The sequence below is a fragment of the Laspinema palackyanum D2c genome, from assembly GCF_025370875.1.
Classification (GTDB): Bacteria; Cyanobacteriota; Cyanobacteriia; order Cyanobacteriales; family Laspinemataceae; genus Laspinema; species Laspinema palackyanum.
Genome location: NZ_JAMXFD010000005.1, coordinates 1 through 230686, shown reverse-complemented (window position 1 = coordinate 230686; position 230686 = coordinate 1). Strand labels below are relative to the sequence as shown.

At 48.1% G+C, this 230686-nt stretch carries 182 protein-coding genes and 1 pseudogene; 95 read left to right on the top strand and 88 right to left on the bottom strand.

The genetic code is table 11. The annotated features are described in order from the left end of the window. Positions 1 to 336: 336 nt before the first annotated feature. The 6 genes from NG795_RS09140 to lgt all read right to left on the bottom strand — a co-directional run bounded on the left by NG795_RS09140 (position 337) and on the right by lgt (position 4980). Positions 337 to 537 (bottom strand): type II toxin-antitoxin system VapB family antitoxin, encoded by a 201-nt coding sequence (locus tag NG795_RS09140; RefSeq protein WP_367288350.1) that lies wholly within the window; start codon positions 535 to 537, stop codon positions 337 to 339. A 50-nt stretch (positions 538 to 587) separates the two neighbouring features. Beyond that, the gene (locus NG795_RS09135; RefSeq protein WP_367288349.1) at positions 588 to 1667 is read right to left on the bottom strand and encodes a Gfo/Idh/MocA family oxidoreductase; all 1080 of its coding nucleotides are present in this window, start codon (positions 1665 to 1667) and stop codon (positions 588 to 590) included. 393 nt (positions 1668 to 2060) lie between these two features. Continuing rightward, complete coding sequence (locus NG795_RS09130) at positions 2061 to 2411, bottom strand: phenylpyruvate tautomerase MIF-related protein (RefSeq protein WP_367288348.1); 351 nt, start codon at positions 2409 to 2411, stop codon at positions 2061 to 2063. Between the two features lie 66 nt (positions 2412 to 2477). Beyond that, the gene (locus tag NG795_RS09125; protein ID WP_367288347.1) at positions 2478 to 2957 is read right to left on the bottom strand and encodes a flavin reductase family protein; all 480 of its coding nucleotides are present in this window, start codon (positions 2955 to 2957) and stop codon (positions 2478 to 2480) included. Positions 2958 to 3019: 62 nt separating this feature from the next. Continuing rightward, on the bottom strand, positions 3020 to 3859 hold the full coding sequence (gene cobM, locus NG795_RS09120; RefSeq protein ID WP_367288346.1) for a precorrin-4 C(11)-methyltransferase: 840 nt from the start codon (positions 3857 to 3859) through the stop codon (positions 3020 to 3022). Between the two features lie 254 nt (positions 3860 to 4113). Beyond that, positions 4114 to 4980, bottom strand: a complete 867-nt coding sequence (lgt, locus tag NG795_RS09115) for a prolipoprotein diacylglyceryl transferase (protein WP_367288345.1) — start codon at positions 4978 to 4980, stop codon at positions 4114 to 4116. A gap of 195 nt (positions 4981 to 5175) precedes the next feature. Here lgt and NG795_RS09110 point away from each other — a divergent pair, with 195 nt between their 5' ends. Beyond that, positions 5176 to 6006, top strand: coding sequence for a SirB1 family protein (locus tag NG795_RS09110; RefSeq protein ID WP_367288344.1), 831 nt, complete (start codon positions 5176 to 5178; stop codon positions 6004 to 6006). Positions 6007 to 6079: 73 nt separating this feature from the next. Here the strand turns inward: NG795_RS09110 and NG795_RS09105 are convergent, their stop codons facing one another. Further along, entirely contained in the window at positions 6080 to 6541 is a 462-nt protein-coding gene (locus NG795_RS09105; protein ID WP_367288343.1) for an SRPBCC family protein, read from the bottom strand. A 379-nt stretch (positions 6542 to 6920) separates the two neighbouring features. On the opposite strand from NG795_RS09105, the gene NG795_RS09100 reads away from it, so the two are divergent. Further along, entirely contained in the window at positions 6921 to 8627 is a 1707-nt protein-coding gene (locus NG795_RS09100) for a mechanosensitive ion channel (RefSeq protein WP_367288342.1), read from the top strand. Between the two features lie 82 nt (positions 8628 to 8709). Here the strand turns inward: NG795_RS09100 and NG795_RS09095 are convergent, their stop codons facing one another. Continuing rightward, complete coding sequence (locus NG795_RS09095; protein ID WP_367288435.1) at positions 8710 to 10146, bottom strand: GTP-binding protein; 1437 nt, start codon at positions 10144 to 10146, stop codon at positions 8710 to 8712. Positions 10147 to 10367: 221 nt separating this feature from the next. Next, positions 10368 to 11654, bottom strand: a complete 1287-nt coding sequence (locus NG795_RS09090; RefSeq protein ID WP_367288341.1) for a Sll1247 family protein — start codon at positions 11652 to 11654, stop codon at positions 10368 to 10370. 488 nt (positions 11655 to 12142) lie between these two features. Here NG795_RS09090 and NG795_RS09085 point away from each other — a divergent pair, with 488 nt between their 5' ends. From NG795_RS09085 to NG795_RS09075, 3 genes are all read left to right on the top strand, one after another. Further along, positions 12143 to 13516 (top strand): UDP-N-acetylmuramoyl-tripeptide--D-alanyl-D-alanine ligase, encoded by a 1374-nt coding sequence (locus NG795_RS09085; RefSeq protein ID WP_367288340.1) that lies wholly within the window; start codon positions 12143 to 12145, stop codon positions 13514 to 13516. A gap of 247 nt (positions 13517 to 13763) precedes the next feature. After that, a complete protein-coding gene (locus NG795_RS09080; RefSeq protein ID WP_367288339.1) occupies positions 13764 to 14330 on the top strand; it encodes a 3'-5' exonuclease in 567 nt (188 codons plus the stop codon). Next, on the top strand, positions 14323 to 14880 hold the full coding sequence (locus NG795_RS09075) for a GNAT family N-acetyltransferase (protein ID WP_367288338.1): 558 nt from the start codon (positions 14323 to 14325) through the stop codon (positions 14878 to 14880). Before NG795_RS09080 ends, NG795_RS09075 begins: the two co-directional genes overlap by 8 nt. A gap of 130 nt (positions 14881 to 15010) precedes the next feature. Here the strand turns inward: NG795_RS09075 and mutL are convergent, their stop codons facing one another. Together mutL and NG795_RS09065 are read right to left on the bottom strand one after the other, a co-directional pair. Next, the gene (gene mutL, locus NG795_RS09070; protein WP_367288337.1) at positions 15011 to 16681 is read right to left on the bottom strand and encodes a DNA mismatch repair endonuclease MutL; all 1671 of its coding nucleotides are present in this window, start codon (positions 16679 to 16681) and stop codon (positions 15011 to 15013) included. 85 nt (positions 16682 to 16766) lie between these two features. Next, on the bottom strand, positions 16767 to 16967 hold the full coding sequence (locus NG795_RS09065) for a hypothetical protein (RefSeq protein WP_367288336.1): 201 nt from the start codon (positions 16965 to 16967) through the stop codon (positions 16767 to 16769). Positions 16968 to 17062: 95 nt separating this feature from the next. Between NG795_RS09065 and NG795_RS09060 the strand changes: the two genes are divergently transcribed. The 6 genes from NG795_RS09060 to NG795_RS09035 all read left to right on the top strand — a co-directional run bounded on the left by NG795_RS09060 (position 17063) and on the right by NG795_RS09035 (position 22315). Next, the gene (locus NG795_RS09060) at positions 17063 to 20512 is read left to right on the top strand and encodes a S8 family serine peptidase (RefSeq protein WP_367288335.1); all 3450 of its coding nucleotides are present in this window, start codon (positions 17063 to 17065) and stop codon (positions 20510 to 20512) included. Positions 20513 to 20632: 120 nt separating this feature from the next. Continuing rightward, positions 20633 to 20761 carry a hypothetical protein gene (locus tag NG795_RS09055; RefSeq protein WP_367288334.1) on the top strand — a complete coding sequence of 43 codons (129 nt, stop codon included), beginning with the start codon at positions 20633 to 20635 and terminating at the stop codon, positions 20759 to 20761. Positions 20762 to 20871: 110 nt separating this feature from the next. After that, positions 20872 to 21069 (top strand): hypothetical protein, encoded by a 198-nt coding sequence (locus tag NG795_RS09050; protein ID WP_367288333.1) that lies wholly within the window; start codon positions 20872 to 20874, stop codon positions 21067 to 21069. A gap of 148 nt (positions 21070 to 21217) precedes the next feature. Beyond that, positions 21218 to 21346: a hypothetical protein gene (locus NG795_RS09045; protein WP_367288332.1), complete on the top strand. Its 129-nt coding sequence runs from the start codon at positions 21218 to 21220 to the stop codon at positions 21344 to 21346. A gap of 32 nt (positions 21347 to 21378) precedes the next feature. Then, positions 21379 to 21747 (top strand): hypothetical protein, encoded by a 369-nt coding sequence (locus tag NG795_RS09040; RefSeq protein ID WP_367288331.1) that lies wholly within the window; start codon positions 21379 to 21381, stop codon positions 21745 to 21747. Between the two features lie 64 nt (positions 21748 to 21811). After that, positions 21812 to 22315 carry a hypothetical protein gene (locus NG795_RS09035; RefSeq protein WP_367288330.1) on the top strand — a complete coding sequence of 168 codons (504 nt, stop codon included), beginning with the start codon at positions 21812 to 21814 and terminating at the stop codon, positions 22313 to 22315. A 410-nt stretch (positions 22316 to 22725) separates the two neighbouring features. Here NG795_RS09035 and NG795_RS09030 read toward each other — a convergent pair whose 3' ends face one another. Then, positions 22726 to 23136: a peptide chain release factor 1 gene (locus NG795_RS09030; RefSeq protein ID WP_367288329.1), complete on the bottom strand. Its 411-nt coding sequence runs from the start codon at positions 23134 to 23136 to the stop codon at positions 22726 to 22728. 363 nt (positions 23137 to 23499) lie between these two features. Here NG795_RS09030 and NG795_RS09025 point away from each other — a divergent pair, with 363 nt between their 5' ends. Beyond that, positions 23500 to 29088: a trifunctional serine/threonine-protein kinase/ATP-binding protein/sensor histidine kinase gene (locus NG795_RS09025; protein ID WP_367288328.1), complete on the top strand. Its 5589-nt coding sequence runs from the start codon at positions 23500 to 23502 to the stop codon at positions 29086 to 29088. 221 nt (positions 29089 to 29309) lie between these two features. Here NG795_RS09025 and NG795_RS09020 read toward each other — a convergent pair whose 3' ends face one another. Continuing rightward, entirely contained in the window at positions 29310 to 29546 is a 237-nt protein-coding gene (locus tag NG795_RS09020; protein ID WP_367288327.1) for an acetyltransferase, read from the bottom strand. 433 nt (positions 29547 to 29979) lie between these two features. On the opposite strand from NG795_RS09020, the gene NG795_RS09015 reads away from it, so the two are divergent. Then, positions 29980 to 30372, top strand: coding sequence for a DUF6464 family protein (locus NG795_RS09015; protein ID WP_367288326.1), 393 nt, complete (start codon positions 29980 to 29982; stop codon positions 30370 to 30372). 25 nt (positions 30373 to 30397) lie between these two features. Here the strand turns inward: NG795_RS09015 and fmt are convergent, their stop codons facing one another. The 3 genes from fmt to NG795_RS09000 form a co-directional block, all read right to left on the bottom strand. After that, a complete protein-coding gene (gene fmt / locus NG795_RS09010; RefSeq protein WP_367288325.1) occupies positions 30398 to 31405 on the bottom strand; it encodes a methionyl-tRNA formyltransferase in 1008 nt (335 codons plus the stop codon). 398 nt (positions 31406 to 31803) lie between these two features. Then, on the bottom strand, positions 31804 to 33252 hold the full coding sequence (locus NG795_RS09005) for a DUF4335 domain-containing protein (protein WP_367288324.1): 1449 nt from the start codon (positions 33250 to 33252) through the stop codon (positions 31804 to 31806). Then, positions 33249 to 33878: a DUF3038 domain-containing protein gene (locus NG795_RS09000; protein WP_367288323.1), complete on the bottom strand. Its 630-nt coding sequence runs from the start codon at positions 33876 to 33878 to the stop codon at positions 33249 to 33251. Before NG795_RS09000 ends, NG795_RS09005 begins: the two co-directional genes overlap by 4 nt. Positions 33879 to 34393: 515 nt before the next feature. Here NG795_RS09000 and NG795_RS08995 point away from each other — a divergent pair. From NG795_RS08995 to NG795_RS08960, 8 genes are all read left to right on the top strand, one after another. Next, positions 34394 to 34906 (top strand): adenine phosphoribosyltransferase, encoded by a 513-nt coding sequence (locus NG795_RS08995; RefSeq protein ID WP_367288322.1) that lies wholly within the window; start codon positions 34394 to 34396, stop codon positions 34904 to 34906. A gap of 126 nt (positions 34907 to 35032) precedes the next feature. Beyond that, the gene (locus NG795_RS08990) at positions 35033 to 36094 is read left to right on the top strand and encodes an ABC transporter permease (protein ID WP_367288321.1); all 1062 of its coding nucleotides are present in this window, start codon (positions 35033 to 35035) and stop codon (positions 36092 to 36094) included. A gap of 97 nt (positions 36095 to 36191) precedes the next feature. After that, a complete protein-coding gene (locus NG795_RS08985; RefSeq protein ID WP_367288320.1) occupies positions 36192 to 36494 on the top strand; it encodes a hypothetical protein in 303 nt (100 codons plus the stop codon). 46 nt (positions 36495 to 36540) lie between these two features. Then, positions 36541 to 37317 (top strand): SAM-dependent methyltransferase, encoded by a 777-nt coding sequence (locus tag NG795_RS08980; RefSeq protein ID WP_367288319.1) that lies wholly within the window; start codon positions 36541 to 36543, stop codon positions 37315 to 37317. 124 nt (positions 37318 to 37441) lie between these two features. Beyond that, entirely contained in the window at positions 37442 to 37564 is a 123-nt protein-coding gene (locus NG795_RS08975) for a hypothetical protein (protein WP_367288318.1), read from the top strand. Positions 37565 to 37673: 109 nt separating this feature from the next. Beyond that, the gene (locus tag NG795_RS08970) at positions 37674 to 38018 is read left to right on the top strand and encodes a cupin domain-containing protein (RefSeq protein WP_367288317.1); all 345 of its coding nucleotides are present in this window, start codon (positions 37674 to 37676) and stop codon (positions 38016 to 38018) included. Positions 38019 to 38162: 144 nt separating this feature from the next. Beyond that, complete coding sequence (locus NG795_RS08965) at positions 38163 to 38468, top strand: BMC domain-containing protein (protein WP_367288316.1); 306 nt, start codon at positions 38163 to 38165, stop codon at positions 38466 to 38468. A gap of 121 nt (positions 38469 to 38589) precedes the next feature. Beyond that, the gene (locus NG795_RS08960; RefSeq protein ID WP_367288315.1) at positions 38590 to 38949 is read left to right on the top strand and encodes a carbon dioxide-concentrating mechanism protein CcmK; all 360 of its coding nucleotides are present in this window, start codon (positions 38590 to 38592) and stop codon (positions 38947 to 38949) included. Between the two features lie 128 nt (positions 38950 to 39077). Here NG795_RS08960 and NG795_RS08955 read toward each other — a convergent pair whose 3' ends face one another. From NG795_RS08955 to glyA, 6 genes are all read right to left on the bottom strand, one after another. Continuing rightward, complete coding sequence (locus NG795_RS08955) at positions 39078 to 39434, bottom strand: circadian clock KaiB family protein (protein WP_367288314.1); 357 nt, start codon at positions 39432 to 39434, stop codon at positions 39078 to 39080. Between the two features lie 248 nt (positions 39435 to 39682). Continuing rightward, positions 39683 to 41407 (bottom strand): circadian clock protein KaiC, encoded by a 1725-nt coding sequence (gene kaiC / locus NG795_RS08950; protein ID WP_367288313.1) that lies wholly within the window; start codon positions 41405 to 41407, stop codon positions 39683 to 39685. A gap of 284 nt (positions 41408 to 41691) precedes the next feature. Continuing rightward, positions 41692 to 43887 (bottom strand): Tex family protein, encoded by a 2196-nt coding sequence (locus NG795_RS08945; protein WP_367288312.1) that lies wholly within the window; start codon positions 43885 to 43887, stop codon positions 41692 to 41694. A gap of 114 nt (positions 43888 to 44001) precedes the next feature. Continuing rightward, positions 44002 to 44595: a 3-isopropylmalate dehydratase small subunit gene (gene leuD / locus NG795_RS08940; RefSeq protein WP_367288311.1), complete on the bottom strand. Its 594-nt coding sequence runs from the start codon at positions 44593 to 44595 to the stop codon at positions 44002 to 44004. Positions 44596 to 44903: 308 nt separating this feature from the next. Beyond that, the gene (gene leuC, locus NG795_RS08935; RefSeq protein WP_367288310.1) at positions 44904 to 46307 is read right to left on the bottom strand and encodes a 3-isopropylmalate dehydratase large subunit; all 1404 of its coding nucleotides are present in this window, start codon (positions 46305 to 46307) and stop codon (positions 44904 to 44906) included. 287 nt (positions 46308 to 46594) lie between these two features. Then, the gene (gene glyA, locus NG795_RS08930; protein WP_367288309.1) at positions 46595 to 47878 is read right to left on the bottom strand and encodes a serine hydroxymethyltransferase; all 1284 of its coding nucleotides are present in this window, start codon (positions 47876 to 47878) and stop codon (positions 46595 to 46597) included. A 285-nt stretch (positions 47879 to 48163) separates the two neighbouring features. On the opposite strand from glyA, the gene NG795_RS08925 reads away from it, so the two are divergent. The 4 genes from NG795_RS08925 to ccmP all read left to right on the top strand — a co-directional run bounded on the left by NG795_RS08925 (position 48164) and on the right by ccmP (position 50819). After that, positions 48164 to 49072 carry a type IV pilin-like G/H family protein gene (locus tag NG795_RS08925; RefSeq protein WP_367288308.1) on the top strand — a complete coding sequence of 303 codons (909 nt, stop codon included), beginning with the start codon at positions 48164 to 48166 and terminating at the stop codon, positions 49070 to 49072. A 263-nt stretch (positions 49073 to 49335) separates the two neighbouring features. Next, a complete protein-coding gene (locus NG795_RS08920) occupies positions 49336 to 49533 on the top strand; it encodes a hypothetical protein (protein WP_367288307.1) in 198 nt (65 codons plus the stop codon). 110 nt (positions 49534 to 49643) lie between these two features. Further along, positions 49644 to 49964: a helix-turn-helix domain-containing protein gene (locus NG795_RS08915; RefSeq protein WP_367288306.1), complete on the top strand. Its 321-nt coding sequence runs from the start codon at positions 49644 to 49646 to the stop codon at positions 49962 to 49964. Between the two features lie 213 nt (positions 49965 to 50177). Next, positions 50178 to 50819 (top strand): beta-carboxysome protein CcmP, encoded by a 642-nt coding sequence (gene ccmP / locus NG795_RS08910; RefSeq protein WP_367288305.1) that lies wholly within the window; start codon positions 50178 to 50180, stop codon positions 50817 to 50819. Positions 50820 to 50855: 36 nt separating this feature from the next. Here the strand turns inward: ccmP and NG795_RS08905 are convergent, their stop codons facing one another. Then, positions 50856 to 51194, bottom strand: coding sequence for a DUF760 domain-containing protein (locus tag NG795_RS08905; RefSeq protein ID WP_367288304.1), 339 nt, complete (start codon positions 51192 to 51194; stop codon positions 50856 to 50858). 435 nt (positions 51195 to 51629) lie between these two features. On the opposite strand from NG795_RS08905, the gene NG795_RS08900 reads away from it, so the two are divergent. After that, positions 51630 to 52706 (top strand): glycosyltransferase family 4 protein, encoded by a 1077-nt coding sequence (locus tag NG795_RS08900; RefSeq protein WP_367288303.1) that lies wholly within the window; start codon positions 51630 to 51632, stop codon positions 52704 to 52706. A gap of 331 nt (positions 52707 to 53037) precedes the next feature. Further along, the gene (locus NG795_RS08895; protein WP_367288302.1) at positions 53038 to 55347 is read left to right on the top strand and encodes an amylo-alpha-1,6-glucosidase; all 2310 of its coding nucleotides are present in this window, start codon (positions 53038 to 53040) and stop codon (positions 55345 to 55347) included. A 192-nt stretch (positions 55348 to 55539) separates the two neighbouring features. On the opposite strand, the gene NG795_RS08890 is transcribed toward NG795_RS08895, so the two are convergent. From NG795_RS08890 to NG795_RS08880, 3 genes are all read right to left on the bottom strand, one after another. Further along, positions 55540 to 56754, bottom strand: a complete 1215-nt coding sequence (locus NG795_RS08890; protein ID WP_367288301.1) for an HhoA/HhoB/HtrA family serine endopeptidase — start codon at positions 56752 to 56754, stop codon at positions 55540 to 55542. A 335-nt stretch (positions 56755 to 57089) separates the two neighbouring features. After that, complete coding sequence (locus NG795_RS08885; RefSeq protein WP_367288300.1) at positions 57090 to 57530, bottom strand: Hsp20/alpha crystallin family protein; 441 nt, start codon at positions 57528 to 57530, stop codon at positions 57090 to 57092. A 246-nt stretch (positions 57531 to 57776) separates the two neighbouring features. After that, positions 57777 to 58031, bottom strand: coding sequence for a hypothetical protein (locus NG795_RS08880; protein ID WP_367288299.1), 255 nt, complete (start codon positions 58029 to 58031; stop codon positions 57777 to 57779). Between the two features lie 30 nt (positions 58032 to 58061). Here NG795_RS08880 and dacB point away from each other — a divergent pair, with 30 nt between their 5' ends. The 6 genes from dacB to NG795_RS08850 all read left to right on the top strand — a co-directional run bounded on the left by dacB (position 58062) and on the right by NG795_RS08850 (position 68686). Next, positions 58062 to 59582: a D-alanyl-D-alanine carboxypeptidase/D-alanyl-D-alanine endopeptidase gene (dacB, locus tag NG795_RS08875; protein ID WP_367288298.1), complete on the top strand. Its 1521-nt coding sequence runs from the start codon at positions 58062 to 58064 to the stop codon at positions 59580 to 59582. An 807-nt stretch (positions 59583 to 60389) separates the two neighbouring features. Further along, complete coding sequence (locus NG795_RS08870) at positions 60390 to 65558, top strand: PAS domain S-box protein (protein WP_367288297.1); 5169 nt, start codon at positions 60390 to 60392, stop codon at positions 65556 to 65558. A 411-nt stretch (positions 65559 to 65969) separates the two neighbouring features. Further along, a complete protein-coding gene (locus tag NG795_RS08865; protein ID WP_367288296.1) occupies positions 65970 to 66350 on the top strand; it encodes a response regulator in 381 nt (126 codons plus the stop codon). A gap of 135 nt (positions 66351 to 66485) precedes the next feature. Next, entirely contained in the window at positions 66486 to 66737 is a 252-nt protein-coding gene (locus NG795_RS08860; RefSeq protein WP_367288295.1) for a DUF1816 domain-containing protein, read from the top strand. Positions 66738 to 68121: 1384 nt separating this feature from the next. Beyond that, complete coding sequence (locus tag NG795_RS08855) at positions 68122 to 68349, top strand: hypothetical protein (protein WP_367288294.1); 228 nt, start codon at positions 68122 to 68124, stop codon at positions 68347 to 68349. 115 nt (positions 68350 to 68464) lie between these two features. Continuing rightward, the gene (locus NG795_RS08850; protein ID WP_367288293.1) at positions 68465 to 68686 is read left to right on the top strand and encodes a hypothetical protein; all 222 of its coding nucleotides are present in this window, start codon (positions 68465 to 68467) and stop codon (positions 68684 to 68686) included. Positions 68687 to 68823: 137 nt separating this feature from the next. Here NG795_RS08850 and NG795_RS08845 read toward each other — a convergent pair whose 3' ends face one another. Further along, positions 68824 to 69651, bottom strand: a complete 828-nt coding sequence (locus NG795_RS08845) for an SDR family oxidoreductase (protein ID WP_367288292.1) — start codon at positions 69649 to 69651, stop codon at positions 68824 to 68826. A 223-nt stretch (positions 69652 to 69874) separates the two neighbouring features. On the opposite strand from NG795_RS08845, the gene trxA reads away from it, so the two are divergent. Both trxA and NG795_RS08835 read left to right on the top strand, forming a co-directional pair. Then, on the top strand, positions 69875 to 70192 hold the full coding sequence (gene trxA, locus NG795_RS08840; RefSeq protein ID WP_367288291.1) for a thioredoxin: 318 nt from the start codon (positions 69875 to 69877) through the stop codon (positions 70190 to 70192). 144 nt (positions 70193 to 70336) lie between these two features. Beyond that, positions 70337 to 70927 carry a hypothetical protein gene (locus NG795_RS08835; protein ID WP_367288290.1) on the top strand — a complete coding sequence of 197 codons (591 nt, stop codon included), beginning with the start codon at positions 70337 to 70339 and terminating at the stop codon, positions 70925 to 70927. Between the two features lie 43 nt (positions 70928 to 70970). Here NG795_RS08835 and prmA read toward each other — a convergent pair whose 3' ends face one another. Both prmA and serA read right to left on the bottom strand, forming a co-directional pair. After that, a complete protein-coding gene (prmA, locus tag NG795_RS08830) occupies positions 70971 to 71858 on the bottom strand; it encodes a 50S ribosomal protein L11 methyltransferase (RefSeq protein ID WP_367288289.1) in 888 nt (295 codons plus the stop codon). Positions 71859 to 72115: 257 nt separating this feature from the next. Beyond that, positions 72116 to 73699, bottom strand: coding sequence for a phosphoglycerate dehydrogenase (serA, locus tag NG795_RS08825; RefSeq protein ID WP_367288288.1), 1584 nt, complete (start codon positions 73697 to 73699; stop codon positions 72116 to 72118). 458 nt (positions 73700 to 74157) lie between these two features. Between serA and NG795_RS08820 the strand changes: the two genes are divergently transcribed. Further along, the gene (locus NG795_RS08820; RefSeq protein ID WP_367288287.1) at positions 74158 to 74664 is read left to right on the top strand and encodes a hypothetical protein; all 507 of its coding nucleotides are present in this window, start codon (positions 74158 to 74160) and stop codon (positions 74662 to 74664) included. A 376-nt stretch (positions 74665 to 75040) separates the two neighbouring features. Here NG795_RS08820 and NG795_RS08815 read toward each other — a convergent pair whose 3' ends face one another. After that, entirely contained in the window at positions 75041 to 75646 is a 606-nt protein-coding gene (locus NG795_RS08815; protein ID WP_367288286.1) for a YkgJ family cysteine cluster protein, read from the bottom strand. 268 nt (positions 75647 to 75914) lie between these two features. Here NG795_RS08815 and NG795_RS08810 point away from each other — a divergent pair, with 268 nt between their 5' ends. Further along, positions 75915 to 76694 carry a photosystem II electron transport protein, Sll1252 family gene (locus NG795_RS08810; protein WP_367288285.1) on the top strand — a complete coding sequence of 260 codons (780 nt, stop codon included), beginning with the start codon at positions 75915 to 75917 and terminating at the stop codon, positions 76692 to 76694. Positions 76695 to 76878: 184 nt separating this feature from the next. Here NG795_RS08810 and NG795_RS08805 read toward each other — a convergent pair whose 3' ends face one another. Continuing rightward, positions 76879 to 77049, bottom strand: coding sequence for a hypothetical protein (locus tag NG795_RS08805; protein ID WP_367288284.1), 171 nt, complete (start codon positions 77047 to 77049; stop codon positions 76879 to 76881). 131 nt (positions 77050 to 77180) lie between these two features. On the opposite strand from NG795_RS08805, the gene NG795_RS08800 reads away from it, so the two are divergent. Then, positions 77181 to 79094, top strand: coding sequence for a CHASE2 domain-containing protein (locus NG795_RS08800; RefSeq protein ID WP_367288283.1), 1914 nt, complete (start codon positions 77181 to 77183; stop codon positions 79092 to 79094). A gap of 767 nt (positions 79095 to 79861) precedes the next feature. After that, entirely contained in the window at positions 79862 to 80722 is an 861-nt protein-coding gene (locus NG795_RS08795) for a DUF928 domain-containing protein (RefSeq protein WP_367288282.1), read from the top strand. 98 nt (positions 80723 to 80820) lie between these two features. Here NG795_RS08795 and NG795_RS08790 read toward each other — a convergent pair whose 3' ends face one another. From NG795_RS08790 to NG795_RS08775, 4 genes are all read right to left on the bottom strand, one after another. Next, positions 80821 to 81936, bottom strand: coding sequence for a tetratricopeptide repeat protein (locus tag NG795_RS08790; RefSeq protein ID WP_367288281.1), 1116 nt, complete (start codon positions 81934 to 81936; stop codon positions 80821 to 80823). A gap of 608 nt (positions 81937 to 82544) precedes the next feature. After that, a complete protein-coding gene (locus NG795_RS08785; RefSeq protein ID WP_367288280.1) occupies positions 82545 to 84434 on the bottom strand; it encodes a DUF3685 domain-containing protein in 1890 nt (629 codons plus the stop codon). Positions 84435 to 84607: 173 nt separating this feature from the next. Further along, positions 84608 to 87004, bottom strand: coding sequence for a hypothetical protein (locus NG795_RS08780; protein WP_367288279.1), 2397 nt, complete (start codon positions 87002 to 87004; stop codon positions 84608 to 84610). A gap of 905 nt (positions 87005 to 87909) precedes the next feature. After that, on the bottom strand, positions 87910 to 88395 hold the full coding sequence (locus tag NG795_RS08775; RefSeq protein ID WP_367288278.1) for a Fur family transcriptional regulator: 486 nt from the start codon (positions 88393 to 88395) through the stop codon (positions 87910 to 87912). Between the two features lie 407 nt (positions 88396 to 88802). Between NG795_RS08775 and NG795_RS08770 the strand changes: the two genes are divergently transcribed. The 3 genes from NG795_RS08770 (at position 88803) to NG795_RS08760 (ending at position 90853) form a co-directional block, all read left to right on the top strand. Next, positions 88803 to 89288 (top strand): CRR6 family NdhI maturation factor, encoded by a 486-nt coding sequence (locus NG795_RS08770; protein ID WP_367288277.1) that lies wholly within the window; start codon positions 88803 to 88805, stop codon positions 89286 to 89288. Between the two features lie 677 nt (positions 89289 to 89965). Further along, positions 89966 to 90166, top strand: a complete 201-nt coding sequence (locus NG795_RS08765; RefSeq protein ID WP_367288276.1) for a hypothetical protein — start codon at positions 89966 to 89968, stop codon at positions 90164 to 90166. 141 nt (positions 90167 to 90307) lie between these two features. Continuing rightward, a complete protein-coding gene (locus NG795_RS08760; protein ID WP_367288275.1) occupies positions 90308 to 90853 on the top strand; it encodes a pentapeptide repeat-containing protein in 546 nt (181 codons plus the stop codon). A gap of 363 nt (positions 90854 to 91216) precedes the next feature. On the opposite strand, the gene NG795_RS08755 is transcribed toward NG795_RS08760, so the two are convergent. The 4 genes and pseudogenes from NG795_RS08755 to NG795_RS08740 all read right to left on the bottom strand — a co-directional run bounded on the left by NG795_RS08755 (position 91217) and on the right by NG795_RS08740 (position 95272). Then, positions 91217 to 91348 (bottom strand): hypothetical protein, encoded by a 132-nt coding sequence (locus NG795_RS08755; protein ID WP_367288274.1) that lies wholly within the window; start codon positions 91346 to 91348, stop codon positions 91217 to 91219. 239 nt (positions 91349 to 91587) lie between these two features. After that, the gene (locus NG795_RS08750) at positions 91588 to 91920 is read right to left on the bottom strand and encodes a HepT-like ribonuclease domain-containing protein (RefSeq protein ID WP_367288273.1); all 333 of its coding nucleotides are present in this window, start codon (positions 91918 to 91920) and stop codon (positions 91588 to 91590) included. An 89-nt stretch (positions 91921 to 92009) separates the two neighbouring features. Next, positions 92010 to 92252 (bottom strand): annotated as a pseudogene (locus NG795_RS08745) (nucleotidyltransferase family protein). 182 nt (positions 92253 to 92434) lie between these two features. Beyond that, entirely contained in the window at positions 92435 to 95272 is a 2838-nt protein-coding gene (locus NG795_RS08740) for an ATP-binding protein (RefSeq protein WP_367288272.1), read from the bottom strand. A gap of 418 nt (positions 95273 to 95690) precedes the next feature. Between NG795_RS08740 and NG795_RS08735 the strand changes: the two genes are divergently transcribed. Continuing rightward, entirely contained in the window at positions 95691 to 95894 is a 204-nt protein-coding gene (locus NG795_RS08735) for a hypothetical protein (protein ID WP_367288271.1), read from the top strand. A 337-nt stretch (positions 95895 to 96231) separates the two neighbouring features. On the opposite strand, the gene NG795_RS08730 is transcribed toward NG795_RS08735, so the two are convergent. Both NG795_RS08730 and NG795_RS08725 read right to left on the bottom strand, forming a co-directional pair. After that, positions 96232 to 96447: a DUF2949 domain-containing protein gene (locus NG795_RS08730; protein WP_367288270.1), complete on the bottom strand. Its 216-nt coding sequence runs from the start codon at positions 96445 to 96447 to the stop codon at positions 96232 to 96234. Between the two features lie 933 nt (positions 96448 to 97380). Continuing rightward, positions 97381 to 99846, bottom strand: coding sequence for a VIT domain-containing protein (locus NG795_RS08725; protein WP_367288269.1), 2466 nt, complete (start codon positions 99844 to 99846; stop codon positions 97381 to 97383). A gap of 364 nt (positions 99847 to 100210) precedes the next feature. Between NG795_RS08725 and NG795_RS08720 the strand changes: the two genes are divergently transcribed. From NG795_RS08720 to NG795_RS08700, 5 genes are all read left to right on the top strand, one after another. After that, on the top strand, positions 100211 to 101275 hold the full coding sequence (locus NG795_RS08720; protein WP_367288268.1) for a ParA family protein: 1065 nt from the start codon (positions 100211 to 100213) through the stop codon (positions 101273 to 101275). Continuing rightward, positions 101259 to 102008 (top strand): HEPN domain-containing protein, encoded by a 750-nt coding sequence (locus tag NG795_RS08715; protein WP_367288267.1) that lies wholly within the window; start codon positions 101259 to 101261, stop codon positions 102006 to 102008. Before NG795_RS08720 ends, NG795_RS08715 begins: the two co-directional genes overlap by 17 nt. A gap of 70 nt (positions 102009 to 102078) precedes the next feature. Next, positions 102079 to 102687 (top strand): Uma2 family endonuclease, encoded by a 609-nt coding sequence (locus tag NG795_RS08710; protein ID WP_367288266.1) that lies wholly within the window; start codon positions 102079 to 102081, stop codon positions 102685 to 102687. 213 nt (positions 102688 to 102900) lie between these two features. Continuing rightward, positions 102901 to 103863 carry a protochlorophyllide reductase gene (locus tag NG795_RS08705; protein ID WP_367288265.1) on the top strand — a complete coding sequence of 321 codons (963 nt, stop codon included), beginning with the start codon at positions 102901 to 102903 and terminating at the stop codon, positions 103861 to 103863. A 123-nt stretch (positions 103864 to 103986) separates the two neighbouring features. Next, complete coding sequence (locus tag NG795_RS08700) at positions 103987 to 105489, top strand: NB-ARC domain-containing protein (RefSeq protein ID WP_367288264.1); 1503 nt, start codon at positions 103987 to 103989, stop codon at positions 105487 to 105489. A gap of 214 nt (positions 105490 to 105703) precedes the next feature. On the opposite strand, the gene NG795_RS08695 is transcribed toward NG795_RS08700, so the two are convergent. Next, on the bottom strand, positions 105704 to 108394 hold the full coding sequence (locus NG795_RS08695; protein WP_367288263.1) for an ATP-binding protein: 2691 nt from the start codon (positions 108392 to 108394) through the stop codon (positions 105704 to 105706). Positions 108395 to 108784: 390 nt separating this feature from the next. Between NG795_RS08695 and NG795_RS08690 the strand changes: the two genes are divergently transcribed. From NG795_RS08690 to NG795_RS08680, 3 genes are all read left to right on the top strand, one after another. Continuing rightward, on the top strand, positions 108785 to 109372 hold the full coding sequence (locus tag NG795_RS08690) for an HD domain-containing protein (protein ID WP_367288262.1): 588 nt from the start codon (positions 108785 to 108787) through the stop codon (positions 109370 to 109372). A 177-nt stretch (positions 109373 to 109549) separates the two neighbouring features. After that, entirely contained in the window at positions 109550 to 111640 is a 2091-nt protein-coding gene (locus NG795_RS08685) for a cation:proton antiporter domain-containing protein (protein WP_367288261.1), read from the top strand. 456 nt (positions 111641 to 112096) lie between these two features. After that, complete coding sequence (locus NG795_RS08680) at positions 112097 to 113254, top strand: GmrSD restriction endonuclease domain-containing protein (protein WP_367288260.1); 1158 nt, start codon at positions 112097 to 112099, stop codon at positions 113252 to 113254. 58 nt (positions 113255 to 113312) lie between these two features. On the opposite strand, the gene NG795_RS08675 is transcribed toward NG795_RS08680, so the two are convergent. Further along, a complete protein-coding gene (locus NG795_RS08675; protein WP_367288434.1) occupies positions 113313 to 114236 on the bottom strand; it encodes a histone deacetylase family protein in 924 nt (307 codons plus the stop codon). Between the two features lie 348 nt (positions 114237 to 114584). On the opposite strand from NG795_RS08675, the gene gyrA reads away from it, so the two are divergent. The 3 genes from gyrA to NG795_RS08660 all read left to right on the top strand — a co-directional run bounded on the left by gyrA (position 114585) and on the right by NG795_RS08660 (position 119902). After that, on the top strand, positions 114585 to 117320 hold the full coding sequence (gene gyrA, locus NG795_RS08670; RefSeq protein ID WP_367288259.1) for a DNA gyrase subunit A: 2736 nt from the start codon (positions 114585 to 114587) through the stop codon (positions 117318 to 117320). 237 nt (positions 117321 to 117557) lie between these two features. Beyond that, positions 117558 to 119096: an apolipoprotein N-acyltransferase gene (gene lnt, locus NG795_RS08665; protein ID WP_367288433.1), complete on the top strand. Its 1539-nt coding sequence runs from the start codon at positions 117558 to 117560 to the stop codon at positions 119094 to 119096. A gap of 215 nt (positions 119097 to 119311) precedes the next feature. Beyond that, the gene (locus NG795_RS08660) at positions 119312 to 119902 is read left to right on the top strand and encodes a hypothetical protein (RefSeq protein WP_367288258.1); all 591 of its coding nucleotides are present in this window, start codon (positions 119312 to 119314) and stop codon (positions 119900 to 119902) included. 191 nt (positions 119903 to 120093) lie between these two features. On the opposite strand, the gene cas6 is transcribed toward NG795_RS08660, so the two are convergent. The 4 genes from cas6 to NG795_RS08640 form a co-directional block, all read right to left on the bottom strand. Further along, positions 120094 to 121302, bottom strand: coding sequence for a CRISPR-associated endoribonuclease Cas6 (cas6, locus tag NG795_RS08655; protein WP_367288257.1), 1209 nt, complete (start codon positions 121300 to 121302; stop codon positions 120094 to 120096). A 208-nt stretch (positions 121303 to 121510) separates the two neighbouring features. Next, positions 121511 to 125047: a WD40 domain-containing protein gene (locus NG795_RS08650; RefSeq protein WP_367288256.1), complete on the bottom strand. Its 3537-nt coding sequence runs from the start codon at positions 125045 to 125047 to the stop codon at positions 121511 to 121513. A gap of 87 nt (positions 125048 to 125134) precedes the next feature. After that, positions 125135 to 125731: a hypothetical protein gene (locus NG795_RS08645; protein ID WP_367288255.1), complete on the bottom strand. Its 597-nt coding sequence runs from the start codon at positions 125729 to 125731 to the stop codon at positions 125135 to 125137. Between the two features lie 63 nt (positions 125732 to 125794). Further along, complete coding sequence (locus tag NG795_RS08640) at positions 125795 to 127705, bottom strand: AAA-like domain-containing protein (protein WP_367288254.1); 1911 nt, start codon at positions 127703 to 127705, stop codon at positions 125795 to 125797. 582 nt (positions 127706 to 128287) lie between these two features. On the opposite strand from NG795_RS08640, the gene NG795_RS08635 reads away from it, so the two are divergent. Together NG795_RS08635 and cls are read left to right on the top strand one after the other, a co-directional pair. Then, the gene (locus tag NG795_RS08635; protein WP_367288253.1) at positions 128288 to 129106 is read left to right on the top strand and encodes an endonuclease/exonuclease/phosphatase family protein; all 819 of its coding nucleotides are present in this window, start codon (positions 128288 to 128290) and stop codon (positions 129104 to 129106) included. 60 nt (positions 129107 to 129166) lie between these two features. After that, positions 129167 to 130585 carry a cardiolipin synthase gene (gene cls, locus NG795_RS08630; protein WP_367288252.1) on the top strand — a complete coding sequence of 473 codons (1419 nt, stop codon included), beginning with the start codon at positions 129167 to 129169 and terminating at the stop codon, positions 130583 to 130585. A gap of 276 nt (positions 130586 to 130861) precedes the next feature. Here the strand turns inward: cls and NG795_RS08625 are convergent, their stop codons facing one another. Next, entirely contained in the window at positions 130862 to 132523 is a 1662-nt protein-coding gene (locus NG795_RS08625) for an alpha-amylase family glycosyl hydrolase (RefSeq protein WP_367288251.1), read from the bottom strand. Between the two features lie 506 nt (positions 132524 to 133029). On the opposite strand from NG795_RS08625, the gene NG795_RS08620 reads away from it, so the two are divergent. Further along, complete coding sequence (locus NG795_RS08620) at positions 133030 to 133488, top strand: YbhB/YbcL family Raf kinase inhibitor-like protein (protein ID WP_367288250.1); 459 nt, start codon at positions 133030 to 133032, stop codon at positions 133486 to 133488. 140 nt (positions 133489 to 133628) lie between these two features. Then, entirely contained in the window at positions 133629 to 134240 is a 612-nt protein-coding gene (locus tag NG795_RS08615) for a hypothetical protein (RefSeq protein WP_367288249.1), read from the top strand. Positions 134241 to 134367: 127 nt separating this feature from the next. On the opposite strand, the gene NG795_RS08610 is transcribed toward NG795_RS08615, so the two are convergent. The 14 genes from NG795_RS08610 to NG795_RS08545 form a co-directional block, all read right to left on the bottom strand. Continuing rightward, positions 134368 to 135549, bottom strand: a complete 1182-nt coding sequence (locus NG795_RS08610) for an MORN repeat-containing protein (protein ID WP_367288248.1) — start codon at positions 135547 to 135549, stop codon at positions 134368 to 134370. A gap of 92 nt (positions 135550 to 135641) precedes the next feature. Continuing rightward, positions 135642 to 137381, bottom strand: coding sequence for an energy transducer TonB (locus NG795_RS08605; protein WP_367288247.1), 1740 nt, complete (start codon positions 137379 to 137381; stop codon positions 135642 to 135644). A 509-nt stretch (positions 137382 to 137890) separates the two neighbouring features. After that, positions 137891 to 138841, bottom strand: a complete 951-nt coding sequence (locus tag NG795_RS08600) for a ferredoxin family protein (RefSeq protein ID WP_367288246.1) — start codon at positions 138839 to 138841, stop codon at positions 137891 to 137893. Between the two features lie 64 nt (positions 138842 to 138905). Then, positions 138906 to 140975: an iron ABC transporter permease gene (locus NG795_RS08595; protein WP_367288245.1), complete on the bottom strand. Its 2070-nt coding sequence runs from the start codon at positions 140973 to 140975 to the stop codon at positions 138906 to 138908. Positions 140976 to 141087: 112 nt separating this feature from the next. After that, positions 141088 to 142053, bottom strand: coding sequence for an ABC transporter substrate-binding protein (locus tag NG795_RS08590; RefSeq protein ID WP_367288244.1), 966 nt, complete (start codon positions 142051 to 142053; stop codon positions 141088 to 141090). Between the two features lie 74 nt (positions 142054 to 142127). Continuing rightward, positions 142128 to 142937: an ABC transporter ATP-binding protein gene (locus NG795_RS08585; RefSeq protein WP_367288243.1), complete on the bottom strand. Its 810-nt coding sequence runs from the start codon at positions 142935 to 142937 to the stop codon at positions 142128 to 142130. A gap of 155 nt (positions 142938 to 143092) precedes the next feature. Continuing rightward, a complete protein-coding gene (locus NG795_RS08580) occupies positions 143093 to 144916 on the bottom strand; it encodes an IucA/IucC family protein (protein ID WP_367288242.1) in 1824 nt (607 codons plus the stop codon). Between the two features lie 33 nt (positions 144917 to 144949). Continuing rightward, complete coding sequence (locus tag NG795_RS08575) at positions 144950 to 146173, bottom strand: MFS transporter (RefSeq protein WP_367288241.1); 1224 nt, start codon at positions 146171 to 146173, stop codon at positions 144950 to 144952. Next, on the bottom strand, positions 146173 to 147474 hold the full coding sequence (locus tag NG795_RS08570; protein ID WP_367288240.1) for a lysine N(6)-hydroxylase/L-ornithine N(5)-oxygenase family protein: 1302 nt from the start codon (positions 147472 to 147474) through the stop codon (positions 146173 to 146175). Before NG795_RS08570 ends, NG795_RS08575 begins: the two co-directional genes overlap by 1 nt. Beyond that, positions 147471 to 148061, bottom strand: a complete 591-nt coding sequence (locus tag NG795_RS08565; RefSeq protein ID WP_367288239.1) for a GNAT family N-acetyltransferase — start codon at positions 148059 to 148061, stop codon at positions 147471 to 147473. The genes NG795_RS08570 and NG795_RS08565 overlap by 4 nt, the downstream gene beginning before the upstream one ends. Before the next feature lie 172 nt (positions 148062 to 148233). Next, the gene (locus NG795_RS08560; protein WP_367288238.1) at positions 148234 to 150063 is read right to left on the bottom strand and encodes an IucA/IucC family protein; all 1830 of its coding nucleotides are present in this window, start codon (positions 150061 to 150063) and stop codon (positions 148234 to 148236) included. A gap of 25 nt (positions 150064 to 150088) precedes the next feature. Then, positions 150089 to 151609 carry a pyridoxal phosphate-dependent decarboxylase family protein gene (locus NG795_RS08555; RefSeq protein WP_367288237.1) on the bottom strand — a complete coding sequence of 507 codons (1521 nt, stop codon included), beginning with the start codon at positions 151607 to 151609 and terminating at the stop codon, positions 150089 to 150091. Beyond that, complete coding sequence (locus NG795_RS08550; protein WP_436836041.1) at positions 151609 to 153057, bottom strand: aspartate aminotransferase family protein; 1449 nt, start codon at positions 153055 to 153057, stop codon at positions 151609 to 151611. Before NG795_RS08550 ends, NG795_RS08555 begins: the two co-directional genes overlap by 1 nt. 248 nt (positions 153058 to 153305) lie before the next feature. Next, complete coding sequence (locus NG795_RS08545; RefSeq protein ID WP_367288236.1) at positions 153306 to 155798, bottom strand: TonB-dependent receptor domain-containing protein; 2493 nt, start codon at positions 155796 to 155798, stop codon at positions 153306 to 153308. A gap of 840 nt (positions 155799 to 156638) precedes the next feature. Here NG795_RS08545 and NG795_RS08540 point away from each other — a divergent pair. The 8 genes from NG795_RS08540 (at position 156639) to NG795_RS08505 (ending at position 170095) form a co-directional block, all read left to right on the top strand. Then, the gene (locus NG795_RS08540; RefSeq protein WP_367288235.1) at positions 156639 to 158414 is read left to right on the top strand and encodes a DUF3352 domain-containing protein; all 1776 of its coding nucleotides are present in this window, start codon (positions 156639 to 156641) and stop codon (positions 158412 to 158414) included. Positions 158415 to 158534: 120 nt separating this feature from the next. Next, entirely contained in the window at positions 158535 to 158702 is a 168-nt protein-coding gene (locus NG795_RS08535; protein WP_367288234.1) for a hypothetical protein, read from the top strand. A 200-nt stretch (positions 158703 to 158902) separates the two neighbouring features. Next, the gene (guaA, locus tag NG795_RS08530; protein WP_436836040.1) at positions 158903 to 160537 is read left to right on the top strand and encodes a glutamine-hydrolyzing GMP synthase; all 1635 of its coding nucleotides are present in this window, start codon (positions 158903 to 158905) and stop codon (positions 160535 to 160537) included. Positions 160538 to 160882: 345 nt separating this feature from the next. Beyond that, positions 160883 to 161110 carry a DUF2949 domain-containing protein gene (locus NG795_RS08525; RefSeq protein ID WP_015151158.1) on the top strand — a complete coding sequence of 76 codons (228 nt, stop codon included), beginning with the start codon at positions 160883 to 160885 and terminating at the stop codon, positions 161108 to 161110. 342 nt (positions 161111 to 161452) lie between these two features. Then, the gene (locus NG795_RS08520) at positions 161453 to 162004 is read left to right on the top strand and encodes a DUF8738 domain-containing protein (protein ID WP_367288233.1); all 552 of its coding nucleotides are present in this window, start codon (positions 161453 to 161455) and stop codon (positions 162002 to 162004) included. Positions 162005 to 162282: 278 nt separating this feature from the next. Then, the gene (locus NG795_RS08515; protein ID WP_367288232.1) at positions 162283 to 162501 is read left to right on the top strand and encodes a RelB antitoxin-like protein; all 219 of its coding nucleotides are present in this window, start codon (positions 162283 to 162285) and stop codon (positions 162499 to 162501) included. Between the two features lie 279 nt (positions 162502 to 162780). Continuing rightward, the gene (locus NG795_RS08510) at positions 162781 to 169758 is read left to right on the top strand and encodes a tetratricopeptide repeat protein (RefSeq protein WP_367288231.1); all 6978 of its coding nucleotides are present in this window, start codon (positions 162781 to 162783) and stop codon (positions 169756 to 169758) included. A 10-nt stretch (positions 169759 to 169768) separates the two neighbouring features. Beyond that, the gene (locus NG795_RS08505; RefSeq protein WP_367288230.1) at positions 169769 to 170095 is read left to right on the top strand and encodes a hypothetical protein; all 327 of its coding nucleotides are present in this window, start codon (positions 169769 to 169771) and stop codon (positions 170093 to 170095) included. Between the two features lie 184 nt (positions 170096 to 170279). Here the strand turns inward: NG795_RS08505 and NG795_RS08500 are convergent, their stop codons facing one another. Next, positions 170280 to 170525: a DUF4351 domain-containing protein gene (locus tag NG795_RS08500; protein ID WP_367288229.1), complete on the bottom strand. Its 246-nt coding sequence runs from the start codon at positions 170523 to 170525 to the stop codon at positions 170280 to 170282. 71 nt (positions 170526 to 170596) lie between these two features. Beyond that, positions 170597 to 171571 (bottom strand): DUF4351 domain-containing protein, encoded by a 975-nt coding sequence (locus NG795_RS08495; protein WP_367288228.1) that lies wholly within the window; start codon positions 171569 to 171571, stop codon positions 170597 to 170599. A 150-nt stretch (positions 171572 to 171721) separates the two neighbouring features. On the opposite strand from NG795_RS08495, the gene NG795_RS08490 reads away from it, so the two are divergent. Beyond that, positions 171722 to 173215 (top strand): hypothetical protein, encoded by a 1494-nt coding sequence (locus tag NG795_RS08490; protein ID WP_367288227.1) that lies wholly within the window; start codon positions 171722 to 171724, stop codon positions 173213 to 173215. A 184-nt stretch (positions 173216 to 173399) separates the two neighbouring features. Here the strand turns inward: NG795_RS08490 and NG795_RS08485 are convergent, their stop codons facing one another. Continuing rightward, on the bottom strand, positions 173400 to 174905 hold the full coding sequence (locus NG795_RS08485) for a coiled-coil domain-containing protein (protein WP_367288226.1): 1506 nt from the start codon (positions 174903 to 174905) through the stop codon (positions 173400 to 173402). A gap of 220 nt (positions 174906 to 175125) precedes the next feature. Beyond that, complete coding sequence (locus tag NG795_RS08480; RefSeq protein ID WP_367288225.1) at positions 175126 to 177798, bottom strand: AAA family ATPase; 2673 nt, start codon at positions 177796 to 177798, stop codon at positions 175126 to 175128. Positions 177799 to 178057: 259 nt separating this feature from the next. Here NG795_RS08480 and NG795_RS08475 point away from each other — a divergent pair, with 259 nt between their 5' ends. Together NG795_RS08475 and NG795_RS08470 are read left to right on the top strand one after the other, a co-directional pair. Continuing rightward, entirely contained in the window at positions 178058 to 179044 is a 987-nt protein-coding gene (locus NG795_RS08475; protein WP_367288224.1) for a metal ABC transporter solute-binding protein, Zn/Mn family, read from the top strand. Positions 179045 to 179049: 5 nt separating this feature from the next. Next, a complete protein-coding gene (locus NG795_RS08470; RefSeq protein WP_436836039.1) occupies positions 179050 to 179880 on the top strand; it encodes a metal ABC transporter ATP-binding protein in 831 nt (276 codons plus the stop codon). Between the two features lie 63 nt (positions 179881 to 179943). Here the strand turns inward: NG795_RS08470 and NG795_RS08465 are convergent, their stop codons facing one another. After that, on the bottom strand, positions 179944 to 180351 hold the full coding sequence (locus tag NG795_RS08465) for an ArsR/SmtB family transcription factor (RefSeq protein ID WP_367288222.1): 408 nt from the start codon (positions 180349 to 180351) through the stop codon (positions 179944 to 179946). Between the two features lie 63 nt (positions 180352 to 180414). Between NG795_RS08465 and NG795_RS08460 the strand changes: the two genes are divergently transcribed. Beyond that, on the top strand, positions 180415 to 181317 hold the full coding sequence (locus NG795_RS08460; protein WP_367288221.1) for a metal ABC transporter permease: 903 nt from the start codon (positions 180415 to 180417) through the stop codon (positions 181315 to 181317). Here the strand turns inward: NG795_RS08460 and aguB are convergent. The 3 genes from aguB to NG795_RS08445 form a co-directional block, all read right to left on the bottom strand. After that, positions 181295 to 182155, bottom strand: coding sequence for an N-carbamoylputrescine amidase (aguB, locus tag NG795_RS08455; protein WP_367288220.1), 861 nt, complete (start codon positions 182153 to 182155; stop codon positions 181295 to 181297). The two genes, NG795_RS08460 and aguB, sit on opposite strands and share 23 nt — an antisense overlap. 209 nt (positions 182156 to 182364) lie before the next feature. Then, positions 182365 to 183441 carry an agmatine deiminase family protein gene (locus tag NG795_RS08450; RefSeq protein ID WP_367288219.1) on the bottom strand — a complete coding sequence of 359 codons (1077 nt, stop codon included), beginning with the start codon at positions 183439 to 183441 and terminating at the stop codon, positions 182365 to 182367. Between the two features lie 162 nt (positions 183442 to 183603). Beyond that, positions 183604 to 183810 (bottom strand): hypothetical protein, encoded by a 207-nt coding sequence (locus tag NG795_RS08445; RefSeq protein ID WP_367288218.1) that lies wholly within the window; start codon positions 183808 to 183810, stop codon positions 183604 to 183606. A 163-nt stretch (positions 183811 to 183973) separates the two neighbouring features. Here NG795_RS08445 and NG795_RS08440 point away from each other — a divergent pair, with 163 nt between their 5' ends. The 3 genes from NG795_RS08440 to NG795_RS08430 all read left to right on the top strand — a co-directional run bounded on the left by NG795_RS08440 (position 183974) and on the right by NG795_RS08430 (position 189570). Next, positions 183974 to 185266, top strand: a complete 1293-nt coding sequence (locus NG795_RS08440) for an aminopeptidase P N-terminal domain-containing protein (RefSeq protein WP_367288430.1) — start codon at positions 183974 to 183976, stop codon at positions 185264 to 185266. A 1021-nt stretch (positions 185267 to 186287) separates the two neighbouring features. After that, positions 186288 to 186470 (top strand): hypothetical protein, encoded by a 183-nt coding sequence (locus NG795_RS08435; protein WP_367288217.1) that lies wholly within the window; start codon positions 186288 to 186290, stop codon positions 186468 to 186470. After that, complete coding sequence (locus NG795_RS08430; protein ID WP_367288216.1) at positions 186445 to 189570, top strand: hybrid sensor histidine kinase/response regulator; 3126 nt, start codon at positions 186445 to 186447, stop codon at positions 189568 to 189570. Before NG795_RS08435 ends, NG795_RS08430 begins: the two co-directional genes overlap by 26 nt. 54 nt (positions 189571 to 189624) lie before the next feature. Here the strand turns inward: NG795_RS08430 and NG795_RS08425 are convergent, their stop codons facing one another. Together NG795_RS08425 and NG795_RS08420 are read right to left on the bottom strand one after the other, a co-directional pair. Further along, a complete protein-coding gene (locus NG795_RS08425; protein ID WP_367288215.1) occupies positions 189625 to 190248 on the bottom strand; it encodes a hypothetical protein in 624 nt (207 codons plus the stop codon). A gap of 57 nt (positions 190249 to 190305) precedes the next feature. After that, positions 190306 to 190746 (bottom strand): KGK domain-containing protein, encoded by a 441-nt coding sequence (locus NG795_RS08420; protein ID WP_367288214.1) that lies wholly within the window; start codon positions 190744 to 190746, stop codon positions 190306 to 190308. Between the two features lie 490 nt (positions 190747 to 191236). Here NG795_RS08420 and NG795_RS08415 point away from each other — a divergent pair, with 490 nt between their 5' ends. The 7 genes from NG795_RS08415 to NG795_RS08385 all read left to right on the top strand — a co-directional run bounded on the left by NG795_RS08415 (position 191237) and on the right by NG795_RS08385 (position 196754). After that, on the top strand, positions 191237 to 191437 hold the full coding sequence (locus NG795_RS08415) for a hypothetical protein (protein WP_367288213.1): 201 nt from the start codon (positions 191237 to 191239) through the stop codon (positions 191435 to 191437). 1622 nt (positions 191438 to 193059) lie between these two features. Beyond that, positions 193060 to 193647, top strand: coding sequence for a PAP/fibrillin family protein (locus NG795_RS08410; RefSeq protein ID WP_367288212.1), 588 nt, complete (start codon positions 193060 to 193062; stop codon positions 193645 to 193647). Positions 193648 to 193650: 3 nt separating this feature from the next. Continuing rightward, positions 193651 to 194052, top strand: a complete 402-nt coding sequence (gene msrB / locus NG795_RS08405) for a peptide-methionine (R)-S-oxide reductase MsrB (protein ID WP_367288211.1) — start codon at positions 193651 to 193653, stop codon at positions 194050 to 194052. A 505-nt stretch (positions 194053 to 194557) separates the two neighbouring features. Further along, entirely contained in the window at positions 194558 to 194965 is a 408-nt protein-coding gene (locus tag NG795_RS08400; protein WP_367288210.1) for a hypothetical protein, read from the top strand. An 83-nt stretch (positions 194966 to 195048) separates the two neighbouring features. Continuing rightward, entirely contained in the window at positions 195049 to 195375 is a 327-nt protein-coding gene (locus tag NG795_RS08395) for a hypothetical protein (RefSeq protein WP_367288209.1), read from the top strand. A 257-nt stretch (positions 195376 to 195632) separates the two neighbouring features. Then, positions 195633 to 196052 (top strand): hypothetical protein, encoded by a 420-nt coding sequence (locus NG795_RS08390; protein WP_367288208.1) that lies wholly within the window; start codon positions 195633 to 195635, stop codon positions 196050 to 196052. A 63-nt stretch (positions 196053 to 196115) separates the two neighbouring features. Beyond that, on the top strand, positions 196116 to 196754 hold the full coding sequence (locus NG795_RS08385) for a hypothetical protein (RefSeq protein ID WP_367288207.1): 639 nt from the start codon (positions 196116 to 196118) through the stop codon (positions 196752 to 196754). A 65-nt stretch (positions 196755 to 196819) separates the two neighbouring features. Here the strand turns inward: NG795_RS08385 and NG795_RS08380 are convergent, their stop codons facing one another. The 3 genes from NG795_RS08380 to NG795_RS08370 form a co-directional block, all read right to left on the bottom strand. Continuing rightward, complete coding sequence (locus NG795_RS08380) at positions 196820 to 197932, bottom strand: AI-2E family transporter (protein ID WP_367288206.1); 1113 nt, start codon at positions 197930 to 197932, stop codon at positions 196820 to 196822. Positions 197933 to 198104: 172 nt separating this feature from the next. Beyond that, a complete protein-coding gene (locus NG795_RS08375; RefSeq protein ID WP_367288205.1) occupies positions 198105 to 198929 on the bottom strand; it encodes a hypothetical protein in 825 nt (274 codons plus the stop codon). 2 nt (positions 198930 to 198931) lie between these two features. Then, positions 198932 to 199117, bottom strand: coding sequence for a hypothetical protein (locus NG795_RS08370; RefSeq protein ID WP_367288204.1), 186 nt, complete (start codon positions 199115 to 199117; stop codon positions 198932 to 198934). Between the two features lie 307 nt (positions 199118 to 199424). Between NG795_RS08370 and NG795_RS08365 the strand changes: the two genes are divergently transcribed. The 4 genes from NG795_RS08365 to NG795_RS08350 all read left to right on the top strand — a co-directional run bounded on the left by NG795_RS08365 (position 199425) and on the right by NG795_RS08350 (position 204825). Next, on the top strand, positions 199425 to 199571 hold the full coding sequence (locus tag NG795_RS08365; protein ID WP_367288203.1) for a hypothetical protein: 147 nt from the start codon (positions 199425 to 199427) through the stop codon (positions 199569 to 199571). 342 nt (positions 199572 to 199913) lie between these two features. Next, a complete protein-coding gene (locus NG795_RS08360) occupies positions 199914 to 204083 on the top strand; it encodes a PAS domain-containing protein (protein ID WP_367288202.1) in 4170 nt (1389 codons plus the stop codon). Between the two features lie 140 nt (positions 204084 to 204223). Further along, the gene (locus NG795_RS08355; protein ID WP_367288201.1) at positions 204224 to 204442 is read left to right on the top strand and encodes a hypothetical protein; all 219 of its coding nucleotides are present in this window, start codon (positions 204224 to 204226) and stop codon (positions 204440 to 204442) included. Between the two features lie 2 nt (positions 204443 to 204444). Then, complete coding sequence (locus tag NG795_RS08350) at positions 204445 to 204825, top strand: hypothetical protein (protein ID WP_367288200.1); 381 nt, start codon at positions 204445 to 204447, stop codon at positions 204823 to 204825. Positions 204826 to 204939: 114 nt separating this feature from the next. On the opposite strand, the gene NG795_RS08345 is transcribed toward NG795_RS08350, so the two are convergent. Further along, the gene (locus tag NG795_RS08345; protein WP_367288199.1) at positions 204940 to 207369 is read right to left on the bottom strand and encodes a glycoside hydrolase family 31 protein; all 2430 of its coding nucleotides are present in this window, start codon (positions 207367 to 207369) and stop codon (positions 204940 to 204942) included. A gap of 10 nt (positions 207370 to 207379) precedes the next feature. On the opposite strand from NG795_RS08345, the gene NG795_RS08340 reads away from it, so the two are divergent. Next, positions 207380 to 207619: a hypothetical protein gene (locus NG795_RS08340; protein ID WP_367288198.1), complete on the top strand. Its 240-nt coding sequence runs from the start codon at positions 207380 to 207382 to the stop codon at positions 207617 to 207619. A 16-nt stretch (positions 207620 to 207635) separates the two neighbouring features. Here the strand turns inward: NG795_RS08340 and NG795_RS08335 are convergent, their stop codons facing one another. Beyond that, entirely contained in the window at positions 207636 to 208184 is a 549-nt protein-coding gene (locus NG795_RS08335; protein ID WP_367288197.1) for a L,D-transpeptidase, read from the bottom strand. A 28-nt stretch (positions 208185 to 208212) separates the two neighbouring features. Here NG795_RS08335 and NG795_RS08330 point away from each other — a divergent pair, with 28 nt between their 5' ends. Together NG795_RS08330 and NG795_RS08325 are read left to right on the top strand one after the other, a co-directional pair. Then, entirely contained in the window at positions 208213 to 208398 is a 186-nt protein-coding gene (locus NG795_RS08330; RefSeq protein ID WP_367288196.1) for a hypothetical protein, read from the top strand. Between the two features lie 25 nt (positions 208399 to 208423). After that, complete coding sequence (locus NG795_RS08325) at positions 208424 to 208579, top strand: hypothetical protein (protein ID WP_367288195.1); 156 nt, start codon at positions 208424 to 208426, stop codon at positions 208577 to 208579. Positions 208580 to 208639: 60 nt separating this feature from the next. On the opposite strand, the gene NG795_RS08320 is transcribed toward NG795_RS08325, so the two are convergent. After that, positions 208640 to 208879, bottom strand: a complete 240-nt coding sequence (locus tag NG795_RS08320; RefSeq protein WP_367288194.1) for a hypothetical protein — start codon at positions 208877 to 208879, stop codon at positions 208640 to 208642. A gap of 443 nt (positions 208880 to 209322) precedes the next feature. Then, entirely contained in the window at positions 209323 to 209445 is a 123-nt protein-coding gene (locus NG795_RS08315; protein WP_367288193.1) for a hypothetical protein, read from the bottom strand. Positions 209446 to 209488: 43 nt separating this feature from the next. Here NG795_RS08315 and NG795_RS08310 point away from each other — a divergent pair, with 43 nt between their 5' ends. Together NG795_RS08310 and NG795_RS08305 are read left to right on the top strand one after the other, a co-directional pair. Then, positions 209489 to 209626 (top strand): hypothetical protein, encoded by a 138-nt coding sequence (locus NG795_RS08310; protein ID WP_367288192.1) that lies wholly within the window; start codon positions 209489 to 209491, stop codon positions 209624 to 209626. Positions 209627 to 209663: 37 nt separating this feature from the next. Beyond that, entirely contained in the window at positions 209664 to 210056 is a 393-nt protein-coding gene (locus NG795_RS08305; RefSeq protein ID WP_367288191.1) for a metal-sensing transcriptional repressor, read from the top strand. 24 nt (positions 210057 to 210080) lie between these two features. Here NG795_RS08305 and NG795_RS08300 read toward each other — a convergent pair whose 3' ends face one another. The 3 genes from NG795_RS08300 to acnB form a co-directional block, all read right to left on the bottom strand. Then, positions 210081 to 210440: a phage holin family protein gene (locus tag NG795_RS08300; protein ID WP_367288190.1), complete on the bottom strand. Its 360-nt coding sequence runs from the start codon at positions 210438 to 210440 to the stop codon at positions 210081 to 210083. Between the two features lie 284 nt (positions 210441 to 210724). Then, entirely contained in the window at positions 210725 to 211594 is an 870-nt protein-coding gene (blaOXA, locus tag NG795_RS08295; protein WP_367288189.1) for a class D beta-lactamase, read from the bottom strand. A gap of 159 nt (positions 211595 to 211753) precedes the next feature. Beyond that, positions 211754 to 214363, bottom strand: a complete 2610-nt coding sequence (gene acnB / locus NG795_RS08290) for a bifunctional aconitate hydratase 2/2-methylisocitrate dehydratase (protein WP_367288188.1) — start codon at positions 214361 to 214363, stop codon at positions 211754 to 211756. A 672-nt stretch (positions 214364 to 215035) separates the two neighbouring features. Here acnB and NG795_RS08285 point away from each other — a divergent pair. Beyond that, on the top strand, positions 215036 to 218899 hold the full coding sequence (locus NG795_RS08285) for a PAS domain S-box protein (RefSeq protein ID WP_367288187.1): 3864 nt from the start codon (positions 215036 to 215038) through the stop codon (positions 218897 to 218899). A 137-nt stretch (positions 218900 to 219036) separates the two neighbouring features. Here the strand turns inward: NG795_RS08285 and NG795_RS08280 are convergent, their stop codons facing one another. After that, positions 219037 to 219915, bottom strand: a complete 879-nt coding sequence (locus tag NG795_RS08280; RefSeq protein ID WP_367288186.1) for an MBL fold metallo-hydrolase — start codon at positions 219913 to 219915, stop codon at positions 219037 to 219039. Positions 219916 to 220228: 313 nt separating this feature from the next. Here NG795_RS08280 and NG795_RS08275 point away from each other — a divergent pair, with 313 nt between their 5' ends. From NG795_RS08275 to NG795_RS08265, 3 genes are all read left to right on the top strand, one after another. Then, positions 220229 to 220630 (top strand): hypothetical protein, encoded by a 402-nt coding sequence (locus tag NG795_RS08275; protein WP_367288185.1) that lies wholly within the window; start codon positions 220229 to 220231, stop codon positions 220628 to 220630. Then, positions 220627 to 222324: a potassium channel family protein gene (locus NG795_RS08270; RefSeq protein WP_367288184.1), complete on the top strand. Its 1698-nt coding sequence runs from the start codon at positions 220627 to 220629 to the stop codon at positions 222322 to 222324. Before NG795_RS08275 ends, NG795_RS08270 begins: the two co-directional genes overlap by 4 nt. A gap of 173 nt (positions 222325 to 222497) precedes the next feature. Continuing rightward, positions 222498 to 222680 carry a Uma2 family endonuclease gene (locus NG795_RS08265; RefSeq protein WP_367288429.1) on the top strand — a complete coding sequence of 61 codons (183 nt, stop codon included), beginning with the start codon at positions 222498 to 222500 and terminating at the stop codon, positions 222678 to 222680. 87 nt (positions 222681 to 222767) lie between these two features. On the opposite strand, the gene NG795_RS08260 is transcribed toward NG795_RS08265, so the two are convergent. Further along, positions 222768 to 223424 carry a Uma2 family endonuclease gene (locus NG795_RS08260; RefSeq protein ID WP_367288183.1) on the bottom strand — a complete coding sequence of 219 codons (657 nt, stop codon included), beginning with the start codon at positions 223422 to 223424 and terminating at the stop codon, positions 222768 to 222770. Between the two features lie 173 nt (positions 223425 to 223597). Between NG795_RS08260 and NG795_RS08255 the strand changes: the two genes are divergently transcribed. Next, a complete protein-coding gene (locus tag NG795_RS08255) occupies positions 223598 to 224254 on the top strand; it encodes a Uma2 family endonuclease (protein ID WP_367288182.1) in 657 nt (218 codons plus the stop codon). Between the two features lie 20 nt (positions 224255 to 224274). Here NG795_RS08255 and NG795_RS08250 read toward each other — a convergent pair whose 3' ends face one another. The 4 genes from NG795_RS08250 to NG795_RS08235 form a co-directional block, all read right to left on the bottom strand. Continuing rightward, entirely contained in the window at positions 224275 to 226422 is a 2148-nt protein-coding gene (locus tag NG795_RS08250; RefSeq protein ID WP_367288181.1) for a GmrSD restriction endonuclease domain-containing protein, read from the bottom strand. Between the two features lie 316 nt (positions 226423 to 226738). After that, positions 226739 to 227074: a HepT-like ribonuclease domain-containing protein gene (locus NG795_RS08245; RefSeq protein WP_367288180.1), complete on the bottom strand. Its 336-nt coding sequence runs from the start codon at positions 227072 to 227074 to the stop codon at positions 226739 to 226741. Next, a complete protein-coding gene (locus tag NG795_RS08240; protein ID WP_367288179.1) occupies positions 227046 to 227378 on the bottom strand; it encodes a nucleotidyltransferase family protein in 333 nt (110 codons plus the stop codon). Before NG795_RS08240 ends, NG795_RS08245 begins: the two co-directional genes overlap by 29 nt. Before the next feature lie 247 nt (positions 227379 to 227625). Further along, entirely contained in the window at positions 227626 to 228558 is a 933-nt protein-coding gene (locus tag NG795_RS08235) for an SGNH/GDSL hydrolase family protein (protein WP_367288178.1), read from the bottom strand. Between the two features lie 109 nt (positions 228559 to 228667). Here NG795_RS08235 and dnaG point away from each other — a divergent pair, with 109 nt between their 5' ends. Continuing rightward, positions 228668 to 230584, top strand: a complete 1917-nt coding sequence (dnaG, locus tag NG795_RS08230) for a DNA primase (protein WP_367288177.1) — start codon at positions 228668 to 228670, stop codon at positions 230582 to 230584. The last annotated feature ends 102 nt before the right edge of the window (positions 230585 to 230686 follow it).

Here is a 230686-nt window from a genome sequence, read left to right as displayed (position 1 = left end):
AATATCCACCGCTGCTAGGCATCAACAGACAATTTCCCTAAAACTTTTGTTCATATCTAACTCATGGGTTCGCCCCTGCAAACTGACCGCCCAACATTAATTCAGTGGAATCAACAGCAGATTTCCATAAAACATTGAGGATATTATAACCCAGGAGCCGCTAATCACAACCGGATCTAAATTAATGGATTGCCCTGCGATCGCCTCAATTTACACCCAGCAAAACTACTCTTCAATCTGTAATCAAATCTCGCAATGCCTTACCCTGAGAAATCTCATCGGGCGGGCTATTCCGTCGTAAGGCAAGGGACCAGACTGAAGTATCAACGATCGCCTTCATTCTAGGGTTCTTTGCTGTTTGTAATCATAGCTTTCTTCATAATCTATTGTCCCAAATAATTCTAATATTTTCTGTTGCTGACGCCGTTGAATGTATTCCCGCAAAGCATCTTCTATTAATTGATTTTCTGTGGAAAAGTTGCTCAAGGCTAGAGCCTCTGCAATCAGTTGTTGATCTATCTCAATGGGGATTTTCATGGTTTACAGTTATTTAAGGATGCATTGCCACTCTACGAGATGGGTTCGCGTTACCCAAAACTGACGCCAGTGGGTTTGACAAACTCTAAATTATCTACATTCCAGACTTGACCATCGAGGGCCATTTGTTCGATTAAGCTGGCTAATCGCAGGGCTTTGAGAGCTTGTTCTCCGCCGACTGAGGGTTGATTGCCACCGCGAACACATTGGATAAAATGTTCTAATTCGGCGTGTAAGGGTTCTATATTACTGGTATAAACTTTTTCGATTAAGCCATCTTGGCGGTACAGCACTTGACCATATTCGGTCCTATAATTCGCCGTAGTTTTCCGGTGGATTAAAATTTCATTGTTGAGAAAATCCGCTTCGGTTAGGGAATTTTTGCAATGGGTGACGATGCGTCGTAATTTCCGGTGGGTGACTTTACTGGCGGTGACAGTGGCAATCACGCCATTGGCAAATCCCAAGGTTGCGGTTACATAATCTAAATAAGAATTACCTTCCGACCTGTCTTGACTGGTGCGACTGCCACTAGCGGTTAATCGCACAACAGGGGCGGCAGCTAATTCTAAAATGAGGTCGATGTCATGGATCATTAAATCTAAGACGACGGAGACATCGTTTGCCCGATCGCTGTAAGGACTCATGCGGTGAGCTTCGATCGCCAGCACTTGTTCCGTTTTGAGGACCTTGCTCAATTCCTGGAATGCCGGATTAAACCGTTCAATATGTCCCACTTGCAGAATACATCCCGACTCTGCTGCCTCATTCACCAAAGATTCCGCTTCAGCAATACTCGCGGCGATCGGTTTTTCAATTAAAACATGAACCCCCGATCGCAGGCAGCTCATTCCTACCGCATGATGCAGGCGCGTGGGGACCGCAATACAAACCGCATCCACATGAGGCAGCAAATCTTGATAATTTTCAAAAAAGCGAATCCGATATTTACTGGCAATGTCGAGTCCGCGCTCTACATTAACATCAGCCACACCGACTAATTCAATATCTTTGAGCAAACTCAGAACACGGGTATGATGCTGTCCCATACTGCCCACGCCAATCACCCCAATTCGCAAGGGTTCCGGTTGACTTTTCTGGTTATGATGATTCAATTGCCGAGCTTTCATGGGATTATTTTGCACTCCTTGATGTCTCCTCCACCACCATTAGTCAGAGCCGCTTGACAGGCATCTGGCCTCGCACACCAACCCGATAGTATCACAAGCGCTTCCGTTGTAAAGATTTACAACATTTTCGACCCCCTCCAGTATAGAGTCGGAAATCCGTTTCCGAGGGAGTGCGCCTCTCCATCTCCCCTCTCCATCTCCCCACCCTCCAAAAAAAGCCACCCCCGATAGGGCGGTACAGTCAGAGTCAGACAAACCGGGTCTCTTGACCTAATTTCTGCTCAGAGGCAACAAATTAGGGTCAGAAACCCGGTTTCTGGTCCGACTCATGGAATTGGGAACCGAGGTCCTAGCCCTGAACTAACGGAGGACCATTATGAATCCGGCTAAAACTTAAAACGTGGAGCCATTCCAGCCCCACATGGAACCCTCGGCATCGGTAAATTCGATATAGATCCGATTTTGCGGAACCCCGATCGCCTGATGAATCTTATTGCAAAAATCTTTGCTCATCGCTTGTGTTTGTTCCGGACGGATCGTCCCTACACTCTTAACTTCGATGTAGCAAACCGGGTCAAAGGTTCCGGCAAATGTCATCGGCACATCCGCATTAAACGCCGTCATCACATAAGATTCAGGTTTTCCCAGATGCTTCGCCAAGCTGGAGGAAAGTCCCTTGAGCAGGGTCGCAATTGCAGCATTCTCCGGTGTAGACACGGAAGTTTTAACTTTAATCAGGGGCATAAATTGACCTTCTAACTTGCGTCTTTCTGATTCAAATCGGGATCCCGAAACAGTCTCTATCCCAAATTATCCGCCGTAATTCCATCCGGTGCTTTCCAGCAACAAGGGTTCCCCTTCGCGGTGGACTCCTGCGGCAATCACTTCGCCGACAAAGACCGTGTGATCGCCCTTTTTCACCGAACCCACCACATTACATTCCACATACCCCAGGGAGTCTGAGATAATCGGACAGCCGGTTTCTCCCAAATAAAACTCCACATCTTCAAATTTATCCCCCACCCGGCGCTGGGGTTTAAAGAATTTTTGGGCTAAGTCTTTTTGTCCCGCTTCTAAGACACTCAGAGCAAAGACGCCACTGGCTTCAATCATGGCATGGGACCCGGAATCTTGTTTCACACAGTTGATGACTAAGGGGGGTTCAAAAGACCCCTGCATCACCCAACTGGCGGTGAATCCGTTGACATTTTCCCCATCTTTGACACCGCAAATATAGAGTCCGTGGGGAATCTTGCGGAGGATTGTTTTTTTGGCTTGTTCGTCTAGCAAGGCTTTACCTATTTTTCGATACAGAACTGATGGTCATTTATATTAGAGTATCCGACGGGGCGTCATCCCTGGGGATGGGTCGGTCGAAACAGGTGGCTATGTTCTGGATGGTAGAGGCGCGATCGCCCGGTTTCTTTCCCCCCCTGGGTTTTCACTTCCGCCAAAGCTGGACTAATTAAATACAGGGTGGTCCGAATTAAGTTTTCAGCCTGAGTGACTTGCGCCATCTCTTTCAGAGGGACCACCACAATTTTTTCATCGGGCCATCCAATCCGGTAGCAGATGGCGACTGGCATTTCTGCGGGATAATGTTCCATCAGTTTGGCTTGAGTCTCTTCAATGTGGCGCGCACTTAAATACAGGCACAAACTAGCTTTATGGGCGGCTAAAGCGGCTAATTCTTCCGATTCCGGGACGGAAGAGGCTCGACCACTGACCCGGGTCAGGATGATGGTTTGCACCAGTTCAGGGATGGTGAGCTCCAGGTTGAGTTTGGCTGCTGCTGCTTGAAAGGCACTAATTCCCGGGATAATTTCACAGGGAATGTCCGCATCGGCTAAGAATTGCAGTTGTTCGGAGATAGCACTGTAGAGGCTGGGGTCCCCAGAATGGAGGCGAACGACAGACTGACCTTGGCGCACGCGGTCAATCATGATCGGTAAGATGTCTTCTAGGGTTTTATTGCTGGTGGGAATGACTTCGGCATCTGGGCGAACCCCTGCTAAAATTTGTTGGGGAATGAGGGAGTCGGCGTAGAGAATGGTATCGGCGATCGCCAGGATTTTTTGAGCTTTGACCGTTAATAAATCCGGGTCACCCGGTCCGGCCCCAACGATATAAACGCCGGGTTTAAGTACAGCCCGATCGGTTGGTTCTTGGTCCGTTGGTTGGAGTTTTGACATCAAAATCAAACAAAAAAGCAAAAGGATTGGGAAGGTTCCGGATAGTACCCAGGCTATGAGGTAATCAAGCACTGGTAGATGCACCCTGATTCACCCCTAGAATTTATTCTAGGGTTTTTTCTTTTTTGGGGTCAATGTTCAGGCCGGTTTACAGTAAAAGTTATAAACCGGGTTTCTTGACAACATCTGGGGAAATTTTCCCGAAATCTGGGTAAGAAACCCGGTTTCTTGTCCTGGTTTTTTTGGGGAAATTTCTAGGAAGAAGAGGTTTCCCCATTGCTGCGGGATACGACATCCGGCAAAGGACGATTGAACCCATAAAGCCAGATTAATCCCGCTATTCCTAAGACAATACCCGTTAAACTGACAAACTGAGCCATTCTGAGGGGACCGAACATTAAGCTATCGAGTCGCAACCCTTCAATCCAGAAGCGACCGCAGCTATAGACGGCCATATAGACTAAAAATAAGGTGCCGACTTTTAAACGGGGTTTGCCTTGTAAGTCTCGAAAAAATAAAAACAGTAATAAGGCAAATAAGGCCAGATTCCACAGGGATTCATATAAAAAAGTGGGATGGAAATATTGCTCGCCAACATATTGAAAGGGACGAGATTCCGGGGGGATGTAGAGTCTCCAGGGTAAATCCGTGGGTCTGCCGAAGGCTTCGGAATTAAAGAAGTTGCCCCAGCGTCCGATCGCCTGACCTAAAATTACAGAGGGTGCGACTAAATCGGCTAATTGCCAGAAGGGAATGCGTTTGAGTCGGGCAAAAATTAACGTGGCGATCGTCCCGCCAAGAATTGCGCCGTGAATGGCAATCCCTCCTCGCCAAATGGCAAAGATTTGGCTGGGATTATCGGCATAGTTTTCCCACTGAAACAAAACATAATACAGTCGCGCTAAGGGAATTGCGCCAACGACTAACCAGAGGATCAAGTCCCCCATTAGGTCCGGGTTGACGTTGCGGCGTTTGGCCAAAAATTGCGAGAGACTGACGCCAATCAAGACAGCAGTCGCAATTAAGAACCCATACCAACGGATGGTTAGGGGTCCGATTTCGACGATGATCGGGCCTGGGGAGGCAAAGGTCAAGGCTAGGGGTAGAGTAACAAGAGTCATAACCTTAATAGTAAGCGCTTGGGGGGACGACAGGTGCAGTTGCCTTGTTTCGGTTTCGTTTCTAGGGTACTTCACCCAATCAAGTCATTGAGGTAAAAAATAATCAGGGGGTCAAATCTTTGCTATCTTCAGGGGGAGATAGGCCCGATCGCCTTGAGACCCCAGGGCAATTCTATTTACTCGTTTTAAATTCAGATGAACTTTCCCCTAGCGCGGCAATCGTTCTACCAAGAGATTCACCAAAACGACGACCAAATCGATCTCGCCAAGGCAGCGCTGTACATCGCGCAAGAAGAATATCCCACCCTGGATCCGGCGGAATATCTCAATGTCCTGGATGTGATGGCCCAGGAGGTTGCACAACGGTTAAAGGATCAACGCTATCCCTTGCGAATTGTTAAAGCAATCAATGACTATCTCTATGAAGATTTAGGGTTTACTGGCAATACCCGGGATTATTATGACCCCTGTAATAGTTTCCTGAACGATGCGATCGCCCGTCGCACTGGCATCCCCATCACCCTAGCCTTAATTTACCTGGAAATTGCAAGGCGGCTGGATTTTCCAATGGTGGGAATCGGGATGCCCGGACATTTTTTAATTCGCCCAGAGTTTGAAGGGGCGGGTATTTTTGTAGATGCGTTTAATCGGGGGGAGGTGTTGTTTGAGGAAGACTGCCAACAACGTCTCCAGCAAATTTACGGTCCGGAAGTGTCCATGCGTCCGGAGTTTTTAAAAGCGGTGACGCGCAAAGAGTTTTTGGCCCGGATGCTGACCAATTTGAAGATGATTTATCTGAATCGCGGGGATTCGGAGAAATGTCTAGGGGCGATCGAACGGATTTTGCTGTTGTTTCCAGGTTCACCGTTGGAATTGCGCGATCGCGGTTTATTTTACTATCAAAATGGCCGATGGGCTCAGGCCCGTCAGGACTTACAAACCTATTTGGACCGCGTTCCTCATGCCGAAGATGCCTCAGTAATTCGGCAAATTCTCGATCGCCTCCGTTGGCAGGAAAATGAGTAAGGATAAAATTAAAACCGCTGCTGCATATCTTTTTATTTTTGTCAATCTTTCTTTAGAAACAACTTTTAACGGATTAACTTTCGGCTAGATTCGGAGCAATTTGTTCAGCAATTTGTTTGAGGCGATGGAGTTGGGCCTGCATATCTTTCCGGGTCCAAGTGGCGGCAAACAGATTGAAGCCCCAGGCGACTAAAGGATTGGGAATTTCAAATTCAAAACGATTGACGAGTCGAGTCTGATTGCCGTCGGGTTGACAATCCCAGCGATCGCAACCCTTAAAAAATCCCTGAAACTCCCAGACAATCAGTCCCGGTTCCCGTTGGGCGATCGCACAATTTAAACTCGGTTGCAACAGCGGAATATTCAAAATAAACCGACTGCGACCCCCCACAGAGGTATCCCATTCACCAATCGGTTCGCAACGTAAGGCGGGATTCAACCACTGGTGCATTAATGTGCGATCGGTAATACAGTAATCAACCACCGGAGGACTCGCCTGAATGTGAATCGACTGTTCAAAGACTTGAGATGACATGAGATAAACCTAATGATGACAATCTTTTACAAAAATTCCCCCTAGAAAAGAAATTTCTATGGGCTAGAAGAGTGGGACGGGGAGTATCGGCGGGAGAAGACAGCAGACCCTTCCCTTGGACTCGGGCAGAATTGTTACAAATCACTACAGTTCTAATATTTTGTGACAAATTGTCCCTAATCTAATTTCTAGTTACGAACAATTGAACCATAAAGCGTTTGCTCCACCTCAGTTGAGAATTGGGAAAAACGCAAAAGATCGCATAGACTACAGCAAAAGATGCGTAGCCCTGTAGGATAGGGGCAAATGCACTGACTGGCATTTACTGAATGATCAACGCTGTTGAACGGTCATATCGGAAGTACACTCAAATCACCTTATGAATGGAATTTTGCACGAAACATCAGTCGTGGTTTGGGGTAATTTAAGCCCCGAAGCGCTGCTGGCTCAAGAACCTGGATTCGCTACAGGCTTTGGCCTGGGGCAGGTTACGGGATTTGTTCAAGCCCTCTTGGTCCAACTGGGGTCATTCCTGCCCAGTTTATTAGGAGCCCTCGCCATCTTAATCGGTGGCTGGATCTTCGCTACCCTTGTGGCAGGAATTATTAGAAAGGTCCTCCACAGTACCAATTTGGACAACCGGATTGCCAGTGCCATCATGGGACGCGCACCGGGACAGGAGATGCCTCCCACTGAAAAGTGGATCTCGAATACGGTTTACTGGCTGATCATGATTTTTGTCTTGGTCGCCTTTCTCCAGGCCCTGAATCTGGAGGTGGTTTCCCAGCCCCTAAATCGGTTCTTAGAGCAGATTTTCGCCTATCTACCCAAGATTGGCGGTGCGGCAGTCCTGTTGGGTGTAGCCTGGATCCTGGCAACCCTCTCCAAAATGTTGCTGACTCGGGGATTAACGCAGTTCCGGTTAGATGAACGGCTTGCAGAGCAAACAGGAGAGACAACAGACCCCCAGACGGCTGGGGAAAGTCGGTTTTTACTCAATGAAACTCTCGGCAACGCCCTCTACTGGTTTATCTTTCTGTTCTTTCTGCCCCTAATTCTGAATGCCTTAGAATTAAATGTGGTGCCGGTTCAGAATTTGGTCAATGACTTTCTGTCGGCAGTGCCTAAAATTCTGATGGCCCTGATTATTGGGGCTGTCGGTTGGTTTATGGCCCGGATTGTGCGGGGGATTGTCACCAATTTGCTGGCGGCGACGGGAACCGATCGCCTCGGTGCTCAGTTGGGTCTGTCCCGGACTCAAGACGGAATGTCCCTGTCTCAATTAATTGGGACGATTGTCTATGTCTTGATTCTGATTCCGACTGCGATCGCCGCGTTGAATGCGTTGGAAATCGCTGCGATCTCCGTTCCGGCGATCGCCATGCTGTCGCAAATTCTCTTCGCCATTCCCCTGATTTTGACCGCAGGGCTAATTTTGGCGTTATTTTATGCGATCGCTAAGTTCGCCTCGGATATCGTCATCCGCATTCTCCGCAGCATCGGCTTTAACAACATCTTCTCCTGGTTGGGTCTGCCTACAACCCCGAGTGGTAATCCACCCCAACCCCCACCGGCAGATGCGCCGGATATGCGATCGGGTCAACAAACCGTTGTCCAACCCTCCTCGTCTCCCACGAGAACTCCCGCAGAAATTGTCGGGATTGTCACCTGGGTGGGCATTATGCTCTTTGGGGCCGTGGCAGCGACAGAAGTCCTGCAATTGGCAGCCCTCACGAGGATTATGCAGGGCCTGCTCGTCATCGCCGGTCAGGTTCTCGTCGGTTTGATCGTCTTTGGCATTGGCCTGTACTTGGCGAATCTGGCCTATCATCTCATTTCCGGTTCCCGAGGGTCCCAGTCCCAACTTCTGGCTCAAGCGGCTCGAATTGCGATTATTGCCCTAGCCGGTGCGATGGCACTCCAACAAATGGGGATTGCTCCTCATATTGTTAACTTGGCCTTTGGTTTACTCTTTGGTGCCGTTGCCGTTGCCATTGCCTTAGCCTTTGGCTTAGGGGGGCGAGATGTGGCCTCCGAGCAATTGCGAGAATGGCGCAATGATTTCAAACAACGACAAGAAAAATAGGGGTTACATCTCGTAATTTAAGTTCTTCTCTTTAAGTGAGAAGTATCAGGCTTTTTCAGGGTAAAGCCTTGAGGAAAAAGTTTTATCCTAACTCACTTGAGTTTTTATGCTTTTTTCTTTCTCTCACTTTTAGGAGTTTTTCTTGGAGTTCGTCCTTAATCCGGCCCATAATGGTGGTTTCATCGAGGGAATCAATGATGCGGGTGACCACAGCTTTTGGCCCATCCGGTCCCCAGGAAGCCCCATTTGCGAGGTAGGTTTTGGTCACCTGACCAATGGCGTAGGACGAAAACCCGGCGACACCGGCTTGGGTAATGGCAACGGAAAGATAGGGTACTAAAGATGCCCCACCCGTAGCCGGTGCCGCTAATCCTAATAACCCTTTCAGGGATGATAACCCTAGGTTTGCCAGGAGTTCGCTGGCACTAATTCCGCCCATACTCAGGGCGATTTTTTTGAGCAGATTGATGGCCCCGGCTTGGGTCATGGGAATGCCATAGAGCTTTGATAAGGTTAAAATCGTGGCGACATCAATTACCGCGCCACTGAGGATATCGATCGCCGTAATCGGATTCAGGGCGATCGCCACCGCTTTCGTCATCACCGCATTCCAAATCAATCGGTTCGCACTCTTGTCCCGAATCTGCATTTTGCGCTCAACCAATTGTTCATTCACATCCCCGGCATAAAGCAGGGTATTCAACGCCACCAGGGATTTCCCCTCCCGGTCTAAAATTTCGAGAATTTTTAATTTTAAGTCATCGACTTGGGGTAAACCCCGCTTCATCTGCACCGCCATTGTGCCATCGCTTCGAGGGGTCGCTTGGGCCACTAAGGGGGCCGCTGCTGCCATGACGATTTCATCCTCCGACAGCAGTTCTTTGACCCGATCATCACGGATTTTGCGATAGACTGCCTCGCGATCGGCTTCGGGATATTGGTCAATTTTGTTAAAAATCAGCAGCATGGGTTTCCCCGCATCCCGCAACTGGGAAAGGGCTTCATATTCCACCTGGGTCATATCCCCAGCGACGGCAAATAAAATTAAGTCTGCACGAGAGGCGACTTGCTGGGCCAAAACTTCCCGAGTTTGACCATCAACTTCATCAATTCCCGGGGTGTCAATCAGTTCGATTTGAGACTGTCCGACTCCAGAAAGGGTGAGTTGGGTAATGTTGCCCTCTCCGCCATCCAGGGGCGATCGCTCGACTCGCCAATTCACCCCCTGAGAGGTCCGAGTTACCCCATGAATCGGGCCGGTTTCAAAAACATTCTGCCCCAATAAGGCATTCAAAATCGACGATTTTCCCCGTCCCACCATGCCAAACACGGCAATTTGCACCACCGTCCGTTCTAGTTTATCCAGCATGGTGCTGAGTCCTTCAATCTCTGGATCCAAGCCCGCTCGTTCTTCCGGGGTCAGGTCCAGGTTCGCGACTAACTCTCGCAGGGCATCTTTGGCTTGTTTGTAGTTAAGGTCCGCCTGAATATCTGCAAACGACAAAATCGCCTCGTCCATTTCTCCATCTAAATTGGAGGAACCGGGTGAGGGTAAGGGGGAATGAGGGGTGTTAGGAATTTGTTCCTCGTTCTCGTGGGAACCTCCGTGAGTCATAAGAGGTGGGCTATCCTTCAGCGCTCTACAGTACCAATCGTAGTCCAGACTAGCCCAAGACGGGGAGAGGAAATTGAGGGTGAATGCTTCAACCTCAAGGATTAAAACTATTTAATTGCGGGATTTCAAGCAATTTGGCTCATGAAAGATAGGTCAAGCGCTCCAAAATTTGTACTTAAGGCTACGTTGATATTTTCTAACATTTTGATGAGCCAAATAATGCTATCATTGTTAGAATTTTCATAGTGGTTAAATAAGATGGAGAGCCGTTTTTCTAAATAGGGTTTGACTTTCCGACAGAGCAGAACAATTTTCAGAAGCATCCCGGTTGTCCGGGTGGGGCCAATATTAGAAACCACATCCAAAAAGATAAAGTGGCTGGGCTTTTGAGAACTTTCTACTACTAAAAAATTCAGGAGTTGGCTGCAAGTTCTAACCACCAGAAAATCGCTGAGTTTCTGGGAATCACTCTGGGGCAGGGTAGCTTTTAAATGCTTACATAATTTATCGTTAAATTGGCGTTTGCCATATTCCGGGTCGATGGAGCCGAGGAGGTAGTCGTATAAATCGGCTTTAAATTCTCCGTAGTTGGGAGACTGACTGGTGTGGGTGATAAAGCTCTGGGCTAAGTCGCGGTAAGTGCGGCCTCCTTCGGCTTTGCCGACATAATCTTTCAGGGAATAATACAGTTCGCGATCGCTGAGTAAGGTGGGATTGGCAATGGGCGACAGGTTTCGGACTGCATTAACATTCCCCGTCCGCCGGACCTGCGATCGCCGGACTTGATAAGTTACATACTGGGATAAGTTAATTTCAAATTGCCGTTGCCGTTGCGCTTGAATTTTTCGCACGGTTTGCTGATGCTCATAGCTGCTATCTTCACTCAGCAGGCAATGAGAGTACAAGTAGGGATAGCGATCAATAAACGTACCTAGGGGCCTATGCTGCTCTTTAGGCTGGCTGATTTCTGAACTATGTTGCACCACCTTCGATAGCCGTCGCAGGGTCAGATACTGATCGGTTGAGGTGAAGTCTTTGACTAATTCTTGCAACTGTCGCCCCGTTCGAGAGCGCCCGTAAGGATTATAGCCCCCTGGTCTCTCAAACAGGGCCACCAACTCCGGAATCGCCTCTTGGGTTTGGCTGTGCATTTGCCAGCGATTCACTAAAATGTGGCAACATCTATTTAGAATAAACTTAAAATCTTGGTCCATGCCCTTATAGGTGAGCATTCGACCTAACGCCCCTGAGATCTCGGCTTCGGGGTAGTCCCTGGCTTCAATAAAGAGGCTTTGAAAGCGCGAGATCATTTCGGACGGTGGCTCCGCTTTAACCAGATCGAGGAGGTGATCGTATAGTAACTGCTCCTCCTGGCTTGTTTTTCGGTTGTAAGGATCCGTTCGATGATTCACTTGACTTTCCCCCTGCCCAGATGTTTGGCTTGATTCAATTTCCTAGAGCGAGCGTTTTCAATAGGACACAATTTTTCCCCGTGGAATATTGTCAGACCTTGATGGATAATTTATATTTAATCCGCTTGGATAATGGCTATCAAGCAGATTCAGATCCGTCTCGGGCCGCTCGGATTCACCCATGTTACATGAAACTTTATAAAAGAGTGGGTGATTTCTGCCGAATAGGGAATGGGTCTGAGCTTTCCCGGACGCATAGGACCTCTATCTATTAGAATAGCCTAGGCAGATCTCCTCAACCATCCAGTATCGTAAAAAGTTGATAAAGATGCCAGGGGGGATTCACGGAATTTTAATGAAGATTTATCACGGTTGACTGGGGAAACACCTTTATGGTATTCCCCGGCCTAGATTGAGGCGATCGCTGGCTTCGTCCCAGCTTTCGGGGATGGTATCATTATTTTTTATTAAATTCAAGTCCTGCCATCATGTCTTGTTTTGTGACCCTTGCTCAACTGCTTTCCCTCTTGAATGCCCAAGCGATTAACCCCTTATCCGAGGAACTGGGCGCAAAACAGGTCCTCAGTATTATTACGGATACGCGCAGTTTACGGGCTGGAGAAGTCTTTGTGGCCCTAAGAGGGACCCAGTTTGATGGGCATCAGTTTATTGGGTCCGCATTTGAGAAAGGGGCGATCGCCGCGATAGTCGATCGCGACTATGTGAGCCCCAACTCAGACTGGCCCCTGTTGGTCGTTCCGGATACCTTGGCTGCTTATCAGGCGATCGCCCAGTGGTGGCGCACCCAGTTTGACATCCCCCTGATTGGCGTGACAGGATCCGTCGGCAAAACCACCACCAAAGAATTAATCTCCGCAGTTTTGAACACCCAGGGTCCTGTCCTCAAAACAGAGAAGAATTATAATAACGAAATCGGCGTTCCCAAAACCCTCTTAAATTTGACCCCAGACCATGATTATGCGGTGATTGAAATGGCCATGCGCGGCAAAGGAGAAATTGCCCTCCTCGCAGAAATTGCCGCCCCTACAATTGGCGTCATTACCAATGTCGGCACAGCCCATATTGAACGCTTGGGTTCCGAAGAGGCGATCGCCAAAGCCAAATGTGAATTATTAGAAAAAATGTCCCCGGATGGAATCGCCGTCCTCAATTACGACAATTCCCGGTTAATGGAAACAGCCGCAAAAGTCTGGTCCGGAAAAACTCTCACCTATGGGTTAACCGGAGGAGACTTACAGGGAACCTTAAAAGAGGGAGATTTCCTAGAAGTCGAAGGTATAACTTTTCCGGTCCCGCTTCCTGGGGAACATAATGCCCTCAACTATCTAGCCGCATTAGCCGTGGCAAAACTGCTCAATGTGAGTTGGGAACCGCTTAAATCCGGTTTAGCCGTAGAATTACCCGATGGCAGGGCCAGACGGTATGAATTAGCCAATGATATTGTCATTTTAGATGAAACCTATAATGCAGGGTTAGAATCCATGACTGCTGCACTGCAAATGCTGGCACAAACCCAAGGAAAACGGCAGATTGCAGTGCTAGGAACTATGAAAGAATTAGGAGAGCGATCGCTAGAATTTCATCAGCGCATCGGCAGCGTTGCCAAATCCTTAAATCTGGATGGATTGTTCATCTTTGCAGACTCAGAAGAAGCCGCAGCAATGGCAAAAGGTGCCACAGGGTTACCCCTTGTAGAAATTATCGATATCGAACAGCCGAACGCCCATGATTACCTCTGCCAGCGTGTGAAAGATTGGGTGAAAAGTGGCGATCGCATTCTCTTTAAAGCCTCTCATTCAGTCCAACTCGATCGCGTAGTCGAAAAATTTCGGGCCGGTTAAATTCAAGGTAAGCTAAAACTCCGCCAGTCCTTCTCCTTAGTTCAACGTCCCGACTTCAGTCGTTTCTTTCTTAGTTCAACGTCCCGACTTCAGTCATCATACCCCCACTACACCTTTAAAATTCCCACCCCAAAAACCGGGTTTCTATCCCAAAGTGGCTACAGATTGCCAAAAATCTTATCAAGAAACCCGGTTTTTTTCCCCCTCCTGTACCGACATCCTATCACTTACTGAAAACTATTTTAATATGGCAATCAGACTAGATCAGATTATAGTCATTGACATTGAAGCAACCTGCTGGGAAAAAGACCCACCCCCCAATCAAGAACGAGAAATTATTGAAATTGGAATCTGTCCCCTTAATATTAGTTCAGGGGAATTACTCGAAAAAGAGAGTATCTTAGTCAAACCCAAACAGTCCCAGGTGAGTGAATTTTGCACCCAACTCACCACCTTAACTCCAGCACAGGTAAACCAAGGAGTATCCTTGGGACAAGCTTGTTCAATTCTCAGAAATAAATATATTTCCCATCAAAGAATTTGGGCGAGTTATGGCGAATTTGATAAACGGCAATTTCAAGTAGAGTGCGAAAAAAAAGGGGTTCGTTATCCTTTTAGCAATCGCCATCTAAATGTAAAAACCCTATTTTCAGTCATGTATGCCTTAGAAAAAGAAGTGGGGATGGCTGGGGCATTAGAACACCTGAACTTGCCCTTAGAGGGAACCCACCACCGAGGTGATGATGATGCTTGGAATATTGCTAAAATTTTGTCTCAATTAATTACTCATCAACGCCAAGGAACTTATGATTAACATCATTGATTTAGGCGATCGCCTGGATACCCTCCTCCAACCCGTGAGTGAGTTACTCCTGGAAGGATTTCGGGAAAACTGGCCGAAAGCATGGCCGACAATCGACGCCGCAACAGAAGAAGTGCTTGACTCGTTATCAGAGGATAAAATTAGCCGAGTTGCCCTCAATGAGGCAGGAAAAGTAGTAGGATGGATTGGCGGAATTTCTCAATATCACGGTCATGTTTGGGAAGTTCATCCCCTAGTCGTTGCTGCGGATTATCGCCGCCAAGGAATTGGCCGGACCCTACTCAATGACTTAGAAGAACAAGTCAGAAAACTGGGGGGATTAACCCTCTGGTTAGGAACCGATGATGAAACGAACATGACCAGTCTTTCCGGCGTTAATCTTTACCCCAATCTCTGGGAAAAAATTCGGGATATTCAAAATTTGCGAAATCATCCCTATCAATTTTATCAAAAGTGTGGGTTTCAAATTGTCGGGGTCATGCCTGATGCTAATGGGAGAGGGAAACCGGATATTTATATGGCAAAATCTGTGGGTTTATAAAGAATCCTCCTATCATTGAGCAGGATAACCGGGAAATCCATCATTCTTGTTGTAGTCTCATGCGAGGGTATCAGTACAGGTTTGGGGGATAACGACTGAAGTCGTTACTACGAATATGGGGAATTATTTTTTAAATGCCGTGACTTTTGCCGATGACCCAGTGACGGCGGAAAAAACGGGCGAGGGATGACTCTTCTAAGGATAAATAGATGGGTCTGCCGTGGGGACAGGTGCGGGGGTTGCGGGTGCGTTGCCAGCGGTCTAAAATATCTTGCATTTGGGGTAAGGTGAGGGGGGTGCCGTTGCGGATGGCGCTGCGGCAGGCGGTGGCAACTTGGGCTTGTTGTAAGTCTCCCCCTAAGCTGAGTTCGATCAGGGCGTCGGCACAATCGTCTCGTTGTGCTAAGAGTTCGGGGAGGGTGCGAACGGCCCATAATTCGCTGCCAAAGGGTTGGACATCGAGTCCGAGGCGGTTGAGTTGTTCGAGTTGGGCGGGGGTGAGTTGATTGAGGACGATCGCCGGTTCGATGGGAACGAGTTGCCAGCGATCGCAGAGTTGTTCGTATAAAATGCGCTCATGGGCGATATGTTGTTCCACCAACCATAATCCGTTGGAATGTTCGGCGACGATATACATTTGGCTGACTTGGGCGACGGCGCGCAGGTGCAGGGGTTGCGATCGCCTGCCGGATGGGGAATTCTCCTCGGGGGTGCGATTGACATGATATGCGCCTTTTTCTTCGGACGCTTTCAGCAGTTGGGTAACGCGGTGTTGGGCGGCGTCGGGGGTGGTTTCTGGATTTAACTGCAACCCTTGGGCGATCGCCTCACTAATTCGTTCCTGCCATTGCTGGATATTCTTGAGATAAATCTCTGCTTTGGCGGGATGACGGTTCCAGTCGATTTGTTCTGGGGAAATTCGCAGATGCAGCAAGCAAACGGGGTAGCGATCGCGGGGTAAGGTTCGGGCAAATCCAGCAATCAGGGTTTGTTCCAATTCCGGCGATCGCACACAGCGTCCGTTGACTGCAACCTTGACCCAATCGGGACGTTGGCGATGGCAGCGATCGGGTAATCCCAACACCAAAAAGAGGGATTCGGCGTCACTCACCGCCAGGGTTAATGCTTCTAAATCCCCACTCTTGACCCCGCGCAGAATTTGAGGCAAAATTTGCTGGGCGCTTTGTCCCGGGGTGATTTTAAACCACGGGCGATCGTCTTGTTCCACCTGCCAGATTACATGAGGATGGCATAAGGCGATGTGCTGAATCATCTGCTGGATTGCGCGCAATTGTTGGGGAACAGCGGGCAACCCCTGACGCCTGGGTTTCCAGCGTTCAAACAAATCGCAGACGGTTACGATGGTCCCCGGGGCGACTGCAGCGGGTTGGACTTGCACTGCCTCACCTTGGGAATTGTATTTCGCACACCATCCCTCACCTTCTGCTACTCGACTTTTAATTTCTAACTGGGACAACTGCGCTAAACTATGCAGGGCCTCACCTCTAAATCCCAGACTGGTAATGTTCCACAAATCGTAAACATTGTGGATTTTGCTGGTACTATGGGCAGTGGCCGCCTGTTGCAAATTCGGCAAATCCATCCCCGATCCATTGTCTGCCACCCGCACCCGCCAGAGTTGGGGCCACACCGACACCGAGATCCGCGTTGCACCCGCATCTAGGGCATTTTCTACCAATTCCCGCAAAACTGCCGCCAGCGAGTCGATGACCTCTCCGGCAGCGATTAGATGGACGACATCTGGGGGCAAGGTTTGGATCATCCCGAACCCGGTTGGCATTTCGTTCCTAGAATTGGGTGGTAACAGAACGTCATTCACTCCCGTTATGGTCACTCCGCAAGCCGACTAATTGGTTCTTATGGTATCAGAAATCCGGGGCAATGACGCTAAATTTAACTGGGGCAAACCCTTGAACCGGAGGCGATGGATTGAAGGTAGCATTGCATCGGGTCGTTTGATGGGATCCGGTGGAACTCTCACTGGGGAGTAGGCGATCGCGCACTGATTCAGGATGCCCCCATGAGAGATACATGGACCCGAATGCCCCTACCGTGGTCACAAGCATGAACTATTGTTGCTAAATTCACCGGGTGGGTGGAACTCAGTGCTTTAATAGAAGTCATCGAGAGCGAATATAAAACACTTCTGGACCAATCGCCGATGTCTTTAGAATTATTTGATGCTAGTTATTACCTCGCTGCCAATCCGGATTTGGCCGCCGTGGGAATTGCCACGCCAGACCGACTGTACCGACATTTTCAAAGCTCCGGTTTAGAGGAAGGACGGGCTTTTTCCCCGTTTGTCAATCTAAATTATTATCGAGAACAAAATGCTGATTTAGCCTTTGGTGGATTCACCTCTAACAGCCAACTGTTAAGGCATCTTCAAGGGTGGGGGATTGCCGAGGGGCGGAGTTTCTCCCCCTTGTTCGACCTCAATTATTATGTTAAGGCCAATCCCGACCTAGCCCCGGCATTTGGGGGCAACCTGGGAGGGGCATTTCAACACTTTTTAACGAGAGGATTTGCTGAAAATCGGCGATTTTCCCAATTTATCGATTTGGACTACTACTTAGCAGTTAATCCGGATTTAGAGCAAGTGTTCGGAAGCGATCGCCGTGCCGCTTTCTACCATTTGCTGAATACGGGAATCACCGAAGGACGTCGCTATTTGCCCGGAGATCTCGGGGTCATCAATTCCTCTCACACAGTGGGGTCCGATCCCAACACTCGTCCCGTCGTTTCTTCCCTCGATACGGAAGACTATTATAAGTTTCGCCTAGATACCTTTAGTGATATCAGTGTCAAATTGGACGGCAGTAATGCGTCGGCGAACATTCAGTTAATTCGGGACCTCAATAAGAATGGCATTCCCGATGACGCTGAAGTGCAAGAGGCGATCGCTGCCGAGAAAGCTCCCGTCTCACAACTCGACCGCTTTGCCACAGCACCGGGAACCTATTTTGTCAAAGTGTCGGAAGATCAGGGAGATACCGCTTACCAGATTAACGTCTCTGCCGTTCCATCGAACCGTGTCTTGCAAGCTCATCCCGGTAATAGTTTAAATGAGGCATTATGGATTGGAGATGTAACCCGTCCTCAAGCCCGTCAAGGATTTATTGGCAATAACAATTTCCAAGATTTCTATCGCTTTAACGTCAATTTTCCGAGCGATTTACGTCTGTCCTTGGATAATTTAAGCGCTAATCTCCAAATTCAAGTGATTCAGGATCGCAATGAAAACGGCATCCTCGATAGTGGAGAAATTGTCTCGACCGAAACTAATAATACTCGCAACCTGATTGATTTAAACGGGGATGGAAAAATTGACTTCATGGAGTATCTCAATTCCTTCCGACCCGTAGAAGAACCGGAGCCTTTTCCTTCTAGCGTTTACTTATCCGGGTTGCAACCGGGAACCTACTTTGCCAGAATTCTTCAGGCCGATGATCAGACGGCTTATGATTTGATAGTCGAGTCTATTCCATCGGGAGTACCCTCATCCGGGGCCAGAAATAACGAACCCATTAGTTTCGGACAGATTGGGGTCATAAGCGCTCGCTTTGAAGTTGCAGATTTTATTGGCGAAGCCAATCCTTACGACTTTTATCAATTCGAGGTAAATCAGACTCGAAATGTTGAAATCAAACTTCAAAGTTTAGAACAGCCTGCGGATTTTTTCTTGATGCAGGATATCAACAATGATGGGGTCTTTACCTTCCAGGAATTTATTACCTATCCCGGAGAAAACCCTACTCTGACGCCGCAAATTAATCGGGTACTCGGACAAGGAACTTATTTTTTGGGGGTGGTTAAGGTGGGCGGAAATACGCCCTATCTACTCACCATCGATAACACTACTCCCACCCTGCCTTCTTCAGGTGCCGGAAATACCCTGGCAACTGCTGCCGATGTGGGAGTTTTATCCGAGGTGCAAGTCAAAAGTGATTTTTTGGAAAACAGTAATCCAGAAGACTATTATAAGTTTACTCTGGATTCTTTTAAAGATGTGGACTTGTTTCTTTATGACCTCAGTGGCAATGCTCAACTTTCTTTAATTAAAGATATCAATGGAAATGGAATTAGTGAACCGGAGGAAGTGATTGTTACCTCGGAATCTAAAGGTGCACAGCAGGAGAGAATGGAGCGAGTTTTGAGTCCGGGAACCTATTTTCTCCGAGTCAATACCATCCAAGGAGATAGTACCTATAATCTCTGGTTAGAAGCGAATGCTCCAGAATTTCCGGCGAATGGCGCGGGGAATGGGGTCGCCGATGCGTTTAACTTTGGATTGCTCGATCGCGTGCAGCGAACATCCGGAATAATTGGGCCCGAAAATCCCAATGATTTTTACCAATTCCAAATTGATCGCCCTCGAACCATTAGCCTATTTTTAGATGGGTTAAGTGCCAATGCAGATTTGTATTTAGTTCAGGACCGCAATTCAAATCAGGCGATCGAACCCGAGGAAATGGTTGCCCTTTCCACCCAAAAAGGTTCGACATTAGAACAAATTCATCTCACCCTAGATCCCGGAAATTATCAAATTATGGTCTCCCAAGTGGGCGGTCCAACGGCCTATGACTTGAGTATTTCTCCTCAGCTTTTTAATCGCTCATCGGGCTATGGAATGGTGAATGCAGCAGGGGCAGTGGCAGCGGCGATCGGGACTGAACCCTTCCTTGAAACACCGCCCCAGGTTGGGTCAAATTGGGTTCCAGATATGGTGAATGCACCCGCCGTCTGGAATCAAGGCTATACGGGTGAAGGAGTAATTGTCGCCGTCATTGATGGTTATGTAGACTATACTCACCCTCAGTTAGCTGGAAGCATTTGGACCAACTCGGATGAAATCAACGGCAATAACATTGATGATGATGGCAATGGATTTGTGGATGATATCATGGGCTGGAATTTCTTGGATGGCAATAATCAGATTAATCGCATCGATCCTTTAGAGGGTCATGCCAGCCATGTCGCCGGAATTATTGCCGGAAATAATAATGGCATTGGTAATAGCGGAATTGCTCCTAATGCCAGGATTATGCCCGTTGCTGTGATTGGTGCATTTACCGGAACAGAAGAACGGATTGCCAGCGGAATTCGCTATGCTGTGGATAATGGGGCAAGGGTGATTAACTTGAGTTTGGGCAGCGTTAGTGTGAATAATACCGTGAAAGAAGCCCTCATTTATGCCCGAGAAAGAGGCGCTGTGATTGTTTCCGCATCGGGCAATGATGGATTACATTCCCGGGGAGGAGATGAACGGTCTAGTGCAGTCAGATATCCAGCCGCTTATGCCTCAGAATTTGGCATTGCAGTCGGTGCAGTCACTCGCGATCGCCAGATTGCTGACTTTACCAACCGTGCAGGGACCGACATCCTGAATTATGTTGTTGCACCGGGAGAAGATATCTATTCCTCGGTGCCCATTAATACCTACGATTTCTGGAAGGGCACTTCAATGGCGGCTCCCGTTGTCAGCGGTGTAGCTGCACTGATGCTCAGTGCTAATCCCAATTTGACTCCCCAACAAGTGGAGCAAATCATTACCGGAACAGCCAATCCGAATGGCATTATTGAGGATGGTGCATACGATATGTTGGGTTAATTTAAAATTAGCCTGATTGGGACATGGCTATGCCATGTCCCAATTGAGTTGGGAAACTCCCCATCATCAACTCGAATATTCAATTCCTCTAAAAGCTAGGAATAGTCCCAACGTGGAGAAGTGATTGGTCCTGTCCGCAACCAGACCCTCGTGACGACAGAGAATCATCCCGTCGGCTATTTTGTCAATGTCACCAATCCGGAGGGTCGCCGGAGCCAAATCGTGACTCAATTTTTAATCGGCAATTAGCCAGTCCCCTGAGTCTTTTAGACAACAAACGTAAAAACCGTGCAACCCTGTATTTATCCTGACGAAATTCCGCTAAAATTCAGTTAAAAACCTCCGTGGAGACTGATACAATGGGACGAAAAGCTAAATTAAAAAAACTTAGACGGGAAGCGCCACCCCCAGGCGCAGCACCCCCGGTGCAACCCGAGGAACCGACTAATTTTGTGCGAGAAATGGACCATCAGGGTTATCACCTCAAACAAACTATCCCCGCGCCGGATATCCCGGAATCCCAGCTAGAACCAAAAGCACAAAACCCCAGACTGTAGCATTGCCTCTGGATTCAGGGTGGGGTTACTGGGTGGGTGAAAGTTCAGGACTGACTCAGCGATCGCCAGAAAGGGGGTTTCTGACTCGGTTTTGTGGCGCTTGAATCCCGAGCTTGCCGTGGGACACCCGGTGAAAAGTGGAGTTCCTGTGGATCAAAACAGTTGGCTCTCGGTCCTCTTAAACTCTACAATCAAGAAGGGAATCGCGATCGCAGCTAAGGGGACAGTTGCTGACTGTTGCTTTCCGGTAGGCGATCGCGACCCGACCCCACTCTAGGGTTGTTCTGCCGCACGATTTAAGGTTTGATTATGTTGGAAATGCTGCTATTAGATATCTTCGTTAGTCTTGGCGTTCTCTGGTTCATTGCGGATCCGAACAAGCCCAAACCTGTGATGCGTCGTCCGAAAAAAGTTCGCTCTGTTCAACGGACCCCAGCGGTTTCTCCTGGGACTGCCTATGCTGAACCCAAAGAAATGACCGCAGAACTGATGCCGAAAGTCTCCGAGTGGCGATCGCCCGAAGCATCACTCACTCCCCTTCCAGAATCCACGGGTTCCGAGTCGCTAACCCCCAGCGCACCTCGTTTGGAAAAGAAATCCGTGCGAAATCAGAGCAAACAGGTGATCACTCAGCCGATGTCCGGTGAAGCTCAATGGGGTTCAGTCTCCACTAAGTAACTCCTGGGACTTGGCCCTATCCACCCCGGGCGATCGCCCCGTCCCCAAATTCAACCTTAAATCCATGAGTGAATCCTTTCTGGTTAATCTTAAAGAAGCCTTCCTGAATGCACCGGGGTTTTGGGAAGGCAGTCTTTCCGAAAAATCAGGTAACTGGTGCAAGCGAATTGAGGGAGTCGATACCACAGTGACCGATGGGTATTCGATTCTGGGTGATTTTGTCAGCAACCTCAGCGTCCAAACCTTTCAACAACCGGGACTCTATCTCCATTGCGAGAAAAAAGGCAGCAAAAAAGCGACTCAGAAGCGGTTGTACAGTTTATTTATACTCGAACCTAATGGCACGGTGCAAATTATCAAAGAATACCGGAGTTCTAGTAAAGATTGGGCGGTGGAATTATGGCCGGATATTGAAGCCTTTCTAGCGTTCCAAACCGATGGGGTAGAACAACGACGGCAGCAACTGCTTTCGGAAATCGAATCCTTGGAGTTTCAACTCTCTCAGCGTCGCGCTCAATTAGCTGCCTTGGAGTTTTCTGACCTGTTTTCTTCCTCAGAACCCCTCTAGTGGGTCTTTTTAACCAGAAAAGAGGCCATGCATTCACTGCCTGGGCATACTCTACCCCCGGACTCAATCCATCGCCAACTCGTTCAATAAGGGCTCATTAATCGGTGATTTTAACCGGATTTGGGTTGAATGCTCCCGAGCCAGTTAACGAGATTGCGACCTTTTCGGCAAGTTTATAAATTTTTGTTAAAGAACTGTGGGGTTACACCCCTCATGGGTTAATATAAGGTGCATTAGTAGATGCACCCTGATGGCTTCCCGTTCAATTTGAGCGGGATTTTTTTTTGCCTAGGCAAAAATAAAGGCGCAAGGATTGACAATTGAGCAGGGACAATCCATCTACAATCCTCAAGGCTCAATTCTCAATCCTGGGGTGGTGATCACGCTCAACCGAGTGCCTCCCAGGTGAGTTAACGGATGTAAGGTCGGCCCTTCCAGAAAATGCCCACCACTAGGGCGATAAAAGACAGTTGGGAAAGCTCAACGAGTAACCCAGGGATGGGGAGGAGGGACTTAATGAAGAGACCGAGGAGTAAGCAAAAGGCTAAGGCCCACAGACTCCCGGTGTTGAGCATAGACCGATTCCAGAGTTCGCATCCATAGACGGCGATCGCCCCCATTCCCATCCCCAATGCAAATAAAACCAAGGTTCCCAGGGGAGGTGCATAGATTAAAGTCAAGGCATTCCGAAGGGCGGTGGATTGGGTGGCACCATAAGCTAACCAGACCTCCACTGCAGCCACAAGTTGAGTAGTGAGGCCCGCAACCGGGAGCAGGGAAGTCCAGGGTAAATATTTTAAGCGTTCTAAGGGATTACTCATGGAGAAAAAGGCCACTAAATTATCTCTTAATTTTAAAAGAAATAGAGGCCAATCCAAGAGTGACTTGGGCTGATCTAGTGAGAGAATAAGCATAAATCAGGAAAGGACCGGGTGGGGGAACAGATTGCCTTATCGGTTGCCATAGGTAAAGTGGAGATTTCCTGATCTTTTTTACAGACAAGTACAAAGGCTTAAGTTAAACTGAGAACACCAAGGCAAGCAGGGTTCGTAACTAACCGTGCGGACTGGGCGATCGCCACCCTAAAACCCGTTTGAACCCACCCCGAGAAGACTTGTTTGAACCGTTCGGGGGGTATTTAAAATTTTCCCTATTCTGACTGGACCAATCCACCCACGGGACCTATGATAGAAAGCCAAATACCAACCCAAGCCCTCAACGGTTTTAGAATCATTGACCAACTGAGCGAAAACCCTCGGTCCATCGTCTATCGCACCATCCGATCGCGGGATCACTTACCGGCGATCGTCAAAATATTACAGTCAGAGGGTGCCAGTGCAGGAGATTTCAGCCGATACAAGCAAGAGTATGAAATTTATCGGCTCAATTTAGATGGCGTAGTCCAGACCTATGGCCTGCAAAAGTATAACCAAGCGATCGCCTTAATCTTAGAAGACTTTGGCGGACAATCCTTAAAACAATTCACCAAAAATCGCCCCTTGACTCAGGCGGAATTTTTAACCCTCGCCATTCAAATTGCCGAAGCCCTGGGTTCCATACATAGTGCCAACATCATCCACAAAGATCTCAACCCCGAGCATATCCTCTTCAACCCCGAAACCGAGGAAGTCAAACTGATTGGATTTAGCATTGCCACCATTGTTTCCCAAGAAAATCCCTCCTTAAAAAATCCCAACCTCTTAGAAGGGACTCTCGCCTATATGTCCCCAGAACAAACCGGCAGGATGAATCGCACCCTGGATTATCGGACCGACTTTTATTCCCTCGGGGTCACCCTCTACGAACTCCTACTCAACCAACTCCCCTTTACCAGTCCGGACCCGATGGAACTGGTCCATTCCCATCTAGCAAAACAGCCGATTCCCCCCCATCAAATCGACCCTTCCATTCCCCAAGTCATTTCCGACCTCGTGATGAAATTGCTCTCCAAAACAGCAGAAGACCGCTATCAAAGTGCCTGGGGACTACAAGCCGATTTAGTCATCTGCTTGATGCAATTAGACGCAACTGGAGAAATCGAAAATTTTATCTTAGGGGAAAATGATATTTGCCGAAAACTTAATATTTCTTCTAAATTTTATGGACGTCAAGCCCAAATTAAAACCTTATGGTCTGCCTTTGAACGCACCCTGAATGTCCAACGAGAAGTGATGCTAGTCATGGGGGAAAGCGGCATCGGAAAAACTGCACTGGTGCAGCAACTCGAATCCCCAATTGCCAAAAGAAATGGCTACTTTATTTCGGGAAAATTTGACAAAAATCAGCAGGATATTCCCTATTTGGGATGGATTAAAGCGTTTGAGGAATTAGTAGCTCACCTGCTCATGGAACCGGACGATCGCCTCGATCACTGGCAAGAGCAACTGAGGATAGCCCTCGGAAACAATGGACAGGTCATTGTTGATGTGATTCCCGAAATGGAACTGATTTTAGGCAAGCAACCGCCCATCAACAGTTTACCCCCAGCAGAAGCCGAAAATCGCTTTCATCTGACCTTTCAAAATTTCATCAAAGTTTTCGCCCATCCGAACCATCCCCTGACCCTATTTTTAGATGATATTCAGTGGGCCGATGCCGGGTCTTTGCGGCTGATTGAACGCCTGATGACGGTGGCCGATCCGGGAGTTTTTTTCATTTTATCCTATCGCGAGATAGAATCTCCAGTTCTCTCCAGGGATGCCGCTTCCTCGGTCCTAGAACTGCTGGCCCAAATCGAAAAAACCGGGGGAATTGTCAACCGCATTGAATTAGAGCCGTTAAAATTAGCCAGTATCAATCAGCTATTGGCCGATAGCTTTCAATGTTCCTTACGACAAGCCGGACCTTTGGCGGGCTTAGTAGTCGATAAAACTGGAGGAAATCCCTTTTTTATTCAAGAGTTTTTGACCGGGCTTTATGATGATGGATTAATTGAATTTGACAGTAAAAGTTTGGCATGGCACTGGTCAATTGAGAAAATTAAACGCCGCGCCATTACGGATAATGTCGTGCAACTGCTGGGGGGAAAAATTCGGAAACTGGGGGAACCAGAGCAATCCGTGCTCAAGCTGGCAGCTTGTATTGGGAAACGCTTCGATCTGCAAACTTTGGCGGCTATTTCCCAGCAGTCCGTGAAAGAAACGGCAGCGAATCTGCGAGCAGGGGTCACCCAAGGGTTTGTGTTACCGGCAACGGAGAGTGCGGATTGGTCCGTGGCGATCGCCGAATGGAAAGCAGGTAGTCCTGAAGACGCCAATCTCGATTGCCTGATCGCGCACTATAAATTTGTCCACGATCGCATTCATGCGGCTGCCTACTCGTTGATTTCGGATTCTGCCAAGTCTGCGGTGCATTTGAGCATCGGACAATACTGGCTGAACCAAACTAAGCGCGATCGCCGGGATGAGTTCCTCTTTGATATCGTCAATCAACTCAATAAAGGCATCTCATCAAGTGATTGTCCAAGAGAGCGAGAAAAAATTGCTCAATTAAACCTCAATGCCGGACAAAAAGCCAAGCGATCAGCAGCCTACGAAATAGCCTTCAACTATCTGAATCAAGGCATTCAAATCTTAGGCAATGAGCGTTGGCAAACGCACTACAACTTAACCTTAACCCTTTATCAAGAAGCCACAGAAGCCGCTTATTTATTTGGAAATTTCCAGCAAATGACCGCCTTAGCTAATCCGGTCATTGAATCCAGTAAAACCTTAGTGGATATCGTCAAAATTTATGAGTTCAAAATTCAAGCTTGTATGGCCCAGGCCCAACAACTTGAAGCCGTACAAATTGGCGTCAACATTGCCAAACAACTAGGGATTCATTTAAGCGAGCATCCCACCCGGGCCAATATCCAACGAGAACTGGAAAAAACCCAAGCTGCAATGGTGGACAAAGACCCGACAGACTTAGTAACATGGCCTGTCATGAGGGAACCTGAGAAACTCGCCGCCATGAGGATTCTCTCTAGCTTAGTATCCGCCGCCTATCAAGCCGCCCCTTCCTTACTGCCTCTGATTGTATTTGAGCAGGTGAACTTATCCATTCAATTTGGAAATTCACCGTGGTCGGCCTTTGCTTATGCGAGCTATGGCGTGATTTTATCCGGCATATTTTGGGAAATTGAACTCGGATATAAATTTGGACAATTAGCATTAAATCTGTTATCTCAGTTTGATGCCGGTCAAGCCAATGCCAAAATTTTAACGATGGTAGAAGGGCTAATCAACCCTTGGAGTGTGCATCTCAAGGAAACCTTGATTCCGTTAAAGGAAGCCGAACGGAGCGGAATTGAAAATGGAGATTTAGAATGGGCCTCTTATGCAGCCAAAAACCGCTGTCAAAACTTATACTTTATCGGAACAGAACTCAATGGGGTAGAACGGGAAATGGCCTCCTTGAGCCATTCCCTCACCCAATGGCAACAGATGAACGTGGTGCAATGGAATGAAATATATCGGCAAGCGGTGCTGAATTTGTTGGGACGCAGTGAAAATCCCTGTGAGTTAGTGGGAGAAGCCTATAATCGCCAGGAAGGGCTTGCTGGGATGATCACAGCCAATGACCGCAACGGGTTACACGATTACTTTGTGAATCAATTAATGCTGTGTTATTGGTTTGAAAATTACAGTGAAGCCCGGGTTAATGCTCAAGAAGCTCAGAAGTATTTAGATGGAGCGATCGCCTTGCCGGTGGTGGCGATGTTTTATTGGTATGATTCCCTCACCGACATGGCCCTGTGCGATCGCACCGATGAGCAAGAGCGCAAAATTCTCCTCAAAAAAGTCGCGAAGAATCAAAAGATCCTGAAAAAATGGGCCGCTCATGCCCCGATGAATTATTCCCATAAATTTTATCTGGTTCAGGCTGAAAGGGACCGGGTTCTGGGACATAAATTTCAGGCGATGGAGGGGTACGATCGCGCCATTCAACTCGCCACAGAACAGGAGTATGTGCAAGAATCGGCCCTTGCAAACGAACTGGCTGCTAAATTTTATTTAGGATTAGGAAAACTCACCCAGGCTAAAGCCTATATGCAGGAAGCGCGGGAGGGGTATAAAAAATGGGGAGCAACTGCAAAAGTGCAGCAGTTGGAGTCTACCTATTCCTCCTTGTTGCCGAACGCCCCAGAGCAATTTCATCCCACCAACGGACATAAACCAACCTCGCGGCGAGTTTCAGTCTCTCGGGAGAGTAGCGATCACCTCGATTTGACCACCGTCCTGAAAGCCTCACAAGCGATCGCCAGTGAAATCGTCCTGGATAAATTGCTGGCGATCCTGATGAAAACGGCGATCGAAAATGCCGGAGCCGAAAAAGCCTTTTTAATTTTAAAAGTTGAAGGCAAACTCTTGATATCCGCCTCCGCTTCTACCGCTGCGGATGCAGTCACCGTCGAGCAATCCATTGATATCGAAACTTGCTCCGATTTACCCGTGGCGATCGTCAAATATGTCGATCGAACCGGCTCCAATTTAGTCTTAAGTGAAGCCGCTTGTGAAGGGGCATTTACCAAAGATCCTTATGTGGTGGCTCATCAGTTAAAATCCTTGTTATGTACCCCGATTGTGAATGGGGGAAAAACTTTAGGCATCCTCTATTTAGAAAATAATTTAACCCGGGCAGCCTTTACTCGGGACCGCCTGGAGATTTTGAAAATTCTCTCCTCCCAAGCGGCGATCGCCTTAGAAAATGCCCTGCTTTATGCCAACCTGGAAGCCAAAGTCCAAGAGCGCACTCAGGCTTTAAATCAGGCCAATGATGCCTTAAATGAAAAAAATCTCCGCTTATCCCAAACCCTAGAAACCCTCAAACAGACCCAAACCCAATTGATTCAAACTGAAAAAATGTCCAGTCTCGGCCAAATGGTGGCGGGAATTGCTCATGAAATTAATAACCCAGTGAGTTTTATCTATGGCAATCTCAATCATGCCGAAGAGTATCTGGGTGATTTGTTTAACTTAGTCTTTCTTTATCAGCAGCATTATCCCGATTCAAACCCGGAAATTCAAGCCGCCATCAAGGACATGGATCTGGAGTTTTTATTGGAAGATTTACCGAGATTGCTCTCTTCCATGAAAACCGGGGCCGATCGCATTCGCCAGATAGTTCTAGGATTGCGAAATTTCTCTCGTCTGGATGAATCAGCGATGAAAGAGGTGGATCTTCATGAGGGGATTGATTCGACGCTGTTAATTTTGCAGTCTCGTCTTACCCGTAAAAATGGGCATCCGGGAATTGAGGTGATCAAGGAGTATGGAAACCTGCCGAAAATTACCTGTTATGCGTCTCAAGTGAATCAGGTGGTGATGAATATTTTAAATAATGCGATCGATGCAATGGATGGGTGTGAGGGATTCTCTGAGGAAAGCCCCGAGGAAGGTGAGGTGTATTCTAGCTCCTCGGTAACTTCTGCGGATGTCATCCCATCGGATTTACACCGGGGGAAAACCCGCTTACCGAGAATTATCCTTCGCACCGAAGTGAGCGATCGCGATTGGATTGAGGTTCGGATTGCGGATAATGGTCCGGGGATCATTGAACAGGTGCGGTTAAAAATTTTCGACCCCTTTTTTACAACGAAACCCGTCGGCAAAGGGACGGGTTTAGGATTATCAATTGCTTATTCCATTGTGGTGGAAAAACATGGGGGGAAACTGCGCTGTATTTCTACTCCTGGAGAGGGGACAGAGTTTATCATCAGGTTACCGATCACGCCGCGATCGCCGGGTGAAATCGAGGGCAAAAAACCGAGCGATCGTGTTCGCGAATGAGTAGCGCCGTTCCTGCGAGGGGATACGCAAATACCCCCTCGCAGTTGCAACAACCGGCGGGGGATTAATCCCCCGCCGGTTGTTGCCACCCGCCGGGTGTTGCCACTGGTGCAAGATGTCAGTTAAAAACCGACTGCAAGTCTTATGCTGTGGTATTTTCAGTCGGTTTCAACCGACTTGAGCTGTTAGGCGGGGGATTAATCCCCCGCCGGTTGTCGGCTTTATCCGGCTGACGATGACACGGGTGGCGCAGAAGCGCGATAGTTCGCATCGACCCAGCAGATGGGTAGGGTTTCCCCGGAGGGGAATTTCAAATCTTCTTTTGGAAAAGCCTCCACCTCTTGCATTTCTTCTCCTGCATGAGAGCGTCCCTCAACTTCACTGCAACTAGGGTCAGACAAATCCTCTGTTTTGACAATTTCAATCAAGTTGCCCGTGGATTTTTGTTCTAAAAACATATCAATTTCTCCGGTTTAGGTCTGGCGAATTCTGATTTTTTATGCTTTGATGTCAATTGTTTGTGCAAGGCGTTGGGATTGGGCGGCTTTGTTTTTGGCTGCCGATTGGATGTTATAGATTGAGAACTAAAAAAAATTGACAACTTTTCTTTTTTAAATTATATCGAATTTGAGGGGGGTTAAACAGGTTCGAGAAAATCCAGAAAAAGGGGCAATTGAGAAAAACCCCTAGGCGGTTCGGGGTGAAAGTGCGCCGGATCAAGCCCACCTGAGAGGGGTTAACCTGAAAAGAGGGGGTTCCCAACCGGGGGGATAACCGGCGATCGCCCGGTGAGTCTCCAAGAGAGTCAAAGCTGAAGGAATCTGGAGGAGTCTCGGCATCCAGAGGCGGTGTAAGGTAACGTAAAAAAGTAAAGAACATCACAGAGGAATCATGGAACCAGATTCTTTACCCACCGAGGTGATCTTAACCAAACCCTCGCAGTCCTTGGGGAAAGTGCATTTAGATTGGAATCCGCAACCAGGTCACTATCTGGATCTCGAAGGAAAAACTTACGCCGTTCTGGAACGCCGCCATCGGTATCAACTGAAATCCGGTCGTTATCGGTTGCAAAATATTGCCCTGTACGTTCAGTCAGCCCAGCGACCGATTGAAAAAAGTCTTGTAGAGGGGCGCTGGGTGATTGGAGAGGCCAGTTGCCGCTTCAACGCTAAATCCGAACTGATTCGCTGTGCCGTCAATCCAGAAGGACCCTGTGCAGGATGTCGCTTTTTTGAACCCCTATCGGAATGCGAATCTCCCGAGACGCGATCGCTGCCAACCTAGGTCTCGATCGCGTCTCTATCGGCACTTAAACATTCCCATTGCCCAACATTTCGCCCTTGAGTAGATGCATCCCATTTGCAAAATCCCAACCTGATTGAGCGCGTTTACCCGAAACCTGGACTTGTTGTAAGAGTAAAAAACCGTCGCCGGTTTGAACAATCGGCCCGATATGTTTGGCAATACTGACAATTTCACCGGGTTTGCCCTCTCCAGGAATTAGGGCCGGCCAATTATGTTCGAGAACGGTAAACGATGGGGGAAGATGTTCCCAGTAGCGATCGCCCACAGGTGCAGTGGCGATAATTTTGAGGTCTTGGCCGCGAAACTGAGCCATGCAGTTCGGAAAAAAGCCGCGAATTTGGTTATGGAGGGCGATCGCACTGCGGGACCAATCCAGCACATAATCCTCTTTCTGAATTAACGGCGCATAAGTCGAGTCCGCATCATTTTGGGGGACAGGTTGAATTTGCTGACGACCTAACTTCACCACCGTTTTCAGCAACAACTCAGCCCCTACCGTAGAAAGCGTATGAGCCAAGTGTTCGGCATTATCTAACAGTTCAATTGGCACAGAAGCCTTAAGCAACATCGGTCCGGTGTCCAAACCCGCCTCCATTTGCATGGTCGTGACTCCAGTTTCCGCGTCCCCATTGTACAGAGACCATTGAATGGGAGCCGCCCCTCGGTATTGAGGTAAGAGAGAGGCATGGACATTCACACAGCCCAGGGTGGGCATATCCAGAATTTCTTGAGATAAAATCTGTCCATAAGCCACCACAACGAATAAATCCGCCTGAGACTGTCTTAGAAACGCCAGAGTATCAGCGTCTTTTTTGACTCGTTGGGGCTGCCAGACGGGGAGATTATGAGCTAAGGCTAAACTTTTGACCGGGGAAGGGTCCAAGTGGCTGCCGCGACTGCGACGTCTATCTGGCTGAGTGACCACAGCTAATACGTCAACCTCGGGAGTGGCTAACAGAATTTGCAATGTGGGAACAGCAAAATGGGGAGTACCGAAGAATACGACTTTCATGTTGCGTCAGCGCTCAGTGATAGGTGGTTAAGGGGGGACTCCTCAGAATTGAAGGCTCCGAAGTTGATAGCAACTGACTATTGCCAGTTAACAGATTACATTTAGCAGCGATCGCCCTCCCTTGGCAATTGGGAGTTGCCCCTTACCGGAGTCAGGACTGACCCCACTCACCTGCAACCCTGGAGGGTCTCCAAGTCCTATCCCTGTCGGCTTCTGGGGGCGATAGGACTGACTCCGTGGCTGGATTACTCAAGGCAACCTTGGGGTAAATTTCCCGATTCTAGGGAAGGCTCGAACCCGTTCAGGTAAGGGTGTTAGGACCGGACTGAAGCGCCCTATCAGTGAGCGAGAATCCAGGAAGGGCAAGGCGGTGGGGCGGGAGTTGCCCCGGACCCAGCCTAGCGAAAACCCTTCCAGGGGCTAACCTGCAAAATGCCACGGGAGGTAAAAACCACTCGGAATTCAGCCAATGAGGAATCGGTCCCGGTGGTATTGCGGACATAATCGGCTGAGGGCTGATGTAACTCCGTCAGGGGGGTTTGATTCAGAGCCGTCTTTGCCAGGGAATCCGTGGCTTCGTAGTCCACGATCGCCCCGGATGCATTCACCCAAATCCGATAGATCAGGTCCCGTTCAAAGTCGGGATTTTGGGTCCAGGCTCGGTCGATCGTCTCGTAAACCTGCTGTTGTAAGGATTCCAGAACAAGGGGATCTTGAATATCCGCCACTGGAGTGACTTCCGGAACCTCAGAGCGATCGCCCACTTGCGAGCGCTCGTCACCTTCAGAGCGATCGCTTTCCCAAGGACTCACCTGGAGTGTATTTGGGGGTTCAAACACCACTCTAAAGACAGCCAGTTCTTCTGTGGGTGCCGTCCCCCCATCAACGGGGATGTACACCAAGTCTAACAAGGGGGTTTCATCTTCATAATCCTGTGCCGCTTGGTTTTCAGGTTTATATCCCAGAATCGCCCCGTCACTTCCAGCCGCGACTTGATAGACTAACGGCTCAGTAAAGGTGGGATTGGTGCTCCAGGCGCGATCAATCTGGTTATAAACCTCCCGTTCCAGACGCTGCAATTCACTGACATCGGTAATCTGTTGAGTGGGTCCCGGGGTTGTGTCGAATGAGGAGGGGTCTGGGGGGGAACCCGATGGAGAACTACCGGGACCATTACCACTGGCGATCCCTGCGGTTCCCTGGCGCGACTCCTCGGAACTCTCTTCTGGGACGGGTTCGAGGGGACGTTGATATTCCGGAATCGGCATCAAGAAAAAGGCCAGGGCCGCGATCGCTAAACTCGACAGTCCTACCGTTGCCGGTAACGCTCGTTTGGTGACAGGTTCATGAACCTTAGCTTCTTGTCTGCTCAAAGAGCGTAAATTGCCGTGGATCTGGGGGAGAGTCTGGCTATCAGCGCAAAATTGATCCACCGCCTCCACCAAGTCAAACAATTGCACCGCGCTCAAATCAATCTCAATTGGAGCACTGTTATAAGACTCCTGGGGTTGGACAATCAAGCGGTGCAAATTGGGATTAATTTTTTGCAACTGTACCGGCGTTGACACCCCATCTCGGGGTTCCACCGGGAGGGTATAGAAGGAGAACCGTTTGACCCCACTCAAAAATTCTTGGCCATAGTGACTGACGGTATTCACTAAACTTTGAAAGAACTCTTGCCCCCCAGCAATGGGCTCCTTACGGGGGGGTAAATAGCACTCAGCACTGACCAAAATCGACATCAGAGGTCTGGCTCCATCCTGGCGATCGCCCGAGGGATGCTCGTCGGTTAACCCCTCTAACACCAGCTTGCAAGTCGGTAAACTATATTGACGTTGAATACTCATTCAACCTCCCCATCAAACAAACTGAACCACAACCGTTGCATCCCTGCTGTCCCAGTACAAAACAGTAATTCCCCCAGCAGTTCCATTGCCAGGTCATTTAACTTGTCATTGGTATTATAAATCGCCACCCCCGCACGGCGCGGATTCATCCGACTCCGGAAATGCGCCCGGAAACGCTCTAGGTAATGAGATAATCGCAAATGATGCTCCAGAGGAATTTGTTTCTGTTGCAATTGCTGATAGTCCGTGAGCAACTGCCGAATCGTGACGGTCATTCTTCTAGCTAATTTACAGGCGATCGCCACCAACGCCTTGGCTTCCGCTAAACTCAGGGGGCGACGTTGACTATAGCGCCGCAGGGGATTGGTGCTTCGCAGCATCCAGAGGAAGACGCGATTTTTAATGATATCTTGCAGTTGTTCTTCTTTGGCGACGGCTAAAATCGATTGAGATGCATTCAGATCCAAGGCTTCGATCGCCAACAGCAGCAAGTCAATTTGCAACCGCGCACGTCTGGGGCATCCCCGCCCGGAAAACCCCGGTGGTTCGGGCAGATGCTCTAAAATTATGGGAGTGGTCGTTTCGGGTGGATGGGTTGTTTGCATTACGCTTACCGGAGCATTCATTGTAATTCGCCTTGATCGATGACTGACTTGAGTGCAATTGACCGCAAGGTTTCTTTCTCTAACTTTGATTTTAGTATTGACCTAAAGAGTTGAGCTTTGATCTAGCGATCCAAACGATCCTGTTGCCTCACCTTTCTAGGAGGAGCAACCGCCACCAGGGAACGCCCAAATGTTTTATTCTACCAATCCCGTGCCTTACCCAAAAAAAGATCCCCAGTTTTACCGGATTTAGGGAGGGATGTCGCTTGAATAGGGCGACGCAGATGAGGAAGGAACCCCCGGGCTGACTCTTCCTCGCTAATGGTAGGATTTAAAGCGCGATCGCACCCTTGCCGGTTTTATTAAGCGCGATCGCCTCTCTCGGGCATCGCTACCTTAGAGGGCAGACCCCAGGTTTCGGTGCAAATTCTTTGCCGATTCGGAACTAATCGAGTCCAGACCCCCGGTTTCTTGTCCCTGGATTGAAGACTGAACCCCCATCCTAAGCACTCTTTCATCTTCTAAACTTTACGTTTATGGATATAAAATCTCTGGTTCGTGACATTTCCGACTTTCCCAAACCGGGCATTCTGTTTCGGGATATTACCACCCTCCTGCGAGACCCCCAGGGTTTACGGTATGTGGTGGATACCATGACGGAAAAATGTGCCCCTCTCCAACCGGATTGCATCGTCGGTATGGAGTCTCGGGGGTTTCTGTTTGGGGTCCCCCTCGCTTATCAACTCGGCATCGGGTTTATCCCGGTTCGCAAACCGGGTAAATTACCCGCCCCTTGTCACGAAGTTGAATATGAGTTGGAATATGGCAGCGATCGCCTCTCTATGCACCAGGACGCCATCCCACCGGGTTCTCGCGTCTTAATTGTAGATGACTTGATTGCCACTGGGGGAACTGCCGTTGCCACTGTCCAACTTTTAGAACTCGCCCAAGCTGAACTCGTGGGCTTTTGCTTTTTAATTGAATTGCAGAATTTGAACGGACGACAAAGACTCCCCAATGTCCCCATTTTGAGTTTGATAGAGTATTAAATAGACAATTAGAAATTTCCCGGGCTTGATTCCCCAAAAGTCTCTGGCGCTCTCCCTCTTGGCCTGAAAAATCCAACCTTTAGGAAATGAGCCACCGAACAATCATAGACAATAAAAATAAAACCTATGGCTACTACTAAATCTCCCTCGGGTCGCCAACGCCTAGACTCGGCAAAAGACAGCCTGACTAACGCCTTCACCAGCGAGACCTTTCTTTATGTTGTGAAGCGCTTATTACAGGCATTATTAACCCTATTACTAGCCTCTGCCCTGAGTTTTTCAATTATTCAATTGGCCCCGGGAGATTATTTAGATACCTGGCGGCAAAATCCCCAAATTGCCCCCGAAACCTTAGATGCTTTGACCATCCGATTTGGTCTTGATCGCCCTCCGGTTGAGCAGTATTTCCGCTGGCTAACCCAAATTATCACCCAAGGAGATTTTGGGTATAGTTTCAAATATCTTCGCCCAGTAACCGAATTATTATGGGAACGGATTCCCAATACCCTGCTGTTGTCCTTTTCTTCCTTAATCCTGACTTGGGCGATCGCCATTCCTTTGGGAATTATCAGTGCCGTTCAACAAAATACCATCCTTGACAAGTTCTTGCGAACTCTCAGTTATATGGGACAAGGGTTTCCCAGTTTCATTACTGCCTTGTTATTCCTGTTTTTAGCCCAGCGACTCTCACCCCTCTTTCCCGTGGGCGGCATGACGAGTATTTATTACAATGAACTCACCCCCTTCGGCAAAGTTGTGGATATTGCTTGGCACATGATTTTACCCACTTTGGCTCTCTCGATTACCAGTTTTGCCGGGTTGCAACGGATTACCCGGGGGGAATTATTAGATGTCCTGCGGCAAGATTACATTCAAACCGCCCGCGCTAAAGGATTGCCAGAAGATCGCGTGATTTACGTTCACGCACTCAGAAATGCTATCAATCCCTTAATCACCATTTTAGGCTTTGAATTTGCCGGTTTACTCAGTGGTGCATTTATTGCAGAATTCTTCTTTAACTGGCCCGGGTTGGGACGATTAATTTTAGATGCGGTCAGAAGTCAAGATATTTATCTAGTCATGGTCAGTTTGATGATGGGTGCAGTTATGTTAATTATCGGTAATTTATTAGCGGATTTACTCCTGAAATCCATTGATCCGCGTATTAAATTGGCTAATCTCAAATAAACTACAATTTGGGATAATCAGGAGGGAAATCATCCTGATTATCTCCTAACTGACGACGACGGTTTTATCCCTTTTAATCCAAACAGTTTAGATAAGTATGTACTCCCAAATTCATTATTTAATTCGGTCCAAAATTGACGGTAGCTATATTGCAGCCCATCCCGATCGCGGAAATAACCCAGATAAACCAGCAGATTCTGGGTATTTGCTGCTGTTTCGCGAAAACTTTGATGCCTTAACCTATATGAATAAATACGCCCCGGACCTCAAGGACCGAGTGGCGATCGAATCCATACCCGGTTCTCAGCTGGGTGCTATCCTGAATCGGTGGGGGTTTACAGGAGTCGGTCTCGTTCAAGACCCCCTGCTGCCCCGGGTGGAATTTTTAACGAAAAGTTAAAGGATTTAAACCCCTTTTTGGCATCAAAAATTAGGAAGTTAATATCATGACAACAGTCCCTTTAAATTTTAAAACAGCCCCAGGACATCAAATTTTAGCTGCTGCGGGGAAAACAGTTCTCAGACCCGGAGGACGGGCGGCAACTGAGCAGTTATTGGAATGGGCTAATTTTCAAGGGGGAGAAACGGTACTGGAGTTAGCCTCCAGTTTTGGGGAGAGTGCGATCGCCATTGCTCAACGGTTTGGAGTGCGGGTGGTTGGGGTTGAAAAAAATCCCCAAAGTGTTGAGCGATCGCGCCAAAATATTCGCGATGCTGGATTGGAATCTCAAATCGAAATCATCGAAGGGGATATTTTCCATTTAGAGGAGATTCCTGGAGAATTTGATTATGTTTTAGCCGAAGCCATTTTAACCCTGCAATCCCTCCCGGGAAAAACCAAATTGGTTAAATCCATTCGCCAGAAACTCAAACCGGGAGGCAAATTTCTCTCCCAAGAAATGCTGATTCGAGACAAAGAAGAAGAAATTCATAAAGTCTTAGCTAAAGTCATCCGGGTCAATTCATCGCCCCTTTCCCTCAACCATTGGACAGAACTTTATGCCCAGGCGGGGTTACAAGTGCAGCAAACCCACAGCGGAGGCATGGAATTATTGAGTCTTCCCCAACTCATTCGCGATGAAGGATTAGGGGGAACCATCCGCATTGCCAAAAATATCTTAACCAATCCGCCGTTAAGAGAACGGGTGTTAGAAATGCGCCGGACTTATCTCAATTATCAAAATGAGTTAGGTTACGTCACCTTTTGTGCGATCGCTCAATAAGCGGATTGCAAAACATAAATCATCCAACTGTTTGTAGTAACCCCTTCAGGGGTTTCTTTAAGATGACTCAGTTCATGAGTCACTACGAACAGTTTGTAGTAACCCCTTCAGGGGTTTCTTTAAGATGACTCCTTTACTGAGTCACTACGAACTGTTTAACCCTCGTTCCCTGGCTTTGCCGGGGAATGCCAAATCAGAGGTTCTGCCTCCTGAATCAATTACCTTGAATCAACACCCCTATCGTTAATCCATCCCCATCTCAAGGTAACAGCCCAATTTCAAGTATTTCTTGGTAGAATTTAGAAACAGTCCCTTGAATTCAAGGGTCTGGAACAATAATAGGAGTAAAGAAAACCATGACTGCGATCGCCCCTAATAATGCAACTTTTACCACCCAATTAAAAACCCTGATTGAATATCCCGCCTCTGGAGTTCTGAGCAAAGTTGTTTTACAAGATAAAGCTTGTCAATATACCTTATTTTGCCTAGCTGCCGATACGGATATTTCTGAACATACCGCCCCACGCAATGCCACCGTTAATGTCATTGAAGGGCGAGGCATCCTTACCTTAGAGGGAAAAGAAATCATCCTAGAACCCGGTGTATTTGTGTTCATGCCCGGTAGCGCCCCTCATGCTTTAAAAGCGGAAGAAAATTTAGCCTTTTTGCTGACTTTTTCTGAAAATCCCAAAGCCAGCTAAAACCCACGGGAGAGTAGGCGAGGGAGTCCCCCCAACCCTCGGCTTAATTCTCCCATCGCGCGATCGGCACTGAGCGGTAAAAATAGGCTCAAAACCCCCTACAATTAAGGGATACCTTTTATCGTTCGAGGAGACAGAGCGAGAATGCCTGCTGCTGTTGGAGTAATTCAAACATTAGGGTTTCCGGCTGTGCTTGCCGCTGCTGATGCGATGGTTAAAGCCGCCCGAGTCACCCTCGTGCATTATGATTTAGCGGAAAGAGCCGAGTTTATGGTGGTAATTCGCGGACCCGTTTCTGAGGTGGAAACGGCAATGGCGGCAGGAATTGCAGCCGGAGAGAGCACCCCTGGGGGTGTGGTCGTCACCCATTATATTATTGCCAACCCCACGGAAAATGTCGTCGATGTCATGTCGATCGCCTACACCGATGCAGTGGAACAGTGGCGATGATTCCTGTCCCTACCTTGGACCCAACAATTCTAAAATAATCCGCATCTGAAGACTAAATGTGTCAACAAGCTGCGTAAAATTGGGTTTGGGAGTTTTACCGTTTTGATTGAGGAAATAGAGGATGCCATCACAGCAAGCAGTTGGAGCACTTGAAACCAAGGGGTTTCCCGGAATTTTAGCAGCAGCAGACGCGATGGTGAAAGCAGGTCGCGTCACCTTAGTCGGATATATTAGAGCCGGAAGTGCGCGGTTCACCGTGATGATTCGGGGGGATGTCTCGGAAGTCAAAACAGCAATGGCGGCAGGAATTGATGCCGTAGAGCATACCTTTGGGGCAACCTTAGAAACCTGGGTGATTATTCCGCGTCCCCACGAAAACGTCGCATCGGTGCTGCCGATCGACTATTCCGATAGTGTGGAAGAATACCGGCAAGCGACCGAAGGGATGCGACTCCCTCGCGGAAATGGTACACCGCTCTAAGCACAGATGAGGGAGGAGTCCCCAGAATTGGGGCGCACACCATCGTGCGCTCCTTCTCTTGCATCGGCTGGATAACAGGAGTCCGGCGAAACCTCAAAGCGCCTTTAACTCCCTATCCTTTGCCCGGGTTAATTGGAGCGATAATAGTTAATATCTAACCCCAAGAGGACCTTTTCCGTATTTGCCAAATCCCCAATAAACTTCTGGAGCGGGGGCGGCAGTTTCTTAACCAAGGTTGGAATAGCAATAATTTGTTCTTGTTCCATCAGTTCTGGCTGTTCATAAATATCAATAACTTCTAATTCATATCGTCCCGGTAAATATTCTTCACAAATATTTTTAATTTTGTTGAAAGCGCGATTAGAGTTAGGCGTATTTCCGGCAATAAATAAGCGGAGTAAGTATTTTTCCTGCGGAGGTCGCGACAAAAACTCTTCAAATACATCGACCTCGGGTTTGGGGGTTTTTTCCGGTTTGTTTTCCATGTTCTTTTCCTTGAATGAGTCACTGATATCATGGGCTACTCCTAAACGAGAAATAGCAGAGGTTTCAACATTGATACGAATTCTTGTGAGTCCGGGGAAGAGGGTTCGTTAGCCCTTCCCGACTTTGCAGGGGAATACTCGAATTGGAGGCTGTAGCCCAGTTTCTACGAGGGATAATCTCTTGTGATCCGCTACAGAAACAGAAGGCTGACTCGCTCTTTCACCCGTCACTGAATACATTAGATACGCTATAAGTCAGTATTCCCCTCAACCCGTCGCATTTCCCCCATTTTTATTTCAGTTTCTCGGTGAATTTTTTCCTCCAACTCTTCTTTATGGATCATCCGTTCTATCTCAGCTTTTTCTAATTCAAAATCCGCTTGCAGTGCCTGAATTTTGGCTTCAATCACCGCCCGCTTCCGTTCGATGTTTCGTTGTTTGGTTTCAATTTCTTTTTGCCGCACTAATGCATCTGCTTGTTCGCGAGATTCCTGGACTGCACGCGCTGAACCCGTGAGTACACCTCCGGGTCCAAGATACGCTTTGATTAATTCTACCCCGGATGAACTCAGGCGAAATTCCCGGACTTGATTCGAGTGTTCCATGCCGCGAGATTTGAGTAGGTAAAGTAATCGATTGCGTTCGCCGTTGGTTTCCATATCCCGCAGCATCAGCCAGGTATCCATTAATGAAGAAACCCCGATATCTGTGCGTTCTAAGGTTGTACTGCTGCTGATGGTGAGGCTTGTCATCAAACTGGTGATAATGTGGGTTTTCAGAAAGTCAATCAGGCGCATTAGAAAAGATTTGACCTCGATATCATTGCCGACATAATGCAGGTTAGAAATCGGATCGACAATCACAACCTGGGGTTTTAAGGTCTCGATCGCATGATAGAATTTGACTAGGTGCATTTCTAACCCATACAGGGTCGGGCGAACGGATTCAAAAACGAGTAGCCCATCTTGAACGCAACTTTCTAAGTCTAAGCCAATCGAGCGCATATTTCTAATAATTTGGTTGGGAGATTCCTCAAAAGCAATGTACAAACATCGTTCTCCCCGCCTACAAGTTGCCTGGGCAAAATGTGCCGCTACCGTACTTTTTCCAGTGCCTGCGGTGCCACTAATTAAAACACTACTGCCGCGATAAAATCCCTGACCTCCTAACATGGTATCAAGGCGGTCAATTCCGGTAGAAATTCGTTCTGTAGAAACTTGATGATCCAACCCAATTGAGGTAATCGGGACAACCGAAATTCCGTCTTTTTCAATTAAAAAGGGGTATTCATTGCTGCCATGTTTGGACCCGCGATATTTGACAATATGTAAAGTCCGGGTGGCAATGCGATCGCTAACTTGCTGTTGCAGACGGATGACACAATCGGAAACATATTCCTCTAATCCTTGGCGAGTTAGGGAATTTTCCCCACTTTCGGCGGTAATAATCGCCGTCACCCCTTTATCTTTCAGCCAGCGAAACAACCGACGCAGTTCGCTACGCACGATCGCCTCGTTGTCCAATCCGCCAAATAATACTTCTAGGGTATCCAAGGCAACGCGCTTGGCTTGGACTCGATCAATGGCGATCGCCAGTCGCAGAAACAATCCTTCTAAATTATATTCTCCAGTTTCTTGAAACTCACTGCGATCGATATGCACATAATCAATCCCTAATTTTTTTTGGTCTTGTAATGCCTTAACATCCCACCCCAGAGAGATGACATTTTGTCTTAATTCTTCGGCAGTTTCTTCAAAGGACATAAACACACCCGGTTCATCATAGTCCTCAACCCCCTTGATTAAGAACTGCATCGCCATCAAAGTTTTCCCACAACCGGCAGTTCCACAGACTAAAGTGGGTCGTCCCTGGGGTAATCCACCCCCGGTTATTTCATCCAAACCTCGAATACCCGAGGGACATTTTTTTAACTCCTGCGGTTCAGTTTTCCCCTTAAAATTTTGTTGAATCATAATTTTACAAATGTATTTTTGAAAGCTTAGACAATGATTACCCTGTAATTTATTATATCGCGCCCTCGGTTCTATCTCTCCGTGCATCAAGTCGGATAACGACTGAAGTCGTTACTACAAACGGGGAAATTTCCTCTTCTCCTTGTTCGTAGTAACGACTTCAGTCGTTTCTTCCCCAGGGTCGGAATGAACCCGGATAACGACTGAAGTCGTTACTACAAACGGGGAAATTTCTGGGTTTCTGCGTTCGTAGTAACGACTTCAGTCGTTTCTTTCCCCGCTATTTAACGAGTTCTGCGGTTAACTCCCATGCTGGGATTCGGTCGTTCCTGCTGCGATCGCATGGTGAGACTAATTCGCTTTAACTTTTCATCCACCGAGAGAACCCGCACTTTCACCACCTGTCCCACCTTCACCACTTGATTCGGATTATCCACAAAGCGATCGGCGAGTTGGGAAATATGCACCAATCCATCCTGATGCACTCCAATATCCACAAATGCGCCAAAGTTGGCAACATTAGTCACCACGCCTTCTAATTCCATCCCCGGTTGCAAATCCTTCAGTTCATTCACCCCTTCTTTAAAGGTGGCAGATTTAAACTGAGCACGAGGGTCTCGTCCCGGTTTTTCTAACTCCGCAATAATATCCCGTAAGGTGGGAATTCCCACCAGTTCGGTGACATATTTATCCAACTTCACCGATTTGAGTTGGTCCGATGCTTTGCCAATGTCGGTTAAGGGGACGTTTAAATCCGCTGCGATCGCCTTCACTACCGGATAACTCTCCGGATGCACTGCTGTATTATCTAACGGATTCTCTCCGCCGCGAATTCGCAAAAATCCCGCCGCCTGTTCATAGGTTTTCGGTCCTAATTTTGCCACTTTCAGCAATTGCCGACGATTTTTAAACGCCCCATTTTCATTGCGATAGGTCACAATATTTTTAGCAATGGTTGGCGTCAATCCTGAAACAAAAGTCAGCAATTCCTTAGAAGCAGTATTTAAGTCTACGCCAACATAGTTCACGCAACTTTCCACCGTCTCCTCTAATTTTTTCCGCAGTAACTTTTGGTCCACATCATGTTGATATTGACCTACCCCAATGGATTTGGGGTCAATTTTTACCAATTCCGCTAATGGATCTTGCAACCGTCTGCCAATACTAATCGCACCTCGGACCGTTAAATCTAAATCGGGAAACTCCTCCCGCGCCACATCACTGGCAGAATAGATTGAGGCACCGGATTCATTCACCATCACTTTAATGGGTGGAGGAGTACAGGTTTTAATTACCTCGCCAATAAAAGCATCAGTTTCTCGTCCCGCAGTTCCATTGCCAATGGCAATCAATTCGATTTGATATTTCCCAATTAGGGTTTTAATCGTTTTTGCTGCTTCTAGGCGCTGCCTGTCACCCGTATGGGGGAAAATGGTGTGATATTCTAAAAACTGTCCCGTGCCATCGAGAACCGTGACTTTGCATCCGGTTCTAAATCCGGGGTCAATGGCGATCGTCGGTTTCATCCCCGCAGGTGCCGAGAGTAATAACTCGCGTAAATTAGATTCAAAGGTGCTAATTGAAGCGAGATCCGCCTCTAGTTTTTTCAGCGATCGCACCTCAGTCGTCAGCGAATTCTTCATCAACCGATTAAACGCATCTTTTATCATCTCCCGATAAAAGTTTTTAATCTCTGGAACCTTGGTTTTAATTTCCTGCGACTCCAAATATCCCAACACCTGAGACTCATCAAAATCCAAATCCAAGGTAAGAATCTCTTCCTTTTCTCCCCGAAACAAAGCTAATAGGTTATGCGGCGCAATATCCTTGACTTTGGCCTGATAATCCCGGTACATTTCATACTTGGTACTCCCTTCGGGATGCTCATCCTTAATCTTGGAAGCAAATCGTCCTTCCTGTAAGAAATAATCCCGCAAATAGGCCCGAGATTCCGCCCGTTCCGAGACCGCTTCTGCTAAAATATCCGAAGCACCTTGGAGGGCATCTTCTACCGTGTTAATGCCATTTTCTGGGGAAAGATATTTCGCCGCTTCTGCTGCTAAACTGGCCGTCGCTTTACTGAAATTGAGAACCGCAATCCAGTCCGCTAAGGGTTCCAACCCTTTTTCACGGGCAACCGTGGCGCGAGTCCGACGCTTGGCGCGATAGGGGAGATAGAGGTCTTCGAGTTCAGTTTTTTGCTGACAGGATTCGATTTTTTGCCGCAGTTCATCGGTGAGTTTTCCCGCTTGGGAAATGGCCTCTAAAATTACTTTTTTACGGTCTTCTATTTCCGTAATATAAGCAAACCGTTCGGCAATATCGCGTAACTGAACCTCGTCTAAAGACCCCGTGCGTTCTTTCCGATATCGGGCAATAAACGGAACTGTTGCTCCTTCCTGTAACAATTCTAAGGCATTTTCAACTTGCCACAGGTTAACGGAGAGTTCTTGACTGATAATATTGGGAATGTTGAGCATGGCTTTTTTTTATCGAGTAAGGGTTTCAATCCCTACCAAATTGCTAAACTCGGTAAAAAATTTAAAGGATTGAGGGGGTAAGTTACCCCCGGTTACAAGTCATCGTTGCGATCGCTATTTCCAGGCGAGATAAGGCAATTGACCAGCGGTGGTACGGATGGAATCGCGATTTCCGACCAATTGTCCGCAGGTATCCCAAGTGCCGGTGGTGAGCATTTGGTGGGGACCTGCTGCCATATTAACCGATGCACTAAATCCTGGGAACTGCACCTGTTTCGCCTCTAAATCTAAGGTGATTTCCAGATTAGGATTCTCGGCGATCGCCTCTTGCAAAGTTTTCACCGTGGCAGGGTCAGCGGTGACACAGGGAACCCCCATCGCCACACAATTGCCAAAGAAAATCTCGGCAAAACTTTCGCCAATAATGCCACTAATTCCCCATCGGGCAATTGCTTGAGGTGCGTGTTCCCGACTGGAACCACAGCCAAAATTAGCATTCACCACCAACAATTTTGCGCCTTGATATTGAGGTTGGTCAAAAGGATGAGTCCCATTAGATTGGGCGCGATCGTCCTTAAAAACTTCTTCCCCCAATCCATCAAAGGTCACACAGCGCAAAAACCTGGCCGGAATAATGCGATCGGTATCAATATCATTTCCCACCAGGGGAATTCCCTGGCCCTGAATGATTTTTACTTGACTACTCATTGATGATTTTTCTCCTTGATTTGACTTGCTGTTGATCGCGATATCCGCTGACATCCGCCGACATCCGCAGGGGGTTTAAACCCCCTGCTAATAGCTAAAGTCGGTTAAAACCGACTGCGATAATTTGGCCGGTTCTCCGATGGACCGCAGGGGGTTAAAAACCCCGCTTGCTCATCTTATAAGTTCATGTTTTTAGTCGGTTTTTAACCGACTTTAGCTATTAGGCGGGGGTTTAAACCCCCGCCGGTTGTTAATCCCCGCCGGTTGTTAATCCCCGCCGGTTGTTATCCCCCGCCGGTTGTTATCCCCTACAACAACTCCCGAACATCAGAAACCACCCCATTAATAGCAGCAGCAACCACCATCGCCGGACTCATTAATAACGTGCGACCTTCCGAAGACCCTTGACGACCTTTAAAATTCCGATTAGAAGAAGAGGCGCTAATTTGACTCCCTTGCAACTTATCGGGATTCATCGCCAAACACATAGAACAGCCCGATTCACGCCATTCAAAGCCCGCTTCTAGGAAAACTTTGTCTAATCCTTCCGCTTCCGCTTGCTTTTTCACATCCTCAGAACCGGGGACAATAAACGCTTTAATTCCAGGCGCAACTTGACGACCTTTGGCAAATTTTGCTGCTTCTCGCAAATCACTAATTCGCCCATTGGTGCAGCTTCCTACAAAGCAAACATCCACTTTGGTTCCAGCAATGCGATCGCCCGGATTCAGTTTCATATACCGATACGCTTCTTGCGCGATCGCCCGATCGCTGTCGGATAATTCCTCCGGTGTGGGAATCGTTTCATTGATGCCTATTCCTTGCCCCGGTGTAATTCCCCAAGTCACCGTTGGCTGAATGTCTGCCGCATCAAAAACTACCACATCATCATATTCTGCATCTGCATCACTGCGGATACTCGTCCACCACTCTACCGCCTGACTCCAATCTTCCCCTTTCGGTGCAAATTCTCTACCTTTGAGATAGTCAAACGTGACCTGATCGGGATTAATATATCCACATCGTGCACCACCTTCAATGGCCATATTACAAACGGTCATCCGTTCTTCCATCGACATTTGCTCAAAGGTGGTTCCCGCATATTCATACGCATATCCCACGCCGCCATTCACCCCTAATTTACGAATCAGGTGCAGGACGACATCTTTAGCATAAACTCCCGGATTCAGAGTGCCATTGACTTCAATTTTGCGAACTTTTAGCTTAGAAAGCGCTAAAGTTTGGGAAGCTAGGACATCGCGCACTTGACTGGTACCAATCCCAAAGGCGATCGCCCCAAATGCGCCATGAGTTGAGGTGTGCGAATCCCCACAGGCGATCGTCATTCCCGGTTGGGTGAGTCCCTGTTCCGGTGCAATCACATGGACAATTCCCTGCCGTCCTGACCCGACATTATAAAAGCGAATATTATGCGCCTTACAATTGTCCTCTAACGCCACAATCATCTCTTCTGCCAGGACATCGGCAAAGGGACGCGCTTGATTTTCAGTCGGTACAATATGATCTACCGTTGCCACAGTCCGTTCTGGAAACAACACCTTCAGTTCCCGTTCGCGCAACATGGCGAATGCTTGGGGACTGGTGACTTCGTGGATGAGGTGCAGTCCAATAAACAACTGGGTTTGTCCGGAGGTTAGAGTACCGACGGTATGTAAATTCCAAACTTTATCGAAAAGTGTCCCCTTACTCATAACTTCATCGGTCTTCGTTGATGGGTGCAATCTTTTATCTTAGAGCGAATCGTCGGCAAGGTGTGGGAATTTGTAGGTTTTATTAAAGATTGGAGGATGGGGAGGTGCTTACAAGAGTATTTTTTTACGATATAACTACACCTCCGGTCCCCTCCCCTTGGCAAGGGGAGGGTTAGGGTGGGGTTCCCTCTTGAGGTGGCGATCGCTTTCGTCACGAGGAACGACTGAAGTCGTTACTACGAACGGGGAGGAACGACTGAAGTCGTTACTACGAACTGAGCTATGGGCTAGGCTAAGGCAGGAACGGGAATGGTCAAATGGGGATAGAGGGGGAAGCGATCGCATAGACTGGCGACCCGTTGGCGACAGTCGGCTGCTACAGAGTCATCCTCGGGATTTAACAGGCGATCGCTGATGATGTTGGCAATCTCGGTAAATTCCGTCGTTCCCATGCCGCGTGTCGTCATGGCAGGAGACCCCAAGCGCAATCCACTGGTGACGAAAGGCGATTGCGGATCGAAGGGGACGGTGTTTTTGTTCGCGGTGATATGCACTTCGCTCACCAGTTTATCCGCTTGTTTACCCGTCATATCAACCGATCGCAGGTCCACCAGCATCAAATGATTATCCGTCCCATCGCTCACCAGTTTCAGTCCTCGGCTTTGCAATTGGGCGGCCATTGCCTGAGCATTGGCAATCACTTGGCCGGAATAGGCTTTAAACTCAGGTTTGAGGGCTTCTCCGAAGGCGACGGCTTTTCCAGCGATAACGTGCTCTAAGGGTCCGCCTTGGGTCCCAGGGAACACAGCTTTATCGAATTTTTTGCCTAATTCCTCGTCATTGGTAAGGATTAATCCACCCCGAGGACCCCGGAGGGTTTTATGGGTGGTGGTGGTGACAACATGGCAGTGGGAGAGGGGATTGGGATGATGTCCCGTGGCGACTAACCCAGCAATGTGGGCGATATCGGCCATGAGATAGGCCCCAACTTCATCGGCGATCGCCCGGAATTTCTCAAAATCAATGATTCTGGGATAGGCAGAATAGCCGCAAATCATCATTTTCGGCTGATGTTTCTTCGCCAAGTCGCGAATTTGGTCATAATCGAGGCGTTCGGTTTCGCGACTGACGCCGTAATGTTCGACTTTAAACCATTTGCCGGAGACATTCACCGGAGACCCGTGGGTTAAATGTCCCCCATGAGAGAGGTCCATCCCCATGATGGTATCCCCCGGTTGCAACAGGGCCAGGAATACGGCAAAATTGGCCTGCGCGCCGGAATGGGGTTGGACATTGGCATGGGCGGCACCGAATAGCTGCTTGGCGCGATCGATGGCGAGTTGTTCAATCTTATCGACAAATTCGCACCCGCCATAATACCGCTTACCGGGCAACCCTTCGGCATATTTGTTGGTCAAAACTGAACCTTGGGCGGCTAAAACGGCTGCGGAGGTAAAGTTTTCGCTGGCAATCAGTTCGATGCCATCCCGTTGGCGTTGTAATTCTTGCTGGATGTAACCTGTAAGCTCTGGATCGGTGGTCGCTAGGAAGTCTAAGTTGGTCTGAGTCACGGCTGAACCTCTATCGAAGAAAACAAAACTATCACAAATCTTGGGGAACTGGCTAGATCAACTGGGCTGTTCGATGCGCGCGTCCAGAAGCCAGAATCACAGGGGGCCACTAGGGGGCGATCGGGAAAATTCCAGGATTTGAGACTATTGATTATAGTACAGTATTGATGATTGTTTTTCCAAACTTGATAGGCCAATCCTAAATTGAACGGTCAGAATGATTTAAGCTGGCTATTTTTGTTCAGAGAAATCAAGGGCTATTTTTTTATAAGTGGGTATAGATTCATGAAATTTTTAAATCTTGGTAAAGTCTTTTCAGGTCTAATAATTAGCTTTGTTTTTGCAGGATTGACGCTCACATTGGGGAGCAATCATGCCCGAGGTAACCCAGACTCTGTTTTCCAGAACTATGCAGGAACTTGGATTGCATATCCTGGCGGCGATCAAACAGAGATTCCTTATGGGGTTATTCGGCTCGCTCGCGATAATGAACGACTTCTTGGCATAGTTATATTGCCTTTATATTTAAACGTTTTAGGGCTTTTAGAAGTCATCCCTAGCCAAGAAAATGCAAACAAGCTCGAAGGAAGTCTCTATATCTGGGGAGTTCCAGAAAATGTAATTCAGGTGCCTGTTACGGTGGAAATGACAGAAAATAATCAAAATTTGAAATTATTAATGCTTATGAGTCGGGTTGAGGAAAATTTACTTCCCGAGGAGTTTAGTCGAAACTTTATGGGAGGAATAACCGAAGAAAATCTAACCTTATTATTCTTGCGAATGCCCTCTAATAATGATGTTCTGCAATTATCGGAGCCAAGTATTGAAGAGATGACTCGCAATAATATGCATGGGTTAAATCGAGCGCAACAAGCCTATTTTATTGAAAACAACCGATTGACCCTAGATATATCAGAATTAGGGGTGGGTATCCCATCAGAAAATGAAAATTTCTCTTACCGCATCAACTCCCTCGGTGATAGAGCCGTTCATATTATCGCTATCCCGAAACAAGAAGACTTAAATAGTTATACCGGAGGAGTCTTTGTGCTTGACAATCAGGAGTCCCCCATCAACCAAACCGTGACAATTGTGTGTGAAAGTGAACAGCCTTCGACAAATCCGCCGAGTCCACCTCAGTTAATCGACCAAACACCTCAGTGTCCTAGTGGCTTTCGGGAGGTACCTCGCTAATCATTAGACCGCTTGCATAATGGATAGATCCCCCCAACCCCCCTTAATAAGGGGGGCTTTTAAGAATTTTGCAAGAACTCTATTGAACTGCTGACCTTTGTGGACTTTTTTGCCGACCAAGGGCCAAAATTTGGGAAAAATGCAACGGAAGATACGGTTGGCAATATCACAAAACGTTAAGCTTTAGGCCAAATTTGCCGAGATTTCCAAAGTCTTGACTTAAGATAGATGCAGTGGCATCGGCGATCGCCAGGAGGTGTCGAATGCTGGTTATTGTAATGGAAAATCAAGTGCTGGCTCCCCGGCAAGTCTGTCAAAGCTGTTTACTTGCGGATTCCAGTGGTCAACCCCGATGGCGGGGTGGACAGCTCAGTTGTGGCTACGTCATGACAAAATGCTCGGAGGCTCAACCAGAACGCTATCAGTGCCAGATGGGATTCACAGTGGCCAATATTGATTAGGGGATTTAATATGATTCCCTCCCCGATCGCCGGGGTAGGGACTCTCATCACCCTAGGCCCTGGGTTATTTATATGGATCCGGTTGAGTTGAGGATTGCGGATGCTTTATTATGAAGGGTGCAAATCCCCGAGGCAGTATTTATCGTGACCCCAACATGAAAGTCAATCAGGATATTCTCACGCGCTATTTACATCGACTCCGCAATCAACCGGAATGGTTAAGTTTAAACGAGGTGGCAGAGTCCCTAGGAATCGATCGCGCGGCGTCTCGGCGCTATACGAAGATGGCGATGGAGTGGGGACTGCTAGAACGTCAACAATTGGAAAATCAACCCACCCAAGTTAAAGCAACGGAAAAACTCGTGGGACTCTCTCCGAGTGAAGTGCGATCGGTGGTCCAGGAAAATACTTCCCCGGAATTTTCCCTTTGAGCGATCGCCATTACAGTATTAAACCATCCAGAATGAGTTCCGATTCACCCATCCCGGGAGGGACAAGGTACTCCCTTGCCTTGCCGTTGTCAGAGTTAGGGACCCCTCGGGTCAGTTTTCCTCTGCTGCGGATGCCAACGGTTCCCGAAAATACGATACACTCAAAGGTTGCAGCACAGTGGGCTTTTTGCCCGAACACAGGAGACTTGAACCTTGGGGATAGAACTACGAAGTTATGTATTTTTAGACAACTTGCAGTCCCAACACGCCGCCTATATCGGGACTGTGGCCCTGGGGTTCTTACCCCTACCCGGAGATGCCTCCCTGTGGATTGAAATCTCTCCTGGCATTGAAATCAACCGAATCACCGATATCGCGTTGAAATCGACATCGGTGCGTCCGGGGGTGCAGTTTGTAGAAAGATTGTATGGATTACTGGAAATTCATTCCAGTTCACAAGGGGAAACGAGGGCGGCAGGTGGAGCGATTTTGGAGGCCCTGGGGGTGAAGGAACGCGATCGCCTCAAACCGCGCATTGTGTCGAGTCAAATTATCCGCAATGTCGATCCCCATCAAACTCAATTGATCAATCGTAACCGCCGGGGGCAAATGCTCCTAGCGGGTCAAACCTTATATGTTTTGGAAGTGGAACCCGCTGCCTATGCTGCTTTAGCAGCAAATGAAGCGGAAAAAGCCGCTTTGATTAATATCTTACAAGTTCAAGCCGTAGGCAGTTTCGGTCGTCTCTATCTCGGCGGAGAAGAACGGGACATTTTAGCAGGTTCGGCGGCGGCGGTTGCAGCGATTGAAAATATTGTGGGACGTGAACACCCGATGGCAAAACGAAAGGAATAATCATCGGGATCATATTCGCCGCCTACCCTACCGCCTTTAGGATTCGGAGGAGTCGATCGCCCCAGCTTTGAGGGACTGTTCTAACACTTGTCGCTGTTCGGCATTATGTAAAAAGTAACCACTCATCATCGCCGAAGCTAACATCCGACCTAAATTTTCCCGACTCGTGGTGATGGTGACGCCGAAATGTTCCGGAGGCAAAGCGCCTAACATTCCTCTGAGGTTCCGTTCCATGATTTCCGCTGCTGCACTGGAGGGTTGCGACAGTTTGGCGATCGTCTCCGGGTGCAGTTCTTGCATATATTCCCAGAGGCTATTTTCGTCTTCCGAGTCGTTGCTAAAGAAGGAATGCCCGCGATTCGATAAATTGCTCATGGTTTTATTTCCCTTGGTTAGTCCATCTTTACGGTTTCTATAGTTCTAAGATAGCAAGCTTAAACCCAGAGTTATAGTGAGCAAAACCGAACTACAGTGACGGATTCTGCGAATCGGACAGGACTTACGCAGATTTTGAGAATCCCCCTAAATAATGTAGAGGCGATTCGCTTTCTCGCCTCTACATTATTTAGGGAGTGATGTTATAGATTGCTTAAGTCCAGGGAGCTTTGAGCATAGATAAGCTAAACCGGATGTCTCCGATAAGTCGAGCTTACCGAACTTGACATCGGGCGGTTTTCCGTACTAATGGGCAATTGACGAATTCATCGCACTTTATTTAAAGTGCTGTTAAAGAATAAACCACGCTGGCTTTAATTCCTTAACCAGCCTTTTGAACATTAATTTTTTTCCCTAAAATCAGGAGAGATTTATATGCGGATCGCCCAAGTCGCGCCATTGTGGGAACGAGTCCCCCCTCCGGCTTATGGTGGTATAGAATTGGTCGTGGGTTTACTCACCGACGAATTGGTTCGCCGAGGACATGAAGTCACTTTATTTGCCACCGGAGATTCTATCACCTTAGCAAACCTAGAATCCGTTCACCCCAGAGCAATTCGTACAGACCCGACGGTGAAGGAGTATGGCATTTATGAAATGCTCCAACTGAGTCAGGTGTACGAACGAGCCGATGAATTTGATATTATTCACTCACATACGGGGGCGAGTGCGCTCTCTTACGCTAATCTGGTGAAAACCCCGACGGTGCATACCCTGCATGGGATTTTCACTCGGGATAATGAAAAGCTATTTACTTATGCTCGGAATCAACATTATGTGAGCATTTCTAACGCACAACGAGAGCCACGATTAGGGCTCAACTGTGTGGACACGGTTTATAATGGCATTGACCCCACAATTTATGAGTTTCGATCGCAACCGGAAACTCCCCCCTACCTGGCGTTTTTAGGCAGACTCTCCCCAGAAAAAGGTCCTCATTTGGCGATCGAGATTGCCAAGCGTTCCGGTTGGCGCTTAAAGATGGCGGGGAAAGTGGATCAGGTCGATCGCGAGTTTTTTGAGCGGGAAATTGCACCCCAGATTGACGGCGAGCAGATCCAATATTTAGGGGAAGCCAACCACGCTCAGAAATGTGAGTTACTCGGGGGTGCGGTAGCAACGTTATTCCCGATTACCTGGCGCGAACCCTTTGGGTTAGTGATGATTGAATCAATGGCGACGGGAACCCCCGTGATTGCGATGGAAATGGGGTCAACGCCGGAAGTGATTGCTCATGGGAAAACCGGCTTTTTGTGCCAAACAGTGGAAGAGTGCATCGCGTCAATTGATCAAGCAGCAGCATTGAACCGTTACGACTGTCGCGATCGCGTCCTGTCCCATTTCAGCGTAGCCCGCATGACAGAAGGGTATGAAGCCGTGTATCAGCAAATCATGGCAGAACGCTTCACCAAAAATGGTAAGGTCTTCAGTAGTCGTCTGAGTGTGGCCTAAGTTGGAAGTCGCATAATATCTACCCAGAGATATAGGACAAAAGCAACAACCGGCGGGGGTTAAAACGATTGGCGGCCTAACAGCTCTAGTCGGTTAAAAACCGACTAAAAACACCACGGGACAAGAGTTGCAGTCGTCTTTAGACGACTTTAGCTATTAGGCCGCCAATCGTTTTAACCCCCGCCGGTTGTTGCTCAATAAACCCGGTTTCTAACCCAATCCCAGTCATCCTAAAATAGAAAGCTATAATAAAACAGGCGGTCGTAAAATATTTGGCTCAGTCTAAATTTCTGCGACTGCTTTTTAATGTGTACGAGCAAGTCTGAGGATTATGTCAGATACTGTAGAAATAGAAGGGAAATTATTCGTTCCCGCTGAAGCAACAGCGATCGCCCAATGGCCGAGTGTGGTGAGTGAACATCCCCAACCGACCCTCACTCTCAAAGATGACGATCTATTTTTAATTACCGATACCGTTGGCAATATCGCGGGTTTGCTGACCGATGAACGTCAAGGCAGCATGGGTTTGTTCTGTCACGATACCCGCTTTTTAAGTCGATTAGAACTGCAAATTGAGGGTCGTGCCCCCATTCTGCTGAGTAGCAATGCTCGCAAGGGATTCGCCATGTCTGTATTGTGCGCGAATCCGCGAATTGGCGATCGCATTCGGGCAGAAACGATCGGCATTCAACGAGATATTATCTTGAATGGCGGATTGTTTGAAGAACTCAAGGCAACAAACTATAACACTCACCCGGTTAAATTTCAACTCACCCTCAGCTTTGGGGCTGATTTTGTAGACTTGTTTGAAATTCGGGGATTTAATCGGGAAGGACGCGGCCAACTTTTGCGTCAAGACCAACCCAACAATGGGTCACACAATGGCAATGGTGCAGGGGAATTCGGGGAGAATCCTGAACTGGTGACAGAAGAGGACACTCCCGGGCGATCGCTGACTTCTTGGGGGATGAACCCTCCCCAGGAACTGATGTTAGCCTACAAAGGACTTGACGGTTCGGTGATGGAATCACGCATCAATTTTGTCCATCGTCAACCGGATTATATGGATGGATATACAGCCGTTTGGAACTTAGAACTCGATTCTCACGAAACTCAAGTCTTTGGCTATCGCCTGCAACTGATCACCGACACCCGGCCTACAACTGCTGGAAATACGCCGGGAAGCCTAATGCAGGCGAAAGCATCGATTTTGATGGAAGAGGAAGAATGGCGTAATTCCGCGACGCGGATTCGCACGAATAATAAAGCGATCAATGAAGCGATCGAGCAAGCGGAACAGGATATTTATTTGCTGCGGCAAAGTTGGGGAAAAGGGAAAGCGCTATCGGCAGGAATTCCCTGGTTTTCTACCTTGTTTGGACGAGACTCGATTATTGCTGCGTCTCAAACCCTGATTTTAGACCCAGCGATCGCGCGATCGACCCTGGAAATTTTGGCGGAATATCAAGGCAAAACCTGGGATGAATGGCGGGATGAACAACCGGGTAAGATTTTGCATGAAATCCGCTTAGGGGAAATGGCGCGATGCAATGAAGTTCCCCATACCCCCTATTATGGAACCGTCGATGCCACCCCGCTATGGTTGATGCTGTATGCGGAATATTATGCTTGGACTCACGATCGCGACACCCTCGATCGCCTATGGTCCAATGCGCTCGCGGCGATGGAATGGATTGACCGGGAGATGGAAGCAACCGGCTATCTCACTTATGCCTGTAAATCCAATCGCGGATTGGCGAACCAAGGCTGGAAAGACTCCAGTGATTGCATCGTTGATCGCGAGGGCAAATTAGCTAACCCCCCGATCGCCTTATGTGAAGTGCAAGGATATGTCTATGCCGCTAAACAGCGTGTCAGCGAACTCGCCCGCTTGAAAAAACGCCTGGATTTGGCCGAACGCTGGGAAGAAGAAGCCCGCAATTTGAAAACCCGCTTCAACCGGGATTTTTGGGTCTCAGACCTGGATTTCTGCGCCTTAGCCTTAGATGGGGAAGGCAACCCCATCGATGGCATTTCCTCCAATCCCGGTCATTGTTTGAACTTGGGCATTTTTACCCCAGAAAAAGCTCAAAGTGTGGCGGAACGACTTCTCGCACCGGACTTGTTTAGTGGGTGGGGAATTCGCACCCTCAGCAGCTTATCTCCGGCTTATAATCCAATGGGATATCATACTGGGTCGGTGTGGCCTCACGATAACGCTTTGATTGCTTTGGGATTGCGATCGCAAGGGTACATTGAACAATCCCTGGAAGTGACTGAAAGTATCCTGGATATGACGATCATGCAGCCTTATCAACGCCCGCCAGAACTGTTCTGCGGGCACGATCGCAGTGAGAGGAATGAACCCGTCCAGTATCCCGTCGCCTGTTCTCCCCAAGCTTGGGCGAGTGGCAGTATCTTTCAGTTCATTCATACAATGGCGAATCTCGTCCCTGATGCGCCGGGAAATTATCTGCGAATCATTGACCCCGCCCTCCCCGAGGCGATCGAAAGTCTATCTATGCAGAATCTGCGCGTCGGTTCCACCCTCCTGGATTTAGAATTTGAGCGGTCCGGAACCACCACCGCCTGCCGAGTCACCAAAAAACGCGGCAACCTCCGGGTGGTGATTGAAGCCTAATCCCAAATCCGGGTATGTATCAAAAGGCGTTTTTATAAACGAGTAGGGTGGGAAAAAGCCGACCGTAAGGAAATGGGCTTTTTCCCACCCTACAATTATTGCTCGGTGGATGACACCTTGACCGGGCTAGGTTTTAACCCCTATAAGGTGTTGCCTTACCCGCCGGGGGTTGCCTTCCATCGACTCCAATTCTCACCGAGTATTACTCAATTGAGCAGTTCTCACGGTGAGTTCTAGGGTTTGAGGGCCTCGTTGAACCGTGAGACGGAGGTCACGATTGACGCCGCTATTTTCGACGATGCGCTGCAATTGATCGGCGCTGGTGATGGGGGTGCCATCCACGGCCACGATCGCATCTCCAAGGCGCAATCTGGCCGCTTCTGCGGGGGAATCTCGCAAGACTCGCATCACTAAGACGCCATTGATTTCCGGGACAATTAAGTTGGAATTGCGGTCCTGATTGTTTTGGCGCGCTAAGTCCGGCGTTAAGGTGACCATCTGAATCCCGATAAAGGGATGAGTAACGGTCTCACCTCGGGCTAATGTATCGGTGAGCGCTTTTGCTTTGTTGATGGGAATGGCAAATCCAATCCCTCTGGCATTGGGACGAATGGCGGTGTTAATGCCGATGACTTGACCGAGATCGTTCAACAGGGGACCGCCGGAGTTGCCGGGATTGATAGCGGCGTCAGTTTGTAAAAAGTCCACTCGTTTATCGGGGATGCCAACTTGGGAGGACGATCGCTCTAAAGTGCTAATAATTCCTAATGTGACTGTATTATCTAATCCGAACGGATTACCGACGGCGATCGCCCAATCCCCTACACGAACTTGTGAGGAATCCCCCAACGGTGCAACGGGTAATTGTTCGCCGGGGTCGTCAATCTTGACCACCGCTAAATCCGTAACCGCATCAGTCCCGCGCACTTCCCCCTCGAATGTGCGGCCATCTTTTAAGGTGACGGTGACGCGATCGGCATCACTGACCACATGAGCATTGGTGAGAATTAACCCGTTACCCTCAATAATGAAACCCGAACCCTGACCCCGCAGGAGTTCTTCTTGCTGGGGGACTGGCACATCCGGTCCGAAAAACTCTCGGAACAAGGAATCATTAAAAAATGGGTCATCCCGACGGGCGATCGTCCGTTCGGTATCCAGGCGGACCACAGAAGGTCCGACGAGATCAACCGCTGCGGTGACAAAATTGCCTGCACTTGCCAGGTTTTGCTTCGGTTGGAGGGCCACCGTTACCGGGTTGGCGGGGAGCGAATCCACCGCAGATAAGGGAGTGGCTGCCGCAGAGACAGACCCCAGGGGGTTCAACCAGGCGATCGCACTCCAAATCCCCATTAATAAATAAGTGATAAGGGTTCGCCCATTCGCACAAAATTTAGAAAACGACATCGTTATTATTTATATCCGTCCGTAGAGTAAAAGCGAAAATCGAGGAGACGACGGGTTACCCCATCACCCTCCTCTGATTCCACTGTAATCGAACTCGGCTGCACTCACCATCCTCTGAAGATAGAAAAGTCGCCTGATTTTGGATCAAGATGACGGGGGTGAAGGAGTCACTACCAACGTTTGTAGTAACCCCTTCATCGGTTAGCATTGTGTTGACTCAATCCCGCAGTCACTACGAAGGATGGAGGTTCTCTTGCTTTAAATTAGCTTGCTCATCCCCCGGGTTTAGAATCAGTAGATGCCAGTTTCCTCTAGCCGGAAAGTCAGAACCGATTCTAGCCAATGTTGACTTTAACGACCTTATTTTTCTCCTCTTCCGCTTTGGGCAAATTGAGCTGGAGAATCCCATTTTTGTATTCCGCTTGAACTTCGGTATTTTTCACGCGGGCGGGGAGGGGAATTACCCGGCGGAATTGACCATAGCGAAATTCGCTGCGGGTCATTCCTTGTTGTTCGGTGATGGTTTGGGAGCGACGTTCTCCACTAATTGACACGGATTCGGCGGTGACTTGAACATCGAAGTGTTCGGGGTCCATGCCGGGAATTTCTAGTTTTAAGTGAATGGCATCGCTGGTTTCGGAGATTTCGGCAGGAGGAATGAAGGTCAGTCCGCTATTTTCTGTTTCGGGGGAGGAAGAAATGGTATCGAATAAGCGGTTCATTTCCCGTTGTAGGGTGTCAATTTCCCGGAAGGGGGAGTAACGAATGAGTGCCATAATAGGTTGCCTCCTCAAGAATTGATGTTAGGTTGAGGTGTGAATCGCTTACCTCTTTATGGAATTAATATATCTAAGCTGGGCGTAGGGTTGAGTTCGGTTTTGGGTATGGGGTAAGTGTTAATTACCGCACCTGGAGAGAGGTTTAGGGAGGGAACGACAGCAAGTCTTGAGGTAGAACGAGGGGGAACGACTGAAGTCGTTACTACGAACAATCCGGAAACGACTGAAGTCGTTACTACGAACTTAAGAAACGACTGAAGTCGTTACTACGAACAATCCGGAAACGACTGAAGTCGTTACTACGAACGTGATGAACTGGTAGAATCCTTGGGGGGTGGGGATTTTGGGTTGGGTTTTGACGGAGGTTGTTGATGGGGTGGGGGTTTGCTGTTGTGGGGGTCTCCCGGATTGGGGTTGAAAGGGGGTGAATACCCGGGCGTTTGGATTCTTGGGAAGGGGCGCTTTTTCCTGGAAGTGAGCGCTTTGCTGATGATTCACTGTTGTTTATTTGGACTGTGGTTTCTGCTTATGTTGAGATTGACTCGCGATCGCCTTTACAAATCCCTGAAATCGCTGAATCTGCTGGGATTGATGCTGATGTTGGTTAGTGTGCCGTCTCCGGTGAAGGGACAAACGCCGCCATCCTCTCCACCCCAGCGCTTTTGTCAGTCGCAGTTGGAACCGACGATCGCCGGGATTATTAATCGTCCCGAATTGCGGCGTGCCCGATGGGGTATTCTGGTGGAAACCTTGGATATCCAAGGCGATCGCACCCTTTATCGGCGCGATTCTGAGCAGTTTTTCATTCCCGCCTCGACTGCTAAATTGCTCACAAGTGCTGCTGCATTACATCATTTCGGTCCTGACTTTCGGATTCGCACCTCAGTTTATGGTTCTAATCCGACTGGGGACCGGATTGAGTCTCTGCGGATTGTGGGACGAGGTGACCCGACGATTGGGAAAACTCAGTTAGAGGCGATCGCCCAACAATTGCAGCAACAAGGCATCCGTCAAATTGGCGAACTCATCGGTGAAGATAGTTATTTCATCGGGTCTCCCGTGCATCCTAACTGGGAATGGGAAGATGTCCAGGCGGGATATGGTGCACCTGTAAACAGTCTGATTTTCAATCAAAATAGCGTTGATTTTACCTTAACTCCCCAGGGATTAGGACAACCTTTATCGGTGACTTGGGCGAATCCTGCGGAACAAACCCGATGGCAAGTTGAGAATCAATCCCGGACGGTTTCCACGGATTCCCCGGAATTTTTGGAAGTGGGGAGAGAGTTTACAAGACCCATTGTGCGAGTTTCGGGTCAGTTGCACGTCGGTTCACCGGCAGAAGAGGTCTCGATTTCTGTTGCGGAACCGGCGGAGAATTTTTTAGGGTATTTCCGCCAAGTGTTGAATGGGGTGGGAATTACCACGGGGAGGCAAAGGGTGAGTGACGAGTTTAAAGATATGCCGAATCAACAAGAATTAGCGGCGATCGTCTCACCTCCCTTGTCTGAAATGACGGTGGAAGTTTTGCAAAAGAGCAACAATCTTTATACAGAGGTCTTGCTGCGATCGCTCGGCGCAAATCCCCAAGGCAAAGGCAACAATCCCCTGCCCGAAGAGACTCGGGAGGCGGGTTTACAAGTGTTGAAAGCTGCTTTAACCGAGTTGGGAGTCGATCCGACCAGTTACGATTTAGTCGATGCTTCTGGACTCTCTCGCCGGAACCTCGTCAGTCCCGAATCCCTGGTGCAAACCCTGCGGGGGATGGCGGGTTCTCCTTATTTTGAGATTTACCGGGAGGCATTACCCTTAGCGGGGGTGAGTGGTACGTTGCGGACCCGGTTTCGGAATACCCCGGCAGCGCAAACGGTGCGGGCCAAAACGGGGACGTTAACGGGGGTATCGGGTTTATCCGGGTATGTTCCCAATTCGGAATATGATACGTTATTGTTTAGCATTCTCGTCAATCAATCGGACCAATCCTCGGCAATGTTAAGGACGGCGATCGATGAAATTGTGGTGTTGTTGACGCGATTGGAACGCTGCTAATTTTAGAGGTGCTTTCTACTTTTTGGGACTTGCCCCCTGCCCCAATAGTAGGGGGTCGAACCCTCCCATCAGGCCAGGGAAACGGAAAAAAACTCTACATATTTTTAGAAAAATTAACAATTTCCAGAACAAGGCGATCGCCTCAACCGGGAGGCGACAGGGACAGCGCCTCTTTGAGCGGTTGTGGAAAAAAATGACCGGGGCCAATCCCTACAGGGGGGATGACTTGACAAAGCCTGGATTAGAAATTAGTCTAATAAAGACCAAATAACCAACAATTTACATACTCCCTTTTGAACTTATCAAAACTTATCAAAACTTATCAAAACTTAACCTTCTAAATCGCACCCACCCGTAAAAATACATAACCCCGACCCTGGGCTGAAAGTGGCGAATCTCATCCTTTAGAGGGAGTGAGCGCCCTTGTAAATTCCTTGGAAAATTCTGCGCCCCGCTCTTTTTGAAAACATGGGGGGCCAGGTGCGTTTCATCCTTAGAAGAATGATTTAAGCTAAATATATAGAGATATCTATTTAATTAAGGAAAGAGTCGGAAAAATAGAGCCGGGGTCAACCCAAACCCCAACACCCCAAAATGCGATCGCCCAGGGGTGAATACTGAGCAATTTGGGCCAGGAAACAGCAGGAGGGAAATCGCACCGGATCCAGGGGTGAAAGAACTTCTATAGACCCAAGATCAACTGGGGTAGAGAGGAAACCAGGGAGGCCATCTGCCGAAGAACGCTCCATTCTCCGACGCTGTGATGAACCATAATGATAGACGGAGCTGCAACCACAAGGGTGAATTATGAACTGCATTTTGCTCCTAATTGAGGAACCACAAACCCGTCACCTGCTCATCCAGCAGTTAGGACAACATTACCAAGTCATAACGGGAGAGCCAAACCTGGTGGAGAGGGTGGCGGGTGAAGTCCACCGAAGCTGGAATCGCCTAGACTTGTGCATTGGCGATCGCCTCGGGTTGGAAGCTTACCAGGGGTTTTGGGAAAGGGGAAACCCCTGCCAAGCTCAGGAATTTCCCCTGTTGCTGGTGATTCACCCGGGAGAGTGGGGAATGTTGCCATCCCATCCAGGGGAAGAAGGTGCAACTGGGGAGCAAACCCTTGGAATCAGGAGATATGACGATGCGATCGCCGCACCGATCCAGCCCGAAGAACTCTTCTGGAGAGTCGAAAAACTCTTGAGCGCCAGCCTTTGGGATCGCCATCGAGAGTCCCCTGCCATTTGGGCGGCCCATCTCCCCGAGCAACGGGAATCCCCGATCGCCTGCATCCCCCATTTACAACGCCACCAACAACAAAACGATCAACTCTTCCGCTCCTTTGTAGAAGAAATCCGTGACTACGCCATTTTTCTGCTAGATTCAAGCGGAAGGATTGCCAGTTGGAATCGCGGTGCACAGAGACTGCTAGGCTATTCCTCCACTGAAATTATCGGCCATCACTTCTCCTGTTTTTATCCCCAGGAAGATATTGCCACAGGCAAACCCCAGCAAGAACTCCAACTCGTCGCTACAGCGGGACAATGTGAAGATGAAGGATGGCGCAGGCGACGGAATGGAACGCGGTTTTGGGCCAATATCACCCTCTCGGCATTGCAAGACGCTCAGGGACAATTAGTGGGATTTTCCGTGATTGCCCATGATCTGAGCGATCGCAAAGCCGTAGAAATGGAACTCTGTTCCCTCAACCGTGCCCTCACCACGATATGGGAATGCAATCAAGTCATGGTCCGGGCCCCGTCAGAATCCGAACTCCTCCACGAGATCTGCCGGATCATCGTCGAAACCGGGGGCTATCGACTCGCTTGGGTCGCCTTATCTGAAGCGGAAGAACCGGCGCAATCAGGACAACAACGACCCCTGCAACCCGCTGCCTTCGCCGGAGATGCCCAGGAGTATTTACAACAAATCCAGGCATCCTGGAAACCGCACCCCGAAGGTGGAGGCATGACCCGCACCTGCATTCAGACGGGTAAATATTGCTTGGTGCAGAATATCCAAACCGACCCTAGTTTTGCCCCCTGGCGAGAATTGGCCCTCAACCAAGGGTTGCACTCCACCATTGCCCTACCCCTGATTGGCAAAGACAAAACCTTTGGTTCCCTGCGGATTTATTCAGGAACTGCCAATGCCTTTGATATTGCCGAAGTGGAACTCTTAGGAGAACTCGCCAATGACCTCGCCTACGGCATCGTCGCCCTGCGCGATCGCGCCGAACGCCAAAAAGCCGAATCCGCCCTCGCCAAAAGCGAGGAGCGTTACCGTCGGTTAGTTGAACTCTCCCCAGAAGCCATAATCGTCCACAGTTGCGGCAAAATCGACTTTATTAACACCGCCGGAGCTAAACTCCTCGGGGCCAGCACCCCGTCCGCCTTGGTGGGGTTACCCCTGCTGGATTTCGTGCATCCAGACAAACGCGCCCTGGTGGAGGAACGAATTGAGCAAATTTTAACTGAACATCAAGCCGTTCCCTTTATCGAACAACAGTTTTTGCGCGTCGATGGGACCATCGTGCCCGTGGAATTAGCCGCCACCCCCTTATGGGAAAACAACGGCATCTTAAACCTGCTCACCGTGGCCCGGGATTTGAGCGATCGCAAGCGGATGGAGGCTGCCTTACGCGCCAGCGAGGAACTCCACCGGATCACCCTGAGCAATATCTCCGAAGCCGTATTTATCACCGATCGCAATGGGGCGCTGACCTATATCAGTCCCGCAGTGCGCTTCATCTGTGACTATTCCGTAGAAGAAGCCCAACAATGGGGCCATATTAGCCACCTACTCGGCGATCACCTGTTTGCAGGAGAAGAGGAACTGGATCGTCTAGGGGAAATTCACAACCTAGAACGGACCATCATGGATAAACAAGGGAACCCCAGGACCTTACTGGTGAGCGTCAAACCCGTGGAGATCGAACGGGGAACCCTGCTTTATACCTGCCGGGATATCACCGAACGCAAACAAGCAGAAGAAGCCCTGCGCGAGAGTGAACATCGATTCCGCACCATCTTCGAGGGGGCGGCGATCGGGATGAAAATCACCGATTTAGAAGGACGATTTCTGCAAACCAACCCGGCACTCCAGGGGATGTTGGGGTATAGTCACGCTCAGTTGCGCGACTTCAGCTTTGATTCGATTACTTATCCCCAGGACCTGCCCACCAGCCGACAACTGTTTCAGGAACTGCTCGCCGGTGAGCGCGATCGCTACCAACTGGAAAAACGCTACATCCATGCTCAAGGTCACTGCGTCTGGGTCCGCCTGAGTGTCTCTTCGATTCGAGATACTCAAAACTGCTGGCAATTTGCGATCGGCTTAGTCGAGGATATCACCGAGCGCAAACAAGCGGAAGAAGAACTCCGACTCTACCGCAACCACCTCGAAGAACTGGTGGCGGAACGGACTGCCGAACTCCAGCGGATCAACGAACGGTTAAGAACCGAAATCTCCCGACGAGAACAAGCCCAGCAAGCCTTAATCCGCGTCACCCAAGCAGTCGAAAGTACCAGTGATGCAGTCCTAACCATCGATATTACCGGGCAGGCCATCTATCATAACCGCGCCTTTTTAGATTTATTTGAATGCACCGTTGAAGAACTCAATCACGCCGGTGGACTGCCCTCTTTATTTGCCGATTCCTCCTTGGGTCAAGAAGTGTTTAATCTCATTCACCAGGGAAATAGTTGGAGTTCAGAAGTGCTGATGCGCGGGCAAACTCATCGGTCCTTTGTCTTACCCCTAGGAATCGATCGCAGTACCCTCAATACGATTTCAATCTGGCTGCGCGCCGATGCAGTGACCGACGAAAACAATCAACGAGTCGGGTCGATCTGTGTCTTAACCGATATTACCGACCGTAAACAGACTGAGGCCGCCTTGCGAGAAAGTGAAGATCAATTGCGAACCTTAATTAATGCCATGCCGGATGCCATCTGTTTTAAAGATGGTCGCGGGGCTTGGTTAGAAGCCAACCAAGCCATCCTGAAAATCTTTGACATGGCAAATTTGGATTATCAAGGGAAAACCGATGCCGAGATTGCAGAGTTGAACTCGTTTTATCGCGAGGCGTTTTTGGAGTGCGAACTGTCCGATGAGGAGGCGTGGAAACATGGGATTCTCTCCCATAAAGAAGAAGTGATTCCCGTTCCTGATGGCTCTGAGGTGGTTTTAGATACCCTAAAAGTGCCACTGTTTCACAGCGATGGCAGTCGCAAAGGATTAGTCGTGATTGGGCGGGATGTGACGGAACGCAAACAGGTGGAGGAGGAACGTCTGCGTCTGGCTTCCATTGTGGAGTCGTCCGATGATGCGATTATTGGCAAGACCTTAGATGGGATGATTTTAAGCTGGAATGCCGGTGCTCAGAGAATTTATGGCTATACTGCCGAGGAAGTGAAGGGGCGATCGATTTCAATTTTGATTTTGCCCGATCGCCAAGAAAGCGAGTTACGCCTGTTGGAAGGAATTCGCCAAGGGTCGAGTATTGACCATTATGAAACGGTGCATTTGAAGAAAGAGGGCTCGCCGATCTATGTGTCCCTGACCATTTCTCCGATTAAAGATGCCGCAGGTCGGATTACCGGGGTTTCGACGATCGCCCGGGATGTGACGGACCTCAAGCGCGTTGAGGATTCCCTGGAACGTCTGCGCCATCAAAATGAGTTGATTTTAAATTCCGCCGGAGAAGGCATCTGCGGCATGGATATTCGCGGCAATACCACTTTTATCAATCCCGCTGCTACAAAAATGTTGGGATATTCGATGGGGGAATTGTTGGGCGCACCGTTGACGATGATTTTGGGATCCAACTTTCTGGCCCAGGACTTGGGTGATCCTCGCGATGGGGGTGGAGACTCTTTAGCTCCTCCACTCTATGCGGCAATTTCCGATGGGTCAGTTCATCACGGCACAGCGGTGTTTTGGCGCAAGGATGGCACGAGCTTTCCCGTGGAATATATCACGACCCCAATTCAAGAACAAAATGAAATCAAAGGGGCGGTCCTCACCTTCAAGGATATTACGGAACGTCAGGGGGTGGAACGGATGAAGGATGAATTCATTTCGGTGGTGAGTCACGAACTGCGAACGCCTTTGACTTCGATTCGCGGGTCTTTGGGTCTGCTGGCGAATGGACTGCTGGAGTCTTATCCGGAAAAGGCAGGGCGAATGTTACAGATTGCGGTGTCGAATACCGATCGCCTAGTACGCTTGATTAATGACATTTTGGATTTAGAGCGCATCCAGTCGGGTAAAGTGACGATGGTTGAGCAGTGGTGCAATGCTGCTGATTTGACCATCTTAGCCGCAGATGCCATGCGGACAATGGCGGATAAGGCGGGGGTCACCATCTGTGTTAACCCCATTCCGGTGCAACTGTGGGCGGATCCCGATCGCATTTTTCAAGTCTTGACCAATTTGCTGAGTAATGCGCTGAAGTTCTCCTCCGAAGGGGGTCAGGTCTGGTTGTCCGCCTCTCTCACTTCTGCCGGAGATCCGGATTTCCTCGCTTCACAGAGTCCGGAAGTGCTGTTTCAGATTAAAGATCAGGGACGGGGTATTCCTCGGGATAAACTAGAGACAATTTTTGAACGCTTCCAACAAGTTGATGCCTCGGATTCTCGCAAGAAGGGGGGGACTGGGTTGGGTTTAGCGATTTGTCGCAGTATTGTGGAACATCACGGTGGGCAGATTTGGGTAGAAAGTGTCGTCGGTGAGGGCAGTTCGTTCTATTTCACTCTGCCGGTGGAACGGCCAAATTCTGACTCAGGGGAGGAAAATTGCGATTTGACGGGGGCCGCTACCCAGGACTTAGGGATTGCGGTAGAATCAGGCGATCGCCGGGAAGAACGGTTGCCTCAGGATCATCTGGGACCCGCCCACCCCAACCCGAGGGCTAACTCGTCTACCTCCGCGCCGATTGTTGAGGTGATTGCGCGATTGAAACCGCGATCGTGATTCTACTGAATCTTGGCACTCCCTCTGTCTGGGTGGGAGAGGCGATCGCTTGGCGAGTTCGAGGGATCCCTGAAAAGCCGCAAGTTGGCCGGTGGGTGAACTCTTCCCCGTTAAAATAGAGAAGCTGTTTCCCCCATAAAGGCATTCCGGCGATCGCCAGTTCAGGGATTCCCAACGGAACCCTCAGCGAATGCCTGATCATCTTTTACTCTCGTCCTGGCGCAATCGGCTACATTGTCTCTTAAATCTTCGGGCGAAAGGAAGCAATCCTGTGATGATGTCCCGATATTGTCGGAGTTTTCTCCGATAACTGGAAAACTCAAGCTCAAAGATATTTCTTCCCTGTATCATTTTTAATGTTTCGTTCCGGTTCGTCCCTGTTAGGGCGTCCATTTTTTTCAGGAGGTTTGCGTGAGTTTGAAACGAATTTTAGTGATTGATGATGAAGACGATATCCGGGAAGTGGCTCAACTCAGCCTGGAAATGGTTGGAGGCTGGGAAGTGCTCACCGCCAGTTCCGGTCATGAGGGACTCCAGGTCGCTGAAGCCAAACAGCCGGATGCGATTCTCTTGGATGTGATGATGCCAGATATGGATGGCCCTGCTACGTTTAAAAAACTCCAGGCTAATCCCTCAACCCAACAAATTCCAGTAATTTTGCTCACCGCAAAAGTGCTTTATGCCGATCAACGCCGCTTTTCAGAACTGGGGGTCAACTCGGTGATTGCCAAGCCGTTTGAACCCATGAATCTAGCCGCTCAGGTGGCCTCAGCTCTCGGTTGGGAACCCTAATCTCCCCTATCCCCGATTGATTCACCACTTCTTTATCATTATGTTTTAAAATGTGTCCCGATGAGCGGTTCGTAAATTCTTTTTTGCGTACAATCACCTTCATAAGTATAGAACCACATCTCGCGGAGCACCTTGATGAAAATAGCAGAAACGATTGAACAAGCTTTTACTTCTTATTTGGAAAAGCTGGGAATTGCTTGGTGGATTGAAATCGTTACCGCCGAACCAACTTGCACTTACTACTTTGGTCCCTTTATGAGTGCCAAAGAAGCCGAGGGCTATAAAGGGGGCTACCTTGAGGATCTCGAAAGTGAAGGTGCTCAAGGATTTGCTGTCTACATTCACCGCTGTCAACCGACTGAACTCACCATCGCCAATGACCTGTAAGAGGAGGAATTGGCAGTTTTAATCCCCTTTAGCTCTAACAATTTTTACCCCCAACCCCAGGCCGCTCATGAGGGAAGGGGGAATTTTTTGCGCTCTACATGATACCCAAGGAAAATTCAAGGTTTATCCCCCGCCGCTCCCCCTGGACTCATCAATTTTTACCCACTATTCTAGGGGGTCCTAATCTGAACCCCTCATTTTTTCACCCCAACAACAATCCTAAACCCTAAATAAATTCCGATGAATTCATTGGAGTAAACTCTCGGGAGCCTATTAGGGAGTGGCGGCATCCCTCTAGGTAGCGAGTCTCAATCATGATGGCGATAAAATTCATCCGTGGGAGCATCTTCTTCCCTACTGCTGATCAGGAAAAATGACTAGGGAGCAAGATCCTCCCACTCCGCCTTGCCGAATTCTCCCATTCGCTTAGATGCCCTCTATCGCAATTTTCAATGATTTGTAACCCAGTCCCCCAGGAGTGAAGCCCCCTTTCGGGGAATCCAAACCCGAGAGGAGAGTTGCAACTAGAGAGCGTTTCTCCAACCGATTTAGGACTACGATAGTGACCCTTGCTGGCATTTGACAAGGGCTCTCAACCGGAACAGATTCGTCCTGCCGCTGAGCTTTCCCCATGCCTTTTTATAGGGCATTGATCCGGGCTTTCTTAATACCCAACTGCGGCAAGATGCCCTATCTAGTCAGGAGGGGGAAAGACCTTCTTTACCCTCATCACTCCATCGGTCCGGGGATCGCATGGTTTCTGTACCCGGGGTTACACCATTGACAAGAAAATCCCCCTAGAGCTTTCCCCTTTTTACCGTTCTTCCCCTTCTGCCCTCTATAAATAGCCTCCCGCCGTTTTTCTATAACAATTAGCGCCGTGAATTCCCTGAACCACCCGATGGCAAAAGCCCGCTAATCTGGTTACGGCCCGATAAATCAGGGTCAATTGATCCCGGAAGCGAGGCTTTACGGCCACTTAAACCCTGGCCATTTTTAATCCTTGATTTGGCAAACCTTAAAATCATCCTTTAGATAGATTAAATCGCGATGATTTATCAATTTTTATTAACCCAGGCAAGGGAAAGCCGGTTATTAGAAAAGGGAGGGGATTGACCCGTTATCATCTGAGTTACCCTGGATTCTCAGCCGATCCTCTGCGATCCCTCCTGGAAATCTTCCGAGTTGTCTAGGGCTATGACGGCGAAAAAGAGGGAAAAAAGTCCTCAACCCGGGCGAAAAATGGTTGGCTCAAAAAAAAATAAAAAAATCTCCATTTTTTTCCTGTATCTTCACGGTATCTTCACATTCTTGCTTTAACTTCAATCATAGAGCTTAATTCAGCTCGGACTGTCCTAACGATAACTGCCAGGAGTCCCTAGCCATGCCCGCCGCCTACCTAACCCTCTTAACCATCTCGATTGGCTCTGTATGGATTTACTTAAGAGCTTCGGCTGATGTTCCATTTGTACTAGCAGCTTTAACAGCGGTGGTTTGCTTTATTTGGGGATTCGCTTTGGCCCCTTGGCTAGTGCAGTTATTCATTATTGGACTCGTCCTCAGTTTAGATAAATTTTACCTTTCTAAAGCAGGCCGTCTGGGTGGAAATTAACCCGAGTCAGCCCCCGAGTTTCCTCCGTAAAATCACGGAAGATTTTAAGAACAGCACATTTCTCCTTACAAGTTTCTACTGACTTTTCTTCTATTCTCAAACAGGTTTAAAAATCATGAACAATTGCCCTTGCTGCTCTAGTGCTTTACTCCGCCACGCTCGTCAGAGTGGTGTTTATTGGTTCTGCCCCCATTGCTGGCAAGAAATGCCGGATCTGGCTGCAATGGTCGTGCAACCTCGTCAGCGCGTACAGCAGCTAGAACGTTTAATCGATCTTTCCACGATTTCCTCTAGGTCCGCTCGACAATCCCAACGTGAGGTTCGCAGTATTGCATAAGGCATTAGATAGGCTATTAATGATTTACCTGGGTTAGAAAAAATTTATGTTGTTCAGAGACACGCCGTTTCAGATATTGCGAGCGTGTCTCCTGCATTCTGGATATCTTCTGGGCGGGGGTCGATCGCCCCCTGGCGCTATAGCAGGGTTTCTGGATAGCGCAATTCAAACCCGGTCCGTTTCAGTTTCTGATTCGAGAGCCTGAGATGATAAGAACGCTCCAAGGGAACCGAGGGGTCCCAGGAAATGGGAGCCAGATTGTGGAGATCGCAGAGACGATCCATCAGTTGGCGCATCGGCTGGGGGGCATCATTCACCAGATTGTAAATACCCGCGCAACGCTGACGACAGACCAAGGCGATCGCCTCTACAATGTCCTCTAAATGAACCCAATTACTCCAATATTCCCCAGTCCCGGGACGAGTCGTGCCTGCAAAGCGGCTAAAAATTTTCAACAGTTCACGCTCAGGTCCATAAATTCCCGCCAACCGCAGAATACAGACATTCAGGCGATCGCTTTGGGCGGTTAGCAAAACCTCCTCCGTCTGAGCTAACACCGAGGCATTTTGATTCCCCGGTGCCACGGGGGTAGTTTCATCCACCCATTCCCCCTGGTGGTCCCCATATACCGACGAGCTACTGGTATAAATGACCTGCTGAACTCTGGGGGATTGCTGCAACACCCGCACCAGGGTCTTCGCCGTCTCCAGATAGGTTTCTTGATAATCCCCCCCCCTGGGAGGCGCGACGCTTAACAGGATCACATCTTGATTTTGGACCATCGATGCTAGGGCCTGGGAATCATTCCCCTGGAGCACCACCACCTGTTGCGCCACCTGTTCGAGTTCCTCCAGGCGATCGCCCCGGGTTGTGGTCGCGGTTATACTATGTCCATCCTCCCGCCATCGCCGTGCCACCGCCGTACCCACATAACCACAGCCAATAATTCCAATATTTAATCCCATTGTGACGCATTCTCAATGTTGCCTCAATATTCTCCCTAATTTTGCTATCCTTTAACCGTTTCCAATCAACTCTTTAACCGTTGATTCCCAGTATAAATACCTCATCCGCTGGGGAGTTCCCACCTTACAATCCATCGGTTTCTTATCTCCCCCCACCGGATATTCATGCTCTAGCTATCATAGAGATATTGTAATTCTCGGTTCAAAAGAGCCGTTTAAGTGTATGACCGTTAAAAAACAGTTTGCCAGTTTTGAAGAAATGCTCACCGATTCCGAAGTACCTGTTCTCGTGGATTTTTACGCCGCTTGGTGCGGTCCCTGTCAAATGATGGGTCCCGTATTGGATGAAGTGAATGCTCGCTTAAAAAATCAGATTCAGGTTGTTAAAATTGATACGGAGAAATACCCCGATCTGGCAACAGAACATCGCATCTATGCCTTGCCGACTTTAGTTCTATTTAAAAATGGAAAACCTGTCCAGCGATTTGAGGGATTTGTCAGCGCAGAACAGCTTATTCCCAAACTTGAATCCCTGCTATAAGGGAATCCAGATAACGTGAAGTTAGCGCGACTCTCAATCAATTGTACTTCCGGTTGGTAACCCTGATGTAGGGAAGGGGTAGCAAATTGAGGCCGGGATGGGATATCCTAACCGGGAGTACCGATATCCAATAAGCCATGCCTGATGAATACACCCAGTCACGCGATCGTCAATCTTGCGCTGTTCAGTCCGTTTTCCCAACCCCAAGGGAATCTGGCGATCGCGGTGGGTGCAATTCTTCCGGACCTCCCCATATTTTTGTTTTATGGTTGGGCTAAATTCATCAGAAAACTGCCGGAACGTCAAATTTGGAGCGAGGGTTATTGGCAACCCGGGTTGCAAAATTGGGTGGCCTTATTTCATTCGATTCCTGTCGCCATTTTTGCGGCAATTTTGGCTGATTATTGCGGTTGGGAAACGGGAAAATATATCTTTATGAGTATGGTGTTCCATTCGTTAGGAGACTTGCCGGTGCATCATGATGATGCCCATCGGCACTTTTTTCCCTTCAGCGATTATCGCCTGATTAGTCCGATTTCCTATTGGGATCCGCAGCATTATGGGGGAATTGTTGCCGGAGTAGAAGTGGTGGCGGTGTGGGTGGCAACGGCAGTGAGTTTTCCCGGGGTCGCTTCTTTAATGGGGAAAGGACTGATAGTGGCGATCGCCGGATTATCTGCGATCGCCTATTTCTATATTTACGCTCGTCCTCGGTTATTTAAATCCTCTCCCTAAAACTCCGACAAGACTTAACCGAGTCCAGAATTACCGCAGGAGATTAGTTGCGGCGAATCGTGAAACAGCACCAATCTTTGCGTCGCCAGAGGGTCGCCACAACCCAACCATATTGTTCTAGAGTATCAGCCACAGGTTTGGCTTGGTCTAATAAAACCCCACTAATAATGCCCCAAGTGCTCGGTTTAGAAATCGCATCCATTTGGGGAATTAAATCGATAATTACTTCAGCGAGGATATTACAAACAATCCCATCAACGGGTTCCTCACTAAGTTGTTTAACCATCTCAATACTGCCCAATTGAGCTTGTAAAAGCGACTCATCAATCTGATTTAATTCCCGATTGCGCCGAGTCGATTTCACCGCTAGAGGGTCCGTATCCACCGCATAAACCTGCTTAGCCCCGAGTAAAATTGCGCCAATGGATAAAATGCCCGAACCACAGCCAATATCAGCGATCGTGGCGTGAGTTTCTTCGTATCCGAGGCGCATTTCCAGAGCTTCGAGACAGAGTTGGGTGGTAGGATGAGCGCCGGTACCGAAAGCAACACCGGGGTCCAATTGTAATACTAGGCGATCGGTTTCAGGAATGGGCAGCCATGCGGGGTTAACCACAAAGCGATCGCCAATTTCTTCGGGATGCCAGTGTTGCTTCCAACTACTCGACCAATCCTCCTCCTCAATCAGATTCCATTGGACTGCGGGAATCGGCAGATTCACACATAGAGCATCTTGACGAAAGAGTAAAGACAACGCCGCCAAATCCAATAAATGCGCCCGTTCCTGGGGGAGATAGGCAGAAATCAAACAGGAATGGCCTTTCATCTCACTGGCAGTACCGCGACAGCCAAAAGTTTCCACTCGTAAGAAGACCAAATCTTCTAACGCCGGATCGCAGAGCACTTGTATTTCCCACCAGTTGTTAGCCATAGCCTGTGAGTTCAGAGTCCTGATTTGCGGTTGCGTTCTTGTATTGTGATTCAGAGCAGAGGATTGGCCTGCGATCGCACCAGGTCAGGGTCAAACCCTTGCAGAAATCAACGGTTCCCCGGTTCTATCCCCAACCGAATCACCCTTCAATTTCGCGGATCGGGATTCAAACCACATCTTTGATCCAGTCTGCGATCGCGCCGACCCTGACACCGGGGATCTAAAACCCGTCTTCTGCCTTCAGGAAACTTTTCCTCCTATAACATTACCGTATAGGCATCCCGAATACCTGGAACCTTCATAATTTCTGCTAAAATCCCTTCCGGCAGGGGGTCATCCAGGCTCAATACCATCACCGCATCCCCACGCACGATTTTGCGCCCCACCTGCATACTGGCAATATTGACATTAAAACTGCCCAACAAAGAGCCAATTTTGCCAATAATTCCCGGCATATCCCGGTGGCGAGTAAACAACATATGGTGAGTCGGGGGGACATTAATCGGAAACTCATCAATATCCGTAATCCGAATTTCCCCATCCCCTAACAGCGCACCCGTTACCGAGTGGTCCCCAAGGGCACCCTTAGCCTCTAGGTGCAGAGAACCCGTGTAATCACGAATGGAACCATCCCGAGTTTCAATAATGCGAATGCCTCGTTCTTTCGCTTCAATGCTGGCATTCACATAATTCACCCGTTCGCGTAATGCTTGGGAGAGTAACCCTTTCAGGGCTGCCACCACAATCGGTTGACTGTTATTATCTGCCAACTCGCCTTGGAGACGCACATTCAGCAACTCGACCCGACCCCCAGCCAACTGACCCACCAAATTCCCAAGGTTTTCTGCCAGTTGCAGATAGGGACGGAGTTTTTCCAAAGCATCGGGGTACAAACCGGGGATATTCACCGCCGATCGCGCCGGTAACCCCAGAAGGACATCTCTAATTTGTTCCGCAACATCGATCGCCACATTGATTTGTGCTTCTGCCGTAGAAGCCCCTAAGTGTGGCGTCAGAATCGCTTCTTTCCCCAGACTCCGCAAGGGAGAATCCGCTTCTAAGGGTTCATTTTCATAAACATCAAGGGCGGCCCCTCCAATTCGTCCCTCTTTCAATGCCTCAGCTAAAGCCGCTTCATCAATAATGCCCCCTCTAGCGCAGTTGATAATCCGCACCGTGGGTTTCATCTTAGCGAGGGCTTCGGCATTAATCAGATTAGCCGTTTCTGGGGTTTTGGGAATATGCAGGGTGATGTAGTCGGATTCCCGGAATAGTAAATCCATATCGACTAACCGGCATCCGAGATGATCCGCCCGTTCAATGGAAATAAACGGATCATAAGCCAGCAACTTCATCCCCATCGCTTTCGCCGCTGCCGCAACATGGGAGCCAATTTTGCCTAATCCCACAATGCCGAGGGTCTTTTTGTAGACCTCTGCACCGACATAGCTTTTGCGGTCCCATTTGCCATTTTTAACCGAGTGGTTGGCATCGGGAATGTAGCGAGAAAGGGAGAGCATCATCGCTAGGGCGTGTTCCGCAGCAGCAATGGTGTTTCCTTCCGGGGAGTTCACCACCACAATCCCTTTACGGGTGGCAGAAGGAACATCGACATTATCCACACCGACTCCGGCACGACCAATAATTTTAAGTTGGTTACCGGCTTCGATAATTTCTGGGGTGACTCGGGTCCCCGAACGAATCATCAGGGCATCGTATTCGGGGATAATCTGAACTAATTCTTCGTTGGATAGCCCTGTTTTCACATCAACTTGGGCAACTTGGGAGAGGATATCCAGTCCAGCTTGGTCTATGGGATCGGAGACAAGAACCTTGGGCATGGTCAGCTTTTAGGTGGCAACAAACAACAGCAGTCTCCTCTTACCGGGGAGTTTCGGGCGGCAACGGGTCTGGGTGAGTCCGAGGGAGGGGCGATTCTCGTTCCGAGACGCTTGGCGATTCTCGTTCCGAGACGCTTGGCGATCGCAGTGCAATCTCGCTCTCTTCGGTCTACTGGGCAGACTTGTTGCAGTAGGTCATTTTAACTGGAAAGGGTCTGCTATAGCTCAATGACCTAAAATTTTTAAGGTTTCAGGGACTGGAATTTTTGTTCTGCTTTCCGCACGCCGAGGGGTTTCTTCCCTCCTTCCTCCTGGATCCCGGCCTCAGTCGTTTCCCTCTCACCGGCCTTCGGACCCAACTCGATCTAAAATGAACCGAGAGAGGGTTCCCACGCCTAGGCGATCGGCACCCCTCAATCCATCCTTAGAACCGTATATTAACCTCATAGATTTCCTCCATGAATTATCTCGTTGCTGTTGTATCAGACCGGATTCAGGCAGAAACCGCTTACTCTGTCCTCGAAACAGAAGGCTTTCCCCTCAACCAAGTCTCTATTTTGGGTAGGGGTTATAAAAGTGCGGATGAATATGGCTTAATCGACCCCAACGAACAAGCAATTAAACAAAGTAAATTGATGGCAACTTGGTTAATTCCCTTTGGCTTTGTTGCCGGAATTATCTTTAGTGTCATTTCAGGTTTGCAAACCTTTAGTTGGGCCGGGGAAATTGGCAATCATGTCGTAGGCGGATTCTGTGGGGCAGTTGCCGGTGCAATGGGAAGCTTTTTTGTCGGAGGCGGTGCCGGAGTTGCCTTCGGCAGTGGCGATGCCTTACCCTACCGCAATCGCCTCAATCAAGGCAAATACTTGATTGTGGTTAACGGTTCCCCCCGGGCAATTAATCAAGCTAGTTTGATTTTGCGAAAGCTTGACTTAGAAGGTTTGAAAAGCTATTTGGAAGAATAAAAATAGTAGGAACTTGCAGGATTTATTAAATTTGAAAACGACTTCAGTCGTTCTCCCCGTTCGTAGTAACGACTTTAGTCGTTTCTTCCCTCGGGCATTGTTGGCCCAGTCTGGGGTTTATCCCTAAAGTTAAGGCCCGGAAACGACTGAAGTCGTTACTACGAACGGGGATAATTTCTCTTTGTTCGTAGTAACGACTTCAGTCGTTCTTTTATCTTCGTAAATAGCGTTAATTTTTAGGAATACTGAAATTGGGAAATCCGGAAACGACTGAAGTCGTTACTACAAACGGGGAAACTACAATTTTAGTGGTTTCTTTATGGTTTGGGATTACGAATTCAGTCATTTTTGAGCTGCTTATTGAGACTCCGTACTGTTAAGCCACCCAGTCGCCATCCTGTTCTCCAACGGTCAAGTGAGCGATTAGTCCGACTCGTTGTAAGGCGCGTTCTAAGGCTTGATTAATGGGAAACCGATCGCTGCCTAGAGAGGGGTCAATATTAGCCATCTCCGTTGCAACTTCTCCAAAATTCGGTGCACTCATCCCTTTGGCGATCGCCTCTTTTGCCCCTTCTACTTCTTCCGGAATCGTCTGCTTTTGGCGGATACAGGCAGCTAATTCCGGATTCCCTTGCTTATTCTTCACCGTCGCGAAGGCGAACAAGCGGCAGAGGGTGGGTCGCCAGGAATAAACACTACAACGCCCATTCTCTGGAACAAACGGATCCGGGCGATAAAATAGGCAAGATTCAGACCCATTCAGAGTAGAAAGGCGTTCTAAATAATCTGCCGCTTCTCCAGTGCGCCATAACTCTAGGGCCAGAGGCATCATTTCTAGGACCGTTGCCTCTACGTCGGGATTTTCACAGCATTTGCCACATCCCGGTGGACAGTGCAATCCAGTTGCTGTTTGAAATGCTGCCGTTTCAGTATCAATGCGATCGTATAACGCGACTATCTGTGGGATGACTTCACTGTTCATACATTTTAAAAACTCCAATCCCAGTTAGGGGGAGAAAACGAGCCCTCTCTAATATTTAGCTTAGGTGGGACAAGATTGGGGGAACTGGAGGGAGAATCTTTTTCCACCCCACGGGTTCAAGGTTGAGGTGCATGACCCTAAGTGGAGGAGAGGACGATCGCGAACCCCTCACCCCGGATGACCGATCGCAATACTACCCCTTTCCGGTCAACCAGGGAGTTCAAAGGATAAAATAAACCCTAGTGTTAAAGCAAGAATTAGTAAACGAATGCTACCAAGGGAAGAACTATTAAAAGGTGTTGAAAATCGTGAGCAAATGGCTCACATCCTGGATCTGGCCGATCGCGCGATTAAAACTTGGGAAGTGGCGGTGACGGATTTTCTTTCCCCGATCGAACTGATGGAAACCCAGACAGCGTTCAATCGCCTGACGGAGGTTCATCTGGTAGCATTCGGGGGATATCCCCAGGCGGAACGACAACGGGTGGCGATCGCCCGCGTCGATTTACCTTTAGATGCCACCAGTGTCCCCTTAGCGACGTTAGAAATTGCCGGTAACTTTTTGTTTGATTCCGCCAGTCACCGGGACTTTTTAGGGTCTATCTTGGGGACCGGCATTGTGCGCGAAAAAGTCGGAGATATTATTGTCCTGGGGGAACGCGGTGCACAGGCGATCGTCTCCCCGGATCTGGTGGAATTTTTGGAGATGAGTTTAACCCAGGTGCGATCGGTCCCAGTGAAAACCCAGCGCATCGAGTTGGGGGAATTGAAAATTCGCGAACCCAAAAAGAAAGAGTTAACCACCGTCGAGGCATCCATGCGCTTAGATGCGATCGCCTCTGCTGGATTCGGGATGTCTCGCAGCAAAATGGCCGATTTAATTAATAGCGGAGATGTCCGCGTTAACTGGAAAGACATCTCTCAAACCAGTTACCAAGTTAAACCTAACGATTTAATCGCCATTCGCGGGAAAGGACGCCTGGAAGTTGGAGAAGTTCAAGTTACGAAAAAAGAACGCTATCGGATTCAGCTTACCCGGTATTTGTAAGCGATTGGGAGAATGGGGGAGTTGAGTGCAGTTTAATTGACCACTGACCCCTCAACTCTCCCCAATTGTGGAGCCACCTAAACCGAAAGCGCCCTTTCTGTTGTGTTCATCACTCCTCGAAAAAATAATAATTTAGAGATGCAAGGAATTTTTTATTCTATTTCTTCGAGCTATTCCCGATTATTTAAGCCTTGCTTAATTTGGGGAGTTGTTTAACTGAAAAATAGCGGGTGTTTATATCAGGCAAATCCACTGCAAAGGGCTTCGGAAATCCTGGGAGAATTCCTAAAAATTTGGCGATCGCCTCCTCTAGGGCAATTGAAGGGTCTGACCCCTCACTCCGGGTTAAAATCATGTCATACTGTCAAAAAAACAGGGGTATCCTGGGTTGACCGTTCGGGAATAATCGCTGCTATGGTACGCCAAAATCAAGAGTTTCTTGATCAAACCCACGAATCTAAAAGATTAAATCACAGTAGGAGATCTGTGTTTGCCAAGTTCTTGCGCCAGATTCAGAAAAAACTGCCCGATTTGACGGGGGTAGCGGTGGTCGGGATGGCGACCCTTTGTACCTCCGGTGTTGTGCTGGGAGTCCGGCAACTCGGAGGTTTCCAACATGGGGAACTGATGGTTTATGATCGGCTGATGCAGTGGCGTGTGGATGAGCCCCCGGATCCTCGGATTGCGATCGTGACGATCTCTGAAGAAGACATTCAGGCCGAGGGATGGCCCCTATCCGATCGCACCCTGGCCCAGGCCTTGGAGAATTTGCAACGATATGAACCCGTGGCGATCGGCTTGGACCTGTATCGGGACCTCCCCCAACCCCCGGGACATCCTGAACTGCTCAAAGAATTAGACGCCCCGAATATCATCGCCATTAGAAACGATTCCCCCGGGGTGAACCCACCGCCGACTGTCCCCGCAGAACGCATCGGCTTTAATGACTTGGTAAGCGATCCCGATGGACCGATTCGCCGGAATTTAATGAGCTTCGTACTCAATGGGGAAACTAACTTTTCTTTTTCCCTCCAACTGGCGATGCTCTATCTAGGGGACCAGGGATTTTCTCCCCAACCCAGTGAAACCCAACCCGGTCAAATCGTCTGGGGAAAAGCCGTACTAGCGCCATTGCAGTCCAACTCTGGAGGTTATACCCACCTGGATGCTCAAGGCTTCCAGATTCTCCTCAATTATCGGTCTCGAAAGGAGGTAGCCCCGTCCATTCCCTTGTCGGAAGTCCTAGCCGATCGCCTAGAACCCGAATGGATCCGGGATAAAATTATTGTCATCGGGACCACCGCCCCAAGTATTAAAGATGTACACCAGACCCCCTATAGTTCGGTAGAGAACAATCCCTTTATGCCCGGGGTATTGATTCATGCCCAAATGCTCAGTCAGTTATTGACTGCCGTCTTAGACGGGCGGCCTTTATTTTGGGTGTGGTCGGAGTGGGCCGAAGTGCTTTGGGTGATCGGCTGGATCGCTGTGGGCGGGACCATCGGTTGGCTGATTCGGCATCCCTTAATTTTGCCCGGGGTCACTGGGGTCAGCGCGGGGAGTTTATTTTTAGCCAGTTGGATTCTGTTTAGCCAAGCGGGTTGGGTGCCGGTGGTGGCACCTCTGGTTGGTTTGGCGATCGCCGTAGCCGGGGTGGTTGCCTTTCGGGCTTACCAGTCGGGACAGCAACAGCAGATCGTCATGAAACTTTTAGGACAAAATGCCTCTCCAGAAGTGGCCGATGCCCTTTGGGAAAACCGAGATCGCCTGCTCAAAGATGGTAAACTTCCCGGTCAAAAACTGACCGCCACCATGTTATTTACCGACCTCAAGGACTTCAGCACCATCTCAGAGCAAATGCCCCCCGAAGCCCTCCTAGAGTGGCTAAACGAATACTTGGATGTTCTCAGTCAAGTGGTCCAAGACCATCAAGGAATTATTAACAAATTTACTGGGGATGGCATTATGGCGGCGTTTGGGGTTCCCCTGCCTCGTCAGTCCAGTGCAGATATCGCCCGGGATGCTCGCAATGCTGTCGCCTCGGGTCTGGCAATGGGCGATCGCCTCCAAGAACTCAACCGCAACTGGCAAAAACGCGGCCTCCCCGTGATTCAGATGCGCGTCGGAATTTTTACCGGGGCGGTGGTTGCCGGTAGCCTAGGGGGAAAAGAACGCCAAGAATACGGCATTATCGGCGATAGCGTTAATATCGCCTCTCGCTTAGAAAGCTGTGAGAAAGACCGACAATCCAGTATTTGTCGCGTACTCATTGCCTACGAAACCCTGATTCATATCCAGGACGAGTTTTTTGTGGAACACTGGGGACCCTTGGCCCTCAAAGGGAAACAACAAACGGTTGATGTCTACCGGGTGGTTGCTCGTCGCCCCCCGACTCCCTAGAACGTCGGTAACCTCGGGGGAAGACAAACCGGGATTCTGTCCATAATTTTGGCCTAGTTCTAAGGTTAGCTGGGGCAGAAACCCGGGTTCTTGTCCTTTGGCTCTCAAAACCCATGCCCCAGAGGAACTCTCCCCAATCCGGCGAACTCTATTAGACTTCTTGCAAAAATCCGGATTGATCCCCCTTTCTCTCCCTTAAGAACGCCAATCGGCTTTTTAGAATTTTGCAAGAAGTCTATTCTGGAGGATTGCCAACTCTCCAAAATCATGAGCAATCGGGGGGAACAGTTCCAAAAATAATGCGTCTACGATGGATAGACTTTTTAATAGTTGTAACGGAATGCTCGTATTTTAGAATCCCTTCGGGAGATTCCCATCCCATCGCAATGGTCTGGACTTAGGAATTGATTTGAACGGGCTTTAATCTCGGATGACCGGGAATGGTTGCTTGGGTTAGGGGAAGTCTGAAGGCAACCGACTCAACCGGGACAAAACTGTAAAATGATCCTCAGGTTAGAGCGGTTTGAACCGAAAAATTTTGACCAACACAGTTGTGGCGAGATCCTCGGTTCAATGGGAAGATAATACAATGAGTAATTTTTTGATGCCTTGATTGCCCAAAAGATGTTTATAGAAAGGTCTTTTGAGCGATCATGAGGGCAGAGCTTATGACAGAAGTCACAGTCTGATTACATAGAAATACTAGAATTAATTTAGTCATTCACTCAATCCAATCAATCGATCTGTACCTGAAGGGAGACCCGAATATGATTAATACAAAATATTGGACTCCATCAATACTGGCTAGCATTGCACTAGGTCTGCAATTATTAACCGGGGGAGTCATCCCAACATCCGCCGCTGAATTTGTCCCACCGGATAATGTGGGCGCACCTAGAGGGCGGGTTGGCGGAGGCACCCGGGGCGGAAATCCCTTTGATCAAGTATCTCCTGGAGCGCCGGGACGACGGATTGGAGGGGGTAGTCGGGGTTGTAGCGTCACCGTCGATGGTCCAACGGATCAGGCATTAACAGCGTTGATCCCTGAAACCACAATGGGATTAACCGTAGAAGCCTATCCCACATTCTTTTGGTATTTACCACCGACTTCAGCCACGGGAGTAGAATTCGTGCTGATGGATGAAAAGGGTGAAAAAGTCATTTATGAAACTACATTTCGCACGAAAGGTGAGGCGGGAATCGTTAGCTTGAACCTGCCGGAAAATGCGAGTCTCCCCCCATTAGAAATTAATAGCAGTTATCGCTGGTACTTTTCTATTATTTGTAACCCAGAAGATCGGGCAGCAGATGTTTATGTCCAAGGGTGGGTGCGCCGAGTAGAAGCCAGCGCCAGTTTAACGGAGCAGTTAGCCACCACCACCTCGGACCTAGAACGTGCGGAAGTTTATGCTCGCAACGGCATTTGGCATGAGGCGATCGCCATGCTGGCTAAACTGCGCCGGAGCAATCCCAATAATGCCGACATTAGAACTGAGTGGCAAGAACTGATCACGTCGATTGATCTCCAAAATGTAGCGGAGGTCCCCCTGGTTCAAGAGATCATCGTGGAAGTCCAGGAAGATCAACAAAGCCGATCGAGCGAACCCAACTCTGAAACCAAGCCATAAAAGGGGCAATTCTCAAGGGGGACTGTTGAAGGATGAAGGATGAAATTTTTCCATCTCCCCCATCCTCCCCCGCTTCCCCCTTTCGGGAGTAATGAAAATTAAGGGTTAAGCTCGCTCAGAAGCGCCTCAACTTTTTCCAATCTTTCATTTTCACCCTGCTGCTGATAAAGCTCTTGGGCTTTTTTCAGTTGCTCGATCGCCTCCGAAATCCGATTGCGTCCTCTTAAAGCCAGGGCGAGATTATAATAAGCATCACCATTGTCTGGTGTCATTTCCGTTAACCGACGATAGGCGACGATCGCCTGTAAATAGTCTTCCTGCTGGAGATGAATCGCGGCGATCGCAGCTTGGGGTTCCATTAAATCCGGCGCTAAACTCGCTGCTCTTTGATAACTGACGAGGGCTTCAATCACCTGACCCTGGTCCTGGAGCAGTTTACCGATCGCTAACTGAAGTTGGGCATTTCGCGGTTCAAGTTGTGCCGCTTGTTTAAACGTTTCCAAGGCTTCATTCGTCTTGCCTTGAGTCAGAAACGCCACCCCTAAAATCATTTGAATACTGCCTTGTTGCGGTGCCAACGCTGCGGCTTGTTGGAGTGCGACAACCGCCTCATCAATCCGTCCCTGCTGAAGTAACGCCGTCCCAATCGACTCGTAGGCTTGCCAGTATCTTGTATCGCGACTGGTCACCTGTTGAAATGCCTGTAATGCTCCGTCATAGTCTTCTTGGCGTAACAGAACCACCCCTAACCCAATTTGAGCGTTGAGGTTCTCCGGGTCCAGTTGAGCCGCTCGTCGGTAGGCGACAGATGCCGCCTCATTATTGCCCAAATTCGCCAACGCATAACCGAGAGCATATTGGAAATCTGCATTCTCCGGTTCGAGAGAAGTCGCCTGCTCAAAAGCATTCACTGCAGCTTCAAAGTTTTGCTGTGTAGCTTGCAAAAAGCCGATTCCAGAAAAAATCCGGGCGTTGTCACCATCTAAGTTGGCAGCTTGTAAATAAATCTGGATAGCGTTGGCATAATCCCCCGCATCCACAAATTCTCGCCCTTGTCGCAACAGTTCATTAACCTCGCGGTCGAGATTCTGATTATTTTGGGCCGACTGCGCTAACAATAGAGGTTCGGTTGCTCCCAGGGTAACCGATGGGGTGATAATGCTGATTCCTCCTAACAACAGGAGACTCACGAATATAGGGTTCAGTTTTTGCACGGCCTAACTTCTCTTGTTTTTACGATAATTGCTAGAGATTACAAGAATGCTTCTCTGTTACCGGGAACAGAGAACCCACAGGAGACCCCTTGCCACCCCTGGGGCGAACAGACCCGGACCCTTTTTCCAGAGCGATTGGAGGAGCCAGGAGCAAAGTAACCTCTAGGGATTCTGATTCTAACAACAACGGCTCACATTTTTAAGGGGGGGTTGTAGAATCCTATTTAGGGATTTTAACGGCAGAAGTATGAGATAAGCACAATCAACTCGGAAATTTTTTGGGAAGGATTCAAGAGGGGATTGCAGGACGCATCAGATCGGTTCAGAAACTGTTTGTGATCCGGAATCCGGTTTTCAAAGGTCTATAAAAACCCGCACCCATGCAGGGTGGGGAGGAAAGCAGACGAACGGACGCTTACGCGGTTGCACAGGCAAAGACAAACCCTTGAGTGAAGAGGAAAACAGGTTTTTGATAACCGGATTTGGGATGAGGATGGGGCCAAGGGGCGATCTCCGAACCGTCAAAACTCCCTTAACCTCGGCTAATCCTGGGGTGCACAGGCAGGCACTGGGACTGGATCAACTCCAAACCCCCCAGGCGATCGCCCTTACCGATTTTGCTCTTCCCGATTTCGGGAGAATCGGCTCTCTTGGAACGAACTGCCAATCCCTTGAAGAATCCCTCGCCCAATTAACCCAATGCCTTTCCCCAATTGAATCAGCAAATATCGCGCGCTATCCCCCAGGGAGAGCAAAACCGCTTTGATTCGGGGGGAGATGGCATCGCGGGTTTCTAACAGCAAGGTCACCCAGAGTCGGGGTCCTCGGAGTCCAACTAATTCTTGCCGTCGGGGGGAATAAATTTGGATTTTTTTAATCCCTCCCTCGTCAAAGATATAAAGCCAATGTCGGCTTTCAAAGATAGCTTTAGGTTCTACCCAGAGATTTTGCCGACGATATTTCCAGGACAAATCATTTCTAAATCGCTCAATTTCTCGGGTGGATAGCCAGTGCTTATCTAAAAAGTTGAGTTTAATTTCTTCTACATCCGCGACCCGATTTAAGAGGGGTTGGACGACGGCATTGGCAACCTGAATGATCAGGTTTTCGAGTAAAGCGCTGGCGCGCTCGATGGATTTCGGGTCTTCCGGGGGGTAGATGACATTTTCGATCGCCAAGGGAATTTGATAGAGAAGATAGGCTAATAAATCGATAACGAGGGGGATTTTATTTAATAAAGCACCTTCGACAATTTCGATTTCTTCCAGTAAAAAGGGTACGAGGTCAAATTCTCCGAGGGCATTAAGGGAGGAATTCCCTAATCCGAGGGTGATGGAATAGTATTTACCAAAATAGGCCGTAACGGACATTTCCCATAAATCGCGGATGATGCGATCGCGTTTTGAGGGGAGTTCTGTGGGCTGGACTTGAGCATACCGCAGTTGCGCCAAAATTTCCTCAAATTGGTGCAGAACCGTGTATAGTAATTCCTGCTTTTTGTCAAGGTGCAAGATATCAATTTCTATAACGGTATCGGTGAGGTTTGCCAAGGGAGTATCGATTTTCTCCGCGATCGCCTCCAATAATGGGCGAGGGTTATGAATTGGGCTCAGTTCTGAACCCGTGGGGGGTAACAACTCTGCCGCAGAAGCAGGGACCATGCTGGTGCGATCGCTCGAAGTTCGGGGGCGATGGGGGCGTTCTGGGGGTGCAGAAATGCGCTGAGGTTGCCGGGGAGAATTGAGGGGAGGACGGATCTGACCCGGGTTCGCAGACAGAGGAGGTGGGGGTTCGCTCACAGGGGGAGCCAACAACTTATTCACCATCCAACGAGCGGTGAGGAGTTCCCGGTGGCGGCCCTGCCAAAACAAGCGGTCAAAATCCGATAAGCGATCGCCTTGCAGATACTGATCAACCTGACGAATTTCGGCATCAATTTGACGCAAACCCGAGCGGCGCAAGTCTTCGAGCAGAACGCCAATCACGCCACCCCGCCTAGAAATGCCCGGACTTTGCCTCGTTGAGACCCGAAGATTTCCCCCGCTTAAGCAATAGGTTTCCCCCGAGGCCACAGTCCGGACGGCCTGAAGCAGTTCCGCTCCGGCTATTCCTTTGGGGCAGTATCCCTTGACATTCCCGAGATACTCAGCCCCTGTCTGGTTAGGGTCTGGCGATCGACCCAACAACAACAGAGACACCCGAGGGTATCGTTCCCAAAGTTCTGCCATCAAGGTGAAACTGGTGACCCCATCGGGTTCCGTGCGGCCTAACTCCAAGTCCAACAGCACCAGATCCACAGGGTGATCGGCAGGAGGGGCGTCGCTCTGAGTCGGGTCTGTAGGAGTGGCTAGAGTAGAGAGAATCTCTAAAGCACGAGTCCCGTCAGTGGTTTGACCGGCCACTTGCAGATCCGTTGATTGCTGGCACAAGCTAGACAGACCCAATAAGAAAATTGGGTCTTGATCAATCAATAGCAGTTTAAAAGGGGGGTGACTCACGGCAGAAATGAGTTAAAGGGCTTGGACAGGGGAGGCAGAACAGAGCCGATCGGGAACAGTCCCGAAAACATCAGCCGTTTTCCCGACCCTCCCAGTGCGGTCTTTGGTGTCTCGATCCCATTGTGACGCAAAAACCCTCCATTTCAATCTGACGCGACTCCTTTAAGAGGATTTTATTCAATCCCATCAACGGGCAAGGGAGCATAGGAGTCTTCAGGGTTGGAGGCTGGAACCGGGTCTTGATAGGCCGGTGCGGGTTCCTCATAGTAAGAACTGGGTTGTTCATAGTAGGGCTCTGGCTCTTGATAGGCGGCTGCCGGTGGCTCATAGTAGGGTTCCGGTTCCGGCTCATAGTAGGGTTCCGGCTCATAGTAGGGTTCCGGCTCATAGTAGGGTTCCGGCTCGTAGTAGGGTTCCGGAGCTTGATAGGCTGCTGCCGGTGGCTCCTGATAAACGGGTTCTTGATAGACGGGAGCCGGTTCTTGATAGACGGGAGCCGGTTCTTGATAGACGGGAGCCGGTTCTTGATAGACGGGAGCCGGGGCCTGATAGACCGGAGCCGGGGCTTGAGAGGAGGAGCGGGCCGCTTCAGATTCCCGGGCGGCATAGATGGCATCTAGTTGGGCATTCCAACGAGCGATCGCCGTTCGTGCTTCAGAATACAAAGCACGACCCGAGCCAATTTTAGAGGCAGTATTGATCGCCTTGGTGAGACTCCCCTGGGCCGCCAAGGTTGCGGCTTGGTCCAGAATCGGTTGGTCTTCAGCAATTTGAATCTCGTTGACCCATTTTCCGATATTTTCTGAGGCTTCTTGATGCAGGGCTCGACCCTCCGCAATTTTTTTGGCTTCGTTGATTGCTTCCTGGAGCTGACCGGCTTGGGCGAGGGCCTGAGCGCTGGCGAGGATGGGTTGATCTTCGAGGGTTTCAACCTGTTTGTTCCATTGGGCAATCAGGGTTTGGGCTTCAATCCGCAGGGGGCGTCCCTGGGCGACCTGTTGGGCCGAGGCGATCGCATTTCTCAAGGCGGCGATATTATTGGAGTCCGCAATCGCCTTGGCTGCGACGACATAACCTCGGTCTTCAATTTGTTCAATTTCCTTCCGCCATTGGGCGATCGGGGTTTGAGCGTCGAGACGTCCGGGGCGATCCATCCCCACCATTTCGGCTTGGGCGATCGCCAACTGCATCAGCATGGGGTGACGGAAACTAGCCACAGATTGGGCCATCTGCACCTGCAACAGGTCCTGTTTGTGCTGATTCCATCGGACCAAGTTCTCTTGAGCTTGGCTGTACAGGGGGCTATCCGATTGAATCTGACCGGCGATCGCCGAGGCTTCTAGGAACGCCAACAGGCGATCGGGGATAGGTCCGGCGGGTTTGTCATTTTGGACCAGGGCTCGGGCCGAGCTCAGGTGAATTAAGTCCTGACTTTCCCCATAAACCGTTGTATCGGAGGGAATCCACTTGGCTGCGGAGATGGCTCCATCAAAATTGCCACTTTGGAAGCGAGTTTTGGCGATGGCCAGCAATTGGGCACTCCAGCGGTTAATCTCCTGATTCGCCTGCTCTCGAACATATCGTTGGGGGTTAATTTGTCGCGCTAGGTCGATGGCCCGGACTAACTCCTCTGCGGTCTGGTTGTAGACCAAATAGCGGGCATCTTCTAACTGTTTCCAAGCTTCCTTTTCAGCGACAATGCGCTGCTGTAGTTCTCCATAGCGGGTGGAACGCCAGTAAACGTTATCCAATTTGAGCAACTCTCGCATCTGATCCTCGACTCCGTTCCAGTTGCGAGCTTTGAGTGCGGCTTCAGCTTTATCGTAAATTGCTTTTCCTTGGTCCCAATCAGCCTCCCAAATTTGTAATTCTTGTTCAACTTGGGCATACACTGGGTTGGTTTTGGGAATTTTGTCCACAATGGCATTGGCCCCGTTTAAATCCCCGGCCATAAATTTTTGCCGTGCCAAGTCCAGAATTAGCGCCGACCATTCCCCGACTAATTTATCTCCTTGACCTCGGAGGGGATGGTCGGCGGGCCAGCTTTCCACCAGTTCGATTCCCGCGACTAGCTGGTCTAAGTCCCCTGTTTTGGCGGCATTTTGAGCACAGTAGAGGCGATCGCGCTCGGTGGAACCCACCCCGAGAGCATCGCAATCAATCGGTGGGGGCATGGTGAGTAACCACCGCAGGGATACCGCTCCCATGCTGGTACAAGCGACCAGCAGACTCAGCCAGAGTAAATGCCATCCCCATAAAAGACTTCGACCCTTTTCGCTTCGAGGTCTCTGTTCAGTGGCGACTAGCGCGCCTGTCTGATTTTCATCCTGATTTGTGATTTTTTTCGGGAGCGGAAGACGGAATTTCCAGCCCCACCCCTTGACGGATTTCGGGTTGTGTGGGGCCAAGTCCGCTCCTTGGGTTACGGTATCGCCGGTTTCTGAGTGATTGCGTTGCGATCGCCCACCCCATAACCGAGGGGCGATCGCTCCTTTAATGCGTCCATCCCGCCGTCTCCGAATGCGGTGGTTTGGCTGTGTACTGGATTGGTCAAATTGTTTTCTCACCATTGCTTCAGCCTGTCCCTACAATGCCGACTTGTATTGGCACATCTTTCTACTTCTTGATTACCGGGTAGAGACGGGAAAATATTGGGTCTCTCCAGTGTCGTTGCTTTTCGAGTCAGTCAACCCTTGAGGGTTACACTTGCAGGCGATACCCACCCCCTAGGATATAAACCGCGTTTGCTCCCTGGGGGATCACCCTAGATTCTACCTGATGGCTTAGATTCATGCTAAAAACCGAGTCTTTTAAATACATCCTTACCAAATGCTTTTACCGTTTACCCGCTCTGAGCGTTCCCGATTGAAACCGGGAGCATCTGTTGGTCACTGTGACAAGCCTCGTGCGGGATATATCCCTGATCACTCATCCTAGAAATTTATAAGATTAAGGAGCAATTTAGGGGATAGATTGTCGTCTTGGTTCATGCATCACTTCCCAATGGTGATTTTCCGGGTAGGGGGGCTAGAGTTTTTTTCGCTTCTGACCCAGTGGGCGATCGCCCCGGTAATCTATGATGTAGACCCCTGAACTGTTATCAAAATTCCACCCCAACCTCAAAGTCGTTCTAAAAGTTTAAAGTCTATAGCGATTTTGTTCCACTTAGATCAGCAGTTTAGCTTGAAGTTTTAGGAACGGGTATCAAAAACTCATAAAAGTGGGGCATTTCCCGGAAAACTTTGACCCATCTCGGCAAGCGGTATCCTGAATAAAAATCTCGGGCAAAATTAGATAGAGCGGTTCCCCCACTGATTCGCGGAGGTTTTGTCCGGGGGAGCATCTTGAAAAATCCCCAATCCTAGGGAAGCTCAATGCTCGCCCTATCTGTCCCTCATGAGTCCAGAAACCGCTATCGATTCGGACAAGAACGCCGATGTCTGCCCCTCTTGATTGAATACCGACCCGGAAAGCTCTAGGCGATCGCCCCGGGGTCTGGAACACTCTCGGGTTGGGGATGGGATTGCTGATCCCGATAGCCGAAAAAATTAATTTGATATTCCACAATCCGGACCCCAGTTTGGGCTTCGACTTGTCGGATTAACTCCTCGGGTAATTCGATCTGAACGTCCAGCAGTTGATTGGTGTCGATGCAGTTAACGTGACTGTGAGCATCGCTGATATTCCCATACAACCGACCATCTGAGCGTTCGATGCATTCGATAATTCCTTGGTTGGAGAGAGCTTCGAGGTTTTGGTAAACGGATGTATGTCCGATCTCCTTCCCCCCACGATTGAGGCGATCGTAAATTTCTCTAGCGGAAAGATGCTCTTGCTCAGTCCAGAGCAACTCTAGGATAAAGCGGCGCTGTCGCGATAATCGCATTCCCAAACTTTGGCAGCGATTGAGGGCATCTTCTAAGGAGCGAATGGGTTTAACGGATACTACCTGTTTTTTCATAGTTTTGTGTTGAGGTATTCATTTAATGGCACAATTAATTAAGGATGTATCCTGTCCCCTTTCATAGTTATAGCGGGTTTCACCGAACCAGGAAGTTAGGGATTGGGGCGATGAAGGTCGGCAAGGATGTCGTCACTTAGGAGGGGGAACCGGACTCATCCCGTTAACAGGATTGAGATAATTCTATCGTAGGCTTCGTTTGTCCGTGGGCGATCGCTCAGGATATCACCCCGGGCTCTCACCCTCTGGCTTCCCTTGGGGCGGTTGTGCACCGGGTTGAATCGTTCCATTGGTGAATCCTCCATCTGCAACCCCTCAACCCGATGCTGATACTGTAAAATAGGTTACCGATTCACCGCCTGCGTTAAAGTTTTCTGATTTTAGTTCTACCTGCTGCCCCTGGTTTCATGACAATTACCATCGCCCTCAATTCCGAGTGTTTGCTCAATTTGGACCTATCCCCCGTCCAAGGGGCGATCGCTAAATTATCCCCAGATCAACCCTTCACTGACCCGGATCTGTCCTTGCAGTTTGAAATCGATTATCCCCGGGATCCCTCGGACCCCCGCGAACTCTCGGAAATTCCTGAGATCCGTCTGTGGTTTATCCGCTTAGATGCCACCTATCCCTGGTTGCCGTTGCTACTCGATCGCAAATCTGGGGAATTCGCCCGCTATGTGGCCATGTTAGTCCCTCACGAGTTTCATCGCACCGAGGGCATTCAATACAACCCTGAAGCGTTGGAAATTTTCTTGATGAACAAAATTTTTACTCTCGCCAACCTCTTGCAGGAACATGGCGTACCCAGTAAGTCTAAGCTAATTTCTCTCTCTCAGATGCTCGGTTACGAACTCGATGATGGCTTTTTTGAGTTGCTGGGGATTCACGCTTGAGCGTCTTCTCCCTGCAGTCGGCCCCCGGCATCCTGAATTCAATCCAGGGAGTTCGGTATAGAGTAGCCCGGTATCAATCCTGATCACAATAGAATTCAGCAGAGGGACCATTTTGCTCCCTTAATTGGAGTAGGGAGCAAAATGCTCCCTCTCGGTTGAGGAATTGTCTCCTTCCTTTAGACTCACTAAACTTCCCCATTGCTAAAGGCTGGAATTCGATCAACCCTGAACTAAATTTAACCCCCAAACTCATGACCCCAGCTTGTGGACTCAACGAATTCACCCAAACGGTTAGCGCTTCATCGGCAATGTTCAATGCTCAACAAAGTTGGATAAATTGTCGGAGATTCTCTCTCCCATCACTTATAATCAGGATGAGCCATAAATAAACCGGGTTCGGATCGTTGCAGGCAGGCTCTCCTAGCTTCGGAATTGGCAAATCCCCGACACAAATTCAGGTAAAAATTTTCTATTTGTTCCCTCTCTAGGCAGAGGGCAATCCGATTAAACTTACGACTAAATGCAGGGAATGCAGAAGGGTGTAAGTGATATGATTTCCGGACAGTTGGGTATCTCTGGCGAGTTGGGTAACTAGACAAAACGCTCTAGTATCACCGCCCGAGATAATTCCCTGGGAATCAGTCTCTTGAAGGCAGGCTACTCAATCGTTTAAGTGCGTGACTGGCATACCCCACCCAATCTGCCTCTCGGAAGGAATTCCCCGGCAACATTCGCTAGGACTGGGGTGCGATCGCCCTCCCTGGGGCCTGTCCTCCCAGCAGCGATCGCCCTGTGAAAACCGTGATCCTCAAGAGGATGGTATCGATCCCCTGTCCCTCCTAGGGTCAGATGATCCCGGTCAAACTCTCGAAGGATAATCACCTTTTTTCATCAACAACAAAGATTTAAAAATGGAGTTAGAGGATACATAATGATCTGAGCTATCAAGGATCGTGGATAATTGAGTGCCATTGTATTTATGAATGGATCTTTTTCAACCCAAACTCACCAGGTTGTGTATGCTAAATAACGAACGGGTTATCGACTGCCAAACCTTGCTTAATAGCGGGAGTGCTATGAAAGAAGTAATTGCCATGACCGTCATGCTACTGACTTCCCTATCTGTAGCCATTCCAGTGGGAGCAGAACCCAATGCCACTGACCTCCAACAGTTGCGAATGACTAAAGTCTGTCCGAGGTGTAATCTCAATGGTGCAGACTTGAGTGGGATTGACTTACAGGGTGCGGTGTTAACCAATGCCAACTTGATTGGTGCCAACCTCAGTGGTACGAACCTGAGTACAGCGGACTTGAAAGGTGCGGATATGACAGGTGCTAATTTTCAACTGGCTAATCTGTCTGCGGCGAATCTCAATGCAGCTAATTTAAGTACCGCCAATCTGCTCGGGAGCATCCTTTTAGATGCGAACCTCAATGCTGCTGATCTGAGTAAGGCCAATTTGTATGGTGCGGATTTGAGGCGGGCCAATTTCCAAGGTGCGAATCTCTATGAGGTAAATCTATTTGGTGCAGATGTAGAAGGAGCTAGAGGTTTGAGGCCCTAACCCGGTAACTTTCTAATGGGCGATTTCCCTTCAGAAGTCAGCAACACCGGAGGGTCAGTCCCCATCGGTTTTCCGCTCTAGTCTCAATGAACTGAGATGGGATGGCGAGGAGGTGGGAATCAGAATCAAGGTGATCGGGACAGGGCAATAACGATCGCCTTTCTGACAAGGGGCCCCAGCTTGATGACAATCGGAACTTTTTTCTGGACAACTGAGATGGACCCCGCGCTCAGGTTCAGGGTGGAGCATCCTGCGGCAATGTTTGCACTCCAGTCTCAGCCGCAGGACGGCGATCGCAAAAACATCTTTTTCGCTGTTAAATCTTATACAGTTTACTAACTCTATCACCCTCAACCCAGTGGGTTAGAGTCCCGAGGGGGCCTTTTCCTCAGACTGGGCGTAATCGGAACGGGCGTCAACAGAAGAGTTACCAAGGGTGGGCGATCGACTCACTTCCCCGACATTCAATTCAACAGTTTCCCAAATTAATCTCACTTATTTACTATCTCACATTATCTTGAAGGAATGTATCGCCCTTCCCTGTAGCGAGGATGCTTTTTAGGGCTAATCAACCGGACTTGATAGGATTGGTTGAACGAATCCCTCATGAAATTAAAGTGATTAAAAAAATAGGCCAGGACTTTAATAATTTAAAAAACTTATAAATTCATAACCCGGTTGTCTGGGTGTTTTAATGACCTGTTTTCCATATCAAGGACCAGACTGCCATTTTTTTAGGTGACAAGCAACAACGGTTCCCTCTTAGTGCATCCTTCCCAAAACCTTTTAGAGAGGTTTTCCATAGCTATTTCTAACCCAGGCAAGTAATTTTCGATGATATCCCATATAATTTCTAAATCAAGGCTTAAATACTCGTGGGCTAGTCTATTTCTAAAACCAACAATGCTATGCCAAGGTGTATCGGGTTCTGAGGCTTTCCATTCATCCGGTAACTGTTTGATGGATCCACACATCACCTCAAGATTTCTCACCACTGCATCTTGAATCATTGTTTCTTCATAAAAGCTATCTTTTTTAGTATCAGTATAAGACTTAATTCGGGCCAAGCAATCTCGAATATGAATTAAATAAATTCGATTTTACTTCATAACTCTATGGCCTTGTTGATAATCTTTTCTTTAATAAAATAATGTAATCACTTGACTGTTGCTACATCAATTTTTCGATTTAATAAATTTTCTAAATCATCGATTAATTCCACTAAAAACCAAGGATAAACCTTCGATAAATCGTAGTCAATTTAAAAATCTATATCGCTATCGTCGGTTTCTTCTCCTCGGGCAACCGACCCAAATATTCGTACATTAAATGCACCATGTCGGTTTGCAATCGCTAATATTTCCGCGCGTTTTTGTTGTAATTTCTGTTTCAGATTCATGGTTGTTGAAGAGTTGGGCCCATGGGTTGAAGTCTCAAGGCTTAAAATAAAAAAGTCACCCAGTATAGGGTTAATCTGTATGGTTTCAGGGGTTAATAATCCGATGCGTCAGAGTCTTCTGTCCTAACTCCATTCATTTAATGATCTGACGCACCCGATACAGCAATTAACTGGATTTGAGATTACTCATCATCAAATACCCATCCGTCTCCTTCGGTCCACTGGGTTTCATCTTCCAGAGGAAGGGATTCGGGAAAATTTTGGGTGAGTTTTGGTTTAATTTCCTCCGCATTCAAGGAACTTCCGGGCAGATTTGCCGGGAGGTAAACGGTGAAAGCAGAACCCACTCCGAGGTTACTTTCTACGAATAAATCTCCTCCCATTAATTGGCATAAACTCCGGGCCACTGCTAACCCTAATCCGGTCCCCGCCGTATGATGAATATCGGAGGTATGGATTTGGCTAAAGGGTTCAAATAGCTCTTGCAGTTGTTCCGGTGTGATGCCGATGCCGTTGTCTCGGACTCGGAAGGCGATCCATTCTTCGGCGGCTTCTAGTTCCGGTTTACTGAATTTGGATGCGGCATTTAAGACCCGGAAATCTGGGGTATCTTCTCGGGTAATTTCTAAGGCGATCGCCCCGTTTTCGGTAAACTTAGTGGCATTATCGAGCAAGTGCCATAACACCTGCTGTAGTTTATGGCGATCGGTGCATATCATCCCCCACTCGGCATCCCCTCCCATTGTCAAGGTATTATTATTCGTAATCAGCTTATGTTCAATTTCCGCCATAATCATGGCGATCGCCTCACCCACCTCGAAGCACTCCACTTCCAGTTGCATCCGACCCAACTCAATCTTAGAATAATCCAAAATATCATCGATCGCCACCAACAAATCTTTCCCCGCCTTATTAATCTGCTGCAAATCTCCAAAGAAAGCTCGATTGCTTACCCCTAACTCCTTGGCGTCTTCCTGCAATAAATCACTATAGCTAATAATCGTCGTTAAGGGCGTCCGCAATTCATGGCTCATATTGGCAAAAAATGCACTTTTTGCCAAATTCGCGGCTTCTGCGGTCGCTTTAGCTCTTTGCAATTCCGTTTCAACTCGTTTGGTTTCGGTAATATCACGAGCAAAAATACAGTTGTATTCTTTCCCTTTAATTTGGAAATAATTAATGGTAATTTCTACCGGAAAACTCTGATTATCCTTGGTCCGATGATGGCATTCCAGACGAACCGATCCAAATTCTTTGATTTCCTCCCAGTATTCGGGCCAGACTTCGGCGGGTAAATCGGGGTTGATATCATGCACACTCAGGGATAAAAGTTCTTTGCGGGAGTAGTTCAACGTGATGCAAGCGGCATCATTGACGTAGAAAAAGCGGCCATTAGGAGTCAGCCAAAATACCGAATCCGCTGCATTATTGATGGAAAATTCCAAAACGTCGCGGGTTTCTTCTAGGAGGCTGCGAGTGCGAATTTCCGATTGCAATTGGTCGATCGCCTCCGTTAAATCTTTCGTGCGCTCGGCGACACGGGTTTCGAGTTCTTCGTTGGCTTTTTGAAGTGCCGCTTCCGCCGCTTTGCGATCGGTAATATCAAATCCGATAAAGACTGCCGCCTGTCCCTGTTGATATTTGTGAGACACCACCAAAAAGTGCCGATTCACCCCGCGAACAGACATCTCAATTTCATGCTGTGCTTCTTTGGCTGGGTTTTCAAAAAATTCCGGAACCAGGTGATTAAACTTCGGTGACCCTTGTAAAAAGCCGATTTTTTTCCCGAGAAAAGTCTCGGGATTGGCATTAAAAGTTTTCGCTAAATAGCCATTGACTCCGAGATAAATTAAATCAGAACTAAACCAAGAAATGCTGCCGGGAACGGCATCTAAAACCGCTTGGAGTTGGTCGTTGGCGGTTTCAAGTTCGGTTTGAGTTTTGATGCGATCGTGGGTTTCTAAGGCGAGGGCCGTATAATCGGCGATGGAGGCCGCAAAGTTCCGTTCTCCCAATTTCCACCGGCGGGGAATGCCGCGATGTTCGCAGCAAACAATCCCGACGATTTTGCCGCCAATGCGAATGGGTGCATCTAATTTGGAGGTAATGCTTAGGGGGATGAGGTAGGAATCGGCTAAATCTCGGGTTCTGGGATCGGTGATGGCATGATCGACGGAAATGGCACGTTCGGTTTCTAAAGCTTGGAAGTATTGAGGATAGGGAGCAGTCAGGAGCAGACTTCCGGAGGAATGCAGGCGCTCGGTGCGTTCGTAGAGATTGATACAGGTAATCTCAGTCTGGTTATTGTCGTACAACCAGACTCCCACTCGTTCTACAGCTAGGGTATTGGCGGCAGCTTCGGTAATTTCAGCGATCGCCGCCTCTTTATTCCCCTCATTCTGGGTTTTACTCCGTGCGAGTTCGACGAGAATCTGACTTTGGCGACGCAAATCGCTTTCGTCCGATCGCGATCGCCGATGGGAATTGCTGGATGCTTTGGGACTGAACTGATTTAAGGGGTCTCCATTTCCTAGGGCCCTCCCTGTCGCTGCTCTCAACAGCAGCAATCCACCGATTTCACCCGTCTCGGTTTTCCAGGGATGCACCTCCCACTTGACTCGGGATTGGCGATCGCCATCGGAGCTCAACTCTTCCTCCCAGGATTGTACCCCCCCTGCCAAACAAATCGCTTGGACCTCTTTCCAGGATTCGAGGGAAATAGCGGAGTCTCTATCTCCGGGTTCCTCTGGGTTCTCGGTTGTCGGTTGGGTTGCGGTAAACCGAGGCAGGATTTCATAATGAGAACGACCCAGAATCGACTCAACGGAGAGAGGCGGAGTCTGGGTTGCCGAGGAGTCTGGGGAGTGGGGGTTGCCATCGCCATCGTCGAAACCGCAGTCTCGCAACCATTGGCGACTGGCAAACAAGTATCGCATTTGGCGATCGACCATCGCTATTGCCTGGGGAGTCTGTTCCAAAAATATCTTGAGCAGGTCGAAATTCTCTGGGGAGTACAACATGAGGAAAGCTCCAACAAGTCGGCTATAGGGTTAAAGGAGCGATGAGGTACAGGCAATAGCTGGATTGTTAGCTACATTCTTCAGCACCCGGAAATTAGGGCAGTTTTTCTGAGATTCAGAGTCTGAGGAAAGCTGCACCTATTTTTGTTTTAGCAAGTTCTGGGGATTTTTACATCTTTCGGGTCTTTACGGGTTCCGGGAACAATGGGTGAGAAGGACCCACTTGCACCCTGGGGTTCATGCTGGTTTGAATGCTCAAGGGACCGGACTGGTGATCGGGGTGGTCATAAAAACGTTACACAACGCTACAGAAAGGGTCCCTAACGTTAAGCTTTGTTGCAAAACTAGACGTTTTGTGCAAGTAATGGTAACTTTTATTGGTATTGGACTTGACGCGAGTTGAGGTAAGGAGAACACTTTGGCTAACAATCTGAATCAACACCACTCTGCTATCGTTCGTGAAGATATCAGTGAGTATGTGGCACACCTACAGCTTCACATGACGTTACAAGCGCGGAATTTAGTCCCGACGCTGACTCAAACCGCTGGCGATAGTCGAGAACAGTTGTTACATCAAACTCAAGCTTACTTTGAAAAGCAGGTTTCGCGACAACCTCTGTAGCTTCAATCCTAGGCTCGTCACGGATTTGTGGTTAAATTTTTCTAATTTTTTAACAATGGGGGCGGGACTGCTGTGATTGTTGTCTGGGAGGGTGCGGTGGCAAGGCGATCGCCCTTTCTCTATCAACGGGACTATTCCCGCTTGGAACAGAACGGATTGCTTAAATAATCAAAAAGATTTCCGTTTCTAGCTCAGAATCGGAAATCTTAAATTTTTCTATTGAATTCAGACCCGAATGCGATCGCCCAATTGCTCTTTCCCTTTAAAACCTTAATGCTCACGATTGGCTGCATCCTCAGTTCTATCAAGTCTCATTCTGGTTGGTCCTCCTGATGGATTAAAGATTTCCGTCGATCGCCGTTCGGTTCTCCAGCCAGTCGAAGATTCGCTCAAGCTGTTCTAGGGAAACTAACCCATACTGCCACAGGATCATCGGTAAAGGACCGAGATTTTGTTCTCCATGACGTAGGGCCATATCGATGGAGGAAGGCGACAGCGCCAAATCCTCTTGTAAAAATTTCACCAAATGTCCGTAATTGTTAGAGAGTTTCACAACTTTTTTTTCAACCTTTTGTTTTGTTATTGATTCAAATTATTCGGTGTAAATCACTCGACTACCTCTACCCCCAGGCAGGGAAGATAGCAGGTTCTAAGGTAGATTTCTTAATCCGAATTTTGAGTCGCCCAGGACTCACGTTTCTCAAGTCGTACCTGTGGCGATTGTTCGGGCATCTGGGTTTTGCCATTGAGCTTCCGGTGAAAGATCCAGAATTTACCCAAGCTTCAATTAGCCCAGTATGAATGGACGGAAACCGGATTGGTAAATACTCGTTGATGCGGTTAACGGCGAGGTTCAACTCAACGGGTTAGGCTGAGGATGACTCGGGGTTTTCTTTCTCTGAGTTCAATCAATCAATCGATGTATCCATTTCCACCGACTATAAGGGCGCTGGATGTTTACCAGCGATAGCAGCCAATGGTTTGCTTTAAGACTCAACCGCTCTGCTTCCAGAACAGCGATCGCCGCTGTCACCTGGGTTTAGGCGAATTTTTCTCACTCCCCACTCCGACTTCAGGACGAGCTATCGATTGACTTCTCCGAACTCCACTGGGGACAGGTTGAAGTTTTGGCAACAGCGCTCGTCTCTCCACCGCTTTTGGCTTAATTGGAAAAGCGGTTTAATAAAGATAGCATGGTACTTTGGTTTTGACTAGCCTCTGAGGACAGAAAAATCTAAATACATTGTAAAGTTTTTTATCGCAGGAAGCAAAACAAAACTCTGGGGGGTTCCCGGCTGGTTTGGCCGATGCCAGGGGAGGACCCCACCTAACCCGGACCAAGATACAGGGGAGGGGACCATCAGGTGCAGTGATAGCGGTTCGGTAGGCTCATGAGGTCCAGATATTTAGAGCTGGATCCGGCCCGGGTTTCCGTCAGTTTACCCCCCAGGGAGCGGCAACTGTTACGGGTTATCGCTCCAGAAGCCTAGGCGGAAATCCGCACCCGCAGCAGTACCGTGGTGGGGAGGGAGAGTCTCGATCCCCACATAAACCAGGTAAGCAGCGATCGCCGTATAGCCGCAATCAGTTGCGGATCATCCCCAGAAGACTGCTTGTCATCCAGAATCACCTGTTTCACTCCTTCTTGAGTAATCCGCAACTCCCAAACCAGTTCCCCACTCCCTCCAGGGGGAAGCGGCAACGATTTTAGATATTCTGTCAGGCGAGCGATCGCCTCAGCATCTAATCCCGTCACACTCACAATCTCTAACCGCTTTGGCGGCATTGCCGGTTTTGGCGCTTGAAAGGTGACTTCAATAGAGTTCAAAGGGGACTCCAATCGAGGAGGGGCCTCAAATGGGCGGGCCGATGAAGATTCATTTTCTGCTACATCAGGACTTTCAACGTAGGATATACCGCCAAAATCAGTTGGCATCTGAGTACCTTGGTACTCTGCTTCCTCCTTGGATAAATTGGCATATAAGGCCCGACGCACCGACATCCGGCGTTTAGGAGACATCGCACGGTTCAACTGCGGGGGGGATGGCGCATAAACGGCACCCATCGAGCCAAAAACGCCCTCAGCGTTGACGCCTTCTGGCATTTCCACCGGCACTGGTACCGAAACCGATGCCTCGGGATGATCCACTCGCACCTCATCGCTAACGGCAACAAACGCTGTATATTGACAGAGGAGTTGATAGGCGATCGCCGTCTGGGTGACTGCTTCAACGCCAGACTTAGTTTCCCCACTCACCATCTGATTCATCAAAGCCTTAATGCGGGAACGTCCCCATAATTGAGCCACTGCCGGATTTCCTCCGCGCTCAAACTTTACCTCAAACCGTTGCTGATAGAGAGTACCCCCCGCAGCGATTCCCGACACCTGCAATGTCCCCGCAATAGCATCCGCTTTGCGTCCAAATAAAACCAGGGGTTTTTCTGCAAACAAATCCGGTGCGATCGCTGGATAAATCACCGGAGACTCGCCCTCACCTTCCCATGTCACCTGAATATTAGCCAACACCGGATTATTAATTTGTCGGAAGAACCGTTCCACGGTTTCATCCGGCGCTTCATCATGACGAATCACCTGAGAAATACCCCGTCCGAGTTCAGCAATGCGATTCAGTAAAAATCGATTTACCGAACTCCCGGCACCAAAACTATAGAGACGGTTTCCCGATTTTAAATGGCGCTGTACCTCCGCCAGAATTTGATTTTCATTCCCAATATATCCATCGGTTAATAGCACAATACTCCGCAATCGTCCTGGATCGGTCACCGGGAAATTTAACACGGCTTGAATCCCGCGTAACATTTCGGTTCCACCGCCAGCAGTTAACTGATTAATATAGGTAATAGCGCGGGATTGATTTTGGGGAGTATTGGGTAGAGGAACCGGAGAAAGCTGCTGAGTCGTATCAGAAAAATCGATAATGCTAAAGGTATCATCCGGGTTCAATCCTTGGATAAACCGGCGCATGAGTTCTTGACACTGGCGCAAGGGATGACCCATTTGAGAACCGGAAGTATCAATCAAAAATACTACATCTTTGGAGACAATTTGTTCTGGAGCATACTTCAGCGCCGGGATGAGATACAGGGCAAAATGTCCACCTTTGTCATCGGATTGAGTTAATAAGGTCGATTGAGTGGTTTTTGACCCCACTTGATACCGGAGGATAAAGTCTTTATTCGGGATAGTATCACTGCCGACTAAACCCACAAGCACCCGTGGTCCATCGTGAGAAATATGCAGTTGATGAGAGGGCGATCGCACCCCGTGAATGTTCACTTCCGCATCAATTTCCACCGTCATATTGATATCATGCCCCGAACGAGTTCCAGCCGGTAAAATAGGCGCATTTAACCCAGAGGCATCGGGAACTAAATCTGTATCTTGATTTTGAGACATTGGTCCGGGTGCAGACCCTGAACCGCCTGCATTTTCCCCAATCGGAGTACCGGGGATATAGCGCGGACCTACCACCATTGGAAATACAAATTCATAATTTCCCCCCTCAAATTGCAGACTCGCCGAATAGCGAATAATCACATCAATTTGCTCACCGGGTTGGATGTTAGCCAGGGATTGAGTGAAGATATTATCTCTTTCTTGTTCTAAAAGTCCAGCGGTGCGTCCTTGTTGTTTAGCTTGCTGATAAATTTGTTGCGCTTCTTCTCGTTGTTTGATGTGACCTTTTATGGTGCGATCGCCAATTTTAATTAACATTTCATCCACTGCCGCCTCATCGGGCAACGGGAAAATATAGACCGCTTCTAAAGTCGTAGTAAAGGGATTTTCAAAGGTTTGGGTCACTTCCACCCGGGAGAGATTTCCGGCAACTTTAGCGCTGACTTCCGTATGTTTGAGGGGAAACGCAATTTGCTGGGAGTCAGGAGTTTGAACATATAAACCAGCCAGTTGGCGATCGAGCATCTGAGACATAAGATTGGCCTCCATTTCTGTGCTATCTTCACTGTAATCCCGTTCCCGGAAGAAATCTGCTCAGTCTTGTGCTCACTTTTGTGTTCAGTTCAGTGTTCAGTCCCTGGTTCAGGGGTGGAGGGTGGGTTGCTGTTGGCTAGACAGGATGGTAAACTCAAAGGTATTAAATTTTACCAGGTTTTAGTTTTAAGGGCAAAACTGGTCAGTCAGGGTGATGGAGAAATGAGCGAAAATGCTATAATAACCCTTAAAATCAAAACCAGATTACAGAATTACAATTCTGATGGCCCGAATTCATCAACTGTTTGAAAAGACAATCATTTTCCCAAAAACACTTTTAAACAAATAATCCGAGGTTGATTCAATGGTTCAAAAAATTGCCTTATTTAATCACAAAGGGGGAGTCAGCAAGACAACCACCACCTTTAACCTGGGTTGGATGCTGGCCTCAAAGGGTAAGAGAGTCATTATGGTGGATGCTGATCCACAGTGTAATCTGACGGGGATGGCATTAGGGGAAGAAACAGAAGATGATGAAGTGGGAATAGAAAGAATTTATCAGACCTATTCTAATATCAAAAAAGGGTTGGCCCCGGCTTTTGAATCCCAGCCTAAAGCCATTGAAGCTGTAGACTGTCTTCCCATTAAGGGCCAAGAGAGGTTGTTTTTACTACAGGGTCATGTAGGATTGGCTGAATATGAAGTGGCTCTATGGATTGCTCAGGAACTAAGTGGCTCGATTCATTCCCTCAGAAATTTACCCGGTTCTATCACCGATTTGCTCGATAAAACAGCGGAAAAGTTGGACGCTGATTATATTTTAATTGACATGAGTCCCAGCTTGGGTGCAATCAATCAAAATATCCTGATGACTAGCGATTTTTTCATTGTGCCAACTACTGTTGATTTCTTTTCAGTCATGGTAATTGACTCTTTGGCAAAAGTCTTACCGAAATGGTACGCTTGGGCTACTAGAGCGAATTCGCTTCCACTCTTGAAAGATGCGATCTATCCATTTCCCGATGTAAACCTTAAATTTTTAGGGATTATTGTTCAAGATTTTCGGATTATTAATGGGAGGGAAACAGGAGTATTTGAAACCTGGACAAAACAAATAGAGCAGGCTGTTAGCTCTAAATTAGTTCCCATATTACAAAACCATAATATGCTGTTACCACAGCAGGAGTATGTTAATCAAGAAATTAATAGCAATTTTTGCTTAACTAAAATTTCTAATTTTAATAGCTTGATTGCCAAATCTCAAAAGCATCAAGTACCAATTTATGAGTTAACCCCTCAGCAATTAGGACAAACCGGGCAGGTGAGAAAACACAATCAGAAAAAGCAGGAGGATTTTAGACAAACATTTTCAGATTTAGCCGATAAAATTATAGGATTAACATCTATGGCTTATGCAGTCAGCGCTTGACCAATTTCGGATTAGCATAAGTCGGGTGAGAGACTTGATTGCTCTTTATAACTCGCTCACGGCTCAATCGATGGCTGCTTTAGATTTATCGGATATGTTGAGGTCGGCACTTGTGCTAGGGGTGAGTGCCTTGGATTACTATGTCCATGAAATTGTCACTTTAGGAATGCTGGAGATTCACCGAGGTCAACGTTTGGAACCCGCCCCTCCTCCAAACAATGCTCAATCCTCATTTTCTCGCTTTCAAGTTTCATTAGGGGGGGCCCGACAGGACCGATTGAAAGCATTAGATATTGCCTCCTGGCTAGAAAATGACATTGCCCAAACACAAGGACCAGGATTTTTACAACAGTCTTATACCGTCTCATCCTTGTTGGCTGCGATCGCCACGAGTATTCAAAACCAACTGAATAATACAGATTGGCTAGAAGATGAAATTCGTGAACGCCTGGGATATCAGAGTTTTCAACACCCGGATAAAATAGCAGATGCTATTCGATTAATTTCTGATAAAAAACTGTGGGAGGAGGTGGCGAATCAAATGGGGAAACCGCAGAAAAATATTAAACAAGAACTCAGGGCAATAGTTGATCGCCGGAACCAAATCGCCCATGAAGCTGACATTGATCCGACTTATGGGATTGGCAGTCGCCGAAATATTGATGCAGTCTCCGTCGCAGAAGCAATTGATTTTATTGAGGAGATTATCGAAACGATTCATCAAATCCTGTGAAAAAATAATAGATCTCAAGCCACTCCCAATCCATTACAATCAAATCAGAGCGGTATGAGGATGAGCCACCATGATCGCAACCCCCATAAAAACGGAAACTGTTACCTTGCAATTACCCTGGGACCTGAACCTTCAGGTGACTCCAGGACAATTTGCTGCGATCGCCGCTGTCAACCCTGAGTTAAAACTAGAACGCACTGCAACCGGAGAATTAATTGTGAATCCACCCACCGGCGGCGAAACGGGATATCGCAATATCAGAATCGCCTATTTTTTGGTCAAATGGATTGAGGAAGAAGGGGGAAATGGGATTGCCTTTGATTCCTCCACTGGATTTACCCTCCCCAATGGTGCGAACCGTTCTCCGGATGCCGCTTGGGTGAGTATAGAACGTTGGCAGGCATTAACCCCCGCGCAACGCAAAGGGTTTGTTCCTTTATCTCCTGATTTTGTGATTGAATTGCGGTCCGAGTCGGACAGTTTGGCAAAACTGCAAGGCAAGTTACAGGAGTATATCGACAATGGGACACAATTAGGATGGTTAATTGACCCGCAACAGCAACAAGTTGAGATTTATCGCGCCGGACAAAAGGCGGAAATTGTGATGAATCCGAGTCAATTATCTGGGGAGACGGTATTACCGGGGTTTGTGTTGAATTTGCGCCGAGTTTGGAGTTGAGGGGGTTGATTTTTGGGTGGCGATCGCCAGGTTGAAGTCAGCATCTCCCGAACCTGAGAACCAAACCGCAAACTCGTCATGACCCCCTGGGGACTTTTCAATAGGGACCCCATCTACGGGACCCCAGGACTCTAGAAAAAATTTAGTTTACCATCGCGATCGCAATATGAGATCCTAGATCTAGTCAACAACGGTCAACTCATTTCTCTACCGATGGAACAAGATCGAAAGTCAACGGTCGTCATCACGGGCGCATCCTCCGGGGTCGGTTTATACGGCGCGAAAGCCCTGGCGAAACGAGGATGGCACGTGATCATGGCCTGTCGGGATTTAGCCAAAGCTGAAAAAGCGGCCCAGTCTGTGGGAATGTCTCCGGACAGCTACACGATACTCCATATCGATTTAGGCTCCTTACAAAGCGTGCGTCAGTTTATCAATGACTTCCGCGCTACAGGTAGGACCCTGGATGCTTTGGTCTGCAATGCGGCCATTTATATGCCGTTAATCAAAGAACCCTTGCGCAGTCCTGAAGGGTATGAACTCAGTGTCGCGACAAATCACCTGGGTCATTTCCTCCTGTGTAATATCATGTTGGAGGATATGAAGCGATCGCCTGCGCCAGATAAGCGCATGGTCATCCTAGGAACCGTCACCCACAACCCGGATGAACTCGGCGGCAAAATTCCACCCCGTCCAGATTTAGGGGATTTCACAGGGTTTGCCGAAGGATTCAAAGAGCCGCACTCGATGATTGACGGCAAGAAGTTTGAACCCGTTAAGGCGTACAAAGATAGCAAAGTCTGCAACGTTTTAACCATGCGGGAACTTCATGAACGCTATCATGAATCAACCGGAATTACCTTCACCTCTCTCTATCCCGGATGTGTTGCGGAAACGCCATTATTCCGGAACCATTATCCCCTATTTCAAAAAATCTTCCCCCTCTTCCAAAAATACATTACCAAAGGATATGTATCTCAGGATTTAGCGGGAGAACGAGTGGCGGACGTGGTTGCCGATCCGGAATACAAACAATCCGGCGCTTATTGGAGTTGGGGAAATCGTCAGAAAAAAGATAGAAAATCTTTTGTCCAACGGGTTTCTCCCCAAGCGCGGGATAATGATAATGGTAAGCGGATGTGGGAGCTGAGTGCTAAGTTAGTGGGACTGGCATAAGTGATTGGCTCATACAATATCGTTTGATAGGAATTCTACGGGGGTTTTTACCTCCGTAGATTTTTATCATTGATTGTCCCTTAAAATTAACGGATTAATGTTATCCTTCGATAGGTCTGAAGTATGTCAAAGTCGCTGAAGGCATCGATGGAAGGATTGGCAGTCGCCGATCGCGCTAGAAAGCGTTTAGGTTGGACAAAAACCAGTACAGCGCGATGGTGGCAGGATGCTCATACTTCCCGCGCCACCTTACGCCGATTTTGGCATGGCGATCGCATTCAACGGGATATTTTCATCGCCCTTTGTGCTGCCGTGGGGATTAGCGACTGGCAGGCGATCGCTGAACAATGTGAACCTGATTTTGACCCAGCAATCCCCGAGTCTCCGCCAATCCGAGACTGGCAAGAAGCGCCCGATTTAGACTCATTTTTCGGACGCGATCGCGAATTGGCACAACTCCAACACTGGATTCCCACCGCTAAACTCATCCTGATTTCCGGCATCGGTGGCATCGGAAAAACTGCCCTCGCTCTGGCTTTTGCTGACTCAATTCAACTACAATTCCAGGGAGTAATCTGGCGATCGCTACACCATTCCCCCTCAGTCGAAGCACTCCTCGATAGTCTCCTCTCCACCTTAGAAGGAACCTCTGTCACCAATCTTGCCAAAGGCACAACCCAATTACTCCACCATCTCAAACACCGGCGCTATCTGCTGATTTTAGATGGATTAGAAGCGGTCTTAGAATCACCAGAATTAGAGAAAGAATACAGTCATTTTCTCCAAATCTTAAATCGCGATCGGCATCAAATCTGCATACTGATTACCACTCGCGAACAACCTCAATCTGTCTCCCTAGAAGGCAAAACTTCCCAGAGTTTAACCCTCAGTGGATTGCGAAATACTGCTGCTGTAGATTTGTTAAAATCCCGAGGATTGACCGGGAAACAATTAGGAATTTCGGCCTTAATTCAACTGTATCGGGGGAATCCGTTCGCCCTCAAAATAGTAACCCCGGTGATTCAAACGGTATTTGGGGGAAATGTTGCCGCCTTTTTGAATCAAAATACCCTAATTGTCGGCGATAGATTGCGAACCCTGTTGCACCAACAATTAGAACGTCTGTCTGATTTAGAACGAGAGATTCTCTACTGGTTGGCAATCTGGCAAGAACCCGTTTCATTTTGCCGACTGCACACTCATTTTTTGGTGTTAGTCGATCCGGCAGCATTATTAGAAGCAATTGCCAGTTTAGAGAGGCGTTCCTTATTAGAATCCTGGTTTGGCGAGGAATCCTCTGCCTTCACCTTGCAACCCCTGGTGATGAAAACAGTCCGGGATGAATTAGTCGAACGTGCCACAGCGGAAATGCAACGGGTGGTGCAGAGTCATGATATTAGATATTTTAAAGTATTGCGATCGCTGAGGTTAGTCCGACCCGGAACCGACGATATTGCAGGCGATCGCATTATCAATCAACTGCGTGAGAACCTCCTGCAAATCTATGGCGGGACCCTACCGCAAACCTTGCAGAATGTTCTAGCGTTGTTATCGGACAAATCCCCCTTGGCTGTCGGTTATATTGGCTGTAATGCGATCGCCCTGCTGCAACCGTTAGATTTGTAGAGACGATTCGGATAGCATCAAATTTTTTACTCCGTTTTTATACTAAGCACCATGCTCAACACCGGCGGGGGTTAAAACGATTGGCGGCCTAACAGCTAAAGTCGGTTGAAAACCGACTAAAAACACCACGGAATAAGACTTTTAGTCGTCTTTAGACGACTTTAGCTATCAGGCGGGGGATTGATCCCCCGCCGGTTGTTGCAACTGGTGCTGATCACCCCTGCCATACCATCCGGCAAATCTCCTGATCTACCAGTTGATAGCGGGGGATTGGGGTATTATCGTATAGGCGGAAGAGTAAGCCCGACTGCACTAAGACTTCTAGGACTATCTGTAATATCTCTGGACTGGTTCCGAGTTCGGTTGTGAGTTCTTCTAGGGTTTTGCGGCAGGGATAGGGCATGGTGGGGGACTGTTCAGAGTCTGGGGTGGGTTTGGCGAGGGTTTGGAGGGTTAATCGGGCGATTTGGGTGTTTTCTACGCCACAGTCAGAAATCGCTTCTCGGATGCCTCGTCGAAGTAAGGCTGCTTTGCCGCCATATTGTTGATAGGCGCTCAGGGTGGTAATCTGTTCGGCTTCCAGTTGGGTGCCCGCTAACTGCAACATTAGCCCGCGCACTTCGGCGATCGTGCCTGGGGCTAAGTCTCGGACTAATTGCTCACTTAGTTCCGGTTCTAAGGGATATTCGGCCTGTTCTGTTAACCCCATCATCGCCCGGTAAGCGGTATCCAGAGATAAGTCTTGCAGGAGATAGCACAAACTTTCCCGAGTCTCTCGGTTGATAAATTCTAGCGATCGCAGGGATTCATTGTCTAATAAATCAGCTAGATGTTCGGTCCGCAAACAGACGATCGCTTTGACAAATGGAACATTCAAGCAGTCGCGCAAAAATTCATAAAACAGGTGGCGGTGTGATTCATGGGCACTATCAAATAAGTCCGCATCCACATCAAATAATAGGGCAGTTAAGATGTTGCGATCGCCATGTTCTCCCAGGCGATCGCAGAGGTTGTGCAGCATGGGAATCCGATTTTGCTCCTCGGTGATGTCCACAATGGGTAATCCTAGCTGAGTAAAGGCGCTATTAAATACCTCAACTGCGCCAGGGAACCAATCCCCTTGAATGGAGATAACCAGGGGTAATGCCAGATTGAGTCCGATTTGTTTTTGATGTAAGGCAGGGGCTAATTGAGCGGATAAAAGGGAAGATTTGCCGACTCCTGCGGGACCATGAATCAGGGTGAGTTTATAGTCGGGACGGCCAATGCGGGTAATCGCACATTCGACTTCAGATTCTCGTCCGGGGAGACTTTCCCCGGCATACCGTTTCCGGGGAAAGGGCCGATCGCCAATACCCAGATGCAGCAGTTGGGTGGGATTTAGGGGATGGAGTTGGGGTTGCAGAGGTTGTGCACCGATGAAGGCACGAAACCCATACTGATGTTCCAGGGCGTAGAGTTCCTGTTTCAGGGCAAAGGCGGTGAGGCGATCGCCTCGGTTAAAGTAGAGCGATCGCAATTCCCGGAGAATTTCACTGTATAATCGAGGATTACATTCCGGTTGGGCTTCGGATTTCGCTCTCTCTAGGGTGGCAATGGCTTGTTTACTCTCACTGAGTGCAGACAGTGCTCTCCCTAATAATAATAAATACCAGCCGCGATGATATTGGGCGGACCATTCTAGGAAACTGCGTTTTTCCGGGGTGAGAGTCGTGGCGCGGTAGGATTCCAGAATCTGAAGGGCGTTTAAGGCGGACTGCTTGGCGATCGCCCATTGGGAGTTCCACAGGGCCACTTCTCCCCAATAGCCGCAATCCTGTGCCTCGGCGATCGGGTCGGGATATTGTTGATGCAGTTGAGTGGCGATCGATGCCACCTCTTCCAATCCATCGCGGTCCCGGAGTTTTTGCATCACTTCCCCCAGGGCATTGATAAATTTTGCCATCAAATCCGGGCGATCGGCTTGTTGGTAGATGGCGACACATTGCTGAAAATAGTCCCGCGCTTGCCGGTAAGCTGCCTGGGCGGCCCCCCGATGTAACAAGGCTTCCCGATGCCAACAGGCCCCCAGATAAAACAGCAAGCAGCCATAGCGTTCTAAATGGGGGATAGAGTTTTCCTGCGGTGGATTCCCTGAATCCGAGACGGTAGGGACAGTTTTTTCCCAAAAGGCGAGACTACGTTGGTAAAATTCTCGGGCGGTTGCCAATTCATCATGGCTGTAGGCATTCCAACCCCGCACGAAATCTAAACAAGCTTGTAAATAAGGGTCCAGACTCTCCCCCGCCCGTTCAATATCTTTAATCGCACAAGCGATTTCCTGGCGATGGGTGTGGGTTAACAGTTCAATAGCAGCGCCAACTTGCAGTTGGTCCGCCCCAGCTTCTAGGATACAGTTAAATAAACCTTCGGCGGTTTCGCGTAAGCGTTGAATCAGTTTAGGGGTGGGAATTTCAAATTTAATGGAGGGTCCCGCCCAACTTTTAAAATTGGGGGCAAATTGGGTGATGCGATGGAGCAAATCGTCAGTCACCCAGAGGATTAACGGGAAGGGAAACTGTTTGCGAAATTCATCCCGGACTAAATCAATGGAAATTAATAATTCATCGATCGCCACTGCCGATTCTAATCCCAAAACCATGACCCCGGGGAGTGAGGGCAATTCCCCAAATTCCTCAATCATTCTACCAAATAAGGTGGTACTTAAGGGGGGTAAATGAATTTCGGCCACCGAAACCGGACATCGTTCCCGCAGTCGTTGCAGCATTTCTGTTTGCAAATGCCGATAATTGCACCGCACCAAAATGATGGCAAATTGTTCGGCAGACAAAGCGATCGCCCTCGATAGGGTATTGAGAGAGCGTTCGTTGTAAGCCGCTACATCTTCGGGCTGTTGTTGTTCCATAATAACTGCAATCTAGTCGAAAGCGGCGATTGATTCTTGAGGGTCCGGTCCTTTTTTAAAAAGGAGAAGGATGATTACTCGTGAGATTTCGGCACAAGTCCGGAGAGAATGGGAATGGGTTTAGTTTAGCTTAAACTGAACCGGATTTTGAGCTTGATCCGCGAAAAGCCCCTCGACTCATCCGGAGCATTTTATCTGACATCTTTCCATGATAATTTAACAGGGACCTGAAAATTTTGGGGGATTGTTTTAGTAACTCTCGTTGCGGGCATCCCATCCGGGATTTTTGAGCAACCTCACCCTGAAATCGAGCAACGGGGTTCCGGTGGGTTAGTCCTGAACCTGTTAAAATCCAGCGTATCCTAACTCGGTCGTTCGGAAGGGACACAGATGCTATCAAACCGCTTTAATCAAGCTTTAACCTTTGCAGCAGAACTCCACGGGAACCAACAGCGCAAGGGTTCCGGAGTGCCTTATGTGGCTCATTTACTGGGGGTAACCAGTATTGCCTTAGAATATGGGGCCAATGAAGATGAGGCGATCGCAGCGTTACTCCATGATGCGATCGAGGACCAAGGGGGGGCCGCTACCGGGGCAGAAATTCGCCGTCGCTTTGGAGATGCCGTGGCGACAATCGTCGAAGCTTGCACCGATGCCGATTCTACCCCAAAACCCCCCTGGCGAGAGCGCAAAGAGCTCTATCTGTCCCATCTTCCCACAGCTGCCCCTTCGGTCCTGTTGGTGAGTGCCTCGGATAAGTTGCACAATTCCCGGTCAATTTTACAGGATTATCGGGCAGTGGGAGAGTCAGTTTGGGACCGTTTTAAAGGGGGTAAAACCGGGACACTCTGGTATTATCGCGCCTTGGTGGAAGCCTTTCGTCCCACAGCGGTTAATCCTTGGTTATTTGCGGAATTAGAGCGGACTGTAACGGCGATCGAGCAAGTAGCCTCAAATCCGTCAGAAATAACCGGATAAACCAGCCGGAGTCTTCTGGGAATTTTCGCCCTTAATCGGGTCAAAAATTGTAGTCTAAATTACGATTTACTCGGGCTTTGTCAGGGGGTGAAAGTAGCGGACCCATTTAGGCGATCGCCCAGATGTAAAATCCGGACACCCTGAGATAGAATAAATAAAATTCAGCCTCCTACCTGCATGGAACTCGCCCTCGGCTTTTTGAAGAACGAACCCATCTTTGCTTTTGCCGTTCTGTTGGCCGTTATTTTAGTCGTGCCAATTTTCTTTGAACGGCTACAACTGCCCGGATTAATTGGCTTATTGGCGGCTGGAGTAGCCTTTGGACCCAATGGATTGCAGCTTTTACAGCCGCAATCCGAAACCATGAAACTCCTGTCCGACATCGGGGTTGTTTACCTGATGTTTGTCGCCGGTCTGGAAATGGATATGACCGAGTTTCAAAAGGTCAAAAATCGCTCCATTGGATTTGGAAGTTTGACCTTCATTTTCCCTCTGATTGCTGGCACAATTATCGCCCGCTTCTTTGGATTTAGTTGGAATGCTTCCCTGTTAATCGGGTCTTTGTTATCTTCTCATACTCCTCTCGGTTACCCGATTTTAAGCCGGTTAGGATTGATGGGAAATGAAGCCGTAATGGTGACCATTGGCGGAACCATTTTTACCAATATTCCGGCTTTGTTGGTCTTGGCAGTCTGCGTGAGCGTTCATGCCGGGAGTTTTAGTATCGGAAATTTGGCCATCATGCTCGTCCTGTTAACCCTTTATACCGGCATTGTGCTGTTTGGGTTTGACTGGGCCGGACGGGAATTTTTTCGCCGTTCTGGAGATGAAGAAGGCAACCAATTTTTGTTTGTCTTACTGGCAGTTTTCTTGGCCGCAGTTGGCGCTCAAATCATTGGGGTTGAAAAAATTGTTGGGGCATTTTTAGCCGGAATGGCCGTTAATGGTGCAATGGGTTCCGGTCCGGTAAAAGAAAAAGTCGTGTTTGTGGGCAGTGTCCTATTTATTCCCATTTTTATGGTGAATTTAGGACTATTAATTGACCTCCCCGCTTTTATTGCAACCCTGACTTCATTTTGGTTGACCCTGGCGATTATTTCAGGACTCTTAATCAGCAAATTAGTCGCAGCATTGCTGACTCAACTGCTGTATCGCTACACTCGCGCTGAGACTCTGGCGATTTGGTCCCTGTCTATTCCTCAAGTGGCGGCAACCCTGGCGGCAACCATTGTGGGATATAACGCCTTGAACCCCTTGGGAGAGCGGTTGTTGAGTGAGGAGGTCCTGAATACGGTGATTGTGATGATGTTAGTCACCGCCACATTAGGGCCATTTTTAACAGCGCGGGCGGCAGCCAGTTTGACCCCACCGACGACCAATTTTGATGCGGTGAAAACGCCCTTTGATGAAGGAAATCAGCCGAATGGTCCGTTTACGGTGATTGTGCCGGTTTATAACCCAGAAACGGAAAAGAATTTAGTGGAAATGGCGGCGTTGCTGGTGCGCCGGGAAGAGGGCCGAATCGTTCCCCTGTCGATCGCCCGGGTGATGGCAAACATGGAAGCATCAGCGGTTGATGCTGCCCTGATCCGGAGTGAAAATTTAGTGGCGGCAGCGGTGCAACTCTCTCAAGAATTTGGGGTCAAAGCCGAACCTTCCGTTCGGATTGATGATGATATTGCCCAGGGAATTGCTCATGCAAGTCGAGAGCAAAAAGCCAGTTTAATTGTGATGGGATGGGGGGAAACCACAACCCTGCGGGCGAGATTATTTGGGAACGTGATCGATCGCCTCTTATGGACGGCGCATTGTCCCGTAGCGGTAACGCGCCTGCTGGGTTCCCCCCTGCAAATGAAACGAATTTTAGTTTCCGTGGATAATCTTGTAGCGCGGGCGGTGTTTTCCGTGCGGTTTGCCTACAGTTTAGCCCAAATGAATGGGGGACAGGTGACCTTATTCCATGTTTGCGATCGGCGCACACCGGAAGAGGTGAATGCTCGCATCCAGGCTGAACTTTCTGCCTTAATCACGGAATTAGCGCCGAGTGATCCGACACAAATTCAGATTGTGATTGCGCCGAATGATGATATCCCCGGGGCGATTCTCAACGAGGCGATCGGCTATGATTTGGTGATTCTCCAAGCCATCAGACGGCGCACCATGTCTGGATTAGAGATGGATGATGTCACCACAAGTGTCATCCAGGAGCTTTCTTGTTCTCTAGTCATGTTGGGATCAAGCTACCTGGACTCACGCACCCCCTCTTAAAAATTGGGTTTCAAGAGTGCAATTTTTGCCGTTCAATCCCGCCCTTTCAGGGATCAGACTAGACCCTCTTGCTTTCATTCGGGATCGATCCCCCCAACCCCCCTTTTTAAGGGGGGCTTAAAAAAAAGGGGGCTTTTTAGAATTCTCTCAGAAGTCTACTGACGCCGGTCAAGCTAGATCCTAAATGTAGAGTAGGGTAGGGATTGCCTACCCTACATCTGTACATCTGTAGTTTCGTCGCGGAAAGGCGAATCGCTGATCCATTCTCCTCATCCCTCCCAAACCTAGACGCAACTAACGCCTGAAGTTCAGCTAACTGTTACACTGGAAAAATAAGCTTGCCACAGTAAACCGTGGGTCTTGCCGGTTCAATCCCCGGAGAGCCAAACAGTCTCAAAGTAAAGATACTTGTCGGGCAGTAGAAAGCAAGCGATGCAGAGAATAAGGAGGGAGGCAATGCTAGAAGACGGTCTTGGCACTCAAGTTGAAGATAGCCAGGAACTACTTGAGGATCAATTTGAAGAGGAAGACGAAGAAGAGTTAGAGGAGGAACTGACTATCCCGGTGAAGGATAGAAAACTCGTCACGCATCCTTATGACTTTGTGATCCGATCGCTCAAAGCTCAGATTGATGACCAGACTCTGGTGCTGGCAGATAAATTTCAGCGGCGGCAAGTTTGGGACCAAACGAAATGCAGCCGGTTGATTGAATCTCTCCTGCTCAATGTTCCCATTCCTGTCTGTTATTTTGCAGAATTAGATGATGGATCCTATAGCGTCATTGACGGTCAACAACGATTGACCGCAATTTATCGATTTTTGAACGGCGATTTTTCCCTACGGGCGTTAAAAATTCTCCCGGACATTAACCGCAAAAAATTTGAAGACCTTGAGGTTTCTTACCAACGTTTGCTCCTCTCCCGGACCATTCGTTGTATTGTCATCCTCAAGGAATCCCACCCGGATATTAAATTTGATGTCTTTGAGCGCTTAAATACGGGCTTTGTCCCCCTGAATGCTCAGGAAATCCGCAACAGCGTCTATCGCGGCAAGTTGAATGATTTAATTTTAGAACTCTCCGAAGATGAGGTTTTCCAAAAAACTCGTCGGGTTCTAAGTATCGACAAACGAATGCAAGATTGCGAAATGATTTTGCGCTTTTTTGCCTTCTTTTTCGACCCGATCGCCTATCGCGGTACTTTGTCGAAATTCCTAGATCAATACCTAGAACAGGGAATTCATTTTGACGATGAAACCATCGAGCATCATCGCGAAATATTTAGAAAAACCATTGATGATGTGTTCGCGGTTTTTGATTACGGAGCTTTCCGGCGCTATACTCCCGATACGGGATGGGAAAAATCCATCAACCGGGCTATTTATGATGTAATCATGCTCTCGTTTGCTTATGCCAGTTCTGAGGATATTCGTAGCAGCAAAGCCGAGATTATTGAGGCACTGAAAAAAGTCTGTCACGACCCCGAGTTTAGTGAAGCGATTACCTCCTCGACCAAAAATAGAGACCGGATTCAAACCCGGATCGACAAATGGCGAGATGCGATGACAGAGATCGGGTTGGATGTTCCGAAAATTAAAATTGGCAAAGACTCCTAAATCCGGAGGGAAAGAGGGAGGATAGTATCACCCTCTTTAACCAACAGCCACGATAGTTCTAGGATAATTCCAGACAGCGCGCAATGGTGGCGATCACGGACTGACTGAGGGCGTCTAGGTGATATCCTCCCTCCAATCCGAAGACGATCCTGCGGGTCAGTTGCAAACAATAATCCGTAAGGATGCCGTAATCTTCCGGTTGCAGGTCGATTCGGGCTAAGGGGTCTGCCGCATTGGCATCATATCCCGCGCTCACAAGTAACAAATCGGGTTGAAACCGTCGCAAAAAGGGTATGACCTTGGACTGAAACAAGACTTGATATTCAGCGAGGGTACTGCCTGCGGGGACAGGAAGATTGAGGATGTTATCATAAGGGCCGGTTTCATGGGCTGCGCCGGTCCCGGGATAGCAGGGGTATTGATGGAGAGAACAGTAGGCAATTTGGGGATTTTTTTCGACAATTTCCTGGGTGCCGTTGCCATGATGAACGTCCCAGTCCAGGATGGCAACCCGTTGGAGCCCATGCTGGTCTAAGGCATGGGTGGCAGCGATCGCCGCATTGGAAAAGAGACAAAATCCCATGCCGCGATCGCTCTCGGCATGATGTCCCGGGGGTCGCGCCAACACGAACGCCGGTTCCCCCGTCTCCACAACGCGATCGACTCCATCCAACCAGGCACTCACCGCCAGCAGCGCCACCTCGTAACTGTAGCGAGAAACCGGGGTATCCAGCTCTAAGCGGCCCCCCCCAGATTCAGCCAAGATTTCGATTTCGTGAATGTGGCGCGGGGTATGAACCCGCTGAATCGCTGAGAGCACCGAGGGTTGATGTCCCGGGGTCGGCAGGTGCCAGGACAGGCGACTGGCCCAGGGTACGGCTTTTAACGCTTCAACAATGGCCGTTAATCGAGCAGGACGTTCCGGATGAGATCGCCCAGTATCATGCTCTAAAAATTCTTCCGAGTAAATTACAGAAAACAGTCCTTGGTCATTTGTCATGGGTCTTATGTCCTTGGTCTTATGTCCTGGGTCTGAGGCAATTTCTTCAGGGTCTATTTTTCATTGTCCACTGACCGCTAAGAACTGTCCACTCCCCCCAGACAACTATTCACTGAACTCCCTCCACTGAGCACCCTCCACTGATAATTATCCCCGCTCAAATAACACTCCACAAATCAGGGTATTTTAAGCCGTCAGCTTTGGGCAAAATTTGGTCAATCTATGTTAAAATATTTATCAGAATTTAGCAATATTTCGATGCGAGGTAGCATCAAATCGGTTCTGTAGCTCATTGTTATTTAGTCTCACATTTTTGGAGTTTTTCATCTTATGACCACCTCCCAGGAGCGGATAATCCCGACGGATCTGCGGAATGAAATGCAACAGTCCTACCTCGAATACGCCATGAGCGTGATCGTGGGTCGGGCGCTCCCAGATGCTAGGGATGGTCTCAAGCCTGTACACAGGCGGATTCTCTATGCCATGCACGAGTTGGGCTTGACCCCAGACCGCCCCTTTCGTAAATGCGCTCGTGTGGTCGGGGAAGTCCTCGGTAAGTACCATCCACACGGCGATACAGCGGTTTACGATGCCTTGGTGCGGATGGCCCAAGATTTTTCCATGCGATCGCCGCTCATCAATGGTCACGGTAACTTCGGCTCCATTGACAACGACCCTCCGGCAGCCATGCGTTATACGGAATGTCGTCTCCAGTCCCTGAGCATGGATGCCATGTTGCGGGATATCGACCAAGAAACCGTCGATTTCATTGATAACTTTGATGGATCGCAGCAAGAACCGATTGTTCTACCCACCCGCGTCCCCCAACTCTTACTCAACGGTTCCTCGGGTATCGCCGTGGGGATGGCAACCAATATTCCTCCCCACAACTTGGGAGAACTTCTCGATGGGTTAGTCGCACTGATTAACAATCCTGAGATTACAGATATTGAGTTGATGCAATATATCCCCGGTCCGGATTTTCCCACCGGCGGCCAGATTCTGGGCGTGGGCAGCATTCGGGAAGCCTATACCACCGGACGGGGTTCGATCACCATGCGCGGTGTCGCGACTATTGAAACTATCGAACATCGCGGACGTCCCGACAGAGACGCGATCGTGATTACCGAGTTGCCTTACCAAACGAATAAGGCATCGATGATTGAACGCATCGCCGAGATGGTTAACGAGAAGCGTCTCGAAGGCATCTCGGATATCCGGGATGAGAGCGATCGCGACGGGATGCGAATTGTCATCGAACTCAAGCGCGATGCCTACCCTCGCGTCGTCCTCAATAACCTGTACAAACAAACCCCCTTACAGGCCAATTTCGGAGCGAATATGCTGGCGCTGGTCAACAGCGAACCGCAATTACTCACCCTCAGACAGTTCCTCACCGTCTTCCTAGAATTCCGCATCGAAACCATCGAACGCCGGACGCGCTATGAACTGCGAAAAGCAGAAGAACGGGACCATCTGTTACAGGGATTGTTAATTGCCCTAGAGAATTTAGATAGCATTATTGCACTAATTCGACGGGCAGCAGATACCCCCAGCGCTAAACAAGAATTAATCGTTACTTATGAATTTTCTGAAGTTCAAGCGGACGCCATTTTGCAAATGCAATTGCGCCGCTTAACCGCATTAGAAGCCGATAAAATTCAACAAGAACACGATGACCTGCAACTGACTATCACCGATTTGCGGGATATTTTGGCAAGACGGGAACGGGTGTTAGAAATCATTGAAAACGAAGCGACAGAACTCAAAGCCAAGTTTTCCACCCCCCGTCGCACCGTCATCGAACACGCCGAAGGTGAAATCGATGTTACCGACTTAATCGCTAATGAAAAAGCCCTGGTGATGATTACGGAACAAGGGTATATCAAACGGATGCCGGTGAATACCTTCGAGGCGCAAAGTCGGGCCACCCGAGGCAAATCTGGGGCGAAGATTAAAGAGGATGATGGAATTGCCCATTTCTTAACCTGTCGCGACCATGATGCCATTTTGTTCTTCAGCGATCGCGGGGTGGTGTACTCCCTGAATGCCTATCAAATTCCCACCGGGTCTCGCACCGCCCGAGGCATGGCAATTACTCAAATGTTGCCGATTCCCTTTAATGAAAAAATCACCTCTCTTGTCTCGGTGGAAGAATTCTCCGATGATGAATATTTAGTGATGCTCACTAAAGGCGGTTACATTAAAAAAACTGCCCTCTCTGCCTTTTCTAATATCCGCGCCAATGGATTAATTGCTATCTCTTTATCCGAGGGCGACGAATTGCGTTGGGTCCGGAAATCGCGACCCGAAGATACCATTATCATCGGTTCCGCGAAGGGAATGGCGATTCATTTCAAAGCGGATCATAAACAACTCCGTCCTCTGGGTCGCGCCACCCGAGGGGTGAAATCCATGAACCTCCGGAAAGGGGATAATATTATTAGCATGGATGTGCTCCCCTCTCAAGTGACTGCTGCAATGGAGGAGGCGATCGAGGATGAAAATCTCGAACTCGATGTAGAACTCGATGCAGAACTCGATATCGAACTCGAACAGGAAGAAACCGATCTGCAAACTGAGGAGACCGAAGGGGAAGAAGAGAACATTGCCGAAACCTCTTCCTATCCAGGACCTTGGGCCTTGGTGATTACTACTGGCGGGTTTGGTAAACGGGTTCCGGTGACGCAATTCCGCCTACAACGACGGGCCGGAAAAGGCGTTTGTGCAATCAAGTTCCGCAATGAAAAAGACCGTCTCGCGGCTTTACGAATTGTCAATGAAGATGATGAATTGATGATTGTGACCAATCGCGGGATTATCATTCGGCAGGCGAGTAAGGCGATTTCTTCTCAGTCGCGATCGGCCCGAGGGGTGAGAGTTCAGCGTCTCGATTCTTCGGATGCGATCGCCGGAGTGGCCTTAGTTCCCGCATCCGGTGAAGAAGATGACCTCACCACGGACAACGCAATCGACATGGATATCGAAGCTGGAGTTGATGTAGTCACCGTATCTGGTGAGGAAGATGACCTCACCCCGGACAACGGAACCGAAGAGGAAAATTAAATCTCTCTGAACCGTTAAAAGTTGCCACAACTGGCAGGTTTTTTACCCTGCCGGTTGTAGTAACTTACAATCAGTTTATAATAGAAAAAGCGAGCCGGATGCTCGCTTTCTTTATAACTAATTTATATTATCAAAAAACACAATTCAGAACAAATACCCGTGTTAAATACTCTCAACCTTACTTTAAAATCCAACAGTTTCTGGCGATTAGCCGCCGCTTTATTCGGGGGTATTTTAATGGGATTAACCCCCGCCCCCTTCAATGCTTGGCCCTTAGCTTGGATTGCCTTAGTTCCCCTGTGGATTCTCCTAGTCAAAACCGGAGAAAACCCATCAGAAAGTCAGCGAATCTGGCAGGGGAAATTTTTAGGATTGCCTTTATTATGGGGAATCGGATATCACGGAATAGCCTTGTTTTGGATTACCGGAATTCATCCGATGACTTGGTTGGGGGTTCCTTGGCTGGCAAGTTTAGCGATCGCATCCTTTTGTTGGACCTTCATCACCCTCTGGGGTGCAGCATTAGTCATCCTTTGGGCCATCATTCTGACCGCCATAATTCGCCTATTTACAAAGCGTTCTGGACATCCCCCCTCTCCCTGGGTTCGGGTGGCGATCGCCACTGCCGTTTGGTGTAGTTTAGAAGCCTTATGGAGTGCAGGAAATCTCTGGTGGACCGCCCTTGCCTTTACCCAAAGTCACCAAAACTTAGTCATTTTGCACCTGGGACAACTATCAGGACCGACCACCATTACCGGGGCGATCGTCATCGTTAATGGATTAATTGCTGAAGCCATCTTGTGCTTCAATTCTAACCGAAACTCTCCCCCCCGAACCCGAGGGCTATTATTAGCCTCTCCGATTATTTTATTCCTAATTGTACATGGAATTGGATTTGCTCTCTACAATCGCCCCCTGCTCCAATCTCCGGAAAATGCCTTAACCGTTGGCATTATTCAAGGGAATATTCCCAATGAAATTAAGTTTGATTCCCAGGGATGGCGTCGCGCCTTGGAGGGATATACCACAGGCTATCAAGAGTTAGCCGAGGCGGGAGTGGATGGCATTCTGATTCCGGAAACTGCATTTCCCTATTTATGGACGGATGAAAATACCCGTTACAGTTCCTTTTATCAAACCATTCGGGATTATAATGCCGTGGCTTGGGTGGGAACTTTTGGCAGTCGAGAGGGCAATTTTACCAATAGTTTAATGACGGTAACTTCCGATGGAGAAACCTTGAGCCGGTACGATAAAACCAAGCTGGTTCCCTTGGGAGAATATATTCCATTTGAGGAAATTTTTGGTAAAATCGTCTCCAGGTTATCACCGTTAGAGGCGCGGTTAGTGGCGGGGAAACCGGATCAAGTATTTGATACGCCCTTCGGACGAGCGATCGCCGGAATTTGTTATGATTCTGCCTTTTCTGAACTGTTTCGACGACAAGCAGCAGCCGGAGGGGAGTTTATCCTGAGTGCCTCTAATGATGCTCATTATACAGCAACCATGATGGAACAACATCATGCTCAAGACGTGATGCGGGCGATCGAGACCGATCGCTGGGCGGTTCGCGCAACTAATACAGGGTATTCGGCGATCGTCAATCCCCAAGGCAAAACCTTATGGATTTCCGAACAGAATACCTATCAAATTCATGCGGATACAATTTACCGACGCCAAACTCAGACCCTTTATGTGCGATGGGGAGATTGGTTATTATTTGGCTTCTGGGGACTAGCGGCGATCGGTTGTGGGGTTGATTATAGAAGGAGATAACTCCGGAGGAAACGACAGCAAGTCGTGACGACGAGCTAAAAAACAGCAAGTCTTTACTACAAACTTGCTGTTTCTTAGGGTTGGTTGACAGTTGGATTAAATTATTCTATTATTGATGAATAATAAAATGAATTAGCGGCAGTTTTGGCGGCGGCGAGGGTCTGATTTCCAGAGCCACTCAATTAAAATCAAACAACAAAAACAGGAGAAAAACTGTGTCTAATGCAGAACCCATTAAAATAATTTTAAAACTGGTTAAAATTTTTGAAGGATTATTGATTCCTTATGTGACGGAAAGTGGGTTAGCGCGGGCGCTGAAAACCGACCGCCAACTTCCGAGTTTTATCGCCCTGATTGTCGATTTGCGTCGGGATAAGGTAGCCGGATTGTTTGAGGCGGTTGAACCCCATTTCAAGGTCACAGAAGTGGCCATGCGAGAAGCGATTCGGGCGCAGTCGGGGTTTACTTTAGTCCATAAAGAGACAAATATTGCGGTGAATCTGTTGCTGTTAAAAGATGAATCGTTTTGGCAGTCTCTATTTAGTCGGCGCAAGTCGATTACGGTGCAACTGAACCCCGAGCGATCGCTTTGGATACCGTCCTTGGAAGATATTTTTCTGGAAAAACTCATGGAATATCGGGATAGCGATCGCAATGGAGATCAACTCTGGCGGGATTTGGTTTGGATGCTGAAAGTTCAAAATCAGGATTTAGACTTTGAGTATCTTCGCGAATGGGCGATCGCACTCCATACCGTCGATATCTACGAGCGCGCATTAGGGGAAGCAGGATTTGACATCCTGTAACAAGAAAAAACCGGAGTGCAAGGGGATAACCGCAATTTGGAAGTGCGGTAAGCGCAGCTATGCCGTAGGCTTTGCATCTTGCTCCCTATTGTTATAGTCATCCCAACCCCTTGACACAGGTTAGAAAATAAAAGTAGGGACATAACCCGGTTATGTCCCTACAGAATTGATGAATCAAACATCAGATTCTGCTAAACTTTTAAAGCTCGGCGAGCTAATTTAGCATAAGTTTTGACCGTTTGATAGGGCATTTGTAAATCCGAGGCGATCGCCTGTAAGGATTCTCCTAATTCACGACGGGCGAGGATAGTGGCCCAGGTTTCGGCAATTTCCCGAGCGCGATCGCCCCCTTTGCGCTTCCGTTGGCCGATAAATAATTCCGTTAATTCCCCAATCCGTTCGGCTAACATTCCTTGGATAGAAGGAATCGGAATCGCTTCCTCAACAGACCATCCTAAGCGGGTTTGACCTAATCCAAAGGTAGTTTTATGTCCCGTTCCGCAATAGGGAGCAAATTGTCCCAAAGTATAGAATAACCGCTCGAATTCCGGGACTTCTCCCGACTGGCGAGATAATCCAAATTCCACCAATCCCGTAAATCCGGTGACCATGCCTTTTTTACCGGCAGCCACTTTCGCTGATTGCAATTCGTGACGGTGAATTAATACCGATTCTTCCACCCATTTTAAAAACAGGTCGCGATCGATATTCATCCCCGAGAAATCATTCCACCGGCGCAAATAACTATGAAAAACATTGGCCGGGACCGGCAAGGGGAAGTGATGTTTCTTCCGACGGAAACTCGTCGGGGTCATAAAACTCAGTTGCAGGGTGGAAGAATTCATCTCTTGGGAGGCGAATAATTGCCGATAGGTCGTCGGCGCAATCGAAATTTTACAGGACTTAATTTCTAACGGCGCTTTCCGCAAGGCGATCGTCTCGGGTAACTGCTTCACCCACTGTTGCAAAAACTGAACAACGGGTTTAGAAAGTGCCGTCACATACCACCGATAGGTTTCTCCCGGTTGCAGTTGAAAATCTTTGCCGCAGGAGACTAATTTTCCTTCTAAACCGGAGAGGGTAAAGGGTTTTTCCGTCTGGACATCATGTAAATAGGCAGACAGTTCCGGGTCAGATTGTCGCACTTGGTCTAAAAACCAAGCGTGCAATCCAATGGTATATTGCGCGTACAGATAATCCGCTGCCCGAGGGGTCACTTCAAAGACTAACCCGAGCAATTCTGTATCCGCAGGCCAGGTGAGGTGAGAGGTCACGGCCTCTTTGGGGAGGGTTCTGGGGACTTCCACAGGCGTTGGGTTGGGAACATAACGGGGGGAAAGGACTTCCCGGAGGGGGGTTTTGGTGATCGGCAGGGGAGACAAAGTTAAATTGGAGATCATGATAATTTCCTTGGGTGTAGTATAAAAAACGTTCAGGGGCGTAAGCAACGCTCAGAATGGGAATTTGCTAAAAGGTAAAGTTGGAGTTAACCCTCAATCACTTCGACACCGGGGATTGATTTTAAAAATCTGCCAAACTAACATAACAATTCCTCAATTAAAATCCGGACAAATATGAGACTGATACAACTTCAACCGGGCGCAACGTTTAGGGCTGCTGGCAAATGGGGAGGTCCGCTTGGGCTTGGGGATGGGCTTTTAAATAATCCGTAAGCCAATTACAGCCAGTTTCCAGCAATTCATCTAATTTTTTGATGCGCCACCACCTCAGTGTATTGTCTGTTCCCACGGTGACCAGGCCTTCAAGATTCGAGAGAAAGGTCATGCTTAAAACATCGGTTTCATCAGCTTTGAATTTAGCCAAAATGGGTTTAGAAAGTTGACCCGTGAGTAAGAAAACTGTAACGGTTCCATCAGTTCCTGCGGTGGCTAAGAGTTCTCCGGTGGGATTAAAACTCAGGCTGGTGACCCAAGGAGTATCACTGTTAAATTTATCCAGTTCTTCACCGGATAGATTCCATAAGCGAATTTTGCCATCGGCAGAGGCGATCGCCAGCCGGTCACCCTGGGGACTAAAGCTAATGCTACTAATTTGACCGTAGGGAAAGGGAATTTCATCCACTTGGTTGGTCGAGAGATTCCAAATTTGTAATCGTCCCGGTCCATTATTGAAGGCAATTTGCTGTCCATCAAAACTAAAACTCAGGCTTTTGACTTCCCCACGGCTATGATTTAACTCCGGCTGTAGGGGTTGACCCAACTGATTCCAAAGGCGAATCGTTCGATCTTCCCCAGCGGTGGCCAGAGTCTCTCCATCCCAGCTAAAACTAAGGGTAGAAATCCGAGTTTTATGAGCTTGAAAGGGGGGAATCACAGATTGACCGGAACTGGTCCAAATTTGCACCTTTCCATCGGGGTGAGCGGTGGCAAACCGTTCCCCATCCGGGCTAAATCCGATCCGGACAAATTGATTGTCGACAGGGATTTTAGTCGATCGCGCCATCATTTTCGGTGAGTTACTGGGGGCTGGTTTCTCGTTTTCAGACAAGGGTGCATTGCTGGGAGTTTGAGTCAGGGGAAAGGGCGGATTGCGCTGGTGGGAAATATCCCAAAGTCGGACGGTTCCATCCACTCCTCCGGTGACTAAACGCTCTCCATCGGGACTAAAGGTCATGCTGGTAATTCGATCATGACGATCGCCTTTAAATTGCTTGATTAATACCCCTTCTAACGTCCATAGGCGCACCTTTCCATCAAATCCAACAATTGCAATTTCCCCCCTATTGGGATGAAAACTCATGCTATTCACGGCACTTTGAGCCGTGTTAAACTCCGAGAGTTCTTGACCCGATAGATTCCAAATTTTCACCGTTCCATCAAATCCAGCCGTTGCTAATAATTCCCCGTTGGGGCTAAAGCTCATGCTGTTGACTGATGGTTGAGCATCCGGGGTCGAACTGAACTCTTTGCGGGGATTTGGCGGAATGGTCAAGGTTGCTTTACGTTGGCCATTTAGATTCCAAATTTGCACGGTTCCCTCGACTTGAGCAGTGGCAAAGTGTTCTCCGTCGGGACTAAAGCTCACGGTATTTATTTGACGGTTCACGCTTCCTATTTCATTAAGCAACTTTCCTTGCTGATTCCAGACTCGGACTGTGCCACTTTCTGAAGCGGTAGCGAGGCGCGTACCATCGGGACTAAAACTAACGCTATCAATTGCTTCCGTTTCGGCGGTGATCGCCCCAATCGGGGTTCCATCCCGTTGCCAAATTTGGACGGTTCCATCCTCGGAAGCGGTGGCAACTCGCGTACCCTCTGAATTAAAACTAACGCTATCAATAGCACTTTTATGAGTACCAATGGTCCGGAGATGCTCCCCCGCCCGAGTCCAAAGTTCCACCCTCCCATCTTCTCCAGCGGTGGCTAAAAAGTCTCCATTAGGACTGAATCGGACACTGCGAACTGCACCTTGATGTCCGCTGAGTTGATTTTTTTCATGGATTTGGTGGAGGATGGTTTGTAAGGCATACAAAGGGCTAATCGTGGGATAATTGGTTAAGCGCCGATCGCCCTTAACTAGGGCTTTTAAATCTTGTCCCGCTTGCATCGCCAGTAACAAGGCTTCGAGTTCCACCCCTTCAGATTCAAACCACTTTAAAGCATTCGCCCCTTGGCGCTCAATTAACGTGCCTTTTTGGGCTTCTTTTAAGGCAATGGTGCCGCGACAGACGATAATTGTGGCCAGAACTACCAGTCCCGTAATCCCCCAATAAGCTCGTTTGAGCATCCGATTGGCTTGTTGTTGGGCTTCAGTTAAAATGCGATTGGCTTCTATCTGTTTTTGGTTGGCTTCCGCTAACAGGTGAATCGCTTTTTTCTCCGCTTCTAGGGCTTTTTGGACCTCGCGTTTTTCCACCTCTTGGCTGGCGGCGAGAAACTGATAGTCGCGATCGCTTAAACTATGGGTCGTCGCCCATTGTTGAGCATCTCGTAACGCCTGTCCCCGCAACAGTCGCGATTCATCCTGGCAATTCGATACCACCCAAGCGGATAACGCTTCGGCATAAGGCCGCAAATCTGCTAATGCCTGTTCCACCCAATGCTCATTAAAAACTAAGGCATAAATTGGGTTATAAACAGTTAATTTAGAATGGCGCTTTAGGGTTAAACCCGATAGCTGCAATTCCAGTTGTTCCGGACTGTTATCAGCAGGGAGTTCTCCAGAGAGTAAGACTTGCTGATACAGTCCTAATAGCCGACTGGCCTTTTGTTCATTTCGCAGGAGGCGATCGCGCAGGGTTTTTAAATGGGGGGGTTCATCCTGGGATTCCCAGTTGTCCACAATTTGCGATCGGGCCAACTCTTCCACCCTTTCCGCCTCCATCCCAGCCTCAATTGGACTGTCAGCCGCTAACACCAATTGACAGAGTTTCTGGGTCAAAAACGGTTGTCCATTGGTCCAGTTTAAAATCTCCTCCAGAACCACTTCTGGGCGACTACACCCTTGTTCTAATCCCTCCGCCAAGGGTTGAGCTTCGTGAATTTTAAACCCCTCAATTTGAATCGCCCGACCGATATTAAATGGGGTGCGACTTTTATCCTGAATCAACTCCGTGGGGGTGGCAACCCCCAATAACACAAAGGTTAAGCGTTTGTATTCGGGGTTTTGGGCTCGTTTATTATAACAAGCCCGAATTGCTGCAAAAAAGTCATCAATCGGAAAATTTAACCCCAGAACGCTATCAATTTCGTCGATAAAAATGACGATATTTTCTGACATCCGCACCAGCAGAACCGAGTCGATAAATTCATGCAAGCGTTGGACAGGGGAGAGTTCATCGCGATCGCGCAACCAGGTTCTAAACTCCAGGCGACTGAACAAATTAAAATAACTGACCAGGGTATGAATAATCCCGCTATACCACTGCACCGGGGTCACGTCTTTATTCCCGATCGCCGATAAATCGATCGCCGCACAAGCACATCCCTCCGTTTGGAGGGTTTGCATTGTGCGTAGTTGCAAGCTGGATTTACCCATTTGCCTGGATGTCAGGACATAGCAAAACTCTCCCGCCTTGAGATTCTCATACAGTTCGCGATCGGCTTTACGGACCACATAGGTGGGAGAATCGGGCGGTAAACTTCCCCCGACTTGATAGTACATTGACGTCAGTTTTTTATTCATCCAGTCACCCATCTTTACCTGCATTGGCCCTCGGTTTTAACCCTGAACAACCTTGAAAACCCTTCAGCCCTCTTTCAACCCTGTGATTTACGGCAACTCAAAGTCCGTTTCTTCTAAATCACTCCCCCCACTACAGTTAATCAATCGTTCACTCGGTCTTGTCCTAAAAGGAACTAACGTTCCAGCCCGGTCTTGAAAAACACTTAGTAAATAACGCCCCGGTCGCATCAGTGAAAATTCATAATTCGGTTGGTTAGGGCCATTAGAATAAGCCGGAAATCGAGCTAAAGCATTATCTGTATTGGGGTCAATCACCACCACATAAATTCCTCGGGAATTCTGGCGCTCAATCCCATAAATTCTTCCAGAAATATAGCAAGCATCTTTACTTTGTTTACGCTGTGCTAACCCTTGATTTATGGTCTGGGATTTCAACTCCCATGATGACACACCCGAACAGGTTTCAGAAACTGCTGATGGCACAGTGGGTTGCACCCGCTGAACCCGATCAGACCCTCTACTGTCTGCACCTAAGCCAGAAGATAGCGCTAAGTTTTGGTTGTTTTCCCTAGAGCAATTATCCGGAAAAACTCTCACGGTTTGAGAATGGACTGCCGGAGTAAAACACGCAGGAATTGCCAAGGCTACCATCATGATAATTTCGGGTAGATGTTTGAGAGTCATGGAAACTTATCAGCTCCTCGAATATAACTGGCCCGACTATGGTAAGAAGCCCCTAAATCTCAATTATTCATCGAGTCGATTGCGGAAATATTGGCGATACAAATCACATCGTTCGACGGCCTCATTCCCTTGAAACTTAACTAACCCCATGCTATGTAATTTAAACGCCTGTTCTGAAGGCAAGCGCACCGGATTTGGACTAAAAACAACCTCTTTCATAGCTCTTGCCAATGCCGGATGCTGTTCTAAATTCCACAGATGACGCCGCAAATGGTCGTTATAAAAACCCGCTTCGGTGGGAGCCGTTTTTAATAGGGCTTCTAGGGTAATGTCTTGTCGAGCGATATGATAGAGCGCCAACCGCACTAAAAAGGGGTGTCCTCCTACCATATTCATGAGACGATTGACGTCAGTTTCGCACCAATTGATTCCATATCGCTGGGCTAAATCTTGGACGAGATTGGGGGTAAATTCCGGTAATTCAATCGGTAATCCCACGTTAAAGGGGGATTGATTGATATTCATGGGAATGTAAACTTCGGTAGAATGAACTACGACTAAGCGAAGTTTTTTCCAAATCTCGCGCCGTTTTGATTCTTCGTGCCATGCGCGCAATAAGCCAAAAAAGTCATCGGCAATATCCGGATGTTGAAACACCCGGTCTACTTCATCGAGACATAAGGCTAAAGGGGTGTTAATTTCTTGGAGAAGATAGTCTTCAAAGTATGATTTGCAGTTGACATTACTGCCTAAAAAATCATCCCAATATTCTGGAAGTTTATTGGGGAGTTGTAACTGCTGACCGATATAGGCACAGAACCATTGTAAGAATTTGTCCAGGCTGGCAAATACCCCTTTATCAGCTAGATGAAAGCTCAAATGAACCGGGCGATAGCCATGATTAGCCGCATGATTGAGAATGCGAGCCATTAAAGAAGTTTTGCCCATTTGTCGCGGTGCTTTGATCCGAATCAGCGCACCGGGTTGCAAAATCATTTCATAACAGCGCTCTTCGATCGGGGGGCGATTGACGTAAAAGGGAGAAGCTAAATCCACTTGACCTTCCGGGAGTTCCGGTCCGGCAAAGGGGAGGGGACGACCATCGGCGCTTTCCCAGGTAGGGGTTAAGGCGCTGATGACGGCGGATTCTACCGCAACTTGCCGAGGGAGACTACCCGTGTCGATCGCCTGTAGCACTTCGCTGACGATCGCCGGGGTATCGGTAGGCGATCGCCACTCGCGCTGGGGTACACCTTGTAATAAGGCGCGCAGATCATAGCTCACCGGGGAATCCGTCGGCCAATTGATCCGAATCGCGAACATATCCAGTGTGCCATCTTTGCGGGTTTCTCGCACTTCTCGGGCGAGGCGCACTTCTTCAATTAATAGGTCACTAAAAGCGGATTGTCCCGAGAGCAACAGTAACAAGCGATCGCAAGCTTGCAGTTCCTGTTGCAGTTGTCCCAATCCCTTCTCTCCTGACTGGGGATGATTCCCCGCGAGGATGAGTTGATGACCCGCACTGGCGATCGCCTGGGTTAATGGCGTCAGGAGTCGTTCATCCGGTTGGCGATCGCCGAAAAATATGGCAACTTTCCGACTCACCATTGCTGCCGTCGAGACAGGGGCGATCGCACTTGCTGTCTCAGGTAACACCAGAGAGTCTGCACCTCTGGCGGTTGATGAACCGAGATTCACCTCCAAACCGGATAACGCCGAGGCGCGATGTTGCACCCAGCGTTGATCCAAAAATGCTCGCAGTTCGCTTTCCTTCCCGCGAGTCCCCCCTTCAATGCCAAATTTTTTATAAACTTGACCCATCCGTTTGAGGCAGGCTCCTTTTGAAGTTTCTACCTGTTCGGCAATCTCTTCATAATCCTGATCCTCGGCAAACCGTAGCAAAAAGACTCGCTCCTGATCGGGAGAAAGCTGATGCTGATGAGCGATCTGAGTTAGGAACTCGCGGGAAAACACCGATTTACTGCCCCTTTAACGATACAATAACAGAGACTCTGATATCCTCGGATAGTTCCTCTGTTTCAGAGGGTATCCCAGAATTCTGCTCCATTTATAAGATATCTTACTACGGAACCGATGAGTTATCCGGATTAATTCAGATTTTTCAGAGGGTAAAGCCCCAATCCCGGGAAAAAAATGCAGTTGTGGAGGATGAACTGCCTATTTAAAGAGGCTAACCGAGGTCTGTTTGATGACCAGGAGACCCCAATCAGCCCTCCCTGTGCCGAGGGGTGAGTTTTCAGAGGATGGTTTCAGGGAACCGCAATATCTGGACCTCATGAGTCCCAGAACCGCTAGATTGAGGTTTTGCCTGTTCTCAATCCTCTCTGCCTTCCCTCCTGCTGTTGCACCCTTTCGGGAAAATCCCTGACTGTTGACAGAGGTGAGCTCATGGGTGATCGGCTAGGATTAACGTGAATAAAGCGAACCTCTATGAATGGTTAGAATAAGTTGGATGCCCTATAGGATGGGTCAATTTGCCATTAAATTTTAGTTCGCTGTTATTCTTGAATTTCTAACGTTGAATAATGAATTCCGATGGACAATCAATTTCCCTTCTCTGGGTTGATCTCCCCTAACCGCTTTCTTCCGGTGCAGGAAAGCGTCCTGTCTCAGGATAATTTTTCTGACTTGGCGATTGCGGGAAAGGGTATCAAAATTCTTAATTGGAATGTTGCCAAAAATAATAATACTTCTAAATGGGCTAATGATTTTTTTCAAATTGTGGAAAGTCATCAGCCTGATTTAATCTGTTTTCAAGAAATTGAGTTAAATAAAAATACCCAAAAAGTTTTAGCGTTAGAAGCAATGGGATGGAGGTTTGCTCCGAATTTTATCGATTTTTATTACAATACTTATTGTGGGATATTAACCGCATCTAAAGTTCAGCCGGTTACCAGCAGAGCCATTCTGACTTCCGAATTTGAACCCGTTACCAATACTCCGAAGGTTTCGCTAATTGCTGAATATCCCTTAAAGGAAACGGGACAAATGCTCTTAGTGGTGAATACTCACGCGATTAATTTTGTCAACCTTTATAAGTTTAAATCGCAACTCCAGAAACTAGAAGCGGTTTTAGGCGATCGCCGAGAACCGTTGATTATCTGTGGAGATTTTAATACCTGGAGTCAAGGGCGGTTTAATTTGTTGAAGTTAATGGCAAACCGACTGAATTTAAACCCGGTGCAGTTTTCAATACAAGACCAAGCTAAACTAAAAACATTTTTGGGATCGCCACCTTTAGACCATATTTTTTATCGCGGGTTAACGCCCAAACTACAGACGGCCAAGGTTTTAGATAAACTGTACTCATCGGATCATAAACCGATGGTCGTGGAATTGACCCTTGTAGTGTAACCTAGAAAACGCAGAGCAGAAGAAGAAGGGTTAAATCGGGAAACTGTGGATCTAAATTATATGGCATTGGAGATCGCAACCATCGTCGCCTTTTATGGAATGGGATGGGTGACGGCAGGTCATGCCGTCATGACGGTGCGATCGGCCCGGGGTGCAGTAGCTTGGGCAATTTCTTTGGTTACTTTTCCGTTTATTGCCATTCCCCTGTATTGGGTGTTTGGAAATCACAAATTTTATGGATATGCCGATGCTCATCGCTATGCTGACCGCGAATATCGGTGGATTAGTCAACAAGTTTATCAGGATATTCGAGAATTCTCCTCTGCTGAACCGGAAAATTTTACGGAGATTGCCCAATTAGCCGATGAATTGACGCAACTCCCTTTTACCTGGGGGAACGCGGCGAGTTTACTGATTGATGGAACCGAAACCTTTCCCGCGCTTCTCAAGGCGATGGATGCAGCAAAAGATTACATCTTGATTCAATTTTACATTGTGCGAGAAGATGAAATTGGCAATGCTTTTAAGCAAAAAATGATTGCCAAATCCCGGGAAGGAGTGCGGGTTTATTTTATTTATGATGCGATTGGTTCTTATGCTCTTTCTGCTGAATATTTGCGGGAAATTAGAAGCAGTGGAGTTTGGGTTACCTCCTTTAATAGTACGAAACGAAGACGAAACCGATTTCAGATTAATTTTCGGAATCATCGCAAAATCTTAATTGTTGATGGCAAACAAGCTTTTATTGGGGGGTTAAATCTGGGGAAAGAATATCTGGGAAAAGACCCGCGTCTGAGTCCTTGGCGAGATACTCATTTAGAACTGAAAGGTCCCTCGGTCCAATGCGTTCAAATCGCTTTTCTCAAAGACTGGTATTGGGCAGTTCGAGAAATTCCGGAGGTCGATTGGACGATTCAACCGGATCCGGAGAATCAAACGGCGATCGTTGTGCCTACGGGTCCCGGAGATCAACTCCCCGCTTGTACCCTTTTTATGGTGAGTCTGATCAATAGCGCCCGGAGTCGCTTGTGGATCACGAGTCCCTATTTTGTTCCGAATGAATCTGTCCTCACTGCTTTAAAATTGGCAGCATTGCGGGGGGTAGATGTGCGAATCTTATTACCCAATCGCCCGGATCATATCCATGTTTATCTCGCTTCCTTGTCCTATATCACAGAAGTAGAACGCACTGGCGTTAAGGTGTATCGCTATCGCCCTGGATTCCTGCACCAGAAAGTTTTCCTCATCGATCGCACTCTGGCCGGAGTCGGAACCACCAATTTAGATAATCGCTCCTTTCACCTCAATTTTGAAATTATGGCCTTTGTCGCAAATCCTCGCTTGGTTACTGATGTCGAAACCATGCTAACAACTGATTTTGACAACGCTTATTTAGTTGATCGCCATCAACTTGACCATCGCAAACTTTGGTTTCGGTTAGCAGTGCGTGTGGCCCGGTTAATGTCCCCTATTCTTTAGGGAACCCCACAAAATAAAACCGCCAAAACCTTCGTAATGACTCCTTGATTGAGTAATTTTTAGAGAAACCCCGTCAAGGGGGGACGTTGAACATTTGGATGATTTATTTTTTGCAATCCTTTTGGGGATATTGTCAAAATCTGTGTAAGTCCAGCAGAAATAGGGAACAAGATGCTCCCAGTCCTGATTACACGGGTTGTAGAATTGTTTTAAGCCCCCCTTAAAAAGGGGGGTTGGGGGGATCTCTCGGGAATGAAAGCAATAGGTCTCAAACCCTTACTGATTCCAGACAAAGACTTGGGCTTCATATTCACCCAAATCAAGAACTAATTGGTTATCGTGAGATTCAATATCGTAGTTTCTCGTCCACTCGTGCCATTTTCCATTATCGGGAAAGTCGGGAATAGTATAACCTCCCAGAAAATTGCCGGAAAAATTGGCAACTACGATGACTCGTGATCCTTCGTCATTCCAGCGAATATAAGCCAGAACTTGATCGTCAGGATTTTCGTGAATAAACTCAATGTTTTCACTTTGAATCGCATGATTCTGTTTGCGTAAGGCGATTAATCCCTTGTAGTAATCAAACAAGCTGCGGTTACGTTCGTTGTCTAAAAGATACCATTTGAGTTCACAGGTTTGATTAGGATGGCGGCAGCTATCTTGACCAAATTCTTGACCCATCCATAGCATGGGAATTCCCACGGTGGTCATGAGGATGGCGGCCCCTAACTTAGTTCGACCAAAAGCCGGGTCATCAAAAATGCCGCGATCGCCTAACAAGTTGAGGATTCGCTCCTGGTCGTGATTGGATAGATAGTTAATCACATTGGTTGAGTCCTCATACCCCTGTTTTTTGCAATCTAGCACTTCCTTGAGCTGTTCAATGTCAAAGCTATCATTATTGCAAATATAATCTACTAAAAAGTAGTGAAAACTATCATGCCAACAGCCATCCATTGGCCCTTCAAACCGGGCATATTTGGGTTTTTCGGGGATATGTTCTCCGATATTATAAAAGGGCTTAGGCCCAGCGGTTTCTCGGGCGAGGTTGGCAATCCAATGTAAATACTCCCAATTGGCGAGTTGACTCAAGGCATCATAACGCAGTCCATCAATGTGATATTCTTGAATCCAATACTGGATGACATCCCCAGTAAAGGACCAGGCTGGACGAATATCTAAGTTTTCATCATGATGGTCGTAATTAAATTCTGGACCCCACCAATTGTTCTCATCTTCGGGATAATGCTTATAGTGATAGTACCAGTAATCACGGTCAATTTTTAACAAGGGACATTCCTCATTAGAATGATTTAATACTATATCCATAATCACCCGAATTCCTCGGGCATGACATTCATCAACGAAGCGTTTTAACTCGAAGGAGGAACCGTAATGGGGAGCCGGAGCAAAATAGTGAATGACCTGATAACCCCAGCCTTGGTCTCCTGCCATGACGGGCATTAATTCGATCGCATTAATCCCCAAATCGGCTAAGTAATCTAATCGAGCGATCGCTGCTTCAAAGCTGCCTTGTTCTCGGTCTTCTTTCTGACCGCAAAAGTTACCGACTAGCATTTCATAGATGACTAATTCCCCATTACTGGGTAAGTGAACCTGGTCATGCTGCCAAACATAAGTATCGACAATGGGTTCGCCGTCTTTAATGCGGAGAATTCCATTTTGCCCCGTTTTATCAATTTCCTTGGCATAAGGGTCGATCGCATAGACCCAGGAATCCGGGTCTAAATATTCGGTTTTGGTCTGAACTCGAAATTTATACTCATAAACCCCATCTTCGAGGTTGACTGAGGTGCGAAAATAACCCTGGTCGTCTTTTTCCATCGGAATGTTTTCCCATTTGGAAAATGAGCCGATCAGTGCGGCCCCTTTATTATAGGGTGCAAACAACTTAAATTCAATCGCCTTAGCCATTAAAGTTCTCTCTTGTTTTAAAAAAATAAATCACTAGCACAACCCACTCGGTGTCTGTTGAGACTCCTGAGAGTTGGCTTAAAGGGAGTATGGGTCCAAAGAAGGGAAGGCTTTATACGAGATTCCTTCTTCCATCCAGGGAGAAATTGTCTGCTCGATTTAGCGAACCTTTTCTGGGAGGGAACGAAGGCGCTCTATGGAGTACCTTTTTGGGTCATGATAGGAATGATAACTCAACTCAATTGTCAGGACTCTCTAACCGCAGAAAGTATCATCTATCTATCGGAAGTTAGATCTTTAAGGAGGGGCGGCAAATGGGAAACCAAAACCTAGGGGTCAAGAGGGGAGAAGGCGATCGCTTTTGGGCGGTCCAAGGGTGAGTAAAAGGGGAAAGTTTTACCGGGGAGTGGATGCCCAGGCAGCCAGATATCTCCTGCTGCCGTTAAAATGGAACGATTGATAAAAACACCACTCGCACTCAGCTAACCGTCAACTGTATTAACGTCATGGAATTTAAAAGTCCTGCTTTTTTCATTGGGAATACCCTTCCGTTTGAACATACCTGCGATGGTGAAAAGACTTCTCCACCCCTGAGTTGGGACTCCCCCCCGCCTGGGACCATTAGTTTTGTTCTGATTATGGAAGATCCGGATGTGGCTACGCGCAGCTTAACCCACTGGCTGGCTTATGATATTCCTGCGAATATTCGTCACCTGCCTCACGGAGTGCCAAATGAACCGAGACTGGAACGAGGCGGAGTCCAGGGAAAAAATGATTTTGGCACGTTGGGATATAGTGCGCCTTGTCCCGAGGAGGGAACCCACCGCTATTTTTTCAAACTGTATGCCTTAGATACACTGCTTAGTCTGGAACCGGGGGCCAGCAAAGCGGAGGTGAAATCGGCAATGGAAGGTCATATTTTAGGGGCAGTGGAACTGATGGGACGGTATGGTAGAACGGGTTAATTGAGACCGGATGGGTGAGGGGTCCCAGCTATGGGTCGATCGCCTCGCCGGATTTACCCCAAATTTGGGTAGCCTATCCCACCCCTGGAGTACCTGACCCAGGTTAAACTATCGGTAAAGTCTAACCCGATGGTGTTCTGATGGCGAAGGTCTACAGTACGCAGGAGTTAATCGAAATTTTAGAGCAGGAGCGCCGCGCTTGCCTGAGAGGGGAGCGTTTGAACTTGTCGGCGACTCCGGCGATCGGGCTGCCAGTGGTTGACCAGTTCCTCAAGCCCGAAGGTCTGCAAAAGTTTACGGCTTATCAAGATTTTAAGGCAGCAGTGCATGACTATCAGCGATCGCACCAGGTGTCGGGTCTGATTTGCCATGAAATTACCCTCAAAGGCAAAACCCTCTCCTATCCTCAACTCCATGATCAGTTGATTGCGCTGCCGGAGGACCTAGAGACCCTGAAGGCGGCAAAACCTGCTCTGTTGTCGTTTTGGTTAGAAGTTACCGAGGGAATGGATTTGTATCTGCGGGTGAATAATGGGTTAAATGAGCGCCAAATTTCTAAAGCAGATGTGGAGGCGATCGCTCTGAAAACCGAATGGGCGACCCTGTTTAAATGGGAAAAATCCGACTTTCTGGAAATCCTCCTGCAACTGGGATGGGGTAAACCGGAAGAGGCATCCTATCGGCGATCGTGGCCCGAATCGGGGACTGAAGACATTCATGCGGTTAATCCGGGCAATCTACCCATTTGTTAGCAAAAACCCAGTTTCTCACCCAGCATTTCTAACCCAGGAGAAGAAACCGGGTTTTTCTCCTCATCTGCTGCTGATTTCCCCAAATTTGGGCAAAAACCCGGTTTCTAACCTTGTCAGGTCCCCCCCTCTAGTTGCTCAATTCCCCATTTTGCCAACTGCCCTCGATGCGGGTGCCGTCGGCATAAATATAGATGCCGGTTCCGTGTTTTTCACCTTCGGAAAATTGGCCTTGATAGCGATCGCCATTGGCGTAGGTGCAGCTTCCGGTGCCGTGAAATTTCCCCTCGGCAAATTCCCCTTCACAGCGATCGCCATTGGCAAAACTGTAGATGCCTTGACCGCTAAATTGACCATCGCGAAACGTGCCAGCATAACGATTCCCGTTGGCAAAGGTAAACACCCCTTCCCCATTAAATTTGCCTTCGACAAATTCCCCTTCATACTGATTGCCATTTTGAAAGGTTAGGGTTCCGCGTCCTTGAGGTTTGCCATTGACAAACGGTCCTTGATAACGGTTGCCATTGGTAAATTCCCGGACTCCTTCCCCATTAAATTGACCGTCCCTAAATTCCCCCTCATAGCGACTGCGATCGGCAAAGGTGAAAATTCCTCGGCCCTCGGGTTTGCCATTGACAAACTGTCCTTCATAGCGATCGCCATTGCTATAGTCCCGCACCCCTTGACCATTTAATTGGCCTTCGGTAAATTCGCCCTCGTACTTTCCGCCATCGGCAAAGGTATAAATTCCCTGACCTTGGGGTTGACTATTCACCAATTCCCCTTCATAACGATTGCCATTGGCATATTCACAAGACCCTTGACCGTTGAGTTTGCCATCGGCAACGGTTCCCGTGCAGCGGTTGCCATTGGGAAATACAAAGGTTCCGCTACCGGCAGGAGACCCTTCTACAAATTCCCCTTCAAATCGGATGCCATTCCCAGAAGTATAAGACCCGGTGCCGTGAAATTTGCCATCTTTAAATGCACCTTCGTAGCGCGTGCCATTGGCAAATTCCCGGACTCCGGTTCCATTAAATTGACCATTGCTAAATTCCCCTTCATATCGACTATTATCGGCAAAGGTATAAACGCCTCTGCCATGAGGTTGGCCCTCTTTAAAGTCTCCTTCATAGCGATCGCCATTGGCATAAGTGCAGACTGCCGGACCGCTGAGTTTGCCGTCTTGCAGTTCTCCCTCACAACGACCGCCATCGGGTAAGGTGACCACACCGGCGATCGCAGGCCAAGGAAGAGTCAATGCAAGGGCGATGGACAAGGGAATTCCCAATGAGTGGATAGAACGAAGCATGGATTTAATTCAGGGTAAACAACATTAAGTTAGGGGTTTGGGTTTCGCGTGGCGGTGAGATTCAGACGGACCACCCACCGCACCGAATCGAGTTACGAATCCTCTAGGCGGAATGGAATTCTCACAATTTGATTCTGCCGACCATTCTCCGACTGCTCAAATTGCCAACTTCTAATCTTGTCCATCGCTGAGTCATCTAGGGACGAATGACCACTAGACTCTACTAATCTGACGTCAATCACGTTACCCGAGGGGTCGATATCCACACTCAGTGAGACTACCCCTTCTAATCCGGCTTCTCGGGCAATTCTAGGATAGCTGGGTTTCCCGCAGCGACGGCATTCTACAGATCCAGAACCATCTGGGGAACCGTTGGGCGAACCGGCAGGACCTCCGGAATTAGCGCCCGGATCCATCGGACCAATGTTACCGCCAAAGGGTTCGGAGGCGGTATCATAATCACTGTTTCCCGTCCAGGTGGAGGGGGTAGTTGAGGAGGGATTTGGACCGCTAGAGTTGGAGTTGCCAGCGGTTTCTAAATCATTGAAAAAGTCAGAACCCGTCTCACCACTCCCGGGGTTCGGGTTGATGGCAGGAGATTCGGCAACACGCGGTGGCGCATTATTGGCATTGGGATTGAAGGGTTCATCCACTCCCAAATCACTGTCACTATTCCAAGTTGAAGGGGCGCTGTTCTGATAGTCCTCTATTCTCGGTGCAGGATTGGTCGGTTCCACTTGCGAGAACAAGTCGGGATTGCCGGTATTGTCCTCGGGTCTGGGGTTGAGGACCGGACTACTGGGTGTGGGTGGGATATTTGGGTTGAAGGGTTCCTCGGGGGTGTCATTAATGTTCTCATTCCACGGCGATCGCTCCGTGGGGTTGAGTTCCTCTACCGGAGGAGTCGCGTCTGAGTTGGGAACTTCGGTGAGCAACTCCTCCTCAGAGGTTTCGGGTAAACTGCCGGTAACTGGGGGTTCCAGGGAGCGCGGTTCGCTCACAGGTTCATCGAGGGACCGGATATTTTCAGCAAACGGATTCGACGAGGCAACCTCTTGATCCTCCAAGGCGATCGGTTGATTCGCGGAGTTCAAGTCGTTCATCCAGTCGGGTTCGGGACCCGGCGTTTGCGGGACCGTACTCACCACTGGGGGTTCCGGCAGTCTCTCCACCGGATTTACCTCGGGTAGGGGTTCTAAATTTTGGGCCTCCGGTTCCTGGGCGATCGGCGGACTTTCTACCGGATCCAGGGGCGCTGGGGCGGACAGAGATGGTGCTTCCTGGGGTGTTAAAGGTGCAGGACTGGGTTCCGGTTCCGGCGTCGGTTCCGGCATGAAGGGTTCGGGGACTGCGGTGGGTTGCTCTTGCAGTAAAGGTTCGGGTTCAACCATTTCCGGTTCTGGCAGGGGTTCCGGTTCTGGCAGGGGTTCCGGTTCTAACAGGGGTTCCGGTTCTGGCAGGGGTTCGGGTTCGACCATTTCCGGTTCTGGCAGGGGTTCCGGTTCCGGTTCCGGTTCCGGTTCCGGTTCCGGTTCCGGTTCCGGTTCTGGTTCTGGTTCCGGTTCTGGTTCCGGTTCTGGGATGGCTAATGCTTCCGGTTCTGGGGGTGGCGGGTCCTCCTCCGGTTCGGGTTCGGGTTCGGGTTCCTCAAGAACGATAAACTCAATGGGTTCCTCGATCGCCTCGGGCGATCGCGTCACCATCAAGTTCGCCATCAATGGCAAAAAAACCAAATGCACCACGGCTGAACCCACCAGGGTCCATCCAATCAGCTTTTTGATTTGCTCCTCTTGTTGTTCTCGTTGCGCCGCAGAAACGGTAGAAAAAGTCATGCCTGCTAGATCTCCTCAGAACATCAGGTGTGGACAACAGGGGCGCGATCGCGCTGTCCTGTTTCTCCAACACCCAAAAAATGCCGGAGTAACACCCCTTAAAGTTTTTAGCACTATTGAAAGTTATTAGCAATAGAGTCCTAAAAATATTAGCACTATTACAGCCAGTTCAGACAAAAATTACCCGGATCCAAGGGGGCGACGGTCCATATACCAAGGGGAATAATTTGTCAAGTTCTGGTTTTGGCGCTCAGTCTTAGGGCTTGAAATGCTTTTGGGGCAAGGAATTCGAGGCTTTTACCCTTCAATATCTAATAGAGGAAAGTCCCCAAGTTGAGGTAAAATCTTTCCTAGACCCTTGAAAGTCGGTTGCAATTGTGTATGGGTTTTTTAACAAAGTTTATTAAGAAGATAGAGGGGCCAGCTACAACCCCCACCCTTTCCTTACGGAACGCTGCGCCAGGTGGGGGTTTTTTACCATGAGTTTAAATATCCTTTCTTTGTGCTATTCATTCAATTTTTACCCAGGTTTTGATGAGAAAGGGTGAAACGTGAGAAAGGGCTTCACTTTGGCAGGATAAATGGAGTGCAACTGCCCGAGTCTGGTCTTTCATCACTTCAATGCGATCGCAACTGAGAACACCTTCCGGTGATTGATATTCAATTTTCAGGCAATAATAACTGTTGTCTTCATCTTGTTCTAAAATCTGACAGTTGACGGTATAATTAAACCAATTCCAACCTAAACGGTGAAGCAATTCTCGTTCCACAATTTGAGCCGGATGGGGTAAAAGTGACCAACCGCGATACACTGGGTCTAAGAGGTGAATATCTCCCTGGCGGGTGAGAATTGCGGTCAAGGATTCGGGAGGGAGTCTCCCATAAAACCGACCCTCGGGAAAGGCGATCGCCGTGGGCGCAAACCGATGACCTCCAAAATGGGTACATTGCCAAATTCTAACCTGAGTTAGAGATAATTTTTCCACGGTTTCTAAGGCTTGCCGATAGAAAATATTTCCATATCTGGCACAGCATTTATCATAACTGCCATGAGTGCAGATGAAAATATCTTTCGCGTCATGGACTGCTGGATAAATGTCAGCATCTTCTAACAAATTGGTTTTTAAAATCGGCAGGGTTGCCGCAAGATTGCTTAAGTTAAATTTTTGCTTTTGATAGCCCGAAGCGAATCCAAAAGGTTTGCGGAAAATCAAGAGTTTCGTGGTGTTAACGGGGCGATTCCCATAAATGAAGCCAAAGCGCACATTTAATTTATTGTCCTGAACTGCTGCCCTGAGTTGCAGATAATCCCGTTTTAATTCCTGAGAAAGGGCGGGAGAATTCCAGATTTCCATTGTCCAAGGAGGCGGGCATTCTATAAAGACATAAATCGGGGCCGTATCCGCCGTTCCGATTAAATCCTCTTCCTCTGTTTGTTGCGAGCAAAAAAATTGATTCATAACCCTCTGATTTTCTTAGATAGACAGCTTATTCCCCTGTCATTGCCCGAATTTATGCCTGTTTTTAAGCCATTTTGCCCCGGGTTTGCCACAGCAACCACAGAAAATAAGGGGTGCCGATCGCCGCAACCACTAACCCAGCAGGAATCTCTTTCGGGGCTAATACCACTCGGCCAATGGTATCAGAAATGGCGACTAAAAGCGCGCCTAAAATTGCTGCAAATGGCACTAATTTCCGATGATTTGTACCGACGAGAATCCGGGCGGCATGGGGGGCAATTAATCCCACAAAACTAATGGTTCCCACGGTGGAAACCGCTGCGGCAGCTAAGGCAACGGCGATCGTCAGTAAGATGCCTCGGGCTTTTTGTAGGGGAATTCCCACCAATCGGGGTACATCATCCCCGAGGGCCATTATATCTAGCCAACGTGAGAAAATCCAAGCGATGGGTAGCAGAACCAAGGGCCATGCAATTAAACGCCACAAATCCACCCATTCCCGGGCATAAGTGCTACCAGACAGCCAGACTAGGGCTTGGGCGACGCGCAATTTAGCCATGACAACTAACAGGTTGATGCCGGAACTACAGAAGGCAGAAACGGCAATTCCGACGAGGGCTAAACTGGCGGGAGAGAGTCCATCGCGCCATGCCAGGAGGCAGACGGCAGCAAAGGCAACAAACGCCCCAACAAACGCGGCGATCGCCACCGCTTCTACGGGGGGATTGGGCAGTAAAATCAGAACGCACATCGCCCCTAATCCTGCCCCGGAGGTAATCCCGACGATTTCGGGACCGGCGATCGCATTTCTCACAACCCCTTGCAACAGCAAACCACTCACCGCCAGGGATGCCCCCGCAAAGATTGCCACCAGCAGACGGGGTAAGCGTAAGCTGAAGATAACTTTTTGTGAGAGGGCAGTCCCACCTCCGAGGAAGGTTGCCAGGATTTGGGAGAGGTTCAAGGTAATTCCACCCCAGACTAATCCAGCAACCAAGGCGACTGCCAGGGCGACAATTGCCGTTCCCAGTAACAATGGATAAGAGAAGCGACGGGAAGGGCGATGGCTGGAAGCGAGGGCGGTTCTCCCTTTGCCACCATCCAGATTGGCAGTTTTCCGGACTAATCCAATTAAAAACGGTGCACCCACAAGGGGGATGACAGTTCCCACGGGAATTTCGCTTAAATTGGTTTTCACACTTTGGGCGAAAATATCCGCAGCAACGAGGACCACCGCGCCCCAAATTGCCGAACCGGGCAGCAATAGGGCGTGAGGGCGGCATCCCATTAATCGCACTAAATGGGGGGCGACTAATCCGATAAATCCGATAGGTCCTACCACACTCACCGCCACTGCCGCCAGGAAGACGGCGATCGCCGTTGCAGATAAGCGGGTGAGTTGCACCCGTTGTCCCAGCGATCGCGCCATGTCATCGCCGAGGAGTAGCACATCGAGAGAGTGTGACATCAACAGGGCTAACCCAGCGGCGATCGCCACCCGGGGAAAGGCGTAAACGCTATTACTCCAATCTGTTTGTAGTAACGAACCGGCCCCCCAGAAGAATAATCCGGTGGTTTGATTTTCATAAAAGACTTGCAAGAGTGCTGTAAATGAAGCCAGGGCGAGGGAAACCGCAACCCCAGAGAGGGTGAGACGAATGGGAGAAACCTGGGCCCCAGAAGCAATGGCGTAGGTTAATCCGGCAGCCAGCAATCCCCCGGTGAGTGCCACTAAAACCGGCGATCGGGCGAACAAGTCTGGGGCAAAAATTCCTGTTGCTGCCACCGCAAAATAAGCGCCTGCATTAATCCCTAAAGTGGAGGAAGAGGCGAGGGGATTGCGGGTAACCGTTTGTAGCAATGCCCCAGCGATTCCCCAAGCGCACCCGGTAATCACTGCGATCGCCGCCCGAGGCAAGCGCATCAGTCGCACAATATTATGGGTAGCGAGTTCATCATTGGGGGCAACAATAGCATTAATGGTTGTCCCAATATTAATATCAGTTTGTCCCTGAATTATATGGATAAACAGCAACATCACCAGCAGCAACAATCCTCCCAGCAAAATCAGCACTGCGGAAGTCAATTGTCGAGAAGCAAGTGGAGATAATTTAGACTCAAAAATCTTAAACACTATCCTATAATTAATCCCAAATCCGATTGTAAAAAATCCGTTTTCTCTACTAGCCCGCGCAGGCGGGCTTCGTCCGTATAGCCCCACCCTTGAGGGTGCGGGTTCTTGCGGGTTAAAGTCTATTTGCCTGCAATACTTTCTCCACAAATACCTCCGCCGAAAGCGGACCGCCAAATATCCAAGTATCGCTACCAATGGAATAAAATCGATTCTCTTTCACAAATGCCAGATTTTTCCAGATGGGATTTTCTTTTAACTGCTGGTAATAGGGATTATTCTCTTCTGTAATATAGAAAAAGTGGGCATTTTGTACCGCAGGCAGAGACTCAATCCAGACGGTATTAAACCCAAACTGATCTACCGCCCCTTGCCAAGCATTGGTTAAGTCCAATTGTTGCAAAATTTGCACCGCCATTGCGTTATCATTAAACAAACGAATTTGCGGCGCACCGGGGACAAATTGACCGAGAATAAATGGATTTTGGGCAAGTTGTTGTCCCTGTAACTGTTGGGCGGCAGCCTCAAATTTTGAGCGCATTTCCTGCAAGACTGCCTCGCCTTTTGCTTGGGCATTCACCACTTCGGCAATCTTGAGAAAGGTTTGTTCCATTTCATCTAATTGACGAATCCCGGTTTCTGGGGCGGGATAGGGGTCAAATAATAAAGTAGGCGCGATCGCCGAGAGAGTATCGGCGATCGCCTCATGGCGCAACTTCACCCCAATAATCAGATCCGGTTCCAATTGGGCGATCGCTTCCAAACTCGGTTCCTGCCGCGTTCCCACATCCACCACTGTATCCGCGAGTTGGGGTTCAATTTGCACAAATTCGTTATAACCGGCGATATCCGCCACCCCCACCGGCTGAATTCCCAAGGCTAACAAATCTTCCACATAAACCCATTCCAATGCCACAATTCGCGTGGGGGGTTCTGCAAATTCTAGGGAAGAATTCACCTCAGTTTGAGAAGGGATGCCATTGGTACAGGCAACCACTGCAAAACCTAGAGAAAAACAAACAATAAATCGAAATAATTGACCGAAATAATACCCCATCCAACTATTAAAACTCATTTTCATAGAGTAGCCCGCGCAGGCGGGCTTTGTTCGTATAGCCCCACCCTTCAGGGTGAAGTTTTTTTCACTTTGACCCTTCATCCGACCCCCTTAATTTCTTCTAAAATTCCCAATTCCGACGGAAAGCAAGTCGGAGTGCCCGTTACCGGATGGGGAATTACCATCATTTCCACTCCAAATCCGGCTAAAATATTCTCTGGCGTCATCACTTCTGCCGGAGGACCACTGGCAATCAGTTCACCGGAACGCAACATCAAAATATGATCGCTATAGGCAGCCGCTTGATTCAAATCATGTAACACCCAACCCACGGTTATTTTCCGTTCCCGATTAAGGGTTCTAACTAATGCTAGAATATCAATTTGATGGCGAATATCTAAAAATGTGGTCGGTTCATCTAATAGTAAAACCTGGGTTTCTTGGGCTAATGCCATCGCAATCCAAGCCCGTTGACGTTCGCCTCCAGAGAGGGTATCCATCAGGCGATCGCGTAATGAAGTGAGTCCCGTTACCCCTAATGCCCAATCCATCGCCGCCTGATCGTTGTGAGACAGTCCCCTAAACAGCGATCGATGGGGATATCGCCCATAGGCGATCGCCTCCCACACCGTAATTCCCGCCGGGATATCCGGGGACTGCGGCAGCATCGCCAACTGACGGGCGATCGTCCGAGTCGGCATTGTAGCAATATCTCGCCCATGCAGATAAATTGCACCCTGCTGCGGCTTTAAGAGTCGCGCCAGGGTGCGTAATACGGTGCTTTTTCCCGATCCATTGGGTCCAATTAAAGCCGTCACCTTTCCTGTTTCCAGGGAGAGGGAAAGATCGGGTACAATCGGGCGATCGCCGTAACTAATGTTCAGGTTGCGGGCATTAATGGCAACCAAGATGAGTCCTCCTTACCTTGTCAACGATTGGGCTAATTGTACTCTAGGTTTGCATCATTTTTTCCCTAATTTACCTTTACACACCTTGGTGGGAATTAGCCCGCCTTGATGGGCTAATCCCCTGAAACCTAACGCCGGTGGGGGTCGGTGCTTTTTTAAAAACCAATTTTCACCGGGTCCTCCGCCACTTCATATAAGGCATTGGTGACGGTTCCGAAAGCAGAAGCATGAGGGCGATCGCCATCGTCGGCATAGCCGTAAGTAATTAACCGATTGCGATTTAAGCACAGTTTGGTAAACTTCGGTGCAAGGAGATTGAACAATTCAAATCGTTCTTGCAATTCCGGGAAGCGATTTTGATAGTTCAAAATGGCTTGACGAACTTGTTTCCAAAAAGCCCGTTCCGGATAGTTATGATAGGTTTCCACAATATCGGATAAATACCGATGATGGCAAATAAACAATCCGGCAAAAATAAACTGGCAAAGTCCTTCCGGGGGTTCGGTGAGTAACACTGCCCGTAATTCTGGGGAAATGATATCTAATTCCGGCAGAGGATGCCGACTGATGTTGACATCATCTACAAAATCTTTCATTGCCAAGCGATGGGGTAGATGATTTTTGAGGACCAAAATCGTGTTTTCCCCATGTGGAGAAAAGACCACCCCATACCGATACAGGTAATGCAGCAGCGGCGGTAAGATGACATTAAATAGCTGTTCCAGCCATGCTTCCACTGTCAATCCTGATTTTTCAATCAGTTGGGAAATAAAGGGTTTGCCATTGCCATCGATATGAACTAATGCGGCTAAAGTGATGGGCTTTTCCTCGGGTTCGCAATAGGAAAGTACACTTTCTCGCCAGAGACAGCCCAGCATTTCTTTATATTGATAAGGTGCGCCTTGAAGTTCGGTATAGTAACAGCGATCGTAGTTGATGCTGGCAACTTCTCCCGGGAGAATCATCCGACATTCTTCCGATAAAAAAGGGTCGCGATCGCAGATGGATTTAACCAATTCCGTGACTTTGGGGGCAATCGCCGTTCGTTCTCCTGGCAGTCCCCGATAGACTAAGGTATTGAAAATACTCAGGGGTAATTTAACGTGACGTTTTTGGGTATTGCTGATATTGACAAAGGTGCGGATTGACTGTTGAGGTAAATAGCAGTCCGGACTTTTTCCCAGAAAAATAATCCCTCCCGTAGCAATTTCTTCCGCATACAGGGATACTACGATATTATTCCACTGCCAATCATGAACCGGCATGAAGAAATAATCATCGGGATTGACTGAATGACTCTTTAGAATATTCTGAAATTCGGAAACCGTTGCTTCTCCTAATTCTTCTTGAATCAAAGTTGGATAATCTAGGGTTTGTACCCCATTAAATTGCGCGCGTTCTTTCAATACCGCAATCCAAGTCAGATGAATGGGTTGCTTGCTTTCGGGGGCATGGGCGAGATAATCATCATACCCAAACCCGATACGTCCCTTGTTAAATGTAATCCAAGGATGCCCTTCCATTTCCCCTTCTAACTGGGCATAATCCAACTCCAGTAAGTCAGTTTTTTGAGCTTCTTTCCGGGCATCCAAATGAGCATCTGCCAGTAAAGTATTGCTGAATTCTTTAATCAGATGTCCGGCAGTTTGTGCCGTCATTCCCACAGCGGTATGAGAATCGAGAACGAATTGGAAGGGATTTGTTGTAACTTCCCAGGCGGTTCCGTTCCACCGTTGAATTGATTCAACCTTGACCCGATAGCTATCAAATAACCGTTGTTTGGCTTCAAACTGATAGGCAATTCCTTCCGGCAAAGATAGTTTATATTGGGCGTCTGTCTCGCTAATTTGTTCGATGAGTTCCGGTTGGATAATTTCCTCATACATGAACTCTGATAGCATTTTTGCCAGTAACTTGGCGCTAACTTTTTCCCAGCGTTGGGGTTGTAAGGCTTGGTTGAGAGTTGCTAAATTTTCCATTGGTTTTACTTCCTTAAATTAATCATTGACTCGTTATCTCTTAGCCCCCGCTGGGGGGCTTTGTTCCTCAATCCCCACCGGAATCGGTTGAGGGAATCCGCCGAAAATTGTCCATTTGGCAAAGGCTAAATTTGCCAAACAAATTGCTGCTGCAACCCAGAGGGGGGCGGCTAAACTAAAGCTACTCACCACCCAAGATGCCAGCAAGGGCGCAGACAAATGACCCAAGTTTGCAAAAGACATGGCAAGACTGTAGTTAAAATGCAGGCGATCGCTGCTACTATTCCCAAATAATCTCAGTTCTAAAGTTGCCTGAGTCACGGCTAAACAAAAGCCATAAACGATTCGGGCAAGCACAACAATTCCCAGAGAGTTGGTCCAACCTTGCAGGAATAGAGTCGCGGCTAATACCGCAATTCCTATTAAATAAATCGAACTGAGACGTTCCGATTTACAAAATTTACGGATGTAAGGTAAAGCCGCGATCGCCATCACGCTGGGAATCATAAACAGATAGCTACTTGCCACCAAATCCACATTAAATTTTTCGGGTTGGGTGACATAAGCGGTAAAAAAGGGACGCACTAAATTATTGGCCAGTTGAAAGGTTAAAATTACCAAGCCAATGGCAACCATAAACCCCCATTGATTGCCAATTTTACCCGTAGCAGTTTCCGATTTTTCCGGCTGGCGAGTGGATACCTTTCTCAGGATGAATAAACAGAGACAGAATTGGAATAAATCCGCTGCGGCAACCCCATAAAATAGCCGCAAAGGTGTCTCTAAATTCACCATCCAAGCCCCGGCGATCGTCCCAGCAACAATGGCCCCATGAAATACCGCTTGATAGGTTCCGGCTATAGCGGATTGCCGTTCTTTCCCTGCCAGTTGAATAATTAAAGGATAGACTAACAGGTAAGAACTTTTGAACAACAGCAAACAAATCGTATAGGCGAGAAACTGATTTGCACTGGTACTGGTTGCCATCAATGCTGTCATCACCACGGCCCCCAATTGACCCGCATAAAGGAGATATTTAACCTCCAAAAAGCGGGCTAAAAATCCCCATGCGGGCGCACAGATGACCACGGTTAGCCGACAGACAAAGATGTAAAAGCCGGTATAGGCTAAATCCTCCACCCCAAACACTTTACTGAAAAATTGGGGATAGAATGGCGAGAGTAAAACCTCGGAAAAAATCGCGAGGAATACACATAAAAAGAGTGCGCTAAATCCGAGGGATTTTTCAACTTTCATCAAGCGACACCGAACTGCTGAAAGACATTGCGGCGATCGACTCGATAAACGCTTTCACCGAGAAGGGTATTAATAATTACCGAGTTGCGATAACAGCCTAATCCTAAATCCGGTGCACCTACGCCATGACTATGCAATTCGCCATTTTGCACAAAAATTTGATTAGGAATATCTTGGGTTAATGCCAGTCGGTAATCCAGGTTGACCCCATAGCGATTCTTGTCATCCCAACGAATCAAATCCCGAATCCCTTCAATACAGTTGGGAATTGCATGATCATACCCCGTGGCGAGAATAATGCAGTCGGTTTCATGGGTAAGGCGAGTCTCTTGTTGGCGATGTCGGTATCCCAAAATAAAGCGATCGCCTACGGATTCGACTTCCTTCACTTCCACCAGGGAAAGTAACTTAACATCCGGTTGATTGCCACACACCGAACGTTCATACAGCAAATCGTAAATATCGGCAATAGTTTTGGCACTAATGCCTTTATAAAGCAAGTTTTGCTGAGAGAGAACCATATCCCGTTTTTGCGGAGGTAAGGCGTAGAAATAATTCGTATAATCTGGGGAAAAATGTTCTAACCCCAGCTTGGAATATTCCATCGGGAAGAATCCAGACGATCGCGTGTGCCATTCCAGGTGATAACCATAACCTGGCTGTTCCTGCAACAGTTCATAAAACACTTCCCCCGCACTTTGTCCCGAACCAATTACGGTAATGGATTGAGATTCCCGACAGCGATCGCGCTTGTGCAGAAACTCGGCAGAATGAAAGACTTTCTCAGAATGAACCGTTCTAAAACAGGGGGGAACTTGAGGAATACTTCCCACGCCTACGACTAAATGCCGCGTATTGTAGGTTAAAACAGCCCCGGTTTCAATCTGGCGAACTTGCACCTGATAATAACTCTCAGTCCCGGTATTTTCCCAGGTAATTTCTTCCACTCGTTGTCCAAATTGACAACAGTCTAACTGTTGTGCCACCCACTGACAATAGTGGTTATATTCCTGGCGGGGAATATGAAAATTTTCGTAAAAATAGAAATGGTACAGACGAGAATGTGCCTGGAGATAGTTGAGAAAACTATAGGGACTGGTGGGGTCTGCCATCGTCACCAAATCCGCCAAAAAAGGCACTTGAATCGTACAGCCTTCGATGAGTAATCCCGAATGCCATTGAAACTTTGTTTTTTGTTCTAGGAACAGAGATTTAACCCCTGTGGGGGCTAAAAGGGCCGCTAATCCTAAATTAAACGGTCCAATTCCTACGCCGATAATATCGTAAAGGGGTTCTATCATGATTCCCACTTCTCCATAAAGCGATCGCGACTGCAAAACATCAAAGCGGCTTGTTTATCCGGTAATGTAATTTCCCGCTGAAATTCAAACCCACACCGTTCAAAAACATGAATCATTTTTTGATTGCGGATATCCGGTTCGGTGACAATTTTTTGAGTCTGCAAATGCTGCAACTGAAACGCCGTCATTGCCTTTAACAACGGTAAGGCATAGCCTTTCCCCAGATAATCTGGTTCGCCAATTAATAAATGAATTCCCTGGTCCTCTGGATGGGGTTGATAACAGTTGGCAATGATATCGTCCTTTGTCCAATAGGACTCCCAATAACTCATGGGAACCCCATCCAAATATCCAATATAGAGTGTTTGATGGGTATCTGCGATCGCCCGTTCCAAATGCGACTGCATTTTATCCAACTCTAACCCTAAATTCCAAAAGGGAATCACATGAGGTTGATTCATCCAGTTATGAATTCGGGTTAAATCTTCCCCTAACTGCACCTCGCGAAATGCAATGGTTTTATCCAGGGTTGAGTCATAGTTCTGGTAAGCAAACTCTGGCTTTTTTTCTACCTGTGTTGATGCCATAATGTTCTCGGTATTCTTCCATTCTTACGTCACCACGTTTGTAGTAACCCCTTCAAGGGTTGCCTAAAGATGACTCCTAAAGGAGTCACTACGAACGTTTGTAGTCAAAGTTTGTAGTAACCCCTTCAGGGGTTATCTTAAGATGACTCCTAAAGGAGTCACTACGAACGTTTTATAAACCCGCAACCAATGGGTTATCTAACCCCACATAAACCGATTGGGTTGCCAAAGAACCGACTAATTCATCCATATCATGAAATCGGGTTAGCAAATTGGCTTTACAGCGTAACTTGGGCTGAGATAAATTCTCTAAAATATTTGACCCGTTGGTATTCATGGTTTTTGCCTGTTCTAACACTTGGCGCAACTCAGCCAGCAAGACGGTTTCATCTACTAATCCCGCTACTCCAAACCCATTAATCAATCCAAACAAATTGTTTTGGAAGAAATAATAAGCCAAGCGTTCATCGGCTACCGCATCATCGCAGACGGTTTGACTTTTCTCTCCAATCCCGGGCAAAATCGTGTTGAGATGTTCATAACAAGACTGACGGAAATAATACCCTTGGTTGTCCCGATAGTAAAACCGTTCCGGATATCCATCCGCTAACTGCACCACACTATTTTGCTGATGCGCTTCTACTGCAATTCCGTGGGTAAAGTACAGCCAGAGAATCGGTTGTAAAGAAATTTTTAAGTAGCGACGGAACCAATCTAAACTCACCGCTGATAAGGTACGGTTTTCTTGTTTGGCTAACGTTTTAATCAGATTCGCCAGACGGGAACCATCGCCATAAATTGAATCTTGACAGAGGGAACTAATGCAGGTGGCATCGGTTGCCGGATTGGTTTGAAAGGGATTTTGTCGCAGAATGGTGGCAAAAGCGGGTAGGGGTTCGCCGTTGAATTGCACTGCTAGAAATGCCGGGTCCCGAATGATATCAAATTGAGGATGATTCTGCCGCAATTCTTCCCCGATCGCACCCGCTAAAATTTGATGGACTTCCACACTGCGTTCCAACTCTTTATAGAGATTCATTCGCACTGAGTTGGTAATCTTCACATTGAGGGACAGTTTGAACATGAATGCCGCATCAGAATGATAAACCGTGCGAATGGAAGAGGTGGGCAAAAATGCTCGTCCCTGGGGTCCTAAATCTTCGATTAACCCCTGATTAAATAAGGTTTGTCCCACAGGTTGACGGCGCAAATACTGCGCTTGCCAAGGATGCAACGGCAGCAGGGAATAGTCATCCGGTTGGCAATACATCTGCTTAAATTCTTCAGACACTTGCGGATCGGCAATCAGTTCAGTTTTAATCAACTGCGTCGCCGTTTCTGGAAGTGCAGACCCTTCTAAAACAATCGAGGGATGCAGCCGAAAATAATGTAAGGGAAATTTTCCTTTTAATTCCGGGGAATAAATCGGTAAATCTTCATCCGCAAACCCTTGACGACTTTTGGGAGTGGGATGCAACAAATGCCCAAAAATTAAGGCTTGTTCTGTTTCCCCAAAGGTGCTATGAAACCCGGTAAGAATTTCCGCATCCCGACGCCGATCGCGCACGAATTGTTCGATATTGCGGCAACTTTGCACCACGCGCAACAGCAGTTCATCTTGGGACCCATTGCTATGATTCGCCAAGGCTAATTCTTTGCTAAACAGGGCAACTAATGTCACATAATCCAGTTCTAACAGTTGCGATTTTCCCGCCATTTGATAATAGAGCGGAAATTCAAAACAATGCCGTCCGGTGGGAGAAAAATAGCGGACTCCCGCCTTGACTTCTATCCCTTGATGGGGTAAGGAACAACAGAGAATTTGTGTAGATTCCAGGCGCGTTTGCAGTTCCGGATACTCTTCCCGACTGGCAACTTTGCCGCTGCCGGTTTCTTTCAGATAACAATTCAAAAAACTTTGAATTGTAGCGCGATCGGCAATTTGTTTATCCGTCAAATTGAGGTTTTGTCCTCGATTAATTACGGTCAGTTGTTGCATCATTTTTATGGGGTTTAGGTAAGGTTGGTTAGTTTGACAAAGACAAACTGAATTCAGTCCCGACTTGCTTTACTCTATCGAGAATTTTCCCAATATCAGCCCGGGTTGTCCGAGGATTAAGCAAGGTAAATTTGAGATAAGTTTTATCGGCAATACAAGTTTGCGCGAGAACCACTTCCCCCCCTTGCAGTAAGGTGAAGCGAATTTGAGAATTAATCCAGTTATCCTGGTCTTTTTTCTCAGAACTGTAGCGAAAAACTACGGCATTTAGGGTTGGAATAGTAGCGAGTTCTAATTGGGAGTCAGCGCGAATCATTTCGCCTGCTGCTGCTGCAATTTCAATAGTGGTTTCTATCATTTCGCCAAACTTTGCTCGTCCCAAGGTTTGTAACGACATCCAAAGTTTTAGGGCATCAAATCGGCGAGTGGTTTGGATAGATTTTGTAACTAAATCTGGAATTCCCTCGGCTTCGTTGGTTTCGGGGTTGAGATAATCGGCGTGGAGTTTCATTAAGTCAAAATTTGACTTATCTTTGAGCAAAAATGCTCCACAACTAATCGGCTGATAAAATAACTTGTGAAAGTCTACAGTAATTGAATCTGCCAACTCAATTCCTGCCAGTTGGGGGCGATACCGATCGCTCATTACCAACGCCCCTCCATAGGCAGCATCAACGTGGAACCACAGTCCGTTTTCTTGAGCAATTTCTGCTAGAGTAACCAACGGATCAATACTGCCAAAATCCGTGGTTCCGACGGTTGCAACGATGGCGATCGCCCTTAACCCTTGGGACTGTAATTCAGCTAATTTCACCCGAACTGCATCAGGAGATAATCGGTAATTTTCGTCCGTCTCTACGGGAATCACCGCTTTTTCTCCCAATCCCAATAAGGCACAAGATTGGCGAATCGTAAAATGCGCCACATCCGAACATAAAATTCGCCATTGATGCGCTTGTGGGGGTAATCCTTGCTGCTGAATCGACCAATTTAATGTCTGTTTAGCATAGCGATCGCGCGCCAGCAACATCCCCATAAAATTGGACTGGGTTCCGCCACTGGTGAAGATGCCATCCGCTGCCGCATCATAGCCAAATTCACTGCATAACCAGTTGGTTAACTGCTGTTCTAATACAGTCGCCGCAGGACTTTGATCCCAGGAATCCATCGATTGATTGGTTGCCGAAATCAACACCTCTGCCGCTAACGCCGGAATCAGGGGAGGACAATGTAAATGTGCGATACAGCGCGGATGGGTGACAACCACGGAATGCGCGATCGCCTTCTCCCCCACCTTCTTAAGAATTTCTCCTAATAACTGGGGATTCTGCGGACAAATCTCTGTCCCTGCCAACCCTGCCACCAACTCAATCGGTGTTGCGCCACTATAGGGCTGTTTCTGACTGGCAAACTGGCGAATCACCTCCGCTGCCGCATCCGCGATCGCCTGCCGATAAGCCTCGATACTTCCCTCAGAATCCGTCAGAAAACAGCCATCCCACCGCCGATCCTCCGACGCGATCGCCCCTTTTTGTTCTACCTCTAACATTAGCTTACCTCTGCTAACTGTGCCGATAGTTGCCCTTCCGCTGCCTTCACCGCTGCGGCGAATATCTCACAAACCTGGTCAATTTGCTCGGCAGTGATAATCAAGGGCGGCAAAAACCGGACTACGGACCCATGACGACCCCCCAATTCCAGAATCAACCCCCGACTCAGGCATTCCGATTGGATGCGCCGCGCCAGTAAGGGATGGGCTGGATAACTGCCGCGATCGCAGGCTGTGGCGTCGGTATTCACGATTTCCACCCCCACCATTAAGCCCCGTCCACGCACCTCACCGATACAACGAGAATCCCCTTGTAACTGCCGCAAATGACCCATCAGGCGATCGCCCAATTCATGGGCCCGATCGACTAAGCCAAAATCCTGAATGTACCGCAGAGTCGCCAATCCTGCCGCCATCGCCATTTGATTGCCTCGGAATGTTCCCGCGTGTGCGCCAGGAGACCATTGATCCAAATCTTTGTGATACAACACCACCGATAAGGGCAAACTCCCCCCGATCGCCTTGGATAACAACACCACATCGGGAACAATTCCGGCGTGTTCAAAGGCATAGAGTTTTCCGGTGCGACCCCACCCCGTCTGAATTTCATCCACAATCAGGGGGATGCCGCGATCTCGGGTAATCCGGCGGATCTCTCTCACCCAGCGATCGGGCGCTGGAATCGCCCCGCCTTCCCCTTGGACCATTTCCAGAATCATCCCGGCAGGGGGTGTAATCCCACTTTCTGGGTCCGTGAGAATATGCTCAATATAATGGCTGCTGAGGCGATGTCCGAACTCACCTCCGATACCAAACGGACAGCGATAATTATAGGGATAGGGGAGAAAATGAACCTCCGGCATCAAATTTGCAACTTGCTCTTTGGGTGCAAGGTTTCCCGTCAAACTGAGCGCCCCATGCGTCATCCCATGATAACCGCCGTGAAACGAGAGCATACTCCGCCGTCCCGTTGCTGTCTTGACTAGCTTGACCGCCGCTTCCGTGGCGTCCGCCCCTGTCGGTCCACAAAACTGGATGCGGGCATTCCGGGCAAACCCTGCGGGTAAACTAGCAAACAACTCTTCTACAAACTGGTCTTTAACCGGCGTTGTTAGGTCCAATGTATGCAAGGGAAGACTACTATCGAGCACCTCTCGCATGGCGGCGATCGCCACGGGATGATTATGTCCCAATGCCAGGGTTCCTGCCCCTGCTAAACAATCTAAATACTGATTGCCATCGGTATCGGTAATAAAGACTCCTTTCGCTTCCCGAATGGCGATGGGAATCCGCCGAGGATAACTGCGGGCGTTGGATTCTCGCTGTGCCTGCCGGTTTAAATACTGTTGCGACTCATTTCCAGGTAATGAAGTTGAGTAAGCAGCCCTTGGGAGTAAGGTAATGTTCGGTTCCTGGTCGTGAAAGCCTTTATCAATGTGATTTACCACGGTTTGACCCCTCTGATTTGTTGGACAGAATGCTAAACAGTAATTGAGAGTAATTTTCAATTGTGACTTAGCATACTACTCTTGAGAAAATTTAGCAATAGCTAGAGAAAGTTTTTTTGAAAATTTCTTAGGATCAACCCGAATGCTGATGGGGTAAGGTTTTGAGCTGATTGTGGGAATGCGATCGCCGATGAACCTGTTCTGATTCATCGGCGATCGCAATTCACTGGGTTACCGTTCCTCCCCCCTTACCAATTGAAAGAATAGCCTAAACGAATGCTTCTCCCTCGCGCTGCTGTATAGCCGGTGTCCAACCCTTGCAATTGAGAAACTACCGGAAAATACTCCGTATTTAATAAATTCTCTACCCCCAAAACGAGACGACCCCGGCCAATATTCAAACTACTGATGAAATCCAAAGTAATGTAACTATCAACTTCTCCCAAACCAAAAGCTTGACCCGTGGGATTCCGAGTTCCAGAATACAACGCTTGGAGACGATTGCGCCATCCAGGAAGGGATTCATTTTCCAGATAAGCCGTAATTTTTATCGGTGAAATCCGAAACCCATTTAAGGGAGATTCATAGTCCCCATTCTCATTAAAATCTGCACCGCCTTCACTCCAAGTGAACGAAGTTCCTAATGCCCATGCATCACTGGGTTGGGCATCCAGGGCAAATTCTACCCCATACACTCGTTCCGGTGCACGGACGATTTCGTAATTTTCTTGGTTAAAGCTGGTGCCGAGATTGGACGTATTATAAAATCCAGCTAGGGACGCTTGCATTCGGTCATAATTTCCGCGAATGCCGATTTCGTAGTTGTTGACTTTTTGCGCTTCTGGATTGAGTTGCTCAACCGTAAATCCAGCCGGTGCACTTCGCAGGACAAACCCGACATCAGCGATAGAAAATCCTTGAGAAAACCCGGCAAAAAGGCTGATTCTTTCCGTGGGATAAACCACGCCACCCACATTAAAAACTGTAGCATTATAATCGAGTTCGCCGCCTTCAATTGGGTTTCCGGCGAGGGTGGTGTAATCATTCACATCCACCGTAATTCGTTCGTGACGCACCCCACCTCGCAGCACCAGCAGATCGCTGACATTCCATTTGAGTTGGGCGAATAATCCTACATTATTCTGTCGCTGTAACGGTGCCCAGGTGCGATTTCCGATTTTGTTATAAACCAGTCCGCTACTGTTATCAAAGGCCAGCGGATCAAAGATAGAAACCGGCTGTTCGGTATTTTCCCGAACTAAATCCACTCCCCAAAGTAAATTGGCTCGCTCTGCATCAACGATTGGCGTATCAATTTGCAACCTTGCGCCGTATTTTTCCGATTCGACTCGGGATTGGAATATTGTATTTCCCAAATTGGCAAAAGTGCGGGCATCAAAAGGAAAGAAGCGGGTAAAGTAATCCCGATAGTAAATCTGCCCCTGAACGCTGCTGCCCAAGATATCATCGTGAGTATAGTCCAGACTCGCATTGAGATTCTCGGTTTTTTGCGATTCGTCTAGGTCCAGTCCTCGACGTGCTCGCGATTGTTGTCGTCCGGGAATAGTATTAACAATTGGATCGCTGGTGTAATCGGTATCTTGATTATCCCGAAAGTAATTCAACGTCAGTTGGAGGCGTTGGGAGTCGGTAAAGTTGACGCCGACTTTGCTCAATAGATTGAGAGTATTGGTATCACTGAGTCCCCCTTGACCGTTAGGATCTGGAGGAATGCGATCGCCCTGAGCATCGAACTGGGCACCGGAGTTGCTAAACGAGCCATTCAAGGCAAAATCAAAATTTCCAAAATTTCCGGAAAAAGATTGTTGGATATTCTGTCCAAAGGTCTCACCTATATTGGTCGGAAAGGCATTGAGATCTACCGTGGTTTCCGCTTGCAGTCCCTCGCCTCTTCCCCGCTTAGTAATAATATTAATCACCCCGCCGGTTGCGCCATCGCCATAAATCGCCGTCGGTCCTCGTAGCACTTCCACCCGTTCGATCGCCGAGGGGTCAATAGTCCGTAAATCCCGGGATGCGTTGCGGTTCGTAGACTGCGGTACTCCATCAATAATCACACTAATATTCCGACCCCGCAAGGTTTGGCCGAAGTTACTCGCACTTTGAGTCCCCACAGACAATCCCGGGACTTCTTGAGAGAGAATGGTTCCCAAATCTCGCGTCAGTCGGGTTTGTTCTTCGATTCGTTCTTCCCCCACCACGGAAATTGATGCCGGAATGTCTGTGACTCGTTCAGCGATCCGGGTCGCCGTCACAATCAGTTCAATAATCTCCGCATCCGCAGGTACAGTCTCAGACTCCGTTTCTGGGGATGTTTCTGTGGGTGGGGGTGGAACGGTTACGGTTTCCGCAGAGGGGGTAACCCGCAATCCAATTTGTCCATTTTCAACCACCAAATCGGTTAATGGGACTGCGTTTGTGCCGGTTACGGTGACTCGCACTTGGTTTCCTTCCCCTGCTGTCACGGCGATCGCGCTAATCCCTTCAATGGGATTAGCGGCCAGAAAATTTTCCCCACCGGGTAAGCGTAATTGGGCGTTGACAATATCAGCAATAAACGTTTCCCCGTCCTGAGAGGTCAACACTTCCGGCGTTCCTCCCGATAGGGTTTGTAACACCACCTCCACGCCGGTTGGGGTTTGATTGAGGCGAACCCCGGTAATTAGCGACACCTGTGCAGACACGGGACCCGCTGCGACGAGGGCAATCGTGCTTGCCATCCATAGACTATTGAATAAATGCTCTTGTCTCACACGCTCTCCTTAAACCCCAATCTCTAGCATTGCGATCGCTCTTTTGTCTCCATCCCACTTTCCCGGTTGGGTCTGAGACCCTCTCCCTTGACCCGCTACTTGGGGATGCTGTGGGCGAGACTTCATCGACCGAATCTTTAAAGTGAATCAAGGATCCAGGGCAATCTCTGGATTTTGACCGAACTCATCATACGTTTATTGAGAGTAATATTCAATAGGTTAAAAATATTTTTTTGACAAGTTCAGACTTGGCAATCCCCCTCGTTTCCAGGGATAAATCCGTTAAACCTTTATAAATCAAGAGTTTGCAGAGTTTTGGAAAGCCCAGTCCGTTCTGGCAAAAATCCCCTTGCCCCTTCCTAGATAAGTCTCAAAACTCCTACTGTACAAGCATTTTAAGAATTTATGACTTTTTTTAACTCCCTCTGCCTCATCTGGCCTCTATTGACAAAATTATGAAGTAATCTTGCCAATCTATGATATTATTTTCCATTTTCTTGCCAGTTTATTGACAATAGTTATAAATAGATGAGGGCAATCAGGTTGATGAACCTGGGCCAGATTAGGGAGCCACCGGCACCGGACGGAGTATCCTGGAAAGAGTCCCTCGGGTGTCGAGCGATCGCAACTGGGAATCGGAGATGATACGGAATAAGAAAAAACCCACACCCTCAAGGGTGGGGCTATACGGACAAAGCCTGCCTCCGCAGGCTGAAGAGAAGATCGACGCTCACCCGGTAACCTACCCGCCCTGCAAACCCGATAAACTAATCGGTAAACTCCCGTTACGCTTAACTCTTATAGATAATGATGAACCGAAACTTATTTTTCACGGTGTTAGGGGCAGTGGCCCTGGTCCTCTGCCTCCTCGGTGCCGGGGGCTTCTATGAAATCCTCGCCACCGGACCCGTCGCCTTATTGCGGGAACCCGTCCAAACCCGAGTCGAGGCGGCGATGTTTGTCCCACGACAAGCGCCCCTGATGACCTCTCTCTTAGTCAATGTGGACAAATTAGAGGATGTGGGACGATTGGCAGTCGCCCCCAAATTGCGGGGTCAAGTCCGAGAGGAATTTGACAAGATTAAAAAGGGTGTCCTCGCCAATACAGATTTAAACTATCACAAGGATATTGAACCTTGGCTAGGGGATGAAATTACCTTTGCCGTCACCAGTTCCGACTTCGATCGCGAACAGGGGAATGGACGGCAAGCGGGGTATCTACTGGCAGTGGAAACGAAAAGTCCTCAACGTAGCCGGGATTTTTTAGAGGTATTGTGGTCCCAGAATGCCAGTAATGGGGTAGAGGTGGCCGTCGAAAATTATCAAGGGGTGAAGCTGATTTATCGCCAAACTCCTGGCGGTGCAGACTCTGAGGGAAATTGGTCCTCTGCGGTGGTGGGCGATCGCTTCGTGTTGTTTGCCAACCATCCGAAAGTGCTGCGGGATGCCATTAATAACGTCCAAGCTCAAAATCTCAGCCTCAAGGGAAATCCCGCCTATCAAGAGGCAGTCGCCAATATGGCATCTACGGGAATTGGACTCAGTTTTATCAACGTCGAGCAATTCACCGCCTGGATTAGCGATCGCCCTGGGGAAACCGGCCTCAAACCCCCCTCTGAGCGCGTCCTCAGTGCCGAAACCTCCCCCAGCTTAGGAATCGCCCTCGGCTTAAACCGCCAGGGATTGCTGGCCCATACCATCTGGAATGGCAGCACTTCCACCGAATGGGCGACGAGTTTACCGAGTTTATTGGGACCTGTCCAGGCATTGCAATATCTGCCGGAACAGACTGCCTTTGCCATTGCCGGTGCGGATTTGAATCAGTTATGGTTGGCCCTGGAAGAAGGATTTCCCGAATCGGGGGCGGTAGGCCAAATTCTGCGCCAACCTGTAGCAATGGTGCGCTCGCGCTGGGGATTAGATTTACCCGAGGCAATTTTTAACTGGGTGCAAGGGGAATATGCGATCGGTTTATTACCCCAATCCTCGGTCGAAAACGTGGATAATCCTGGATTGTCCTGGATTTTCGTTGCCCAGAAATCTGGGGACAGTGCGGTGAAAGGAATTGAACAATTAGATGCGATCGCCCAAGAACAAGGATTCAGTGTCGGGCCCGTCTCCTGGGGGAATCGCCCCATTTCCACCTGGAGCAAATTAACCACCAAACCCATCACCCGCAAATCAAAAGGGACCAAACCCTTGCAGATTGCCGCCGATATTCGCGCCGTGCATACGGAAATTGGGGCTTATGAGATTTTTGCCAGTTCTCTAGAAACCTTAACAGCGGCGATCGATGCGCCAACAACGGGTTCAATCGTGAGTAATCCTGACTTTCAGAGTGCGATCGCCCCCCTTCCCCAATCCAACTACGGCTATTTCTACTTAGATTGGTTGGCCTCTGAAGAGAGCTTAACCCAACGCTTCCCCATTCTGCGATTAGTCACCCTCGCCGGAAAACCCCTATTCCAGCGGTTACAGTCCATTTCCCTGAGTTCACCAGCACCGGCGATCGACCCCGGGATAGAAGTTCAGGCGGTCAAGGGGTCTCCCTTAGCTGACTTGTTTATTCGCCTGGGTTCCTGATCCAAACCGATAAACCGGCGGGGGATAAATCCCCCGCCTAACAGCTAAAGTCGGATAAATCCGACTAAGATGCGGGACATGAAATTGCAAGTTTCAGTCGGTTTTTAACCGACTTTAGCTATGAGGCGGGGGATTTATCCCCCGCCGGATCCGGCAACCGACCAACATCCCCATACCCGGACAACCGACCAACATCCCCATACCCGGACAACCGACCAACATCCCCATACCCGGACAACCGACCAACATCCCCACACCCGGACAACCGACCAACCGACGGTAGTTTAAACCGCCACCCGATCCTAAATTTTTCAGTAAAAAAAAAGCAAATAGAAGATGTAAAATTAACTTTAACCCTCCAATTTCAGGACTTACCACCCGAGGATATTTTTCAGGGGATGACCCAATCGTTAGAGTTCTGCTTTCTTCTGAGTAAGTCCTGAGTTCATAAATTTTCCGCCTACCACCCAACCCATTAGGATTGACCCGTGACGACTACCCAAACACCAACTCCACAAAGTCCAATTAGTGAGTCTGTCGAAGACCAACGCGATCGCCCATTGATTGACCGCGAGACCATTCTGATTTTAGACTTTGGCTCTCAGTATTCCGAACTAATTGCCCGTCGGATTCGTGAAACCCAGGTTTATTCTGAGGTTCTGTCCCATCGCACTGACGCGGCCACTTTACGAAAACTCAATCCCAAAGGGATTATCTTATCCGGGGGACCCAATTCCGTTTACGATGAAGGGGCTCCCCTGTGTGACCCGGAAATTTGGCAGCTAGGTATCCCGGTCCTCGGTGTCTGCTATGGAATGCAACTGATGGTGCAGCAGCTTGGGGGCCATGTGGCCCGGGCCGAACGCGCAGAATATGGTAAAGCATCGTTGTACATTGACGACCCCACGGATTTGCTCACCAACGTAGACGAAGGGTCCACCATGTGGATGAGTCATGGTGACTCGGTACTGCGGATGCCAGAAGGGTTTGAACGACTGGCGCACACCGAGAATACCGAATGTGCCGCCATTGCTAACCACGAGAAGCAATTATATGGCGTGCAGTTTCATCCGGAAGTGGTCCATTCCCAAGGGGGAATGCCCCTGATTCGCAATTTTGTTTATCATATTTGCGAATGCCAACCCACCTGGACGACGGCCACCTTTGTCGAAGAATCGATTAAAGACATTCGGGCTCAAGTCGGGGACCGTCGGGTATTATTGGCGTTATCTGGTGGGGTGGATTCCTCGACCTTAGCGTTCCTGTTGCACAAGGCGATCGGGGACCAACTGACCTGTATGTTCATCGATCAAGGGTTCATGCGGAAATATGAACCAGAACGCTTAGTCAAGCTGTTTCATGAACAGTTTCATATTCCGGTTGCCTATGTCAATGCGCGCGATCGCTTCCTGGCGCAAATTGAAGGCATTACCGACCCCGAAGAAAAGCGCAAACGGATTGGACATGAGTTCATCCGGGTGTTTGAAGAAGAATCCAAACGTCTGGGGCCCTTTGATTTTCTCGCCCAAGGCACTCTTTACCCTGACGTGATTGAGTCCGCAGATACCAGCATTCCCTCCCAACCGGGTCAACGGGTAGCGGTGAAAATCAAGAGTCATCACAACGTTGGGGGGTTACCGGACGACCTCTGTTTTAAATTGGTGGAACCCCTGCGGAAACTGTTTAAAGATGAAGTTCGCAAAGTCGGGCGATCGATTGGGTTACCCGAGGAAATTGTCCAACGTCACCCCTTCCCCGGTCCTGGGTTAGCGATTCGCATCCTCGGAGAAGTCACCGCAGAACGGTTAGATATCCTGCGAGATGCCGATTATGTGGTCCGTCAGGAAATTAATCGCCAGGGACTCTACCATGATTTTTGGCAAGCATTTGCCGTCTTGTTACCCATCCGCAGTGTGGGAGTCATGGGGGACCAACGGACTTATGCTTATCCCATCGTGTTGCGCTTAGTGTCCAGTGAAGATGGCATGACTGCAGATTGGTCTCGCGTTCCTTACGACTTATTGGAAACGATTTCTAACCGCATTGTCAATGAAGTGCGCGGGGTGAATCGGGTGGTTTATGACATCACCTCCAAACCGCCTGGAACTATCGAGTGGGAATAAACTACTTAAAGCTGAGTTATGCGGTTCGGAGTTTTTAAGAGGGCGAGACCACCCCGGTTGAGTCTCCCCCTGATGTAGAGAACTCAAATCAGACAAAAACTAGACTGTCATAAGGTGGAACTTACCGCCTTATGACGCTAATTCGGTAAATTTTCGGATGTCATTGTCAGCTAGATATGCTGCATTAGTAATAAGTCGTCATAAAATCTGCGGCAATCTGGGCTGATGTTTTTATGGGCGATCGCATTCCAGAATGGACAGATGGCAAAGTAGCTACTCCGCTACCCCATCTCAAACAGTTTCCAATCACAATTGGGAGGAATAACAGAGGAGGTGATAGTTCTTATGGCCCCGGCAACCTATTCTCAATTTATCCGATTTCTCCAAGAAGAACTCGCCATTTCCACCGCGTCGATCGCCTTCGCCGAGCGGATTTGCGGGACTTTTGGCCTACATAGTCGCGAACTAGACTACAGCACCTTACCGATGGTGCTCTGGCAGTATGGATTTGTCACCATCGACCAACTAGAGCGAATTTTTGATTGGCAAGAAACCACCCCCACCACTACCTGAACGGGTAGTCCTCAATAAAATCAGAAGGAGGATAATTTAGGGATGAATGAACCCGATTTTATGTGGTTTTACGTCTCATTGAACAAAAAAATAAATACCCAAAAAGCCGAGAAAAATCACCCTCGGCTTTTTAATTAGGAAAAACCCCATCCCCTCCAAAACTGGGGCTTTTTCTGAATTCTAGGGGAGTATAAATTAGCGCAACCTAGGGAAGGTAACCTATACCTAAAGACATAAAAAAGCCGAATTCCTGCGAATTTTCACCTGGTTTTCAAAATTCACTTCTAACATGGGGATCAAAGGCTACCCAATTTAAAGATCCAACTCCATCAGAGGTTAACCATGAACCAAACTCTTATAACATTAACCGATTCCGTAAAAACAGCGGTCAAAGAAGCCGCCTCAGAACAGACCGGAGTTTCCCCCTACCAACTCCAAATCGTCCAAGCTGAAAAGCACACTTGGCCGAATGGCTGCCTCGGCATCGCCGAACCGGACGAATTATGCAGCCTCGCCAAAGTAGAAGGGTGGCGAGTCGTCATCGAAAATCAAGAGAACGGACACAAGTGGGTGTATCGAACCTCCTTAGAAGCCGAAGAGATTCGGTTAGAGGATCAATATATTTATAGCGGGAACCTGCCACCGGAGGTATTCGAGGCAGTAATGGAAGATGCCTCCGCGCGATCGCACCTCCCGAAAAATCAACTGGAGATCCAGGACGAAGAACGCAAAACCTGGCCCAATAACTGCTTAGGACTCCCCGACCCCAACGAGGGTTGTGTGGAAATGCTAGTAGAAGGCTGGCGAGTGGTCATCTCTCACGAAGACCAAACCTGGGTCTATCGCACATCCACCAACGCCGGTGAGATTCGTTTAGAACCCTCCAATTCTTAGAAGATAAGAAACCGGATTTCTGCGCCAGATTTTGCATCCTAGATTAGAATCTTGCCAGAGGTATATTAACCCCTCAATGTAGAGGCGATTCGCGCGATCGCCTCTACATTGAGTTTAAATTCTCAAAACCTGCCGAAGTCCTGCCTACATATCCAATCAAATTAAGCGCAAGTTTCCATAGACGATGCAAATGCCCTTGATTGTGGTAAAATCATAAGCGCAGAACCTTCAATATAAATTGGATTTTCACTATTGGAAACCAAGGAGACATAAAAAGAATGAATCCCCAAGAAGTTGGATATATCACCGATTCCGAGGGCAAGCTAACCGCTGTCGTTGTTCCCATTGATTTGTGGAGGCAAATTCTCCCTCAAGACAATCCTTCCCTCGAAACCATGACAGAAAATATCGAAGACTATTGCCTCAATAAAGCAATGGATGAAGCCAAAGAAACCCCGCTTGTCAGCCGCCAGCAAGCTCTTGAATTTTTAGGATAAGATGAAGATTTCATATTAGACTTATTGCACACTTATAAAAAGCCAATTGGCGTTCTTAAGCAACACCCAGGGATAAATCCCCCGCCTAACAGCTAAAGTCGGTTGAAACCGACTGACAACACCACGGGATAAGACTTGCAGTCGGTTTTTAACCGACTTTAGCTATTAGGCGGGGGATTTATCCCCCGCCGGTGTTGAGAATGGTGCAAGATCTCAGTAATTGTCCTCAATTTAAGCAAGAAACCCGGTTTCTCAACCCCTACTCCAGAAAAAGCTGGATTGGCCCTAGACAAACCCTTGCAATTGTGCTACAATCCGACCACTGTAACTGGAGAGCATGGGGCCATGAATCCGCCAACTCCCAAAGAGCAAATTGAGGCATTACAGTCTGAGTTAATTCAACTGAGAAAACGAGGCGATCGCACCGAATCTCGCCAAGATAATCGCCATGCCGAATCGGAAATTCTGGGAAAGTTGGGGATTGCTTATTATCAGGACCAACAATGGCATAGCGCGATCGCCACTCTGACGGAATATCTCAATCTAGCGCGGGAGTTGGGGAATCAAACGAATGAGGCAGTCGCGCACTATTATTTGGGATTTACTCAACAGGCGATCGCTGAATTCGAGCAAGCAGTAGCGGCATTTTTTCAGGGATATCGGTTGTTTCGGCAACTGCAACAACATCAGTTTGCCGCGACCCTATGGCAGCAGTTAGTCCAACAGGCACAAGGATATCTCCAAAATCAGCAAGTCCCCGAAGCAGTCGCCCTTTATAAACGGCAAATCCAAGTTTTGTTAGAATTTGATGACCTAAAAGCCAGCGCCGAGATAGCCGTAGAATTGGGGAAAGTGTACTATTCTCAGCAAGATTTCCCCGAGGCGATCGGCTGTTTCACCTCAGCCCTGGATACCGCCCAAACCCTGAAAGACCAAACCCTAGAAAATGTAGCCTTAGCCTGGTTAGGATGCAGTCATTGGCAGGGGGGAGACTTATCGCAAGGATTGCAGTATTTGGAACAACGGTTAGCCTTAGTCCAGCAGCTAGAAAATACAGCAGCGCAACAGGAAACCTTAACCTGGTTAATTCAGATTTGCCAGCAATTAGACCATCCCGATAAACTCATCCAATCTTATCAACTTCAAGCAAATTTCTGGCAGCAACAAGGAGAACCCGTCAATCAGCACCTCAGTTTATATGAACTAGCAATCTATCAGTTTAATCGCCAACAATATCCAGAGGCATTATCCGGGTTTCAGCTTGCCTTAGAACTCGCCAACACCTTAAACGATGACCAGGGAAAGAGTTGGAAAACCGCGAACAATAATTATATGCTGGGGGAATGTTATCGCAATTTGGGCGAAAATCAAGCAGCAATTTCCCCCTATCAACAAGCGGTGGAGTTGTACTTGCAGTTGGGGGCAAAAGATTGGGCAGAAAAAGGGTTAGGACATTTACTCAACCTCTATCGAGAATTGCAGCAAGCTGAACAAGAGATAGACTGTCAGAAAAAACGGTTTCAGCTAATCCAAGACAGAGGAGATGATAGCACGGCATATTCTCTGGCTTATGGAATTGGTAATCTTTATAATCATCGCCAACAATTCACCCAAGCCCTGGAATATTATCAAGAAGCGCTGATTTTAGCTAAAAACCTCGAACCGCCGCAAAACCTAGCAAATGCTGCATATATGGTGGCGGACTGCTATCGGAATTTGAGACAGCAGCAAGCGGCGATTTCCGGGTATGAGCAAGCGGTTGGGTTGTATGTGGAAGTTAATGAGACAAAATGGGCTTTATCGGGATTAGACTATCTGGTGAATTTGTATCGGCAGTTGAAACAGGATGAACAGGTTATTGCCTCTTACCAGCGACGGTTAGAGATTTTTCGGGAATTGGGCGATCGCATTTCTGAGCAGTCCTGTTTATCGGCGATCGGTAAAGCTTATAAAGATAACAACCAATGGCAAAAAGCCATTGACTATTTTAAACAATTCCTAACTTTAGCCAGAGAGTTAGAGCGGAAAAATGACCAAGCATATTCTCATTATATGCTGGCTTTATGCTATAAAAAAATAGAGCAAATACAGGAAGCCATAGAAAACTATCAGCTATCTAGCCAGTTTTATCGAGAAGTCAATGATATCAAATGGATGGCTAATGCATCTCATTATTTAGCCAATATTTATCTTTATGATTATCCCATAGAAAAAGCAGAGAGTATCGAGCAAGCAATTGGGATTTATCAGGACAACTTAACCGTTTACTCCCGCGAAACCTATCCCCAAGATTGGGCAAAGACTCAGAATGCTCTGGGTAATGCTTACTTTAAGCGCATTCGAGGAGACAAAGCGGAAAACCTGGAAATTGCCATTCGCTACTATGAAGCGGCATTAGAAGTCTATACCCGTGAAGCCTATCCCAAAGATTGGGCAAGAGCCCAAAATAATCTGGGAATTACCTACGAAAATCGCATTCATGGAGGAAAAGCAGATAATTTAGAAAAGGTAATATCCTATTATAAGGCTGCTTTGGACATTCGTACTCGCGAAGCCTATCCCGAAGATTGGGCAAGAACTCAAGATAGTCTTGGGGATGTCTACATCAGCCGCATTCATGGAGACAAAGCGGATAATTTAGAAAAGGCGATCGCCTATTACAACGCGGCTTTAGAAATTCGGACTCGCGAAGCCTATCCCGAAAATTGGGCATATACCCAAAATAGCTTAGGGAGTGCCTACGAAAAACGCATTCGCGGAGATAAAGCAGATAATTTAGAAAAGGCGATCGCCTATTACAACGCGGCTTTGGAAATTCGGACTCGCGAAGCCTATCCCGAAAATTGGGCATATACCCAAAATAGCTTAGGACTGATTTACCTCAGCCGAATTCGTGGAGACAAAGCCGATAATTTAGAAAAAGGAATAGCTGCTTTCAATGCTGCTTTGCAAGTTTATACCCATGAAACCTTGCCTGAAGATTGGGCAATGCTGCAAATGAATCTGGGTAATACTTATACTAGGCGCATTCGAGGGGAAAAAGCAGAGAATTTAGAAATCGCAATATCCTATCATAATGCTGCTTTGACAGTTTATAACTGTGAAAAATATCCCAAAGATTGGGCTACGGTGCAAATAAATTTGGGTCTTGCCTACAGACACCGCATTCATGGAGAAAAGGCAGAAAACCAAGCAATAAGTCTGGCTTATTATAATGCATCCTTGGAGGTCTTGACCCAACAAGAATTTCCTGAATACTGGGCAAAAGTTCAACTCAATTTAGGAGTTGCTTACTCTAAACGCATCCAAGGCGATAAAGCAGAGAATCTGGAAAAAGCGATCGCCTTTGACAACGCGGCCTTGGAAGTTTTTACCCAGGAGGCATTTCCCGAAGAGTGGGCAATGGTGCAAATGAATCTCGGAAGTGATTACCGCCAACGGATAAAAGGGCAGAAATCACAGAATTTGGAAATAGCGATCGCCCATTACACCTCAGCTTTGGAAGTGTTCACAAAACAAGCCTTTCCAGAAAATTGGGCAAGCGGACAAAACAGATTGGGAAATATATTTCTAAAACGCATTTGTGGAAACAAAGCAGAAAATTTAGACCAAGCGTTCCGCTATTACAATGCTGCCTTAGAAGTCTATACCCGCAAAAATTATCCAGAAGATTGGGCAGCCATACAAAATGATGTGGGTATTATCTATTATAAACAACTGCAAGGAAATAAGGCGGAAAATTTGGAAATGGCGATTGCTGCTTATGAGAGGGCTTTAGAAATTAATAGTTATTATGAAGCCAACCCTGAAGATTGGGCTATCACCCAAAATAATCTTGGAAATGCTTACCGCGATAGAATCAGCGGAGAAAAGGCACAGAATTTAGAAATGGCGATCGCTGCCTATAAAAGTGCTTTAATCGTTCGGACTCCTGAAAAATATCCAGAAGATTGGGCAGACACACAATATAACATAGGTTTTACCTACATTAACCGGATTCAAGGTGAAAAAGCAGACAATATCGAAAAAGCCATTATCGCTTACGAAAATGCTTTAGAGATTTATATTAAAAAAGTATTTCCTCCTGGAGATAATTCAGCTAAATCTTATTTTGATTTAGATTCTCAAGCGATAATTGAAGATAATTATAACAGTCGTAAAAGTGCGCTTGTCATTTCTGATGGCGATTCAGAATCTCACGACTATAATTATTGGGTAAACCAGTGTGTTAGCTTGCAAATGAATTTGGCGAGGAGTTATGTAAATCGAATCAAAGGGGATAAAAGCGAAAATTTAGGGAAAGCTATTGATTACCATAAAGCGTCTTTAAAACTTCGCCCTCGTGAAGCTTTCCCTGAAGAGTGGGCAGAAATAAAATTGCTCTTAGGCCTTGTCTATACTGACCAAATAGTAACGAATCAAGATCAACGTTTTTTAAGTGAAGCTATTCGCTGCTATCAAGGGGCCTTGGAAATTCGTACCCTAGAAAAAGTTCCTGAGCAATGGGCTGAAATTCAATTTTTTATAGGTGAGTATTACTATTATAGCGACCCCCGTAACTTAAAATACCGAGAACAAGCAATCATTGCTTATGAAGCAGCTTTAACTGTGTATTCCCCAGAAAATAACCCGCAACGATGGGCTGATATCCAAAGTTCATTAGGAATAATTTATACTAATACCAGTATAATTCTAGTCGGCAAGGCAGATAATATCGATACCATAGGTGAGGATATCGAAAAAGCTATTTCCTATAATCAGCTTGCTTTAACTGTTTATACGAAAGAGAAATTTCCAAAACAATGGGCAGAAGTACAATTAAGTCTTGGAGTAGCTTATGGCCACCGACCAAAAGGTGATGGATTTGACAATTACAAAAAATCACTTGCTGCATATCAAGCAGCTCTAAGTGTCTACAATAAGCATGATTTTCCCGAGCAATGGGCTAAGTGCAATTTAAACTTTTCTTCTCTTTACTTGTCTGTCAAAAATTGGTTTAGAGAAAAAGAAAATGCAGAAAATATAGAAAAAGCTATTGCTGCTATTGAATCAGCATTAGAAGTTTTTGATCAGGAAAATCATCCCTTAGAATATGCCATTGTACAACATAACTTTGCTGAGGCATATAAAGTGCGCGTCTTAGGAAATGAAGATGATAATTTGAATAAAGCAATCTTAGCTGGTAAAGCAAGTTTAACTGTCCAAGAAAATCTCACAGTTAACCCCATATCCTGGGGCAATGTAAATCTTATTCTTGGAGATATTTATATTCATTTATTTAAACGTAAAAATCTTCCCGATTGTTTACAAGAAGCAAGATTTTACTATGAACGAAGCCTAGAAGTATTTAGGCTCGAATCTTATCCAGAGAGATGGGCTGAAAGTATCCGCTGTCTTGCCAATGTTTATATACACCTAAATGACAGTGAAAAAGTTATTAACCTTTATCAACAATCATTGCAAGTTTTTACTCGATTGGCTTTCCCTCAAAAACACTCAGTAGTTTTATCAAACCTAGGGATTGTTTATTTGAACAGCAAAAATTATCACTTGGCATACAAGGCTTTTGCCGAAGCAATTGATACAGTGGAATATTTGCGCGGAGAAGTTATCTCTGGGGACGAAGCAAAACGTAAATTTAATGAAGAATGGATTAAACCGTATGTACTCATGGTTGAATCTTGTATTCAATTAAACCGCTATGATAAAGCCCTGGAATACGCCGATCGCAGCAAAGCCCGTAACCTATCTGAACTCATTGCAGCCCGTGACTTATATGGATCAGACATACCGGAATCCACTCGGTTACGGCTACAACAAATCCGGCAAGATATTGCCAAGGAAAAGGAACGGCTACAACAAACCTCTCAGCCGGATTCTAACTACCTTAATCAACTCCGGGAAGAATTTAATCGTCATTCCCCCTATCAACCCCTGACCTTTGAAGATATTAAAAATCTCCTCAACGAAGAAACAGCCATTATAGAGTGGTATGTCTCTTTTGAATCCTATAAATTTTTGACTTTTACAATTCTCCCTAACTTAGCAAATCAACCGAGTGAACCAGACTCTGAGATTAGTCTCTGGCAGTCTTCACCCCAAGATTTGATTCACCTCATCGACTGGACAAACGCCTACCTCAACGACTACCGCAACAACAAAACCCAATGGCACAATAACCTCCCCCAACGCCTAGAACAACTCGCCCAAATCCTCCACCTGGATGAAATCCTGCACAACCTGCGGGAAAAATTCCCCAACTGTAAAAAACTCATCCTCATCCCTCACCGCTTTTTGCACCTGTTCCCTCTACACGCTTTACCTGTCCCTGTTATTGGCACAGATGGGGTAGGGGTGCAATGCTTGCGCCCGATTTCTCGCCAGAATGGTAATCAAGAGGGCCTGCGCATTGCGCCCCTACAGGAATTATTTCCCAAAGGTGTCGCCTACGCGCCTAACTGTCAGGTGTTGCAACAAGCGCAAAATCGGCAACGTCCCGATTTTAACCAACTCTTTGCTATCCAAAACCCGACCCAAGACTTGGATTTTACTGATATCGAAGTGGCAGCGATTCAATCCCTCTTCAATCCGCACCATATCCTCCAATATGACGCAGCGGAAAAAGCAGCGATTCTCGATGGGGATAACTTGAAAAATGCTCACTGCACTCACTTCTCCTGTCACGGCTATTTCAATTTTGAAGATGCCCTGAAATCTGCCCTCCTCTTAGCTAAAAGCGAATTTACTCCACCGCCACCGAATGAGGACCAAAGCCGCTATATTCCCCTACAAAATGGCAATCTCCTCGACTTGGGCAAGTGCCTCACAATAGAGGATATCTTGCGTCTTGACCTGAGCAACTGTCGTCTCGTCACCCTTTCTGCCTGCGAAACTGGGATTACTGACTTTAACTCCACCAGTGATGAATATATCGGGTTACCCAGTGGGTTTATTTTGGCCGGTGCTCCGAATGTCGTCTGTTCTCTGTGGGCGGTGAATGACCTGTCTACGGCTTTGCTGATGATTCGCTTTTACCAAAATGTCAAAAATGGTGAAACGGTTCCCCTGGCTTTGAAACAGGCTCAAATCTGGCTGCGGGATGTGACGGTGGAGGGGTTGCAGGTGTGGTCTAGTCAGCTAATGTTACGTTCCACTTATCGAGGGCAGTTCCGGCGGCGTTTTAGTAAGATGGAGGGAACGGCTAAACCGTTTGCTTCGCCTTATTATTGGGCGGGGTTCTGTGCGATCGGTGCGTAGGAGCAAAACCATGTTACAAGAAGACAAAGATATCCAAGATTTTATCAAGTTGGTAGAGACGCAACGGCCTTTATTTGCGGACTGCGAAGAGGAACTGCAACAACTGCTGGGGAATTTGCCATCGGATAAGGAGGGAATGTCCGATGCGATCGCCGATTGGTGTGAGGCTCATCCATCGGTCCAGAAGGCCCTGGATGCGCTGTCTGAACAAAAGGAGGGCGATCGGGTTCCGGGACATACCGGCAACGCCCCACCGCCACCGGACCCCAAAGCTTACCGAGACATCCTGGAAAATGCCATTCGTCGCACCCAGTCACCCTCCAAGCAAACCCCATAAGCGAACACCATATTCCCTCTATAGGGTTTCCCACCGTTATGAGGTACATCTTGGGAGTGCGAGCATCTTGCTCGCTATTGTCAATAGCGAGCAAGATGCTCGCACTCCTCTAAATGTCTGTACCTTATGAGTCCGGGAACCGCTATATAGGGTTGGGGCAATTTTTAAATGGCCCCAATCAAATTTAATGAGAATCCAGCCACTGCTGTAAATCTGCCAAGTTGGTAAAGTCTAAGAACGCTTTACTCAACTCTTCCAATTGCGGCTTACTCAAAGACTGAATTCGAGACTCAATCTCCAAATTAATCGGCCCACAAAAGCGATGAAGCAGGCGCAAAATTACCGCCACTTCACCCTGTTTTTCCCCCTGGGCGAATCCCTGGGCGATACCCTTTTGCAGAATATCTTGATAGATTACAGATTCTCGCATAACGTCCTCCCTGAAAAGGGGCAAAGGGTCGGGTTAGAATTGGGGCCAATCAAAATGGCCCCCAATCAAATTTAATGAGACTCCAGCCACTGCTGTAAATCCGCCAAGTTGGTAAAGTCTAATAAGGCTTCACTCAACTCCTCCAATTGCGGCTTATTCAGTCCCTTAATTTGGGACTTAATCTCCAGGTTTAGGTCCCCACAAAAGCGATGAAGCAGGCGCAAAATTACCGCCACTTCACCCTGTTTTTCACCTTGGGCTAATCCCTGGGTCAATCCCTTGGTCAATCCCTGGGTCAATCCCTGCTCTAATCCCTGGGCTAATCCCTGCTCTAATCCCTGCTCTAATCCTTGGGTCAATCCCTGCTTTAATCCTTGGGCTAATCCCTGCTCTAATCCTTGGGCGATACCCTTTTGCAGAATGTCTTGATAAACTACGGATTCTCGCATAACTTCCTCCCTGAACATGGTGGATATTAACTGTTTGTCAAACCGCAACCCCGCTAAAATCTGAGTGCAGGCGGCAACTTCCTGTCGCAGGTCTGTCTCTTCTATTTTATCCACTTCTTGAGCTACTTGATTCAAGAGTTCCGTGGGGTTCTCTGTGGCGCATAACACCGCCAGGGGCAGTAAGACATTATTCTCTAGTAACGCTTCTGGGGATTCTTCCCATAACCGAATTACCTGATATCGGTGGTGGGTGAATTCGGTCCGAAATTCGGTCTCGAATACCGCCGGGTTACTGGTAGGAAGCAGCCAAATCAAGACTTGCCTCACGGGCAGTTCATATTGCCACTGTAACCGAATGGAATAGCTGCACATCCGGATCGGCATTTGCCTATCTTGCGGAACCCTGGTCTGAAATTCTAAATGCTGAATTTCTGGGCCGCTTTTTAGGAAAATAACTGAATCCGCCCGAATTGGTTCGACGGAAAGTTCAGTTTTTAAGACTTCAACCGGGGTGGTAATGGATTGTCTGAAGGCCCAGGATGCCATCTGTTGGGCATATTTTTCTGCCCAATATTTTAGCAGGTTGTCATAACACATGGTGGGTATAACTGTAATGTCTGGGTATGCTCTTTCTGAGGACCAGAAAACTCTCGGAGGTTGAGGCAATAATCCTCCTGATTTCAAATTTTACCAGAACCACTGGTAAAATGCTATCATTTGTATCTATTGCCTGCCCCAGGAATCCCTATGAGCGAACAATTGTCGCGAGAATTGCTCCACTATCCCAAACTCAGCTTATATGCCTTCCACCTCTGTCATGATATGGCATTGGCGGAAGGGGAACGGGTGGAAGATGCTGATGTGCTGTGGCAGCAGTTCGAGGAATTGGGAAAATCTTTGCAGATCCCAGCCCTTGAAACCTGCCGTCAATGGTTGAATATCCCGGAACATCAGGCAACGATCGCATTTCGAGAACTCCTCTCGGAGGAACTCGATCGCTGTTTGCGCTTCCCCTTTCCCCTAGGAGACGCGAACTCGGATACACCTCGGCGCAATGGGGAACTCTACGCGATCCAACTTCATGATACTTATGTGGCTGACCTCACGTTTCGCTATCCGGGAATTGTTTCGGTTGCCGAACTCACTCACCTCAACCCCGAGGGAATGCTGCTGCCCGATCGCATTTCCGCTTCCATTGGCCAAACGTTGATCCTGTTCGCCAAACCTGTCATCGCGGAAAAATCCCCCTCCCCTGACACCTTGCGCCAGTTAGCCGATCGCTGTTTACAAGCCTTACTCACAAACGCTCCCCCCCTTGTTCTACCCTCCTATCGTGGCGAGGGCAAACTGTTAGGCAGTCCAATTTTTGAATATGACAATAATGCAGAAAATCCGGCACAATCCTGTCACATTCTCATTTGGTTAGACTGCCATCCTGATACCGCCCAACTCGAAGCATCTACAAAATACTATCACCCCCTGATGGATTTGCTTTGTTGTCGCAGCAAAATCCGGTTCAGCTATGACCAAGCCCGGACTCGCTATCGAGACTGTCGCCAACTTTATACCGAGTTAGAAACCTTGATGAAGGCGTTACCAACCTTGCCGGAAGATACGGCTGAAAAATTAACGGCTTTGCAGGAGGCTCTCCTCAAAATTAACCCCCAAGCCTTTAGCTATGCCAGTCATATCCGGGATATTGAAGACCAGCGCACCACGATAATTACGAATTTAAAGAATTATACCACAAAATTGGAAGAATTAATGGATATTGCAGGAGAACAGGAGTTAAGTTTTTTACAAGCCTTTAGCTATGAATGCCGGTCGAAATTATTAGGACAAATCCACACAGACCTGAATTATTTAAACTCAGGAAATGCCCTGTTCGGTCACTGTATTGCCACGATGCGCGGCATTGTCGAGGTGGAACAAGCCAAGATGAATCACAATCAGCAGGAAGCGAATCAAGATTTGCAAGACCAGATTCAAGCGGTGGGGGTGGGAATTGCTGCGGGGGCGATCGTTGCTTCGACTTCGGGGTTAATATTTCAACCTTGGGAGTGGAAAGGGGAAAAAGTTGAACCCTCTTTCCCCTTGCCGTTGATGGCGTTTCTGATTGCGTTGTTATGCAGTGCTGCCTGTTCCGTGGGGGCCTGGTATTGGGCCAAAGAGGGGATTAAAAAGGGGCGATTTCCCTTCCGGGATGTGAAGGAAAGGTCATCAAAAAAACCAAAACGGTGAAGGGTGTGGTTACAGGAATGAAGACATCGGAGGCAGAACGAGTGCGAGCATCTTGCTCGCTATTAAAGAAATAAAGAAAGCGAGCAAGATGCCCGCACTCCCAATATTTACCTCATAACTGTTGGAAACGCTATATTGCCTTGTCCCTCCAGTCAAAACACCACAATTTTTGTCTGCAAAACCCTTACAAAGACGTTTGTTTCGGTGTGTTTTGACGGTGTTTTACTTGTTCAATATCCTGATATTCTGCTTGAGGTTGTTCATAGCATTGGGTTTGGCCTTGCAATTCTAATCCTGATTCCTCATGGAGGGCATTAAAAATCCCCTCGGCTCGTTGGCGGAGTTGTTCTTCATCTAATAAGCGATCGCTGAAGGCATTGATGGAAATGTTATTCGCTCCTAATTCTTTTTCCGGCGTAATCACGGTGACCACTTCTTCCCCGGCAATATTTTTGACTTTGACCACATAGGCATTCCGATAGTCTGCACCTTCGTAGCTGGCATCGGCCTTGGGGTCTGCGAGTTGATAGCCGTAAGATTCCAGCATTTCTACAACATTATCGGCAATTTCTGCCCGCATTTGGGAGAGAATCACTTGCATTTTGGCTTGGTTGGCAATGTCGGCTAATTCCGGACGGAAGACTTCGATTTGTTGGCCTAATTCCTGGATTTGTTCTGTGGTTAAGGTGGATTCCCCTGCGGTGAGTTGTTGTTGAAACTGTTCGAGCTTTTGCTGATAAGCCGTTAACCGTCCATCAGTCCAATAATCAACTTCTTCCTGAAAGGTTTCGACTTCGCCCCCGGCTTCTCCGAGTTCAATTTCAATCTGCCGATGAGCTTGCACTTCGGTGATTAGGGTTCGCAAATCTTCTAATGTTGCGGTATAATAAAGTAACCATTTTTGTTCTTTTTGTTCCAGTTCCAGGCGCAAATCGGCGAGTTTGAGATAGGTATCTTGGGAGGTGGCGATCGCCGCTTCAAAAACCCCAGTGGCTAAGTTTTGTTTTGCCAACTCTAAATTGCGCCGCAAGTCAGCCAGTTGATTTGGAGTAAAGCGCTGGTGTTGGTAATCGCGGTTGATTTGCTGCCAGATTTGTTCCACATCGGTGAGCAGTTCTTGCGCCAATTTTACTTTATTTTGTCGTTCCTGTTCAAGGGTGTCAAATACCTGGTCAATTTGCTGTTGGATCATCCGTTGTCCGGTTTCCCGCGCTTGCCGTTCTTCCTCCAGGAGTTCGGAGAATTTCTGTTCCAGTTGTTGATTCAGGGTGAGATATTCTTGCCGTTGATCCGCTGTAATCCGCAGATATTCAGTCCGCTGTTTTTCAAAACCGGCGCGCATAGCGGAAGTGAGCCGATCGCCTTCTTGAAGGAGTGCCTGTTGTTGTCGCACCTCGGATTCTCGGACCGCTTGCTGAAAGTCTTGGCGCTGGATTCGCAATCGCTGCTGTGTGTTCCGTTCCAGTTCCCCGAGGTGACTCCCCATGCGTTGAGCCTCTTGTTCCTGCTGTTTTGCACGTTGTTCTAAAGGAATGAGGCGTTGCTGCATTTCTTGATTCGCTTCTGCACGCATCCGATTCAGGCGATCGGGTAAGTCTTGTTGCACCGATCGCAGTCGGCTATCCTGTTCCTGTAATCGCCGTAAGTCGGCTTCACTAATACTCACATATCGGTCTTTTCTACCACTCATCTTGATCTCCGGTTATTTATATGTTCTTAACGAGAAGAAACTCCTAGGAACTCTTCTATTTTGGTCTAAAAGGCATTCTATAACGATTTTATATCTAATGAGCCCCGAAGGATCCCCTTAAATCCCCCTTAAGAAGGGGGACTTTGACCCGAGAACCCGAGTTCAATAGCTGGATAAATGCTATCTAGCAAGTCTAAAATTTCTAGACTATTAATTTAAGTTAGCCTAAATTGAGTGGCGGTAAATCGTTTTTAGCAAAGGTAATCATTGCTTCCCCTTCGAGATTGTCGCGGATGAGGCGAACCTGCTGTAATTGTACCATTGCCTCAAACAGATTACGGACATCTCGTCCATTGCCAAAATTGCAATCGCGCATCTTGTACATCCAATTGAGTCGTTCTAATACGGCTTGTTGGACCTCCGGGGGACAACGGTAAGCAGGTTTAGAAGTTCGGCAATAAGAGAGGAAAATTTCTAGCATTTCCTCTCCGGTATAGTCGAGAAATTCGATGATTTTAGCGATGCGGGACTGCAAACCCGGATTAGTGGCTAAAAAGGCTTGCATGGGTTGAGTATAACCGGCAAAAATTACCACCAGGCGATCGCGATAATTTTCCAGCATGGGGAGGAGGGTATCCACCGCTTCTTGACCATAATCCTGTCCCCCTCCCCGGGGTGATGCGAGTGCATAAGCTTCATCAATAAACAAAATTCCATCTAGCGCTTCTTCTACTTTTGCCCGAGTTTTTGGGGCGGTTTGTCCCACATATTCAGCCACCAATGAATCCCGAGGTTTATCCACTTTAATCAGTTGTCCTTTTTTGAGAATTCCCAAGGCTTTAAAAATTGCTCCCACCAGTTCTGCTACGGTGGTTTTTCCAGTTCCGGGATTGCCCAAAAAGACTAGATGGCGAGTCATGCGATCATCGGTTTCATATCCCGCTTGTCGCAATCGTTGTTTTGCCTGTTCACTGGCGACTAATTCATGCATCGCCGCTTTGACTGAACTTAACCCAATCATGGTATCCAGTTGGTTGAGTAAGCTGTCTAATGTCCCCTGATTTCGTCGTGCGGAACCCGCAGCAATGGCCGCAAAATCTAAATCCGGTTGTTCGCTATCCCCCGGAACAATCTGCATTTTTTCCCCTGCTATCCTCAATTGCGATCGCTCAATGTTCTGGGTTTGTAATTCAATTAAATGATCGGTAAATAGGTCAGCGATCGCCTCATTAACTCCCCGTCCTCCATAGTTTTGCGCCGGTTCATAAGTGGCTCGGACTAAAGCCGTTAATCCAGGCTCATCAACGATGACCTCAATATTATATCGCTCCTGAGCAAACCGTTTCACCAACCGGAAAATCATCTCTGTCTGTTCCGCCAGTTCCAAGCGACTGAGGGGAATCACTTTATCAATCCGTCCAATAAATTCTGGGGGAAGATAGCCGGTTTTTTGTAAGATTTCCTTAGCCCGATTTGACGCTTCGCTAATCGCTTCACTGGCTAAATTGGTGGTTAACAAGCAAATCGTGTCTTTTGGGGAAATCACCGTTCCATTCACATCACTGGCGCGCCCTTCATCAAAAAAGGCTAACAGTTGCCGCCAGATAGACTCATGCGCTTTTTCAATTTCATCAAACAATAAAATGCACCGTTGCTGATTCCGTCGCAAGGCATTGGGTAACCATCCCCCCTGTTCTGAACCGACATATCCTAGGGGACTGCCAAACAGATTGGAGACTTTATGTTCTTCTCCATATTCTCCCATATCACACCGTTCCAAGGGGGTTCCGAGGGCTGAGGCGAGGGTTTTACTCAGTTCGGTTTTGCCTGTTCCTGTGGGTCCGGGTAACAAAATGACCAAGGGTTTAGGACTTTTTTGGGCGGCGATTTTGCCCCTGACTAATTTAACCAGAGTGCCGATCGCCTCTGAATGTCCAATCACCTGTTGCCGGAGTTTTTCGGTCAATTCCACCGATGTTGGTAGGGGCATTGTCTGAGTCCATTGTTCTCGTTTTGCCTGTTTCAATGAAAATTCTGAACCGGATAAAAACCGCTCATGCCAATATTTTAACGGTTTAGATTCTTGGGTTAAAGCGGTGGTTAATTGCTGCAACTCATTCCAGGCAATGGGTCGTTGATGTTGTAATCGAAAACGCTGGATTAAATGGCCGATTTCTGAGGTAGTGGGAGTGCCGACATTACAAATATTCACCAGATTTTGAGAACGCTCGCGATTGAGTAATAAATTGCTCAAAAATGTCAGACCAATTTGCTGACAAAAGGATTGCAGTTCTGAATAAGTATCTTGATGGAAAATAAACACACATAAATTGCGATTGGTCGGCAATAACCGCGACCATTCCACAATCGCGCCATCCAGTTGCCGCAGTAGTTCAAATCGCCGCAAATCTTCGGGATTCGCAAAGACGATCGCCGAGGATTGGCGAGTATCTTCCATGAAATTTTGCAACAAAGGCAGCACATCCCGGTCTTGCATTCGTTGGGGACGATTTATTGAGGGAAATGGGTGAGAATTGGGGGGAGTTTCCTGGGTTTGCTGGGAGTCTTTTTTTCCTAAAAATCGTTTTTTTCGTCCCAAAGGACCGGGGGTAACCTTGATTTCAGATTGACCCTGAACTGGGGAGGGAATCGGAGGGCGTAACAAGGCGCGATCGCGAGAGTCTGTATCCAGAAAATACAGTTTACGATTGCCGGAATAAAAGGCAATTCTCTGATATCCTTGAGCTTTGAGATAGCGATGCAATACCTGTTCGATATCTTGGAGAATCAAATCCTCACTACAAAACGAATCACTCGTATTTGCTCCATACAAGAGCAAAAAGCGATCGCCAGTTGCCTCCCGTATTCCCTTGGTAATCCGCTCAATTGTCACGCTGATTGTCCTCCCTTTATATTCCCTTTTAAACACGCAACAGCTTACCGATCAAGATTTAAGTGCTAACACACTGATGCTAAGGCACTTGTGATCGCTATGGGTAACTCATGAGTTGGGAAACCTCTATATTTTCAGTCTGCAATTTGAGAACGGGAAGGACTGGCCCCTACTCCGCCAGGGAAATCGTTGGTCAGAATGAGACTTATTCTCGTATAATAGGGAAAATCTGACTCGTTATTGAAAGTCCCTTGAACTCATGGTGATTCCTAAACTGTTGAGCCGATCGCTTCTCCCACTCCTACTATTGCCGATGGCGATCGCCTGTCGTGAACCCGTTGCTGAGACGGAAACTGATACGCAACTCGCTGTATCCGACACCCCCTCGGTGAATGTTGTCGCCACGTTTCTGCCGATGTATTGGTTTACTCGCGCCGTGACGGGGGATAGCGCACAGGTGCAAGTGTTGATTCCTCCGGGAAGCGATGTCCATGAGTATCAGGCGAGACCCGCAGATGTTCAGGCGATCGCCACTGCCAATATTTTAGTCAAAAATGGTATCGGTTTAGAGGAATTTCTCGAAAATACCATTACTAATGCTAATAATCCCAACTTACAGGAAATTAATGCAAGTGCCGGGATTCAACCTTTAGATGATAATACCCCGGTTGTGAAAGCGGTTGATAGCAATCATGATCATGACCATGATCATGATGACGGACATCATCATGATCATGCTGAGGGGAATCCTCATGTTTGGCTTGATCCCGTATTTGCTCAACAACAAGTTGCCACCATTCGAGATGGTTTAATTGCCGCAGATCCAGCTAATCAAGGCATTTATGAAGCCAATGCCGCAGCTTATATTCAGCAATTAGAACAACTGGATCAAGAGTTTCAGCAGACTTTATCCCAATATCCTAATTGTACCTTTATTACCTTTCATGATGCCTATCCTTATCTAGCCGATCGCTACAATTTGCAACAACTGGCCGTGGTTTCTGTCCCGGATGCAAGTCTGTCTCCCCAGGATATCCAAAAAACAGTGCAAGCGGTTCAGCAGTATCAAGCGAAGGCACTTTTTTCGGAACCGCAAGTGGAAAATCGAGTATTAAAAACCTTGGCAACGGACCTCAATTTACCTTTGTATGAAATTGACTCCTTAGAATCGGGTCCCCTCGACCCCCAACATTATTTGACTGCGATGCGCGGAAATTTAGAAACGATTGTAAATGCTTGTCGGTAACTATTATGAGAATGGGTGAAGCGTGGGATGGTAATCGCCGGGAGTTAGATGTGGCATTTACTCGGAATTACTCGATTGTTAAGATAGAAAATTTGAGCGTTTACCGAGGCAATTATCCGGCCTTGCGGGATGTTTCTTTTGAATTAACATCGGGAACGAATGTTGCCGTGGTTGGGCCAAATGGGGCCGGAAAAAGCACCTTAGTTCAAGCGATTTTAGGGTTGATTCCTCGCAGTTCGGGTCAGGTGGAAATCATGGGAAGACCTTTGGAAAAGCTGGGACGGTTGCGATCGCATCTCGGTTATATTCCCCAGACTTTTCTATTCGATCGCACCTTTCCCATTTCCGTTGGGGAAGTCGTGGGGCTCGGATGGCAAGAACGGGAAGCGTTTTCCCTCTCGCGAATGCAACGGTTTCCCTGGCAGACGAACCCCGAGAAACAGACAGCAGTGATGTCAGCATTGCGGCGAGTGGATGCCTTGCATTTGCGCCATCGCGCAGTCGGTGCTCTGAGTGGGGGACAATTAAAGCGGGTATTACTCGCCTATTGTTTAGTGATGTCTCGCCAATTGCTGATTTTAGATGAAGCATTAGCGGGAGTTGATGTTCAGGGAGAAGCGGATTTTTACAACTTGTTAAATGAGTTAAAAACGGAACAAAATTGGACGGTGTTGCAAGTATCCCATGACCTCAATATGGTTAGTCGCCATTGCGATCGCGTGATTTGTTTAAATCAAACCCTAGTCTGTAGCGGTGCACCGGATATTGCCTTAGCACCTCAAAATTTGTTAGCCACTTATGGACCCGCTTTTGCTCACTATCATCATGATCATTGAGGAAATGGGGGAGAAGTTCGTAGTAACGACTTCAGTCGTTTCTTCTCCTTTTCCATTACTCCCTCATTCTTCATCCAAATGTTCCGTCACTGCCTCATAGAGACTAACCACATGATTATCTTGAAGTCGATAATAGACCCGGCGTCCTTCTTTGCGATAACTAACCAGGCGAATTGCTTTTAAATTCCGCAATTGGTGGGAAACTGCTGATTCGGTCATTTGGACAATTTCCGCTAATTCATGAACGCAGAGTTCTTTTAACGCCAAGGCGGAAATGATTCGCAAGCGATTGGCATCCCCAAGAAAGCTAAAAAACTCCGCCATTCGTTGTGCTTTGTCTTCCTTCAATAGCTGATTTTGGAGACTATTGATATTTTCGAGGTCGATCGCGTGTTCAGAGGTGCATTCGAGTTCATCGGAGTCCTTTTGGGCATCTCCGGCCATTTTATCGGTAGAATAGTTAACTGCCATGATTTGCGTTTAGGGAAAATATCAGTAAAAAACTTGAATACTTGATTATTCTTTCAGATATTAATGATGATAGCGAATTTCTTAGAAATTTTCAACCCTTTTCAGGGAGATTTACTCTTGGGAAATACGGCATGGACAAACTTCCTGGAATTACTGAGTTTCCCTTTCATGCAACGGGCGATCGCCGGTGGGGTCTTGCTGGGAATTCTCGGAGGGTTCCTCGGTACTTTTGTAGTGTTGCGCCAACTTTCGTTTTTCAGTCATGCCGTGGGACATTCGGCGTTAGTTGGGGTCGTGTTAGGGGTGTTATTGCAGGTTGACCCGAATTGGACGCTGTTACCGTTTACCCTCTTATTTGGACTCTCCTCCTTGTATTTAATCGAACGCACAAAATTACCCAGTGATAGTGTGTTTAGTATTGCCGTTTCTGGGGCCTTGGCAATTGGGGTAATTTTGACCAGTTTTATCCCCGGATATCGAGGAAATTTAATGGCGGTGTTGTTTGGAGATATCCTGGCGATCGGGCAAACTGATATTTTCTTAATTGTGGGATTACTGGTTATTAGTTGCCTGTTTTTATTCTCAACTTGGCGGCAGCAAATTTTACTCACCCTGAATCCAGAACTGGCCCAAGTTCAAGGAGTTGCTGTTGATATTCATCGTTATTTGTTTGTAGTTTTGCTGTCTCTGACTGTGGCAATTTCTATCAAGGCGGTGGGGATTTTACTGATTAATGCGTTTCTGGTGATTCCCGCAGCAACGGCCAAATTACTCACTCATCATTTTACCCTATTTATTACCCTTTCGGTGATATTGGGGGCAACCAGTTCTCTGGTGGGAATGCTAGGGTCAGGACTGTTTAATTTTGCCTCGGGCCCTAGCATTGTGGTGGTGCAATTTTCAGTGTTTTTGGCCGTATTATGCGGGAGTCAAATCTTGAACCTTAAAGTGTTCCGTCGGCAGTAGAAAGAACGCCGTAGAGTTCAGGACGCCGATCGCGGAAAAAGCCAAAAGAGGCACGAGTTCGGGCGATCGCATCCAAATCAAAGCTGGCACAAATTACCCCCGGGCGATCGCGGTCTAATTCCGCCACCTTATCCCCCCGTTGATTGGCAATAAAGGAATGACCATAAAAGGTTTGTCCCTCTTCCGTCCCGATGCGATTTGCTGCCACAACGGGGACAATATTCGCCACCGCATGACCAATCATCACCCGTTGCCAAGGGTCTTTGGTATCTAAATCCGGATCCAAAGGTTCACTGCCGATCGCCGTGGGATAAAACAACAAATCCGCCCCCATTAACACCATTGATCGGGCACATTCTGGAAACCATTGATCCCAACAAATTCCCACGCCAATTGTCCCATAGCTGGTTTTCCAAACTTTAAATCCCGTATTTCCTGGACGGAAATAGAATTTCTCCTCATAACCGGGACCATCGGGAATATGACTTTTGCGATAAATCCCTAAAACCGTTCCATCAGCATCGACAATGGCGATACTATTATAATAAGCGGGCCCGGCCTTTTCAAAAAATGATACAGGAATCACCACGTTTAATTCTGCCGCTATCTTTTGAAAGTGGGTAATTGTCGGATGTCCCTCAACGGGATGCGCCCAAGCAAAAAACTTATCCCGTTCTTCGCGGCAAAAATAATAGCCTTCAAATAATTCAGAAGGGAGGATAATTTGAGCGCCTTTCGATGCCGCTTCTCGGACCAATTCTGTGACGCGAGAAACGTTGGTATTTTTGTCTTCAGAAAAGGCGGTTTGTAGCGCAGCAACCGTAACCATTTGAGTCATTGGAGTTAAAAGATGGATAAGGGGTGAAGAGTCTGGCGGGGGTTTAAATCCCCGGGGGTTGTTTGTAGAGGCGATTCGCGAATCGCCTCTACCGCTGGGGGTTTAAACCCCCAGCTAATAGCTAAAGTCGGATAAATCCGACTAAAAATACCACTGGATAAAACTTTCTTTCAGTCGTCTTTAGACGACTTTAGCTATTAGGCGGGGGTTTAAACCCCCGCCGGTTGTTGCTGCCTCCCAGTCGGTTGTTGTTGCGTGATGCAGTGAAACGCACCACCGCCTAATAAAATGGCTTTGGCCGATCGCCCAATAGTCCTGCGAGTGGGGAACAGTTTGCCGATCGCCTCTACTGCTTCTTGATCATACTTTGCGCCGTAGGTGGGAACCACAACCGTGCGATTTCCGATATAAAAGTTGGCATAACTCGCTGGGACAATTTCGCCATTTTCATCAACAATTTTACCCGGGGAAGGAATGCGAATCACTTGCAAGGGACGACCTTTGGCATCGGTCATTTCTGACAAATTCTGAGCAATTTCGGTGAGGACTGCGGCATTGGGATCATCTGCCTCTCGGGGTTCCATACATAAGACGACACCCGGTGCAATAAATCGGGCGATGGTGTCAATATGTCCATCGGTGTGATCATTAAGTAAGCCTTGATTTAACCATAACACCTTAGAAACCCCAAAAGCAGCGTGCAGAATTTCTTCTAATTCTGCTTGGGTGAGTTGGGGGTTGCGATTGGGATTTAACAAACATTCCCGAGTGGTTAAACAAGTGCCTTCGCCATCGACTTCGATCGCCCCCCCTTCTAGGGTAATCGGGAAATGGTAACTGGGTAAATTGAGGCGATCGCTGATGGTTTCTGCCACTTCAGCATCACCCTCTAAAATATATTTTTCACCCCATCCGTTAAAATTAAAGCGGACTGTGGCGAGAGTACCATCGGGTTCAAAGCGAAAAATTGGGCCAATATCCCTTAGCCAAATGTCTCCAAAGGGGATAATATGAAATCGCGCTGAAATGCCGGTTAAAGCCGCTTCAGCGATCGCTTTTACCCCTTCATTCAGGACCAGAATTTCTAACTGTTCTCCACGACATTCGCCGGAGACGGGATCCGGGTCAGCGATCGCCCGACAGAGGTCCACAAATTCACCACGCGCCGCCTCTAAACTCTCCATCCAGAGGTCTTCATGACTGGGAAAAGCCAACCAACAAGCCTGATGGGGTTCCCATTCAGCAGGCATTCGATACGTTACCACAGGGGGAGTTAGGGTAGTCAAGCGCATTCCTCCAAAGTTTTTCTCCTCTATAGAATATTTTAGAGGATGGGGGGATGAGGATGAGGGGGATGGGGGGATGGCGGATAACCCCTAAAAATCAAGGCCGGTTAGAAACCGGCCCGGATGCAATGAGTTAAAATTGGGGGGAGATACCCTCTGGCCTTAGCGCCTTTCTAGTAGAGGCATTGCCAATTTGGAACCTGCTTCGCGACGAATACAGCCGGTGTTGAGTGCCTCCCAGAGTTTTTCCAGGGAGTCCAAGTCCGCTGATTTACAGCCTTTGGTGGCGAGGACTTGGCGGATTAATGCTTCGGACTCAACGCTGAGGCATCCGGTTTTAAATGCAGATTCTACCAGAAAGTCAATCATAACAGCTACTGCATCCTCTTAAAAAAAATTGTAGATTCCCTTATGTTACTTTCTGCTATTTTGCAGGAAACCAGGCCGATCGCGATCGGGAAAATCTGTGATAATAAACACCTGGACTCTGTGACAGCAATCACTGAAAACCTCGTTAGATTAGAATATGACCATGATCGAAGCAGCAGAATATCAGCAAAGACGGCAAGCATTGATGGAAAAAATTGGCAGTGGGACCGCGATTTTTCGGAGTGCGCCGATGGCCGTTATGCACAATGATGTGGAATATACTTTCCGGCAGGATAGTGATTTTTACTATTTAACCGGGTTCAATGAACCTAATGCGGTGGCGGTGTTTGCACCCCATCACGAAGAACATCAATTTGTGCTATTTGTGCAACCGAAGGACCCGGAAAAAGAGGTGTGGACGGGATACCGGATGGGAGTGGAAGGTGCAAAGGAACGGTATGGTGCCGATGAAGCTTATCCGATTAGTGAACTGGAAGAAAAGTTACCGCAGTATTTAATCAAAGCCAGTTGCATATACTATCACGTTGGGCGCGATCGCAAGTTTAATGAAACAGTTCTCACCCATTGGCAGCGGTTGATGAGAACCTATCCCAAGCGGGGAACTGGTCCCGTTGCCATTCAAGATTCAGGGACGATTTTACATCCGTTGCGCTTGGTGAAAAGTCCGGCAGAATTAGAACTGATGCGAAAAGCTGCGAAAATTTCAGTCAAAGCGCACATTCATGCGCAAGAGTTCGCACAACCCGGGCGATATGAGTATGAAATTCAAGCGGAAATGGAGCATTTGTTCCGGTTGCAAGGAGGCAATGGGTTTGCTTATCCCTCCATTGTTGCATCTGGGGCGAATAGCTGTATTTTGCATTATATTGAAAACGATCGCCAACTGCAAGACCATGATTTATTGCTGATTGATGCCGGTTGCGCCTATGGGTATTACAATGCAGATATTACCCGAACTTTTCCCGTGAATGGTGCGTTTACACCAGAACAACAGACGATTTATGATATTGTTTTGGAGGCGCAAAAACAGGCCACAGCCCAAGTGCAACCGGGAAATCCTTACAGCAAAATTCACGAAACGGCGGTACGGGTTTTGGTGGAAGGATTAATGGAAATTGGATTACTAACTGGAGACATTGAGGAAATTATTAAAGAAGAAAAATACAAACCCTTTTATATGCACAGAACGGGACATTGGTTGGGTTTAGATGTGCATGATGTGGGGGTTTATCAAAATGGAGAAGACCCGCAGAATTTGCAACCGGGAAATGTCCTAACCGTAGAACCGGGACTTTATATCGGGTTGGAAACGAAACCTGTGGAAGGACAACCGGAAATCCCGGACTGCTGGCGAGGAATTGGGGTACGAATTGAGGATGATGTATTGGTGACCCCAGATGGACATGAAGTTTTAACCGAAGGCGTGCCGAAATAAGTTTAAGAATGCCACAGTTTGCAAGGGTTAGGAGTGGGGAACTGTGAGCCTATTTTGGCTACAATTAGGGGGTGAGACCCCCTATTACCCACCCTTGTGGTCTGTTCCCTCTGGATTGAGACTTACTCCCAATAGGTTTGCATCAGACTGGGGATTATTTATCTCGATCTGGATGGTTCAACTGGACCGGATCCTCCCCAGGTATTCCCCTCAAATATCGAGTTTTTCATCCCCTGATCAATTTTTCGTTTAATCTGATGCAGATATTAAACGAAGAATATGGTATATAAAGGCCCATTTATTCTTTTTGAATTGAACCCTTACGGGGAACCTCAGCGAATCCACTGAATTTTCTTGAAAAGAGTTGACAAAAAAATTAAAATCTTGTAGATTAAACCAATTAAAATCCAGTCTTCTCTTTAAAGAGTTTTATAAAAAATGGGGTGTATTAGCGGTCTTTGGTGAATTGCCAAAGCCAATTGACCTGTGATTGGGAGGGTGCGGCGATCTCTCATAGAAGATAGAAGATTTTATGGTTTTGAATCCCCTGAACCATGAGATTAATGCTTCTGCTTGCCCGAGTTTTCTTGTAGTTCCCTCTGTAGCAGCAGTGTTTCTCGTGATGAGCCGGAGGGCGGGCCAGGTATCACTGAACGGGTCTCCAGAGTTGATGGCTATAAGCCGATTGAAATCGGGGGAAGAGCGATCGCACAGAGTGGTTAGGAAGACTAGCCATCCTAACCCATAAAACGGAAAGGAAAGCATTAGATCCCTTGCCAACTTTTGAACAGACCCTCTCAACCGGGCGTCAGATTCCCCTTCCGTCCCCCTGATTAAGGGGTTAGGTAAAGGAATGGAGGTTTGATCCCCTTTCCGTTCCCCTAATTAAGGCGGACGGTAGCGGAATGAAGGTTTGATTCATGAGAGGCTTAAGACCATTCTGCCACCAGTCTATAAGAGGAGAGAACTCAAAAATGGATGGAACGGGTTAAACACTCTGGGTGGGGAATAGTCCAAAGCCATGAAGAACTCCACATCGTTGCCGGATGGGATAGTCTTGGGCGAGAGGCAGGGCTATACTCTTGAAGAATTAACCGGCAAACTGATTAGAGATGTATTATTCTTAGAAAATAGGTCCGATTTAGCCGCAGGGATTCCCAGGAGGAGCGATCGCCTAGATGCAAACCTTGGAGTTCTTGGATAATCGGAAAGATGATACAATTTTGCCCATTCTGATCAACGCAACTGCGATCAGACACCGAACAGTTCCAATCCTCTATCACGCTATTAGCGTTCAAGACCTCAGCGATCGCAAAACTATGGAAGAAGAACTCCACCGTCAAGAGCAACAGTTCAAATCCCTGGCGGACCATGCCCCTGATGGAATCGCCCGTTTTGATCGCCACCTTCGCCACGTTTATATTAACCAAGCTATGGAAAAAGCTATAGGGATCCCTGCTGAAGCCATTCTCGGTAAAACCCATGTAGAATTAGGGATGCCAGAAGCGATCGCCCGCCTGTATCAACAGCAGTTGCGTCAAACCTTTGCGACGGGATGTGAATGCTTGTTTGAATACCACTTTCTAGGATCCAATGGAATGCGGTTTTTTCAAACTAAGGTCTTTCCAGAATTAACAGCAGAAGGTTCAGTTGAGTTTGTCCTGAGTATTTCTCGGGACATCACCGATTATAAACGAGTCGAACAAGCCTTTCAGAAAACTGAATCGCGGTTTCGTCGAGTCTTTGAGTCCAACATGATTGGAATGGGTTTTTGGGATGGCGAAGGCCAGATCACCGCAGCCAATGATGCCATGTTGGAGATGTTAGGCTATACCCGAGAAGAATTTGAAACCCAAGGACTCTCTTGGAAGGAAATCACGCCGCAAGAGTATCATCAGGCCGATTTCGAGGCGAGAGAAGAAGCCTTAGCTCAAGGATTTTGCGCTCCCTACGAAAAAGAATTCATTCGCAAAGATGGGAGTCGGGTTCCTTCCATTAGTGGGGGAGCTCTGTTTGAGGATACCACCGAGGAGGGGGTATTTTTTGCCCTTGACCAGAGCGATCGCAAGCGCACAGAAAACGCCCAACAGTACCTCTCCGAGGCGAGTACCATCCTCTCCAGTTCCCTAGATTATCAAACCACCTTAGCTACTGTAGCGGACCTGACGGTACCTCACCTCGCCGACTGGTGTACTGTCTCGGTGGTGGAAGAAAACGGCAGACTCCAACCTCCCATCACTGCTCATGTCAATCCTGAAAAAGTGGCATGGGCTAAAGAACTCCACTACAAGTATCCCGTGGATCCTGAAGCACCCAGGGGTTCGCCGCAAGTCCTGCGGACTGGGGTATCGGAGTTCTATCCCTATATTCCTGAACAGTTGCTCTTAGAGGCGGCCCAGGATGAAGAACATTTGCAGATTCTCCGAGAAGTGGGGTTTAGTTCGGTGATGATTGTCCCCATGATCGCCCGAGGGAGGTCCTTGGGAACCATTTCCTTTGTCGCGGCTGAATCGGGTCGCCGTTACGATCGCTCGGATCTGAACATGGCTGAAGAACTGGCCCGTCGCGCCGCCCTCGCTGTAGATAATGCCCGACTCTACGAACAAGCGCAACAAGCAAGGCAGATGGCAGAACAAGCGGCCATGCGGACTGCGCGCTTACAAGCGGTCACCGCTGCTCTGTCCGAGGCACTCACCCCCGCCCAAGTTGCTGAAGTGGTGGTAAATCAAGGGATTGCCGCCCTTGATGCTAAAGCGGGTTCCCTGGTCCTGCTCACCGATAACGACCAGACCTTAAAAATAGTGGGCGCGATCGGCTATCCCCAAGAGGTCCTCGACCAATGGCAGAATATCCCGGTGAATGCACCCGTCCCTTTAGCGGAATGCGTGCGGATAGGGGAACCGATTTTTCTAGAAAATTTAACCGATTTAACCCTTCGATATCCCCACCTGGCCCAACTCCCGAGAAAGACCAATAATCAAGCTTTAGCCTCGATCCCGTTAATTCTACAGGGACAAACCATCGGGGCGATGGGGCTAAGTTTTACCGAGGCGCGAGAATTTTCCCCAGAAGATCGCGCTTTTATGGTGGCATTAGGCCAACAGTGCGCCCAGGCGATCGCCCGCGCTCAATTATATGAAGCTGAACAAAGTGCCAGAGCACAAGCTGAAACGGCCAATCGCCTTCGCGATGAGTTTATCGCCGTGTTGTCCCACGAGTTGCGATCGCCGCTTAATCCGATTTTAGGCTGGACTAAACTGCTGCAAATGCGGAAATTCGATGAAGCCAAAACCTTACAAGCCTTAGAAATCATCGAACGCAATGCCAAGTTGCAATCGCGACTGATTGAGGATTTGCTGGATATTTCCCGGATTTTGCGCGGGAAACTGACTCTGGAAATGTTTCCTGTCCATTTAGAAAAAATTATGGAATCAGCACTGGAAACGGTCCGCTTAGTCGCTGAGGCGAAGGGAATTCAGATCACCAAATTCGTGCCGATGGAGACGGTTGAGGTGTTGGGAGACCCGAACCGCTTGCAGCAGGTGGTGTGGAATTTGCTCTCCAATGCGGTGAAGTTTACCCCAGAAGGGGGACAGGTGACGCTTCGTCTCCAATCCACTGGCAATCTGGCCCAGATTGAAGTGTCCGATACGGGTCAAGGAATTGCCCAGGAGTTTCTCCCGTATGTTTTTGAGTATTTCCGGCAAGCGGATAGTAAAACGACCCGGTCCTTTGGGGGGTTGGGTCTCGGGTTGGCGATCGTGCATAACTTGGTAGAACTGCATGGCGGTTCAGTGGAGGCCAACAGTTGCGGAGAGGGCCAAGGGGCAACGTTTACGGTGACTCTCCCCTTGAGGTCCTTGGGTTCTCCCCTTCAAGAGGAGTCGATTTTACCCGAGAGTGAACTCAGTTTAGCGGGGATTGGCCTGGTCGTGGTGGATGATGACCCCGATACCCTAGAGTTTTTAGAATTTGTGTTGCAGGATTATGGTGCCAACGTCCGGGCGGTGAATTCTGCCCAACAGGCGATCGCCGCGATTGAAACCTCCATTCCGGATTTACTGTTAAGCGATATCGGAATGCCCCAAATGGATGGGTATATGCTGATTCGGGAACTCCGACAATGGGAACCGCAACGGGGGGGGTCAATCCCGGCGATCGCCTTGACTGCATACGCGGGAGAGAGGAACCGTCAGCAAATCCTTGAAGCTGGGTTTCAGCAACATCTGTCCAAACCCATTCAACCGGCAGAGTTGGTCCAGGCGATCGCCTTCTGGGTTGAACAACATCAGCATTCCGACTAAATCGGGTTAATCTTTCCCATCGGGTCCTCTCAAACGAGGGGCACTTGAGGGACCCTAAATCTCACCGAGGGGGGAAATGCTTTGAGACAGGGCCCGATCTCTGGGTTGTCCGTTGTCATCGCCCTTGGTGCGATCGCTAATAAAAGATAATTCCATATTGAGGCGCATCTCAGCGTGTCGCCATTCCTTACCCGGTTCTAGAAATTCAATGGTGGGAAACCCTAACCGAGTGGGTTTCACAAAATCGGTCATTTCTGTACAGGCGATTTGCACTTCTTCTTTGAGTTCTTTGATAATTTCGCTGACTTGGCGCGGTTCGCGACAAATCAGATTGGTATCCGCTTGAATGACTGCCGTATCTGGCAAAATTAACCGGGGGGTTTGTCGCGTCAGACAATCGATGTGATTGAGCGTTTCCTCGCCGCGCATCTTGAATCCGGCGATCGCCAACAAGCGAATCGTCCCGCGATCCCATCCCCCACTGGGTTGAATCGCCGTTCCTTTCGACCCATCAATTAAACATTTGACGTCGTAAGAAACGCGGGTCACGGCCCACAGGAGGATAGACAGCAGTTCATTAAACAAGAATGTCTGCCGATAAAACTTGTGGGTGGGAAGCTTAATTAAGGTGTCGTTGGAAAAAATGGCCGTTTGGATCGGGGTTTGAGAATGGGTCATAGCACCAAGGGGTAGGCGTTGGGCAAAAGAACGCGATGCTATTGTAACGGTTTTTGGTTAGCGGGGGTAGCGCTGTCGGTGTCCATTCTTTTCCGACTGTGGCATTCCTCTACTCCAGTCCGTCTCCTCTAAGGGGCGATCGCCACCCGCCTGCATCGGTTGCTGTTCTCCAGATGACAACAGCGCATCCTCGGGAACATCCGGGATAAATTCCAGACTAATTTTCATTTTAATTTTGCCTTTTTGCCAACCCTGACCCGTAATTTTTAGGAGTTCCCCCTTCACTCCGTGATTCAAAAACTCTTTTGTATCTGTCAGCCCCAACTCTAATCCTTTTTGTTTTAACGCATTAGAAAGGGTATGATTAAGTTGGTTCTGCTCGGTCATGGCATGGCCCATCATTTTCCGCAATTGACTGACTTTAAACAGCTTGCCGCGAAATGACACCACATCATCATCGGAGCATTCAGGTAAAATATTATTTTCTTCCATAACCATAAAATATTCCAACGACGTCTTTGCCGATATCATACAAGCAAGGGACGGCCTCACCCGTATTGTTCCCGCGACCCCTCCAGTTGAGTTGAATGTTTTTGTAGCAGCATTCCCGCCTCAATCCGGTGCAGTTTGGGGTTGAGAGAGTCAAGCAAAGCGATCGCACTGCGCCACACCCTCTGTACTTATAACTGCCTTTAGTCTGGAGAACGCGATCGATACAATAGCTCCCTTGTATAATTGCTCAAAAGTCCTATTAAATTAACGGATTCAAAGGAGGGTTCTAGGGCATCAAAAGTCTCCCCTCAAAGCGGGCGATCGGGCGTGATTCCTGACCCTGTGCCCCTGGAAATTTCACCGGCAAACCGAGGATCTGACCTCATGGACCCTAGAATGGGCCCGGACAATCTCGTATCATTTGACACGGAAATAGGTTTTGCGCCATGCTTAATGTGAAGGCAACTCTTAAAAAAATTTGGATTAACACGGTCCCATGCTTGATCGCCTGTGGAAAAACTTAGAAACACCATTTCATCTACCCCTGGGGGTAACCCTTCCAGTGCGCCTAGAACACTTAAGAAATCGAACCTATGGCTATTCCCTTCCCTTGCCCCTGCCGTTCCCCTATCAATCCTACTTCCGGATTGCCCGACTTTTGACGAAAGTTTTTGATTTTTTTCGCCGGACCCTGTAACCGAGTCCCCAGGGATGCCCTTCCTTCGGTGAGTCATCCCTCCAGTACAGATGGGGAGATCTCATGACTCGGACTGACCCCTTGATCACCAAATCGGGTGAACTCAATGGGATCTTTATTCACTCTAACTCCCTGTTGAGTTCAGGGTTGGAAATCAACCGCCGTCCTCTCAACTCAACGGGGAATTTGCCTTCCCTTGAGGCAGATTTGTAGGGGTTTAAACCGCACTAGCGCATCCCCACTAACTGACTCGGTTTATCACCCGGCTCCATAAGAATTGACTAGAGAAAAAATTAAAATTAGCCAGATTTGAACAGGTCCTTGTGGGGTCTGGACAAAGCTGAGATTCAGAGTCCGAATTAGAGGCCCCTCAATAACCTGATGTGATGACGATCGCATCGCCCCTTGAGATCGATCGCCCAGGCCAAGTGAAAAGCAATCTAGGATAAGTGATAAAGGTGTATGCTTTTGTTGCATGAGGCAAGGGTAAAACGATGGAGCAAACCAATCCCCCACTACGTCAGAATCCATTTGAGACCTATCGCGATCCCGTGACAGGTCAATGGATTGTTATTAAACCGTCCGAGACATCCAACTCAAATTCGTCTCAAAGAGCTGCCTAGCTGAAAGCCAACCCATCGGATTACCTAACATTTGGCCTAGCCATTGATTACCTTAGACCTCAGAAATCGCCACCTTCTTCCTATAAACATGAAACCTCTTAAAGGTCGAGTAGAGTATCACGGTTCATCCCCCAAAACCAGGCGGAAACCCAGACCTCTCCAATCTTTCTCCCCGGGTACTTTCAGCGAACCAGCGTGAAAAATTGACGCTATTTTTAATGTTGAAGGCCGAATTTTACCATTGCTCAGTGGGCACAAACTGTATTTTTAGGGTGGCGATCGCCCCAAAGGAATTGTTCGGGTCCAAAAATTAACAGAGTCCGAGGATCGGCGTCGGTTCGAGGGGTCATTTTCCCCGGACTCAAACCAGAGGGCGATCGCTTGATTTCAGGCGATCGCTCTTATCTTAATTGTGGCCAAAATTAACCAGAATACCCATAAACTGCGGGTCAGAACTATCCATCACCTTGCCAGATTTTCAACTGTCCATCTCGTGAGCGAGTCAAGTAGGAGTCTGCATCAGCGTTTAAGAGAATAATCGGCGATCGGATCAAATAGTGACACCCTCCAATCCGGACGGGAAAACAAACCCGACTAGAGTTGATTTATCAAAAATCAACGCTCACGACTATGTTAAATCGAATTTTTTTAACCCTGGCAATCGTATCGTCTTTACAGTTGTTTTTAACCAGTCCCTCCACCGTTCCCCATCAGACCCATTCTCCTCTGTCTCAAAACCCGCTTAACTCGATCTTGACCTGGGAACGGTAGCACCCCCATCACCCTGACATCATTCCGCGTTGATCCCCTTGGACCCTGATTTAGGGTTTTTTTTTGCTTTTCACACAGCAAAGGCGCTAATACCCCACCCCGTAGGGGCGATTCGCGAATCGCCTCTACAGGTGGGGTTTTCAAAATATGCGTAAGTTCTGAGGGCGAATTGAACTTCTGAGCAGAAGTTAGATAAATTAGGGAAGAAATCGGGGAGATGAAGAAAGCATGACGAACCAAACCAGGGATGAGGCAGTGCAAGCGGCGCGATCGCAACTGTTGAAGGGCTCGGAAGAAGGCAGTCTGGACTCGGCAAGTCTGCAAGGGGCGATCGCCATTTTGGAAAAAGCCCAAATCCGAGGCGATCGCCAGTTGCTAGAGGGAGAATGGCGGTTACTCTGGACCTCGGGAACGCGCAACGCTCAGAAATTGAACAAACCGGGGAACGGGATGAACCCCAAGGCGATCGCCTCCGTTATCCAACGCCTGGATTGCCAGCGTCTGTGGTTTGAAAATCAAATTACCATTGCTGGGAGTTCCTTGATTGTGGGCGGTCCTTTTGAGTACAAACAGCACCGCATCCAGTTCCGGTTTGAGCGCCTGGGGTTGCAACTCGGCTCCTTGGGGCCTCTCCAACTGCCCCTAGGCAAGTGGGCCTCGGGATGGCTACAAACCACCTACTTAGATGAGGACCTGCATTTGGAACGGGGGGACCGAGGTGGGATTTCCCTCTATCTCAGAGTGGGGACTTCAACCCCAACCCTCTGCAAGGATAACGATAGAATAATACTTTCACATACCCCACCAGAGGAATGAACGATGGTTCAGAAAATTCAAAAATCGGAAAGCGAGTGGAAAGAGCAACTGACCCCGGAACAGTTCAAGGTCGCCAGAAAGAAGGGAACCGAAAGAGCGTTCACGGGAGCCTACCACGATAATAAAGAGAAGGGAGTTTATAAATGCGTCTGTTGCGGGACGGAGTTATTTAGCTCACAGACTAAGTTTGACTCCGGTACCGGGTGGCCCTCTTTTTGGGCACCGATTCAGGAGGGGCAGATCGCCGAAGAAGAGGACCGCGCCCTGTTTATGCGTCGGACGGAAGTTCTCTGTGCCAATTGTGACGCCCATCTCGGTCACGTTTTTCCCGATGGACCGAAACCGACGGGGTTGCGCTACTGCATTAATTCAGCATCCCTGGACTTTGAGAAAGTAGAAGATTAAAGGGGGGAGGAGGTCAGATGGCGATCGCAACCGCTGACCGTTGAACTCCCCGGAAGCACCTGGGCAACGCCTACTCTGCGATCAAACAACCGATCCCGCTCTCATCGGGCGGGAAGTTATTTAAGGTATATCGTCTGCATTCACGATAACACTCGGAGGGGAAATCCCCCTCTTTTTTTTACAAAAGTTTACTTGTTTTCTCCCGGACCGTTTCAACCCGTTTCAGAGGCCAACACCTCAAAAATGTTTATGGTGATGTTGCAATATAATGAAGCCCGAAGCTTAATACTTAAAATGAAATTTTAGTGGACTTATCTGGGCATATTCACCATAAAAACCCTCAGAAACTTCCCCTAACATCCCCCGGAGAGGCTCTTAAAAAAAACTCAGAAATCCCTTGACAAGAGAAAACAGAGGCTCTTTAATAGAGAAGTTCAGAGGATTAAAGAGGGTAGCGCCAACGCTCCACTCTTCAACCCTTACTCACTTCAAACCAGACAAAACAATGATTATCTCTCTCAAGGCTTATCAAACCGTTGCTCAATCTGTCAAAATGCCGAAACTCAGTGCAGTCTTGGGTTTACTCACCCTCGCCACTTTAGGCATTGCACCCCTTCCTGCTCAAGCCGGGGGATACCGCGTCAGTGGGGATAGTGCGGTAGTGCAAACCAGTGAACAACGTGCGGTTGTAACCGGCAATGGAAACTTTGTTGACCAAAATTCTGCCCAAACCAATATCGATCGCCGAGGTGGTGGATTGGGAAATCAAGGGGTTGTTCAAGACCAATTGCAGAATGCAGACGTTTACGGACATCACAATCAAGTGCGCCAAAGCAATCGTCAAACCACTGTGGAAGCGGATAGCACGCGGTTTGCACCTCGCCCTCGTCCTCACTATCAAAAGAAACATTAAGGCGATCGCCTGTGGACAACTCCCGATCCTGACGTCGGGTGAGATCTATCCCGACGTCATTCCCTTTCCTGACGGTGCAAATTATGTTCACACATTTGATCCGAGTCGGTTTGGCTGCTACCCTGTCCACCGTGGCGATCGCCACTCCCCTAGCGGCACAAGTCTCACCGGGTAACAGTCGTCCCCCGATCCCCTCCATTGATCAACAAACGGCGATAACTGGCAACGGTAACACCGTTAACCAAAACATCAATCTGTATTATGTTGACCCAAGGGGTCGGACCTTTCCCCATTCCTCTGTGCCATCCTCGAACCCGCTATACCAGTCGGTTAGCCCCAGTATCATCCGTACTCCGGCTAATCTTCCCAACGCTTCTTCGCGAAATCATCAAAATTTTATCCGGCACTAATGGCCTAATTTTGATAATTCCGTGAAAGCGATATCAGACGGCATCCGGTATTTAAAGGTCTGTCAAAACCCGCAGGCTAAAGCCTGGGGCTATACAGACGAAGCCTGCCTCCGCAGGCTAAGAGAGAAAACCGATTTTACAACCGGATTTGGTATCAGACTCAATCTTGGTGCATCCCCTTTATTTTCGGCAATTCAATCGGGAAGAAAAGACTTCTTTTTTTCTCCTTTAGTGAGTCATCTTCATTGGTAAAGTTCATGAAAAAATCTTCATTTCTAAGCAGTTTATCCATTGCGGCTTTATTCAGCATTGCCCCGGTTGCTACGGATTTAGCTGCCGCCCAATGTGTGCAAATTGATACCGGGGTGCAAATTTCCATCAGTGGCGGAGGTCCGGCCCAGCAAACCAATACGGTTGACATGGGAAACCCCGGAGGTTGTGGTCGCAATGCCACGGTGACTACGGGAACCCAAATTCATGTTGGACCGAATCGGGCGGTTCAAAACCGTTCCGTTCGTCAATCCGTCCGAGGGGGAGAGCGATCGCTCAGGTCAACCAGCTATCCGGTGCAGATTCAGGTCAATCCTCAAATTAACGTTGATAATCCGGCCGATCGCATTAACTCGATTCAGAATCCGGCCATTCGCTATCGAGAACAACTGCGGTTAATTGAGTAAGTGCATGGGATTAAATGAATCAGGTAGTTTGGCTGCTGTCTTTTTGTATTTAGGACTAAAATCATGTATAGAGCCATCAAGTTTATGGGGTATTTAATCAATCCGCCCCCCACTGTGAGATGGGTTGCCCTGTTCACATCCTTAGCCGCCTTGATGCTGGGTGCGACTCAGGCCCAGTCCCAGATGTCAATTCAGGTGGATGAACAGGGAATTCGAGTTGAATCCGAGGGCGGATTGAGGATTGAATCCGTTGGGAGTCGCAGTCGCCTCGGGCCACCGACTCACTTAGACCGATCGCGATCGGGATTGATTGTTTTCCCCCTTGAGCGCCCTAATCTGTTGTCTCAGTCGGTGTATTCCCGACAGTCACGCCGGAATAACCTGTCTCAAAACCAAGAAACTACAGAGATTACGGTGGATTCGGACCAATTAGCCCTCGAAGTTTGGGGCGATCGCGGCACTTATATCAACGCCGAGATTGTGATTGATGGGAAAGTGGTGGAAACTATTCGCGGCAACTATACGGCGATCGACCTCTCGTCTTATCTCAATCCGGGCAAAAATGAAATTGAAATCACCGGGAATTATACTCCTGCTAATTCCAACATTTATGTGGAGTTAACCGGCGATCGCAATACGGTTAGGCATGAAACTCAGGGTACGGGCCGCCTCAATCAAACCCTGATTCTTGACTCGCGTTGATTCGTGATTCCGAACTTCTCGTCACCCAAACCCGCACCCATAAAGGTGCGGGTTTTAATCTGTGATTAGGGTTCAGAATCTGTTAAAGGTTCACCGGGTAAGGTATCTTTGGCATGAGAAGAATAGGCTCCCTGTCGGGTCCAATTGTTCATGACATCTTTAACTAATACTTCCTTCAGCCAAATTTGTAAAACCGCCACGATGGGAAGGGCGAGGAATAAACCCAGCAGACCAAAAAACTGAGAAAAAATCAGCATAGAGGTTAAGGTAACTGCCGGGGGTAAAGAAATTTCATTTTCCATGATCATGGGGGTTAACACTAGCCCTTCTAGCTGTTCAATAAACAGGTAAAATACAATGACTATCACTCCTTTTATGGGTGAATCTAGGAAGGCTAGGGCGATGGGGGGAATGGAACCCAGAATCGGACCCAGATTGGGAATGTAGCTGAGTAAAGCGGAAATGATGGCGTTGACTAATGCTAAAGGGACGCCGATTATCCATAAGCCTATTCCACTGGCGATCGCAATAAAAGTCATGTTAAAAATTCGCCCAATGGCCCAACCCACCAGATTATGTTCGCATCCCTGGAGAATTTCATCGACTCGGCGGCGATAAAATGCTGGAAATAGCAGCATAAAACCCTGGCGATAAAGGTTGGGATTGGCTAATAGCATGACGATTAGCACGAGGACGAGGAGCAGGTTTAATACAAAGTCTAACGAGTTGGAGAAAATACTAAAAAAGCCGCCAAACCAACTTAAACCGATAGTGGAAATTCGTTCCGATAAAAATTCAACGTTTTGCAGATCTTCAATGAACTGATTGGGAATAACGTTTTCTAGCCATCGATACCACTGCCGTAACTGGGCCAAGGTTTGGGGGAGGAGTTCCACTAATTCTTGAAATTGAGCAACAACCGTGGGAAAAATCAAGAGAAAAAATAAACCCAAAATGGCGAAAAGAAGGCCAATCGTTAGGGCAATGGCCAACCCCCGATTCAGACGCGATCGCTCTAATCGCCGCACCATCCGATTGAGAACGGTGGCAAAGGCAACTGCGGCAAAAATTAGCAATAATACCGTGCGAATTTCCCAGAGAATAATTAATGAAACAATAAAAGCGATTGCCCCAATTAGACTACCAAAATTCAAGTTGACACCCCCTTTGTGATCCATCTGTTTAATGTGAATATTTTGAATGCAGCGGATTTAACTCCTCGGAGCATTCTTTCTTTCCCTTTGGCGATCGCCGATTAGCTGGACCCCCTTTGGCGCTGGATACAGAAAGGGTAAAATTAACCCTCACCCCTCTCAACCCTCTAGGAACCCGAGTTGGATTCGCCCCTTGTTACGGAGCGATCGCCGGAGAATATATATGATCGACGATTAATACGGGTTGGTTTCTGTATTCGGCTGCCCACTGCTCTGTGAGATTCACATCCCAAGTTAAAGGATGCTCTGGCTGAATTTCTTCCCGAACGAAAGGAGGTAAAACCCCCGTTGCCAGAAGGGTTTGACCCGATTGCAAGGGGGGTGAGTTCGGGGCGATCGCCAGCAAATTGTTCCCTCCCATCCCACCGGATGCCTCCCCATCGAAGGTAAACGCATCCGTAGCAATACTTGTGGCAATTTCGCCCGGGACTGCCAACACCTGATTATAGTAGCGCGTCGGATGTTGGGTCACTTCAGCCGGTTCCGGCGAGAAGGCGATCGACTCAGCGATCATCGCGGGTTTGCCTTCATACTCGGCATACAGAGTTGGATCGAGTTCAAAACCATAAGCGCGTTCGATATCCGTCGCGATCAACCGGACGAGCGTCCCCGTAATTTGCAGGGGGGTTTGAGGGTCGATGGGGACAATCACCGGCACTCCCGACGCATTGATGGCTAAAATCGGTTCACTGGCGAATACCCCGTCATCCTGGATTGTGAAGCTGTGGGGACTGACTTGAGCGACGGGTTCAACCCGGATGGTGATCATACTTCCAATCAGTTGTTCTATGGGTTCTATGGCCTCGGATGAGGCAACAGGCTCAGGCTTGTCTGTCTCGGTGTTCATGGGACTGTCCGCTTGACAAGCCACGAGGAACATTGCCATCAACCCCAGAGCCAGGGGGGTGCGCCGAATGGTTTGGCGATAGAGCAGGCGATCGCGACTCTGTAAATTGAACATGATCAAGCGGGATTCTCCTTCTGGTGAGGGTCATGGTAACGGAGGAACGTTGCGAATTGACGCCGTTCCCCCAGGGTATTTCGAGCCACGATTAGCTTTTTTCCGCCTGCCCTTTGGGTGAAGGCAACGGGGTGAAGGCTTGCTCTGGAAGACCGTTTTTCCCCGGTTGGGGGGCTGGCAGTGGTCATAGCTGTTCTAGCCTCCTACCTTAAAAGAACCAGGGACGGTCTCACCTCTGTCTAAAGAAGGAAATGTCCAAAGGGGGTTGAATTTCCCGAAAAATCACCCGGGGTGAGAGGAATTCTTCCCGGCGATAGAGCCACAAACTTCCCATCACCCCTATTCTGAAGCTAGGGAATTTAATGCGTTGAAGCGAGTATTCCGAATCGCCAGGTCAAGGCTGAGGTTTGATTGGGTTTGAACTTGTGCTTTGGATTCGGGCTGTTGATTGAACCTCCATGTCTTATGAAAAATAACCGGCCTAGTCACTCACTTTTGAATGTTGTTTTCGCCATTGCTTCTGTGTTTCTGCTGTTTGTTATAGGTGCGGTATTTCATCTGATTTCAAATCAGACTTCCGAACAACTTAAGCCCGAACGAGATCCCCCCCAACGGTTAGAGATAAAACGCGATCGCCGTTGATCAATTTGGCCGTCTTACAATTCCATTGGACCCAGTTACATGAACCCAGTTTCAAACCTAGAGTCCCGTCGATGGTCCCCTGGCGCTTTTTTCTCTTGACAATTTGAGAGGGATCTAGTATTATTCATTCATAAAATTCCAATTGTTCCTGCCTTCATCCAGAGGTTGAGACGACCTCACCCCTACTTTAAGTGGGCGCTACAGGACGATAGAACAGTGATGAGCAAGGCGAGTTCTGTTTACCCCAGAGTTGAGAGGGAGAGGGGTCATGGATCTGAAAATCTGATGAATTGTGATTCAAGAATTTGACTCATCAAAACCTGTACCGTCCATTGAAAGACTATGCAAGACCAATTTCTCACCATTCTTGAGGGCATAACCGAGGGTTTGGCCGCCTGCGATCGGCAATGGTGCATCACTTATGTCAATCACCGGGGTGCTCAAATCGTGGGAAGAAGTCAAGAGCAATTGATCGGTACAATTTTGTGGGAGAGTTTTCCCTGGGCGATCGCCTCATCATGGAAGCCGGAATTTCATCGGGCGATCGCCGAAGGGGTTTCCGTGGAAATTCAACACTTTTACCCCACCCTGAATCGCGGGATCAAAGTCCAGGGCATTCCCTCCGCAACCGGGCTAGTCATTTATTATCAGGATATCACCGACTGCCCCAAAATTCAAACCTCATCCGATGGCGAGGAAATAGGAGGAGAAAGGGGCGGATCTGGGGTGGCGATCGCCTCGGCGACAACTCACCGCTTAGAACAGGTCAATTCCACCTGGGCCAGAATCCAGGGGTACGAGGTGGAAGAACTGATTGGCACCTCAATTTTTGACTTATTTTCCCCAGAGTGTCACGGCCAACTAATCAGCACCATTCGGTTAGCAGATGCCGGGGGTTTTCATAGATTGGACTCCGTACAGTTGGGGAGAGAAGGCAGGCTAATTATCGGAATTACTGAAGTCAATTCCCTCAAAGATGTAGAAGGAACATTACTCTATCGGGTCTTTACCTTCACGGAGACCGACCCGGAGAACCGACCTTCAGAAGGGGTTGTAGGGAAACGGATCGAGATCACCGAATTAGATCAGGCCATCGAGATGTTAGAAAGCATGACCGATGCCTTTGTCTCATTAGATCGGGAATGGCGAATCCTGGAAATCACCGGAGAAACGGAGCGAATTAATCAGAAACAGCCGGAAGAATTAATCGGTAAAACCCATTGGGAAGTGTGGCCTTGGTCCGTGGGAACGGAAGTAGAACGGGAATATCGACGGGCGATGCAGGAACAGGTCCCGGTCCATTTAGAAGTGCTCTATGAACCGTTAAAAATGCAGTTAGAGATTCAGGTTTATCCTTCTAATCAGGGGTTATTTCTTTATTTCCGAGATATTAGCGATCGCAAGCAATCGGAAGAAGCATTAAAGCACAGTGAACGCCTCTACCAGGCGATCGGGGAAACCCTGCAATATGGAATTTGGATCTGCGATCGCGAGGGTCGCGTAATTTATGTGAGCGAATCATTCCAGAACCTAGTTGGACTGACCCTTGCCGAATGTGCGGGATGGGGATGGACCCAGGCGATACATCCCGATGACCTGGATGAGACCCTCGCGTTATGGGAAACCTCTCTACGCACGGGTAATATCTGGGATCGAGAACATCACTTTCGGGGTGTCGATGGCAAGTGGCATCCGATGTTATCCCGTGGTGTTCCCGTTAAAAATGACCAGGGAGAGACGATTTGCTGGGCCGGAATCAACCTGGATATCAGCCGTCAAAAACAGGTTGAACGGCAACTGCGCGATCGCCAAGAGCGCTTCCAGGCGGCGCTATCGGCATCAGAAACAGGCACCTATCGATGGAATATCCAGACCGATTCTGTCGAGTGGGATGAAACAATGAATCGGCTGTTTTGCCTATCACAGAACCATGTGCTAACAACGTTACAGGAGTTTGTCTCCCTGATCCACCCGGAAGACCAAGAAGCGGTGAAAAGTGAGGTAGAAAAGTGTGGCCACGCGAGTGAGGACTTCGAGATGGAGTTCCGAATTCTCTGTCCCGATGGCAGCATTCGGTGGATTTTTGATAAAGGAAAAACCTTCACCGATGAGGAGGGTACCCCCCTATATTTAACCGGCGCTTGTGTCGATATCAGCAATCAGAAGCGGATGGAGGAAGCGGTCCAGATTGGACGGGAACGCCTGGATCTCGTCTTGGACTCCTCGGAGTTGGGTTTATGGTATTGTGACCTGCCCTTTGATAAACTAGAGTGGAATCACAAGTGCAAAGAACATTTTGGACTGTCTCCCGAGACCGAAGTCACTATCGCCCTATTTTATGAGTGCTTGCATCCGGAGGACCGCGATCGCACTCAGGAAGCGATTACTCAGGCGATCGCCGAGGGTACCTCCTATCAAATTGACTATCGCACCGTTGATCCAACGGGTAAAATCCGCTGGATTCGCGCCATCGGACGAGCCTTTTACAACGAGACAGGACAACCGATACGGTTTGATGGAATTACCGTAGATATTAGCGATCGCAAACGGGCCGAGGAAACCTTAGAGAGTAACCAAAAATGGTTAGCCTTAGCTCAAAACATTGGCACAATCGGGATATGGGATTGGAATTTACAAACCGGGGAAATTCTTCTGAGTGAAGAACTCCAATCCATGTATGGACTGTTACCCGGTAACTTGGCCACCACATTTAACAGATTACTCGCTATGGTTCATCCTAGCGATCAGGCCACAGTAGAAGAACAATGCCGACGTTGTAGTCAGGATGGCGTCCATTTTAATAGCGAATTTCGCCTTCAACGACCCGATGGTCAAATTCGTTGGATCGCCGCCAAAGCTAGAGCTTTTCAGGATGAAAATGGGAAGCCTGTTCGGGTGATTGGCGTTAACATGGATGTGACCGATCGCAAATTAGCCGAAGAAGCCCTGCGCGAGAGTGAACAGCGGTTTCGCGTCGCCCAAGAACTCTCCCTGGACGCCTTCACCATTTTGCGCGCCATCCGCAATTCCACAGGAGAAATTATTGATTTTCAGTGGGATTATGCTAACCCCAAAGCTGCGGAACTGTTGGGGTATTCCCTTGATGAATTAATCGGTAATCGTTTGAGCGATCGCCTACCGGGAAATAAAACCAATAGTGAGCTATTTCATCGGTACGTGCAGGTGGTAGAAACCGGGATTCCCCATGACCTCGAACTGGAATACAAAGCCGATGGGATTCGCGGCTGGTTCCGGAATATGGCGGTTAAATTAGAGGATGGGGTAGCGATTTCTTTTAGTAACATCACCGATCGCAAATTGCAGGAACAAGAACGATTGCACCTGCTGGAACTGGAACGAGAAGCGCGATCACAAGCGGAAGTTGCCAACCGGATTAAAGATGAATTTCTCGCCGTCTTATCCCATGAATTGCGATCGCCCCTCAACCCCATTCTCGGCTGGACGCAACTCCTCAAAAGAGGCACACTTTCCCCGGAAAAAACCCAACAAGCTTTAAACAGCATTGAACGCAATGCCAAATTACAAACCGAACTCATCGAAGACTTGCTCGATGTTTCTCGGATTCTGCGGGGTAAGCTGATTCTCACCGAAACCCCAGTCAAACTGGCAGAAGTGATTGACTCGGCGATCGAAACCGTCCGCCTAGCAGCCCAGGCTAAATTTATACAAATACACACCGAGTTTAATCCAGAAGTTGGACAAGTTTTAGGAGATTCAAACCGTTTGCAGCAAGCCGTTTGGAATCTCCTCTCCAATGCAGTCAAATTTACCCCCCCGGGAGGACAAGTCACCGTCTCTCTCACTCAAGGGGAAGATTGCGCTCAAATTCAGGTCCAAGATACCGGATCGGGAATAGACCCGGACTTTTTGCCTCATGTCTTTGAAACCTTCCGACAAGCGGATAGTACCACCACCCGCACCTTTGGCGGACTGGGGTTAGGACTGGCGATCGCCCGTCACTTAGTCGAATTACATGGCGGCAGAATTCGTGCGGACAGCCCCGGAATCGGCCAGGGGGCGACCTTTGCCATCAGTTTGCCTTTGTTACCGGAGTCTGGGGAACCCTCTCCCCCGGAACCCATCGCCCCCGAGTTGCCCAATTTAGAGGGAATAAAAATACTCGTTGTGGATGATATACTGGATACTCGGGAGTTTCTAGTTTTTGTGCTAGAAATGGAAGGTGCGCGGGTACAGGCAGTCGAGTCAGCAGAGAAGGCAATTTCGGTGATTAACGACTGGCAACCGGATATTTTGGTCAGTGACATTGGAATGCCCGAACTCGACGGCTACGGCTTAATTCGCACCCTGCGATCGCGCTCACCCCAGGACGGGGGAACCCTTCCCGCCATCGCCGTCACTGCCTACGCCGGAGAGAGCGATCGCCAAGCCATTCTCTCCGCCGGATTTGATGCTCACATTCCCAAGCCGGTGGAACCCTTGGAATTAGCCCAGGCGATCACCCGGTTGCTTCCGCGATCGGTACAGCTATAGCGGGTCTAAAGCATTTTATCTTAGAAATAGCCAGCAAGATGCGCGCTTTCCCCAGGGTCTGCTTAGAGTACAAGATAGAGCAAGGCGAGCAATTTTAGGATAGAATACAGTGAAAGTGTTCCTCTTGAACTGGAAATCTCATGAAAATTGTTTCTTTATCTGCACATTTTGATGGACAGTCGATTCAACTCGATGAACCCTACCCCCTTGAACCCAATACCCAACTGATTGTTACCCTGGTCCCCAAACCAATATCAGAACAAGAAGCCTGGTTTTCTCTATCCAGTCATCACCTGAATCATGCTTACAGTGAGGAAGATGACTACCCGTTAGATGCCATTAAAATAGCCAATCGGTGACTATGCAGGAATCTGATATTGTTCTCACTCCCATTCCCCAATCCGATGGAATCATCAAGAATCGTCCAGTTATCCTTCTGAGGGAGTTACCTCCATATAGAGATTTTTTGGTCTGTGGAGTGAGTACCCAGATCCAGCAGGAAGTTCCCAATTTTGATGAGATTATTTCTCCTTCAGACCCAGACTTTTCTGGGACTGGATTAAGAACTAACTCTTTAATCCGGTTAGGTTTTCTCGCCCTAGTCCCGCGTCGTAAAATCATCGGTTCTATTGGGTCAATTTCATTGGACCAACATCATCGCTTACTCCCAACCCTGAGTGATTATCTGATTGATTTTAAAAGTGGGTCTTGTGGATACTTGATGGGTTGTTTCACTCCATAGACTCCTTAAACGAGGTCGGAAATCTGTATTAAGAGTGGGGTTCGCTTCCACAAGAAACGGATCGCCCAGTTGCTTCCCCTAGGCGATCGCCACTCTCCTGCTAACTAACTCGACTTAATCTGCCCCTCGCACATACAACCGGCTAAATCGTTCCCCCGGAATCAGCCTCCCCTCAATCCCGACCTCGCGATCGTCCATCCAGGCTTGCTGGGGCTGGAAGCCGTGCAAATGAACTTGCACCTGAGTATAGGGGAATGGATAGCTGCCTTCTTCCTCCCATCTCACCTCTAATCCGTTTTCATCTCGGACCATATAAAAGCGATCGCTTCGCCCTGAGTCATAGCCATCTCCCGCATCGCTGTAGATCCAGCCTGATCCAGACCCTTCCACTGGGGGATAGAGGTGGATTGTCAGACAATTTCCTTCCTCCATTGGCAGAATGCTCCCGGCTTTGACAAACACCGGAATCTGTTCTAGGGGAGTCTCCACGGTTACCGACTGCCCGCCTGGGAACTGTCGTTCCTGCCAGAAATCATACCAAGTTCCCTGGGGTAATCGCACTGAGCGCGATCGCATTCCCTTTTCAGCTACTGCGTAAACCAGCAGCGCATCCCCGAGTAAAAAGCCATCCTCAATATCCCAGAGGTGCGAGTCCTGGGGGTCCGCCCAAAACAGCGGACGCACTAAAGGATAACCCTTTTGACTCGTTTCTTGGGCTAAAGTATAAAGATAAGGCATCAACCGATAGCGCAACTCTAAAAACGCTTTGACGATACTAAAGGTTGGTTCTCCATAGACCCAAGGCGGACGCGCTTCCACATTATTGGAGGAATGGGTGCGATAAAAGGGTAAAAAGGTTGCCATTTGGAACCATCGAAGGTATAATTCTGGGGAGGGATTTCCCTGGAATCCGCCAATATCCGGACCACTGTAGGGAATTCCAGACAATCCCATCCCGAGTACCGTGGCAATGGTTTGATGGAGTGCGCCCCAACTGGATTCGATATCCCCCGTCCAAGTCCAGGCATACCGTTGTAATCCCGCCCAACCGGACCGGGACACAATAAAGGGACGGCGATCGGGGTGATGATTGCACAAACTCTCATATCCGGCTTTAGCTTGTAGCAGTCCATACAGATTGTGAGCTTCCCGATGGTCTCCGCCCCGACCTTCCATAAAATGCTTGGTCGATCGCGGGGGTAAAGTGCCATCGCCCCAGGCCACAAAACAGGCCGGTTCATTCATATCATGCCAAAATCCCGTAACTCCCGCATCCAGTAAATAGCGATACTGGCGACTCCACCAGTGGCGCACTTTGGAGTTGGTAAAATCTGGAAACACAGACCAACCGGGCCAAACCGGGGCCGAAACTAACGTCCCATCGGACCGGGTACAAAACAGACCGAGGATCTGACCTTCCAAAAACAGGTTACTCTCCCGGCTATACTTAATTCCGGGGTTAAGAATGGCAATAAATCTTATCCCCTTGTCCAGCAAGTCTTCGGTAAATTTAGGGAGATTGGGAAAGCGTTTGGGGTCAATGGTGAAGGCGCGGAACCCCACTTGGCAATCAATATCCAGGTGAATGGCGCTCAAGGGCAGATCCCGCGCTTGAAATTCATCCACGACCTCTTGTATAACTTTTTCCGTGCGATATCCCCAACGGGATTGATGATATCCCAGGGCCCAACGGGGCGGTAAGGGGGAGACTCCGGTGAGTTCGGTATAACGTTCTAACAACTGCTGCGGTGGACCGGAGGTCAAGTAATACCGCAGAGGACCGCCCTCAAAATCTGCTGTGGCTGTATCGGCAAAGGTAAAGTGCCCCTCATAAGAGTTTTCGTAAAAAATCAGGTAACTGCCGTTGTGGTGCAAACCCATATAAATGGGAATGGAAATATACATCGGGTCAGAACCCGGGGTATATTTTCCGGCAGCATCGAAGTTCCAGATCCGAAAGGTTTTGGGATTGCCCTCTTTATCTTCAGCTTGGCGCAAATTCAGGGAGGAAGCGCGTTCTCCCAGTCCATAAATCCGTTCTTCCTGTTCCAAGGGGGCGCGATGAATCCACCCTTCTGGTTTGCGTTGCGGGGGTTGTTCTTGGCGGAAGAGAGTGCCTGTGCGATCGCGCCATTGTAGCGCTCCATCCCAGGCGAGTGCCATCTGTAACTCCCCACTGTCCAGAGTCCAACCGTCCTCGGTTTCCGCCAAAGTGGTCTCTACCTCGGGCCAATCCTGACGGGCGATCGCATAAGGAATCGGTTCGAGTCCCGGTTTCCAATCCACTCGCACTAAATCCCGGGTTAAAAAGGAAATGTGCAGTTCAGCTTGTTCAAAATAGAAGGTTGCACCTCTGGGAGTGGATTCGACATTCAGCAATTTTCCAGGACTATCAAAGGGTTCGGCAGTAACGAGTTTGGGTTCTGCTCGTTCGACGCGATCGCGTTCCCAGGAGTAGAGGAGAGCAGGAATGGTATATTTAAAGTAAAACAGACCAATGATATAATATCGGAATTTGAGATAAAGTTGTTTGAACAGTGTCATAAATTTGCCAATGGTGACCAGGGCTTGCTTTGACGGGGAGCAACAAGCGATCGCTCCTTTCCTGGTTCTATATTGGCAACGGAAGTGGCGATCGCGATCAACCCTCAGAAGGATTTTGCAGCGCAGCAATAAGGCGATCTTGTGGGCTCTCCGGCCCTATTTTGTGCGGGAGAGTCTTGCCAAAATAGCCTCTACCTCCGGTGAAGCAGGGGAGGCAGAGGCTATTTTTTCTGATTCGGCGAGATTCTGACAAGACGTTCTGACAATCAAGGAATCACCGTGACTGTTGTGCCAATTTGCACTTGATCATACAAGGCGATCGCATCGTCATTAAACATTCGGGCGCATCCCCAGGATTCTGCCTGTCCAATCGACTCGGGAGAGTCGGTTCCATGAAAGCCGATCGCATTATTGCCATCGGTCCAAAATGCAATCCATCTCGGTCCTAATGGATTTTGAGGCACTCCTGCGGGAATAATTTGCCCAGTAAATGGACTTTCCCAGGCTGGATCTTTGACCATTTGAAAGACTTGAAATGTCCCCAGAGGCGTTTCCGTACCGCGTTTACCGATGGCAACGGGATAAGAGGACTGCAAGACCCGATTGTGATAAACATACACCCGGCGATCGCTCAAAGATAAGATGAGATGAGTCTGAGTTGCTGTTGGAGTCCGATAGGCAATTTCCTGTGGATCTATCCTCTGCGGTTGAGGAACTCTAGGGGAACTTGCGAACTCATTAAAAGTAGCATCAGCAGGGGCATTACCTAAAGCGAGTATCAAAGCACCTAAGATAGAAATGTGACGGAGGAACATAGCAATCCCTAATTACTTCGAGTAGTAATTGCAGTTTACTCAAGCGGCTGTTCCGCCTACGGATAGCACTGTTCCACTATTGGGAGTGGATGTTTTTTTTGTAGCGATCGCCAAACAAATCCCCCAACTGGAAGCAGACCCTTACTCACCGGGTTCAATTTCTCCCGGGACAGCTCAAAAACTGTCTGAATCTCTCCCAAAAACTCAAAAATAGTCCGGATAATCAGACTAGAAACCCGATGGACAAAACCACGATTATGAACGCACAACCTCAATCTCTCAATACCCCCCCAACTCCGCCTCCCCAGACTGAATTAGAAAAAGCGACCCAGGACCTGGGTCGGGCTTTAGTGGTGTACTTAGCGTGGAAATCCGCCGGTTTACTCGACCCGTAACTCACCTGATCTGGCTCACAACAGTAGGAGCCTGCGATACATCAAAACAAGACTAACCCATCACCCTTTGTAGATGGTAGGGGTAATTCCAGAATTACCCCTACCGATTTGCGCGATCGCCACGTCACGAGGAAAATACTGTACCGCCTTCCCAGAAGCCATGCCAGAGGGGGTCAGGCATCCATCAGCTAACGCGCCGAAGTTGAGAGGTTTGCGGTAGAACTCCAAACAAAAGCCCCCATCAATGGGGGCTTTTTCGAGCTTGAAACGGTGAAATATCAGTAAATCCAAAGAATTCACGCCCTGGGACTGCCAGGGTAACAGAGTTTAAAGTTTAGAGCGTCCAGCTTGCTTCGTGGAGGCGATGCTTCCGGAAACTGGCCCGGATGTGGCTGGAATAGCTCACGGCTCGCAGGAACTGTTCGGCTAATTCTTTGATGGCGTTCGACAGGGGTCGAGATGTCGTCGTCGTTTGAGTGTCATTTTCCATGACTTGATCCTCTTTTTGTGGATAGGGGTGGGCAGAGTTGTCGAGTTCTAACCATCCTAGTTCTAGTTTACATCACCCGAAACCATTTATTAACAGAGAATTTATAACGACCTGAAAATGGGAAACAGGATAGGATTTCAGCTCAACAGTTATATTGTCCCATTTTTTTTAAAAGTAGTCGGTGATGAGATCGGGTAGAACTGGGTGATACTTTAGGCGATTATCGGCGATCGCCGTCACAGGTCCAAGGGGTTTAGGCAACCCGCATCAAAAGCACTAGGTCACTTTCTACCGTAGGCGGAGGCGGGGGTGAAGTTTCCGAAGCAACGGAATTTGAATCAGTAGATTTTTGAAAGAAGTAGGTAATAATTTCCATGATAGATGCGTTGTTTAGTTCGATGAATCAACTATGAGCCATCGTGGAAGCTATAGGCGAAAGCTTGTGGCAGTCTTTAAATTGGTTGTTTCATTTTCCCAGTGCAACGAGTTCAACCCTTCCACCCCCGTTGAAACAGTGGACAGTTGGAAAAGTGGCGATCGCACCCGAACTAGGATAAAATACTGAGTGTTACTGCCGCCTTTCCCCAATCCCTCATGGTTCTATCTGACCCCTCCACTGCTCATCCCGGGCCGGACTCGGCTCACGCTCATGATTCCGATGGATTTCACACCCACCCCCATCATGATCATGACTCAGACAGGCACGCCCATGTTCATGTTCACAGCGAAGAATCCCTGCGTCGCCTCGTCAATCGCCTCTCTCGCATTGAAGGCCATATCCGGGGCATCAAAACAATGGTTCAAGAAAGCCGTCCTTGTCCCGAAGTCCTCTTACAAGTGGCTGCCGTTCGCGGTGCACTCGATCGCGTTGCCCGAATCGTCCTGGACGAACACCTCACCGAATGCCTCGCCCGGGCAGCCAAAGAGGGCCATATTGAAGACGAAATCGAAGAACTCAAGGCTGCCCTTGATCGCTTTCTGCCCTAGCCACCACTGAGGGTTACTGTCGCTTTAGAGTAAAATCGTTTCAATCGAGCTACTGACTAACGCTAAAGCCAACGCCCCAAAAATAGCGGTTGTGATGCCCTTCTCCAACCGAAAACCGGGAACCACCCGGGCCGCGATCGCAAAGACTATCACGTTCATCACAAAAGCGAACAAACCAGACAATAAGCCCAAAGTCAGCACATTTGGGATGAAAAACAGGGCTTTGAGCAGGGGTAAAATTAGCACATTTAATCCCCCCAACGCCGCCGCAGCCATCAGCGCTTTTGGGGGACTATCAATCTGAATCCCCAAGGGCAATTGCGAAATCAACAGCAAGCTACTAAACGTGACTAACCAGGCAATCAGAATATCTACGAGTTGCATTGTTATATTTTCCTTTTAAAGTAAGAGGGTAAATTTTTCACACTCTTACCTTATCTCCTTCTTCACTCCCTTTACCTCTGCTTTTAGATATAAATCTCCCTCTGCCAAAAGGTGATGATTGAGCCGCTACGCAGTCCGGATTACCGGGCTAACTTTCTAACGCCTCTATAGCAAGTGTCAATGAATTCGAGAATTTTAGGAGGGGGAGCATCTTGCTCCCTACTGCTCATCGGGAGCAAGATACTTCCCCTCCTCCCTTTTACGCTTTGAATAGTTTAGACTGGCTACAGCACTCCCATATCTTGCAAACACCGCCGAGTCAACTCAATTCGAGCAGCCCCATCTTCTTGCTTATTAACATCAATATTGGTCGCAAAAAAATAAGCATTATTTTCGGTTTCTACATACCCCACAAACCATCCAATATTTTGAAGCGATTCATTTCCATATCCAAACCAACCTGTTTTACCTCGAATGGTGTAGTTCGGAGTTTGTTCATAAATCATAATCTCTTTGACCCGGGAAAGGGTCTGCTCAGAAAAGGGTAAATCATTCTCGTAGAGACGGCGCAAAAATTGCACTTGCTGTTGGGGAGTAACTTGGAGGTTTCCCTGTAGCCAAAATTGGTCTATTTCTTCGGCTGTGCCAATGTTTTGATTACCATAACCGACTTGGGTTATCCATTGCTGCATTCGCTCATATCCGATGCGGCGCGCTAAAACTTGATAAAACCAGACGGCAGAGATTTTAAACGCTTCTTTCAGATTCAAGTCTCGATTCCAGGTGGGAATTGTTCGGGGAATTCCATCCCAGGTTAACACCGCCAGTTCATTCGGAATAACGCCGGTTTCTAGGGCAATCAGAGAGTTGAGGATTTTAAAGGTTGAGGCGGTGGGGAAAGCGGTTTGATTGCGTTGGGGGTTATGTTGCCAGAGCCGATCGCCATTTAATTCCGCAATGATAATTGACCCTTCAACCCCTAACTCTTGGAAATGCTGCCCAAAGTTAAGGTTCTGGGCAATCTGTTCAGAAACTAGAGTTTCCCCCCATGAATTGGAACGGCTGGATACAGGTTTGATGGGTGGCAATAAGGATAAAAATAGACAACCAAACGAAATCAGAATGATTGTTTTAACATGAAATATGTTCTTCATAATTTGAGGGAATCCAACTGAAATGACAGCGGGGGTGTGATGGATGATGACATAAAAAGCGGAAACCACTCTCTACCCTTGCAGGTCAATTTTGAGTGGCTTCCGCTTGACCAAGGTAGAGTTTTAGTCCCTAAAGCTCTACGTTGCTCTCGGCTTCAGTTATTTCCCCGCGCCGACAGGCATTCCCAAAATATCCTCAATCTTGGGTAACTCTTCTAACGGAATCACTCGACCTTCATCCTCAAATCCCTGGATTTGGTCAAAGTTTAAATACCGATACAAATCATCAGCAAAGGGATTAATTTTCTCGCTGACAATTGCTTGATATTCTTCCACCGTGGGAATCCGTCCCAGTAAGGCACAAACTGCGGCTAATTCCGCTGAACCGAGATACACTCGCGCATCTTTGCCCATGCGATTATTGAAGTTGCGCGTCGAGGTGGAAAACACTGTTGCTCCATCCTCCACACGGGCTTGGTTGCCCATGCAAAGGCTACAACCGGGCATCTCAGTCCGGGCATTGGCTGCCTCGAAAATGTCGTAAATGCCCTCGGCTTTTAACTGTTCTTCATCCATGCGGGTGGGAGGACAAATCCACAGGCGGACTTTGACTAATCCCGCCCCTTCCAAGACTTTCGCAGCAGCGCGATAATGGCCAATATTGGTCATGCAGGAGCCGATGAAGACTTCATCAATTTTATCTCCCGCACATTCGGACATTAATTTAATGTTGTCCGGGTCATTGGGGGCCGCAACAATCGGTTCTTTAATCTCGTTTAAGTCGATTTCTAGGGTTTCCACATACTCGGCATCCGCATCAGCAGACATGAGTTGGGGATTCTCTAACCATTGCTCCATTTTAGCAACCCGGCGCAAGATGGTCCGAGGGTCTTGATAGCCTCGGGCGGCCATATTTTTTAACAGAGTCACGTTTGATCGCAGGTATTCGGCGACGGTTTCCTCACTCAGTTTAATAGTAGACCCGGCACAGGACCGTTCTGCCGTGGCGTCGGTGAGTTCAAAGGCTTGTTCTACTTTTAAATCCGGTAAGCCTTCCATTTCCATAATCCGCCCCGAGAACACATTCTTTTTGTTCTGTTTCTCGACGGTAAGCAATCCTTTTTGGATGGCAACATAAGGAATGGCATTAACAATATCCCGCAGGGTAACACCGGGTTGCAATTCCCCTTTAAACCGCACGAGGACCGATTCGGGCATATCTAAGGGCATGACGCCTAATGCAGAGGCAAAAGCGACTAAACCCGAACCAGCGGGGAAGGAGATTCCCAGGGGAAAACGGGTGTGAGAGTCGCCCCCGGTGCCGACGGTATCGGGAAGTAGCATCCGGTTCAGCCAGGAGTGGATGATGCCGTCCCCAGGACGTAATGCCACACCGCCTCGGGTGGAAAAGAAGTCGGGGAGTTCTTTTTGGGTGGTGATATCCACGGGTTTGGGATAGGCGGCGGTATGACAAAAACTCTGCATCACTAAATCGGCGGAGAAGCCGAGACAGGCGAGTTCTTTGAGTTCGTCGCGGGTCATGGGTCCGGTGGTATCCTGGGAACCCACGGTGGTCATTAGGGGCTCGCAGGCGGTTCCCGGACGGACGCCCGAGACGCCGCAGGCTTCTCCGACCATTTTTTGGGCGAGGGTGAAGCCTTTGCCGGTGTCGGTGGGGATTTCGGGACGGGTGAAGATGGGGCTGATGTCGAGTCCGATCGCCTTGCGGGTTTTGTCCGTCAGCGATCGCCCGACAATCAGAGGAATCCGTCCTCCCGCGCGAACTTCATCCAGGATGGTGTTGGGTTTGAGGGTGAAGGTGGAAATCACTTCTCCCGCTTCGTTGGTGATTTGTCCTTTGTAGGGATGGATGGTAATCACCATGCCGGTTTCCAGGTTGGTGACGTCGCACTCGATGGGGAGGGCACCGGAGTCTTCGGCGGTGTTGAAGAAGATTGGCGCGATCGCACCCCCAAGGATATAGCCCCCAGCCCGTTTATTGGGAACGCAGGGGATATCGTTGCCGATATGCCAGAGCACGGAGTTAATCGCCGATTTACGCGAGGACCCGGTCCCCACCACATCCCCCACATAAGCGACGGGATGCCCTTTGCCTTTGATTTCGGCTAGGGTTTCTAGGGCTCCGTCCATCCGGGATTCTAACATCGCGAGGGCGTGGAGGGGAATGTCCGGGCGCGTGGTGGCATGAGAAGCGGGGGACAAGTCGTCGGTGTTGGTTTCCCCGGGGACTTTAAAAACAGTGACGGTGATGGTTTCCGCGACAGGAGGGCGAGAGGTAAACCATTCGGCATTCGCCCAGGAGTCGATCGCCTGCTTCGCATAAGGGTTGGTTTCGGACAACTCCAGGACATCATGCATGGCGTCAAACACCAGCAAGGTTTTCTTGAGGGCATCGGAGGCAGCTTGGGCGATGGTGTTGTCCCCCGATTGCAGCAAATCGATTAAAGATTGGACATTATAGCCGCCCAACATGGTGCCGAGGAGTTCGATCGCCTCTAGGGGAGAAACCAAGGGAGAGGTGATTTCGCCTTTGGCAATAGCGGTTAGAAACCCAGCTTTGACGTAGGCAGCCTGATCTACTCCGGGGGGAATGCGATCGCGCAGCAGGTGCAGGAGGGTTTCTTCTTCTCCCGGTGGGGGATTTTTCAGCAGTTCACAGAGTTCAGAGGTTTGCTGGGCATCTAAGGGCAGGGGCGGAATGCCTTGACTGGTCCTAGATGCGGCCTGTTGACGGTAGGATTCTAGCATTGCAGGTGTCTCCTCTAACGGTATCGCTAATTTTAATGTAGGAATGGGTTAGATTCAGTAGGCACTTTGACAGGATGAGTGATTGTTGTTGGGGGGAGGGGAGAAGTTGTTCGTCTGGCCCCTACGGACTGGGTTATATCTCAAAAGCTTATGGGTAAATCGTTCTGGCTGTAAAGATTTATGTAAAATCCTTAACTTTTTTAGATAACTCTTACAATTAATTGCAACCCGTTAAACCTCCATCCCCATCTACCGACCTCAACCGGAGGGTTAGGAGGGTTAGCCCGTTTAGGCGATTGACATTCCGTCTCGTTAGGACCAGATTTCTGGCATCACTCTGAGGATTTCCGAGTTGGTTAGGGTTCTGTTTAATCGGAAAGGAAGTGGCATGAGAGTGAGCAGCTACATCAGGGTAATCTAGGTACAGAGGCTGGGAGAGTACAGGGGTTTTTATCAACAATGACCAGGTGAAGTGTCTTTTGGACCGAGTTACGGGCTTTTTTGTTAAGTCTTGGCACAAGTTCTGTCTGCCGAGGCGATGGACTTTAATGAATTTTAATTAAACGAGTTTTACAAAAGGCCCAGATAATATTAAGATTAATTAAAAAATGTTCATACAATTTTTTAAATGAGATGGGCCGAGAGTTTCCCAACGAGAGGGAAGGAGCGCGGATGAGTTTAGGGGAACAGAGCAAAGAGATAGAATGGATAAATGAAGATCAGGACAAACATAAGCTAGAACGCCAACGGGTCAAGGAGGAAGCTACCCTGAGTTACATCAACCCGGACGGGTCTATGTCGAGTGATTTACCCGTCTCCCTAGAGATTTGCGGGACGAACTGTTTGTTTGAGGCGATCGCCGCACGGATTTCTGTGCCGATCGCCTTGACCGATTCTACGGATGGCAAGATTGTCTATGTTAATGATTGCTTTCGCGAACTTTTCGGCTTTCGAGGCACGGAGCCGATTAATCGTCACGAAGACTGTTTTTATTATAACTTAACGGAAAGAAAAAAACTCCTCGATACCCTTCAGCTTCAAGGGGTCATCAAGAACTATGAACTGGTGGCAAAGAAAGCCGATGGCACACCCTTCTGGGTGAGTGTGTCCATTGAGGCATTGACGGTGGGAAAGGACCTGCTGTACTTTAAAACTTTCAAAGACATTACCGAGTTCAAGGAAGTCGAGAACATCCTGCAATCCCTGGACAACGGAAAAGCCCCCGTCACGGGAGAGCAGTTTTTTCCCGCCTTAGCTTGCTATCTTGGGTCATTATTGGGGATGCGCTACGTCTTTATTGGGGAGGTGGTGGGTAACAAAGCTTCCGTGGTGAAAGTTCGGGCATTCTGGGAGGGAGGCGAACTGACAGGTTCCAGTTTGAATGAGCAATTGTGCGAACTGGAATATCCGCTCCCCGGGACCCCTTGGGCGAAAGTCCTGCAATGTGGAAGCGACTGGATTGAGGATCATTTTAAGTCGCACCTGTCTCCGGGTAACCCCCTGGGTAAGCTAGAAGCTTGTAGCTACTTGGGAGTCCGATTGGTGGATATGCAGGGCAAGGCGATCGGGTTAATCTGTGGATTCGACGATCGCCCGTTAATCGACGTTCACCGTGCCCAATTGGTCTTGAGTATATTTGCGGGACAGGCATCGGCAGAACTCGATCGCCAGCGGACTCAACGAGCATTGCAGCAGAGTGAAGGGAGATTGCTGGCGGCGTTTAAAGCGGCCAAAATGGGAGTTTGGGAGTGGGATTTGCGATCGGGAAATGTGATCTGGTCTGATGAAGTTCACGCCATTTTAGGAGTCGAAAAGGGCAGCTATAACCCCACCATTGCCAGTTATATTAAGGCGATCCAAGCGGAAGACCGGCCCCTGGTTCACCGTACAATTGTCCAGGCGATCGCCGCTAAAACGAACTATGAAAGTGAATACCGGATCCTGCATAGTCAAACCAACTCCCTCCGCTGGATTGTCAGTAAAGGAGAAGTTCTCTGCGACAGTAACGGCCAAGTTGTGCGGTTGATTGAAACCCTGACCGACGTGACGGAACGGAAGCAAACTCAGGCGGCCTTAATTGAATCTGAAGCCAATTTAAGGGCTATTTTCAATTCTTCCGCTCAATCCATTGTTCTAATTGACCGCCATTATAAAATTAAAGATGTTAATAAAACCGCTCGGGAAACTGTTAAAATTTTATGGAATAAAACGATTCATCCCGGAGATTTAGCCTACGAATATGTATCAAACAAGGGGTTGGAACTTTTCAATCAAAGTTTTCATCAATGCCTTCAAGGGTTGCCCGTCCAACTCCAGCAGAAAATTGTTGGAAATACCGGGACCGAATACTGGTTTGAAATTAACGGCCAACCTATTTTTGATGAAAGAAATCAGATTATTGGAATTTGCCTGAGTGCCTTTAATATTACCGAACAGAAAAATGCGGTAGAGGCCCTGGCTAAAAGTGAAAAACGTTTTCGGTCGTTAGTCCAGAATTCATCAGATATTATTACCATTTTAGAAGCAGATGGAACGATTCGCTATCAAAGTCCAGCAGTAGAAAGAATTCTAGGCTATAAAGCCCAAGATTTAATCGGTGACAATGGGTTTAACTACATTCACCCCGAAGACAAAGAGTTGATTTATACTCTTTTTAACCAAGCTTTGGAACAACAAGGCGGGGTTGTTGAGAGTGAGTTTCGCTTTCTTCATGCTAACGGGAAATGGGTTACCCTAGAGTCTGTGGGCAGCAACCTACTTCAGGAACCGGGAATCGCGGGATTTGTCATCAATTCCCGGGATGTCACGGAGCGCAAAGAACAAGAAGAACGCCTCCGACTCTTTGAAAGAGCGATCGCCGCCAGTAGCAATGGCATCGTTATCTCTGAGTATAACAAAGATAATGCCGTGGTTTACGTCAATCCCAGTTTTGAAAAAATGACCGGGTATTCCTACGCTGAGGCAACAGGACGCAATTGCCGATTCCTGCAAGGACGCGATCGCCATCAACCGGCATTACAAGAATTGCGAAAGGCCATTCGCAACGGACAAGATTGCAAAGTCACCTTACGCAATTATCGCAAAGACGGGACATTATTTTGGAATGAACTAAGTCTGTCTCCGGTGGAAAACGAACGGGGGTCAGTTACTCACTATATTGGGGTTCAAACCGACATCAGCGATCGCAAGCGGGCGGAAGAAGAACTCATTCATCAAGCCTATTATGACCCCTTAACCGGACTGCCGAATCGGGCCTTTTTAATGGAACGACTCCGGGAAGCCAGCGCCCGCCATAATGGACAAAGCGATCGGCAAATCGGGGTTTTATTTATCGATATTGACCGCTTTAAACGAGTCAACGATAGCTTAGGTCATGCGGTGGGGGATATGCTTTTAATTGCGATCGCCTTCCGCCTAGAACGCTGTGTGAATTCTCAAAATACCGTCGCCCGTCTCGGAGGCGATCATTATGTTATCCTCTTAGAAGATGTCCAAGGCATTGAACAGGTTAGCGAGGTGGCAGAAAAAATCCACCAACAACTTAAAGCACCTTTTACCTTTGAAGGACACGCGGTCTTTATTACTGTGACCATTGGCATCGCCCTCAGTTCCATTGAGCATGAAGTCAGCACCGATTTACTCCGGAACGCAGATATTGCCATGTATCGCGCCAAACGCAGTGGCAAAGCGCGATCGGCTATCTTCGATCAGGCGATGCATGACCAAGCGGTGCAACTCTTACAGTTAGAAAATGATTTGCGCAGAGAACTCCATGAAGCCGAAACCCTCACTCAAACCTCCCTCAGACTCGCCTATCAACCGATCGTCTCTTTATTCGACGGGAAAATAGTCGGATTTGAAGCATTGCTGCGCTGGCATCACCCTCAACGCGGTTTTATTCCCCCCAGCGAATTCATTCCCCTGGCAGAAGAAACCGGCTCAATTGTCCCCTTAGGCCTCTTAGTCCTGCGGGAAGCTTGCCGACAACTCGTGGCATGGCAAACCCGATTTCCCTCCCTCCGTAAAAGCGGCGGATTAAAAATGAGCGTCAATTTATCCGGCAAACAATTTCTACAACCCGATTTAGTCGAACACGTTGATCGCGTCCTCCAAGAAACAGGTCTCGATCCGACTTTCTTAAAGCTAGAAATTACCGAAAGTGTCCTGATTGAAGATAACCAATCCGCTAATCAAACCCTCTGGCAACTCAAAGAAAGAAATATTCATTTATCCTTAGATGACTTTGGAACCGGCTATTCTTCCCTCTCTCTTTTAGCTGAATTTCCGATTGATACCTTGAAGATTGATAAATCATTTGTGCAACGGATCGGCACGGAAGGTAAAAATTTGGAAATCATTCAGGCGATCGTGACTTTAGCCCACGGTTTGGGAATGGATGTCACCGCAGAAGGGGTTGAAACCGCTGAACAATTAGCCGAACTCAAGTCCTTGGGGTCTGAAGATGGACAAGGTTATTTTTTCTCTAAGCCTTTGTCCGCTGAAAATGCCACCCTGTTGCTCAGACAGTCTATCTAAAAAATCCCTTGCAGCCGTCTAAAAAGAAAGCCCTCCGTAAGAACACCAATCGGCTTTTTAGACTGCTGCAATGAGCCCTTCCGGGTGGTATAAACTCAGTTTCTTGGCATCCCTCCTCAATGACTGAAATAGCCCGGTTATCGTTGGGTTTCCATCCAAGTGAGACAGTGTTGGAGTTCCTTCTGCATTTGCTGGGCATTTTCTGCATGATAGCGGCGACCATGCCCGGGCAGGACCCACTCAAAGGAGTAGTCTTCTAACTTGTGTAGGGATTTAATTAATTCCGGCCAAGAATACCAACAGGCATCGCGAAAGGCTATCAATTGATTCAGTCGATTGGACCAAGCTAAACAATCCCCGGTAAATAGAAATTGGTTTTGATAGAGCAACACCGTATGACCTTTGGTATGTCCGGGAAGGGGAATAATTAACATATCAGATTCCAGTTCAATTGGCTCATAGCCGGTGAGCTGAATTTCCACATCCCGAGTCCGGGGATTGATTTCATCATGATGCAGGATGCGATCGCACCCAAAATGCTCAGCAAATTTCTGATGATCCGCCACATCATCCTGATGGGTTAAATATAAATACCGAATCCCTCCCATTGATTCCAATTGTTTAACTAAAGGCGGAGAAAAGCGAGGGGAATCTACCAAAATATTTCCCTCGGCTCTCTGAATTAAATAACTCGCAGCCCCGAAAGAACTCTCCGCATGATACCCACAATGATAAATATTGCGGTCAATTACCAGGGGAAAACTCTCTTGGGCTTGTTTGATATCTTTGGGTTTATCTACGGTCCCAATTGAAGCCGTGGGACAGGCTAAAAGCGCCTGTAAAGCGGTCAAGCGTTCGCCTTGGCTTTGGGGTTGCTGATAAACTGCCGATTGGTCATTGTCACGGTGAAAGATATCGGGAGCCATCCATCGGCAAGTATCACAATCAATGCAGGTGGTATCTACATAAAAATCACCGCTAACATTTTCCGTCCGTCGCCATTGTTGATTAGCCATTATTTTCCTCTAATTTATTCTCAAGTTTAGAGTTGAGAGTCGATTCCTTAGAACAGTTTTAAATCCAATATGTACGGCCAGGAAATCTGGCGGGCGAGGTGCAACTTGTGTTCAGGGTTAAGCCCGGTACAAGCTCCTAAATCGTCCATCGGGTGCATCAGTCCTGAACCCGAATGAGGGAGGGAAGCCCCAAAGAACGAGGAAGAAATCCATGTTCTGATTCCTGTTATCCTGTCTTGATGCTCAGGTCTGATTCTTTTAAGTGTAGCTTGTATTGGCTGGAGTCAACCCCTAGGAAACCGCAGGGGGAGTGGTGGCGATCGCTTTTTTTTCCACTCCTGCTAATATAAATTGTATTGAAGGCATCCCAGAAGACCGACCCGGACTGACAAGAAACCGAGAAAAACCCAAAGAGCAAGAGAGAAAACAACCCCGAGTGCTACCCAAAGTACCAAAAGCACTAAAAGCACTTTTAGTGTATTCATCCCGTTGTTACCCTAGAGCATTTTTCCAGAGTGGAATTGCTCATACTTTCCAGAAGGCGATCGCCTCCCATCTCCATCCGTGGGATAGTTTTTTGAAGCAAAAACCAGAGGCGGTGTCCTGCGCTACATTTTTTAGATCCCAAGGGACTGAAAATATTACAGTCCGTGACATTGATGCGAATTTGGCTGTATTCTTTCTGAATCCTGATCTTAGGCTGGGGTCACCATGAAACCGCGAATCATCGTTTGCTGTCTGGGGAGCACGGGGTATCAAATTTTTGGCTTGTTAAGACAACAGGGGGCCTCGGTTGTCGGGGTAGGAGAGCGCCCAATTCCTGGAGAAGATACGGGGATCATTGTGGGAGATCCGCGATCGGCGGCAACATTACTCGCCGCAGGAATTCGCGATGCCGATGCCATCGCGATCGCCTCTGATGATGATGCGGTGAATTTAGCCATCCTGATGCAAGCGCGATTGCTCAATCCTCAGATTCGGATTATTACGCGGCTGTTTAATGGCAGTTTAGGCGATCGCTTGGATCGCACCTTACCCCACCATACCAGTATGAGCGTCTCCACCTTAGCTGCGCCCATTTTTGCCTTTGCTGCAATGGGGAGTCGGGCGATCGGGCAACTCACACTGTTTAATGAAACTTGGCCGATTCATGAAGAATACATCGATGAGCGCCATCCCTGGAACGGGCGCAAGTTAGCCGATTTATGGGAAGATCAGCGCCGGATGCTGATATACTATTTACCCCAGCATCCTGATATTGACCTAGTTTCGGCGGTTCTCGCGGGAAAAACTTTGGAAGTAGGCGATCGCCTGATTGTCGCCACTCAACTGAACAAACGCCACAACCGGCGTTCCTGGGGGCGGAAGATCCAAGAATCTCTCGGCAATTGGCGACGATTTCAACAGCAAAATCAAGCTACAACCCTCGCCCTCTTAGCCCTATTACTCACAATTTTAACCGCGACTTTTACTTATACGTTTGTTAATACCGATACCTCGTTTGTTGATTCCCTGTATTTTTCCGTCGGCATGATTACCGGCGCAGGCGGCAATGAAGCCGTAGCTGAACAGTCTCCCGTTCCTCTGAAACTGTTTACTGCGATGATGATGCTCGTCGGCGCGGGTGCAATCGGGATTTGCTATGCGCTCCTCAATGATTTTATCCTAGGGAGCCGATTTAGACAACTCTGGGATACACCCCAAATCCCTCATCGCCATCATTATATCGTGTGCGGACTGGGAGATATCGGCATCAAGGCGATCGAGCAACTGCATACCAATGGATATGATGTCGTCGTCATCGATCGCGATCCCAACTGCCGCTTTCTGAGTACCGCACAAGGGTTAAAAATTCCCATCATCCAGGCAGATGCCACCCTACCTGCTAGTTTAAAAGCCGCTAATATTGAAAAAGCCGAAGCGGTGTTAGCGGTTACCAGCAATGACATGACTAACTTAGAAATTGCCTTAACTGCCAAAGGCGTCGTCCCGCAACTGCCCGTTGTGGTCCGAAGTGAGGACCCTCGCTTTGCCTTAATGGTACAACAAGTATTCGACTTTGAGCGCGTCCTGAATCCCACAGAAATGGCCGCACCTGCCTTTGCTGCTGCTGCGATCGGGGGACGGATTTTGGGCAATGGCATGACAGCCGGGAGTCTCTGGGTGGCGATCGCCACCTTAATCACCCCCGCCCATCCATTCTATCATCAAACCGTCAAAGAATCCGCCATGAAAGCAGATTTTGTTCCGTTATATATTCAAACCCAAGAAGGGACAGTTCATGGATGGAATTTATTAGAAACTTCCTTAGATGTAGGAGATGTTTTATATTTAACCATCCCCGGAAACAAACTAGAATTACTCTGGCGGAGTACACCCTCTAAGCTGATATCCAGCAGTTCCAGTTAACCTCAATTCAGAAACCGGGTTTCTAACCCAAATCTCGGTTATAAAGCAAAAGTTATCGCAGAAACCCGGTTTCTAACCCCCAGCAACAGAAACCGGGTTTCTAACCCAAATCTCGGTTATGAAGCAAAAGTTATCGCAGAAACCCGGTTTCTCACCCCCGGGTAAAATATCACATCTATGCCGAATCCGGAATCCCCGAATATTGGCTAGTGAATCTCCAAACAGCGGAATTAATTGTTTACCGTCAACCCAGAGGACGGGATTATGGGTCGAAAATGACCTTCAAAGAGGGAGAGATTTCTCCTCTAGCGTTTCCTGATGTAATTATTCCCATAGAAGCCATAATTTCAGCATAATTTAGGGGTTGCTTGCCCTCAGCAACCCCGTTTATTTCCTAAGTCTTGGGCGGGTGAAATAGAGTTAAAACCCGTGACAGGCATCATTTAAAGGGTTTCGGGGTCAATTCCCAATTCCCGCAGTTTCGCAAAGGCGCGATCGCGTTCTTGTTGTGCCTTATCGCGTTCCTCAAACAACTCCCCGGGTTCCTTGAACAATTCCCCATCGGGATGATACACCGCTAAACCATCCGCAGACATTTCAAAGCGAATATTCAACAGGGGAGAAGTCCAGGGTAAATCCTGGGATGCGATAAAGTTTAAACTATCTTGCACCGTTGCCCGATGCAACCCCCAAAAATTATGAGATTGGGGGTCATAAAAAAACATTTCCAGCACACCATACTGTGCATAAAAATTTTGTTTCGCAGCCATTTCAATCATGGTATTACTGGGTGAGAGAATTTCAAACACCACCTGGGGGGCAATGTTGTCTTCTTCCCACTGTTTATAACTGCCGCGATCGCCATCCGGACGACCCAACGCCACCATCGCATCCGGCGCTTGACAGGGTGCCGGAGGACGTTCTACCCGAACCGGATACCACAGTAAATCCCCCGCAACAAAGGCAACTTGTTCCTTGAGGAGTTGCTTGAGATTAGTGACTAACCGCACAATCCAGCGATATTGCAGAGTATTTTCTGCGATCGGCTTACCATCAGAGTCCGGGTAGAGAATATCAGAGGAGATAGGAGTTTGAACCATAGTCCTGGTAATTGCTAATCAGGATTGATGTATTATAACAACTTCCGAATCAAACCCGATGAACTGAACTCCCCTTACCTTTTTCTAGTAGGGAATCAGGTGCTACAGGTTGTCAACTTTAAACACCATGATTAACATAGAATAGATATAGATTTTCCTCTGGGATGATGAGCATGAATCCACTTTGTAATCTAATAGCCAGTGATACCTGGGTTCCTGCCACCTGGAATGAGTACCTGAGTGCTTTGGATGACCCCGCCCACGTCAAATCCAAGGGCTATTATAGTAATGGGCGAATGCGATTAGAAATGCAACTATCTGTAGGCTTTGACCACAGCACAAACCATAGTGTGATTTCCCTGGCTGTTAATTTGTACAGCATTTTGAAGGCGATCGCATTTAAAGAATTAGACAACTGTTCCTTCCGCAAACCAGGCTATGTCGAATTTCAGCCGGATTTAGCGTATTACGTTGGCACCAAAGCAACCGCCATCCCCAACGGCACTGACATTGTGAATCTGGAAGAGTATCCGGTACCGGATTTGGTGGTGGAGGTGGCAAAATCATCCCTGTTGGACGATCGCACGGTGAAGCGAGTGCTCTATGAAGAGGTGGGGATTGCTGAATATTGGATTGTGAAGGTGGAAACAGGGGAGGTGTTGGCATATCAAATGAGCGATCGGGGGAGTCAGCGAATTGATGTATCTCTGATATTTCCAGGACTAGAGATAGCGACTCTAGACCAAGCGCTGCAACGAAGTCGCAACCAAGACCAATCCCAAGTTGGAGCCTGGTTAATGGCGCAGTTTCAGCCCGTAGGGAATGGATAATTATCAATTATCCATTTCGATTACTCTGCGTCTCCCATTTGTCTTTCTAGGGATTGCCTCACTAACCCTAAAACATAGGGTAATTCATCAAGAGATGCTAGACCCAGTTCAACATTCCTGTTACCCCAGCGCCCCAAAGCCGATACATCTCGGCAAATTCCCTTGGGATCATTAATTTCGGGAAATCGCATATTTAAGGAAATTAGTAACCGCTTAGCTTGTGGGACAACATCTACAAAGTTAAACTCTAACTTATAAGCAACGTATATCTTCAGAAATTCCTCAGTTACGCCCGGATCAAGGGCAAGAACTTCCTTGCGAAAGGCTTTAAAAAGTTCTGCCATTTTTCCAGAACACAGATAGGGGTGATCTTTTATCGTGTAACCTGATTGCTGGGGCTTGGATTGATAACAATCAAGCACATCAGATTCCAATTTTGGCGAAATCCAAACATCCAGGGCCATTGTAGAAAGTTGCTCTGCTCGTTGACGAATAGCATTTTCATCCCACTGCTCAACCTGTCCCAGCCCTTTATTCAACTTCAGGGGACTTTCTTTAAAGCCCTTTTCCATATCACGCTTCTCAACAAAGGGTTTATCACTATATTTCGAGTTGTATGCAGTAAGCGTTAAATTTCCTAGGGTATGCAAGTAAGTTTTTTGAATGCGTTGCCAGTCTGGACCCAGTGAGGTCTTCCATGCAGGAGCAAGATTTTCATTCTGGGGCATAATGTGTTCAATCGTGTACTCATCTACTACTACTCGTTCTTTGCGATCATGATTTTCCAAGCGTCGAAGCCAGTAACTACGATCGCGAACATTGTAAAGGTCTTTAGTTTGCAGCGCTCGCTTAAATTCATCATCATTAGGAAAGCGTCGGTAGGACGGCAGTAGCAGAAAGTGAGCCTGAATGCTTTCGAGATAATTATTTTTTTTGAGAGCCTTCGTAAAGTTAGCAAAAGTTTTGTTTAATGAACTGGTAGGAATTCCACAAATAGCACGGCGAAAGACATAAGATTCCACCAGTCTAACTGCTTGCACAAAATCTGTTTCAGAGAATTCACCGGAAGCATAATCTTGATAAAGCTCTAATAGGAATGGGTAAGCTACATCTACCTTTAATTCTCGCAGGTCTTGAAAGGCTAGTTTAAGTTTCGGATTCTGCTCATAGCCCAAAGCCATTGCACAGTAGTACCGAGCAAAGGTATGAATATCCTTGACTAATGCATCCACACCAGCCTGAGCAATTTGTGGCAATCTTGAATAAGATTTGAAAGCTTCATAAACTGCACTTTTATTGGGAATGGCAGCAGTCTTTACCGTTAAAAAATGGCGCATAAAGCTATCGAATTGTGTTCCATAAGCCTCCTGCCCAAACTCCACTTCCATAGGTCGCCAATACTGCTCATAAAGCTTGGTTTGGAGTTCGGGTTCAAGTCCCATCAGAATGTAATTCCGGATTAAGTCAGCTTGGGTTAACTCCCGACCCGTGGAGTTCATACTCTCAAAAATAAGTTGGGGATTGTCCTGTCCACGGCTCAGGGCAACATCTACAACCAGTAATTTTGCTAATCCTTTACAAACAGTCGTCAGATTGTCCTGATGCTCCTTAATGAGTGACTCAAACAGTTTGAAATTTTGTGTGACACGGATAGAATAGTCTTTTGGCTGCGGGGATTCGCTGAGAATCGCAATCAGGGAGGATTTGTCAGTTTGCGACAGAATCAGCTTATAGTATTTTTCTCCATCCTCGACTGGATTAAGCAAATAATAGTTTCGCAATTTACGCGGGGAAAAACCTTCCACGGGTTCAGCATCCCCAAGGGCATTAGCCAAGGCTGCAATTAGTAATGTTACTGTAGTTAGGCGTTGCTGTCCGTCAATAACTAGGAGTGGAGACTGACTGGAGACTTGATAAAGTCCTTTTTCAATATAGACAATAGAACCAAAAAAGTGAGAAGTAATTTCATCTGTTGCGCCAGTACGCATGATGTCATCCCACAACTCCCGACATTCTTTTTCTGTCCAGGAGTAGGTCCGCTGGTAAATCGGGATAACGAACTGCGGGGACTTTTTAATGAAGGCGAGTAGTTTGGTTTCAGAGGCTTTCATTTGAGTAATGGTAGATTGGCTGGACTTGAGAAAAATTAGCGGATTATAAATATTCAATAGTAAACTTAATTTGAGATCCTACCATAAAATATCTGGCGGAGATCAACACCTGCATTTCTTAATTAAATTTTAATCTTTAATGCAGAAATGCTTCCATAAACCGGGCTTATGGGTAGGGGCCAGATGGTGTTCTATTCAGGCGATCGCCTCATCGAGATCTTGCTTGCCATTATGGAATCTCTGCCTGAGTATCATCAAGCGGAAACTAGACAGACTTCTAAAAACCCAGTTGTGTTACTAAATATCCACTGCTATAGCGCTATTTTTTACCCTAACTCTCAAAAACCCTATTTCTTGACCCCCACTACGTTATTTATCCAGAAGGAATTACTTTTTTTAGCTCTACAATTAATCGGGGTAAACTCTTAACGGCAGTATCCCACACTACATCAAGGTCAATCGCGTCATATTCATGGACCAGTCGATTTCTCATCCCGTTAATGACTGACCAAGGAATTGTAGTTAACCTGTTACGAGTGGGTTCCGAAACCCGTTTTGCGGCTTCACCAATCATTAACAACCGGCGAATGATCGCATCTTGCAATTGTAAATCAGTGGTTAAGTCTGGCCGCGATCGCCCCGAAATATAGTCCATGACAATTTCGGCAGATTGTAGCATATCAAGCAAAGATTGAAGATCCCGCTCCATAAATCACCTGTGTAGAAGAGAGAATCGCTTGGCGACGCAGATAGTTCCGACTGGTTTCAATTCCCTTACGAGTCACCAGATCAACGTCACGGTGAAAGAGTTTTTTCAGTTCCTCTTCCATCTGGGCTAAATCAAACAGAGTGGGATGAGCTTCGGAATGAAATTGTACCATGACATCAATATCACTATTTTCATTAAAATCATCCCGGAGAATCGAGCCGAATAAGGCAAACTCTATCAGGTTCCACTTTTGGCAAAATTCAGCAATTTTTTCCCTCGGGAGTGCGATCGCAGTCTGGGTCATGTTAGTCTTAACCTCCAATTAGCCTCCGTGCCCTGTACTCATCATTTTGGCCGGATTCGTTGCTTTATTCTCTTCCTCATCCGGACAGGCGAGGATTTTTTCCATCAGCATTACTATTTTACCCCATACTCAGAACTCGTAGAAACCGGGTTTCTTTTCTAAATTATGGGCGATCGGGCAAAAGTTATCGCACAAACCTGATTTATTTCTCAAAAGTACAGCACTTTTGCACTCCTACTCGAATGCCTTAAAATGACATCATTGGCGCAAGTGCCTCGGTAATCTGTCGCGTGACCAATTCATTGCCACTTGGGCTAAGATGAATGTGGTCGCGATATAAACTGGCGGGTTCTTCTACGGCATTAAAAGGGTCTAAAAAATCTAGGTAGGGGATTTGATGCTGTTGGGTAAATTGTTGCAGGCGTTGGCGCGCTTTGAGTTCATAGTCTCTCGGTCCTGGTTCTCCGAGTTCGCGTAATAAGGGGGTAATTGCTAATAGGAACTTACCCTGATTCTCAGTGACGATTTGCTGAATTTCATGGATTGCTTCTAGGTTAAATCCGACCCGATCGCCTTTTTCCTCGGGTAACTTCGGCACTGTTGGCGCGGGTAACAGATATCGACTCACAACCTCTACCCATGCCAAGGGCGGTTTTTTGTCGGGATAGTTGCGATCGCGTCCGACTTGTATAGAACTGGGTTGGGTTGCAAACAAATCATCGGTATTGATGAGTAACACCACTGCCTTGGCACCAAAGGTCCCAAATTTCTCCAGGTAGGCGCGTTCATTGCGGGGTCCCCAGGAGTTTGCGGAGGCGTTGAGCACTTCGATCGCAGGGGAATTCCCCGGGAGGCGTTCCGTGAGTTGTTGCTGCATGAAGGCGGAGATGATTTGCGCCTGATCCGTCCACCATCCGCCATTGGCAACGGAGTCTCCCAGCAATAAGACTCGCGGGGTGTCTGATGTTGGGGTGACGGCAGCACTCCGCATGGAATATGGGTTAATCTCGAAGCGATTGCCAAAGCGCCGTAGTTTCTGATTCGGTGCCAACAGATACCCGATTTTCTCGTCGGGGATGTACACCGGAGGGTTGCCAAACCCAAAAAGCAGTCTGAGTGCCACTTCTACGGCGATGAACAGTCCGATAATTACGGCGATCGCAATCCCTATCATTTTCACAGATTTAACCTCCTCCTCAACCCTCAGCGTTTTTATCCCATCACCCTATAATAAAATCGGGATTTAGGACTTAACATGATTATAAGAATCAATCTGTAATTCTGTGCTCATGAACTTTCCTCGCATCCATCCTGACACGATTGAAGAAGTCAACCAACGTGCTGATATCGTGGATATCGTCTCCGATCGCGTTGTGCTCAAAAAACAGGGTAAAGATTTGGTGGGATTGTGTCCCTTTCATGATGAAGGGTCGCCCAGTTTTACCGTGAGTCCCAGTAAGCAGATGTATTACTGTTTTGGATGTCAGGCGGGGGGAAATGGGATTAAGTTTTTGATGGAAATCGGCAAACAGTCGTTTTCTGAGGTAGTGTTGGATCTGGCGCGACGGTATCAAGTGCCGGTGCAGACGATTGAACCGGAACAGCGGGAAGAGTTACAGCGGCAGCTTTCTCTGAGGGAAGAACTTTATGAAATTATGGCGATCGCCGTCCGGTTTTATGAACACGCTTTACATCAACCCCAAGGCAGTGATGCGCTGAATTATCTGAAAGTTGACCGGCAATTGAGTCTGGAAACGATTCAACAGTTTCAATTGGGTTATGCACCAGCAGGATGGGAAAGTCTTTATAGTTATTTGGTGGAAGAAAAACGGTTTTCGGTGCAGTTGGTGGAAGAGGCGGGGTTGATTAAGGCGCGAAATACTGGGGGAGGGTATTACGATCGCTTTCGCGATCGCCTGATGATTCCGATTCATGATACTCAGGGTCGGGCGATTGCTTTTGGGGGGAGAACCCTCAGCGATGAACAACCGAAATATCTCAATTCTCCGGAAACGCCGTTATTTGATAAAGGCAAAACTTTGTATGCTTTGGATAAGGCGAAATCACCCATTGCTAAGGCAGATAAAGCGGTAGTGGTGGAGGGATATTTTGATGCGATCGCCCTTCATGCGGCGGGAATTTCTAATGCGGTTGCTTCTTTGGGAACGGCATTGAGTTTAGATGCGGTTAAGCAATTATTGCGTTATACCGACTCTAAACAAGTGATTCTGAATTTTGATGCAGATGCCGCAGGGACGACGGCAGCGGAACGAGCGATCGGTGAAATTGCCGAATTAGCTTATAAGGGACAAGTCCAACTGAGAATTATCAATATTCCTGATGGTAAAGATGCGGATGATTTTCTCAAATCTACTGGCAGTCCCGAACCCTATCGGCAATTGATGGATACTGCGCCGTTATGGTTAGATTGGCAGATGCAACAATTGTTACAGGGAAATGATTTAAACCAATCCGATGCTTATCAACGGATTGCCAAGCAAATGGTGAATTTGCTCACCAAGATTCAGAATACCGATACCCGGATGTATTATGTGAATCGCTGTGCGGAAATTCTCAGTCAGGGAAATGGAACTTTAGTTGCTTTACGCGCCCAAGATTTAATTAAAAAACTCAATCGAATCCGGCGCAAAGAAAGTAAGAGTGAGCAGGAGAAGCAACAGGATCAGGTTCCAGTTTCTGCCGATCGCGGGTTGTTACAAAATGCGGAATCGGTGTTATTGCGGTTGTATTTGCATTGTCCGGAACATCGCGGGGCGATCGCCGAGGAGTTGGATGCGCGAGATTTAGATTTTAGTCTCTCCCACCATCGGTTTTTGTGGCAGCAAATTATCCAGGTTGAATATCAAGATAAAACTGGGGATTTACTGTCGCAAGTGCAAGAGCGTTTTTTACAGAATAATCAGGATTTAAAACCTGTTTCTGAGTTGTTTCATTTGGATGAAAAGTCTCAGCGAGATTTATTCAATCCACCGCTGATGATTCAAGGGGCGATCGCTTGTATTGAACGAGTCCTTTGTGACAAGCGCTGTCGTCAAGCGTTACAACTTTGGAAAGAAACAGACTTGACGAAAGAACCCGACCGGGCACGGTACTATCAAGAGCAAATTTCTGAGGAAAAAAAGCGAATTGAAGAACTGGACAAACATCGGCAAGTGAGTTTAATTGATTGGTTACAAATGTATTAGAAATTAGGGCAATATCTAAAAGTAGTAGCGCGTCTAAGCTAAAATAGTGGGTAAAATATCTTTGAGGAGTCTCATGAGTAACCCGAACATCAAACATAAAGT

Bases quoted from the DNA above. Each gene is read 5' to 3' on its own strand.
- NG795_RS08605 (WP_367288247.1), bottom strand. From the start codon at position 137,381: ATGACTTTTTCTACCGTTTCTGCGGCGCAACGAGAACAACAAGAGGAG.
- NG795_RS08395 (WP_367288209.1), top strand. From the start codon at position 195,049: ATGTTCACACATTTGATCCGAGTCGGTTTGGCTGCTACCCTGTCCACC.
- NG795_RS08285 (WP_367288187.1), top strand. From the start codon at position 215,036: ATGAGTTTAGGGGAACAGAGCAAAGAGATAGAATGGATAAATGAAGAT.
- dnaG (WP_367288177.1), top strand. From the start codon at position 228,668: ATGAACTTTCCTCGCATCCATCCTGACACGATTGAAGAAGTCAACCAA.
- NG795_RS09035 (WP_367288330.1), top strand. From the start codon at position 21,812: ATGAGTGAATCCTTTCTGGTTAATCTTAAAGAAGCCTTCCTGAATGCA.
- NG795_RS08520 (WP_367288233.1), top strand. From the start codon at position 161,453: ATGAACCAAACTCTTATAACATTAACCGATTCCGTAAAAACAGCGGTC.
- NG795_RS08355 (WP_367288201.1), top strand. From the start codon at position 204,224: ATGAAAATTGTTTCTTTATCTGCACATTTTGATGGACAGTCGATTCAA.
- NG795_RS09080 (WP_367288339.1), top strand. From the start codon at position 13,764: ATGGCAATCAGACTAGATCAGATTATAGTCATTGACATTGAAGCAACC.
- NG795_RS08305 (WP_367288191.1), top strand. From the start codon at position 209,664: ATGGTTCTATCTGACCCCTCCACTGCTCATCCCGGGCCGGACTCGGCT.
- NG795_RS08370 (WP_367288204.1), bottom strand. From the start codon at position 199,117: ATGACCACTGCCAGCCCCCCAACCGGGGAAAAACGGTCTTCCAGAGCA.
- NG795_RS09005 (WP_367288324.1), bottom strand. From the start codon at position 33,252: ATGAGTATTCAACGTCAATATAGTTTACCGACTTGCAAGCTGGTGTTA.
- NG795_RS08410 (WP_367288212.1), top strand. From the start codon at position 193,060: ATGACGAACCAAACCAGGGATGAGGCAGTGCAAGCGGCGCGATCGCAA.
- NG795_RS08545 (WP_367288236.1), bottom strand. From the start codon at position 155,798: ATGGCAAGCACGATTGCCCTCGTCGCAGCGGGTCCCGTGTCTGCACAG.
- blaOXA (WP_367288189.1), bottom strand. From the start codon at position 211,594: ATGAAGAACATATTTCATGTTAAAACAATCATTCTGATTTCGTTTGGT.
- NG795_RS08995 (WP_367288322.1), top strand. From the start codon at position 34,394: ATGGATATAAAATCTCTGGTTCGTGACATTTCCGACTTTCCCAAACCG.
- NG795_RS08580 (WP_367288242.1), bottom strand. From the start codon at position 144,916: ATGGAAAATTTAGCAACTCTCAACCAAGCCTTACAACCCCAACGCTGG.
- NG795_RS08565 (WP_367288239.1), bottom strand. From the start codon at position 148,061: ATGGCATCAACACAGGTAGAAAAAAAGCCAGAGTTTGCTTACCAGAAC.
- NG795_RS09085 (WP_367288340.1), top strand. From the start codon at position 12,143: ATGTCTTGTTTTGTGACCCTTGCTCAACTGCTTTCCCTCTTGAATGCC.
- NG795_RS08385 (WP_367288207.1), top strand. From the start codon at position 196,116: ATGTATAGAGCCATCAAGTTTATGGGGTATTTAATCAATCCGCCCCCC.
- NG795_RS08475 (WP_367288224.1), top strand. From the start codon at position 178,058: ATGGTGATTCCTAAACTGTTGAGCCGATCGCTTCTCCCACTCCTACTA.
- NG795_RS09025 (WP_367288328.1), top strand. From the start codon at position 23,500: ATGATAGAAAGCCAAATACCAACCCAAGCCCTCAACGGTTTTAGAATC.
- NG795_RS08420 (WP_367288214.1), bottom strand. From the start codon at position 190,746: ATGGTTATGGAAGAAAATAATATTTTACCTGAATGCTCCGATGATGAT.
- NG795_RS09135 (WP_367288349.1), bottom strand. From the start codon at position 1,667: ATGAAAGCTCGGCAATTGAATCATCATAACCAGAAAAGTCAACCGGAA.
- NG795_RS09100 (WP_367288342.1), top strand. From the start codon at position 6,921: ATGAATGGAATTTTGCACGAAACATCAGTCGTGGTTTGGGGTAATTTA.
- NG795_RS08925 (WP_367288308.1), top strand. From the start codon at position 48,164: ATGAAATTTTTAAATCTTGGTAAAGTCTTTTCAGGTCTAATAATTAGC.
- NG795_RS08260 (WP_367288183.1), bottom strand. From the start codon at position 223,424: ATGGTTCAAACTCCTATCTCCTCTGATATTCTCTACCCGGACTCTGAT.
- NG795_RS08820 (WP_367288287.1), top strand. From the start codon at position 74,158: ATGAATTATCTCGTTGCTGTTGTATCAGACCGGATTCAGGCAGAAACC.
- NG795_RS08945 (WP_367288312.1), bottom strand. From the start codon at position 43,887: ATGCTCAACATTCCCAATATTATCAGTCAAGAACTCTCCGTTAACCTG.
- NG795_RS08560 (WP_367288238.1), bottom strand. From the start codon at position 150,063: ATGATGCAACAACTGACCGTAATTAATCGAGGACAAAACCTCAATTTG.
- NG795_RS08835 (WP_367288290.1), top strand. From the start codon at position 70,337: ATGAATACACCCAGTCACGCGATCGTCAATCTTGCGCTGTTCAGTCCG.
- NG795_RS09065 (WP_367288336.1), bottom strand. From the start codon at position 16,967: ATGCTTGTGACCACGGTAGGGGCATTCGGGTCCATGTATCTCTCATGG.
- NG795_RS08465 (WP_367288222.1), bottom strand. From the start codon at position 180,351: ATGGCAGTTAACTATTCTACCGATAAAATGGCCGGAGATGCCCAAAAG.
- NG795_RS08325 (WP_367288195.1), top strand. From the start codon at position 208,424: ATGGACAAAACCACGATTATGAACGCACAACCTCAATCTCTCAATACC.
- NG795_RS09095 (WP_367288435.1), bottom strand. From the start codon at position 10,146: ATGGACGAGGCGATTTTGTCGTTTGCAGATATTCAGGCGGACCTTAAC.
- NG795_RS09015 (WP_367288326.1), top strand. From the start codon at position 29,980: ATGGAACCAGATTCTTTACCCACCGAGGTGATCTTAACCAAACCCTCG.
- NG795_RS08870 (WP_367288297.1), top strand. From the start codon at position 60,390: ATGAACTGCATTTTGCTCCTAATTGAGGAACCACAAACCCGTCACCTG.
- kaiC (WP_367288313.1), bottom strand. From the start codon at position 41,407: ATGATTCAACAAAATTTTAAGGGGAAAACTGAACCGCAGGAGTTAAAA.
- NG795_RS08760 (WP_367288275.1), top strand. From the start codon at position 90,308: ATGCTAAATAACGAACGGGTTATCGACTGCCAAACCTTGCTTAATAGC.
- NG795_RS08350 (WP_367288200.1), top strand. From the start codon at position 204,445: ATGCAGGAATCTGATATTGTTCTCACTCCCATTCCCCAATCCGATGGA.
- NG795_RS08715 (WP_367288267.1), top strand. From the start codon at position 101,259: ATGCAGTCAGCGCTTGACCAATTTCGGATTAGCATAAGTCGGGTGAGA.
- NG795_RS08855 (WP_367288294.1), top strand. From the start codon at position 68,122: ATGCCCGCCGCCTACCTAACCCTCTTAACCATCTCGATTGGCTCTGTA.
- NG795_RS08980 (WP_367288319.1), top strand. From the start codon at position 36,541: ATGACAACAGTCCCTTTAAATTTTAAAACAGCCCCAGGACATCAAATT.
- NG795_RS08485 (WP_367288226.1), bottom strand. From the start codon at position 174,905: ATGAGTGGTAGAAAAGACCGATATGTGAGTATTAGTGAAGCCGACTTA.
- NG795_RS08805 (WP_367288284.1), bottom strand. From the start codon at position 77,049: ATGATTTTAACCCGGAGTGAGGGGTCAGACCCTTCAATTGCCCTAGAG.
- NG795_RS09060 (WP_367288335.1), top strand. From the start codon at position 17,063: ATGTCTTTAGAATTATTTGATGCTAGTTATTACCTCGCTGCCAATCCG.
- NG795_RS08810 (WP_367288285.1), top strand. From the start codon at position 75,915: ATGCTACCAAGGGAAGAACTATTAAAAGGTGTTGAAAATCGTGAGCAA.
- NG795_RS08970 (WP_367288317.1), top strand. From the start codon at position 37,674: ATGACTGCGATCGCCCCTAATAATGCAACTTTTACCACCCAATTAAAA.
- NG795_RS08375 (WP_367288205.1), bottom strand. From the start codon at position 198,929: ATGTTCAATTTACAGAGTCGCGATCGCCTGCTCTATCGCCAAACCATT.
- NG795_RS08615 (WP_367288249.1), top strand. From the start codon at position 133,629: ATGGCGAAGGTCTACAGTACGCAGGAGTTAATCGAAATTTTAGAGCAG.
- NG795_RS08770 (WP_367288277.1), top strand. From the start codon at position 88,803: ATGACAATTACCATCGCCCTCAATTCCGAGTGTTTGCTCAATTTGGAC.
- NG795_RS08965 (WP_367288316.1), top strand. From the start codon at position 38,163: ATGCCTGCTGCTGTTGGAGTAATTCAAACATTAGGGTTTCCGGCTGTG.
- lgt (WP_367288345.1), bottom strand. From the start codon at position 4,980: ATGACTCTTGTTACTCTACCCCTAGCCTTGACCTTTGCCTCCCCAGGC.
- NG795_RS08490 (WP_367288227.1), top strand. From the start codon at position 171,722: ATGAGCGAACAATTGTCGCGAGAATTGCTCCACTATCCCAAACTCAGC.
- mutL (WP_367288337.1), bottom strand. From the start codon at position 16,681: ATGCCAACCGGGTTCGGGATGATCCAAACCTTGCCCCCAGATGTCGTC.
- NG795_RS08895 (WP_367288302.1), top strand. From the start codon at position 53,038: ATGTCAGATACTGTAGAAATAGAAGGGAAATTATTCGTTCCCGCTGAA.
- NG795_RS08680 (WP_367288260.1), top strand. From the start codon at position 112,097: ATGCTAGAAGACGGTCTTGGCACTCAAGTTGAAGATAGCCAGGAACTA.
- cls (WP_367288252.1), top strand. From the start codon at position 129,167: ATGGCATTGGAGATCGCAACCATCGTCGCCTTTTATGGAATGGGATGG.
- NG795_RS09040 (WP_367288331.1), top strand. From the start codon at position 21,379: ATGTTGGAAATGCTGCTATTAGATATCTTCGTTAGTCTTGGCGTTCTC.
- fmt (WP_367288325.1), bottom strand. From the start codon at position 31,405: ATGAAAGTCGTATTCTTCGGTACTCCCCATTTTGCTGTTCCCACATTG.
- NG795_RS09050 (WP_367288333.1), top strand. From the start codon at position 20,872: ATGGGACGAAAAGCTAAATTAAAAAAACTTAGACGGGAAGCGCCACCC.
- NG795_RS08720 (WP_367288268.1), top strand. From the start codon at position 100,211: ATGGTTCAAAAAATTGCCTTATTTAATCACAAAGGGGGAGTCAGCAAG.
- NG795_RS08390 (WP_367288208.1), top strand. From the start codon at position 195,633: ATGAAAAAATCTTCATTTCTAAGCAGTTTATCCATTGCGGCTTTATTC.
- NG795_RS08900 (WP_367288303.1), top strand. From the start codon at position 51,630: ATGCGGATCGCCCAAGTCGCGCCATTGTGGGAACGAGTCCCCCCTCCG.
- cobM (WP_367288346.1), bottom strand. From the start codon at position 3,859: ATGTCAAAACTCCAACCAACGGACCAAGAACCAACCGATCGGGCTGTA.
- NG795_RS08725 (WP_367288269.1), bottom strand. From the start codon at position 99,846: ATGTCTCAGATGCTCGATCGCCAACTGGCTGGTTTATATGTTCAAACT.
- NG795_RS08775 (WP_367288278.1), bottom strand. From the start codon at position 88,395: ATGAAAAAACAGGTAGTATCCGTTAAACCCATTCGCTCCTTAGAAGAT.
- NG795_RS08610 (WP_367288248.1), bottom strand. From the start codon at position 135,549: ATGCTTCGTTCTATCCACTCATTGGGAATTCCCTTGTCCATCGCCCTT.
- NG795_RS08470 (WP_436836039.1), top strand. From the start codon at position 179,050: ATGAGAATGGGTGAAGCGTGGGATGGTAATCGCCGGGAGTTAGATGTG.
- NG795_RS08555 (WP_367288237.1), bottom strand. From the start codon at position 151,609: ATGTTAGAGGTAGAACAAAAAGGGGCGATCGCGTCGGAGGATCGGCGG.
- NG795_RS08920 (WP_367288307.1), top strand. From the start codon at position 49,336: ATGCTGGTTATTGTAATGGAAAATCAAGTGCTGGCTCCCCGGCAAGTC.
- NG795_RS08575 (WP_367288241.1), bottom strand. From the start codon at position 146,173: ATGAAAGTTGAAAAATCCCTCGGATTTAGCGCACTCTTTTTATGTGTA.
- NG795_RS08990 (WP_367288321.1), top strand. From the start codon at position 35,033: ATGGCTACTACTAAATCTCCCTCGGGTCGCCAACGCCTAGACTCGGCA.
- NG795_RS08625 (WP_367288251.1), bottom strand. From the start codon at position 132,523: ATGGCTAAGGCGATTGAATTTAAGTTGTTTGCACCCTATAATAAAGGG.
- NG795_RS08635 (WP_367288253.1), top strand. From the start codon at position 128,288: ATGGACAATCAATTTCCCTTCTCTGGGTTGATCTCCCCTAACCGCTTT.
- NG795_RS08435 (WP_367288217.1), top strand. From the start codon at position 186,288: ATGAAGAACTCCACATCGTTGCCGGATGGGATAGTCTTGGGCGAGAGG.
- NG795_RS08360 (WP_367288202.1), top strand. From the start codon at position 199,914: ATGCAAGACCAATTTCTCACCATTCTTGAGGGCATAACCGAGGGTTTG.
- NG795_RS09020 (WP_367288327.1), bottom strand. From the start codon at position 29,546: ATGTTTTTAGAACAAAAATCCACGGGCAACTTGATTGAAATTGTCAAA.
- NG795_RS08430 (WP_367288216.1), top strand. From the start codon at position 186,445: ATGCAAACCTTGGAGTTCTTGGATAATCGGAAAGATGATACAATTTTG.
- aguB (WP_367288220.1), bottom strand. From the start codon at position 182,155: ATGACTCAAATGGTTACGGTTGCTGCGCTACAAACCGCCTTTTCTGAA.
- NG795_RS09105 (WP_367288343.1), bottom strand. From the start codon at position 6,541: ATGTCATCTCAAGTCTTTGAACAGTCGATTCACATTCAGGCGAGTCCT.
- NG795_RS08280 (WP_367288186.1), bottom strand. From the start codon at position 219,915: ATGGCTAATCAACAATGGCGACGGACGGAAAATGTTAGCGGTGATTTT.
- gyrA (WP_367288259.1), top strand. From the start codon at position 114,585: ATGACCACCTCCCAGGAGCGGATAATCCCGACGGATCTGCGGAATGAA.
- NG795_RS08535 (WP_367288234.1), top strand. From the start codon at position 158,535: ATGAGGCGGGGGATTTATCCCCCGCCGGATCCGGCAACCGACCAACAT.
- cas6 (WP_367288257.1), bottom strand. From the start codon at position 121,302: ATGATCTCCAATTTAACTTTGTCTCCCCTGCCGATCACCAAAACCCCC.
- NG795_RS08845 (WP_367288292.1), bottom strand. From the start codon at position 69,651: ATGGGATTAAATATTGGAATTATTGGCTGTGGTTATGTGGGTACGGCG.
- NG795_RS08440 (WP_367288430.1), top strand. From the start codon at position 183,974: ATGATCGAAGCAGCAGAATATCAGCAAAGACGGCAAGCATTGATGGAA.
- trxA (WP_367288291.1), top strand. From the start codon at position 69,875: ATGACCGTTAAAAAACAGTTTGCCAGTTTTGAAGAAATGCTCACCGAT.
- NG795_RS08650 (WP_367288256.1), bottom strand. From the start codon at position 125,047: ATGAATAAAAAACTGACGTCAATGTACTATCAAGTCGGGGGAAGTTTA.
- NG795_RS08960 (WP_367288315.1), top strand. From the start codon at position 38,590: ATGCCATCACAGCAAGCAGTTGGAGCACTTGAAACCAAGGGGTTTCCC.
- NG795_RS08445 (WP_367288218.1), bottom strand. From the start codon at position 183,810: ATGATTGACTTTCTGGTAGAATCTGCATTTAAAACCGGATGCCTCAGC.
- NG795_RS08740 (WP_367288272.1), bottom strand. From the start codon at position 95,272: ATGTTGTACTCCCCAGAGAATTTCGACCTGCTCAAGATATTTTTGGAA.
- serA (WP_367288288.1), bottom strand. From the start codon at position 73,699: ATGCCCAAGGTTCTTGTCTCCGATCCCATAGACCAAGCTGGACTGGAT.
- NG795_RS08540 (WP_367288235.1), top strand. From the start codon at position 156,639: ATGATGAACCGAAACTTATTTTTCACGGTGTTAGGGGCAGTGGCCCTG.
- NG795_RS08380 (WP_367288206.1), bottom strand. From the start codon at position 197,932: ATGGATCACAAAGGGGGTGTCAACTTGAATTTTGGTAGTCTAATTGGG.
- prmA (WP_367288289.1), bottom strand. From the start codon at position 71,858: ATGGCTAACAACTGGTGGGAAATACAAGTGCTCTGCGATCCGGCGTTA.
- NG795_RS09130 (WP_367288348.1), bottom strand. From the start codon at position 2,411: ATGCCCCTGATTAAAGTTAAAACTTCCGTGTCTACACCGGAGAATGCT.
- NG795_RS09110 (WP_367288344.1), top strand. From the start codon at position 5,176: ATGAACTTTCCCCTAGCGCGGCAATCGTTCTACCAAGAGATTCACCAA.
- NG795_RS09030 (WP_367288329.1), bottom strand. From the start codon at position 23,136: ATGAGTAATCCCTTAGAACGCTTAAAATATTTACCCTGGACTTCCCTG.
- NG795_RS09075 (WP_367288338.1), top strand. From the start codon at position 14,323: ATGATTAACATCATTGATTTAGGCGATCGCCTGGATACCCTCCTCCAA.
- leuC (WP_367288310.1), bottom strand. From the start codon at position 46,307: ATGAGTAAGGGGACACTTTTCGATAAAGTTTGGAATTTACATACCGTC.
- NG795_RS08795 (WP_367288282.1), top strand. From the start codon at position 79,862: ATGATTAATACAAAATATTGGACTCCATCAATACTGGCTAGCATTGCA.
- msrB (WP_367288211.1), top strand. From the start codon at position 193,651: ATGGTTCAGAAAATTCAAAAATCGGAAAGCGAGTGGAAAGAGCAACTG.
- NG795_RS08860 (WP_367288295.1), top strand. From the start codon at position 66,486: ATGAAAATAGCAGAAACGATTGAACAAGCTTTTACTTCTTATTTGGAA.
- NG795_RS09140 (WP_367288350.1), bottom strand. From the start codon at position 537: ATGAAAATCCCCATTGAGATAGATCAACAACTGATTGCAGAGGCTCTA.
- NG795_RS08335 (WP_367288197.1), bottom strand. From the start codon at position 208,184: ATGTTCCTCCGTCACATTTCTATCTTAGGTGCTTTGATACTCGCTTTA.
- NG795_RS08590 (WP_367288244.1), bottom strand. From the start codon at position 142,053: ATGAAAATGAGTTTTAATAGTTGGATGGGGTATTATTTCGGTCAATTA.
- NG795_RS08505 (WP_367288230.1), top strand. From the start codon at position 169,769: ATGTTACAAGAAGACAAAGATATCCAAGATTTTATCAAGTTGGTAGAG.
- NG795_RS08915 (WP_367288306.1), top strand. From the start codon at position 49,644: ATGAAGGGTGCAAATCCCCGAGGCAGTATTTATCGTGACCCCAACATG.
- NG795_RS08850 (WP_367288293.1), top strand. From the start codon at position 68,465: ATGAACAATTGCCCTTGCTGCTCTAGTGCTTTACTCCGCCACGCTCGT.
- NG795_RS08600 (WP_367288246.1), bottom strand. From the start codon at position 138,841: ATGAATCAATTTTTTTGCTCGCAACAAACAGAGGAAGAGGATTTAATC.
- NG795_RS08255 (WP_367288182.1), top strand. From the start codon at position 223,598: ATGAATCCACTTTGTAATCTAATAGCCAGTGATACCTGGGTTCCTGCC.
- NG795_RS08415 (WP_367288213.1), top strand. From the start codon at position 191,237: ATGCTTGATCGCCTGTGGAAAAACTTAGAAACACCATTTCATCTACCC.
- acnB (WP_367288188.1), bottom strand. From the start codon at position 214,363: ATGCTAGAATCCTACCGTCAACAGGCCGCATCTAGGACCAGTCAAGGC.
- NG795_RS08685 (WP_367288261.1), top strand. From the start codon at position 109,550: ATGGAACTCGCCCTCGGCTTTTTGAAGAACGAACCCATCTTTGCTTTT.
- NG795_RS08700 (WP_367288264.1), top strand. From the start codon at position 103,987: ATGTCAAAGTCGCTGAAGGCATCGATGGAAGGATTGGCAGTCGCCGAT.
- NG795_RS08780 (WP_367288279.1), bottom strand. From the start codon at position 87,004: ATGGTGAGAAAACAATTTGACCAATCCAGTACACAGCCAAACCACCGC.
- NG795_RS08270 (WP_367288184.1), top strand. From the start codon at position 220,627: ATGAAACCGCGAATCATCGTTTGCTGTCTGGGGAGCACGGGGTATCAA.
- leuD (WP_367288311.1), bottom strand. From the start codon at position 44,595: ATGAGTAGTCAAGTAAAAATCATTCAGGGCCAGGGAATTCCCCTGGTG.
- NG795_RS08495 (WP_367288228.1), bottom strand. From the start codon at position 171,571: ATGTGTTATGACAACCTGCTAAAATATTGGGCAGAAAAATATGCCCAA.
- NG795_RS08500 (WP_367288229.1), bottom strand. From the start codon at position 170,525: ATGCGAGAATCTGTAATCTATCAAGATATTCTGCAAAAGGGTATCGCC.
- NG795_RS08985 (WP_367288320.1), top strand. From the start codon at position 36,192: ATGTACTCCCAAATTCATTATTTAATTCGGTCCAAAATTGACGGTAGC.
- dacB (WP_367288298.1), top strand. From the start codon at position 58,062: ATGTTGAGATTGACTCGCGATCGCCTTTACAAATCCCTGAAATCGCTG.
- NG795_RS08345 (WP_367288199.1), bottom strand. From the start codon at position 207,369: ATGACACTGTTCAAACAACTTTATCTCAAATTCCGATATTATATCATT.
- NG795_RS08240 (WP_367288179.1), bottom strand. From the start codon at position 227,378: ATGACCCAGACTGCGATCGCACTCCCGAGGGAAAAAATTGCTGAATTT.
- lnt (WP_367288433.1), top strand. From the start codon at position 117,558: ATGGGATTAACCCCCGCCCCCTTCAATGCTTGGCCCTTAGCTTGGATT.
- NG795_RS08525 (WP_015151158.1), top strand. From the start codon at position 160,883: ATGGCCCCGGCAACCTATTCTCAATTTATCCGATTTCTCCAAGAAGAA.
- NG795_RS08300 (WP_367288190.1), bottom strand. From the start codon at position 210,440: ATGCAACTCGTAGATATTCTGATTGCCTGGTTAGTCACGTTTAGTAGC.
- NG795_RS08460 (WP_367288221.1), top strand. From the start codon at position 180,415: ATGATGATAGCGAATTTCTTAGAAATTTTCAACCCTTTTCAGGGAGAT.
- NG795_RS08890 (WP_367288301.1), bottom strand. From the start codon at position 56,754: ATGTCGTTTTCTAAATTTTGTGCGAATGGGCGAACCCTTATCACTTAT.
- NG795_RS08905 (WP_367288304.1), bottom strand. From the start codon at position 51,194: ATGAGCAATTTATCGAATCGCGGGCATTCCTTCTTTAGCAACGACTCG.
- NG795_RS08620 (WP_367288250.1), top strand. From the start codon at position 133,030: ATGGAATTTAAAAGTCCTGCTTTTTTCATTGGGAATACCCTTCCGTTT.
- NG795_RS08690 (WP_367288262.1), top strand. From the start codon at position 108,785: ATGCTATCAAACCGCTTTAATCAAGCTTTAACCTTTGCAGCAGAACTC.
- NG795_RS08645 (WP_367288255.1), bottom strand. From the start codon at position 125,731: ATGACTCTCAAACATCTACCCGAAATTATCATGATGGTAGCCTTGGCA.
- NG795_RS08815 (WP_367288286.1), bottom strand. From the start codon at position 75,646: ATGAACAGTGAAGTCATCCCACAGATAGTCGCGTTATACGATCGCATT.
- NG795_RS08340 (WP_367288198.1), top strand. From the start codon at position 207,380: ATGGTGACCAGGGCTTGCTTTGACGGGGAGCAACAAGCGATCGCTCCT.
- NG795_RS08710 (WP_367288266.1), top strand. From the start codon at position 102,079: ATGATCGCAACCCCCATAAAAACGGAAACTGTTACCTTGCAATTACCC.
- NG795_RS08570 (WP_367288240.1), bottom strand. From the start codon at position 147,474: ATGATAGAACCCCTTTACGATATTATCGGCGTAGGAATTGGACCGTTT.
- NG795_RS08515 (WP_367288232.1), top strand. From the start codon at position 162,283: ATGAATCCCCAAGAAGTTGGATATATCACCGATTCCGAGGGCAAGCTA.
- NG795_RS08315 (WP_367288193.1), bottom strand. From the start codon at position 209,445: ATGGAAATTATTACCTACTTCTTTCAAAAATCTACTGATTCAAATTCC.
- NG795_RS08955 (WP_367288314.1), bottom strand. From the start codon at position 39,434: ATGGAAAACAAACCGGAAAAAACCCCCAAACCCGAGGTCGATGTATTT.
- NG795_RS08695 (WP_367288263.1), bottom strand. From the start codon at position 108,394: ATGGAACAACAACAGCCCGAAGATGTAGCGGCTTACAACGAACGCTCT.
- NG795_RS08425 (WP_367288215.1), bottom strand. From the start codon at position 190,248: ATGACCCATTCTCAAACCCCGATCCAAACGGCCATTTTTTCCAACGAC.
- NG795_RS08245 (WP_367288180.1), bottom strand. From the start codon at position 227,074: ATGGAGCGGGATCTTCAATCTTTGCTTGATATGCTACAATCTGCCGAA.
- NG795_RS09000 (WP_367288323.1), bottom strand. From the start codon at position 33,878: ATGAATGCTCCGGTAAGCGTAATGCAAACAACCCATCCACCCGAAACG.
- NG795_RS08400 (WP_367288210.1), top strand. From the start codon at position 194,558: ATGATTATCTCTCTCAAGGCTTATCAAACCGTTGCTCAATCTGTCAAA.
- NG795_RS08975 (WP_367288318.1), top strand. From the start codon at position 37,442: ATGACTCCTTTACTGAGTCACTACGAACTGTTTAACCCTCGTTCCCTG.
- NG795_RS08885 (WP_367288300.1), bottom strand. From the start codon at position 57,530: ATGGCACTCATTCGTTACTCCCCCTTCCGGGAAATTGACACCCTACAA.
- NG795_RS08705 (WP_367288265.1), top strand. From the start codon at position 102,901: ATGGAACAAGATCGAAAGTCAACGGTCGTCATCACGGGCGCATCCTCC.